The sequence below is a fragment of the Streptomyces narbonensis genome (assembly GCF_014649015.1).
Lineage (GTDB): Bacteria > Actinomycetota > Actinomycetes > Streptomycetales > Streptomycetaceae > Streptomyces > Streptomyces narbonensis.
Genome location: NZ_BMSF01000011.1, coordinates 1 through 225922, shown reverse-complemented (window position 1 = coordinate 225922; position 225922 = coordinate 1). Strand labels below are relative to the sequence as shown.

197 protein-coding genes, 1 tRNA gene, 1 rRNA gene and 4 pseudogenes (1 of these 203 cut by a window edge) are annotated in these 225922 nt (G+C 72.3%); 79 read left to right on the top strand and 124 right to left on the bottom strand.

What is annotated here, in order from left to right:
• Together IE124_RS22495 and IE124_RS22490 are read left to right on the top strand one after the other, a co-directional pair.
• On the top strand, positions 1–204 hold the 3' end of the coding sequence (locus tag IE124_RS22495; RefSeq protein ID WP_189509738.1) for a 5'-3' exonuclease. Its footprint begins 702 nt before the window's first position; the window shows 204 of its 906 coding nt (coding positions 703–906); its start codon lies beyond the left edge, outside the window; its stop codon occupies positions 202–204.
• An 84-nt stretch (positions 205–288) separates the two neighbouring features.
• Positions 289–1125 carry a siderophore-interacting protein gene (locus IE124_RS22490; protein WP_189509689.1) on the top strand — a complete coding sequence of 279 codons (837 nt, stop codon included), beginning with the start codon at positions 289–291 and terminating at the stop codon, positions 1123–1125.
• Between the two features lie 74 nt (positions 1126–1199).
• On the opposite strand, the gene IE124_RS22485 is transcribed toward IE124_RS22490, so the two are convergent.
• Complete coding sequence (locus IE124_RS22485) at positions 1200–1859, bottom strand: MerR family transcriptional regulator (protein ID WP_189509688.1); 660 nt, start codon at positions 1857–1859, stop codon at positions 1200–1202.
• Between the two features lie 200 nt (positions 1860–2059).
• On the opposite strand from IE124_RS22485, the gene IE124_RS22480 reads away from it, so the two are divergent.
• Positions 2060–2974: a hypothetical protein gene (locus tag IE124_RS22480; protein ID WP_189509737.1), complete on the top strand. Its 915-nt coding sequence runs from the start codon at positions 2060–2062 to the stop codon at positions 2972–2974.
• Entirely contained in the window at positions 2971–3420 is a 450-nt protein-coding gene (locus tag IE124_RS22475) for an ABA4-like family protein (protein ID WP_189509687.1), read from the top strand. Before IE124_RS22480 ends, IE124_RS22475 begins: the two co-directional genes overlap by 4 nt.
• A 108-nt stretch (positions 3421–3528) precedes the next feature.
• Here the strand turns inward: IE124_RS22475 and IE124_RS22470 are convergent, their stop codons facing one another.
• The 12 genes from IE124_RS22470 to IE124_RS22415 form a co-directional block, all read right to left on the bottom strand.
• Positions 3529–4923, bottom strand: a complete 1395-nt coding sequence (locus IE124_RS22470) for a cytochrome P450 (protein WP_229832691.1) — start codon at positions 4921–4923, stop codon at positions 3529–3531.
• A gap of 186 nt (positions 4924–5109) precedes the next feature.
• Positions 5110–7935, bottom strand: a complete 2826-nt coding sequence (locus IE124_RS22465) for a DEAD/DEAH box helicase (protein ID WP_189509686.1) — start codon at positions 7933–7935, stop codon at positions 5110–5112.
• Positions 7936–8055: 120 nt separating this feature from the next.
• Positions 8056–9021: a twin-arginine translocase subunit TatC gene (gene tatC, locus IE124_RS22460; RefSeq protein WP_229832689.1), complete on the bottom strand. Its 966-nt coding sequence runs from the start codon at positions 9019–9021 to the stop codon at positions 8056–8058.
• 68 nt (positions 9022–9089) lie between these two features.
• Positions 9090–9371 carry a Sec-independent protein translocase subunit TatA gene (gene tatA / locus IE124_RS22455; RefSeq protein ID WP_189509685.1) on the bottom strand — a complete coding sequence of 94 codons (282 nt, stop codon included), beginning with the start codon at positions 9369–9371 and terminating at the stop codon, positions 9090–9092.
• Positions 9372–9557: 186 nt separating this feature from the next.
• On the bottom strand, positions 9558–9755 hold the full coding sequence (locus tag IE124_RS22450; RefSeq protein ID WP_056650224.1) for a hypothetical protein: 198 nt from the start codon (positions 9753–9755) through the stop codon (positions 9558–9560).
• Between the two features lie 35 nt (positions 9756–9790).
• Positions 9791–10036, bottom strand: coding sequence for a CpXC domain-containing protein (locus tag IE124_RS22445; protein WP_370468798.1), 246 nt, complete (start codon positions 10034–10036; stop codon positions 9791–9793).
• Positions 10037–10115: 79 nt separating this feature from the next.
• Positions 10116–11069 (bottom strand): helix-turn-helix transcriptional regulator, encoded by a 954-nt coding sequence (locus IE124_RS22440; RefSeq protein WP_189509683.1) that lies wholly within the window; start codon positions 11067–11069, stop codon positions 10116–10118.
• Between the two features lie 15 nt (positions 11070–11084).
• Entirely contained in the window at positions 11085–12041 is a 957-nt protein-coding gene (locus IE124_RS22435; protein ID WP_055644456.1) for a helix-turn-helix transcriptional regulator, read from the bottom strand.
• A gap of 140 nt (positions 12042–12181) precedes the next feature.
• Positions 12182–12553 carry an FKBP-type peptidyl-prolyl cis-trans isomerase gene (locus IE124_RS22430; protein WP_189509682.1) on the bottom strand — a complete coding sequence of 124 codons (372 nt, stop codon included), beginning with the start codon at positions 12551–12553 and terminating at the stop codon, positions 12182–12184.
• 43 nt (positions 12554–12596) lie between these two features.
• Positions 12597–13538, bottom strand: a complete 942-nt coding sequence (locus IE124_RS22425; protein ID WP_189509681.1) for an FKBP-type peptidyl-prolyl cis-trans isomerase — start codon at positions 13536–13538, stop codon at positions 12597–12599.
• A 176-nt stretch (positions 13539–13714) separates the two neighbouring features.
• A complete protein-coding gene (gene pafA / locus IE124_RS22420) occupies positions 13715–15076 on the bottom strand; it encodes a Pup--protein ligase (RefSeq protein ID WP_150271912.1) in 1362 nt (453 codons plus the stop codon).
• A 69-nt stretch (positions 15077–15145) separates the two neighbouring features.
• Positions 15146–16429 (bottom strand): MFS transporter, encoded by a 1284-nt coding sequence (locus IE124_RS22415; protein WP_189509680.1) that lies wholly within the window; start codon positions 16427–16429, stop codon positions 15146–15148.
• A 147-nt stretch (positions 16430–16576) separates the two neighbouring features.
• Here IE124_RS22415 and IE124_RS22410 point away from each other — a divergent pair, with 147 nt between their 5' ends.
• Positions 16577–17596, top strand: a complete 1020-nt coding sequence (locus IE124_RS22410; RefSeq protein ID WP_189509679.1) for a LacI family DNA-binding transcriptional regulator — start codon at positions 16577–16579, stop codon at positions 17594–17596.
• A 64-nt stretch (positions 17597–17660) separates the two neighbouring features.
• Here the strand turns inward: IE124_RS22410 and prcA are convergent, their stop codons facing one another.
• The 5 genes from prcA to arc form a co-directional block, all read right to left on the bottom strand.
• Positions 17661–18413, bottom strand: a complete 753-nt coding sequence (gene prcA / locus IE124_RS22405; protein WP_189509678.1) for a proteasome subunit alpha — start codon at positions 18411–18413, stop codon at positions 17661–17663.
• Positions 18414–18459: 46 nt separating this feature from the next.
• Positions 18460–19299, bottom strand: coding sequence for a proteasome subunit beta (prcB, locus tag IE124_RS22400; RefSeq protein WP_189509677.1), 840 nt, complete (start codon positions 19297–19299; stop codon positions 18460–18462).
• 161 nt (positions 19300–19460) lie between these two features.
• Positions 19461–19673, bottom strand: coding sequence for a ubiquitin-like protein Pup (locus IE124_RS22395; protein ID WP_055644448.1), 213 nt, complete (start codon positions 19671–19673; stop codon positions 19461–19463).
• Positions 19674–19833: 160 nt separating this feature from the next.
• On the bottom strand, positions 19834–21345 hold the full coding sequence (gene dop, locus IE124_RS22390) for a depupylase/deamidase Dop (protein WP_189509676.1): 1512 nt from the start codon (positions 21343–21345) through the stop codon (positions 19834–19836).
• A gap of 200 nt (positions 21346–21545) precedes the next feature.
• On the bottom strand, positions 21546–23312 hold the full coding sequence (gene arc / locus IE124_RS22385; protein ID WP_055646423.1) for a proteasome ATPase: 1767 nt from the start codon (positions 23310–23312) through the stop codon (positions 21546–21548).
• Between the two features lie 242 nt (positions 23313–23554).
• Here arc and IE124_RS22380 point away from each other — a divergent pair, with 242 nt between their 5' ends.
• On the top strand, positions 23555–23866 hold the full coding sequence (locus tag IE124_RS22380; protein ID WP_189509675.1) for a ferredoxin: 312 nt from the start codon (positions 23555–23557) through the stop codon (positions 23864–23866).
• A 4-nt stretch (positions 23867–23870) separates the two neighbouring features.
• On the opposite strand, the gene IE124_RS22375 is transcribed toward IE124_RS22380, so the two are convergent.
• The 3 genes from IE124_RS22375 to IE124_RS22365 all read right to left on the bottom strand — a co-directional run bounded on the left by IE124_RS22375 (position 23871) and on the right by IE124_RS22365 (position 26694).
• Positions 23871–24455, bottom strand: a complete 585-nt coding sequence (locus IE124_RS22375; RefSeq protein WP_189509674.1) for a hypothetical protein — start codon at positions 24453–24455, stop codon at positions 23871–23873.
• Positions 24456–24646: 191 nt separating this feature from the next.
• On the bottom strand, positions 24647–25534 hold the full coding sequence (locus IE124_RS22370; protein ID WP_015032448.1) for a tRNA (adenine-N1)-methyltransferase: 888 nt from the start codon (positions 25532–25534) through the stop codon (positions 24647–24649).
• 26 nt (positions 25535–25560) lie between these two features.
• Positions 25561–26694 carry a site-2 protease family protein gene (locus IE124_RS22365; RefSeq protein WP_229832717.1) on the bottom strand — a complete coding sequence of 378 codons (1134 nt, stop codon included), beginning with the start codon at positions 26692–26694 and terminating at the stop codon, positions 25561–25563.
• 181 nt (positions 26695–26875) lie between these two features.
• Between IE124_RS22365 and IE124_RS22360 the strand changes: the two genes are divergently transcribed.
• Both IE124_RS22360 and IE124_RS22355 read left to right on the top strand, forming a co-directional pair.
• Positions 26876–27778 (top strand): RecB family exonuclease, encoded by a 903-nt coding sequence (locus IE124_RS22360; protein ID WP_229832687.1) that lies wholly within the window; start codon positions 26876–26878, stop codon positions 27776–27778.
• Between the two features lie 46 nt (positions 27779–27824).
• Positions 27825–28499: a response regulator gene (locus IE124_RS22355; protein WP_055644443.1), complete on the top strand. Its 675-nt coding sequence runs from the start codon at positions 27825–27827 to the stop codon at positions 28497–28499.
• 70 nt (positions 28500–28569) lie between these two features.
• Here the strand turns inward: IE124_RS22355 and IE124_RS22350 are convergent, their stop codons facing one another.
• The 4 genes from IE124_RS22350 to metH form a co-directional block, all read right to left on the bottom strand.
• Positions 28570–30150 carry an ABC transporter substrate-binding protein gene (locus IE124_RS22350; protein WP_189509671.1) on the bottom strand — a complete coding sequence of 527 codons (1581 nt, stop codon included), beginning with the start codon at positions 30148–30150 and terminating at the stop codon, positions 28570–28572.
• Positions 30151–30225: 75 nt separating this feature from the next.
• A complete protein-coding gene (locus IE124_RS22345) occupies positions 30226–31815 on the bottom strand; it encodes an ABC transporter substrate-binding protein (protein ID WP_189509670.1) in 1590 nt (529 codons plus the stop codon).
• A gap of 463 nt (positions 31816–32278) precedes the next feature.
• Entirely contained in the window at positions 32279–32977 is a 699-nt protein-coding gene (locus IE124_RS22340; RefSeq protein ID WP_189509669.1) for an HAD family hydrolase, read from the bottom strand.
• A 129-nt stretch (positions 32978–33106) separates the two neighbouring features.
• Positions 33107–36619, bottom strand: coding sequence for a methionine synthase (gene metH / locus IE124_RS22335; protein WP_189509668.1), 3513 nt, complete (start codon positions 36617–36619; stop codon positions 33107–33109).
• Positions 36620–36862: 243 nt separating this feature from the next.
• On the opposite strand from metH, the gene IE124_RS22330 reads away from it, so the two are divergent.
• From IE124_RS22330 to IE124_RS22305, 6 genes are all read left to right on the top strand, one after another.
• Positions 36863–37627: an IclR family transcriptional regulator gene (locus IE124_RS22330; RefSeq protein WP_189509667.1), complete on the top strand. Its 765-nt coding sequence runs from the start codon at positions 36863–36865 to the stop codon at positions 37625–37627.
• 334 nt (positions 37628–37961) lie between these two features.
• Positions 37962–38720, top strand: coding sequence for an MIP/aquaporin family protein (locus tag IE124_RS22325; protein WP_189509666.1), 759 nt, complete (start codon positions 37962–37964; stop codon positions 38718–38720).
• A gap of 35 nt (positions 38721–38755) precedes the next feature.
• On the top strand, positions 38756–40282 hold the full coding sequence (gene glpK, locus IE124_RS22320; RefSeq protein WP_189509665.1) for a glycerol kinase GlpK: 1527 nt from the start codon (positions 38756–38758) through the stop codon (positions 40280–40282).
• Between the two features lie 5 nt (positions 40283–40287).
• The gene (locus IE124_RS22315) at positions 40288–41892 is read left to right on the top strand and encodes a glycerol-3-phosphate dehydrogenase/oxidase (protein WP_189509664.1); all 1605 of its coding nucleotides are present in this window, start codon (positions 40288–40290) and stop codon (positions 41890–41892) included.
• A gap of 100 nt (positions 41893–41992) precedes the next feature.
• Positions 41993–43054, top strand: coding sequence for an LLM class flavin-dependent oxidoreductase (locus IE124_RS22310; protein WP_189509663.1), 1062 nt, complete (start codon positions 41993–41995; stop codon positions 43052–43054).
• A gap of 142 nt (positions 43055–43196) precedes the next feature.
• Positions 43197–44288 carry a PAC2 family protein gene (locus tag IE124_RS22305; RefSeq protein ID WP_189509662.1) on the top strand — a complete coding sequence of 364 codons (1092 nt, stop codon included), beginning with the start codon at positions 43197–43199 and terminating at the stop codon, positions 44286–44288.
• 126 nt (positions 44289–44414) lie between these two features.
• Here the strand turns inward: IE124_RS22305 and IE124_RS22300 are convergent, their stop codons facing one another.
• The 5 genes from IE124_RS22300 to IE124_RS22280 form a co-directional block, all read right to left on the bottom strand.
• Complete coding sequence (locus IE124_RS22300) at positions 44415–47471, bottom strand: NPCBM/NEW2 domain-containing protein (protein ID WP_189509661.1); 3057 nt, start codon at positions 47469–47471, stop codon at positions 44415–44417.
• Between the two features lie 115 nt (positions 47472–47586).
• Positions 47587–48816, bottom strand: coding sequence for a cysteine--1-D-myo-inosityl 2-amino-2-deoxy-alpha-D-glucopyranoside ligase (mshC, locus tag IE124_RS22295; protein WP_189509660.1), 1230 nt, complete (start codon positions 48814–48816; stop codon positions 47587–47589).
• 151 nt (positions 48817–48967) lie between these two features.
• Positions 48968–49807 carry an SCO1664 family protein gene (locus tag IE124_RS22290; RefSeq protein ID WP_370468800.1) on the bottom strand — a complete coding sequence of 280 codons (840 nt, stop codon included), beginning with the start codon at positions 49805–49807 and terminating at the stop codon, positions 48968–48970.
• The gene (locus IE124_RS22285; protein ID WP_189509658.1) at positions 49771–50361 is read right to left on the bottom strand and encodes a DUF3090 domain-containing protein; all 591 of its coding nucleotides are present in this window, start codon (positions 50359–50361) and stop codon (positions 49771–49773) included. Before IE124_RS22285 ends, IE124_RS22290 begins: the two co-directional genes overlap by 37 nt.
• Positions 50362–50428: 67 nt before the next feature.
• A complete protein-coding gene (locus IE124_RS22280) occupies positions 50429–51118 on the bottom strand; it encodes a histidine phosphatase family protein (RefSeq protein WP_189509657.1) in 690 nt (229 codons plus the stop codon).
• Positions 51119–51216: 98 nt separating this feature from the next.
• Here IE124_RS22280 and corA point away from each other — a divergent pair, with 98 nt between their 5' ends.
• Positions 51217–52209: a magnesium/cobalt transporter CorA gene (gene corA, locus IE124_RS22275; protein WP_189509731.1), complete on the top strand. Its 993-nt coding sequence runs from the start codon at positions 51217–51219 to the stop codon at positions 52207–52209.
• 10 nt (positions 52210–52219) lie between these two features.
• Here corA and IE124_RS22270 read toward each other — a convergent pair whose 3' ends face one another.
• Complete coding sequence (locus IE124_RS22270; RefSeq protein WP_189509656.1) at positions 52220–53029, bottom strand: ferritin-like domain-containing protein; 810 nt, start codon at positions 53027–53029, stop codon at positions 52220–52222.
• A gap of 291 nt (positions 53030–53320) precedes the next feature.
• Positions 53321–54370 carry an LLM class F420-dependent oxidoreductase gene (locus tag IE124_RS22265; RefSeq protein ID WP_189509655.1) on the bottom strand — a complete coding sequence of 350 codons (1050 nt, stop codon included), beginning with the start codon at positions 54368–54370 and terminating at the stop codon, positions 53321–53323.
• A 129-nt stretch (positions 54371–54499) separates the two neighbouring features.
• Between IE124_RS22265 and IE124_RS22260 the strand changes: the two genes are divergently transcribed.
• Together IE124_RS22260 and IE124_RS22255 are read left to right on the top strand one after the other, a co-directional pair.
• A complete protein-coding gene (locus IE124_RS22260; RefSeq protein ID WP_189509654.1) occupies positions 54500–55477 on the top strand; it encodes an aldo/keto reductase in 978 nt (325 codons plus the stop codon).
• Positions 55474–57759: a helix-hairpin-helix domain-containing protein gene (locus tag IE124_RS22255; RefSeq protein ID WP_189509653.1), complete on the top strand. Its 2286-nt coding sequence runs from the start codon at positions 55474–55476 to the stop codon at positions 57757–57759. The genes IE124_RS22260 and IE124_RS22255 overlap by 4 nt, the downstream gene beginning before the upstream one ends.
• 78 nt (positions 57760–57837) lie before the next feature.
• On the opposite strand, the gene IE124_RS22250 is transcribed toward IE124_RS22255, so the two are convergent.
• Positions 57838–58533, bottom strand: coding sequence for a hypothetical protein (locus IE124_RS22250; protein WP_189509652.1), 696 nt, complete (start codon positions 58531–58533; stop codon positions 57838–57840).
• Between the two features lie 47 nt (positions 58534–58580).
• On the opposite strand from IE124_RS22250, the gene IE124_RS22245 reads away from it, so the two are divergent.
• Positions 58581–58769, top strand: coding sequence for a DUF5703 family protein (locus tag IE124_RS22245; protein WP_017241661.1), 189 nt, complete (start codon positions 58581–58583; stop codon positions 58767–58769).
• Between the two features lie 54 nt (positions 58770–58823).
• On the opposite strand, the gene IE124_RS35555 is transcribed toward IE124_RS22245, so the two are convergent.
• The 3 genes from IE124_RS35555 to IE124_RS22230 all read right to left on the bottom strand — a co-directional run bounded on the left by IE124_RS35555 (position 58824) and on the right by IE124_RS22230 (position 61527).
• Positions 58824–59684, bottom strand: a complete 861-nt coding sequence (locus IE124_RS35555) for a chaplin (RefSeq protein ID WP_189509651.1) — start codon at positions 59682–59684, stop codon at positions 58824–58826.
• A 155-nt stretch (positions 59685–59839) separates the two neighbouring features.
• Positions 59840–60073, bottom strand: coding sequence for a chaplin ChpH (gene chpH, locus IE124_RS22235; protein WP_015032475.1), 234 nt, complete (start codon positions 60071–60073; stop codon positions 59840–59842).
• Between the two features lie 128 nt (positions 60074–60201).
• Positions 60202–61527, bottom strand: coding sequence for a M20/M25/M40 family metallo-hydrolase (locus tag IE124_RS22230; RefSeq protein ID WP_055644423.1), 1326 nt, complete (start codon positions 61525–61527; stop codon positions 60202–60204).
• Positions 61528–61737: 210 nt separating this feature from the next.
• On the opposite strand from IE124_RS22230, the gene IE124_RS22225 reads away from it, so the two are divergent.
• Both IE124_RS22225 and IE124_RS22220 read left to right on the top strand, forming a co-directional pair.
• A tRNA-Leu gene (locus tag IE124_RS22225) sits at positions 61738–61825 on the top strand.
• Positions 61826–61896: 71 nt separating this feature from the next.
• Positions 61897–62823, top strand: coding sequence for a pseudouridine synthase (locus IE124_RS22220; protein WP_189509650.1), 927 nt, complete (start codon positions 61897–61899; stop codon positions 62821–62823).
• Here the strand turns inward: IE124_RS22220 and IE124_RS22215 are convergent.
• From IE124_RS22215 to IE124_RS22200, 4 genes are all read right to left on the bottom strand, one after another.
• Complete coding sequence (locus IE124_RS22215) at positions 62807–63436, bottom strand: MBL fold metallo-hydrolase (protein WP_189509649.1); 630 nt, start codon at positions 63434–63436, stop codon at positions 62807–62809. The genes IE124_RS22220 and IE124_RS22215 overlap by 17 nt on opposite strands.
• A complete protein-coding gene (locus IE124_RS22210; RefSeq protein ID WP_189509648.1) occupies positions 63436–64521 on the bottom strand; it encodes an S-(hydroxymethyl)mycothiol dehydrogenase in 1086 nt (361 codons plus the stop codon). Before IE124_RS22210 ends, IE124_RS22215 begins: the two co-directional genes overlap by 1 nt.
• 143 nt (positions 64522–64664) lie before the next feature.
• Positions 64665–66125 (bottom strand): amino acid permease, encoded by a 1461-nt coding sequence (locus IE124_RS22205; protein WP_189509647.1) that lies wholly within the window; start codon positions 66123–66125, stop codon positions 64665–64667.
• A 153-nt stretch (positions 66126–66278) separates the two neighbouring features.
• Complete coding sequence (locus tag IE124_RS22200) at positions 66279–66980, bottom strand: FadR/GntR family transcriptional regulator (RefSeq protein ID WP_150271852.1); 702 nt, start codon at positions 66978–66980, stop codon at positions 66279–66281.
• Between the two features lie 147 nt (positions 66981–67127).
• Between IE124_RS22200 and IE124_RS22195 the strand changes: the two genes are divergently transcribed.
• Genes IE124_RS22195 through IE124_RS22185 form a run of 3 tightly spaced genes read left to right on the top strand, consistent with a single transcriptional unit; the run spans position 67128 to position 69579 of the window.
• Positions 67128–67655, top strand: coding sequence for a gluconokinase (locus IE124_RS22195; protein ID WP_189509646.1), 528 nt, complete (start codon positions 67128–67130; stop codon positions 67653–67655).
• 41 nt (positions 67656–67696) lie between these two features.
• Positions 67697–69094, top strand: coding sequence for a GntP family permease (locus IE124_RS22190; RefSeq protein WP_189509645.1), 1398 nt, complete (start codon positions 67697–67699; stop codon positions 69092–69094).
• Positions 69095–69144: 50 nt separating this feature from the next.
• Positions 69145–69579: an ASCH domain-containing protein gene (locus tag IE124_RS22185; RefSeq protein ID WP_189509644.1), complete on the top strand. Its 435-nt coding sequence runs from the start codon at positions 69145–69147 to the stop codon at positions 69577–69579.
• Here IE124_RS22185 and IE124_RS22180 read toward each other — a convergent pair.
• From IE124_RS22180 to IE124_RS22170, 4 genes are all read right to left on the bottom strand, one after another.
• Positions 69564–70757, bottom strand: a complete 1194-nt coding sequence (locus tag IE124_RS22180) for a HEAT repeat domain-containing protein (RefSeq protein ID WP_229832714.1) — start codon at positions 70755–70757, stop codon at positions 69564–69566. The two genes, IE124_RS22185 and IE124_RS22180, sit on opposite strands and share 16 nt — an antisense overlap.
• A 467-nt stretch (positions 70758–71224) precedes the next feature.
• Positions 71225–72967 carry an NACHT domain-containing protein gene (locus IE124_RS35005; protein ID WP_229832685.1) on the bottom strand — a complete coding sequence of 581 codons (1743 nt, stop codon included), beginning with the start codon at positions 72965–72967 and terminating at the stop codon, positions 71225–71227.
• Positions 72964–73386 carry a hypothetical protein gene (locus tag IE124_RS22175; RefSeq protein WP_229832684.1) on the bottom strand — a complete coding sequence of 141 codons (423 nt, stop codon included), beginning with the start codon at positions 73384–73386 and terminating at the stop codon, positions 72964–72966. The genes IE124_RS35005 and IE124_RS22175 overlap by 4 nt, the downstream gene beginning before the upstream one ends.
• A 158-nt stretch (positions 73387–73544) precedes the next feature.
• Positions 73545–75200 (bottom strand): FAD-binding dehydrogenase, encoded by a 1656-nt coding sequence (locus tag IE124_RS22170; RefSeq protein ID WP_189509642.1) that lies wholly within the window; start codon positions 75198–75200, stop codon positions 73545–73547.
• Between the two features lie 116 nt (positions 75201–75316).
• Here IE124_RS22170 and IE124_RS22165 point away from each other — a divergent pair, with 116 nt between their 5' ends.
• The 7 genes and pseudogenes from IE124_RS22165 to IE124_RS22135 all read left to right on the top strand — a co-directional run bounded on the left by IE124_RS22165 (position 75317) and on the right by IE124_RS22135 (position 79680).
• Entirely contained in the window at positions 75317–75946 is a 630-nt protein-coding gene (locus IE124_RS22165; RefSeq protein ID WP_189509641.1) for a TetR/AcrR family transcriptional regulator, read from the top strand.
• Positions 75947–75967: 21 nt separating this feature from the next.
• Positions 75968–76732 (top strand): glucose 1-dehydrogenase, encoded by a 765-nt coding sequence (locus IE124_RS22160; RefSeq protein WP_189509640.1) that lies wholly within the window; start codon positions 75968–75970, stop codon positions 76730–76732.
• 30 nt (positions 76733–76762) lie between these two features.
• The gene (locus tag IE124_RS22155; protein WP_189509639.1) at positions 76763–77278 is read left to right on the top strand and encodes an NUDIX domain-containing protein; all 516 of its coding nucleotides are present in this window, start codon (positions 76763–76765) and stop codon (positions 77276–77278) included.
• A gap of 133 nt (positions 77279–77411) precedes the next feature.
• Positions 77412–77804, top strand: coding sequence for a YidH family protein (locus IE124_RS22150; RefSeq protein WP_055644410.1), 393 nt, complete (start codon positions 77412–77414; stop codon positions 77802–77804).
• Positions 77805–77988: 184 nt separating this feature from the next.
• Positions 77989–78288, top strand: a pseudogene (locus tag IE124_RS35000) (DUF202 domain-containing protein); the annotation flags it as partial.
• Positions 78289–78374: 86 nt separating this feature from the next.
• Positions 78375–78671: a hypothetical protein gene (locus IE124_RS22140; RefSeq protein ID WP_189509637.1), complete on the top strand. Its 297-nt coding sequence runs from the start codon at positions 78375–78377 to the stop codon at positions 78669–78671.
• A 97-nt stretch (positions 78672–78768) separates the two neighbouring features.
• Complete coding sequence (locus IE124_RS22135; RefSeq protein WP_189509636.1) at positions 78769–79680, top strand: MBL fold metallo-hydrolase; 912 nt, start codon at positions 78769–78771, stop codon at positions 79678–79680.
• Positions 79681–79851: 171 nt separating this feature from the next.
• On the opposite strand, the gene IE124_RS22130 is transcribed toward IE124_RS22135, so the two are convergent.
• Positions 79852–81135 carry an enolase C-terminal domain-like protein gene (locus IE124_RS22130; RefSeq protein ID WP_189509635.1) on the bottom strand — a complete coding sequence of 428 codons (1284 nt, stop codon included), beginning with the start codon at positions 81133–81135 and terminating at the stop codon, positions 79852–79854.
• A 131-nt stretch (positions 81136–81266) separates the two neighbouring features.
• On the opposite strand from IE124_RS22130, the gene IE124_RS22125 reads away from it, so the two are divergent.
• Together IE124_RS22125 and IE124_RS22120 are read left to right on the top strand one after the other, a co-directional pair.
• On the top strand, positions 81267–82289 hold the full coding sequence (locus IE124_RS22125; RefSeq protein WP_189509634.1) for a phosphotransferase: 1023 nt from the start codon (positions 81267–81269) through the stop codon (positions 82287–82289).
• 6 nt (positions 82290–82295) lie between these two features.
• A complete protein-coding gene (locus tag IE124_RS22120) occupies positions 82296–83510 on the top strand; it encodes an acyl-CoA dehydrogenase family protein (RefSeq protein WP_189509633.1) in 1215 nt (404 codons plus the stop codon).
• Positions 83511–83514: 4 nt separating this feature from the next.
• Here IE124_RS22120 and IE124_RS22115 read toward each other — a convergent pair whose 3' ends face one another.
• Positions 83515–84108, bottom strand: a complete 594-nt coding sequence (locus IE124_RS22115) for a TetR/AcrR family transcriptional regulator (protein WP_189509632.1) — start codon at positions 84106–84108, stop codon at positions 83515–83517.
• A gap of 84 nt (positions 84109–84192) precedes the next feature.
• The gene (locus IE124_RS22110; RefSeq protein ID WP_189509631.1) at positions 84193–84975 is read right to left on the bottom strand and encodes an SDR family oxidoreductase; all 783 of its coding nucleotides are present in this window, start codon (positions 84973–84975) and stop codon (positions 84193–84195) included.
• 194 nt (positions 84976–85169) lie between these two features.
• On the opposite strand from IE124_RS22110, the gene IE124_RS22105 reads away from it, so the two are divergent.
• The 5 genes from IE124_RS22105 to IE124_RS22085 all read left to right on the top strand — a co-directional run bounded on the left by IE124_RS22105 (position 85170) and on the right by IE124_RS22085 (position 90819).
• The gene (locus IE124_RS22105; RefSeq protein WP_189509630.1) at positions 85170–86426 is read left to right on the top strand and encodes an exo-beta-N-acetylmuramidase NamZ family protein; all 1257 of its coding nucleotides are present in this window, start codon (positions 85170–85172) and stop codon (positions 86424–86426) included.
• A gap of 120 nt (positions 86427–86546) precedes the next feature.
• Entirely contained in the window at positions 86547–87890 is a 1344-nt protein-coding gene (locus IE124_RS22100; protein WP_189509629.1) for an erythromycin esterase family protein, read from the top strand.
• A 194-nt stretch (positions 87891–88084) separates the two neighbouring features.
• On the top strand, positions 88085–89320 hold the full coding sequence (locus IE124_RS22095) for an alpha/beta hydrolase family protein (protein WP_189509729.1): 1236 nt from the start codon (positions 88085–88087) through the stop codon (positions 89318–89320).
• A 145-nt stretch (positions 89321–89465) separates the two neighbouring features.
• Positions 89466–90083: a hypothetical protein gene (locus tag IE124_RS22090; RefSeq protein WP_189509628.1), complete on the top strand. Its 618-nt coding sequence runs from the start codon at positions 89466–89468 to the stop codon at positions 90081–90083.
• Positions 90084–90093: 10 nt separating this feature from the next.
• Positions 90094–90819, top strand: a complete 726-nt coding sequence (locus IE124_RS22085) for a 3-keto-5-aminohexanoate cleavage protein (protein ID WP_189509627.1) — start codon at positions 90094–90096, stop codon at positions 90817–90819.
• A 125-nt stretch (positions 90820–90944) separates the two neighbouring features.
• Here IE124_RS22085 and soxR read toward each other — a convergent pair whose 3' ends face one another.
• Entirely contained in the window at positions 90945–91418 is a 474-nt protein-coding gene (gene soxR / locus IE124_RS22080) for a redox-sensitive transcriptional activator SoxR (protein WP_189509626.1), read from the bottom strand.
• A gap of 159 nt (positions 91419–91577) precedes the next feature.
• Here soxR and IE124_RS22075 point away from each other — a divergent pair, with 159 nt between their 5' ends.
• Complete coding sequence (locus IE124_RS22075; protein WP_189509625.1) at positions 91578–92039, top strand: MaoC family dehydratase; 462 nt, start codon at positions 91578–91580, stop codon at positions 92037–92039.
• 1 nt (position 92040) lies between these two features.
• On the opposite strand, the gene IE124_RS22070 is transcribed toward IE124_RS22075, so the two are convergent.
• From IE124_RS22070 to IE124_RS22060, 3 genes are all read right to left on the bottom strand, one after another.
• A complete protein-coding gene (locus tag IE124_RS22070) occupies positions 92041–92667 on the bottom strand; it encodes a TetR/AcrR family transcriptional regulator (RefSeq protein ID WP_189509624.1) in 627 nt (208 codons plus the stop codon).
• 112 nt (positions 92668–92779) lie between these two features.
• A complete protein-coding gene (locus IE124_RS22065; RefSeq protein ID WP_150271809.1) occupies positions 92780–93067 on the bottom strand; it encodes a YiaA/YiaB family inner membrane protein in 288 nt (95 codons plus the stop codon).
• Between the two features lie 160 nt (positions 93068–93227).
• Positions 93228–94379, bottom strand: a complete 1152-nt coding sequence (locus IE124_RS22060) for an acyl-CoA dehydrogenase family protein (protein ID WP_189509623.1) — start codon at positions 94377–94379, stop codon at positions 93228–93230.
• Between the two features lie 115 nt (positions 94380–94494).
• On the opposite strand from IE124_RS22060, the pseudogene IE124_RS22055 reads away from it, so the two are divergent.
• The 3 genes and pseudogenes from IE124_RS22055 to IE124_RS22045 form a co-directional block, all read left to right on the top strand.
• Positions 94495–95121 (top strand): annotated as a pseudogene (locus IE124_RS22055) (TetR/AcrR family transcriptional regulator); the annotation flags it as partial.
• Positions 95122–95328: 207 nt separating this feature from the next.
• Positions 95329–96024, top strand: coding sequence for an ArsR/SmtB family transcription factor (locus tag IE124_RS22050; RefSeq protein ID WP_189509622.1), 696 nt, complete (start codon positions 95329–95331; stop codon positions 96022–96024).
• 106 nt (positions 96025–96130) lie between these two features.
• The gene (locus tag IE124_RS22045; RefSeq protein WP_189509621.1) at positions 96131–97063 is read left to right on the top strand and encodes a DMT family transporter; all 933 of its coding nucleotides are present in this window, start codon (positions 96131–96133) and stop codon (positions 97061–97063) included.
• 41 nt (positions 97064–97104) lie between these two features.
• Here the strand turns inward: IE124_RS22045 and IE124_RS22040 are convergent, their stop codons facing one another.
• The gene (locus tag IE124_RS22040; RefSeq protein ID WP_229832712.1) at positions 97105–97725 is read right to left on the bottom strand and encodes a TetR/AcrR family transcriptional regulator; all 621 of its coding nucleotides are present in this window, start codon (positions 97723–97725) and stop codon (positions 97105–97107) included.
• A 277-nt stretch (positions 97726–98002) separates the two neighbouring features.
• On the opposite strand from IE124_RS22040, the gene IE124_RS22035 reads away from it, so the two are divergent.
• The 3 genes from IE124_RS22035 (at position 98003) to IE124_RS22025 (ending at position 100606) form a co-directional block, all read left to right on the top strand.
• On the top strand, positions 98003–98941 hold the full coding sequence (locus IE124_RS22035) for a DMT family transporter (protein ID WP_189509620.1): 939 nt from the start codon (positions 98003–98005) through the stop codon (positions 98939–98941).
• Between the two features lie 63 nt (positions 98942–99004).
• Positions 99005–99805, top strand: a complete 801-nt coding sequence (locus IE124_RS22030) for an oxygen-binding di-iron domain-containing protein (protein ID WP_189509619.1) — start codon at positions 99005–99007, stop codon at positions 99803–99805.
• Between the two features lie 39 nt (positions 99806–99844).
• Positions 99845–100606, top strand: coding sequence for a DsbA family oxidoreductase (locus tag IE124_RS22025; RefSeq protein WP_189509618.1), 762 nt, complete (start codon positions 99845–99847; stop codon positions 100604–100606).
• Between the two features lie 129 nt (positions 100607–100735).
• Here the strand turns inward: IE124_RS22025 and IE124_RS22020 are convergent, their stop codons facing one another.
• The 12 genes from IE124_RS22020 to IE124_RS21965 form a co-directional block, all read right to left on the bottom strand.
• The gene (locus IE124_RS22020) at positions 100736–101818 is read right to left on the bottom strand and encodes a Zn-dependent alcohol dehydrogenase (RefSeq protein WP_189509727.1); all 1083 of its coding nucleotides are present in this window, start codon (positions 101816–101818) and stop codon (positions 100736–100738) included.
• Positions 101819–102021: 203 nt separating this feature from the next.
• Positions 102022–103413, bottom strand: coding sequence for an aldehyde dehydrogenase family protein (locus IE124_RS22015; RefSeq protein ID WP_189509617.1), 1392 nt, complete (start codon positions 103411–103413; stop codon positions 102022–102024).
• Positions 103414–104169: 756 nt separating this feature from the next.
• On the bottom strand, positions 104170–104952 hold the full coding sequence (locus tag IE124_RS22010; RefSeq protein ID WP_189509616.1) for a class F sortase: 783 nt from the start codon (positions 104950–104952) through the stop codon (positions 104170–104172).
• A complete protein-coding gene (locus IE124_RS22005; protein WP_189509615.1) occupies positions 104939–105610 on the bottom strand; it encodes a hypothetical protein in 672 nt (223 codons plus the stop codon). The genes IE124_RS22010 and IE124_RS22005 overlap by 14 nt, the downstream gene beginning before the upstream one ends.
• 176 nt (positions 105611–105786) lie before the next feature.
• Positions 105787–107286 (bottom strand): CitMHS family transporter, encoded by a 1500-nt coding sequence (locus IE124_RS22000; protein ID WP_189509614.1) that lies wholly within the window; start codon positions 107284–107286, stop codon positions 105787–105789.
• A gap of 119 nt (positions 107287–107405) precedes the next feature.
• Positions 107406–109610, bottom strand: a complete 2205-nt coding sequence (locus IE124_RS21995) for a molybdopterin-dependent oxidoreductase (RefSeq protein WP_189509613.1) — start codon at positions 109608–109610, stop codon at positions 107406–107408.
• A 111-nt stretch (positions 109611–109721) separates the two neighbouring features.
• A complete protein-coding gene (locus tag IE124_RS21990; protein WP_189509612.1) occupies positions 109722–110351 on the bottom strand; it encodes a TetR/AcrR family transcriptional regulator in 630 nt (209 codons plus the stop codon).
• A gap of 198 nt (positions 110352–110549) precedes the next feature.
• Complete coding sequence (locus IE124_RS21985; RefSeq protein ID WP_189509611.1) at positions 110550–111206, bottom strand: hypothetical protein; 657 nt, start codon at positions 111204–111206, stop codon at positions 110550–110552.
• 53 nt (positions 111207–111259) lie between these two features.
• Positions 111260–116176, bottom strand: coding sequence for an RICIN domain-containing protein (locus IE124_RS21980; protein ID WP_189509726.1), 4917 nt, complete (start codon positions 116174–116176; stop codon positions 111260–111262).
• Between the two features lie 313 nt (positions 116177–116489).
• Positions 116490–117758: a hypothetical protein gene (locus IE124_RS21975; protein ID WP_189509610.1), complete on the bottom strand. Its 1269-nt coding sequence runs from the start codon at positions 117756–117758 to the stop codon at positions 116490–116492.
• Positions 117755–118615 (bottom strand): cupredoxin domain-containing protein, encoded by an 861-nt coding sequence (locus IE124_RS21970; protein ID WP_229832680.1) that lies wholly within the window; start codon positions 118613–118615, stop codon positions 117755–117757. Before IE124_RS21970 ends, IE124_RS21975 begins: the two co-directional genes overlap by 4 nt.
• Positions 118612–120852 carry a right-handed parallel beta-helix repeat-containing protein gene (locus IE124_RS21965; RefSeq protein WP_189509609.1) on the bottom strand — a complete coding sequence of 747 codons (2241 nt, stop codon included), beginning with the start codon at positions 120850–120852 and terminating at the stop codon, positions 118612–118614. The genes IE124_RS21970 and IE124_RS21965 overlap by 4 nt, the downstream gene beginning before the upstream one ends.
• A gap of 152 nt (positions 120853–121004) precedes the next feature.
• Between IE124_RS21965 and hmgA the strand changes: the two genes are divergently transcribed.
• The 3 genes from hmgA (at position 121005) to IE124_RS21950 (ending at position 124628) form a co-directional block, all read left to right on the top strand.
• Positions 121005–122342 carry a homogentisate 1,2-dioxygenase gene (gene hmgA, locus IE124_RS21960; protein ID WP_189509608.1) on the top strand — a complete coding sequence of 446 codons (1338 nt, stop codon included), beginning with the start codon at positions 121005–121007 and terminating at the stop codon, positions 122340–122342.
• 40 nt (positions 122343–122382) lie between these two features.
• Complete coding sequence (locus tag IE124_RS21955) at positions 122383–123132, top strand: GntR family transcriptional regulator (RefSeq protein WP_189509607.1); 750 nt, start codon at positions 122383–122385, stop codon at positions 123130–123132.
• Between the two features lie 182 nt (positions 123133–123314).
• Positions 123315–124628: a type ISP restriction/modification enzyme gene (locus IE124_RS21950; protein WP_189509606.1), complete on the top strand. Its 1314-nt coding sequence runs from the start codon at positions 123315–123317 to the stop codon at positions 124626–124628.
• 17 nt (positions 124629–124645) lie between these two features.
• On the opposite strand, the gene IE124_RS21945 is transcribed toward IE124_RS21950, so the two are convergent.
• On the bottom strand, positions 124646–125368 hold the full coding sequence (locus tag IE124_RS21945; RefSeq protein ID WP_189509605.1) for a TetR/AcrR family transcriptional regulator: 723 nt from the start codon (positions 125366–125368) through the stop codon (positions 124646–124648).
• 63 nt (positions 125369–125431) lie between these two features.
• Here IE124_RS21945 and IE124_RS21940 point away from each other — a divergent pair, with 63 nt between their 5' ends.
• From IE124_RS21940 to IE124_RS21930, 3 genes are all read left to right on the top strand, one after another.
• Complete coding sequence (locus IE124_RS21940; RefSeq protein WP_189509604.1) at positions 125432–126370, top strand: ATP-binding cassette domain-containing protein; 939 nt, start codon at positions 125432–125434, stop codon at positions 126368–126370.
• Complete coding sequence (locus tag IE124_RS21935; RefSeq protein WP_189509603.1) at positions 126367–127143, top strand: ABC transporter permease; 777 nt, start codon at positions 126367–126369, stop codon at positions 127141–127143. The genes IE124_RS21940 and IE124_RS21935 overlap by 4 nt, the downstream gene beginning before the upstream one ends.
• A 138-nt stretch (positions 127144–127281) precedes the next feature.
• Positions 127282–128478: a CaiB/BaiF CoA transferase family protein gene (locus IE124_RS21930; protein WP_189509602.1), complete on the top strand. Its 1197-nt coding sequence runs from the start codon at positions 127282–127284 to the stop codon at positions 128476–128478.
• Positions 128479–128730: 252 nt separating this feature from the next.
• On the opposite strand, the gene IE124_RS21925 is transcribed toward IE124_RS21930, so the two are convergent.
• Positions 128731–129003 (bottom strand): hypothetical protein, encoded by a 273-nt coding sequence (locus tag IE124_RS21925; RefSeq protein ID WP_189509601.1) that lies wholly within the window; start codon positions 129001–129003, stop codon positions 128731–128733.
• Positions 129004–129326: 323 nt separating this feature from the next.
• On the opposite strand from IE124_RS21925, the gene IE124_RS21920 reads away from it, so the two are divergent.
• Positions 129327–130328: a protein kinase domain-containing protein gene (locus IE124_RS21920; RefSeq protein WP_189509600.1), complete on the top strand. Its 1002-nt coding sequence runs from the start codon at positions 129327–129329 to the stop codon at positions 130326–130328.
• Here the strand turns inward: IE124_RS21920 and IE124_RS21915 are convergent.
• Positions 130312–131118: an SGNH/GDSL hydrolase family protein gene (locus IE124_RS21915; RefSeq protein ID WP_189509599.1), complete on the bottom strand. Its 807-nt coding sequence runs from the start codon at positions 131116–131118 to the stop codon at positions 130312–130314. The two genes, IE124_RS21920 and IE124_RS21915, sit on opposite strands and share 17 nt — an antisense overlap.
• Before the next feature lie 669 nt (positions 131119–131787).
• Between IE124_RS21915 and IE124_RS21910 the strand changes: the two genes are divergently transcribed.
• The 4 genes and pseudogenes from IE124_RS21910 (at position 131788) to IE124_RS21895 (ending at position 135809) form a co-directional block, all read left to right on the top strand.
• Entirely contained in the window at positions 131788–132618 is an 831-nt protein-coding gene (locus IE124_RS21910; protein ID WP_189509598.1) for a glycosyltransferase family 2 protein, read from the top strand.
• Positions 132615–133622 (top strand): annotated as a pseudogene (locus tag IE124_RS21905) (glycosyltransferase family 2 protein); the annotation flags it as partial. The gene IE124_RS21910 and the pseudogene IE124_RS21905, both read left to right, overlap by 4 nt.
• A 218-nt stretch (positions 133623–133840) precedes the next feature.
• Positions 133841–134605: a polysaccharide deacetylase family protein gene (locus tag IE124_RS21900; RefSeq protein ID WP_189509724.1), complete on the top strand. Its 765-nt coding sequence runs from the start codon at positions 133841–133843 to the stop codon at positions 134603–134605.
• A gap of 94 nt (positions 134606–134699) precedes the next feature.
• On the top strand, positions 134700–135809 hold the full coding sequence (locus tag IE124_RS21895; protein ID WP_189509597.1) for a DUF5925 domain-containing protein: 1110 nt from the start codon (positions 134700–134702) through the stop codon (positions 135807–135809).
• Positions 135810–135833: 24 nt separating this feature from the next.
• Here IE124_RS21895 and IE124_RS21890 read toward each other — a convergent pair whose 3' ends face one another.
• Positions 135834–136208 (bottom strand): GntR family transcriptional regulator, encoded by a 375-nt coding sequence (locus IE124_RS21890; protein ID WP_189509596.1) that lies wholly within the window; start codon positions 136206–136208, stop codon positions 135834–135836.
• 73 nt (positions 136209–136281) lie between these two features.
• Here IE124_RS21890 and IE124_RS21885 point away from each other — a divergent pair, with 73 nt between their 5' ends.
• Together IE124_RS21885 and IE124_RS21880 are read left to right on the top strand one after the other, a co-directional pair.
• The gene (locus IE124_RS21885) at positions 136282–137205 is read left to right on the top strand and encodes a GNAT family N-acetyltransferase (RefSeq protein ID WP_189509595.1); all 924 of its coding nucleotides are present in this window, start codon (positions 136282–136284) and stop codon (positions 137203–137205) included.
• Complete coding sequence (locus IE124_RS21880; RefSeq protein WP_189509594.1) at positions 137186–137668, top strand: ribonuclease FAU-1 family protein; 483 nt, start codon at positions 137186–137188, stop codon at positions 137666–137668. Before IE124_RS21885 ends, IE124_RS21880 begins: the two co-directional genes overlap by 20 nt.
• Before the next feature lie 42 nt (positions 137669–137710).
• Here IE124_RS21880 and IE124_RS21875 read toward each other — a convergent pair whose 3' ends face one another.
• The 4 genes from IE124_RS21875 to IE124_RS21860 form a co-directional block, all read right to left on the bottom strand.
• Positions 137711–138130 (bottom strand): DUF6299 family protein, encoded by a 420-nt coding sequence (locus tag IE124_RS21875; RefSeq protein WP_189509593.1) that lies wholly within the window; start codon positions 138128–138130, stop codon positions 137711–137713.
• 191 nt (positions 138131–138321) lie between these two features.
• Complete coding sequence (locus IE124_RS21870; protein ID WP_189509592.1) at positions 138322–139818, bottom strand: tripartite tricarboxylate transporter permease; 1497 nt, start codon at positions 139816–139818, stop codon at positions 138322–138324.
• Between the two features lie 3 nt (positions 139819–139821).
• The gene (locus tag IE124_RS21865) at positions 139822–140337 is read right to left on the bottom strand and encodes a tripartite tricarboxylate transporter TctB family protein (RefSeq protein WP_189509591.1); all 516 of its coding nucleotides are present in this window, start codon (positions 140335–140337) and stop codon (positions 139822–139824) included.
• Positions 140334–141317, bottom strand: coding sequence for a Bug family tripartite tricarboxylate transporter substrate binding protein (locus IE124_RS21860; RefSeq protein ID WP_189509590.1), 984 nt, complete (start codon positions 141315–141317; stop codon positions 140334–140336). Before IE124_RS21860 ends, IE124_RS21865 begins: the two co-directional genes overlap by 4 nt.
• Before the next feature lie 133 nt (positions 141318–141450).
• On the opposite strand from IE124_RS21860, the gene IE124_RS21855 reads away from it, so the two are divergent.
• Both IE124_RS21855 and IE124_RS21850 read left to right on the top strand, forming a co-directional pair.
• The gene (locus tag IE124_RS21855; RefSeq protein WP_189509589.1) at positions 141451–142119 is read left to right on the top strand and encodes a response regulator; all 669 of its coding nucleotides are present in this window, start codon (positions 141451–141453) and stop codon (positions 142117–142119) included.
• Positions 142120–142262: 143 nt separating this feature from the next.
• On the top strand, positions 142263–143318 hold the full coding sequence (locus IE124_RS21850) for a lytic polysaccharide monooxygenase auxiliary activity family 9 protein (protein WP_189509588.1): 1056 nt from the start codon (positions 142263–142265) through the stop codon (positions 143316–143318).
• 196 nt (positions 143319–143514) lie between these two features.
• Here the strand turns inward: IE124_RS21850 and IE124_RS21845 are convergent, their stop codons facing one another.
• The 4 genes from IE124_RS21845 to IE124_RS21830 all read right to left on the bottom strand — a co-directional run bounded on the left by IE124_RS21845 (position 143515) and on the right by IE124_RS21830 (position 150133).
• Positions 143515–144267, bottom strand: coding sequence for a D-Ala-D-Ala carboxypeptidase family metallohydrolase (locus IE124_RS21845; protein WP_229832676.1), 753 nt, complete (start codon positions 144265–144267; stop codon positions 143515–143517).
• A 224-nt stretch (positions 144268–144491) separates the two neighbouring features.
• Positions 144492–145361, bottom strand: coding sequence for an esterase/lipase family protein (locus tag IE124_RS21840; RefSeq protein ID WP_189509586.1), 870 nt, complete (start codon positions 145359–145361; stop codon positions 144492–144494).
• Positions 145362–145541: 180 nt separating this feature from the next.
• Positions 145542–146501, bottom strand: a complete 960-nt coding sequence (locus IE124_RS21835) for a DNA polymerase Y family protein (RefSeq protein ID WP_189509585.1) — start codon at positions 146499–146501, stop codon at positions 145542–145544.
• A complete protein-coding gene (locus IE124_RS21830) occupies positions 146498–150133 on the bottom strand; it encodes a DNA polymerase III subunit alpha (RefSeq protein WP_189509584.1) in 3636 nt (1211 codons plus the stop codon). The genes IE124_RS21835 and IE124_RS21830 overlap by 4 nt, the downstream gene beginning before the upstream one ends.
• A 148-nt stretch (positions 150134–150281) precedes the next feature.
• On the opposite strand from IE124_RS21830, the gene IE124_RS21825 reads away from it, so the two are divergent.
• Positions 150282–151331, top strand: a complete 1050-nt coding sequence (locus IE124_RS21825) for an ABC-2 transporter permease (protein ID WP_189509583.1) — start codon at positions 150282–150284, stop codon at positions 151329–151331.
• 151 nt (positions 151332–151482) lie between these two features.
• Complete coding sequence (locus IE124_RS21820; protein WP_189509582.1) at positions 151483–152424, top strand: GNAT family N-acetyltransferase; 942 nt, start codon at positions 151483–151485, stop codon at positions 152422–152424.
• Positions 152425–152505: 81 nt separating this feature from the next.
• Here IE124_RS21820 and IE124_RS21815 read toward each other — a convergent pair whose 3' ends face one another.
• From IE124_RS21815 to IE124_RS21780, 8 genes are all read right to left on the bottom strand, one after another.
• Positions 152506–153399 carry a S1 family peptidase gene (locus IE124_RS21815; protein WP_440862311.1) on the bottom strand — a complete coding sequence of 298 codons (894 nt, stop codon included), beginning with the start codon at positions 153397–153399 and terminating at the stop codon, positions 152506–152508.
• Between the two features lie 148 nt (positions 153400–153547).
• Positions 153548–154414 carry a S1 family peptidase gene (locus IE124_RS21810; RefSeq protein WP_229832675.1) on the bottom strand — a complete coding sequence of 289 codons (867 nt, stop codon included), beginning with the start codon at positions 154412–154414 and terminating at the stop codon, positions 153548–153550.
• Between the two features lie 209 nt (positions 154415–154623).
• Positions 154624–155412 carry a DUF1684 domain-containing protein gene (locus IE124_RS21805; protein WP_189509581.1) on the bottom strand — a complete coding sequence of 263 codons (789 nt, stop codon included), beginning with the start codon at positions 155410–155412 and terminating at the stop codon, positions 154624–154626.
• 50 nt (positions 155413–155462) lie between these two features.
• Positions 155463–156437 (bottom strand): ABC transporter substrate-binding protein, encoded by a 975-nt coding sequence (locus IE124_RS21800; RefSeq protein ID WP_189509580.1) that lies wholly within the window; start codon positions 156435–156437, stop codon positions 155463–155465.
• An 83-nt stretch (positions 156438–156520) separates the two neighbouring features.
• Complete coding sequence (locus IE124_RS21795) at positions 156521–157330, bottom strand: amino acid ABC transporter ATP-binding protein (protein WP_189509579.1); 810 nt, start codon at positions 157328–157330, stop codon at positions 156521–156523.
• Positions 157327–158256 (bottom strand): amino acid ABC transporter permease, encoded by a 930-nt coding sequence (locus IE124_RS21790; protein ID WP_189509578.1) that lies wholly within the window; start codon positions 158254–158256, stop codon positions 157327–157329. The genes IE124_RS21795 and IE124_RS21790 overlap by 4 nt, the downstream gene beginning before the upstream one ends.
• Positions 158257–158408: 152 nt before the next feature.
• Positions 158409–160277, bottom strand: coding sequence for an FAD/NAD(P)-binding protein (locus IE124_RS21785; RefSeq protein WP_189509577.1), 1869 nt, complete (start codon positions 160275–160277; stop codon positions 158409–158411).
• Complete coding sequence (locus tag IE124_RS21780; RefSeq protein WP_189509576.1) at positions 160274–161122, bottom strand: amino acid ABC transporter permease; 849 nt, start codon at positions 161120–161122, stop codon at positions 160274–160276. The genes IE124_RS21785 and IE124_RS21780 overlap by 4 nt, the downstream gene beginning before the upstream one ends.
• A 405-nt stretch (positions 161123–161527) precedes the next feature.
• Between IE124_RS21780 and IE124_RS21775 the strand changes: the two genes are divergently transcribed.
• Positions 161528–162007 (top strand): GNAT family N-acetyltransferase, encoded by a 480-nt coding sequence (locus IE124_RS21775; protein WP_189509575.1) that lies wholly within the window; start codon positions 161528–161530, stop codon positions 162005–162007.
• Positions 162004–162981 (top strand): ABC transporter substrate-binding protein, encoded by a 978-nt coding sequence (locus IE124_RS21770; RefSeq protein WP_189509574.1) that lies wholly within the window; start codon positions 162004–162006, stop codon positions 162979–162981. Before IE124_RS21775 ends, IE124_RS21770 begins: the two co-directional genes overlap by 4 nt.
• A 28-nt stretch (positions 162982–163009) precedes the next feature.
• On the opposite strand, the gene IE124_RS21765 is transcribed toward IE124_RS21770, so the two are convergent.
• A complete protein-coding gene (locus IE124_RS21765) occupies positions 163010–164284 on the bottom strand; it encodes a DUF5685 family protein (RefSeq protein WP_189509573.1) in 1275 nt (424 codons plus the stop codon).
• Positions 164285–164595: 311 nt separating this feature from the next.
• On the opposite strand from IE124_RS21765, the gene IE124_RS21760 reads away from it, so the two are divergent.
• Positions 164596–165030 (top strand): cell division protein SepF, encoded by a 435-nt coding sequence (locus tag IE124_RS21760; protein WP_189509572.1) that lies wholly within the window; start codon positions 164596–164598, stop codon positions 165028–165030.
• A gap of 42 nt (positions 165031–165072) precedes the next feature.
• On the opposite strand, the gene IE124_RS21755 is transcribed toward IE124_RS21760, so the two are convergent.
• Positions 165073–166923 carry an MFS transporter gene (locus IE124_RS21755; RefSeq protein ID WP_189509571.1) on the bottom strand — a complete coding sequence of 617 codons (1851 nt, stop codon included), beginning with the start codon at positions 166921–166923 and terminating at the stop codon, positions 165073–165075.
• A gap of 406 nt (positions 166924–167329) precedes the next feature.
• Between IE124_RS21755 and IE124_RS21750 the strand changes: the two are divergent.
• Positions 167330–168208 (top strand): annotated as a pseudogene (locus tag IE124_RS21750) (phosphatase PAP2 family protein); the annotation flags it as partial.
• 82 nt (positions 168209–168290) lie between these two features.
• Here the strand turns inward: IE124_RS21750 and IE124_RS21745 are convergent.
• The gene (locus tag IE124_RS21745; protein ID WP_189509569.1) at positions 168291–168506 is read right to left on the bottom strand and encodes an I78 family peptidase inhibitor; all 216 of its coding nucleotides are present in this window, start codon (positions 168504–168506) and stop codon (positions 168291–168293) included.
• 383 nt (positions 168507–168889) lie between these two features.
• Between IE124_RS21745 and ctaD the strand changes: the two genes are divergently transcribed.
• Entirely contained in the window at positions 168890–170602 is a 1713-nt protein-coding gene (gene ctaD / locus IE124_RS21740) for an aa3-type cytochrome oxidase subunit I (protein WP_189509721.1), read from the top strand.
• On the opposite strand, the gene IE124_RS21735 is transcribed toward ctaD, so the two are convergent.
• The 4 genes from IE124_RS21735 to IE124_RS21720 form a co-directional block, all read right to left on the bottom strand.
• A complete protein-coding gene (locus IE124_RS21735; RefSeq protein WP_189509568.1) occupies positions 170541–171527 on the bottom strand; it encodes a helix-turn-helix transcriptional regulator in 987 nt (328 codons plus the stop codon). The two genes, ctaD and IE124_RS21735, sit on opposite strands and share 62 nt — an antisense overlap.
• Before the next feature lie 74 nt (positions 171528–171601).
• Positions 171602–172888 (bottom strand): glycosyltransferase, encoded by a 1287-nt coding sequence (locus tag IE124_RS21730; RefSeq protein ID WP_189509567.1) that lies wholly within the window; start codon positions 172886–172888, stop codon positions 171602–171604.
• Positions 172889–172982: 94 nt separating this feature from the next.
• A complete protein-coding gene (locus tag IE124_RS21725) occupies positions 172983–174275 on the bottom strand; it encodes an ABC transporter substrate-binding protein (protein WP_189509566.1) in 1293 nt (430 codons plus the stop codon).
• Positions 174253–174780 carry an MTB12 C-terminal domain-containing protein gene (locus IE124_RS21720; RefSeq protein ID WP_229832673.1) on the bottom strand — a complete coding sequence of 176 codons (528 nt, stop codon included), beginning with the start codon at positions 174778–174780 and terminating at the stop codon, positions 174253–174255. Before IE124_RS21720 ends, IE124_RS21725 begins: the two co-directional genes overlap by 23 nt.
• A gap of 103 nt (positions 174781–174883) precedes the next feature.
• Here IE124_RS21720 and IE124_RS21715 point away from each other — a divergent pair, with 103 nt between their 5' ends.
• Genes IE124_RS21715 through IE124_RS21705 form a run of 3 tightly spaced genes read left to right on the top strand, consistent with a single transcriptional unit; the run spans position 174884 to position 178547 of the window.
• The gene (locus IE124_RS21715) at positions 174884–175303 is read left to right on the top strand and encodes a hypothetical protein (protein ID WP_189509564.1); all 420 of its coding nucleotides are present in this window, start codon (positions 174884–174886) and stop codon (positions 175301–175303) included.
• Complete coding sequence (locus tag IE124_RS21710) at positions 175291–177885, top strand: ABC transporter permease subunit (RefSeq protein WP_189509563.1); 2595 nt, start codon at positions 175291–175293, stop codon at positions 177883–177885. Before IE124_RS21715 ends, IE124_RS21710 begins: the two co-directional genes overlap by 13 nt.
• Complete coding sequence (locus tag IE124_RS21705) at positions 177882–178547, top strand: ATP-binding cassette domain-containing protein (RefSeq protein ID WP_189509562.1); 666 nt, start codon at positions 177882–177884, stop codon at positions 178545–178547. The genes IE124_RS21710 and IE124_RS21705 overlap by 4 nt, the downstream gene beginning before the upstream one ends.
• A gap of 2 nt (positions 178548–178549) precedes the next feature.
• Here IE124_RS21705 and IE124_RS21700 read toward each other — a convergent pair whose 3' ends face one another.
• The gene (locus tag IE124_RS21700) at positions 178550–179164 is read right to left on the bottom strand and encodes a LysM peptidoglycan-binding domain-containing protein (protein ID WP_189509561.1); all 615 of its coding nucleotides are present in this window, start codon (positions 179162–179164) and stop codon (positions 178550–178552) included.
• A gap of 217 nt (positions 179165–179381) precedes the next feature.
• Here IE124_RS21700 and IE124_RS21695 point away from each other — a divergent pair, with 217 nt between their 5' ends.
• A complete protein-coding gene (locus IE124_RS21695) occupies positions 179382–180164 on the top strand; it encodes a DUF8842 C-terminal domain-containing protein (protein ID WP_055644328.1) in 783 nt (260 codons plus the stop codon).
• Between the two features lie 356 nt (positions 180165–180520).
• Positions 180521–180820, top strand: coding sequence for a hypothetical protein (locus tag IE124_RS21690; protein WP_306432420.1), 300 nt, complete (start codon positions 180521–180523; stop codon positions 180818–180820).
• A gap of 69 nt (positions 180821–180889) precedes the next feature.
• Here IE124_RS21690 and der read toward each other — a convergent pair whose 3' ends face one another.
• From der to IE124_RS21660, 6 genes are all read right to left on the bottom strand, one after another.
• Positions 180890–182338, bottom strand: coding sequence for a ribosome biogenesis GTPase Der (gene der, locus IE124_RS21685; protein WP_189509559.1), 1449 nt, complete (start codon positions 182336–182338; stop codon positions 180890–180892).
• A 70-nt stretch (positions 182339–182408) separates the two neighbouring features.
• Positions 182409–183095: a lysophospholipid acyltransferase family protein gene (locus IE124_RS21680; protein WP_370468797.1), complete on the bottom strand. Its 687-nt coding sequence runs from the start codon at positions 183093–183095 to the stop codon at positions 182409–182411.
• Positions 183050–183724, bottom strand: coding sequence for a (d)CMP kinase (gene cmk, locus IE124_RS21675; RefSeq protein ID WP_189509557.1), 675 nt, complete (start codon positions 183722–183724; stop codon positions 183050–183052). Before cmk ends, IE124_RS21680 begins: the two co-directional genes overlap by 46 nt.
• A 397-nt stretch (positions 183725–184121) precedes the next feature.
• A complete protein-coding gene (locus IE124_RS21670; protein ID WP_189509556.1) occupies positions 184122–185210 on the bottom strand; it encodes a prephenate dehydrogenase in 1089 nt (362 codons plus the stop codon).
• Positions 185207–185569 (bottom strand): chorismate mutase, encoded by a 363-nt coding sequence (gene aroH, locus IE124_RS21665; RefSeq protein WP_150271687.1) that lies wholly within the window; start codon positions 185567–185569, stop codon positions 185207–185209. The genes IE124_RS21670 and aroH overlap by 4 nt, the downstream gene beginning before the upstream one ends.
• Before the next feature lie 121 nt (positions 185570–185690).
• A complete protein-coding gene (locus IE124_RS21660) occupies positions 185691–186161 on the bottom strand; it encodes a YidB family protein (RefSeq protein WP_465270624.1) in 471 nt (156 codons plus the stop codon).
• A gap of 72 nt (positions 186162–186233) precedes the next feature.
• On the opposite strand from IE124_RS21660, the gene IE124_RS21655 reads away from it, so the two are divergent.
• From IE124_RS21655 to IE124_RS21645, 3 genes are read left to right on the top strand one after another with little or no spacing between them, the layout of a single operon-like run.
• Positions 186234–186578 (top strand): DUF952 domain-containing protein, encoded by a 345-nt coding sequence (locus IE124_RS21655; RefSeq protein ID WP_189509554.1) that lies wholly within the window; start codon positions 186234–186236, stop codon positions 186576–186578.
• Between the two features lie 45 nt (positions 186579–186623).
• Positions 186624–187109, top strand: coding sequence for a Rieske (2Fe-2S) protein (locus IE124_RS21650; protein WP_189509553.1), 486 nt, complete (start codon positions 186624–186626; stop codon positions 187107–187109).
• 10 nt (positions 187110–187119) lie between these two features.
• Positions 187120–187797 carry a nucleotidyltransferase domain-containing protein gene (locus IE124_RS21645; protein ID WP_189509552.1) on the top strand — a complete coding sequence of 226 codons (678 nt, stop codon included), beginning with the start codon at positions 187120–187122 and terminating at the stop codon, positions 187795–187797.
• Between the two features lie 150 nt (positions 187798–187947).
• Here the strand turns inward: IE124_RS21645 and IE124_RS21640 are convergent, their stop codons facing one another.
• From IE124_RS21640 to pyrG, 12 genes are all read right to left on the bottom strand, one after another.
• Complete coding sequence (locus IE124_RS21640) at positions 187948–188970, bottom strand: ADP-ribosylglycohydrolase family protein (protein WP_189509551.1); 1023 nt, start codon at positions 188968–188970, stop codon at positions 187948–187950.
• Entirely contained in the window at positions 188967–189704 is a 738-nt protein-coding gene (locus tag IE124_RS21635) for an NUDIX hydrolase (RefSeq protein WP_189509550.1), read from the bottom strand. Before IE124_RS21635 ends, IE124_RS21640 begins: the two co-directional genes overlap by 4 nt.
• Positions 189701–190768 (bottom strand): AAA family ATPase, encoded by a 1068-nt coding sequence (locus tag IE124_RS21630; RefSeq protein WP_189509720.1) that lies wholly within the window; start codon positions 190766–190768, stop codon positions 189701–189703. The genes IE124_RS21635 and IE124_RS21630 overlap by 4 nt, the downstream gene beginning before the upstream one ends.
• A gap of 335 nt (positions 190769–191103) precedes the next feature.
• Complete coding sequence (locus tag IE124_RS21625) at positions 191104–192345, bottom strand: pseudouridine synthase (RefSeq protein WP_189509549.1); 1242 nt, start codon at positions 192343–192345, stop codon at positions 191104–191106.
• Positions 192345–192902 (bottom strand): SMC-Scp complex subunit ScpB, encoded by a 558-nt coding sequence (gene scpB, locus IE124_RS21620; RefSeq protein WP_055646406.1) that lies wholly within the window; start codon positions 192900–192902, stop codon positions 192345–192347. Before scpB ends, IE124_RS21625 begins: the two co-directional genes overlap by 1 nt.
• A gap of 32 nt (positions 192903–192934) precedes the next feature.
• Positions 192935–194248 (bottom strand): segregation and condensation protein A, encoded by a 1314-nt coding sequence (locus tag IE124_RS21615; protein WP_229832670.1) that lies wholly within the window; start codon positions 194246–194248, stop codon positions 192935–192937.
• A 48-nt stretch (positions 194249–194296) separates the two neighbouring features.
• Entirely contained in the window at positions 194297–194803 is a 507-nt protein-coding gene (locus IE124_RS21610; protein WP_229832669.1) for a hypothetical protein, read from the bottom strand.
• On the bottom strand, positions 194788–195813 hold the full coding sequence (locus IE124_RS21605) for a ParA family protein (RefSeq protein WP_037631020.1): 1026 nt from the start codon (positions 195811–195813) through the stop codon (positions 194788–194790). The genes IE124_RS21610 and IE124_RS21605 overlap by 16 nt, the downstream gene beginning before the upstream one ends.
• 448 nt (positions 195814–196261) lie before the next feature.
• The gene (gene ald / locus IE124_RS21600; protein ID WP_189509548.1) at positions 196262–197377 is read right to left on the bottom strand and encodes an alanine dehydrogenase; all 1116 of its coding nucleotides are present in this window, start codon (positions 197375–197377) and stop codon (positions 196262–196264) included.
• Between the two features lie 147 nt (positions 197378–197524).
• Entirely contained in the window at positions 197525–199510 is a 1986-nt protein-coding gene (locus tag IE124_RS21595; RefSeq protein ID WP_189509547.1) for an AAA family ATPase, read from the bottom strand.
• Positions 199511–199684: 174 nt separating this feature from the next.
• Complete coding sequence (locus IE124_RS21590; RefSeq protein ID WP_189509546.1) at positions 199685–200311, bottom strand: NUDIX domain-containing protein; 627 nt, start codon at positions 200309–200311, stop codon at positions 199685–199687.
• Positions 200312–200410: 99 nt separating this feature from the next.
• On the bottom strand, positions 200411–202069 hold the full coding sequence (pyrG, locus tag IE124_RS21585; protein WP_125749694.1) for a CTP synthase: 1659 nt from the start codon (positions 202067–202069) through the stop codon (positions 200411–200413).
• A 500-nt stretch (positions 202070–202569) separates the two neighbouring features.
• Between pyrG and IE124_RS21580 the strand changes: the two genes are divergently transcribed.
• Both IE124_RS21580 and IE124_RS21575 read left to right on the top strand, forming a co-directional pair.
• On the top strand, positions 202570–204372 hold the full coding sequence (locus IE124_RS21580) for a glycoside hydrolase family 15 protein (RefSeq protein ID WP_189509545.1): 1803 nt from the start codon (positions 202570–202572) through the stop codon (positions 204370–204372).
• Between the two features lie 96 nt (positions 204373–204468).
• A complete protein-coding gene (locus IE124_RS21575; RefSeq protein ID WP_189509544.1) occupies positions 204469–205851 on the top strand; it encodes an FAD-binding oxidoreductase in 1383 nt (460 codons plus the stop codon).
• 3 nt (positions 205852–205854) lie between these two features.
• Here IE124_RS21575 and IE124_RS21570 read toward each other — a convergent pair whose 3' ends face one another.
• Positions 205855–207507: a flavin monoamine oxidase family protein gene (locus tag IE124_RS21570; protein ID WP_189509543.1), complete on the bottom strand. Its 1653-nt coding sequence runs from the start codon at positions 207505–207507 to the stop codon at positions 205855–205857.
• A 144-nt stretch (positions 207508–207651) separates the two neighbouring features.
• Positions 207652–209166 carry an APC family permease gene (locus IE124_RS21565; protein WP_189509542.1) on the bottom strand — a complete coding sequence of 505 codons (1515 nt, stop codon included), beginning with the start codon at positions 209164–209166 and terminating at the stop codon, positions 207652–207654.
• 162 nt (positions 209167–209328) lie between these two features.
• On the opposite strand from IE124_RS21565, the gene IE124_RS21560 reads away from it, so the two are divergent.
• Positions 209329–210951 carry a PucR family transcriptional regulator gene (locus IE124_RS21560; protein WP_189509541.1) on the top strand — a complete coding sequence of 541 codons (1623 nt, stop codon included), beginning with the start codon at positions 209329–209331 and terminating at the stop codon, positions 210949–210951.
• Between the two features lie 58 nt (positions 210952–211009).
• Here the strand turns inward: IE124_RS21560 and IE124_RS21555 are convergent, their stop codons facing one another.
• The 6 genes from IE124_RS21555 to IE124_RS21530 form a co-directional block, all read right to left on the bottom strand.
• Positions 211010–212158, bottom strand: a complete 1149-nt coding sequence (locus IE124_RS21555) for a glycosyltransferase family 4 protein (protein WP_189509540.1) — start codon at positions 212156–212158, stop codon at positions 211010–211012.
• A 108-nt stretch (positions 212159–212266) separates the two neighbouring features.
• Entirely contained in the window at positions 212267–212938 is a 672-nt protein-coding gene (locus IE124_RS21550; protein ID WP_229832705.1) for a hypothetical protein, read from the bottom strand.
• Between the two features lie 230 nt (positions 212939–213168).
• The gene (gene recN / locus IE124_RS21545; RefSeq protein WP_189509538.1) at positions 213169–214911 is read right to left on the bottom strand and encodes a DNA repair protein RecN; all 1743 of its coding nucleotides are present in this window, start codon (positions 214909–214911) and stop codon (positions 213169–213171) included.
• A gap of 96 nt (positions 214912–215007) precedes the next feature.
• On the bottom strand, positions 215008–215928 hold the full coding sequence (locus tag IE124_RS21540; protein WP_141297291.1) for an NAD kinase: 921 nt from the start codon (positions 215926–215928) through the stop codon (positions 215008–215010).
• Positions 215925–216740 carry a TlyA family RNA methyltransferase gene (locus tag IE124_RS21535; protein WP_189509537.1) on the bottom strand — a complete coding sequence of 272 codons (816 nt, stop codon included), beginning with the start codon at positions 216738–216740 and terminating at the stop codon, positions 215925–215927. The genes IE124_RS21540 and IE124_RS21535 overlap by 4 nt, the downstream gene beginning before the upstream one ends.
• A gap of 7 nt (positions 216741–216747) precedes the next feature.
• Positions 216748–217050: a hypothetical protein gene (locus IE124_RS21530; protein ID WP_189509536.1), complete on the bottom strand. Its 303-nt coding sequence runs from the start codon at positions 217048–217050 to the stop codon at positions 216748–216750.
• Positions 217051–217092: 42 nt separating this feature from the next.
• On the opposite strand from IE124_RS21530, the gene IE124_RS21525 reads away from it, so the two are divergent.
• A complete protein-coding gene (locus IE124_RS21525; protein ID WP_189509535.1) occupies positions 217093–217440 on the top strand; it encodes an SCP2 sterol-binding domain-containing protein in 348 nt (115 codons plus the stop codon).
• Positions 217441–217660: 220 nt separating this feature from the next.
• Here the strand turns inward: IE124_RS21525 and IE124_RS21520 are convergent, their stop codons facing one another.
• From IE124_RS21520 to IE124_RS21505, 4 genes are all read right to left on the bottom strand, one after another.
• Positions 217661–218569: an ABC transporter ATP-binding protein gene (locus IE124_RS21520; RefSeq protein ID WP_229832668.1), complete on the bottom strand. Its 909-nt coding sequence runs from the start codon at positions 218567–218569 to the stop codon at positions 217661–217663.
• On the bottom strand, positions 218566–219600 hold the full coding sequence (locus tag IE124_RS21515; protein WP_189509534.1) for a FecCD family ABC transporter permease: 1035 nt from the start codon (positions 219598–219600) through the stop codon (positions 218566–218568). The genes IE124_RS21520 and IE124_RS21515 overlap by 4 nt, the downstream gene beginning before the upstream one ends.
• Complete coding sequence (locus IE124_RS21510; protein WP_229832703.1) at positions 219597–220556, bottom strand: iron chelate uptake ABC transporter family permease subunit; 960 nt, start codon at positions 220554–220556, stop codon at positions 219597–219599. The genes IE124_RS21515 and IE124_RS21510 overlap by 4 nt, the downstream gene beginning before the upstream one ends.
• A 196-nt stretch (positions 220557–220752) precedes the next feature.
• Positions 220753–221823, bottom strand: coding sequence for an HAD hydrolase-like protein (locus IE124_RS21505; protein ID WP_370468799.1), 1071 nt, complete (start codon positions 221821–221823; stop codon positions 220753–220755).
• Between the two features lie 87 nt (positions 221824–221910).
• Between IE124_RS21505 and IE124_RS21500 the strand changes: the two genes are divergently transcribed.
• A complete protein-coding gene (locus IE124_RS21500) occupies positions 221911–223206 on the top strand; it encodes a DUF1015 domain-containing protein (RefSeq protein ID WP_189509531.1) in 1296 nt (431 codons plus the stop codon).
• Positions 223207–223267: 61 nt separating this feature from the next.
• On the opposite strand, the gene IE124_RS21495 is transcribed toward IE124_RS21500, so the two are convergent.
• Both IE124_RS21495 and rrf read right to left on the bottom strand, forming a co-directional pair.
• A complete protein-coding gene (locus IE124_RS21495) occupies positions 223268–224080 on the bottom strand; it encodes a hypothetical protein (protein ID WP_194541811.1) in 813 nt (270 codons plus the stop codon).
• A 1588-nt stretch (positions 224081–225668) separates the two neighbouring features.
• A 5S ribosomal RNA gene (rrf, locus tag IE124_RS21485) occupies positions 225669–225785 on the bottom strand.
• Positions 225786–225922 lie beyond the last annotated feature (137 nt).

Sequence of the window (225922 nt, the reverse complement as noted above, 5' to 3'; positions counted from 1 at the left end):
GCGAAGCGGCGCGGGATCGTGGAGGCGGCCGCCTACCTGGACGTGGCTCCGACGGTGGTGCGGGTCGCCGGCGACGTACCGCTGCCGGAGTTCGACCCGGCCCTGCCCGCTGAGCCCCGCGACCCGGCGGCGCTGGACGCACTGGTGAAGCGGTGGGGCCTGGGCGGGGCGGTGGGCCGGCTGCTGCCGGTGCTGACGCGCTGACCTTTTCTTGATCCACTCTGGGCGACAGCGTCACAGGATGCTAGCTTAGGCATACCTAAGTTCATCGAGTCAGGAGAGACCCTCGTGGCAGAGCAGCCGGCCCGCAAGGCACCGAAAGCCACCGAAGCACGCGTGGTGCGCACCGAGCGGATCACGCCGCACATGGTGCGGGTCGTCCTGGGCGGCCCCGGGCTCGACGCCTTCGAGGTCGGCGAGTACACCGACCACTACGTGAAGCTGCTGTTCGCCCCGGAGGGGGTGACCTACCCGGAGCCCTTCGACATGGAGCGGATCCGGGAGGAGTTCCCGCGGGAGCAGTGGCCGACGACGCGGACGTACACGGTACGCGCCTGGGACCCGGTCCACCGCGAGCTGACCATCGACTTCGTGGTCCACGGCGACGAGGGGCTCGCGGGCCCCTGGGCGGCGCGGGCCCAGGCGGGCGAGACCATGCGCTTCCTCGGCCCCGGCGGCGGCTACACGCCGGACCCGGCGGCGGACTGGCACCTGCTCGCGGGCGACGAGAGCGCGCTGCCGGCCATCGCGGTGGCGCTGGAGCGGCTGCCCTCGGGGGCGCGCGTGCACGCCTTCGTGGAGGTCTCGGACGCCGCGGAGGAGCAGAAGTTCGCGACGGCGGCCGGCGTGGACGTCACGTGGCTGCACCGGGGCGACCGTCCGGCGGGCGAGGCCGTCGTCGAGGCCGTGCGGGCGCTGGACTTCCCTGCGGGCGACGTGCACGCCTTCGTCCACGGCGAGGCGGGCTTCGTGAAGGACCTCCGCCGTCACCTGCGGATGGAGCGCGGGGTGGCGCGCGAGCGGCTGTCGATCTCGGGGTACTGGCGCCTGGGCAAGACCGACGAGGCCTGGCGCGCGATCAAGCGCGAGTGGAACGACCAGGTGGAGCGCGAGCAGGAGAACTGACGCTCCGATCACGTGGAGAGGGGGGTGGGGCCGAGGGCCTCACCCCCCTCTCGGCATGACGTGACCTCACGCCATCACGTCGGCTCCGTCGCCCCCTCGTCGTCGCCGGGCCGGCCGAAGACGCGATTCGAGGCGTCCACGTGGGCCAGTCGCCGCAGGGCCGCGAAGATGGCGTCACCGAGGACCGTACCGACGACCGCGCTCTCGACGAGCGCCTCGCGCGCCACATGGTGTGCCACGTAGTCCATGTCCGCCCGCGCCACCCGCTCCGCCGCGTCCGCGTAGGCGTCGAGGATCTCGGCGAACCGGCCGTGGCCGACGTCGTCGAGCGCAGCGAGGGCCGCCGCGAGCGCCTCCCCCGCCGGGTTGTCCGGAAAGACCTGCCAGCCGCGCGCGGCGACCAGCTCCGCGACCCTCTTCCGCGCCTCCTCGATCGCGGCGTCCGACTCACGGTCGTAGCGGGGCACCAACCGGTTCGCCGTGATGCCCAGCACCTTGTGCATCGAACGCTCGCGGTCGTCGACCGCCACGATGACCTCACGGATCGCCGCGACCGACAGGCCACCCACGTCGAGAAGCGCCCGGATCAACCGGAGCCGCTGGACGTGGGCCTCTCCGTACGAGGCCTGGTTCGGGCTCGTCAACTCGCCGGCCGGCAGCAGCCCTTCCCGTACGTAGAACTTGATCGTCGCCACGGACACCCCGGCCCTGCGACTCAACTCTCCGATGCGCACCGCGCGTTCACCTCTCCGGTCCTTCGACGGCCTTGCCGACCGACACCTCCATCATAGATAGTGGCGCTATCAGATAGCGGCGAGTGTCACTATCCATAACCCACGGGGGAATCCGCATGTCTCCACTCCGCACGTCCTCGTCACCCTTACTCGGCCCGCTCGCCCGGCTGCACCGACCGCTGGTCTGGTTCGCCGGCTCGATGGTCGCCCTCGCGCTCGTCTCCGCCGTCGGCCTGCTCGTCGACGACCGGATCCTGGTGGGCGTACCGATCTGGACCAAGCCGTTCAAGTTCTCGGTCTCGTTGGCGGCCTACACGCTCTCGCTCGCCTGGATGCTCTCCCTGCTCGCCCCGCCCCTCCGCGTGCACCGCGTCGGCTGGTGGGCAGGAACCGTCATCGCCGTCGCCCTGCTGATCGAGATGGCGCTCATCACCCTCCAGGTGATCCGCGGCACCCAGAGCCACTTCAACCACGCGACTCCCTTCGACAACGCCGTCTTCCAGATCATGGGAGCCAGCATCGCCGTCCTGTGGCTGAGCGCCCTGGTCATCGCGGTACTCCTGCTGCGCGCCAGGATCCTCGACCGCGCCACCGCCTGGGCCGTCCGCCTCTCCTCATTCATCGCCCTCGCGGGCGCTGCCGTGGGCTTCCTGATGACTGCTCCGACCCCGGAGCAGCTGGCGGTCGACGAGCCCCCGATCAGCGGCGCCCACAGCGTCGGGGTGCCGGACGGCGGCCCCTCCATGCCGCTGACCGGCTGGTCGACCACCGGCGGCGACCTGCGCATCCCTCACTTCTTCGGGATGCACGCGCTCCAGCTGATCCCGCTGCTCCTGCTCGTCCTGGCCGCTCTCGCACCGCGCTTCGCCCGCCTCGCCGACGAGCGGGTGAGGCTGCGGCTCACGCTCACGGCCGCCGGCACGTACGCAGCGGTCTTCGCCCTGCTGACCTGGCAGGCGCTGCGCGGTCAGGCCCTGTTCTCACCGGACGCCCCGACGCTCGCCGCGGCAGGAACGATCGTCCTGGCCGGCGCCGCCGCGACCGCCCTCTCCCTCCGGGCCCCCACCCCCGCCCCCACCCCGTCCCCCGCATCCACCAAGGAAGTCTCGGCATGACCGGATTCCTCTTCGAGCTGGCGTTCCTCCTCGCGGCGCCCGTCTGGCTCCTGATGATCTTCGCGCCGGGCCGGCGGGCCACCGAACGCGTCGCCGCGTCGCCGCTGACCGTCCTCCCGCTCCTCGCGCTCTGGGCCGTCCTGGCCGCCCCCGTGATGCCGGAGATGTGGACGGCGGTCAGCAGCCCCGACATCGACACCTTCCGCGAGCTGACGGCACTCCCGAACGGAGCGGGCGCGGTCTGGGCTCAGATCCTCGCCTGGGACCTGCTCCTCGGCCAGTGGATGTACCGCGAGGCCCGCCGACTCACCCTCTCCCCCCTCCTGATGGGCCCGCTCCTCCTCCTGACGATCCTTCTCTCCCCCATCGGCCTGCCACTGTTCCTCGCGGCCCGATCCTGGAAGACCCGGGTCACGGACCAGGTCCCGTCTTCGACTGCACGGTGATCGGGCCGCGTGCGGCCGCTGCCCGCCAGTGCCGGTAGGCAGGATCCGGACAGTGTGCACGGCGGTCGCGGCAGGGCTGTGCCCCCACCCCCGGCACCCGTCGGGGCGTCAGCCCCGGGCGTGGACCGTGGCGATGACCTCACGGTCCGGCTGGAGGGTGAGGCTGGGGACCGGACGTATGTCGTCGGTGAAGAGGTCCAGGTGGTAGCGGCGGGCGAGGACGGCCAGCACCAGGACGGCCTCGACGAGGGCGAAGCGGGTGCCGAGGCAGACGCGGGGGCCGCCGCCGAAGGGGAACCAGGCGTACTCGGGTATCTCCTCGGCGGGGCCGCCGTCCTCGGTGGTGAGCCACCGCTCGGGCCGGAAGGCCTCGGCGTCCCCGTACCAGCGGGGGTCGCGCTGCGTGGCCCACTGGCTGGACCAGACGCGGGTGCCGACGGGGACGGGCCTGCCACCGAGGGTTGCCCCCTCCTTGGCGATCCCGGTGATGAGCCAGATCGTCGGGTAGAGACGGAGGGTCTCCTTGACCACGGCCTGGGTGTACGGGAGGGAGGCGTAGTCGTCGTAGCCGGGTTCGTGGTCGGCGAGGACCCGGTCGAGCTCCTCGGCGAGGGCGTCGCGCACCCGCGGGTTACGGGAGAGCAGGTGCCAGGCCCAGACGAGGGTCGAACTGGTCGTCTCGTGGCCCCCGATGTAGAGGGTGACGGTCTCGTCCCGGATCTCCTGGTCGGAGAGCCGGGCGCCGGACTCGTCCCGGGCGGCGAGCAGGCGGCTGAGGAGGTCCGGGCGCTCGGTGTCGCCGTCGCGGTGACGGGAGACGACGCGGGAGACCTCCGCGTCGATGACGGCGGTGGCGCGCTTGATGCGGGCGCGGCCGGGCGTGGGGACCCAGTCGGGCAGGAGCGCTCCGATGCCGCTGAACTCGGCGCCGATCTCCTGCTGGGCGATGTCCATGGCCCGGCCGATGGCCTCGGCGTCGGCTGCGGTGTCGACGCCGAAGATGGTTCGGACGGCGATGAGTTGGGTGAGGGCCGCCATCTCCTTCTTGACGTCGATGGGCTGTCCGTCGGACCACCGGTCGGCGAGCGCGACGGCGCATTCGGTCATGGTCGCCGCATAGGACCGGACCTGCTTGGGGCGGACGGAGGGCTGGACGAGGGATCGCTTGCGCCGCCAGTCGGCGCCCTTGGCGACGACGACCCCGTTTCCGAGGAGGGTGCGGAAGGCGATACCGAGGTCGGGCTGGTCGAAGGTGCGCTCGACCTCGGTGAGGAGTTCGCCCACGGTGTCGGGGTGGGCGATGAAGAGGGCGGGGCCGCGGCCGAAGCGCCAGCGGACGAAGTCACCGCGCTCCCGCAGCTGTTCGAAGAAGCCGAGGGGGTCCTTGCCGAAGGCGGGCAGGTTGCCGAGGAGGGGCAGCCCCCGTGGACCGTCGACGATCCGTGCTGTCGGCTGTGCCGTGTCGCCGCGTGCCTCGGCGTCCTGACCGGCTTGCGTGGTCATGTGCGTCCCCTCCCCAACTGGCCTTCCCCGTGTGCGAGTCCATGCAAGCGGAAGGGCCGACCCGGGCGCCACCCCTGTGGACGACGCCCTGTGGACAACCCGGCGCACAGGGGACGGAACGACCGGTGCCCGTGGCGTGATCGCCACGGGCACCGGTCGGAAAGGCGGCCGGAAGGGCCGGAACCGTCAGCCCACCGAGCTGTAGGCGACGACGCCCCGCAGCAGCGCTTCGACGGCCTTGCGGGCGTTCTTGGAGACCGTGCTGTTCTCCTTGGGCGCCGCGGCGGCGATCTGTCCGAGGACGTCGATGACCTGCTTGCACCAGCGGACGAAGTCGCCGGCGGGCATGTCCGCCTCGCGGAGCACCTCGTCGAGACTCTTGTCGGAGGCCCACTGGTAGGCGGCCCAGGCGAAGCCGAGGTCGGGCTCGCGCTGGCCGACCCCCTCCGCCTGGTTGATCTTGAACTCCTCTTCGAGGGCGTCGAGACGTCCCCAGATCCGCACCATCTCGCCCAGCGCCGCCTTGGCGTCGCCCGTGGGCAGCTTCGGCGCAACGGCGTCGTCGGCCTGGCGCGACTCGAACACCAGGGCCGAGACGCAGGCGGCGAGTTCGGCAGGGGTGAGCCCCTCCCAGACGCGGTCCCGGAGGCACTCGCTCGCGAGCAGGTCGAGCTCGCCGTAGAGCCGGGCCAGCCGCTTGCCGTTGTCGGTGACCTCGTCGCCGCGGAGGTAGTCGAGCTCGGTGAGGAGCGCGACGATCCGGTCGAAGGTCCGGGCGATGGTGTTGGTACGGCCCTCGATGCGCCGCTCCAGCTGCTGGGTGTCGCGCTGGAGGCGGTGGTAGCGCTCGGCCCAGCGGGCGTGGTCCTCGCGCTCGTCGCAGCCGTGGCAGGGGTGCGCGCGCAGCGCGGTGCGCAGCCTGGCGATCTCGCGGTCGTCGGCGGCGGCAGCGCGCTGCCTGTGGTGCCGCTCGGGGTGGACGTGTCCGGCCTTGGTCCGCAGTGCGGAGGCCAGGTCCCTGCGGGACTGCGGCGAGCGCGGGTTGAAGGACTTGGGGATCCGCATGCGGTCGAGCGCCTCGACGGGGACCGGGAAGTCGATGGAGGCGAGCCTCTTGACCTGCCGCTCGGCGGTGAGGACGAGGGGCCGGGGTCCGTCGTGGTGCTCGAAGCCGCGGTGTCCGTTGGTCCGCCCCGCGGGGATGCCGGGGTCGAGGACGAGGGCGAGGCCCGCGAACTTGCCGGTGGGGACGTGGATGATGTCGCCCGGCTTGAGCTTCTCCAGCGAGCCGGCGGCCTGGGCGCGCCGCTGGGCGGCGCCCTGCCTGGCCAGTTCCGTCTCGCGGTCCTTGAGGTCGCGGCGGAGCCGCGCGTACTCCTCGAAGTTCCCGAGGTGGCAGGTCATGCCCTCGCGGTAGCCCTCCAGGCCCTCCTCGTTCTTCTGCACCTGGCGCGAGATGCCCACGACGGAGCGGTCGGCCTGGAACTGCGCGAAGGAGGTCTCCAGGAGCTCGCGGGAGCGGTGCCGGCCGAACTGGTCGACGAGGTTGACCGCCATGTTGTACGAGGGCCGGAAGCTGGAGCGCAGGGGGTACGTGCGCGTGCCCGCGAGTCCGGCGAGGTGACCGGGGTCGAAGCCGCGCTGCCAGAGGACCACGGCGTGGCCTTCGACGTCGATGCCTCGGCGGCCGGCTCGGCCGGTGAGCTGGGTGTACTCGCCGGGGGTGATGTCGGCGTGCTGCTCGCCGTTCCACTTGACGAGCTTCTCGAGGACGACCGAGCGCGCGGGCATGTTGATGCCGAGGGCGAGGGTCTCGGTGGCGAAGACGGCCTTCACGAGGCCGCGGACGAAGAGCTCTTCGACGACCTCCTTGAAGGTGGGGAGCATGCCGGCGTGGTGGGCGGCGATGCCCCGCTCCAGCGCTTCGAGCCATTCGTAGTAGCCGAGGACGTGGAGGTCTTCGGTGGGGATGGAGGCGGTCCGCTCCTCGACGATCTCGCGGACGCGCTGCCGTCCCTCCTCGTTGTTCAGGCGGAGTCCGGCGTGGAGGCACTGCTGGACCGCGGCCTCGCAGCCGGCGCGGCTGAAGATGAAGGTGATGGCGGGCAGCAGCCCCTCGGCGTCGAGGCGCTCGATGACCTCGGGGCGGCCGGGCGTCCAGATGCGAGAGCGCTGGCGGCGCTCGCGCTCGCGGTCGGCCTCGCGGACCATCTTGCCGCGGCGCCGGTCACGGGGGTTGTACGTCGAGTTCTCGGTGCGGGCGAGGCGGACGAGGTCGGGGTTGACCTCGCGGCGGGCGGAGCCTCGGCCGCCGTGGTCGGTCTCCTCCTCGAAGAGGTCGTACATCCGGCGTCCGGCGAGGACGTGCTGCCAGAGGGGGACGGGACGGCTCTCCGAGACGATGACCTCGGTGTCGCCGCGGACGGTGTCGAGCCAGTCGCCGAACTCCTCGGCGTTGGACACGGTCGCGGAGAGTGAGACCAGCGTGACGGATTCGGGGAGGTGGATGATCACTTCCTCCCAGACGGCGCCGCGGAAGCGGTCGGAGAGGTAGTGCACCTCGTCCATGACCACGTAGCCGAGGCCGGAGAGGGCCTGGGACCCCGCGTACAGCATGTTGCGGAGGACTTCGGTGGTCATGACGACGATCGGCGCGTCGCCGTTGACGCTGTTGTCGCCGGTGAGGAGGCCGACCTTGTCCGCGCCGTACCGCTTGACCAGGTCGGCGAACTTCTGGTTCGACAGCGCCTTGATGGGTGTCGTGTAGAAGCACTTGCGGCCCTGGCTGAGGGCGAGATGGACGGCGAACTCGCCGACGATGGTCTTGCCGGAGCCCGTGGGCGCGGCGACGAGCACGCCCTTGCCCGCTTCGAGGGCCTTGCAGGCCTCGATCTGGAAGGGGTCCAGGTCGAAGTCGTAGAGCTCGCGGAAGGGGAACAGCGCGGTGGCCTGCTCGGCGTTTCGGGCGAGGGCGGCCGCATACGCCTCGGCTGGTGTGAGGTCCTCTGTCATCTTGTTGTCGAGCCTACCCGCCACCTCTGACAGTGACGCGATCTTTATCGGGGCAATGCTCCGGGGACCGATCGGGGCACGCAGAGGCCCCCCGGACCGGGTCCGGGGGGCCTCACAAGATCAGGTGATGTCGTCGTACCCGTTGAGCCGGTGCACCGCGGATCCCCCGGTCTCCCCCGGTCCGGTGGCCTGCTCGGGCAGGGCCCGAGCGGCGGGGACGGGCTCGATGGCGCCCAGGGCCTCGGGCGTGAGGTCGAGGACGGAGGCCTCGTCGTCGTCGAGTGCGGCGTCGGGGTTCTTGCGGTTCCGGCGCCGGTCGTTGAGGAGGGCGACGCCGACCGCGAGGAAGTACAGGGCGATGATGGGGCCGGAGAGGGCGATCATGCCGAGCGGGTCGGTGGACGGTGTGGCCACGGCGCCGAAGACGAAAGTGCCCATGATCATGGCCCGCCACCAGCCGGCCATGCGCTTGCCCGTGACCACTCCGGTGAAGTTGAGCATCATCAGCAGCAGGGGGAGCTCGAAGGCGAGACCGAAGACGAGCACCATGCGGGTGGTGAAATCCAGGAGGTCGTCGAGCGAGAGGAAGTTCGACGCCACATCGGGCGTGATGCTGATGAGGACCTTCACGCTGACCGGCATGATCAGGTACGCGGTGTAGGTGCCGGCGGCGAAGAGGGGTACGGCGGCGGCGGCGAAGTAGTACGTGTACTTCTTCTCGCTCTTGTGGAGGCCGGGCGCGATGAACGCCCACAGCTGGTACAGCCAGACCGGCGTGGAGGCGATCACGCCCGCCAGCATGACCACCTTCACCGTCGAGGTGAAGGGAGACAGCATGGTCTGGTACGCGATGATCACGCAGCGCCCGCCGGTGTTCTCCGACACCGACGTGTCAGGCGGGCACTTCGGCACAGGCGAGGACAGAAGGTCCATCAGCTGCTGGCTGAAGAACGCGGCCACGACAGAGGCCACGACGATCGCGAGCATCGCCTTGGCCACACGGTTGCGCAGTTCACGCAGATGGTCCGCGAGCGGCATCCGCCCCTCGGGATCCTTCTCCTTCGGTGTGCGGGCAGACTTGGGCAACCCACGTCCTCATCTCATGCGGGCAGGCCGCCCTGCGGCGACCTTGGGGCGATCGGGTCGGGCCCGGATCAGCGCTGGCTGGTGTCCGTGGTCTCGGTGACGGGACGAGCGGAGGTCACGTCGCCGGGCGAGGCCTTGATGGTGCGCTGGGCGGGGGTCGCCTGGTCGGCAGGCGGGCCGGCAGGAGCGGTCTCGCCACCCTCCGACTTCATCGCCTTCGCCTCGCTCTTGAGGATGCGGGCGGACTTGCCGAGGGAGCGGGCCATCTCCGGGAGCTTCTTGGCACCGAAGAGCAGCACGATGACGAGGAGGATGAGACTGATCTCGAGGGGGCCGATCTGACGGAACATGGCTGTGGTCTACCTTCTCACCGAGGCGGCATGGTTGCGTGCCCGGCGGGTCGGACATGCGTCCGGCCACCGCGCTGCCTGCGATCGTAACCCGCAGGAGTAAACGCGAGGCAATGCCCGTGCATACTCCCGATTGCGTACCACGAGCCCGGACCGAGGCCGCTTATTGCAGCGTACGGCACCGACTCAGCGCAGTGTCTCGCCGGTTCGGGCCAGTCCGACGGCGGCCGTTTCGAGCTCTTCGGCGGCCTGGGTGATCCGTTCTGTGGTGCGGGCCACTTGACGGCCGAGGCGCTGGACCTCCAGGAAGACCTTGATGCCGAGGACACCGAGGACGGCGATGCCGAGGAAGCCGAGGGCGATGGCGAGCATGGGCCAGAACATGGTCAGAGCCTAGACCTTGAGCGGGTACGGATCGTTCAGACGGTGGTGTGGAGGCGCAGGGTGCGAACGCCGCCGCCGGTGAGGAGCTCGACGATGCGTTCGCCGGCGGGCTTGCGGACGGAGCTGCCGCACTCCGGGCAGGTGAAGGAGTAGAAGGTGGTGCGCCGGCTGGCGCCGATGGCGAGGCGCAGGGCGCTCGCGGAGAGTTCGAAGCGGGCCCGGCAGTCGGGGCAGCCGGCTTTGAAGAGGACCGGGGCCATCGTCGCGGCAAGACCAGGCATGGCGGACATCTCCCTCAATTCCCACGGCAACAACCGAATCGGCACTACATCTGCAACAGCGTCCTCGCGGCGGAGAACGTCACACGCCCTCGTACGCGGCGAGCGCGGCGGTCGCCGCCTCCCGGGCGCTGTCGGCCAGCTCACGCGGTGCGACGATCCGCCCGTCGCTGCCCAGGCGCAGCGCGAGCCGCCGCAGCGAGGCGGGGTCCGGGGTCCGCAGGGTGATCCGCAGGCCGCCGTCGGGCAGTTCCTCGGCCTGGTCGTGCGGGTAGTACTCGGCGACCCACCGGCCGCCGGGGCCGACCTCAACGACGACCTCGGGGTCGTCGGCGGAGGGCTGGACCAGCCCCTCGGAGAGGTCGCGCAGTTCCAGCTCGGGCGGGGCCGCGTGCTCGTCGAGGAGCCGGATCTCGACGACCCGGTCGAGCCGGAAGGTGCGGCGCGCCTCGGAGAGCCGGCACCACGCCTCCATGTAGGTGTGGCCGACGGCGAAGAGCCGGATCGGGTCGACCTCGCGCTCGGTGAGCTCGTCGCGGGCGGGCGAGTAATAGCGCACCCACAGCCGTCTGCGCTCGGAGATGGCCCGGTCGACCTCGGCGAAGACGCCGCCCTCGGACTCGAAGGTGACCGAGAGCCGGGAGCTGGCCCCGGCGGCCTCGCCGGCCGCGGCCTCCAGCTTGGCGGTGGCGCGGACCAGCGCGTCCCGGTCGCTCTCGCGGAGTCCGGGCAGGGTGGCGACGGCGCGGGCGGCGACGAGGAGGGCGGTCGCCTCGTCGGCGGCGAGCCGCAGGGGCGCGGCGACGTCGTCGGGGTTGTGCCACCAGATCCGGTCGCCGTCGGTGTCGATGTCGAGCAGGTCTCCGCCGCGGAAGCTGGTGCCGCACATGGGCAGCACGTCCAGGTCGGAGATCAGCTCGTCCTCGGTGATCCCGAAGGCGCGCGCGACGTCGGCGACGTGCGCGCCGGGACGCTCGCGGAGATAGGTGACGAGGGACAGCATCCGCCTCGTCTGGTCGATCGCGTTGGCAGCCATGTGTACGTCTCCCCCTCAGCCCTTGGCCACGGCGCGCAGCCGGTCCAGTACATCCGCCCGCAGGTCGGCGGGTTCCCGTACGACGACGTCGGGGCCGAACTCGACGAGCCAGGCGTCGAGGCCGTGCCCGTACGGGATCTCCAGCTCGTCCCAGCCGTCGTCACCCACCTGTACGGACTGTGCGCGGGCCCGCAGCGGGTAGCCGCAGCCGGCGCGCAGCCGGATCCGGGCGGAGCGGGTGGCCGTCTCGCCGGCCCAGCTCTCGACGGTCTCGCGGACGGTGACGACGTCGGGCACGGGCGCGGTGAAGGCGCCGGCCCGGGAGCGGACCTTGCCGGTGATCCGGGAGAGGCGGAAGACGCGCTCGGCGCCGCGGTCGCGGTCCCAGCCGGCGAGGTACCAGTGGCCGCGCCAGCATTCGAGGGTCCAGGGCTCGACCTGGCGGGTCTCGGGGCGGGCGGCGTTGGCCTTGCGGTAGTCGAAGACGACGGGCCGGCGGTCGCGGCAGGCCAGCATGAGGGGCTCGAAGGCGGCCTCGTGGACCGGGATGCGGGGTTCGAGGGCGCTCGGCTGGACGTCGTACGAGTCCTCCGCCTCGGGCATGCCGGCGGCGCGGAGCTTCTGGAGGGCGCCGCTGGCGGCTCCCGCGAGCCGGGCCTGCTGCCAGACCTTGGCGGCGAGGCCGAGGGCGGCGGCCTCCTCGGCGTCGAGGGTGATGGGCGGGAGGCGGTTGGAGTCGCGGCGGGCGAGGTAGCCGGTCTCGCCCTCCAGGTTCTCGACGGTCTCGATGACCAGGCCGAGCTCGCGCAGGTCGTCCTTGTCGCGCTCGAACATCCGGTTGAAGGCGTCGTCCCCGCTCGCTTCGAGGTAGGCCTCGATGGAGCCGCGGAGCTCCCGCTTGCTCAGCGGGCGGCGCGTCCCGAGCAGGCACAGCGCGAGATTCATCAGCCGCTCGGACTTGGCAATCGCCATCGACGCCCCGCACCTCTTTTGCCGGTTCCACTTGTCGGACGTCCGACCGTACCGCCCCGGGGTGTCGGGACCAAAGCCGAGGGCCCCCGCCACGGGTGGCGGGGGCCCTCGGAGCGACCGGTACCGGTCGGCGGGACGGATCAGACGGCGACCAGGTCGCAGACGAAGATCAGCGTCTCGCCCGGGGCGATCGCGGAGCCGGCGCCGCGGTCGCCGTAGGCGAGGTGCGCGGGGATGATCAGCTCGCGACGGCCGCCGACCTTCATGCCCTGGACACCCTGGTCCCAGCCGGAGATGACCTGGCCGATGCCGAGCTTGAACTGCAGCGGGGTGCCGCGGTTCCAGGAGGAGTCGAACTCCTCGCCGGTGGAGAAGGCGACGCCCACGTAGTGGACGGAGACGGTGGCGCCGGCCTTGGCCTCCGCGCCGTCACCCTCCCAGATGTCCCTGATCTTCAGGTCCTTCGGCGGCTCGCCACCCGGGAAGTCGACCTCGGGCTTCTCGATGCTCACTGAACTGCTCCTCATACTGATGAACTACGCGATCGGGACAGTCTTACACCTTCGCCAGGATGTCCACGGCGAACACCAGCGTGGAGTTCTTCGGGATGCCCTGCTGCTCCTTGTCGCCGAAGGCCTCGGCCGGCGGGGCGACGATGAGGACGCGGCTGCCGACCTTCTTGCCGACGAGCCCCTTCTTCAGGCCCGTCAGCGTGAGCTGCGAGAGCGGGAAGTTCGCGGGCTTGCCCGTGGTGTACGTGGAGTCGAAGACCTTGCCGTCCTTCCAGAGGGCGGCGACGTAGTTCACGACGACCGTGTCGGTCTCCTTGACGACCTCGCCCTTGGACTCGAGCACGTAGTTCGAGACGAGCTTGGTCGGCGGGTCGACCTTGGGGACGGTGAGCGTGGGCGCCTTGCCGTCGGTGTTCGTGCCGACCTTCGGCAGGTCCTTGTTGTCCTGGGCGACCGGGGTGCCGGTGGCGGACTTGGGGATCGTGACGGCCTTCAGGATGTCCACCACGAAGACGAGGGTGGCGTTGGGCTCGATCTTCGGCGGCGAGCCCTTCTCGCCGTAGCCGAGCGCCGGCGGAATGCCGACCTCGATGCGGCTGCCGACCTTCTGGCCTTCGAGGGCCTGCTCCCAGCCCTGGATGACCTGGCCCTCACCCAGCGTCACGCTGAAGGGCTCGCCGCGGTCGAAGCTGTTGTCGAAGGGGGTGGTGGAGTCCCAGGCCTGACCCAGGTAGTTCACCGAGAGCGCGTCGCCCTTCTTCGTCACCGGGCCGTCGCCCTCGCTGATGACGTTGACCTTCAGTTCCTTGGGCGGGTCGCCCTCGCCCTTGGAGAGGGTCGGCTTCTCGCCGAACTTGGCCCCCGCGGTGATGGCGGGCAGCCCGTTCTTCATCGAAGCGGAATCGGAGCCCTTGTCGTCGCTGCCGCACGCCGCTGTCGAGAGCAGCAGCAGCGGGACGACGAGAAGGCCGGCAAGTCGGCGCACGTGTTCCTCAGATCTCAGACGGCACAGTAGTTGTGCCGACACTCTAGGGGGTGTCTTGCCGATCAGGCCGGGCTCGCGGGGTCTGATCGGCAAGACACCCCCTTGGTGCTCCTCCTGTCACGTCGAGGGCCCCGCACGTCGATCGTGCGGGGCCCCGGGGCTCGTACGCGCCGGTCCTACATTCCGGCGATCAGCTTTTCCACCCGGTCGTCGACGGAGCGGAACGGGTCCTTGCACAACACGGTGCGCTGCGCCTGGTCGTTGAGCTTCAGGTGGACCCAGTCGACGGTGAAGTCCCGGCGCTGCTCCTGTGCGCGGCGGATAAAGTCGCCGCGGAGCCGCGCCCTGGTGGTCTGCGGGGGCACCGACTTGCCCTCGAAGATCTTCATGTCGTTGCAGATCCGGGCCGCCTGGCCGTTCTTCTGCAGCAGGTAGTAGAGCCCGCGTCGGCGGTGGATGTCGTGGTAGGCGAGGTCTATCTGCGCGACTCGCGGGTTCGACATGGTCATGTTGTGCTTGGCCCGGTAGCGCTCGATGAGCCGGTGCTTCATGACCCAGTCGATCTCGGTCTCGATGCGGTCGAGCCGCTCGCTCTCGATCGAGTCGAGCGTGCGGCCCCACAGCTCCAGGACCTGCGCGACGGTGCCGGAGCGGATGCCGCGCCGGTCGACGAAGTCGACTGCCTTCTCGTAGTACTCGCGCTGGACCTCCAGGGCGGAGGCCTCACGGCCGCTGGCGAGCCGGACCTTGCGCTGGCCCGTGATGTCGTGGCTGACCTCGCGGATCGCCCGGATGGGGTTCTCCAGGGTCAGGTCGCGCATGACGGTGCCGGCCTCGATCATGCGGAGCACCAGGTCGGTGGCGCCGACCTTGAGCAGCATGGTCGTCTCGGACATGTTCGAGTCGCCGACGATGACGTGGAGCCGGCGGTAGCGCTCGGCGTCGGCGTGCGGCTCGTCCCGGGTGTTGATGATGGGTCGCGAGCGGGTCGTGGCGGAGCTGACGCCCTCCCAGATGTGCTCGGCACGCTGGGAGACGCAGAAGACCGCGCCACGCGGGGTCTGGAGGACCTTTCCCGCACCGCAGATGAGCTGCCGGGTGACGAGGAAGGGAATGAGGATGTCCGCGAGCCGGGAGAACTCCCCGTGGCGGGCGACGAGATAGTTCTCGTGGCAGCCGTAGGAGTTTCCGGCCGAGTCGGTGTTGTTCTTGAAGAGATAGACGTCGCCCGCGATTCCCTCCTCGTGCAGGCGGCGTTCGGCGTCGACGAGCAGGCCCTCGAGAATGCGCTCGCCCGCCTTGTCGTGGGTGACCAGTTCGGTCACGTCGTCACATTCCGGTGTTGCGTATTCCGGATGCGAACCCACGTCCAGGTACAGGCGGGCACCGTTCCGCAGGAAGACATTGCTGCTGCGGCCCCATGACACGACACGGCGGAAGAGGTAGCGCGCCACTTCGTCAGGAGACAGTCGGCGCTGTCCCCTGAACGTGCACGTGACGCCGTACTCGTTCTCCAGCCCGAAAATGCGGCGGTCCATGTCTGAACATTACGCCTGACGGCGTGTGATGAAACCGGGTTGGGCGTTCCCGTTTCGATCATTTTCCGATCAGTGCGCGTTCTTTTCGGTGTGTACGGAGGTGGGGCCGCCCGCGCCGACGGCGTGTCGCGCGTCCTGTTCGGCTACGACCGCGGGGCTCGTGGGGACGTGGAGGACGCGGCCGGTGGCGAGGAGGACGAGGAGGGCGACGAGGCCGCCGGCTCCGGCCACGGCGAATCCGGCGACGGTCCCGGCGAGTTCGACGGCGGGTCCGGCGACCGCGGAGCCGAGGGCCGAGCCGACGCCGAAGGTCGTGACGAGCCAGGAGAAGGCCTCGGTGACGGTGCCGGCCGGGGCGTGCCGGTCGACGACGATGAAGGCGCAGGCGAGGACGGGGGCCAGGAACACGCCGGAGAGGGCTGCGAGGCCGGTCATGGCGACGGGTCCGGGGGTGAGGACGAGCGGCAGGTAGCAGACGGCGAGGAGCAGCACGAGGACGCGCAGGCGCCGCTCGGGGGCTCCGGACCACTGCCTGGCGCCGTAGGTGACGCCGCCGACGAGGGCACCGAGGCCGAGCGCGGCCATCAGCCAGCCGTAGACGGACGGGGTGCCCCGGTCGTCGGCGTAGGAGACGGCGGCGACGGTGATGGAGCCGAGCGCGAGGCCGACGAAGAAGAACGAGCCGAGGAGGGCGAGGAGACCGGGCGAGCGCAGGGCTCCCAGCCAGTGGGCCTCGCGGGGCGCGGAGCGCCAGGTGCGGGAGGGCTCGGAGAGGACCACGGCGAGGGCGCCGAGGACGCCGAGGGCGTTGATGACGAGCAGGGCCGCGGCGGGCGACCACAGGGAGACGAGGAGGGTCAGCAGCAGCGGGCCGACGGTGAACATGACCTCCTGGGCGACCGCGTCCATGGCGTAGGCCCGGTGGACCCGGTCCTCGCGGCCGAGGACGCTCGGCCACAGGGCCCGGAGGCCGCCCTCCAGGGGCGGGGTGAAGAGGCCGGCGACGACCACGGCCGCGTAGGCGAGGGGGAGGTGGCCGATGCCGGTGAGCGCGAGCAGGACCATGCCGAGGGCGGAGAGGACCGCCGCGGGGAGCTGGACCCGGGGCTGGCCCTTGAGGTCGACGGCGCGGCCGAGGAGGGGCTGGCCGACCGCGGTGGCGACGCCGTAGGCGGCGATGAGGCCGCCGGCGAGGGTGTAGCTGCCGCCCTGGTCCCGCACGAAGAGGGTGAGGGCGATGGGGCCGACGCCGTTGGGCAGCCGCCCGACGAGCGTGCCGGCCAGCAGCCGGGCGGCGTGCGGCGCCCGGAGTATGTCGAGATAGCCGCCGTGTGCCGTGGCCTCGGTGGCCATGTCGGTCTCCCCTCACCCTCGGACCCGGCCGAGGTTTTACGTATAACGTGCGAGGTCATACGTACCATGTCCGCAGCGCGCGGGTCCACCCCGCGCCAGGCCACCCCCAGGTGACCGGCTCGTGAACCGTCCGACGCGGAGGCTTGTGTGCAGACCCCGGAGCCGCTCGGCGGCGCCCGCCCCACCAGCAGGGACGTCGCCAGGGCCGCGGGCGTCTCGCAGGCCACCGTGTCGCTCGTGCTCGGTGACAAGTGGCGCGGCCGTGTGTCGGAACGCACGGCCGAGGTCGTGCGGGAGGCCGCCCGGAGCCTCGGCTACCGGCCCAACCTCGCCGCCCGTAACCTGCGCCTCGGCCACACCCGTACGGCCCTGCTCGTCGTCCCGGCGCTCACCAACGAGTTCTTCGCCCGGGTCTACACCGGCGCGGCGACCGTCGCCGCACGGCACGGCTTCGGAGTCGTCCTGTACCCCTCCCCCGACGGCGTCGGGCCCGCCAAGGACCCCTTCGCCTCGGCCCGTGCGGCCCTGGACGGGGTCATCGCCTCCTCGATGGCCTCGGACGCCCTGAAGGCCTTCCGGGGCACCGACCTGCCGCTCGTCATGCTCGACAGCGACCCCGCCGACAGCGGCGCCGCCGCGCACGTCAACCTCGACATCGCGGACGGCATGCGTCAGGTCACGGACCACCTGCTGGCCCTCGGCCACCGCCACTTCGTCCATCTGGCCTCGGCCGTGACGTCCTGGACCTTCGACGTGCGGGCCGCCGCGCTCACCGAGGCCCTCGCCGGCGTCTCGGTGCGGACGGTCCGCGCGCCCCTGGACGTGCACGGCGCCATGGCCGCCACCGAGCGCGCCCTCGCCGCGCCCGGCCCCCGCCCCACGGCCCTCGTGTGCGACGACGACATCCTCGCGGCGGGCGCCTGCAAGGCCCTGCGGCGGCTCGGACTGCGGGTCCCCGAGGACGTCTCGGTCACCGGTTTCGACGACCTCGCGCTCGCGACCGCCGTCGAACCGGAGCTGACCACCGTCTCGCTGCCCGCAGAGCGCATCGGCGAGCGGGGCATGGCGGCCCTCCTGGCCGTCCTCTCGGGCGAACCGCCGCAGCCGGACGACCTCCCGGTCACCCTGGTCCCCCGCGGCTCCTCGGGGCCTGCACCCGCCTCCTGAGGCGGACATGCGGAAGGGGCCCCGGTCCGCTCGCGCGCACCGGGGCCCCTCCGACAGGGAGCGCCTACTCCTCCGGAACCTCGTCCGAGGGCTCGTCCGTCTTCGTCACGGCCGCGTTGTCCGCCTGCAGGAGGCGGGACAGCTGCCGGCCGATGATCCGCTTGAACTTGCGCTGCTGCGGGCGCGTGCGGTCCAGGACCGCCACCTCCAGGCGCTCCGCGGGGATCTCCCGCTCACTGCCGTTGGTGTCCCGCGAGAGCGCCTGCACGGCCAGCTTCAGGGCCTCGGCCAGGGACATGCCGTCCCGGTGCCGCTGGTCCAGGAAGGAGCTGATCTGCTCCGCGTTCCCGCCGACCGCGACCGAGCCGTGCTCGTCCACGATCGAGCCGTCGTGGGGCAGCCGGTAGATCTGGTCGCCTTCCGGCTCGGCGCCGACCTCGGCGACCACCAGCTCCACCTCGTACGGCTTCTCCCCCGCGCTGGAGAAGATCGTGCCGAGCGTCTGGGCGTAGACGTTGGCCAGGCCGCGCGCGGTGACGTCGTCCCGGTCGTAGGTGTAGCCCCGCAGGTCGGCGTAGCGCACGCCGCCGATGCGGAGGTTCTCGTACTCGTTGTACTTGCCGGCGGCGGCGAAGCCGATCCGGTCGTAGATCTCGCTGAACTTGTGCAGGGCACGCGAGGGGTTCTCGCCGACGAAGACGATGCCGTCCGTGTACTGGAGGACGACGAGGCTGCGGCCTCGGGCGATGCCCTTGCGGGCGTACTCCGCCCGGTCGGCCATGGCCTGCTGGGGTGAGACGTAGAACGGAGTGGACACCGGCGGTCCGTCCCTTTCTTCTGGGCTCCTACAGAGCGACGAGTGGTCAGAGCAGGGCGGCGCGCGGCCCGTCGGGCTGCGCGAGACGCCGCTCGGTGACCGACCGGGCCAGCTCGGAGGACTCGGCCTCGGTGAGCCTGCGGAAACCCTCCTCGGTGATGACGGTGATGAGCGGGAAGATCCGGCGGGCCATGTCGGGGCCACCGGTCGCCGAGTCGTCGTCCGCCGCGTCGTAGAGCGCCTGCACGACCAGGGTCGTGGCCTGCTGCTCGGTGAGGTCGGCGCTGTAGAGCTTCTTCATCGACCCGCGCGCGAAGATCGAGCCGGAGCCGGTGGCGGCATAGCCCTGCTCCTCGGAGCGGCCGCCGGTGACGTCGTAGGAGAAGATCCGGCCCTTGCCCTTGCCTTCGTCCCAGCCCGCGAAGAGCGGCACGACGGCGAGGCCCTGCATGGCCATGCCCAGGTTGCCTCGGATCATGGTGGACAGGCGGTTCGCCTTGCCCTCCAGGGAGAGCGTGGCGCCCTCCACCTTCTCGAAGTGCTCCAGCTCCAGCTGGAAGAGCTTGACCATCTCCACGGCGAGACCGGCGGTGCCGGCGATGGCGACGGCGGAGTACTCGTCGGCCGGGAAGACCTTCTCCATGTCGCGCTGCGCGATCATGTTGCCCATGGTGGCCCGCCGGTCGCCGGCGAGGACGACCCCGCCGTCGAAGGTGACCGCCACGATGGTCGTGCCGTGCGGGGCGTCGAGGACGCCCTCCGGCAGCTTCCGGTGGCTCGGCAGCAGCTCCGGCGAGTGGACCGCCAGGAAGTCCAGGAACGAGGACGATCCCGGCGTCAGGAAGGCCGCCGGCAGACGCCCGGTGCTACGAGGGTTGGCTTCCACGCGATTCCTTCCGGGTGGGAGAGTCGGCCCGCCGTGGGACGCGCGGGCCGATCTTGCTTGCTGTGCACGGACCATACCCGTGCCACCGCCTGTCATCCGTCCCCGGACCCACGGCTTTCGCCGGGGCTCCGGGGACGGAGGAGTACAGGCGCGGGAGGCGGCTACTCGCCGCCCTTCTGGACGAAGCTACGAACGAACTCCTCCGCGTTGGACTCGAGGACGTCGTCGATCTCGTCCAGCACGGAGTCCACGTCGTCGCTCAGCTTCTCCTGGCGCTCCTGGAGGTCGGAGCTCGCCTCCGTGGTGGTCTCCTCGACCTCCTCCGTGGAACGCGTCGCCTTCTGCTGTCCGCCGCCGGTGTCCTTGGTCGCCATATCCCTCACCCCGCTCGAAATCGGCCCGCTCGGTTGAGTCCGTACAAGATCAGACCCTATAGGTCGGGTCTGACTTCGGCCCCGCAGTTTCCACATCGCCCGGGCACTGATTCCATGATTCCCAGTGCCGGGGCATTTCAGGCCCGTGCCGGGCCCCCGATCATCCGCCGGACAGGACGCGGACCAGTTCCTCCGCGGTCCGGCAGCGGTCCAGGAGCGACTTCACGTGGGCCTTGGTGCCGCGCAGCGGCTCCAGGGTCGGTACGCGCTGGAGCGAGTCCCGGCCCGGCAGGTCGAAGATCACCGAGTCCCAGGAGGCCGCGGCGACGTCGTCGGCGTACTGCTCCAGGCAGCGGCCCCGGAAATAGGCCCTGGTGTCCTCCGGAGGCACCGTCTCGGCCTGCCGCACCTCGGGGTCCTCCAGGAGCCGCTTCATGCGCCCTCGGGCCACCAGGCGGTTGTACAGGCCCTTCTCGGGGCGCACGTCCGCGTACTGGAGGTCCACCAGGTGCAGGCGGGCCGCGTCCCAGTCCAGGCCGTCCCGGCGCCGGTAGCCCTCCATGAGCTCCCGCTTGGCGATCCAGTCGAGCTCGCCGGCCAGGCTCATCGGGTCGTTCTCGAGCCGGTTGAGCGTGTCCTCCCAGCGGGTGAGGACGTCCTTCGTCTGCTCGTCCGCGTCCGAGCCGTACCGCTCGTCCACGTACTTCCTGGCCAGCTCGAAGTACTCCATCTGCAGCTGGACCGCGGTGAGCGTCCGGCCGCTGCGGAGCGTGACCAGGTACTGGAGGGACGGGTCGTGCGAGACCTGGTGGAGCGTCCTGACGGGCTGGTCGACGGCGAGGTCCACGGTGATGAACCCGTCCTCGATCATCGACAGGACCAGCGCGGTCGTGCCGAGCTTGAGGTACGTCGAGATCTCCGAGAGGTTCGCGTCCCCGATGATCACGTGGAGGCGGCGGTACCGCTCGGCGTCCGCGTGCGGCTCGTCGCGCGTGTTGATGATGGGCCGCTTGAGGGTGGTCTCCAGACCCACCTCGACCTCGAAGTAGTCGGCGCGCTGGCTGATCTGGAAGCCGTTCTCCCGGCCGTCCTGACCGATGCCGACCCGGCCCGCCCCGGTCACGACCTGGCGGGAGACGAAGAAGGGGGTCAGGTGGCGCACGATGTCCGAGAAGGGGGTCTCCCGCTTCATCAGGTAGTTCTCGTGCGTGCCGTAAGAGGCGCCCTTGTTGTCGGTGTTGTTCTTGTAGAGGTGGATCGGCTGGGCTCCGGGGAGCTGGGCGGCGCGGACGGCCGCCTCCGCCATGATCCGCTCGCCGGCCTTGTCCCAGAGGACGGCGTCGCGCGGGTTGGTGACCTCCGGCGAGCTGTACTCGGGGTGGGCGTGGTCCACGTAGAGCCGGGCCCCGTTGGTGAGGATCACATTGGCCAGGCCGATGTCCTCGTCCGTGAGCTGGCTGGAGTCTGCGGCCTCGCGGGCGAGGTCGAAGCCGCGGGCGTCCCGCAGCGGGTTCTCCTCCTCGAAGTCCCAGCGGGCGCGGCGCGCCCGGTGCATCGCCGCCGCGTAGGCGTTGACGATCTGGGACGAGGTGAGCATGGCATTGGCGTTCGGGTGCCCGGGGACGGAGATCCCGTACTCCGTCTCGATGCCCATTACTCGCCGTACGGTCATGCGGCCCTCCTTGCCCGGCGTCGCTCACAGTGCGCGACTCGGCGTTACCGAAGAGCCTAGAACGGCTCCGCGCTGGTGGGGAGATCACTTGCGGTATTTCCCGTGCTGTCGGAAGAAACCCGTGCCGCCGGGAAGAATTCTGGACGGAATGCGCCGGCTGCGGATGCCCGGTTTCCGGACATCCGCAGCCGGTGTGCGTTTTACAGGTACTGACCGGTGTTGGCCACCGTGTCGATGGAGCGTCCCGTGTCCGCGCCCTGCTTTCCGGTGACGAGCGTGCGGATGAAGACGATCCGCTCGCCCTTCTTTCCGGAGATCCTGGCCCAGTCGTCGGGGTTGGTGGTGTTGGGCAGGTCCTCGTTCTCCTTGAACTCGTCCACGCAGGCCTGGAGGAGGTGGGAGACGCGGATGCCCTTCTGGTTGTGGTCGAGGAAGGCCTTGATGGCCATCTTCTTCGCCCGGTCGACGATGTTCTGGATCATCGCGCCGGAGTTGAAGTCCTTGAAGTACAGGACTTCCTTGTCGCCGTTGGCGTACGTGACTTCGAGGAAGCGGTTCTCCTCGGATTCCGCGTACATCTGCTCGACGACCGACTGGATCATTCCGTGGGCGGCGGCGGCCTTCGAGCCGCTGTGCTCGGAGATGTCGTCCGTGTGGAGCGGCAGGGTGGCCGTGAGGTACTTCGCGAAGATGTCCTTCGCGGCCTCCGCGTCCGGACGCTCGATCTTGATCTTGACGTCGAGCCGGCCGGGCCGCAGGATCGCGGGGTCGATCATGTCCTCGCGGTTGGAGGCGCCGATGACGATGACGTTCTCCAGGCCCTCCACACCGTCGATCTCGGCGAGCAGCTGGGGGACGATGGTGTTCTCCACGTCCGAGCTGACACCGGATCCGCGGGTGCGGAAGAGGGATTCCATCTCGTCGAAGAAGACGATGACGGGGGTGCCCTCGCTCGCCTTCTCCCTCGCACGCTGGAAGACGAGGCGGATGTGCCGCTCGGTCTCGCCGACGTACTTGTTGAGGAGCTCGGGCCCCTTGATGTTGAGGAAGTAGGACTTCCCCGCGGGCTGGCCGGTCACCTCGGCGACCTTCTTGGCCAGCGAGTTGGCCACGGCCTTCGCGATCAGCGTCTTGCCGCAGCCCGGCGGCCCGTAGAGCAGGATGCCCTTGGGCGGTCGGAGTTCGTGCTCCTTGAAGAGGTCGGGGTAGAGGTACGGGAGCTCGACCGCGTCGCGGATCAGCTCGATCTGGTTGCCCAGACCGCCGATCTTGTCGTAGTCGACGTCCGGGACCTCTTCCAGAACGAGCTCTTCGACCTCGCTCTTGGGGATGACCTCGTAGACGTAGCCGGATCTGGCGTCGAGCAGCAGGGCGTCGCCGGGACGGATGGTGACGTCCAGCAGAGGCTCGGCGAGCCTCACCACCCGCTCCTCGTCGGTGTGCCCGACCACCAGGGCGCGCTCGCCGTCCTCGAGGATCTCCTTGAGGGTGACGATGTCCCCGGCACGCTCGAACTCCATGGCCTCGACCACGTTGAGCGCTTCGTTGAGCATGACTTCCTGGCCGCGCCGGAGCTCTTCGAGCTCGACGCTGGGACTCACGTTCACCCGGAGCTTGCGGCCCCCGGTGAAGATGTCGCACGTGCCGTCCTCGTTGGCCTGCAGGAAGACACCGAAGCCGGCCGGCGGCTGCGCGAGCCGGTCGACCTCCTCCTTGAGGGCCACGATCTGGTCGCGGGCCTCACGGAGTGTATTGGCGAGCCGCTCGTTCTGCGCGGACACGCCGGCCAGGTTCGTCTGCAGCTCGACGATCCGCTCTTCGAGAATCCTCGTGTGTCGCGGAGAGTCGGCGAGCTTGCGGCGCAGGACGGCGATTTCCTGCTCGAGATAGGCAACCTGACCGGCGGGGTCCTCAGACCCTCGCCCCGGCCGGATGCCGCGGTTGATGTCGTCGTCGTGGGCTGCCACGGTCCTCACCTCCTCCAAGGGGAGCTGGACGCTTCCTGACCCTACCTGCGTGGGTGGTGATTGAAACCCCTAGATCAAAAAGACTCCGGGCCGTGTCCGATCTTCACCCTTGCGCTTCCCCTCTCGCCAGGGGAATACCCACCCTTTCGCGGTCTGAAAGCGGGCGGTTGTATCGTCGTCATGGGTCAACACCCTTCAGAGGTGGCCCGACTTACCCGCGCGAAGCAGAAACGGCAGGAGAAATGACCGTGCAGAACGAGGCCCCGGCGACGGGCGTCGAAGAGGCGCTGGAGGTCTGGATCGATCAGGACCTGTGCACCGGGGACGGGATCTGCGCGCAGTACGCTCCCGAGGTCTTCGAGCTGGACATCGACGGGCTCGCGTATGTGAAGAGCGCCGACGACGAGCTGCTCCAGGACACCGGGGCGACGACGCCGGTGCCGCTGCCGCTGCTCCAGGACGTGGTGGACTCGGCGAAGGAGTGCCCGGGCGACTGCATCCACGTGCGCCGGGTCGCCGACAAGGTCGAGGTGTACGGCCCCGACGCGGAGTGACGGGTCAGGCGCTCCGCGCCTCGGCACCGACCGTGCGGACGAAGGCGCCGCCCTGCCACGCCCAGCTGACCTGCTCCTTCTCGTCGGGACAGCACATGGGGACGTCGGGGGACGAGTAGCCGAGGAGCGTGGCGTGCACCGCTCCGTCGCGCACGGCGAGCTCGGTGACGTTCTTGCCCTCCTTCGGCGCGACGAGCGTGGCCACCACGCGCGCGGGGGCTCCCGTGCCCTTGCCGCGGGTCAGGACGTAGACGCCGCTCGGCGGCGTGCCTGAGCCCGCTTCGCAGTGCACGACCGCAACGGTCTCCGGGTTCCCGTCGCCGTCGAGGTCGCCGGAGACGCGCTTCGCGACCTTGTGGGCGGCTCCCCCGCACTCCAGGGGGTAGTCGGCCGTAGCGGCCTCGGGAGCGGACGCCGGGCGCGGGGCGGCGGGGGCCGCCGTGGCTCCGGCGGGGCCGGGCTGGAGCAGTCCGGCCAGGGCGACGACCGCGGCGGTCGCGGTGGCGGTCGCCAGCCAGTGCGCCGGCCTGGCGTGGGTGTGCGCAAGGTCGGGCAGATCCGCGGGGTCCTGGGCGGCGGAGGGCTGCACGCGAGACGTCTCCTGTGGGGGCTGTGCGGAGGGTTTCGGGCATCGTGCCATACGTCACAGGGGGACGGAACAGTCGGGGTCTCACCGAGCGTCAGCCGGGGGTCCCGCAGCGCTCGAACATGAGGACGCCGCCGTCGAGTTCCCGCCGGTGGGCGGGAACTCGACGGCGGCGCCGTGTGGGTGTCGGGACGTCAGCCCTTGTTGGGGCCTTCGTAGTCCTCGCCGTACGCGCCCTTCGCGGGGCGGCGGCGGCGCATCGGGGGCTCGACGCCGTCCGCGAGGCGGCGGGCGGTGACGAGGAAGCCGGTGTGACCGATCATGCGGTGGTCGGGCCGGACGGCGAGACCCTCGACGTGCCAGTTGCGGATCATGGACTCCCACGGCTGCGGCTCGGCGTAGCAGCCGAACTCGCGGATGGACTCCACGGTGCGCGCGAGCTGGGTGGTGGTCGCCACGTAGCAGCAGAGGATGCCGCCGGGGACCAGCGCCTTGGAGACGGCCTCCAGGCACTCCCAGGGAGCGAGCATGTCGAGGATGACGCGGTCGACGTCCGTGTCGGACAGGTTGTCCTGGAGGTCGCCGACGGTCAGCTGCCAGGCCGGGTGGGGACCGCCGAAGTAGCGCTCGACGTTGCCCTTCGCGATCTCGGCGAAGTCCTCGCGGCGCTCGTAGGAGTGCAGCATGCCGCTGTCGCCGATGGCGCGCAGGAGGAAGCTGCTCAGCGAGCCCGAGCCCACTCCCGCTTCCACGACGCGGGCGCCGGGGAAGATGTCGGCGAAGGCCAGGATCTGCCCCGCGTCCTTGGGGTAGACCACGGCGGCGCCGCGGGGCATGGACAGGACGTAGTCGGGGAGCAGGGGGCGCAGCGCGAGGTAGGCGACGTTTCCCGTGGTACGGACAACGCTGCCCTCGGGGGCGCCGATCAGTTCGTCGTGCGGGAAAGAACCCTTGTGGGTGTGGAAGTTCTTTCCCTCTTCGAGCGTGAACGTGTAGTGACGGCCCTTGGGGTCGGTCAGCTGAACCTGGTCCCCGACCTTGAAGGGCCCGCGTCGGCGGGCGGCACCGGTCGGTTCGGACATGTGAGCACCTTATCAAGGGCCCGGGGTCACGAAGACGGTCGTGCCATGGCCCGGACGAAGGCCCGCTCCACGTCGGTGGTGGCCAGGACCCCGTAGATCTCCCCGGTCTCCTCGACGACGAGGTACTCGGTGGCGGGGCTGGCGCGGAGGTGGTCGAGGAGGGGCTGGCCGGTGAGTTCCGCGGGGACGCGCATGCCGTCGGTGAGGTCCTGGGTGAGGGCGCTGACGGCGACCCAGGGGCGACGGTGCTGGGGGACGGCGGCGATGGCGGCCTCGCGGACGATGCCGGTGGGGTCGCCGCCGCCGTCGACGACGACGAGGGCACGGGCGCCGGCCTCGTTGGCGCGGCGGAGGGCCTCGGAGAGGGGGGTGGCGGGTTCGACGGGGATGGCGCGCCGGGTGAGGGTGCGGGCGCGGAGCTCGGGCAGGTGCTCGCGGAGCCGGGCCACGCGGAGGCTGTTGCCGGCGCCGGTCCAGATGATCGCGGCCAGGATGGCGGCGAGGAGGGCGTCGGTGACGGTGTCGAGGCCGCTGATGTCGTCGGTCGAGTTGCCGAGGAAGCCGGTGCGGGTGAGCAGGGGCAGGCCGACGAGGACGAGGACGGCGAGGGCGCGGCCGACCCAGGCGGCGGCGACGGTGCCGCTCATGGGCTTGCCGGTGATCTTCCAGACGACGGCGCGGAGCATGCGGCCGCCGTCGAGGGGAAGGCCGGGGAGCAGGTTGAAGGCGGCGACGATCAGGTTGGAGATCATCAGGCCGGCCAGGAGCACTCCGGGGACGGTGCCGGGCTCGACCGCGTACAGGGAGAGGTAGAACACGCCGGAGAGGACGAGGGAGAGGAGCGGGCCGACGAAGGCGAGGACGAACTCGCGGCCGGGGGTCTCGGTCTCCTTCTCGATCTCGGAGACGCCGCCGAAGAACTGGAGCTGGATGCGGCGCACGGGCAGCTTGAAGCGGAGCGCGGCGATCGTGTGGGCCAGTTCGTGGACGAGCACGGAGGCGTAGAAGGCGACCGCGAAGAAGAGGGAGACGAGGTAGCGGGCTGCGCCCAGTTCGGGCAGGACCCGCTCGATCTGCTCGCCGAAGACCCAGGTGATGAGGGCGGCGACCAGGAACCAGCTGGGTGCGACGTAGACGGGCACGCCGAAGGGGCGGCCCATGAGGATCCCGCCGCCGGGCTCCTCGGTCCGCTGCGGCTTGGGCTCGTCCTGGTTCACGGGTTCCTTTCGTCGCGGCGTGTGGCCCCACGTCGGTGCGTCACGGTTCGATCATGCAGTGCGACGGGGTCCCAGGTCGATGGTATTCCGCTCGCTGTCGGTGGCGGGTCGTAGGGTCTGTGTCATGAGTACGAGCGAGCAGGTGCCGGCGGAGCCCCGGGCGCCCATGTCGTTGTCGCCGTCGCGGGCGAGCGATTTCATGCAGTGTCCGCTGCTGTACCGGTTCCGGGTGATCGACCGGCTGCCGGAGAAGCCGAGTCCGGCGGCGACCCGGGGCACGCTGGTGCACGCGGTGCTCGAGCGGCTCTTCGACGACGTGGCGGCGGAGCGGACGGCGCCGCGGGCGAAGGCGATGGTTCCGGGGCAGTGGGAGCGGCTGCTGGAGTCGAAGCCGGAGCTGGGCGAGCTGTTCGCGGAGGATCCGGACGGGGAGCGGCTGGCGGGCTGGCTGGGCGAGGCGGAGCGGCTGGTCGAGCGCTGGTTCACGCTGGAGGACCCGACGCGGCTGGAGCCGGCCGAGCGCGAGCTGTTCGTGGAGACGGAGCTGGATTCGGGGCTGCGGCTGCGCGGGGTGATCGACCGGATCGACGTGGCGCCCTCGGGTGACGTGCGGATCGTGGACTACAAGACGGGGAAGGCGCCCCGGCCCGAGTACCGTGACGGCGCGCTGTTCCAGATGACGTTCTACGCGCTGGTGGTGTGGCGGCTGAAGCGGGTCCTTCCGCGTCGGTTGCAGCTGGTCTACCTGGGCAGTGGGGACGTCCTGACGTACGACCCGGTGGAGGCGGATCTGCTGCGGGTGGAGCGCAGGCTGCTGGCGCTGTGGGACGCGATCCGGCTGGCTACGGAGACGGGCGACTGGCGGCCGCGGCCGACGAAGCTCTGTGGCTGGTGCGACCACCAGGAGGTCTGTCCGGAGTTCGGGGGGACTCCCCCGGTGTATCCGCTGAAGATCGTTTCCGCGCGCCCGCCGGAGTCGGGTGAATCCGGGCAGGGCAGAATGGACCCGGCGCCGCCGGCACCGTGACGGCGGCCCGTGCCGTGAGCTCAGCCCGCCCCGTGAAGGAGCCCTTGTGACGATCCGCGTCCTCCTGGTCGACGATCAGCCGCTGCTGCGCACCGGCTTCCGGATGATTCTGGAGGCGGAGCAGGACATCGCGGTGGTGGGCGAGGCCGGTGACGGTCTCCAGGCGCAGGAGCAGGTGCGCGCGCTCCAGCCGGACGTGGTGCTGATGGACATCCGCATGCCGCGGATGGACGGCGTGGAGGCGACCCGGCAGATCACCGGTCCGGGCCGGGACGGTCCGGCGAAGGTGCTGGTGCTGACCACGTTCGATCTCGACGAGTACGTGGTGGAGGCGCTGCGGGCGGGGGCGAGCGGCTTCCTCCTCAAGGACGCCCCGGCGAACGAGCTGGTGCAGGCGATCCGGGTGGTGGCGGCGGGCGAGGCGATGCTGGCGCCGTCGATCACGCGTCGGCTGCTCGACAAGTACTCGGCGCATCTGCCGACGGGCGAGGAGCAGGTGCCGGACACCCTGAGCACCCTGACCGATCGCGAGGTCGAGGTGCTGAAGCTGGTGGCCCGGGGCCTGTCGAACGCGGAGATCGCGGCGGACCTGTTCGTCAGCGAGACGACGGTGAAGACGCACGTGGGCCATGTGCTGACGAAGCTGGGCCTGCGGGACCGGGTGCAGGCCGCGGTGTACGCGTACGAGAGCGGTCTGGTGCGGCCCGGAGGCAATCAGTAGCCCGGAGGCGAAAACGGCGGAGGGGCCCGGTGCGCGTGTCGCGCGCCGGGCCCCTCCGTGTCGTTCGGGCTCAGCCCTTCTTCAGCTCCCAGAAGCGGAAGACGGTGGAGGCGTCGAGGGTCCACTCGAGGCCGGTGACGTCGTCGCGGGCGACGGCGTACTGCTTGCCCTGCCAGAGCGGGAGGAGCGGGAGCTCCTCGGCGACGAGGTCCTGGAGCTTCCCGTACTCGTCGGCGGTGCCGGCGCGGTCGGCGATGCCGGCGGTCTTCGGGATGATGTCACCGGTGATGGTGGCGTTCTCGTAGTTGTTGCCGAGGACGTTGCCCTCGCCGAAGAAGGGGGCGGTGAAGTTGTCGGCGTCGGGGTAGTCGGGGACCCAGCCCTTGACGTAGACGCCGTACTTGCCGGCGGCGATGTCCTTCTCGTACTCGTCGAAGGCGACGGACTTGACGTCGGCGTCGAAGAGGCCGCTGGCGTTGAGCTGGCCGGCGATGGCCTTGAGCTCCTGGTCGGTGGCCGGGCCGTAGCGGCTGGGCGTGGACCAGAGGGTGAGCTTCACCTTGCCGGTGATGTCGGCGTCGCGCAGGGCCTTCTTCGCCTTGGCCTTGTCGGGGCTGCCGTAGGTGTCGAAGAAGGCGGTGTTGTGGCCGGCGACGCCCGCCGGGACGATCGAGTAGAGCGGCGTGGCCGTCGACTTGTAGACGTCCTCGACGAGGGCCTCGCGGTTGACGAGGTGGGCGATGGCCTTGCGGACGCCCAGCTTGCCGACGACGGGGTCCTTCACGTTGAAGACGAGGTGCTGGACCTCGGCGCTGTTGCCCTGCGTGACCTCGATGCCCCGGTCGTCGGTGGTCTCGGAGGTCTCCAGTGCGGAGATGTCGTTGGCGGAGAGACCTCGGTAGGCGACGTCGATCTGGCCGTCGGCGAGGCCCTTGGAGAGGGCGGCGCGGTCGCCGCCGTAGAGCTTGAGGGTGATCGCGCCGTTCTTCGGCTTGGCGGTGCCCTTGTAGCCCGAGTTGGCGGAGAAGGTGGCCTCGGTCTCGCTGAAGGAGTCCAGCTTGTAGGGCCCGGAGCCGGTGGCCTTGCCGTCGGTGCGCAGGGCGTCGGCGGGGTAGTCGCGGTGGTCGACGATGGAGCCGGCGCCGGAGGCGATCTTGCTGGGGAAGGTGGCGTCCGGGACCTTGAGGCGGAAGACGACGGTCCGCTCGTCGGGGGTGTCGATGGACGCGATGGTGGAGAGCAGCGGCGCGGGACCGGAGGGGTCGGCGATCTTGAGGGCCCGCTCGAAGGAGAACTTGACGTCCTTCGAGGTGAGCGGGTTGCCGTTGGAGAAGGTGAGGCCGTCCCGGAGGGTGCAGGTGTAGACCTTGCTGCCCGACGTGAAGCCGCACTTCTCGGCGGCCTCGGGCTCGGGCTCGGAGCCGCCCTTGGGGAAGGCCATCAGGGACTGGAAGACGTTGTTGAACAGCAGCCAGGAGCCGGGGTCGTAGCCGGCGGCGGGGTCGGTGGCGGGGATCTCGTCGGACATGCCGACGCGTATGCCGTCACCGGAGGCCGAGCCTCCGCCCTGCTCGGTGCCGCAGCCGCTGAGGAGGGCGGCGGACAGCCCCGCGGCGAGCGGGGCCGTCAGCCACTTGTTGTGTGCCTTCACAGAACTTGCCTCTTGATCTCTTGCCAGGACGACCGCGCGCCGGTGCGCGGCCGGTAACCGATCCCGTCGAGGGGGTTATGCGGTGCCGCGGCCCAGTTCCCAGAGCAGCAGGTCGGAGGACGTGTTGAGCGCGTACTCGACCCCCGTGAGGTCGTCGCGCGCGGCAACGTACTGCTTGCCCTGCCACAGCGGCAGGACGGGCACGTCCTCGGCGACGATCTTCTGGATCTGCGCGTAGACGGGGCTCGCGGCGGTGCGGTCGGCCTGGCGGCGCGACCGCGGGATGAGCTGGTCGCGTACGACGTCGTTGACGTACGGGGTGTTGAGGAAGTTGTCGCTGTCCAGGAAGGGAGCGATGTAGTTGTCCGGGTCCGGGTAGTCCGGGAACCAGCCGAGGCCGTAGACGGCGTAGTCGCCGCGCTTCTGGGCCGGGCGGAAGGTGGACCACTCCGCGCCGCGGGTGGTGGCGTCGAAGAGGCCGCTGGCGACGAGCTGCTTCTTGAGCGTCTCGAACTCCTCGGCGGTCTCGGAGCCGTAGTGGTCGGTGGTGTAGTTCAGGGTCACCTTGACCGGGGTGCCGACGCCGGCGTCCTTCAGGATCTTGGCGGCACGAGCGGTGTCGGAGTCGCCGTACGCGTCGTAGAAGGGGGTCGCGTGGCCGGTGATGCTGGAGGGGATCAGCGAGTAGAGCGGCTCGGCGGTGGGGCCGTAGACGCCGTTGACGAGGGCGCCGCGGTCGACGACGGCGGCCATGGCCTGGCGTACCGCCTTCTCCTTGACGGAGGGGGCCTTGGTGTTGAAGCCGAGGTAGCGGATCTCCAGGCCGGGGACCTCGGTGACCCGGATGCGCTCCTTGGGGGTCTCGGTGAGCTCCCGGATCTGCTTCTGGGACAGCGAGCGGGCCATCATGTCGATGTCGGCGCTCTCCAGGGCCGCGCCCATGGCGCCGGCGTCGGCGAAGGCGCGCAGCTCGACCTTCTCGTTGCGCGGGACGATGTCGCCCTTGTACTTCGGGTTCCTGGTGAAGACGAAGCGGGCGGCCTTGTCGCCCTCGCGCTCGACCTTCATCGTGTACGGGCCCGAGCCGTCGACGTCGAAGCCGTCACGGAGCTCCCCGGCGGGGTACTTGTCCTTGCTCAGGATGCCGGCGACCGGGGTCGAGAGCTTGTACGGGAAGGTGGCGTCGGGGGACTTGAGGTGGAAGACGACCTCGTCGGTGCCCTTGGTCTCGACGGTGTCGATGCCGGCGAGGAGCGCGGCCGTTCCGTTGTCGGACTTGATCTTCAGGACGCGCTCGACGGAGTACTTGACGTCCTGAGCGGTGACCGGCGTGCCGTCGGCGAAGGTGAGCCCGGAGCGGAGCTTGCAGCGGTAGCTCTCGCTGGCCTTGTCGGAGAAGCCGCAGCTCTGGGCGGCCTCGGGGACGGGCTCGCCGCCGCCGCGGGGGACGTGCAGCAGCGTCTGGACGGTCTGCCGAAGGATGTTCCAGGTGCCCGTGTCGTAGGCGAAGGCCGGGTCCAGGGGGGCGGGGGCGTCCTCGGTCGCGATGAACTGGTCCGTGGTGCCGACGACGATGGCTCTGCCGTCCTCCGCTCCGCCACAGGCGGCGAGCAGGGGGGCCAGCAGTACGGCCGCGGCGGGCAGCACCAGGGTCTTGCGGTTCATCAGGGACGTTCTCCTCATCCGGCACTGGGATACAGCGGTCTGGGACACTCCGCCGCCGGCCGCCCGGTCGGGGCGGGAGCGATCGGGCCGGGTGTTGCGATCGATCCTGTGTTCACGGCGACTTGGGTGTGCGCCGGTGCACGCGGTTATACGGCGAAGTACTCGCGAAAGATTAGTGGGCGCCGCCGCTATTGCCCGACCGCGGGCAGGCCCGGGGTAATCGCACAGTGATCATGAATACGGGAGGCTCGATAGTCATGCGGGGCCGCGATGCGGACGGGGGCCACCTAACCGGGACAGATGGGATCGCCGAAACCGCATGATTCCGGTCACCTGACGCATCCAGGCCACCCACCGGCGGGCACTCTGGGTGACGAAGGTCACGTGGAGGCTTTATCGGTGAATGGCCTGGCCGATTTCCGCGCGGGAAAGCGCGGTCTGTCGGGGAAAGCTCAGAAAAAGCTCAGATTCCGGTGATCAAAGTGCGCAGGAAGGGCACGTCGACTTCCTCCAGGGAACGCACCACGACCCGGCCCGGGGACGGGGCGATGGGGGCGACCGAGGGCACCGCGACGACCCGGCAGCCCGCGGCCTCGGCGGCCGCCACACCGGTCGCCGTGTCCTCGATGACGGCGCAGAGCGCCGGGTCGGCGCCCACGCCGCGCGCGGCCGTCAGATAGGGCTCGGGGTGCGGCTTGGTGCGGCCGACCTCGTCCCCGGCGACGGTGAGCGCGAAGCGGTCCCGGCCGAGCGAGCCGAGGATCCGCTCGATGATCCGCCGGTGCGAGGCGGAGACGAGGGCCGTGGGGATGTCGTGCCGGGCCAGCTCGGCGAGGAGCCGCTCGGCGCCGGGCATGAGCGGGACGCCCCGCTCGATGCGCTGCTCGAACTTCTCGTTGAGCAGGACCGTCAGCTCCGCGACGGTGATGTCGGCGCCGGTGGACTCGATGAGGTAGCCCGCACTGCGGGTCATCGGGCCCCCGACGACGATGTCGCGCCAGGCCTCGTCCAGCCGGTGTCCGAGGTCCGCGAAGACCTCGACCTCGGCGTCCCACCAGAACCCCTCCGTGTCGACGAGGGTCCCGTCCATGTCGAGGAAGACGGCCTGCAGGGCGGAGCTTCCGTTCGCACGGAACAGGGACGCGGGGACCGTACTGGTCATCCGGCACACCTTCCTTGAGGGACGAGAAGGCCGGCCCCCCTCCCCGGTACGGGGAGGAAGACCGGCCTGCACTGGACCGACCAGTGTACGTCGCACGCGGCGGCGGCGCTCGGATTTACCTCGTGGCGGTCACCGAGCGTTGAAGTACGTCGCCTCCGGGTGGTGGATCACGATGGCGTCGGTGGACTGCTCGGGGTGGAGCTGGAACTCCTCCGACAGGTGCACGCCGATCCGCTCCGGCTGCAGCAGGTCCGCGATCTTCGCGCGGTCCTCCAGGTCGGGGCAGGCGCCGTAGCCGAGGGAGAAGCGCGCACCGCGGTACTTCAGCGCGAACATGTCCTCGACGGCCTCCGGGTCCTCACCGGCGAAGCCCAGCTCGGCGCGCACGCGCGCGTGCCAGTACTCGGCGAGGGCCTCGGCGAGCTGGACGGAGAGGCCGTGCAGCTCCAGGTAGTCGCGGTAGGAGTCGGACTCGAAGAGCTTCGCGGTGGCCTCGCCGATCTTGGAGCCGACGGTGACGACCTGGAGGCCGACGACATCCGTCTCGCCGGACTCCTCCGGGCGGAAGTAGTCCGCGAGGCAGAGGCGGCGGCCCCGGCGCTGGCGCGGGAAGGAGAAGCGGGTCCGCTCGTTTCCGGCGTCGTCCAGGATGATCAGGTCGTCGCCCTTGGAGACACAGGGGAAGTAGCCGTGGACGACGGCCGCCTCCAGGAGGTTCTCCGTGTGGAGGCGCTCCAGCCAGCCGCGCAGCCGCGGCCGGCCCTCGGTCTCGACGAGCTCCTCGTACGAGGGTCCGTCCCCGGCCCGGTTCTGCTTCAGGCCCCACTGGCCCTTGAAGAGGGCGCCCTCGTCGAGCCAGGACGCGTAGTCCTTGAGCGGGATGCCCTTGACGACCCGCGTGCCCCAGAAGGGCGGGGTCGGCACCGGGTTGTCGGTGGACACGTCGGAGCGGCCGCCGGGCTCCTGCTCCTCGACCTGGAGGGCCGCGGCGTCCCGCTTCGCGACGCGGCGCTGCTTGAGCTCGGGGAGCGCGGCTCCGGGGACGCCCCTCTTGACGGAGATGAGGGCGTCCATGAGGCGCAGGCCCTCGAAGGCGTCGCGGGCGTACCGCACCTCGCCCTGGTAGATCTCGTGGAGGTCCTGCTCGACGTAGGCCCGGGTGAGGGCCGCGCCGCCGAGGATCACCGGGTACTTGGCGGCGAGCTCGCGCTGGTTCAGCTCCTGCAGGTTCTCCTTCATGATCACGGTGGACTTCACGAGGAGACCGGACATGCCGATGACGTCGGCCTTGTGCTCCTCGGCGGCTTCCAGGATCGCGGAGACGGGCTGCTTGATGCCGATGTTGACGACGTTGTAGCCGTTGTTGGAGAGGATGATGTCGACGAGGTTCTTGCCGATGTCGTGGACGTCGCCGCGGACGGTGGCGAGCACGATCGTGCCCTTGCCCTCCGCGTCCGACTTCTCCATGTGCGGCTCCAGGTGGGCCACGGCCGTCTTCATGACCTCGGCGGACTGGAGCACGAACGGCAGCTGCATCTGGCCCGAGCCGAAGAGCTCGCCGACCGTCTTCATGCCGTCGAGGAGGGTGTCGTTGACGATGTCGAGGGCGGGGCGCTCGATGAGGGCCTCGTCGAGGTCCGCCTCCAGACCGTTCTTCTCGCCGTCGATGATCCGCCGCTTGAGGCGCTCGTCGAGCGGCAGGGCGAGGAGCTCCTCGGTCTTGCCTGCCTTCATCGACTTGGTGTTGACGCCCTCGAAGAGCGCCATCAGCTTCTGCAGCGGGTCGTAGCCCTCGGCGCGGCGGTCGTAGATCAGGTCGAGGGCGGTCGTGACCTGCTCGTCGTCGAAGCGGGCGATCGGCAGGATCTTCGAGGCGTGCACGATCGCCGAGTCGAGACCGGCCTTCACGCACTCGTCGAGGAAGACCGAGTTGAGGAGGATGCGCGCGGCGGGGTTGAGGCCGAAGGAGATGTTCGACAGACCCAGCGTGGTCTGGACGTCCGGGTGGCGGCGCTTCAGCTCGCGGATCGCCTCGATCGTGGCGATGCCGTCCTTGCGCGACTCCTCCTGACCGGTGCAGATCGTGAAGGTCAGGGTGTCGATGAGGATGTCCGACTCGTGGATGCCCCAGTTGCCGGTGAGGTCGTCGATGATCCGCTCGGCGATGGCGACCTTGTGCTCGACGGTGCGGGCCTGGCCCTCCTCGTCGATGGTGAGGGCGATGAGCGCGGCGCCGTGCTCCTGCGCCAGCCGGGTGACCTTCGCGAAGCGGGACTCGGGGCCGTCGCCGTCCTCGTAGTTGACGGAGTTGATGACCGCGCGGCCGCCGAGCTTCTCCAGACCGGCCTGGATGACGTCGACCTCGGTGGAGTCGAGGACGATGGGCAGGGTGGACGCGGTGGCGAAGCGGCCGGCCAGCTCCTCCATGTCGGCGACGCCGTCGCGGCCGACGTAGTCCACGCAGAGGTCGAGCATGTGCGCGCCCTCGCGGATCTGGTCGCGGGCCATCTCGACGCAGTCGTCCCAGCGGCCCTCCAGCATGGCCTCGCGGAACTTCTTGGAGCCGTTGGCGTTCGTCCGCTCGCCGATCGCCATGTACGAGGTGTCCTGGCGGAAGGGGACCGTCTGGTAGAGCGAGGCGGCGCCGGGCTCGGGGTGGGGGACGCGCTCGGGGGGCGTGACGCCGTGCACCCGGTCGACGACCTGGCGCAGGTGCTCGGGCGTCGAGCCGCAGCAGCCGCCGATCAGCGAGAGCCCGTAGTCGCGGACGAAGTTCTCCTGGGCGTCGGCCATCTCGGCCGGGGACAGCGGGAAGTACGCGCCGTCCTTGGTCAGCACCGGCAGGCCCGCGTTCGGCATGCACATCAGCGGCGTGCGCGAGTGGCGGGCGAGGTAGCGCAGGTGCTCGCTCATCTCGGCCGGGCCGGTGGAGCAGTTCAGGCCGATCATGTCGATGCCGAGCGGTTCGAGCGCGGTCAGCGCCGCGCCGATCTCGGAGCCCAGCAGCATGACGCCCGTGGTCTCGAAGGCGAGCGAACAGATGAGCGGCACGTCGACGCCCAGGGCGTCCATGGCGCGGCGCGCGCCGATGAGGCTCGACTTGGTCTGCAGCAGGTCCTGGGTCGTCTCGACGATCAGGGCGTCGGAGCCGCCGGCCAGCAGGCCCTCGGCGTTCTGCTGGTAGCCGTCGCGCAGGACGCCGTACGTGGTGTGGCCGAGGGACGGCAGCTTGGTGCCCGGGCCGATGGAGCCCAGCACCCAGCGCTGACGGCCGTCCTTGGCGCCGTACTCGTCGGCGACCTCGCGGGCGATCCGGGCGCCCGCCTCGGAGAGCTCGAAGATGCGGTCGGCGATCTCGTACTCGCCGGCGGCCGAGTGGTTGGAGCCGAAGGTGTTCGTCTCGACGCAGTCGACGCCGACCTCGAAGTACGCCTCGTGGACCGAACGGACGATGTCGGGGCGGGTCACGTTCAGGATCTCGTTGCAGCCTTCGAGGTTCTGGAAGTCCTCGAGGGTGGGGTCCTGGGCCTGGAGCATGGTGCCCATGGCTCCGTCGGCGACGACGACTCGGCTGGCGAGTGCCTCACGGAGGGCTGCGGCGCGGTTCCGGCTGTCAGCGGAAGGGGTCGGCAACGAGGCCATGGATGAGCTCCCTGGGATGCGACGGCTGTCGGCTTTGCACTCTCGGTGGAGGGTGCACGGGGCCAGCGTAACCGCGCTTGCCCCGGGGTGGACATGGCGTCCCACGACGCGGACGGCATCCTGTGTGCGGGGACTCCCGGTACGGCCCGTTCTTGCCCGACACTGTCATGTGTGAGCCAAGGTCGGCATCGACCGATAGTGTTCAGCATTGTCGAACAGCGTGTGAGGGAGAAGGGCCGGGCGATGGCGAAGAACATCCAGTCGCTTGAACGGGCGGCGGCGATGCTGCGACTGCTCGCCGGCGGCGAGCGCCGGCTCGGCCTGTCCGACATCGCGTCCTCGCTGGGGCTCGCGAAGGGCACGGCACACGGCATCCTGCGCACCCTCCAGGCGGAGGGCTTCGTGGAGCAGGAGGCGGCGTCTGGCCGGTACCAGCTGGGGGCGGAGCTGCTGCGCCTCGGGAACAGCTATCTGGACGTGCACGAGCTGCGGGCCCGGGCCCTCGTCTGGACGGACGACCTGGCCCGGTCGAGCGGCGAGAGCGTGCACCTGGGGGTGCTGCACCAGCGGGGCGTCCTGATCGTGCACCACGTCTTCAGGCCGGACGACAGCCGCCAGGTCCTGGAGGTGGGGGCCATGCAGCCGCTGCACTCCACCGCGCTCGGGAAGGTCCTCTCGGCCTATGACCCGGTGGCCCACAGCGAGGTGCTGGAGGTCGAGCGGGAGGCGTTCACGCCCCGGACGACCACGGAGCTGCCCGCCTTCGAGGAGCTGCTCGACCTGACGCGGGCCAAGGGCTGGGCCGAGGACGTCGAGGAGACCTGGGAGGGCGTGGCCTCGGTGGCGGCACCGATCCACGACCGGCGGCGGATGCCGGTGGGCGCGGTGGCGGTCACGGGCGCGGTGGAGCGGCTCTGCCCGGGCGGGGAGCTGCGCCCGGAGCTGGTGGCGGCGGTACGCGACTGCGCGCGCGCCGTCTCCCGGGACCTGGGCGCCGGCCGCTTCTGACGGCGCGGGGCGACGCGCCGGGCGACACTCCGGGCGACACGCTGGACACCCAGGGACGCCCGCCGGACGCCGTTCAGCCATCCGACGCCCCGTCACTAAAAACCCGCCGGTAACGATCCCGTTATCGGCGGGTTTTTCGCTTCCCCGACCCTTGACGCGCTGTTAACCCGGGGGCAAAACTTCCGTTCATCGGTCGGCAATGCCGAACACCTAACGGCAATAGACGCTAGAGTGTGGCAGTGCCAAGGGCCGACAACGCCCTCACACGAGGGCGCGGACCACCGGTGGGACCCGGGGTTCGCCTTCCCCTGGACGAAGGACAAAGGAGTCGCGGGTGTCCAGCTCCGACATCTTCCTCGGCGAGACCATCGGTACCGCCGTACTCATCCTGCTCGGCGGCGGTGTCTGTGCCGCCGTCACGCTCAAGAGCTCCAAGGCCCGCAACGCGGGCTGGCTCGCGATCACCTTCGGGTGGGGCTTCGCCGTCATGACGGCCGTCTACATGACGGCTTCCCTCTCCGGCGCCCATCTGAACCCCGCCGTCACGGTCGGAATCGCGATCAAGGACAGCGACTGGGGCAACGTCCCGGTCTACATCGCCGGCCAGATGCTCGGCGCGATGATCGGCGCCGCGCTGGTCTGGGTGACCTACTACGGACAGTTCCAGGCCCATCTCAGGGACCCGGAGACCGTCGGTGAGAAGCCGATCGAGGGCCCCGGCCCGGTGCTCGGCATCTTCTCCACCGGCCCCGAGATCCGGAACACCTGGCAGAACCTCGCCACCGAGATCATCGGCACCGTCGTGCTGGTCCTGGCCGTGCTCACCCAGGGCCTCAACGACAGCGGCAAGGGCCTCGGCGTCATAGGGGCCCTCATCACCGCCTTCGTCGTCGTCTCGATCGGTCTCTCGCTCGGCGGCCCGACCGGTTACGCCATCAACCCGGCCCGTGACCTCGGCCCGCGCATCGTGCACGCCCTGCTCCCGCTGCCGAACAAGGGCGGCTCCGACTGGAGCTACGCCTGGATCCCGGTCGCCGGTCCGCTGATCGGTGGCGCCATCGCCGCGGGTATCTACAACATCGCGTTCGCCTGAGCCGTCCTTCTCCCAGACCTCCCTTGGAGCACACCGTGACCGACGCACACACGTCCGGCCCCTTCATCGCGGCCATCGACCAGGGCACCACCTCCTCGCGCTGCATCGTCTTCGACAAGGACGGCCGGATCGTCTCCGTCGACCAGAAGGAGCACGAGCAGATCTTCCCGAAGCCCGGCTGGGTCGAGCACGACGCCGCCGAGATCTGGACCAACGTCCAGGAGGTCGTCGCGGGCGCCCTGGCGAAGGGCGGCATCGCCGCCTCCGACGTCAAGGCCGTGGGCATCACCAACCAGCGCGAGACCACGCTGCTCTGGGACAAGAACACCGGTGAGCCCGTCCACAACGCCCTCGTCTGGCAGGACACCCGCACCGACGCCCTCTGCAAGGAGCTCGGCCGCAACGTCGGCCAGGACCGCTTCCGTCGCGAGACCGGCCTGCCCCTGGCGAGCTACTTCGCCGGCCCGAAGATCCGCTGGATGCTCGACAACGTCGAGGGCCTGCGTGAGCGCGCCGAGGCCGGCGACATCCTCTTCGGCACCATGGACTCGTGGGTCATCTGGAACCTCACGGGCGGCGCCGAAGGCGGCGTACACGTCACCGACGTCACCAACGCCTCGCGCACCATGCTGATGAACCTGCACACGCTGGCCTGGGACGAGAAGATCGCGGAGTCGATGGGGGTCCCCCTCAACGTCCTCCCCGAGATCCGTTCCTCCGCCGAGGTGTACGGCACGGTCAAGGGCGGCGTCCTCGACGGCGTCCCGGTCGCCTCCGCGCTCGGCGACCAGCAGGCCGCCCTGTTCGGCCAGACCTGTTTCGCCGAGGGCGAGGCCAAGTCCACGTACGGCACCGGCACCTTCATGCTGATGAACACCGGTGACAAGATCATCAACTCCTACAGCGGCCTGCTGACCACGGTCGGCTACCAGATCGGCGACGCCAAGCCGGTCTACGCCCTGGAGGGCTCGATCGCCGTCACCGGTTCGCTGGTGCAGTGGATGCGCGACCAGATGGGCCTGATCAAGTCCGCCGCCGAGATCGAGACCCTCGCGTCCTCGGTCGAGGACAACGGCGGCGCCTACTTCGTGCCGGCCTTCTCGGGCCTGTTCGCCCCCTACTGGCGCTCCGACGCCCGTGGCGTGATCGCCGGCCTCACCCGGTACGTCACCAAGGCGCACATCGCCCGTGCCGTCCTGGAGGCCACCGCCTGGCAGACCCGCGAGATCACCGACGCCATGACGAAGGACTCCGGCGTCGAGCTGACCGCGCTCAAGGTCGACGGCGGCATGACCTCCAACAACCTGCTGATGCAGACGCTCTCGGACTTCCTGGACGCGCCGGTCGTGCGTCCGATGGTCGCCGAGACGACCTGCCTCGGCGCCGCCTACGCCGCCGGTCTGGCCGTCGGCTTCTGGCCGGACACCGACGCGCTGCGCGCCAACTGGCGCCGCGCCGCGGAATGGACCCCTCGCATGGACGCCGACAAGCGTGACAGCGAGTACAAGAGCTGGCTCAAGGCCGTCGAGCGGACCATGGGCTGGATCGAGGACGAGGAGTAAGACACATGACCACCCTGCAGAGCGTCCCTGCCCTTGGGACGCACCCGGCGTCCGGCTCCCTCCCGAGCCGCGCCGAGACCCGGGACCGGCTTTCCAAGGCGACGTACGACCTCCTGGTGATCGGCGGCGGCATCCTGGGCATCTCCACCGCCTGGCACGCCGCGCAGTCGGGCCTGCGGGTGGCCCTGGTGGACGCCGGCGACTTCGCCGGCGCCACCTCCTCCGCCTCCTCGAAGCTGCTCCACGGCGGTCTGCGCTACCTGCAGACCGGCGCGGTGAAGCTGGTCGCGGAGAACCACTTCGAGCGGCGTGCGGTCTCCCGCCAGGTGGCACCGCACCTCGCCAACCCCCTCACCTTCTACCTGCCCGTCTACAAGGGCGGCCCGCACGGCGCGGCCAAGCTCGGCGCCGGCGTCTTCGCCTACAGCGCCCTCTCGGCCTTCGGTGACGGCGTCGGGCACCTGCTCTCCCCCGCAAAGGCCGCGCAGGACGTGCCGGAGCTGCGGACGGACAACCTGAAGGCCGTGGCCGTCTACGGCGACGACCAGATGAACGACGCCCGCATGGCGCTGATGACGGTCCGCGCGGCCGTCGACGCCGGAGCCACCGTCCTCAACCACGCCGAGGTCACCGGGCTGCGCTTCACCCGGGGCCGCGTCACCGGCGCGGAGCTCAAGGACCGCACCAGCGGCGACGAGTTCGGCGTCACCGCCCGCCTCGTGCTCAACGCGACCGGCCCGTGGGTCGACCACCTGCGCAAGATGGAGGACCCGAACGCGGCCCCCTCCATCCGCCTCTCCAAGGGCGCGCACCTGGTCCTCAAGCGGACCTCCCCGTGGAAGGCCGCACTGGCGACCCCGATCGACAAGTACCGCATCACCTTCGCCCTCCCCTGGGAGGACATGCTGCTCCTCGGCACCACCGACGAGGAGTACGAGGGTGACCCCGGCCAGGTCGAGGTCACCGAGAAGGACACCGCCCAGATCCTGGACGAGGCCGCCTTCTCCATCCGCGACCAGCAGCTCTCCCGCGATCTGATCACCTACGCCTTCGCCGGCCTTCGAGTGCTCCCGGGCGGTCCCGGCGACACCTCGAAGGCCAAGCGCGAGACGGTCGTCACCGAGGGCCGCGGCGGCATGCTGTCGGTGGCCGGCGGCAAGTGGACGACCTTCCGCCACATCGGCCGTACGGTGATGAAGAAGCTGGAGCAGCTCCCGGGCCACCCCCTGGGCGAGGACTACGAGTCCGTCTCGACGCTGCCGAAGCGGCTCCCGCTGCCCGGCATCGCCAACCCGAACGCGGTCGCGCACCGGCTGCTGGTCGACGGTCCGGCGCCCGGCCCGCGGATGGCCGCCGACACGGCCAAGCACCTGGCCACGCACTACGGCTCGCTCTCCTTCGACATCGCCCGCATGGCGAACGAGAACCCGCAGCTGGCCGAGCGCATCCACCCCGACGCGCCCGAGATCTGGGCACAGGTCGCCTACGCCCGCGACCACGAGTGGGCCGAGACGGCGGACGACGTGCTGCGCCGCCGTACGACGCTGACGATACGAGGCCTCGCGACGGACGAGATCCGCGCCGGCGTCGAGTCGATGCTGCAGAAGTAACACCCGTACACCCAGGGGCGGTTCCTCTTCGAGGAGCCGCCCCTGCGGCGTGCCACGCGCCGTCCACACCGCCGCAACACTCCGCGCGCACAGTGGACCCATGAAATTCCAGGTCCTCTCGATCGTCCCCCACTCCCCGCACCCGCTCACCGGCGAACTTCCCACCGCCGCCGACCGGTTGGAGCAGGTCGTCACCCTCGGCGAGACCGCCGAGCACCTCGGCTTCGACGCGTACGCGGTCGGCGAGCGGCACGCGGGCCCGTTCCTCTCCTCCGCGCCGACCGTGCTGCTCGCCGCCCTGGCGGCCCGCACCGACCGGATCCGGCTCCTCACCGGCGTCACCGTCGTCGCGGTCCTCGACCCCGTCCGGGTCGCCGAGGACTACGCCACCCTCGACCAGCTCTCCAGGGGCCGGCTCGAACTCGTCGTCGGCAAGGGCGCGGAGGCCGGCCACTTCGACCTCTTCGGCCTGGACGAGGGGCGGCAGTGGGACCTCCAGAAGGAGAAGTACGAGCTGCTCCGCCGCCTCTGGTCGGAGGAGGGCGTCGACTGGGAGGGCGAGTTCCGGCCGCCGCTGAAGAACGTCACCACGATTCCCCGCCCGTACGCCGGTCCGCCGCGGATCTGGCACGGCTCGGCGACCAGCCTCAACTCCCCCGAGCTCGCGGCGAAGCACGGCGATCCCCTCTTCACCGCCAACGCGATCCAGCCGAGGGAGGCGTACGCGCGGCTCATCGCCCACTACCGCGAGAAGTTCGAGGAGTACGGGCACGATCCGGCCCACGCGCGCGTGGCGGCCGGTTCGGGCGGGCTGCTCATCGCGGACACCGCCGAGCAGGCGGTCGCCCGCTACCGGGATCTGTACGAGGCGAAGGTGCGGCAGAGCTTCCGGCCGCATCTGGAGGGGAAGGCCGGCTACAACACCCCGTTCCGCACGATCGAGGACGCGATCGCGGGCGGGCCCCAGCTGATCGGTTCGCCGCAGCAGATCATCGACAAGATCCTCGGCTACCACGAGCACTACGGGCACGACCTCCAGTCCGTCACCCTCGACGCTTTCGGCCAGTCCACGGCCGAGCAGGCCGAGACGCTCCAGCGCTTCGCCGAGGAGATCGCGCCGGTCGTGCGGAGGGAGGCGCCGAGCACGCTCTGGGAGGAGTGAGCGCGCCGTGTGCGGAGGCGAGTTCCTGGGTAGTCGATCAAGGCCGCAAGGGTTTTCGGGGCTGTCCGGGGGCTGCGGACGGACCGCCGGAAAGCCGTAAGGTTGGTCCGTACGACAGGAACTTCGAAGAAGGAGGCGCTGGGTGATCGAGCTCGAGGGGGTACCCGAGCTGATCGACCCGGTCATGGTGGCCGCGTTCGAGGGCTGGAACGACGCCGGCGACGCAGCCTCCACCGCGGTCGCCCATCTGGACCGGGAATGGAAGGGCGAGGTGTTCGCGGCCCTCGACGCCGAGGACTACTACGACTTCCAGGTCAACCGTCCCACGGTCTTCCTGGACAACGGGGTCCGGAAGATCACCTGGCCGACGACCCGGCTCTCCGTGGTCCGGATCGGCGGCGACAAACCCCGTGACCTCGTGCTCGTACGCGGGATCGAGCCCTCCATGCGCTGGCGCTCCTTCTGCAACGAGCTGCTCGCCTTCGCCCACGAGCTGGGGGTGGAGATGGTCGTGATCCTGGGCGCGCTGCTCGGGGACACGCCGCACACCCGGCCCGTCCCCGTCAGCGGGGTGACGTCCGATCCGGATCTGGCGCGGACGATGGACCTGGAGGAGACCCGCTACGAGGGCCCGACGGGCATCGTCGGCATCCTCCAGGAGGCGTGCACGCACGCGGGCGTGCCCGCGGTGAGCCTCTGGGCGGCGGTGCCGCACTACGTGTCGCAGCCGCCGAACCCGAAGGCGACGCTCGCGCTGCTCAACCGCCTGGAGGACCTCATCGGTCTGCGCATCCCGCTCGGCGAGCTGCCCGAGGACGCGCGGGCGTGGCAGCTGGGCGTGGACCAGCTGGCCGCCGAGGACAGCGAGGTCGCGGAGTACGTGCAGACGCTGGAGGAGGCGCGGGACACGGCGGAGCTGCCGGAGGCCTCGGGCGAGGCCATCGCGCGCGAGTTCGAGCGCTATCTGCGGCGGCGCGAGCCGGGCACCGGGCCCGGCGGCGGTCCCGGGGTGGCGACGGAGGGCGGCGACTCGCCGTTCCTGCGGGACAGCGGGAGCGGCCGGACGAGGCCGCCGAAGCCGGAGCGGCCGGAGAAGCCCGAGAAGCCCGAGAGGCCGACCCCGGGACCGGGACCGGAGTCGGCACCGGAGGCTGGCGCGGGTCCGGAGCCGGCCGACGAAGGCCCGGCGGACGAGCCGCCCGGCGAGAGCGGGGACGGCGACTCCCCGGAGTAGCGGTCGGTACGGGAGGGGTGCCCGAGGGCGCCCCTCCCGTACGCGTTTCAGACCGTCACGCCGTCAGACCCTCAGGCCCTCAGGCCCTCAGGCCCTCGGACGGTCGGTCCGTCGGCCCTCGTCCGGTCACGTGCAGGTGAACCGGGCCGCCGCCCAGTCCCCGTGGTCGCCGCTCTTCGACCCGTTGGTGTCCGTGATCCGCAGCCGGACGTGCCGGGCCCCGGTCACGTCGACGTCCACCGGCAGGGTCGCGGAGGCGCCCGTCAGTCGCGGCGAGGTCCACAGGACCTTGCCGTCCGCCTCGACGGAGAAGGCCACGTCCCCATAGCCGTTGATCTCGTCGTCGATGCCGACGTCCGCGGTGAAGGCGGTGCAGCGTCCGCCCAGGTAGACCTCGATGTCGGAGTCGGCGTGGCCGCCGATCCCCTTCTCGTAGGTCTTCCCGGCCAGGGTGAGCGTCCGGCCGTCGGCGGCGCCCGACTCGCCGTTGGAGCGGTCGCGTTCGGGCGGCCCCCAGCCGTTCGTGGAGCGCAGCCAGACCAGGTCGCTCGCCCAGGCGTCGGCCGTCGGCGGCGGGGGCATCACGCCGACCGCGAACCGCTGTGTGGCGGTGCGGTCGGTGCCCGCGGCGCGGTGGCGCGCGCTCGCGGTGAGGGTGGCCTCGCCGGGCTTCGCGTCCGCCGCGGGGGTGACGGCCACGTCCACGCGCCGGGTGGTGCCGGCCGGGATCCGGCCGATCGGTGCGGCCGGGGTGACCTGCCAGCCCGCCGGGGCGGCGAGCGCGACACGGACGTCGGTGGCGTCCCGGGTCCCCGCGGTGACGTCGACCGCGACCGTGCTCGGGGTGCCCGCGCCGAGTTCCTGGCCGGCGGGGACGGCGAGGGTGGCGGACGCGCCCGGTACGGCGCCGCCGACCGCGCTGGTCTCGGTCAGTCGCAGCTCGAAGGCGCGGTCGGTGGGAAGGGCGGCGGTCTTGACCCGGACCACTCCCCCGCGCTCGTCGCGGTCGTACCACCAGCCCTGGGCGGCCGCGTCGAAGGCGGCGCGGGAGGTGAGGGCGGGCAGCCTGCTCCCGTCGAGCCGGACGGCGCCGGGGGCGTCGCCGGTGTGGACGGTGAAGGCGTACGGCCGGGCGGTGGGCTTCCCGGTGTACGTGCCCTTGCTCGCGCCGATGCGGACGGAGACGTCGCCGGGGCCGCGGTTCGGGGCGCGGACCTCGGCGCGCTGGGTGGCGTACCGGCCGCCGCGGTGCTCGCGGGTGACGCCGTCGTCCTCGTACAGCTCGAAGGAGGAAGTGCCCTTCGGGTAGACGTCCCAGGCGATCGGGTCGGCGGGGGCGCGGTCGGTGTACGAGCGGATGTCTCCGGGCCACATGGGGACGGTCGCCCCGGCCCGGACGAAGAGGGGCAGGGTGTCGAGCGGGGCGCTGTAGTCGTCGACGGTGACGGGGCCCTCGTAGGTCCGCCCGCTCCAGTAGTCGATCCAGGTGCCCTTGGGGAGGTAGATGCCGTCGCGCTCCACGGCGTCCTGGTAGACGGGGGCGACGAGGAAGTCCTCGCCGCTGAGGAACTCGTACTTGGCGGCGTCGGTGGAGGCCTTCGGGTCGTCCGGGTACTCCAGGGCGAGCGGCCGGGCGAGGCCGACGCCGGTCTTCGTGGCCTGGTGGGCGTGGCTGTAGATGTACGGGAGCAGGGCCTCGTGGAGCTTGAGGGAGGCGCGGTTGATCGAGGTGTACGGCTCGCCGTACCGGAAGGGCTGCTTGTCGTTGGCGGCCCAGCCGTCCATGGTCATCGTGACCGGCAGGAAGGTCTTCCACTGGAGGTCGCGGGTGTACGTCTTGGCGCTGCCGCCGAAGATGCCGTCGACGTCGCCGGTGGTGTAGGCGAGGCCGGACATGGAGGCGCCGGCGTAGGTGGGGATCTGCCAGCGGATGTACTCCCAGGTGCCGGACTGGTCGCCGGACCACTGGACTCCGCAGCGCTGGGCGCCGGACCAGCTCTCGGGGGCCCAGGTGAAGCCGCGGGCGTCGCTGTTGGCCTCGATGCCGGCGTGGGCGTCCTTGCAGCCGTCGAGGGCGAACTTGTAGCCCGCGCCGACCCAGGCGACGTCGAGCTTGGCGACCCGCTGACCGGCCTTGACCTGGTCGGCGAGCTTGTCGAGGCCGTCCTCGGTCCACAGGCCGAGCTTCATGCCCCGCTCGCCCAGGCCGGTGGAGGCCTCGGCGAGGTCCTCGTAGCCGCAGCCGTAGCCGTCGTTGACGAGCATCCAGCCGTTGGGCATGTCGTTCTCGACGTAGCCGTCGGCGACCTTCAGGGCGTCGAGGGTGCGGCGTTCGCCTCGGTTGGCGTTGTGGAGGTAGCAGTCGGCGTCGCCGATCTCCAGACCGTAGACGGGCGGCAGGAAGGGCTTGCCGGTGAGGCGGGTGTACTGGCCGATGACGTCCTTGAGCGCGTCCCGTCCGGTCCCGGCGAAGTAGTAGGCGTCGAAGCGCCGTTCCTTCGCGGTGGTGGTGACGGGCTCGGTGAAGGCGTAGGTGTTGGGCGCGTAGGTGTTGCGGTAGACGCCGTAGCCGGCCGAGGAGAGGTAGAACGGCACGGAGTTGGGGTGGCCGCCGTCGTTCCAGTTGTAGTCGACGCCCACCTCGACGGTCTTGTCGCGGTGGGTGGTGTTGCCGCGGCCGTTCTGCATGCCGGCGCCGTAGAACTGCTCGTCGGCGCCGCGGGCGAGGGTCTGGGTGGTGCGGTCCTGGTTCCAGGTGAGGCCCTGGGACTCGGTCCAGAGCGGGGTGCCGTCGGCGCGTACGGCGGAGAAGCGCAGCGGCGACTTGGTGACGCGCAGGGTGACCGCGGAGGTGCCGAGCTCGTACCGGTCGCCGAGGTCGCGCCAGCGGGTGGCCGGGGGCGGGCCCTGGGGCAGGACGATGTCGGAGCCTGTGGGGTCGGTGAACCTACCGTCGGGGGCGAGTTCGATGCGGAAGGTGTCGGCGGTGACGAAGGAGACGCGGGCCTCCGCCTGGCCCGCGGTCAGCCGGTAGGAGGCTCCGTCGGCGGTGAAGCCGGTGACGTCGCCGACGGTGGTGTCGGACGGGTCGGCCGAGGCGCTGCCACCGGGTCCCGCGAAGGCGGTGAGCAACCCGAGCAGTGCACCGGCGACTGCAGCTCTCATGCGCATTGATGATTGCATGAGGCCTATTTAGCGCAGATTCGAGCATCGCGACAGGACAAAAAGGAACCGCCCTTGGACTTCGTCGGGAAGTCCAAGGGCGGTTGCCCGAAAGGAGGTTGCTCCGAGGCGCCCCTTACAGGGCGACGCCCAGGAGCGCGTCGACGGTGCGGGAGACGAGACCGGGGGCGGACTCGTCCGTGCCGCCCTCGGCGGTCTGGAGCGCGGCCCAGCGGTCGACGGCGGCCAGGGCGGCCGGGGCGTCGAGGTCGTCGGAGAGGGCCTCGCGGACCTCCTCGACGAGCGCGTCCGCGGACGGGCCGTCGGGGCGGGAGACCGCGGCGCGCCAGCGGTCGAGCCGCTCCACGGCGTCCTGGAGGACCTGGTCGGTCCACTCCCAGTCGGCGCGGTAGTGGTGGGAGAGGAGCGCGAGGCGGATGGCGGCCGGGTCGACGCCGTCGCGCCGCAGGCGCGAGACGAAGACGAGGTTGCCCCGGGACTTGGACATCTTCTCGCCGTCCAGGCCGACCATGCCGGCGTGGACGTACGCCTTGGCCATCGGGAACTCGCCGGTGAGGGACTGGGCGTGGGAGGCGCCCATCTCGTGGTGCGGGAAGATCAGGTCGGAGCCGCCGCCCTGCACGTCGAAGCCCATGCCGAGGTGGTCCAGGGCGATGGCGACGCACTCGATGTGCCAGCCGGGGCGCCCGGCGCCGAGGCTGCCGCCGTCCCAGCTCGGCTCGCCCTGGCGGGCGGCCATCCACAGCATCGGGTCGAGCGGGTTCTTCTTGCCGGGGCGCTCGGGGTCACCGCCGCGCTCGGCGGAGAGGTGGCGCATCAGCTCGGCGGAGTAGTTCGAGACCTGGCCGAAGTGCGGGTCGGCGTCGACGGAGAAGTAGATGTCGCCGTCGAGCTCGTAGGCGGCCCCGGCGTCCCTGAGCTGCTCGACGAGCGGGACGATGCCCGGTATGGCCTCGACGGCGCCGATGTAGTGCTGCGGGGGCAGCATCCGCAGGGCGGTCATGTCCTCGCGGAAGAGGGCGGTCTCCCGCTCTGCGAGGCCGACCCAGTCGATGCCGTCACGGATGGCGCGCTCCAGCAGCGGGTCGTCCACGTCCGTCACGTTCTGGACGTACAGCACCTGCCGCTTGGTGTCGAGCCACACGCGCTGAACGAGGTCGAACGCGTTGTAGGTCGCCGCGTGACCCATGTGGGTCGCGTCGTACGGCGTGATGCCGCAGACGTAGATACGGGCGACGGGGCCGGGGGCGAGGGTGACTCGTCCGCCGGTCGCGGTGTCGTGGATCCGGAGGTCGCGGCCCTTGCCGGGAAGGGCGGGGACCTCAGAAGCGGGCCAGGCATGCATGACCCGAGCGTAACCGGACAGGTGTTCCGGATACGAACCGGATCCGGGATCTTGACCAATTAGGCACTCTTGCGGGTCGGAGGCTTGCCTGCATACCCCCCAGGGGTCCGCGCGCCCCGATACGTGATGGCCGAAACCTTTCGGCCCGGTCTCAGACCGGCGGCCAGGGGATCGGCGGCCAGAGCCCCGAGGGCTCCGGGTGCCGCCCGCTCGCCCGCAGCGCCGCCACCCGCGCGCGTACGGCCGCCACCTCGGCGCCTGTGAGCAGTTCCGCCAGACGGGTCACGAGGGGTGCTCCGGGCGTCAGGGCCCGGTCGAGGTCGTCCAGGACCGAGATCGCCTCGGCGGGCAGCTCCTCGCCCGCCCAGCCCCACAGGAGCGTGCGCAGCTTGTCCTCGACGTGGAAGGTGACCCCGTGGTCGATGCCGTACAGACGCCCGTCGGGGGCCGGCAGCAGGTGTCCGCCCTTGCGGTCGCCGTTGTTGATGACGGCGTCCAGGACGGCCAGCCGCCGCAGCTCCGGGGTGTCGGCGTGGACGAGGAGCGCGGTGCGGTCCTCGGCGATCTGGGCGGGCCCGACGGCCTTCCACCCCTCCCCCGCCTCCTCGTCCTCGGTGAGGGCGAGGAGCTGCGCCTCCTGGTCGGCCTCGATCCACAGTTGGACCATGCCCTCGCCGTACGGACCCTCGCGGAGCACCGTCGGCGGGATCAGCCCCCAGCCGGTGGCCTCGGAGATCTCGTACGCGGCGACCTCGCGCTGGGCGAGGGTGCCGTCCGGGAAGTCCCACAGGGGCTGCTCCCCGGCGACCGGCTTGTACACACAGGCCGCCTCGCGGCCCTCGTGGACGACGGAGCAGTACAGCACGGCGTTGGACGCCTCGCCGACCCGGCCGCGCACGGTGAGCTCACCGTGGGCGAGCAGCTCGGCGGCCGACAGGGTCTCGGGGCTGCTGCTCATGCTCCCCGGCGGTATCCGTTCTGGCGCGGGCAGACGTGCCCCTCGGGGTCGAGCGGCAGGCTGCACAGCGGGCACGGCGGCCGGCCGGCGTTGACGACGTCCAGGGCCCGCTTGGCGAACGACCGGGCCTGGGCGCCGCTGAGCCGGACGCGGAGCATCGGCGGGCCGTTCTCCTCGTCCTGGAGCATCCGCTCCTCGGCCTCGGCGAGGTCCTCCTCGGACTCCACGTCGAGCTCGACGAGCGCCTGCGCCTCGACGATCAGGCGCTGCTCCTCGCCGTCCCAGGCGAGCGCCATGGTGCCGACCCGGAACTCCTCCTCGACGGGGGCGTCCAGCGGGGCGGTGTCCGCGCTGTCGGCGGGGGCGATCGAGGGGACGGGGGCGTTGCCGCCGGTGCGGCGCACGACCTCGTCCAGGAGCTCGTCGATGCGCTCGGCGAGCGCGGCGACCTGTGCCTTCTCCAGCGCGACACTCGTGACCCGGCCGCTCGCGGACGCCTGGAGGAAGAACGTACGGCGGCCAGGCAGCCCGACCGTGCCGGCCACGAAACGCTCCGGTGGGTCGTAGAGGAACACCTGACGGGACACGTTCCCGGCTCCCTAAAGTCTCGACAGTCGTACTACAGCGGCGCGTCCACCCTACTGCGCGAAGGGATCACGGTGCGCCCGCACCACCGCCGACCTCCGCCGCACCGCTGCTGTCGGAGGTCTCCCGGGGGACGAGTCCGGCGAAGTCGCCGGTGTCGCCGAGGCGCACGAGGAAGGGGCGCAGCCGCGTGTAGCGGATGACGGTGACCGAGCAGGGGTCGACGTGGATGCGCTGGAAAAGGTCGAGGTGGAGGCCGAGGGCGTCCGCCACGATCGACTTGACGATGTCGCCGTGGGAGCACATGACGTACGTGGCGTCCTCGCCGTGCTCGGCCTCGATCCGGGCGTTCCAGTCCCGTACGGCCTCGACGGCACGGTGCTGCATGGCACGCATGGACTCGCCCCCGGGGAAGGCGGCCGCGGAGGCGTGGGCCTGGACGACCTCCATGAGCGGATCGTCGCTCAGCTCGGCCAGCTTGCGGCCGGACCAGTCGCCGTAGTCGCACTCGCTGATCCGCTCCTCGACGTGCAGCGGGAGGTCGGGGCGGGCGTCGAGCAGCGGCCGCAGGGTCTCCCGGCAGCGCTGGAGGGGGCTGGAGACGGCGGCGGCGAGCGGAACGCCCGCGAGCCGCCCGGGCAGCGCGGCGGCCTGCGCCGCCCCCCGCTCGTCGAGCGCGACCCCGGGCATGCGCCCGGCGAGGACTCCGGAGGTGTTGGCGGTGGAGCGTCCGTGCCGGACGAGGATCAACGTGGCCATGCCAGCCAGCCTAGGCGCACGCGCGCGCGTGTGGGCGGCGTAGGGATCCGGGGAGATCGGTGTGCACGCGCGTGCGAGGTGGAGGGCGGCGGGGGAGAATACGGCGCGTGATCGTGGACTCAGCCATCTACCGGGACGGGCGCCGGACTCCGGGGCCCGCCGACCTGTCCGACGCGCTGGACGAGGCGAGGGTGACGGGGGACGCCTTTCTCTGGGTGGGGCTGTACGAGCCGTCGGAGGCGGAGTTCGCCCATGTCGCCTCGGAGTTCGCGCTGCATCCGCTGGCCGTCGAGGACGCCTTGAAGGCCCATCAGCGGCCCAAGCTGGAGGTGTACGACGACTCGCTGTTCGTGGTGCTCAAGCCGGTCGTCTACGAGCCGGAGAGCGACCGGGTCACCTCGGGCGAGCTGATGGTGTTCATCGGCGACTGCTTCGTGGTGACCGTCCGGCACGGCGAGGGCGCCGCGCTCGCGGCGGTGCGCAAGCGCCTGGAGGCGGAGCCGGCGGTGCTGCGGCACGGGCCGACGGCGGTGCTGTACGCGGTGAGCGACGCCGTCGTGGACCACTACCTCGACGTGGCCGGCGAGCTCCAGGTCGACCTGGAGGAGCTGGAGGCCGACGTGTTCGCGCCGACCGGCGGCAATCCGTCGAACACCGCGGAGCGGATCTACACCGCCAAGCGGCAGGTTCTGGAGTTCCGGCGGGCGAGCGGCCCACTGGCGGGACCGCTCGCCCGGCTCGCGACCGGCTCGGTGCCCTTCGTGAACGAGCACGCCCAGCCCTTCTTCCGTGACGTCAACGACCATCTGCTGCGTTCGAACGAGCAGGTGGAAGGGCTCGACCGGCTGCTGTCGGACGTGCTCTCGGCCCATCTCGCGCAGATGGGCGTACGGCAGAACGACGACATGCGGAAGATCTCGGCGTGGGCGGCCATGGCCGCGGTCCCCACGATGATCGCGGGGATCTACGGCATGAACTTCGACCACATGCCCGAGCTGCACTGGACCTGGTCGTACCCGGCGCTGATCGTCCTGATGGCGGGGATCGTCACCGGGCTGTACCGGCTGTTCAAGCGGCGCGGCTGGCTGTGAGCCGGCGCCCTCAGTAGGCGGGGGCGGGGGTCGCCGGTCCTCCCCCTGCCTCCGGCGGGGGGACCCCCAGGGCGTCGCGCCGCTCGGGCATCCTCAGGCCGACCATCTTGTGCCAGCCCGCGAGGCGCTCGTACGCGTACATCCCCCGGATCCCGGCGGCGAGCGCGGCGGCCTTGGGGCGGGGCCAGTTCAGGATGCGGCCCATGTGGCCCATGACGGCGAGACTGACGTCGCGGTAGACCTGGATCTCGGCGAGCGCGGACTCGCGCAGGGTGCGCTGGATGAGGCGGCCGTGTCCCTCCCGGGCCAGCCGGAGCAGTTCCTCGTGGCAGTAGGCGAGGTGGTTCGCCTCGTCGTTGTCGATCATGTGGATGGCCCGGCCCAGTTCGGGGTGGTCCCCGAAGTACGTGACGAGCATGTCCATCTGGTCGGCGGCCCGCTGCTCGGTGACCCGGCTGTGGGCGAGGTAGACGACGATGTCCGCCTCGGTCAGCGGCTCCTCGCGGCGCAGCTTGTCGTGGGCGAGGCCGATCCCGCGCTGTTCGAGCAGCATCGTGTAGTCGGTCTCCGGCGGTACGGGGACGGGTTCGAGGCCGCGCTTCTTCAGCAGGGCGTTGAAGATCCGGCCGTGCTTGTCCTCGTCGGCGCCGTGCCTGGTGATCTTGGGCGCGAGTTCGCGCATGCCCGGGGCGACGAGAGCCGCGATCCGTGCGTTCTCCCAGCCGCCCTGTGACTCGCCGCTGGCGGCTATGGAGCAGAAGAGCCGGAAGGACTCGTCGTCGTCGATGATTTCCTGGAACAGGCTCTTGGCCGTGAGCATCGCCGCCACCTCCGTGCGCGTTTCCGCACTCCGTACGCCCCCGGAACAACGAGTCAAGTGCGGTCCGCGGGGAGCGGCAACAGGAGGGCCGGACGGCTCGGCCGAAAGAGTGAGACCCGGACGCGTAACCAGGGGCCCCGTGGAGCCGTTGTGCTGGGTGACGGCCGTGGCGGGGAAGACCCCCGAGCCCCCACCACGGCCGCAGGCTCAGGCCCGCGGGTGTGTCACCCCGCGGGCCTTCTTTCTTCTACGGACTTTCCTGTACGGGGTCGGGGCGGCGCCCACGTGGCCTTACGCGAGGCCCGCGTGCTCCATCGCCTCGACGCCCGCCCGCAGGGCCGCCAGCCGCTCGTCGAGCGTGAAACCGGCCGGGGCGAGGGTCAGGGTGGTGACCCCGGCCTCCGCGTAGGCGGTCATCCGCTCGGCGATCCGCTCGACGGAGCCGAGCAGCGCCGTCTGGTCGATCAGGCTGTGGGGCACGGCGGCCGCGGCCCCCGCCTTGTCGCCGGCCAGGTACTTGTCCTGGATCTCGGCGGCCTCCTTCTCGTAGCCCATGCGCTGCGCGAGCTGGTTGTAGAAGTTCTGCTTGCGGCTGCCCATGCCGCCGACGTACAGCGCGGTGTACGGGCGGAAGACGTCGGCGAGCGCGTTCACGTCGTCACCGAGGGCGAGCGGCAGCGTCGGGCAGACGTCGAAGCCCTGCATCGTCAGCCCGGCCTTCTCGCGGCCCGCGCGCAGGTGGCGCAGCGCGGTCTCCTCCAGGTGCTCGGCGGAGGGGAAGATCAGCAGGGCGCCGTCGGCGATCTCGCCGGTCTGCTCCAGGTTCTTGGGGCCGATTGCGGCGATGTAGAGCGGGATGTGCTCGCGCTCCGGGTGGACCGTGAGCTTGATGGGCTTGCCGGGGCCGTCGGGCAGCGGCAGGGTCCAGTGCTCGCCCTCGTAGCTGAGGCGCTCGCGGGTCATGGCCTTGCGGACGATCTCGACGTACTCGCGGGTCCTGGCGAGGGGCTTGTCGAACTTGACGCCGTACCAGCCCTCGGAGACCTGCGGGCCGGAGACGCCGAGGCCGAGGCGGAACCGGCCGCCGCTGAGCGAGTCGAGCGTGGCGGCGGTCATCGCCGTCATCGCGGGCTGACGCGCCGGGATCTGCATGATCGCGGAGCCGACGTCGATCCGCTCCGTCTTCGCCGCGACCCAGGCGAGGACCGTGGGGGCGTCCGAGCCGTAGGCCTCGGCGGCCCAGCACACGTCGTAGCCGAGGCGGTCCGCCTCCTGGGCGACGGCGAGGTTGTCCCCGTCCATGCCGGCGCCCCAGTAGCCGAGGTTGATGCCGAGCCGCATTCCACACACCCCTTACCCATCGGTAACGTCCCTGTGGGCCGGACTCTAGCGCGCGGCTCCGCCATCCGTCAGGGGCCGGTTGTCCACAGGCTCTCTCCGCGTGGTGCCCTGGCCAGTAATCTCGCGCCCATGGAGCAGAGGCATCTCGGACGTACCGGCCTGCGCGTGTCGCGCATCGGACTCGGCACGCTCACCTGGGGGAGGGACACCGACGAGCACGACGCCGCCGAGCAGCTGAAGGCGTTCTGGGACGCGGGCGGCACGCTCGTGGACACCGCCGACGTGTACGGCGGGGGCGAGGCGGAGTATCTGCTCGGGCGGCTGATGGAGCGTCTCGTGCCCCGGCACGACCTCGTCCTGTCGACGAAGGCCGGCAGCGTCGCGGACCCCGACCGGCGCACCGACGGCTCGCGCGGGCATCTCCTCGCCGCGCTCGACGCCTCTCTCGCCCGGCTCGGCACCGACCACGTCGACCTGTGGCAGCTGCACGCCTTCGACCCTTACACGCCCCTCGAGGAGTCCCTCCAGGCCCTCGACATCGCCGTCCGCAGCGGGCGCGCGCGGTACGCGGGCGTGGCGAACTTCTGCGGCTGGCAGCTGGCCAAGGCGGGCACCTGGCAGCTCGCCGGGGACCGGACCCGGCTCGCCGGCGCGCAGCTGGAGTACTCGCTGCTCCAGCGGGGCGTGGAGCGCGAGGTGCTGCCGGCCGCCCTGGACCTCGGTATAGGTCTGCTGCCCTCCTCCCCCCTCGGCCGCGGCGTCCTGACGGGCAAGTACCGCAGCGGGACCCCGACGGACTCGCGGGGCGCGTCGGGGACCATGGCTCCCTTCGTGGAGCCGTACCTGGACGAGCCGGCGAGCCGGATCGTGGAGGCGGTCGCGACCGCTGCCGACGGACTCGCCACGACCCCGCTCAAGGTGGCGCTCGCCTGGGTCCGCGACCGGCCGGGAGTGACCGCGCCGATCGTCGGCGCGCGCACGGCGCGGCAGCTCACGGCCGCGTTGTCGGTGGAGAGCCTTAGTCTTCCTGACGAGATCTGCCGGGCGCTGGACGATGTGTCGGCGCCCGTGCACCGCTATCCGGATCACGACTGGAGCACCCTGTGACCGAGCCTGCCGGGGAGACCGCGCCCGAGGCACCCGAGGCCGTTGCCCCCCTCGACGAGCCCACCGAGGAGGAAGTCGCGGAGCCTGTCGCGGAGCCCGCCGAGGACGTACGAGAGGGAGGCGGGTCCACCGGACCCGCCGCGGAGCCCGGTGGGACCGACGAGTCGGACACGCCCGACGCCGAGGCCGGGACGGACGCCGAGACCGGGACCGGGGCCGGGGCCGGGACCGGGGCCGGGGCCGGGACCGGGGCCGAGACCGAGACCGGGACCGAGACCGAGACCGCCCAGGCCTCCGACACGCCCGAGGTGAGCGACGCGCAGGCCGAGCTCGCCGCGCAGCGCGAGCTGCGGGCCCGGATCGAGGCGCGGAAGGCCGAGAAGGAAGGCCCTGTGGCGAGCGGCGCAAAGCTGAGCGGCACGGCCGCCGACCTCCTCGCGGCGGTCCGGGCCGTCGAGGGCGGCTCGGCCTCGGGCAGCGCCTTCTACGAGGCACCGGAGCCCGCGCCCAGGCGCCCCGCCCCCGAGGCCGCCCCGGCCATGACCGTCCGGCCCCCCGCGCCGAGCGCGGCGCCGCTTCCGGCGCCGGGCACCACGGCGGCCGTGCGGGAGGTGCTGGCCCGCGGCGGCGCGCCCGAGAACCTCGCCGGACAGGTCGCCGCCGTGCTCGGCGAGGGCGCCGCCGGGGCGCTGGGCGAGGACCCGTGGCAGCTCCTCGCCGTGCCCGGGGTGCGACCGGAGCAGGCCGACGGTTTCGCCCGAGCGCTGCTCGGCGCCGCCTGCGGTCCCGAGGACCCGCGCAGGACCGTCGCCCTGACCGTCTGGCTCCTTGAGCAGGCCGCGCTCCAGGGGCACACCGCCCTGGAGCTCCAGGCCCTGCGCGCCGCGCTCGCCCGGCACTCGGTGGCCGACCCGGACAAGGCCGTCGAGGTGGCCGTCTCCGAGGGTGCCGTGCTCGTCTTCCAGGAGGAGCAGGTGGGGGCGGCGGAGGAGCCCGACACGGACGAGGAGGAATCCGCCGAGCCCACCGAGGCGGCTGAGGAGCCGCCCGCGCCCGTGCTGCTGGGGCTCGACCGGTACGCCCTCGCGGAGGAGAGCCTCGCCGACGGCCTCGCCCGGATCGTCAGGACGGCCACCGCCGACACCTGGGAGGGCGCCGAGCTCGACCGCGCCGCCGGTGAGCACGGGCTCGTCCTGCACACGGGCGGCGAGGCGGCCCGCGCCGAACCGGTCGCGCTCGTCGCGGCGGCCCGCGAGCGGGGCCTGCGCGCCCTGGTCGCGGTCCACTCGGAGGACGGGCGGCGGGCGCTCGGCGCCGCCGGGGCGGACGCGGTGACGGTGGCCGCGCTGCTGTCCGGCGCCGCCGGTCCCGGCCGCGACGAGGAGGGCGCCTTCGCCCTGGACGTGCTGGCCGTCCTCGACACGCCGCAGCTCGACGTGGAGACGGCCGCGATGCTCGTGGAGTCCCTGCCGGACGGCTGCCGACTGGTGCTGAGCGGCGACCCCGGGGTCCTCGGGGCGCCGGGCGCGGGACGCGTCTTCACCGACGTGCTCGCCGCCCGGGTGTGCCCGCGGATCGCCTCACGCGTCCCCGACCCGGGGCCGCTCGGCGAGCTCGTCTCGGGCATCGGCGTCGGCGAGCTGAACCAGGTCGAGGCGCCCGGCAAGGAGGTCGTGATCGTCCCCGTGCGGGACGCGGGCGAGGCCGTGCACCGTACGGTCCAGCTGGTGGCGGACTCGGTGCCCCGGGCGATCGGGGTGCCGTCCGAGCAGACCCAGGTGGTCACGGTCGGCCACGGCGGCTCCGCGGGCACGCGCGCGCTGAACGCGGCCCTCAAGCAGCGGCTCAACCCCGGCCCCGGCCGCTTCGGCGGATACGACCCCGGCGACCGGGTGGCGTACGCGCCGGTGCCGGGCCGGACGGTGACGGGGACGGTCGTGTCGGCCGACGCCGAGGGCCTGCGGCTGCGCTGCGGGGGCGAGGACGTCCTCGTACCGAAGGACCGGGTGGAGTCGGCGCTGCGGCACGGCTGGGCGCTCACCGCGCACCAGGCCGCCGGGACGCGCTGGCCCGCGGTGGTCGCGGTGCTGCCCGGGGACGCGGCGGCGGGCCTGAGCCGCGCGTGGGTGTACACGGCCTTCGGCAGGGCGGAGCGCCATCTGTCGGTCGTGCACGGTGTGGACCAGGCGCTGCCCCGCGCGGTGGCGGAGGGGATCGCCCCGGAGCGCACGACGCGGCTGCGTCCGCTCCTGGAGGGGCTCCTCGCCACGCCCGAGGAGTAGAGCGCGGGCGCCGGAGGCATCCGGAAGCGGCGGAGGGCCGGAGCACCGCGTGCGGTGTCCCGGCCCTCCGCCGTCTTCTCAGGAGCCGTCGACCACCGCGGCGGGCGCGGCGACCCCGAACCGGGTCCCGCCGTCGTGCCCGTCCCCGTGCCCGTCCTCCTGCTCGTCGAAGACGGAGCTGACGTCGAAGCGGCAGATGATCTGCTCCGGATCGGCGTGCTCGAAGGGGGCGTTGAGCCACTCCCCCGGCTCCGGGAGCTCCTCGGCCGCGGTGACCCAGAGCGTGGAGTCGCCCTCCTCCAGGCCGAACTCCTTGTGCCGGGAGGCGATCTCGTCGGGTTCGTACTCGCCGAAGAGGACCCCGAGCGCGGCGAGAGGAGAGACGCCGGCCCTGGCCGCCGTGCCGGTCGGATCGGCCTCGCCGTCGAGCTCGGCGACGCGCCGCGCCTGGGCGAACAGACGCTGCGGCTCCGCCACGGCGTAATCGCGGCGGATCAGGAGGCTGAGGGCGTGAGGTTCGTCAGGTCCGGCGTAGGGCGGCAGCGCGCCGTCCGCTCCGGGGATCTCGAAGGGGGTGACCTCGTCGTAGCGGTCGTAGAGCAGTTCGTCGTACTCCTCGGCCGCCGCCGCGAGGGCGTTGAAGGCCTCGTAGACGGCCTTGTCGTCGTCCCCCGTGCGGCGTTCGACCGCCGCGAGGTGACGGTCCAGTGCGGCTTTCACCGCCTCGGCGGCGGCGCGTACCTCGGCAGCGGTGGGCTGCGCAGCATCAGACATGGGACGCACGCTATCCGTAGCGGGCCGGTGCCCGCACAATAGATGCGATGCCGGAATACGAATTTGTCGACGTGTACGTGCCCCGCGGCGTCTCCCGCAAGGAGGCGACGCGGCTGCTGACCGACCATGCCGAGTACGGACACTGGGAGTTGGACCGTCTGAGCCTGCACCGGGACGGGAGCCGCAGAGTGCGGTTGAAGCGGAGGATCATCCGCCAGATCCGGGCGACCTGGTAGGAGAACGAGAAGGGGCCCCGCCGAGTGCGGGGCCCCCGTGCGTGGTGCGGTTGATCAGGCCGCGCTGCGGGAGCGGCGGTAGATCAGCGCACCGGCGAGCAGCAGGCCCGCGCCGGCGGGAATGATCGTCCCGAGCGGGCCGGACCCGGTCTCGGCGAGCTCCTCGACGGCGTGCGGCTGCGTGAGGCCGTGGGTGTCGGGCGTGTTCGCACCGGGCGTGTGCGGGCCGCCCTCCGTGCCCGGGCCACCAGGGTTACCGGGCGTTCCCGGGTTGCCGGGGGTCCCGGGGTTGCCCGGAGTTCCGGGGTTCCCGGGGTTGCCCGGAGTACCGGGGTTGCCGGGGTTACCGGGGTTGCCAGGGTTGCCCGGATTCCCAGGGTTGCCGGGGTTACCCGGATTCCCAGGGTTACCGGGGTTGCCGGGGTTGCCAGGGTTACCCGGATTCCCAGGGTTACCCGGGTTCCCCGGGTGCGTCGGCTCGATGCCGTTGCCGCAGTCGTTGCCCGCGGCGGCGTTGCCCAGGCCGATACCCGTGACGCTGTTGCCGCACACGTTCACCGGGACGTCGACCGGTACCTGCACCGTGTTGCCCGAGCCCACGCCGGGAGAGTTGCTCGTGTGCCCGTCGGCGGAGGAGCCGCCGCCCGGCTTGCCGGGCTTGCCCGGCTTCGAGGTGTTGGCACACTTGTTGCCCATCGCCGGATTCAGCAGTCCGACGACGTTGACGGTGTTTCCGCAGGCGTTCACCGGCGCGTGCACCGGTACCTGGATGGTGTTTCCGGACGCGACGCCCGGGGAATTGGTCGCCGTACCGCTCGCGCCGGAATCGGCGTGTGCGTAACCGCCGCCGACGGCGGCGAAAACGCCACCCGCGGCCGCTACGGTGATGAGACCTTTGCGTGTGACCTGTCGCATAGCTTGCTCCCTGCCTTTTCGGCTCTCGCCTTGTCGGCTTCGAAAAAGCGCCACCGGGCGGAGAACCCGGGGCGGAAATGGCCACCGGCCCCGGAGTGCATGGCACGCACTCCGGGGCCGGACCGGCTCACACCCTCACGGGGCGAGGCACAACGTCAGGCGTTGACGCAGGTGTTGCCGAAGGCGGGGTTCAGCAGGCCGATCACGGAGACCGTGTTGCCGCACACGTTCACCGGGACGTGAACGGGAACCTGGACGACGTTGCCCGAGAGCACGCCGGGGGAACCGATGGCGGCACCCTGAGCGCCGGCGTCGGCAACGGCCATGCCCGCACCCGCGAGAACGAGACCGCCAGTGGCAGCCGCAGCAGCGACGACCTTCTTGATCATTATTCCTCCTAGTTGCCAATGCGATCCCAGCCGCGGACCGCACCACCTGTAACGAGGGGGAATGGAGGGGGCTACGAGCCCCCGAGTTCATTCACTCTTTCCGGTCACATGCGAATGGGCGGTCGAATTCAGCAGGCGTCGAGGAAACGGTCCAGGACGCGGACGCCGAACTTCAGGCCGTCGACGGGCACGCGCTCGTCGACGCCGTGGAACATGCCGGCGAAGTCGAGCTCCGGCGGCAGCTGGAGCGGCGCGAAGCCGAAGCAGCGGATGCCGAGGTCGTCGAAGGACTTGGCGTCCGTACCGCCGGACAGCATGTACGGCACGGCGCGGGCGATCGGGTCCTCGGCGCGCAGGGCCAGCTGCATGGCGTCGACCAGGGCGCCGTCGAAGCTCGTCTCCAGGGCCTTGTCGCCGTGCACGTCCTCGCGCTTCACCCGGGGTCCGAGGATCCGGTCGAGGTCGGCCAGGAACTCCTGCTCGTACCCGGGCAGGAAGCGGCCGTCGACGTGCGCCGTGGCCTGGCCGGGGATCACGTTCACCTTGTAGCCGGCGCCGAGCATGGTCGGGGCGGCCGAGTTGCGGAGGGTGGCCCCGACCATCTTGGCGATGCCGCCGAGCTTGGCGAGGGTGCCGTCCATGTCCTCGGGGTCGAGCGGGGTGCCCAGCGCGTCCGAGAGCTCGTCGAGGAAGGACCGCACGGTCTTGGTCACCCTGACCGGCCACTGGTGGCGGCCGAGGCGTCCCACGGCCTCACAGAGCTCCGTGATCGCGTTGTCGTCGTTGGTCATCGAGCCGTGGCCGGCCGTGCCCTCGACGGTCAGGCGCATCCAGTGCATGCCCTTCTGGGCCGTCTCCACGAGGTAGAGCCGCAGGTTCTCGTTGACGGTGAAGGAGAAGCCGCCGACCTCACCGATCGCCTCCGTGACCCCGTCGAAGAGGTCCCGGTGCTTGTCGACCAGGTGCCGGGCGCCGTAGGTGCCGCCCGCCTCCTCGTCGGCGAGGAACGCGAGGACGATGTCGCGCGGGGGCTTGCGGCCGCTGCGCATCCGGTCGCGGACGACCGCGAGGGTCATCGCGTCCATGTCCTTCATGTCGACGGCGCCGCGGCCCCAGACACAGCCGTCGGCGATCTCGCCCGAGAAGGGGTGGTGGGTCCAGTCCTCGGCGTTGGCCGGAACGACGTCGGTGTGGCCGTGGATGAGCAGGGCCGGGCGGGACGGGTCCTCGCCCTCGATCCGGGCGACGGTCGAGGCCCGGCCCTTGTGCGACTCGATGATCTTCGGCTCGAGTCCGACCTCCGCGAGCTTCTCGGCGACGTACTCGGCCGCCGCCCGCTCGCCCGGGCCGGAGTGGTCGCCGTAGTTGCTGGTGTCGATGCGGATGAGGTCACGACAGAGGTCGACGACCTCGTTCTCCCCGGTGATGCCCCGCGCCGTGTTCGACTCGCTCACTCTGCTTCCTCCCACTACGTGCCCCACGTGGTTGCTGGTGGTCGCTCCCATCCTCCCGCGCGGCCCCCTCGCCGCCCAAGGGCGCCCGTCGGCCGACATGCGCCCGTCACACGACGGGGGGCCTCGGGAGGGTGGTGATCGACCCCCTCGAATGTTTGCTATTGTTTTCCACGTCGGAAGGGCCGAGCGGCCCGGAAGACAAGACACCTTGTCCGGGTGGCGGAATGGCAGACGCGCTAGCTTGAGGTGCTAGTGCCCTTTATCGGGCGTGGGGGTTCAAGTCCCCCCTCGGACACCACACGGAGTCCCGGTCGAGATCATCTCGACCGGGACTTCTTGCGTTGAGTACGCGCGGCACGAGGCGGAGCGGTGAGACGGAGAGCGAAGGCGCCGGCCGCGCCTCTCCCCCAGCGGGACGGCATCGACCCGGTGCGGGTGCGGCTGCCGGACGATCCGGGCGGGGAATGGGCGACCGTACGGGAGCATCTGCTCGACCGGTACGCGGCGGCGGTGGGGGCCGGGCGGGTCGAGGAAATGCTGCGGCAGGGGCGGTTCGTCGGGGTCGACGGGCCGGTGACCGGGGACGAGCCGTACGCCGTGGGGCGGTATCTCTGGTTCCATCGGGATTTTCCGGCCGAGGTGCCGGTGCCCTTCGACATCGGGGTCGTGTACCGGGACGAGCGGATCCTGGTCGTGGACAAGCCGCACTTCCTGGCGACGATGCCCCGGGGGCGGCACGTGACGGAGACCGCGATGGCGCGGTTGCGGCGGGAGCTGGGGTTGCCCCGGTTGCAGCCCGCCCACCGGCTGGACCGGCTGACGGCGGGGCTCGTGCTCTTCGTGGTGCGGGAGGAGGACCGGGGGGCGTACCAGACGCTGTTCCGGGACCGGCTCGTGCGCAAGGAGTACGAGGCGGTGGCCCCGTACGACCCTGCCGTGGAGCTGCCGGTGACCGTGCGGAGCCGTATCGAGAAGGAGCGCGGGGTAATGGCCGCCCGGGAGGTGCCGGGCGAGCCGAACAGCGAGAGCCGCGTCGAGCTGCTCCGGCACGCGGGAGGGCTCGGGTGGTACCGGCTGACGCCGGTCACCGGGCGGACGCATCAGCTGCGGGTGCACATGAACGCGCTGGGGCTGCCGATCCTGCACGATCCGGTCTATCCCGTGGTCCGCGCGGACGGGCCGGAGGACTTCGCGCGTCCGCTGCAACTGCTGGCGCGGACGCTGGAGTTCACCGACCCGTTCACGGGTGACGAGGTGCGGTTCGAGAGCCGGCTGGCTCTCAGTGGCCGCGGTTGATCCATTCCTGGAGGTGCGGGGCCTCGGCGCCGATGGTCGTCGGGTCGCCGTGGCCGGTGCGGACGACCGTCTCCGGGGGCAGCGTGAGGAGCTTCTCCCGGATCGAGTCGACGATCGTCGGGAAGTCCGAGAAGGACCGGCCCGTCGCGCCCGGGCCGCCCTGGAAGAGGGTGTCGCCGGTGAAGACCGTGCCCAGGTCGGGGGCGTGGAGAGAGACCGCGCCGGGGGCGTGGCCCGGGGTGTGGAGGACCACGAGGTCGGTGCCGGCGATCGTGAGGACCTGGCCGTCGGCCAGTTCGCCGTCCGGGCTGTGGTCGGGGTGGGTCTGCTTCCACAGCGGCTGGTCGGCGGGGTGGAGCAGGACGCGGGCGCCGGTGGCGGCCGCGAGCGCCGGGGCCGCGTCGACGTGGTCGTTGTGGGCGTGGGTGCAGACGATGGCGCGCAGGGCGCGGCCGTCGAGGGCGGCGAGGATCGCCTCGGCGTCGTGGGCGGCGTCGATGACGATGGCCTCGGTGTCGTCGCCGACGATCCAGACGTTGTTGTCGACGTCCCAGGTGCCGCCGTCGAGGCTGAAGGTGCCGGAGGTGACGAGGTGGTCCACGCGGGCGGTCATCACAGCACCACCACCGAGCGGAGGACGTCGCCCTCGTGCATGCGGGCGAAGGCCTTCTCGATGTCGCCGAGGCCGATGGTCTCGGTGACGAAGGCGGCGAGGTCGATGCGGCCCTGCTGGTGCAGGTCGATCAGCATCGGGAAGTCGCGGGAGGGCAGACAGTCGCCGTACCAGGAGGACTTGAGGGCGCCGCCGCGGCCGAAGACGTCGAGGAGCGGCAGTTCGAGCTTCATCTCCGGGCTGGGGACGCCGACGAGGACGACGGTGCCGGCGAGGTCGCGGGCGTAGAAGGCCTGCTCGTAGGTCTCGGGGCGGCCGACGGCCTCGATGACGACGTCGGCGCCGAAGCCGCCGGTGAGCTCGCGGATCGCCTCGACGGCGTCGGTGGAGCGGGAGTTGACCGTGTGGGTGGCGCCCATCTCGCGGGCCTTGTCCAGCTTGCGGTCGTCGATGTCGACGGCGATGATCTTCGCGGCTCCGGCGAGGCGGGAACCGACGATCGCGGCGTCGCCGACGCCGCCGCAGCCGATGACGGCGACGCTGTCGCCGCGGCCGACGTTCCCGGTGTTGATGGCGGCGCCGATGCCGGCCATGACGCCGCAGCCGAGGAGGCCCGCGACCTCGGGGGCGACGGCGGGGTCGACCTTGGTGCACTGGCCGGCGGCGACGAGGGTCTTCTCGGCGAAGGCGCCGATCCCGAGGGCCGGGGAGAGCTCCGTGCCGTCGAGGAGGGTCATCTTCTGCTTGGCGTTGTGCGTGGCGAAGCAGTACCAGGGGCGGCCGCGCTCGCAGGCCCGGCAGGTGCCGCAGACGGCGCGCCAGTTGAGGACGACGAAGTCGCCGGGGGTCACGTCGGTGACGCCCTCGCCGACCGACTCGACGATCCCGGCGGCCTCGTGGCCGAGCAGGAAGGGGAACTCGTCGTTGATGGCGCCCTGCTTGTAGTGGAGATCGGTGTGGCAGACGCCGCAGGCCTGGATCTTCACGACGGCCTCGCCGGGGCCGGGGTCCGGGATGACGATGGTCTCGACCCGTACCGGTTCGTTCCTGCCGGGGGCGATGACCCCCTGGACGTGCTGCGGCATCGCGAACTTCCTTTTCTCCGAACGGATCTTGTAAGGCTCCTGCGTACCACTATCTCCTGACAAAAGGCGAGACCCCCGCAGGCCGTGCCTGCGGGGGTCCCGTCGTCGCCTCGGGGTTCCCGTGGGGTTTCCGTGGCGGATGGTCAGCTCTGGCGCGACTCCGCGGTCTCGCGGACCCGGCCGCGGACCAGGAACCAGCCGCCGACGAGGGCCGCCGCGATGAGCGGCAGGCAGTTCACGGTGGTGCGGCTGATGCCGCCGTCCATCCACATGAGGACGAGGACGGAGCCGAGGAAGGCGATGGTCACGATCTGGGTGTACGGGGCCCAGGGCAGGTTGTAGCCGGGGCGGGTGAGCTTGCCCTCCTTGGCGCTGCGCCAGAACAGCAGCGAGCAGACCATGATCATGGCCCAGGTGCCGATGATGCCGATGGAGGCGAAGTTGAGGACCAGCTCGAAGGCCTCGCCGGGCATGACGTAGTTGAGCCCGACGCCCATGACGCCGAAGGCGGCCGTGAGGAGGATGCCGCCGTAGGGGACACCGCCCTTGTTCATGACGCCGGTGAACTTGGGCGCGGAACCGGACAGCGACATGGAGCGCAGGATGCGGCCGGTGGAGTAGAGGCCCGAGTTGAGGCTGGAGAGCGCGGCCGTGAGGACGACGAGGTTCATCACGCCGGCGGCGCCGGGGATGCCGAGCTTGTCGAAGACGGTGACGAAGGGGCTCTGGTCTCCGGAGTACGCGGTGTACGGGAGGATCAGCGCGAGCAGGACGACGGAGCCGACGTAGAAGAGGCCCACGCGCCACATGATCGAGTTGATCGCCTTCGGCATGATCTTCTCGGGGTTCTCGGTCTCGCCGGCGGCGACGCCGCACAGCTCGACGGAGGCGTAGGCGAAGACGACGCCCTGGATCAGGAGCAGCATCGGCATCATGCCGTTGGGGAAGATGCCGCCGTTGTCGGTGATGTTGGCGAGGCCCGGGGTGCTGCCACCGACGTCGTGCGAGGTCACGATGAGGAAGATGCCGATCAGCATGAAGGCGACGAGGGCGCCGACCTTGATGATCGCGAACCAGAACTCCATCTCACCGAAGTACTTCACGGAGATGAGGTTGGCGGCGAGGACGACCGCGAGGGCGATCAGGGCGAGGATCCACTGCGGGACGTCGCTGAACATCGACCAGAAGTGGGCGTAGGTCGCGGCCGCGGTGATGTCGGCGACGGCGGTGGTCGACCAGTTGAGGAAGTACAGCCAGCCGGCCGTGTAGGCGCCCTTCTCGCCCATGAACTCACGGGCGTAGGAGACGAAGGCGCCGGACGAGGGGCGGTAGAGCACCAGCTCGCCGAGGGCCCGCACCACGAAGAAGGCGAAGACGCCGCAGACGGCGTAGGCGATGAAGAGGGAGGGTCCCGCCTGGGACATCCGGCCACCGGCGCCGAGGAAGAGGCCGGTGCCGATGGCACCGCCGATGGCGATCATGTTGATGTGCCGGGACTTGAGGTCCTTGCGGTAACCGGCGTCGCCTGCGTCGACGTGGGGGGTTGCGGCCGGGCTCGCCGGAGCGGCGGACAGCGGCTCGGCCGCGATGACGCGGTCAGTCATGGAGTTGTTCGCCTTCGTGAGGGGGTCGTGCGGTACCCGGCCGTGCCTCGTGGGGGGTCTTCCCGGCACGGCCAGCGGACATCCTCACGTCAGGAGTGACAGATGACTGTGGCGCATGTCACTGAACGCCCATATTTGAGCTAGTTCAGAGCTTTACGGAGCCAATACGTCCAGTTCCTGGAGGGCGCCGACCGCGATCTGGCGGGTGAGCTCCTCGGCGCGGGCCGCGTCCCGCTCCCGTACCGCCTCGGCGACCTGGACGTGCAGGGTGACGGCGGCGGGGTCGGGGTCCTCGAACATCACGTGGTGATGGGTGCGGCCGGTGAGGACCTCGGCGACGACGTCGCCGAGGCGGGCGAACATCTCGTTCCCCGAGGCGTTGAGGACGACCCGGTGGAAGGCGATGTCGTGGACGAGGTACTCCTCCAGGCGCCGGCCCCGCGAAGTGGCGACCATGCCGAGGGCCTGCTCGGTGAGCTCACGGCACTGCTCGGGGGTGGCGTGGGTGGCGGCGAGCCCCGCCGCGACGGGTTCGACGGCCGAGCGGAGCACGGTGAGGGAGCGGAGCTGGCGGGGGCGGTCGGCGCCGGCCAGCCGCCAGCGGATGACCTGGGGGTCGTACACGTTCCAGCTCGCGGTGGGGAGCACGGTCACGCCGACGCGGCGGCGGGACTCGACGAGGTGCATGGACTCCAGGACGCGCACGACCTCGCGGACCACGGTCCGGGAGACGTCGAAGCGTTGGGCGAGCTCGTCGGTGCGCAGCACGGTGCCCGGCGGGTACTCCCCCGCGGTGATCGCGAGACCCAGGGTGGCGAGGACGTGCGAATGGAGCCCCTGGGCCGGTGTCGTCATGGTCGCAAGCCTATGCGCGCGCGCTCGGATGATCACCTCGGGAATTAAAAGTACTACTTTTATGTCACAGCCTCTTGAATACGTCGTACCCAATGGGTTTCATGAGCGCGACGGATCGATGTCGAAGAAGACAGCGAGGCACCACCCATGAGCACCACCCCCCAGCCCGAGGCACGGACGGTCGTCGTCGTGATGGGCGTCGCCGGTACCGGCAAGACCACCATCGGTCCGCTGGTCGCCGAGGCGATGGCCCTCCCCTACGCGGAGGGCGACGACTTCCACCCGGCGGCGAACGTGGCCAAGATGTCGGCCGGCGTCCCCCTGGACGACACCGACCGGGCGCCCTGGCTCGACGCCATCGGGGCGTGGGCGCACGACCGGGCCGGGCTCGGTGGTGTGGTGAGCAGCTCCGCGCTGAAGCGGGCCTACCGGGACCGGCTGCGCGCCGCGGCCCCCGGAGTGGTCTTCCTCCATCTGACCGGTGACCGGGAGCTGATCGAGGGACGGATGGCCGCCCGCAAGGGCCACTTCATGCCCACCGCGCTCCTCGACTCCCAGTTCGCCGCCCTCCAGCCGCTGGAGGAGGACGAGGCCGGTGTCGCCGTCGACGTCTCCGGCACCCCCGAAGAGATCGCCGCCCGGGCGGTCGCCGCCCTGCGCGCCCTCGCCGGCTGACCTGCCGTCCCCCGTTTCCCGCTCGTACGAAGGACACCCCCGTGACCAGTCTCAGTGTCGAGGTCCTGGCAGCGGATGCCGCCGAACCCATCACCTCGGCAGGCAACGCCCAGCTCGGTATCGCCGTGCTCGCCGGCATCGCCCTCATCGTCCTGCTCATCACCCGGTTCAAGCTGCACGCGTTCCTGGCGCTGACCATCGGCTCGCTCGCGCTCGGCGCGTTCGCCGGTGCGCCGCTCGCCGACACGATCAAGTCCTTCACCACCGGCCTCGGCAACACCGTCGCGGGCGTCGGTGTGCTGATCGCGCTCGGAGCGATCCTCGGCAAGCTCCTCGCCGACTCGGGCGGCGCCGACCAGATCGTCGACACGATCCTGGCCAGGGCGAGCGGCCGTGCCATGCCCTGGGCGATGGTCCTCATCGCCTCCGTGATCGGCCTGCCGCTCTTCTTCGAGGTCGGCATCGTGCTGCTGATCCCGGTCGTGCTGATGGTCGCCAAGCGCGGCAACTACTCCCTGATGCGGATCGGCATCCCGGCCCTCGCCGGCCTCTCCGTGATGCACGGGCTCATCCCGCCGCACCCCGGGCCGCTCGTCGCCATCGACGCGCTCGGCGCGAACCTGGGCGTCACCCTCGCGCTCGGTCTGGTCGTCGCCGTCCCGACCGTGATCATCGCCGGTCCGGTGTTCTCCCGGTACGCCGCCCGCTGGGTGGACATCCCGGCACCCGAGAACATGATCCCCCAGCGTCCCTCCGAGGACCTGGACAAGCGCCCCGGCTTCGGCGCCACGGTCGCGACCATCCTGCTGCCGGTCGTCCTGATGCTGGTCAAGGCGCTCGTCGACATCGTCGTCGACAACCCTGCCAACGGCCTGCAGAAGGTCACCGACGTCATCGGCTCGCCGCTGATCGCACTGCTCGCCGCCGTCATAGTCGGCATGTTCACGCTGGGCCGCGCGGCCGGCTTCACCAAGGAACGGCTGTCCACGACCGTCGAGAAGTCCCTCGCCCCGATCGCGGGCATCCTGCTGATCGTCGGCGCGGGCGGCGGCTTCAAGCAGACCCTGATCGACATCGGCGTCGGCCAGATGATCCTGGACTACTCCAAGGACTGGTCCATCCCGGCCCTGCTGCTCGCCTGGCTCATCGCCGTCGCGATCCGGCTCGCGACAGGCTCCGCGACGGTGGCGACGATCTCGGCGGCGGGGCTCGTGGCTCCGCTCGCGGAGGGCATGTCGACGACCGAGACGGCGCTGCTCGTGCTCGCGATCGGTGCGGGGTCGCTCTTCTTCAGCCACGTCAACGACGCCGGGTTCTGGCTGGTGAAGGAGTACTTCGGGATGACCGTCGGCCAGACGGTCAAGACCTGGTCGGTGATGGAGACGATCATCTCGGTCGTGGGGATCGTGTTCGTGCTGCTGCTGTCGCTGGTGTTGTAGCCGCTCGAAAATCGGCGCCCGGGCCGGTCCTGGCTGACAGACTGTCGGCCATGACCGGCCCTCACGCACTCAAGCCCTTCCTGCTCGCCTTCCCCGGCCCCCTGCGGGACCAGCTCGTCGCGGCGGTGCTCGCGGGCGAGAAGACCGCTACGACGGGACTCCTCGCGGAGTACGAGATCGAGAACGAGGACCTGCCCGAGCCGGGCGAGCGCTCGGCGCTCATCGACTCGGACGGCCGCGAGGTGGCGGTCGTGGAGATCACGGAGGTCCACGTCCTGCCCCTGCGCGACGCCGACCTCCGCCTCGCGCTCGGCGAGGGCGAGGGCTACCGGTCGGTGGCGGAGTGGCGCGAGGGTCACGAGAGCTTCTGGCACAGCGCGGAGATGCGGGAGGCGCTGGGGGACCCGGAGTTCGTGGTGGACGACGGGACGATGCTGGTCGTGGAGTGGTTCAAGGTGGTCGAGGTGGTTCAGGCGGGGGGTTGAGGGGACTGCCTCGGGGACTGAGGCGGCCGGGTCGGCCGAGTCGGCTGAGGGGCCAGGACGGCCAGGAGGCGGTTCGCCAGGTCGCGGGGCTGCTCTTCGCCGTCGGTCTCGGCCGCACGGCGGAGAAGCGGGATCAGGTCGGGGTCGTCGCGGCGGAGGTCGGCAAGGATGCCGAGGGCGGCATGGCGGACGGTGGGATCGGGGTCGTGATCGAACCGGTCCCCGGCCAGGGCCGCCAGCTCGGGGCCGCTGCGACGGGTGCGGAGCTCGTGCAGGGCAGCAGCCCGTACCGCGCCGTCCTCGTCGTTCACGGCAAGGTCGTGGACGAGGCGCACCGCCTCGTCCACGTCGCCGCACTCGGTCAGCAAGTAGCCGACCACGGAAGCCCGCGCATGGTTGTCGGGGTGGTTCCGCGCCAGGTCGAAGGCCAGGACACGCGCCGCCTCGGGATCCCCCATCCCGAGCCACATCAGGGCGTGGCTCTGGACCTCCGGACTCGGGTCGTTCCGGCATCGGTCCAGGAGGAAGTCCCGGACCAGCGTCTCGTCCTCGCCGTTCACGACGAAGAGGTCCAGGCCGTACTGGCGGATCCAGCCGAAGTCGTCGTGCTTCAGGCGACGGGTGAAGAGATCCGCGAGCGGGCCGGCCGGGATGCCTCCCTCGGCCAGACAGCGGAGGGCGGCCCACCGCACGGCGATGTCCTCGCGACCGGCCAGCTCACAGAGGTGCGCGTGCATGCCCGGGTCGTCCGACCCGATCTCCCGTACGGCGTTGATCGCGGCGACCGTCACCTCGGGGCTGCCGTCGTTCCTCAGCAGCTCCTGGACGAGGTCACGCACCACCCTCTCGTCGCCGGTCCTCTTCACCACGGCGGACAGTGCCGCCGCGCGGACCTCGGGATCGGCGTCCTCCAGCGCGGGCCTCAGGAGCTCCATCGCGCGTGCTCCGTCCTCGGCGTGCAGGGCGAGCGGGCGCAGGACCGACTCACGCACCCGGGGATCGGGATCGCCGAACAGCCTGTCGAGCGCGGCCCGGGCCTCCGGCGTGGCGATCCGGTGCAGCTGCAGACAGCCGAGCGCCGCCTGTCGCACCTCCGTGTCCGCGTCACCCAGCAGCTCGACGGCGAGGCGGGCCACCCAACCGTGGTCGACGTCCTCGTCGTACCTCAGGCGCGCCATGAGGGCCGTCCTGACCTCCTCCTCCTGTTCGTGCCGCAGGCACTGTGCCACCGGCTCCCAGGACGACGTGTCACGGCCCGCCCTGTCGACGAGCAGACCCGCGGCGGTGATCCGCTCCACCCGGTCGGCCCCGTTCAGGGCCGTCTCGGCGAGAAGCCCGGTGCTGGGCGACTCCCCTCCGCCGCGCAGGAACAGGCCGATCCTCATGGCCAGTTGACTCGGGGAGCTGTCCAGCGTCCACCAGATGTCCGGCTCCTCGCGGGGCCACCGCTCACACCACTGCAGATAGTCGTCCCGGCCCGCCCAGTCGGCGCCGATCGCCATCAGCGTCCGGCCCAGGGCCTTCACGTGCTCGGAGGGGTGGAACGTGGTGACGCCCAGTGTCCTGGCGAGCTCGAACAGCCGGATCGTCCGGGCCACCATGGCCCTGCTCTGCGGGGCCAGTGCCCCGACGCGGCGGACCTCCGTCAAGCAGCGTGCGACGAAGGCCACCTCCGCGAAGGCCTCGTCCGAATGGTCTCCGAGCGGTACGCCGAGGGCTTTCGGCGCCAGCAACCGGTCGATGATCCCCGCCACGAACCGTTCGTCCAGCAACCCCACCAGCAACAGCAGGATCTCGTGCCACGTCGGACCTTGCTCGCGAAGAGGTCCTGGAGGTCCTCCTCGGACAGGCTCCGTTCGCGGTGGAAGCGGTGGTCCAGGTCCGTCGCCGCCAGGTACTCCAGGAAGGTGCGGTGGACGAAGCCGTAGATCTCGCCGCCGAAGCGGCTGAGGATGAAGTTGCGGTGGCGGAACTGGTCCAGCATCAGCCGGGCCGCCGTCGCCGCGCGGTCCGGCGGCAGGGCGTAGCGGTCCTTCAGGTACTCCTCGAAGCTCTTGAGGAGGTCTGGGCCCGCGATGTGGTTGCCGGAGACGCCGCCGTGGCCTTCCTGCATCCGACGGGCGACCAGGCGCAGGAGTTCGCGCTTCTCCTCGCGTCCGAGGTACGGGAGGTGTTCCTCGACCTGACCGTCCTTGAGGAACTTGCTCGGGTCCCAGTGCTCGACCAGGACGTCGACCGCGTGCTCGTACACCGTGCGCCGGTCGCGCGGGAGTTCGCGACGGCGGCCGATGATGGCGAGGATCGTGAGGATCAGGGGGTTACCCGCGAGTTCCCGTACGGAGGCGGAGCCGTCCACGGCCGTCGTGACGCGTTCGATCAGCTTCCGGGCCTGCTCGGGCTCCCCCGGGTACGCGAGCGAGAACCACTGCTCGGCAAACACGCCGATCTGGTCCCGGTCGAGGTCCTGGAGCATGAAGTTGGTGAAGCCGGCGCCGTCGAGGACAGCCCGCCGGTAGCCGTAGCCGCGCGAGGTGACGAGGAGCCGGGCCCGGCGGTGGCGGGCGGCGAAGCCCGCGATGCGGCGGGTGACCGCGTCCCGGACGTCCTTCTCGAAGAGCTCGTCCAGGCCGTCGAAGATCACGAGGGCGGTGTACGTGCCCTCGCCCGTGAGGAGCGCGTCCAGCGTCCCGGGCGGAAGCCCCAGGCCCTCCGTGGCGTACTGATGGGCGAGGAAGTCCTCGAAGGTCCGCTCGCGCCAGGCGGGTTGCGCGTACTCCCGGAGTTCGACGATCAAAGGGAGGCTGCCGTGCAGGGCGGCCAGGCCCGGAGGGCGTTCGGGAGAGGTGAGGGCGAGCGCCAGGTAGCGGGCCAGGGTGGACTTGCCGGAGCCCGGGTGGCCGAGGAGGACGACGCGGTCGTGCTCGGGCGCGGTCAGGACGTCGAGCACGGGGAGCGGCGGCCGCTCCTGGTAGGCACGCCGGACGCGGTCGACCGTCTCCCGGTCGATGCCGGGCGGCAGGTCGTGCAGTTCGGCCTCGGCCGGGTCCATCAGGCGGCGCAGAAGCTCCTGGGGCAGTTCGACGGGCGGCGGGTCGGCCCGTACGGACTGGGGCACGAAGACGTCGCGCAGCCGGAGGACCAGGGGCCGGTCGCCCTGTTCCTGGAGGGGGGTGAGGACCTCCAGGTCGAGGCCGCCGTAGCGCTGGCGGACGCGGGTGGCGTAGGCCTCGCGGGCCGACTCGATCTCCGGTGCCTCGGGCGGGGGCGGAACGGCTCCCAGGGTGACGTGGACGTCCCCGCCGACCCCGTTGATCTGGGCGAGGGGGCCGTGGACGGTGGCTCCCTCCGCTGTCTGGCGCGCCTTCCGGCGCGCGAAGAAGCCCCTCATGAGGCGGAGTCGGGCGTCGGGGGCTCGATACGGACCGCGCCGCCCACCCCGTCGATCTGGTGCAGGTCGCCCGCCGTGCGGGTGCCGTGCGCCGACTGCGTTCCACCACCCTGCCCTTCGGCGGGAGCGGCCGTGGGCGGGGTGCCCGTACAACCGCTTCCGGCCGTGATGACGACGTCGCCCGCGACGTTCCGGACCTGGTGCAGGGAGCCGCCGGTGACCGCGTGGTCCGCCGACTGGGCGGGGCCCCGGGTGACGAAGCCCGCGAGAGCCAGGGCGAAGCCCGCGACCGTGAAGAACAGGCTGAGGACGCTGCTCCACTTGTCGGCCTCGTCCAGACCCTGGAGGACGAGGAAGGCCGCCAGGCCTGCCAGGGCGAGGAACCCGCCAACGACGGTGAGCAGTAAGCGTTTTGTCACCCCGCCATCCTGCCCCGGCGGCGCCTCCGTCGTCAGCCGGGCGCCGTCAGCCGACCCCCGTCGGGCCACCGCCGTCAGCCGACCCGCGCCACCCGACCCGCGCCACCCGACCCGCGTCACCCGACCCGCGTCACCCGACCCGCGTCAGCCCACCGCCGTCAGCCCACCGCCTGGGCCGCCGCCCTGCCCGCCGCCCTGCCCGAGAAGATGCAGCCGCCGAGGAACGTGCCTTCGAGGGAGCGGTAGCCGTGGACTCCGCCGCCGCCGAAGCCGGCGGCCTCGCCCGCCGCGTACACGCCCGGCAAGGGCTCGCCGGTCTCCGTCAGGACGCGGGAGGAGAGGTCCGTCTCCAGGCCGCCGAGGGACTTGCGGGTGAGGATGTTGAGGCGTACGGCGATCAGCGGGCCCGCCTTCGGGTCGAGGATGCGGTGCGGGGTGGCGGTGCGGATGAGCTTGTCGCCGAGGTACTTGCGGGCGCCGCGGATCGCCGTGACCTGGAGGTCCTTGGTGAAGGGGTTGGCGATCTCGCGGTCGCGGGCGGTGATCTCGCGGCGGAGGGCCGCCTCGTCGATCAGGTCCTCGCCGGTGATCCGGTTCATGCCGCGGACGAGGGCGGCGAGGTCGTTCTCGACGACGAAGTCCGCGCCCTTGTCCATGAACGCCTGGACCGGGCCGGGGACGTCGGCGCGGGCCCTGCCGATCACGTCGCGGATCGACTTGCCGGTCAGGTCGGGGTTCTGCTCGGAGCCGGAGAGCGCGAACTCCTTGCCGATGATCTTCTTGTCGAGGACGAACCAGGTGTGGTCGTGGCCGGTCCGCATGATGTGTTCGAGGGTGCCGAGGGTGTCGAAGCCGGGGAAGAGCGGGACGGGCAGCCGCTTGCCAGTCGCGTCGAGCCAGAGGCTGGAGGGGCCGGGGAGGATACGGATGCCGTGCTTGGCCCAGATGGGGTTCCAGTTCTCGATGCCCTCGGTGTAGTGCCACATCCGGTCGCGGTTGATGTGGTGGGCGCCGGCCTTCTCGGCGATGCCCAGCATGAGGCCGTCGACGTGGGCGGGGACTCCGGAGAGCAGCTTCGCCGGCGGGGTGCCGAGCCGGGCGGGCCACTGCTCACGGACGAGGTCGTGGTTGCCGCCGATGCCGCCGGAGGTGACGATCACGGCCTGGGCGCGGAGCTCGAAAGCGCCGGTGGGCGTGCGGGTGCTGGCCTCGCCACGGGCGACGGAGGACGGTTCGAGGATCTCGCCGGTGACGGTGTCGACGCTCCCGGCCGTGCGGCCGAGGCCGGTGACGCGGTGGCGGAAGCGGAGGTCGACGAGGCCACGGGCGGCGCCCTCGCGGACCTTGCGCTCGAAGGGGGCGACGAGGCCGGGGCCCGTGCCCCAGGTGATGTGGAAGCGGGGGACCGAGTTGCCGTGGCCGTTGGCGTCGTAGCCGCCGCGCTCGGCCCAGCCGACGACCGGGAAGAACCGCACCCCGCGCGCGTGGAGCCAGGAGCGCTTCTCGCCGGCGGCGAAGTCGACGTACGCCTCGGCCCACTTCCTCGGCCAGCGGTCCTCGGTCCGGTCGAAGCCGGCCGTGCCGTACCAGTCCTGGAGGGCGAGGGCGTGGCTGTCCTTGACGCGCATCCGGCGCTGCTCGGGCGAGTCGACGAGGAAGAGTCCACCGAAGGACCAATGGGCCTGGCCGCCGAGGGACTGCTCGGGTTCCTGGTCGAGGAGGATCACGGTGCGGCCGGCTTCGACCAGCTCGGCGGTGGCGACGAGCCCGGCGAGGCCGGCTCCGATCACGATCACATCAGCGTCGTAGGACATGGGTCGCATCTTGGATACACGAATGTATCGAGTCAACTGTTTCGGCTGTCTCCGCTGCCGCTTCTCTCCTCCCAGGACCCTTCCCGTTTTCTAATGTCGAGCATTAATATGTTCGTATGGCGAGAACGTCGGGGCCTGAGACCCGAGAGAAACTGATCCGCGCGGCGGAGGAGCTCTTCGCCGCCCAGGGCGTCGACGGAGCGCAGCTGCGGGACGTCGTGGCCCTGGCCGGACAGGCGAACCCCTCCGCGGTGCAGTACCACTTCGGCTCGCGCGCCGGGCTCCTCGACGCGGTCATGGCCGGGCGCCAGGCCCGTACGCGCCAGGTGCTCGCGCCGCTGCTCGATTCGGCCGGCGAGGACCTGAGGGAGCTCGTCGCCGCCCTCGTCACGGCCGAGGCGAGCGAGCTGCGCACCGACCGGGGTCGCCGCTGTCTGCGGATCTCCGCCCAGCTCAGCCACGAGAGCGGGATCCGCACCCGCACCCCGCACCCCACGCTCGACGGCACCGTCTACTGGCACCTCATCGAGCGGATGGCCGACCGGCTGGCCGCCTCCGGGCTGCCCGAGCCCCTGCTCCTGGAGCGCCTCGACCTGGCGCTGACCGTGGTGGGCGCGGCACTGGCCGACCGGGCCCGGCAGTACCTCGACGGCAGTGAGCCCCTCACCGGCGAGGCCCTCTTCCTCGCCGACCTGGTCGAGACGACCACCGCGCTTCTCCGGGCCGCACAGCCCCGGAGCGTCTGAATCACCGCGAAGGGACCCTTCATGAACGACCTCACCGGCAAGACCGTGCTCATCACCGGCGGCGCCCGCGGCCTGGGCGCCGAGGCCGCCCGGCAGTCCGTGGCCGCCGGCGCCAACGTCGTCGTCACCGACGTCCTGGACGAGGACGGCAAGGCGACCGCCGAAGCGCTCGGCGAGCGGGCGCGCTTCCTCCACCACGACGTGACCTCCGAGGAGGGCTGGGCGGCGGCCGTCGCCTACGCGGTGGCGGAGTTCGGCGGGCTGCACGGCCTGGTGAACAACGCGGGCATCTCCACCGGCGCCTTCCTGGAGACGGAGTCCGTCGAGCACTTCCGCAAGGTCCTCGACATCAATCTGACCGGTGTCTTCATCGGCATGAAGGCCGCGATACCGGCGATGAAGGAGGCGGGCGGCGGCTCGATCGTCAACATCTCCTCGGCCGCGGGCCTGATGGGCCTGGCCCTCACCGCGGGCTACGGCGCCTCCAAGTGGGGCGTGCGCGGGCTGACGAAGATCGGCGCGGTGGAGCTCGGCACGGCGGGTATCCGCGTCAACTCCGTCCACCCGGGCATGACGTACACCCCCATGACGGCCTCGGTCGGCATCGAGCGCGGCGAGGGAAAGTACCCGAACACCCCGATGGGCCGGGTCGGCGAGGCCGACGAGATCGCGGGCGCGGTCGTCTTCCTGCTCTCGGACGCCGCCTCGTACGTGACGGGCGCGGAGCTCGCGGTGGACGGCGGCTGGACCACCGGTCCGACGGTCAAGTACGTCATGGGGCAGTGACGGCCGGTCCGTGCTGCTTGGATGGCGGTCATGAGCGCCGCTGAAGAGATCCACGACGTCGTCGACGAGCACGACCGGGTGATCGGCCGTGCTCCGCGCGGTGAGGTGTACGCGCGGGGCCTGATCCATCGCTGTGTCTTCGTCCGCGTCCGGGACGCCGAGGGCCGGACCTTCGTCCACCGCAGGACGCCGGACAAGCTGCTCTTCCCCTCCCTGTACGACATGTTCGTCGGCGGGGTCGTCGGAGCGGGCGAGTCCTACGACGAGGCCGCCCTCCGCGAGGCCGAGGAGGAGCTGGGGGTCACCGGACTGCCCCGGCCCGAGCCGGTGCTGAAGTTCCTGTACGACTCCGGGGGCGTGGCCGGCAAGTGGTGGTCGGCGGTGTACGAGGTCCGGTGCGAGCTCCCCGTGGACCCGCAGGTGGAGGAGGTCGCCTGGCACGCCTTCCTGACGGACGAGGAGCTGACCGCGCGGCTCGGTGACTGGGAGTGGGTGCCCGACGGCCTGGCCGCGTACGAGCGGCTGCGGGCGGACGGGGACCGGTGAGGGCGGGCGGGAGCCGGTGAGGGTGGACGGGGGCCGGTGAGGGTGGACGGGGACCGGTGAGGGCAAACTCACGTCTCGCGGAGACGCTGACGAGCGTCGGGCAGGCCACACATCCGGCCGTTAGGGTGCACGTGTGAGCGATTTCGTGCAGAGCCTGCGGCTGTGGTTCGCGCCGCAGCGGATCCGGGACGAGGGGGAGACGCCGGACTACCGCTTCTCCCTCGCCAACGAGCGGACCTTCCTGGCCTGGATCCGGACCTCTCTCGCCCTGGTCGGCGGTGGTTTCGCCGTCGACCAGTTCCTGCCGGACCTGCGCTGGGGCGTCCGGGTCGGGCTCGCGCTCGCGCTGCTCGCGGCCGGAGTGCTGTGCGCGCTGCGGGCGGTCAACCACTGGGTGCGGTGCGAGCGGGCGATGCGGCGCGGCGAGGACCTGCCGGCGTCCCGCTTCCCCGCGGTGCTGAGCCTCGTGGTGGCCGTGGTGGCGCTCGCGATGGTGGTGGTCGTGGTCTTCGGCTGGACGGGGTGACCGGGCGGTGACGGAGGCCCACGGCACGGGGGGTCGCCCCGATCCGGAGGGGCGTGATCCTGAGGACCGTGATTCAGAGGGTCGTGATTCAGAGGGTCGTGATTCAGAGGGTCGTGATTCAGAGGGTCGTGATCCGGAAGGTCGTGATCCAGCAGGCCGTGATCCGGGGGCCCCTGATCCGGAACTCCGTGACCCCGGGCTCCAGCCGGAGCGGACGCGGCTCGCGTGGCGGCGTACGACCCTGTCGTGGACGGTGGTGGCCGTCCTCGCGGTCAAGCTGGCCCTCCACGACGACGCCACGGCGACAGGGCTGACGGCGCTCGCGCTCTCGGCACTGGTCTGGGCCGGCTTCCTGGCCGTCGCCCATCGCAGGATCCGCTCCCTGAGCACGGCCCGGCCCGCCCCCCTCTCCCACCGGGGCGCGCTGCTCGCGGCGGGCTGCACGATCGCGCTGGCCGCCTTCGGGGCGGCGCTCATCTGGTGACGGGGGGGATGGACCGGGAGGAAAGGGGCGTACAGGACTAGCCTGGAAGGGTCAGCCGTCAGCCGTCCCTCCTGGGAGGCCACGTCATGACCGTCCTCCACCACGAGCACGCCACCCACGCGCACTCCCACAGTCCGGCGTGCGGGCACACCGCCGTCCCGCACGGGGACCACGTCGACTACGCGCACAACGGGCATCTGCACCGTGAGCACGCCGGGCACTGGGACGAGTGCGAGACCACCCTGCACGTCGCGCACACCCACCCGGACCACACGCACGGGCCGGAGTGCGGGCACACCGCCGTCGCGCACGGCGACCACCTCGACTACGCGCACGACGGGCACCGGCACGCGGCGCACGGCAACCACTGGGACGACCACTGACGCGCACGGCCCGGGCCGGTCCGAGCCGGTTTCCCCCCGCTCCGGTCAACTGGCACTCTTCCCCTGTCCAGTTGAGCTCTCAGCCGGGGGAACCCTCATGTCTGCCACCGATCCCTACGTGGTCGCGCTCGCGCCGAACGTCCACGCCTTCGTCCAGCCCGACGGCGGCTGGTGCCTGAACAACGCCGGTTTCCTCGGCGACGCGGGCGAGTCCCTCCTCGTCGACACCGCGGCAACCGAGCGGCGGGCCCTGCTTCTGCGCGAGGCGGTCCTCGCGGAGGGGCTGCCGTTGCCCCGCACCATCGTGACCACCCACCACCACGGCGACCACACCTACGGCAACGGGGTCTTCCGGCCGGAGGCGCGGATCGTCGGCCACGAGAACTGCCGGACCGAGCAGCTCGCCGCCGGTCACCAGCTCCATCTGCTGTGGCCGCAGACCGACTTCGGGCGCGTCGACATCCTGCCGCCGTCCATGACGTACCGCGAGCGACTGACGCTGTACGTCGGAGACATCGAGGTACGGGTGATCCACCCGGGTCCCGCGCACACCACGGGCGACTCGATCGTGCACCTCCCCCAGCAGGGCGTGGTCTTCACCGGCGACCTCGTCTTCCACGGCGGGACACCCTTCCTGCCGATGGGCTCGCTCGCCGGGTCGCTGCGCGCGCTCGACCTGCTGCGCTCGCTCGACGCGCCGACGGTGGTGCCGGGGCACGGGCGGGTCACCGACCCCTCGGTGTACGACACGACGGAGCGGTACCTGCTCTGGGTACGGGAGCTGGCCGCCGAGGGGTACGCGAAGGGGGCGACGCCGCTGGAGACGGCGCGGGGCGCGGAGCTCGGGGAGTTCGCCGCATGGCAGGAGAGCGAGCGGCTTGTCGCGAACCTGCACCGTGCGTACGCGGAGCTGACCGGCCTGCCGGAGGGGTCGCCGCTGGATCCGGCGGCGGTCTTCGGCGACATGGCGGCCATGAACGGCGGGGTGCCGGTGGCCTGTCACGCCTAGGTCCTGTCGTCAAACTCCCGCCTGCCCTGCGGGCGGACGACGGGAGTTTGACGACAGGACCTGGGCGGCGTCTTGCTGATCGGCAAGACACCGCCTGGAGCCTGATCAAAGGACAGACCCTCACCACTCCGTCCGCCGCCGTGCGGCCACAGGGTGCCCGCACGCTCGGCGCTACCAGGTGCGCGGGTGCCACCCCGGGTCCGCCGCCCGCATGGCCGCCGCGTCGTCGCGGTCGCGGAGGGTGCCGTCGTCGTCCAGCCAGCGGCGGTGGAGGGCGGCGAGGGCCGGGCGGTCGAGCTCGACGCCGAGGCCGGGGGCGTCGGAGACGGTGAGGCGGCCCGCACGGAAGACGGGGCGGGTGGTGACGACGTCCTCGGTCTGCCAGGGGTAGTGCGTGTCGCAGGCGTGGTGGAGCCCCGGGAGCGTGGCGGCGACCTGGGTCATGGCGGCGAGACTGATGCCCAGGTGGGTGTTGGAGTGCATGGAGAGCCCCACGCCGTACGTACGGCAGAGCGCGGCCAGTTCGCGGGTGCGGTGGAGTCCGCCCCAGTAGTGGTGGTCGCAGAGGACGATCCGTACCGCGCCCTTCGCGAAGGCCTCCGGGACCTCCTCGAAGGTGGTCACGCACATGTTGGTCGCGAGCGGCACGTCCGTACCGGAGGCGATCTCGGCCATCGCGTCCGTGCCGCTCGCCGGGTCCTCCAAGTACTCCAGCACGTCCCTCAGTTCGCGCGCGACGGCCAGCGAGGTCTCCACCGACCAGGCGCCGTTCGGGTCGAGGCGGAGGGGGCGGCCCGGGAACGCCTCGGCGAGCGCGCGGATCGCGGCGATCTCGCGCTCGGGCTCGAACACCCCGCCCTTCAGCTTGAAGGAACGGAAGCCGTGGAGCCGGTCGAAGCGGCGGGCCTGGGCGACGATCCCGGCGGGGTCGAGGGCCGCACCCCAGTCGTCCGTGGGGCCCGTGCCGGGACGGGCGGCCCAGCGGTGGAAGAGATAGGCGCTGTACTCGACGGAGTCGCGGACCTTGCCGCCGAGCAAGGCGTGGACGGGCAGGCCGAGGGTCTTTCCCAGGGCGTCGAGGCAGGCGGTCTCGAAGGCGGAGACGACGGAGAGGCGGAGTTTCTCCGCCGTCCTGACCCCGCGCAGGCCGGCCGCGTCGACCCCCTCGGACGCCGGCAGGGGGGCAGGGTCGACGGAAGCCGCCAGAGCGAAGACCTCGTTCACGTCCGTGACCGCATGGCCGGGCAGGGCCTCGGCCAGCGGCCGGGCGAGGTCGAGGTAGACGCCGTCGCCGTACGTCTCTCCGAGGCCGCTCACCCCGCCCCTGGTGACCACTTCCACCACGAGCCGTGGCGTGTAGGGCTGGTGGACGCCCTGGACATTGAGGAGGGGCGGGTCGGAGATGAGGATCGGGGTCAGCCGGACTTCGTCGACGAGCAGCTTCAGCGCATCCATATGTGAACCCTATTCAGAGACGAGACCGAGGGCCAGGGTGCGGCAGCTGCGTTCCCGGCCCACCCCTGGACGACATACCGACTGGTCGGTCATCATGAACGACGACTGCAGCCGATCCGGAGGTACGCACCATGAGTTCCGCCCCGCCACCAGGCCTCGATCCCGAAGCGCTGCGCCGGTTCCTCGACCGCGAGCGGCCCGGCCTGGTGACCGGCCCCCTCGAAGCCCGGCTGATCGAGGGCGGCCGTTCGAACCTGACGTACGTCGTGACCGACGGCGCCGGCCGCTGGGTCGTCCGCCGGCCGCCCCTCGGCCACGTCCTCGCCACCGCGCACGACATGCGGCGCGAGCACCGGGTCATCAGCGCCCTGGCCGGGACCGGCGTGCCCGTCCCCCGGACCGTGCTGTTCTGCGAGGACGAGTCGGTGCTCGGGGCGCCCTTCTACGTCATGGAGTTCGTCGAGGGGACGCCGTACCGCTCGGCCCAGGAGCTCGCGCCGCTCGGCCCCGAGCGCACCCGCGCCGCCGTCCTCGGCCTGGTCGACACGCTCGTCGACCTGCACGCCGTCGACCCGGCGGCCGTCGGGCTCGGCGACTTCGGCCGCCCCGAGGGCTTCCTCGACCGGCAGCTGCGCCGCTGGGGCAAGCAGCTCGACGCCTCGCGCGGCCGGGACCTCACGGGGATCGACGAGCTGCACGCCGCGCTCGGCCGCGCGCTGCCCGCCTCTCCGCCGCCCACCGTGATCCACGGCGACTACCGGCTCGACAACGTCCTCATCGACGGGGACGACCGCATCCGGGCCGTCCTCGACTGGGAGATGTCCACCCTCGGCGACCCGCTCACCGACCTCGGCCTGCTCGTCATGTACAGCACGCCGCTCGACCTGCCGGACTCCCCCATCTCCACGACGGCCACGGCCCCCGGGCACCCGAGCGCCGCCGAGCTGGTCGAGCGCTACGCGGCCCGCTCGGGCCGCGACACCTCCGCCCTCGCCTGGTACACGGCCTTCGCCTGGTTCAAGCTCGCCGTGATCCTGGAGGGCATCCACTACCGCTGGACCCTCGGGCAGACGGTCGGCGCGGGCTTCGACCGCATCGGCGAGCTCGTCCCCGTCTTCATCGAGCACGGCCTGACCACCCTTCAGGAGGGCTGAACCACCATGGACTTCTCCTACGACGCCCGCACCGAGGAACTGCGGGCGAAACTCCTCGCCTTCATGGACGAGCACGTGTACCCGGCCGAGGCCGTCGCCGAGGAGCAGCGCGCCCTGCTCGCCTCCCCCTGGGACACCCCGGCGATCGTCGAGGAGCTCAAGGCCGAGGCCAAGCGGCAGGGCCTCTGGAACCTCTTCCTGCCCGACGCCGAGTACGGTGCCGGGCTGACCAACCTCCAGTACGCGCCGCTCGCCGAGATCACCGGCCGCAGCCCGCACCTGGCTCCCACCGCCCTCAACTGCGCCGCCCCCGACACCGGGAACATGGAGCTGCTGGCGCAGTTCGGGGACGAGGCGCAGAAGAAGCAGTGGCTGGAGCCGCTGCTCGCGGGCGAGATCCGCTCGGCCTTCGCGATGACCGAGCCCGAGGTCGCCTCCTCCGACGCGACGAACATCGAGACCCGGATCCGGCGCGACGGCGACTCTTACGTCGTCGACGGCCGCAAGTGGTACATCTCCGGGGCGATGAACCCCGACTGCAAGGTCTTCATCGTCATGGGCAAGACCGACCCCGACGGGGCCGACCTCCGTCGCCAGCAGTCGATGATCCTCGTGCCGCGCGACACCCCAGGCGTCGAGGTGCGACGCGCGATGCAGGTGTACGGCTACGAGGACCACTCCCACGGCGGCCACGCCGAGGTGATCTTCGACGGCGTCCGTGTCCCGGCCGCGAACCTGGTCGGTGAGGAGGGCGGCGGCTTCGCCATCGCGCAGGCCCGGCTCGGTCCCGGCCGGATCCACCACTGCATGCGGCTCATCGGCATGGCCGAGCGGGCCGTGGAGCTGATGTGCCGGCGCACGGTCTCCCGCACCGCCTTCGGCAAGCCGCTCGCCCAGCAGGGCGTGGTCCAGAACTGGATCGCGGACGCCCGCGTGACGATCGAGCAGCTGCGGCTGCTCGTCCTCAAGACGGCCTGGCTCATGGACACCGTCGGCAACCGCGGCGCGCACACCGAGATCCAGGCCATCAAGATCGCGACCCCGCGCGCGGTCGTCGACATCATCGACAAGGCCGTGCAGGCGCACGGGGCGGGCGGGGTCTCACAGGACTTCCCGCTGGCCGAACTGTGGGCGGCGGCGCGGACGCTGAAGCTCGCGGACGGCCCGGACGAGGTGCACCAGCGGTCGCTGGCGCGGCGGGAGCTGAAGCAGTACCTGTGACGCTCTACGGGCGGAGGGCCCGCAGCAGGAGGTCGGCCAGGTGGTCGGCCACCTGCTGCGGGGTGAGCGGGCCGTCCGGGCGGTACCACGTCGACAGGTGGTGCACCGAGCCGAAGTGGTAGTCGACGACCAGGTCGGAGGGGGTCGCCGCGGAGAAGACGCCGGACTGCTGGCCCTCCTCGATCAGCGCCCTGAACCGCTCGTGGTAGCGCCGCCGCTCGCCCCTGACCTGCTTGTTCTTCTCGGGGCTGAGGTGGTGCATGGAGCGGAAGAAGATGGCGGCGTCGTCGAGGTTCTCGATGGTGGTGACGACGACGTCGGCGGCGGCCCCGCGCAGCCGGTCCTCGACGGGCGCGTCGGCGTCCGCGTAGGCGTCGAGGCGCTCCTGCTGGAGGCGCAGGACCCGGGCGTAGACCTCCTGGAGGAGGTCCTCCTTGGAGCCGAAGTAGTGGTAGAGGGCGCCCTTGGTGACCCCGGCGGCCTCGACGATCTCCTGGACGGAGGTGCGGTCGTAACCCTGCTCCGCGAAGAGCCGGGTGGCGGCGGCGAGGAGCCTCTGGGGGACCGGTGCCCCGCTCTCGTCCGTCGTCCTGGCCATGCTCCGCCGCCTTCCCTCGTGGTCGTTCCTGGTCGGGGGAACACCGTTCCCGTCCGTAGATCTTCCCATCCGCCGGGGTGCCCGCTAGCGGGCGCCCGTCTCCCAGGCCTGCTGGACGTGGTTCATGGTGCCGAGCCAGCGCTCGGGGTCGGTGGCACGGTTGCGGTAGTAGCCGGCGACCTCGGGGTGGGGCAGGACGAGGAACCGGTCGGCGCCGATGGCGTCGAGGAGGGCGTCGGCGACGTCCTCGGGCTCGATGGCGGTGGGGGCGAGGACCAGCTCACCGGCGGATCCGGCGGCGGTGAGCATGTCCGTACGGACGCCCTGGGGGCAGATCGCGTGGACCTTGAGGCCACGGTGGCGGTAGGTGAGCGAGAGCCACTCGGCGAATGCGTACGCGCCGTGCTTGGAGACGCTGTACGGCGCCGCGCCGATCATGGTGAGCAGCCCGGCGGCGGAGACGGTGGACACGAAGCGGCCGCTGCCGCGCTCCAGCCACTCCGGGAGCAGGGCGCGGGCCGCCCGGACGTGGGCCATGACGTTGACGTCCCAGGCGGCCGCCCAGACGTCCTCGTCGGCGAAGGCATCGCCGGGCGAGGAGAGCCCTGCGTTGGCGCACCAGACGTCGATGGAACCGGGACCCCCGAGAGCCTCGCGGGCCTCGTCGACGACGGCGGAGGCGTCGCCCGGGACGGCGACGGCGCCGATCTCCTCGGCGATGGCCTTGGTGCGGACGGGGTCGAGGTCGTTGACCACGACGCGGGCCCCTTCGGAGGCGAAGCGGCGGGCGAGCGCCGCACCGATCCCGCCGCCCGCGCCCGTGACGACCACACCGGCGCCCCGAAGGGCACTCGTGTCCGCGCTCATGGTTGAACCCACCTCTCCGCAGCCGGCCGGCACCGGGATGCAGCGGTGCCGCGATACCGGCAGACTAACCGGTCGGTATGTGATGGGGGAAGGGTCCGCCCGCACGCCTCGTTCCCCGGGGCGGTCAGGAGCGCTAGCGTGCGTGCCCATGTCACGCGCCCCGGCCCGGGGACGGCGATCGAGGAGGTTTCCGCATGAGCCTGTCGCGACGGAGTCTGCTGGCCGCCGGAGGTGCCCTGGGCGCGGTGGGCGCGGGTGCGGCCGTCGCTCCCGCCGCCTCGGCCGTCCCGGACTCCGGGCACCCCCGCGTCCGTACCGGCTTCGAGCGGCTCGCGGCGGACGGGTACGCCCTCCTGGCCGGCGAGCGGGTCGGCGTCGTCACCAACCCGACCGGGGTCACCGCGGACGCCCGGCACATCGTGGACGTGATGCACGCCGACGAGCGGGTCGACCTGATCGCCGTCTTCGGCCCCGAGCACGGCTTCCGGGGCACCGCGCAGGCCGGCGGCTCCGAGGGGCGCTACGACGACCCGGCGACCGGCCTGCCCGTCTACGACACGTACCTGAAGAGCGGCCAGCCGCTGGCGGACGTCTTCACGGCCTCCGGGGTGGACACGATCGTCTTCGACATCCAGGACGTCGGCGCGCGCTTCTACACGTACATCTGGACGCTGTACGACTGCATGGCGGCCGCCGCGCTCGCAGGGAAGCGGTTCGTCGTCCTCGACCGGCCGAACCCGGTGACCGGGCGGGCGGCGTTCGGGCCCGTCCTCGACCGGGCCTTCGCGACCTTCGTCGGGCGGGAGCCGATCGCGCAGGCGCACGGCATGACGGTGGCCGAGCTCGCCCTGCTCTTCAACGCGGAGTTCCTGACCACGCCCGTGGCCCTGGAGACCGTCCGCACGACGGGGTGGCGGCGCACCGAGTTCTTCGACGCGACCGGGCTGCCCTGGGTGCCGCCCAGCCCCAACATGCCGACGCCCGACACCGCGCTCGTCTACTCCGGCACCTGCCTCTTCGAGGGGACGAACCTCTCCGAGGGCCGGGGCACGACCCGTCCCTTCGAGCTGCTCGGCGCGGAGGGCGTCGACCGGCGGTGGGCGGAGGCGGCGAACACCCTCGGTCTGCCCGGAGTCCGCTTCCGCGAGGCGTACTTCGCCCCGACCTTCTCCAAGTTCCAGGGGAAGACCGTGGGCGGCGTGCAGCTGCACGTCCACGACCGCGAGGCCTTCGACCCGGTACGGACCGGGATCGGGCTCCTGGTCACCGCCCGGCGGTCGTGGTCCGGCTTCGCCTGGCGGGCGGACCACTGGATCGACAAACTGACCGGATCGACCCGGGTGCGGACCCTGATCGACGCGGGTGCGGACACCGACGAGGTGGTCGGGGCGTGGGAGGCGGACCTGGCGGCCTTCCGGGCGGTGCGGCAGGAGTATCTGCTGTACCGCTGAGACCGGTCGAACCGGGGTGGCGGGACGGCGGCCGGGCGGGCCGGGGTGGGGCTATCCCCATGATCGACAGGGGAGCTGAGGGGATGTCCGGGAAATGTCCCGCCCACCAGGCTTGGTCCCATGAACCTTTCCGGCACTTCCCTGCGACGCCGCCTGCCCCTCGTCGGACTCCTCGTCGCCGCCTGCCTCGGCTCCCTGGCGCCCGCCGCCGGGGCCGCCGGTCCCGCCGCCGCCCCTGACCCCGCGCGAGAACTCGCCCGCACAGCACAGCCGTTGACCGACCTCCGGCCGCTCGACCGGATGATCGGCTCGGCCAAGGTCGTCGGCATCGGCGAGGCCACCCACAGCTCCGCGGAGTTCTTCACCGCCAAGCACCGGATCTTCGAACACCTCGTGGAGCGCAAGGGGTTCACCACCTTCTCCCTGGAGGCCACCTGGTCCACCGGGCTGCTCGTCGACGCATGGGTGCGCACGGGCCGCGGCGACATCCGGGCGATCATGCGGGACGAGTTCCAGGAGTCGTACCGCCTCTGGAACACCGAGGAGTACCTCGACCTCTTCCGCTGGATGCGACGGCACAACCAGCTCCACCCCGACCACCAGGTCCGCTTCATGGGCAACGACCTCGGCTACGCGGGCGCGAACCTCTTCGACGAGGTGACCTCGTACGTGGCCCGCACCCGCCCCTCGCTCCTCCCCCGCTTCCGGGAGCTCTACCGGAGCTCGCGCCCCACCGGAGGGGTCGAGGCGTGGATGAAGGGGTACATGGCCAAGCCGCGCGCCGAACGGCAGCGGATGGCCGACGAGGTGAACACGGCGCTCGCCCTCCTGGAGCGGCAGCGGCCCGCGAAGGACCCCCGCGCGCGTGAGGCGGCTCAATGGGCCCTGCAGCACGCCCGGGCCATCGCCCAGGTCGGCACCGAGTACGCGCACGACCTCGAGACGGAGGCGGGCGTCGCCGCGGCGATGCTCTACCGGGACCGGGTCATGGCCGAGAACACCGTGTGGTGGCAGCGGCAGACCGGCGACCGGATCGTGCTCTCCGCGCACAACGGCCACGTCGGCTACGAGAGCCCGAAGCCCGACCACTACCCGCGGATCCAGGGCGCCTTCCTGCGGGACGCCCTCGGCCGGGACTACGTGAGCGTCGGCGCGTCCTTCGGGCAGGGCTCCTTCAACGCACACGACACCGAAGCCCCCGGCGAGCCGCTGCGCCCCTTCACCGTCGGCACGCTCGGCCCGGACAGCAACGCCCACACCCTGGACCGGGTCTCGCCGGCCGCCTTCTACCTGGACATGCGGCGCACGACACCGGCCGCACGGGACTGGCTCGCCACCCCCCGCCCGACCCGGGGCATCGGCACGGCGTACCCCTGGCCGGGCGCCGTGACCCAGGCGCGCCTCTCCACCGGGTACGACCTGCTGATCCACTTCCCCCGGATCACGGCGGCGCGCATCCGCTGAGGCGGGAGGGGCGGAGGGGGCTTGCCGCGGCGGTACGCCGCCGCTCGCCGTCCAACCGCACGAGTGCGCTTCCCGGTCGAGGTCTGGCCGGGTCCCCGCGCGGGCATGCTGGCCTGGAGCCGCTGCCCGCGCACCCGTGCGCCGTCGGCGCGGCGGCCACCTCGACGTGGAGGGACGGTCGGGCCGTGACCGGGATGAGTGTGGAACCGTACCGGGAGATCACCTTCGACAAGGACGGCGACGGGCCGGCGGGACAGTCCGCGGCCCTCGCGGCACTGTCCCGGCAGGGGGTGACGGACCTGGTGCTGCTCGCCCACGGGTGGAACAGCTCGCCGTCCGGCGCCACCCGCCTCTGTTCGGACTTCTTCGCGCCCTTCCCCGGCCTGTTCGGGCCGGGGGTCGAGGCCGGGTACGCGGGGCTGATCTGGCCCTCGATGATGTTCACGGGCGAGCCCGTGCCGGACTACCGGGCGCTCGTGACGGTGCTGCCGGAGAAGGAGCCGGTGCTCGGGCGGCTCGCGGAGCTGCTGGCGCTCGCGCCGCCGCACGAGGCCGCGTTCGCCGAGTTCGGCGCGCTCCTGAGGGAGCTCGCCGACGTGCCTGGCGGCCCGGCGGGTGCCGCCGGCTTCGCGGAGCCCGTGCCGGAGTTCCTGGTCGCCGATCCGGTGGCGGTGTGCGCCCTCTTCACGGAGGCCCTGGCCGCGGAGAGCGGTGCGGGAGACGGGGACCGTGCGGGAGACGCGGGCGGTGCGGACGCGGAGTTCGGGGAGGGTCTCAAGCGGTACTGGAAGGGGGCCGGGGAAGCGCTCCGGCAGGCCACGTACTACGTGATGAAGCGGCGGGCCGGGCAGGTCGGCGAGTCCGGGCTGGGGCCCCTGCTCGGCGAGGTCGCCCGTACGGCCCCGGGGCTCCGCGTCCACCTCGTGGGCCACAGCATGGGCGCCCGGCTCGTCGCGTACGCACTGCGCGGACTGCCGGAGGGAGCCCGGCCGGTGGCGTCCGTGACGCTCCTTCAGGGGGCCTTCTCGCACTACGCCTTCGCCGCCCGGCTGCCCCACGACCCGCGGCGGTCCGGCGCGCTGCGGGACATGCAGCGCCGGGTGCGCGGTCCGGTCGTGGCCTGCTACTCGCGGCACGACACGGCGCTCGGGGTGATGTACCCGCTGGCGTCCCGGCTCGCGCGCGACTCCTCGTCGCTGACCGCCCTGCCCGGTGCCGGCGACCCGCGCTGGGGCGCGATCGGGTACGACGGCGTCCAGGCGGTGCCGGGCACGGCGGCGCGGACCGTGGCGGACGTGCCGCGCGAGGGGGTGCCGGGCTCGGGCTGCGTGAACGTGGACACGGCGGAGGTGGTCCGCTCGCACAGCGACATCCGCCGTCCCGAGCTGGCCCGGGTGGTGGTCTCGGCGGCCCGCGCGGGCCGCCCCTGACCCCATCGGACGCTTGGGTTCCGCTGTACTCCGGTGATCTCTCCCGCCCCGTTGATGGCTGCCATCCGGATTTCGATGGAACACCGCGGGCCACTCGTTCGTCCCACTGATACCGCGGTAGGACCAGCGACGGAGGTGGCGAGAGATGGCCGGATTCCGGAGTCTCGCGAGACAGGTGCGCGATCCCGGGTGCGACACGGCGCTGCGCAGGTACTCGCTGCGCAAGTGCCTGGAGCGGTTCGCGCCGTACGGGCACAGGGCGACCTGGGACCATCTGTGCCGCCGGCACAGGTTCGGTCCCGAGGACCGGGAGCTCGATCCGGGGAGGCTGATGGCCGCTCTCGACGAGCTGGAGGAGGCGCGGGCGGTGTGGCTCGCGTACGAGGAGCAGTTCGCCGCGCGGCGCAGGCGCGAGAAGCACGACGGGCTGCGCGGGCTCGGCGCCGTCGACGACTGGCACCGGCAGGTCTGGGGCGGCAACGGGGTGGTGCGGTGCGGTGACCCGGCCGTGCACCCGTCGGATCCGCTGCCGGAGGTGCTGCGCCGGCTGATCGCCGCCCTGGAGGACGGCCCGGGCGAGCGGTGTCCGGTGTGCGCGGGGCCTCGGATCGAGTGGCGGGCGGGGTCTGTGGACGCGTACGAGCCGTGGCTCGGCCCGGTGTGCGGGGACTGTGGTGTGGGCGTCCCGCGGGCGGTGCTCACGTCGGGTGCGCTGGCCCGCGCCCGGGGGGGCGTGCGCCGGCCGCTGGCTCCGGCGGCGTGAGGTGCTCCCGGTGCTTCAGGTGTGTCTCAACGGGTCACGGGGGCCCGGGGACTCCGCCGGGGTGCCGATGTCTCCGGAGTCGATCGCCGAGGCCGCGGCCCTCGCGGTGGCGGCGGGCGCGTGGGAGGTGCGGGTGCACCCGCGCACGCCCTGCGGCGCCGAGTCCCTCTCGCCGCGGGTGCTCGCCCCGGTGCTGACGGCGGTCAGGGCGGCCGTCACCGTGCCGGTGGGGGTGCCGACGTGGGTGCCCGCCGAGACCGGCCCCGGGCGCCGGGTGCAGCGGGTGCGGTCCTGGGCCGGCCTCCTGGGAGGTCCGGACCTTCCGGACCACGCCTCGGTGGACTGGCACGTGCCGGGCGCGGAGGAGGTGGCGGCGGCGCTCCTGGAGCTCGGGGTGGGCGTCGAGGCCGGGGTGCGGTCGGGCACGGACGGCCCCGCGCGGCTCGCGCGCTCCCCTCTGGCGTCCCGTGTGGTGCGGGTCCGTGCGGAGGTCACCGACCCGGACCCGGCGACGGCCGGGGCCTCGGCCCGGGCCCTGCTCGGGGGCCTCGACGTCCCGTCCGGGGTGCCTGTCCTCCTCCACGGCGTGGACGGCGGCGCGTGGCCGGTGCTGCGCCTCGCCCGCCGGCTCGGGCTCGGCACCCGCATCGGTCTCGCCGACACGCTGCTCCTGCCGGACGGCACCCGGGCCCGCTCCAGCGCCGAACTGGTCGCGGCGGCCCTGGCGTGCCCGTAGTGAGCTCCGCATCTCGGTCTCCCCTGTCTCCCCCGCCTCTCCCTTAGCCCTCGTCTCCCTCTTGTCCCTCTTCTTCCCCTTGGCCCCCGTATGGCCCCTCGCCCCCCGTATGACCCGCGCACCTCTCAGTCCGCGGCCGCCGGCCGGGTGACCGGCATCAGGCGGGACCCCGCCATCTGCTCGCCGAAGACGTCGTCGGGGTTGGAGAGGACGCAGGTCTCCAGGGACAGGCAGCCGCAGCCGATGCAGTCCGTCAGGTGGTCGCGCAGCCGGCCCAGCTGCTTGATGCGCTCGTCGAGCTCCGTGCGCCAGGCCGCCGAGAGCCGCGCCCAGTCCTCGTTCGTGGGGGTGCGCTCCTCGGGGAGCCGGGCGAGCGCGTCGCGGATCGTCGCGAGGGGGATGCCGACGCGCTGCGCGGCCCGGACGAAGGCGACCCGACGCAGGGCGTCTCTGCCGTAGCGACGCTGGTTTCCCGTGGTGCGCCGGCTGCTGATGAGCCCCTTCGCCTCGTAGAAGTGCAGGGCGGAGACGGCGGCCCCGCTACGGGCGGAGAGCTGGCCGACGGTGAGTTCGTGGATCTTCTCTGGAATCTGCGGCACTCCACGAACCCTACTGGTGTGTCAGGGGCGGCCGTTGACAGCAGCCCCCGCACCCCACATGCTGAGCAAGCGCTTAGATACCGAGCGGTATGTCGTCGGCACACCGCCGGCACGTCATGCGAGAACCGCCGGTGCGTCATACGAGAAGGGACGAGGAACATGGCCGAGCCGAGGATCTTCACCTCCGCCGAGGAACTGCGCGCGGGGATCGGCGAGCAGTTGGGGTACAGCGACTGGCTGCAGATCGACCAGAAGCGCATCGACCTCTTCGCCGAGGCCACGGGCGACCACCAGTGGATCCACGTCGACCCGGAGCGCGCCGCCGGCGGCCCGTTCGGCGCGACGATCGCGCACGGCTATCTGACGCTCTCGCTGCTGCCGCTGTTCGTGCCACAGGTCCTGCGGGTCGAGGGCATGAAGATGGGCCTCAACTACGGCACCGAGAAGGTGCGCTTCCCCTCCCCCGTACCGGTCGGCTCGCGGCTGCGCGCGACGGCGGTCCTGACGAAGGTCGAGGAGGCCGGGGGCGGCGTGCAGGTGACGGCTGCGGTGACCGTGGAGCGCGAGGACTCCGACAAGCCGGTCTGCTTCGCCGAGTCGGTCTCCCGCTACTACTTCTGAGCTACTTCTGGACCCCGACCATCCTCAGCACGAGGTCGGCGTAGAGCGCGCCGACCTCGTCGGGCGAGCGGCGGCCCTGCGTGTTGAACCAGCGCGAGACGTCGATGCAGAGGGAGAGCACCGCGACCGTGGTGCCGGGCACGTCCGGCACCACGAACTCGCCCGCCTCGACGCCCTCGTCGATGATCCGGCGCACGGCCCCGTCGGACTGCTTGCGCAGCTCCACGATCTCGGCGCGGTGCTCGGGGCCGAGGGCGTCGAGCTCGTACTGGACGACGCGCGCGGTCGTGTGGCGCTCGGCGTGCCAGCGGACGAAGGAGCGCACGGCGTCGGCGAGCCGCTCGGCGGCCGTGCCGTCGCGGTCGGCCGCGGCCCGGAGGATCTCCAGGGCCCTGTCGTGGCCGATGCGGCTGATCCGGTGGAGCAGCTCTTCCTTGGTCTTGTAGTGGATGTAGAGCGCGGCCGGGCTCATGCCGGCGCGGCCCGCGATGTCCCGGGTGGTCGTGGCGTGGTAACCGCGCTCGGCGAACGCCTCGACAGCGGCCACCAGCAGCCGCCGGGCCGCCTCGGGCGTGACCTCGCCCCAGGGCATGTCCTCGCCCCCGGGCGTCTCCTCCGCCGCGCTCATCCCACACTCCCTCTCGGACCCCGTCAGGACGAACACCATACAACGAGGGTGAGCAAGCGCTTAGAGATCGATGGCGGGAGGCCGGTGCCCGGGGGGCGGGACGTCAGGCCTTTCAGAGCTTCTGGAAGGGGTCGTGCTCGGCGAGGATCTTCTCCAGTCGGGCCTGGTCGACCCGGCTGTGGATCTGACCGGCCTCCTGGCGGTCGCGGATGACCTTGGCGAGGGTGAAGGCCGAGGTCGTGAGGTAGAGGACCGAGACGGCGAGGAAGGCCCGCACCCAGGCGCTGGCCTCCAGCTGATAGACGCCGATGGCCACGGCCGCGCCGGCGACGCCGAAGGAGATGACGGCCTGCATGTAGTAGGCGGCGGTGTTCTGCTGCTTGACCGGTGTGTCGCTCATGCAGGACAGCATCGGACGGATGTGGCGGGCACCACATCCGTCCGCGTACTCATCCGGGTACTCAGACCGGGGACGTCGGTCGGGACGCCGGACCGGGCGTCAGTCGGGACGGCAGTCGGGACGCCGGCCCCGGGCGTCAGTCGGGGCGGCAGTCGGGACTTCAGAAGGCCGAGATTCCCGTCAGCGCCCGTCCGATGATGAGCTTCTGGATCTGGCTGGTGCCCTCGTACAGGGTCATGACGCGCGCGTCGCGGACCAGCTTGCCGACGGGGTACTCGTCGATGTAGCCGTAGCCGCCGAAGACCTGCAGGGCGTTGTTCGCCGCGCGGACGGCGGCCTCGGAGGCGTACAGCTTCGCCTTGGAGGCGGCGGTGGCGAAGTCCTCGCCGCGGTCGATGAGGTCGGCGACCCGCCAGGTGAGGAGCCGGGCGGCGTCCACGTCGACGGCGATGTCGCTGATCAGCTCCTGCACGAGCTGGTACGAGGCGATGGGCTTTCCGAACTGCTCGCGCTCCCCCGCGTAGCGCACGGCGACGTCGAGCGCGGCCTGGGCGATGCCGACGCAGCCCGCGGCGACGGACATGCGGCCCTTGGCGAGGGCGGACATGGCGACGGTGAAGCCCTTGCCCTCGGGGCCGAGCATGGCGGTGGCCGGGACGCGGACGTCCTCCAGGACCAGTTCGGCGGTGGCCTGGCCGCGCAGGCCGAGCTTGCCGTGGACCGCGCGGCGGGTGAGGCCGGGGGTGTCCGTGGGGACGAGGAAGGCGGAGACGCCGCGATGGCCCGGGGCGTCGTTCGTGCGGGCGAAGAGCAGGACGACATCGGCCCAGGTGCCGTTGGTGATGAACATCTTGGTGCCGTTCACGACGTAGTCGTCGCCGTCGCGGACCGCGCGGGTGGTCAGGTTTCCGGCGTCGGATCCGGTGCCGGGCTCGGTGAGGCCGAAGCAGCCGAGCGCCTCGCCGGAGGCGAGCCGGGGCAGCCACGCCCGCTTCTGCTCCTCGGTGCCCCAGCCCGCGAGGGTCTTGGCGACCAGGCCGAGGGAGACGGAGACGATGCCGCGCACCGAGGAGTCGCCGCGTCCGAGCTCCTCGGTGACGAGGCAGTACGCGAGGTGGTCGCCACCCGAACCGCCGTACTCCTCCGGAATGGTGAGACCGAGGAAGCCGACGGCGCCGAGCTTCTTCACGATCGCCCGGTCCACCTCCTCCGCGCGGTCCCAGGCGACGGCGTGCGGGGTGACCTCGCGTGCGACGAAGTCCTCGGCGAGCCGCCGTACGGCTTCCTGCTCCTCACTCAGCGCCAGATCCACCGTGCCACCCCATCCGTCTCGTCCGGCCGTCGCGTCCGGCCGTCTCGTCCAGCCGTCTCGCCCAGCCATTTAATTACCACTGCTAGTTTTATTGTGCAGGCCTACTATGTGCGCCATGGCCCGACCGCGCAAGCCCCTGCTCAGCCGAGACCGCATCGTGGAGACGGCGGGTGCGCTCGTGGACGCGGAGGGGCTGGCCGGGCTCTCGACCCGGCGGCTAGCGGCCGAACTCGGGGTGAGCGGGCCCTCGCTCTACAACCACTTCCGCACGAAGGACGAGATCCTCGACGCCGTCGCGGACGCGGTGAGCGCGAAGATCGACCTGTCGATGTTCGCGGAGACCGACGCCCGCGACTGGCGCACCGCCCTGCACGACTGGGCGGTCTCCTACCGCGCGGCCCTCGCCGACCACCCGCACATCGTCCCCGTGCTCGCCCAGGGTCCCGGGCGCCGTCCGGCGGGTCTGCGGGTCGCGGACGCGGTCTTCGGCGCGATGGTCCGGGCGGGCTGGCCCCCGGCCCAGGCCACCTCGATCGGCGCGCTGATGCGGTACTTCGTCACCGGCTCCGCCCTCGGATCCTTCGCCCGCGGCTTCGTCGACGACGAGGCGGCCTACGACCCTGCCGACTACCCCCACCTCGGCCAGGCCCATCTGCTGGCCGAACACCGCCAGAAGGTCGACGAGCGCGCCTTCGAGACGGGCCTGCGGGCGCTGCTCGACGGACTGCTGATCCAGTTCGAGGGCGCGGCGACCGACGCTTCGACTGTCGGGGGCTCGGCCGACGCTTCGACTGCCGGGGGCTCGGCTGCCGCGGGCTCGACTGCCAGGGGTCCGGCGGCCGGCGGTTCGGGCTCCAGCGGTTCGGGCCCCGACGGTTCGAGCCCCGGCGGCTCGGGCAGCTCCGACGGTTCGGCGACCGCCGAACGGTGAGTGCGGGACCCTGGCGTCATGGCAGCCAGTGATCTCGCCGCGCTCGCGGCGCTCTTCGCGGACGAGAGCCGCGCCACCTTCCTGCTCGCCCTGCTCGACGGGCGGGCCTGGACCGCCGGGGAGCTCGCCCGCCACGCGGGCCTGGCGCCCTCCACCGCCAGCGAGCACCTCGGAAAGCTCGTCGCGGGCGGGGTGCTCACGGAGGAAAGGCAGGGCAGACACCGGTACGTCCGGCTGGCCGACCCCGGGATCGCCCATCTCGTCGAGGACCTGGCCGCCCGCTCGGAGCCCGCACACGCCGCGCCGCCCCGCACCCTGCGTGCCGCGAGCGCCGGACGGGCGATGGCCCGGGGGCGGACCTGCTACGACCACCTCGCCGGGCGGCTCGGGATCACGATCACCGAGGCGATGACCGCGCGTGGACTGCTGCGCCAGGACACCGGGTTCGCGCTCACGGACCGGGGCGTGGCGTGGTTCGAGGAGCTGGGCGCCCCCCTCGTCCGGGCGGGGCGGCGGCCCGTCGCACGCGGCTGCCTCGACTGGACCGAGCGCAGGCCGCACCTCGCGGGGATCGCGGGCGCCGCGCTCTGCCGGCACGCGCTGGACAGCGGGTGGTGCGTGCGGATCGGGACCGAGCGGGCCGTGAAGGTCACGGCGGAGGGCGAGGCCGCGCTGCACGGGACGCTGGGCATCGACCCGTCATCGCTGCGCTGAGCAGACGCGCGCCGGAATCGCGGCGAGCGGGCCCGCCCGTGCCGCGATGCGTCGGGCCCGCGATATTGCGGTGAACGCCGAACCGTCCGCGCCCTACGGTCAGGCCATGCAGAACCGAACCTCGCGCCTCGCGCTCGCCGCCGCCGGTGTCACCGTCGTCCTGTGGGCCTCCGCCTTCGTCTCCATCCGCAGCGCCGGGGCGGCCTACTCCCCCGGCGCCCTCGCCCTCGGGCGGCTCCTCGCCGGGGCGCTGGTCCTCGGCTGCGTCCTGCTGATCCGGCGCGAGGGGCTGCCTCCCAGAGCGGCCTGGCGCGGGATCCTGGTCTCGGGGCTGCTCTGGTTCGGTGTCTACATGGTCGTCCTCAACTGGGGCGAGCAGGAGGTCGACGCGGGGACGGCGGCGATGGTCGTGAACATCGGGCCGATCCTGATCGCGCTGCTCGGCGCGCGGTTCCTGAAGGAGTCGCTGCCGCCCCGGCTGGTCGCGGGCATGGCCGTGTCCTTCGCGGGCGCGGTGGCCGTGGGCCTCTCCATGTCCGGCGGTTCCGAGGGTTCCGGCGGATCGTCCGACGCGGGGACCTCCGTGCTCGGAGTGGTGCTCTGCCTGGTCGCGGCGGCGGCGTACGCGGGTGGGGTCGTGGCCCAGAAGCCGGCGCTCGCGCACGGCAGCGCGCTCCAGGTGACGACCTTCGGCTGCCTGGTGGGCGCGGTGGCCTGCCTGCCGTTCGCAGGGCAGCTGGTCGAGGAGGCGGGCAGGGCCCCGCTGTCCGCGACCCTGAACATGCTCTACCTGGGGGTGTTCCCGACCGCGCTCGCCTTCACGACCTGGGCGTACGCCCTGGCCCGTACGACCGCGGGCCGGATGGGCGCGACGACGTACGCCGTACCCGCCCTCGTCGTCCTCCTCGCCTGGCTCTTCCTCGGCGAGCTGCCGGGGGTGCTCACGCTCGCCGGGGGCGCGCTCTGCCTCGCGGGCGTGGCCGTGTCCCGTTCGCGACCGCGGGCGGCCGCCGCTTCCGGAAGGACCGAATCCATCTGACGGGCGGTGCCCATGGTCGCCGGCGGTGCGCCGTCACACCGTCAGTTCCCGCGCCCGGAGCTCAGCAGCCGGCGGGCGAATGCCGACAGCGAGCGGCCGATGCGCTCGGTCGACAGGCCGAGTTCGTGCCGCTGGAACTGGAAGAGCTCCGGCGCCAGCGGGCTGAGTGCGACGTCGATCATCGGGTCCGGATCCTCCACCCCGTGGTCGACGAGGAGCGTGCGGACGTGCACGCGCCAGAAGGCGTACGCACCCGTCCTGAAGCGCGCGGCCCCGGTCTCCGCCCCCAGCGCCAGCGGCAGATGACGCTCCAGCAGGTCGAGCATGGCGAGGTAGAAGGCGGCGAGCCGCTCCCCCGCGGGTGCGCCGGGGCCGAGCGGCGGCGGGCCGTGGATCAGCTGGCCCTGGAGCCGGCGCTCGTGCTCGTCAAGGAGGGCGACGGCGACGGAGGGCGGGTCGGGGAAGCTCCGGTAGAGCGTGGCGCGGCCCACGCCCGCCGCCTTGGCGATCCGGTCCATGGTCACCGACCGGGGGTCCTGCTCGGCGAAGAGCTGCTCGGCGGCGGCCAGGATCTGGGCGCGATTCCGCTCCGCGTCCGCGCGTCGGCGCGGCGCGACCGGCTGCTCGTCCGCCACCTGCAGATCGCCGAGGAGCCCGTCGATCCGGTGCACGGAGGCGTGCGCGGAGGGGCTCACGGAAGGACTCGCGGAAGAGCTCGCGGAGGAGTCCGCCGAGGAGTCCGCCGAGGAGTGTGCGGAGGAGTGCGCGGAGGAGTGCGCGGAGGGGGCTCCACGTCCTCGCTGCTCGTCGTCGCTCATGGATCAGACCTTACTTCCCCGGACCTCAAGTGGACACCTTGTCCGCTTGAGCTTGCACATGGCATGCTAAGTGGACGCAATGTCCACTTACCCGTTTGCCATCCCGCCCAGGGAGATCCAGATGCACACCGCGCTCCTCGCCGCGGCCCTGCTGGTCGGCTGCCTCCTGGCCGTCCAGGCCTCGGTGAACCTCCAGCTCAACTCGGCCGTCGGCACTCCGTACGGCGCCTCGACCATCCAGCTCGGCGTCGCGACCGGGCTGCTCACCGTCCTCGCGGTGGCGGCCGGCGCGCTCGGTGCGCTCGGCAGGCTCCCCGACGTGGAGGCCTGGCAGCTGCTCGGCGGGCTGGCCAGTCCGCTCTACATCACCAGCGGCATCCTGCTGTTCCCCCGGCTCGGTGCCCTCGCCGCCGTCGGGCTCTTCGTGACGGGCCAGATGTTCGCCTCGCTCACCCTCGACCTCTTCGGCCTCCTGGGCCTGGAGCGGCAGGACCTCAGCGCCGGGATCGTCATCGGCGCCCTCGCCGTGCTCGCGGGCATCGTCGTGATCATCCGGGGGATGAAGGCGACGGCCCCGCCCGGCGCGCCGAGGACGTCGAGCGCCGGGCGCGTCGGCCGGCTGGCCCTCGGCGTGCTCGCTGGAGCCGCCCTGCCGGTGCAGGGGGCGGTCAACGCCCAGCTCCGCGCCCAGCTCAAGGAGCCCATCACGGTCGCCGTGATCAGCTTCGCCGTCGCGACCTTCACGATCGCCGTCGTCCTGCTGGTGCTCTACGCGACCCGCCGCACGCCGAAGCCGAGGATCGCCCCGCTGAAGAAGATGCCCTGGTGGGGCTGGCTCGGTGGCGCGTGCGCCGCCGCCTACGTCACCGGCACGTTCCTGCTCATGCCCACCATCGGCGCGGCGGTGACGATCGCGCTCACCGTGACGGGGCAGCAGCTCACGTCGGCGCTGATCGACCACAAGGGCCTGTTCAAGCTGCCGCAGCGCTCACTGACGAGGCCGCGCGCCCTGGGCCTCGTCCTCCTGATCGCCGGCTCCCTGACCATCCAGCTCGTCTGAGGCCCTCCTTCCGACCCTCCCGTCCCTCCCGACCCTTCCGACTCTCCGATCGAGGGATGTGCCGTGAAAGCCACCTACACCGCAGGGCCGGACATCCACGTCCTCCCCTCGGCGCTGCCCATACCCGGCCTGGGAGACCAGCCGGTCCACGCTTTCCTCGTACGGTCGGACCTGCCGATGCTCGTCGACACCGGCATGCCCGTCGACCAGGAGGGCTTCCTCAAGTCCCTCTGGTCACTGATCGATCCGGCCGATCTGCGCTGGGTCGTCGTCACGCACGACGACCGTGACCACACCGGCGCCCTGGCCCGCGTCCTGGAGGCCGCGCCGCGCGCGAAGGTCCTCACCCACGCGATATCGCTGACACGACTGTCGGAAGAGTTCGACATTCCGCGGGAACGGGTGGTGACGGCGAACCCGGGAAGCCGCGTGAAGATCGGTGACCGGGAGCTGAGTTTCCATCGGCCGCCCACCTTCGATTCGCCCGGCACCCTTGCGGTGTTCGACCATTCCGACGGCACGCTCTACAGCTCCGACAGCTTCGGGACCGTGGTCGAGGGAACAGCCCGGGACCTCGCCGATCTCGACGAGGCGGAATTCCTCCACGGATTCGACGTCCTGAACCGCGCCATAGCCCCGTGGACCGCGCTGGCCGACGAAGGAAAGTTCCTGCGGCCCGTACGCGAGCTGGCCGCGCTGCGTCCCGCGCGGCTGCTCAGCGCCCACGGCCCGACCGTCCGCGAGGACGGCGTGCCACGCCTCTTCGAGGCGATGGCCCGTATCCCCTCCCTGCCCGCCTGGCTCCCCGGCGCCGACCTCGACCTGGAGGCCGCGCTCGACGCCCACGAGTCGCCCACCGGCTGACGCCCCGCCGCCCGGCCGCTTCCCGAACCGAGGAGAACCATGTCCGACCCGATCAGCCCCGAACCGGCCGCCGTCGCACCGGCGTCCGGAGCCCCCGCCCCCTTCGACCCGGCCACCGTCGCCCTGACCCCGCCGCGCGGTGTCGTCACCGTCTACTCCGACATCTGGTGCTCCTTCGCGCACATCGCCGTCCACCGCCTGCACACCACCCGGGCCCGGCTGGGCCTGGCCGAGCAGGTCTCCTTCGACCTGCGCGCCTTCCCGCTGGAGCTGCTCAACGACGCCCCGAGCCCGCGCCCGGGCACGGACAGCGAGGTCGCCCGGATGGCCGCCCTCGAGCCGTCCGCCGGCTGGCAGTTGTGGCAGGCCAAGGACTGGCTCTACCCGTCCACGACCCTGCCCGCCCTGGAGGCGGTGCTCGCCGCGAAGGAGCAGGGTCTTCACGCCTCGGAACAGCTCGACCTCGGGCTGCGGCGGGCCTTCTGGGCCGAGTCGCGCTGCATCAGCAACCGCAAGGTGATCCTCGACGTGGCCGGGGACAGCGGCGCGGTCGACGTCGACGCCCTCGCCGCCGCGCTCGACGACGGCCGGTCCCGTCGGACCCTCTCGGAGCACGCAGCCGTGTCCCGTACCGACCGGGTGAACTGCAGCCCGCACCTGTTCCTGCCCGACGGCTCCGACCATGCCAACCCTGGCATCGACGTGGGCTGGGAGGGCGCCTACGGCATCGGCTGGCCGGTCATCGCCTCGGACGACCCGAAGGTGTACGAGGACATCCTGCTGCGGGCCGCCACCGAGTAGCCGAACGCGGAGTCAAGCGCGGCGCTCTCCCCTGGGACGTCGGCGTCTGCTGCGGTCCGGATCGGTGACGGGCGCGGCCCCGCGCCGCACGTGAGGTGCGGTGCGGGGCCGGTCGGTACGGCCCGTACGTCAGGGGAAGACCACCAGGGCCCGGCCGCCCTTGCCGGCGAGCATGTTGTCGAAGGCCGCCGGGATGCCTTCCAGGGTGATCCGCTCGGTGACGAGCGCGCCGAGGTCGAAGCGGCCCGCCCTGATGTGCTCGGCGAGGACCGGCAGGTCGGCGGCGGGGTTCGAGTTGCCGTAGACGCAGCCGGCCAGGGTGCGGCCCCAGTGGAAGAGCTCCAGGGCGTGGAAGGTGACCTGCTGGTCCTTGCCGCCGATGCCGACGACCGTGGTGCGGCCGCCGCGCCGGGTGGAGTCCCAGGCGGTGCGGATGGTGACGGCGCGGCCGACGCACTCGACGGCCACGTCGACGCCCTGGCCGCCCGTCAGCTTCCGGATGTCCTTCGCCGTCGTCTCGGAGGCGACGACGTACTCGGTGGCGCCCGCCGCCCTCGCCAGGGCTTCCTTCTCCGGGGAGACGTCGACCGCGACGATCGTGGACGCGCCCGCAATCCGGGCGGCCTGGAGGGTGGCGAGGCCGACCCCGCCGACGCCGAAGACCGCGACCGTCTCGCCCTCCCGGACCCGGGCGGAGTGGTGGACGGCGCCCCAGCCGGTGAGGACGGCGCAGCCGAGCAGGGCGGCGTCGGTGAGCGGTACGCCTTCGGGGGCGGGCAGGAGGCAGTTCGCGGCGACGACCGTCTCCTCGGCGAAGGCTGCGACGTTGAGTCCGGGGTGGAGCTCGGTGCCGTCCTCGGTGCGGGCGTGGAGGTTCGCGGAGCCGGTGAGGGCGTTGGCGCAGAGCCAGACCTCACCGAGTGAGCACGGGTGGCAGTGTCCGCAGGACGGCGCCCAGTTGAGGACGACGCCGTCGCCGGGGGCGACGTGCGTGACGCCTTCGCCGACGGAGACGACGGTGCCGGCGCCCTCGTGGCCGAGGACGGCCGGGACCGGCACGCGCATGGTGCCGTTGGAGAGAGACAGGTCGGAGTGGCAGACCCCGGCGGCGGCGAGCCGGACCCGGACCTGGCCGGGGCCGGGCTCGGGGAGTTCGATGCCGGTGATCTCCAGGGGGGAGCCGACGGCGGGCAGGACGGCGGCGCGGATCAGGCTCACGTGCGGTGCTCCTCGTGGCTGGGGCCTGTCCGACGACGGGCGTCGGACAGGCCGGGTCGTTCGGTCGGTGCGATCGGCGTGCCGCCGTGCGGCCGGCGTGCGTGCCGCGCGGGACGGACCCGACGGGAACGGTCGGACAGGGCCCTAGAGCGTGCGCGCCAGGCGTCGCGGGCCAGGCTGGACTTCCCGGACAGGCCCTAGAACTGGAGGGACTTGGTCTGGAGGTACTCGGCGAGGCCGTGGGCGCCGAGCTCCCGGCCGACGCCGGACTGCTTCCAGCCGCCGAAGGGGGCCAGCGGGTTGAACCGGCCGCCGTTGATGTCGACCTGGCCGGTCTCCATGCGGCGGGCGAAGGCGACGGCCTCCTCGGGCTCGCCCCAGACGGCTCCGGCGAGGCCGTACTCGGTGCCGTTGGCGATGGCGAGGGCGTCGGCCTCGTCCTCGTACCGGATGATCGAGACGACCGGGCCGAAGATCTCCTCGCGGGCGATGGTCATGTCGGGGGTGACGTCGGCGAAGATGGTCGGGGAGACGTAGTAGCCCGTCTCACGCGGGGCCTCGGGGCCGCCGGCGACGAGCCGGGCGCCCTCCTCGACGCCCTTCTCGATGTAGCCGCGGACGCGGTCCCGCTGCCTGGCGTTGACGAGGGGGCCGACGCGCTCGCCGGGGACGTACTTGGCGACGGCCTCGGCGGCGAGCGCCACTGCCTCCTCGTACCGCTCGGCGGGGACGAGCATCCGGGTCCAGGCGCTGCACGTCTGGCCGGAGTTGGACATGACGTTGGCGATGCCGACGGCAACGGCCTTGGGGAGGTCGGCGCTCGGCAGGATCACGTTGGCGGACTTGCCGCCCAGTTCGAGGGCGACCCGCTTGACGGCGCCGCCCGCGAGGGCGCCGATGCGGCGGCCGACGGCGGTGGACCCGGTGAAGGAGACGAGGTCGACGTCCGGGTGCTCGGCGAGGGCCTGGCCCGCCACCGGGCCGAGGCCGGTGACCAGGTTGAACACACCGGCCGGCAGGCCCGCCTCGTGGACGGCCTCGGCGAAGAGCTGGGCGGTGAGCGGGGTGTCCTCGGCGGGCTTGAGGACGGTCGTGCAGCCGGCGGCGAGCGCGGGGGCGACCTTCGCGACGATCTGGTGGAGCGGGTAGTTCCAGGGGGTGATCGCGGCGACGACGCCGACCGGCTCGGCGTAGACGGTGGAGTTGCCGACCTTCTCCTCGAAGGAGTGGGTGGCGGCGAGCTCGGCGTAGGAGCCGGCGACCACGACCGGCAGGCCGGCGTGGACGGTGGCGGCGAGCTGCGGCGGGGCGCCGAGCTCGGCGGTGACGGTGGCGGCGATCTCCTCCGCGCGGCCGGCGAGCGCGTCGCGCAGGGCGGCGATGCGGGCGGCGCGCTCGGCGGGCGGGGTGGAGGCCCAGCCGGGGAGCGCGGCGCGGGCGGCGCGCACGGCGGCGTCGACGTCCTCGGCGGTGCCGGCCGGGACATGGGCGATGACCTGCTCGTCCGCGGGGTTGATCACCGGGACGGTCTCCGTCGAGGAGGCGGGGCGCCACTCCCCGCCGATGTACATCGCGTCGTGGGCCTTCATCCGCTGTCTCCTCACGTTGCCGTCCGGACGTTACCGACCGGTTCGCCGTCGCGACCCAAACTAGCGCTGTTAGTTTTCTGGCGCCAGGGCCGACGGGAGTGCCCCGGGTCTCAGTTCCCCGCCGATCGTGCCGCCCCGACGCGCACCCTGTCCACGGCCACCGCGCACAGCCGTACGCCACCGGAACTGGCGGAAGCCTCCTTGCCGAGCCGCGCCTTGCCTTCCCAGCCCCGACACCGCCGACCGCCAGTACGCCGAGCTCATCGGTACCGGTACCCATCACCTGGCACGCGCGGTGCCCTGCTTAGCCGTCGGCGGTACGAGGAGGGGGCGGTGGCCGCGCGGGAAGTGGCCGACGCGGCCCAGGCGGGACCGGTGCGGGCTGCTCGCCAGGGCGCGGGCCGCCCGGGCGACCTCGCTAGGGGTCGCGGGCCGCCCGGGCGACTTCGCTGGGGGTCGCGGGCCGGTTCGGGCAGGCGGACCGGGCGGTGCGGCACGCGGAGGCGTACGGCGATCGGCCGGGGAGCGGGAGGCGGCGGAGGGTTTCGGCCGGGCGGCCGCCCTGGCGGAGGAACTGCCGTACCCGGCGGGCGCCCGCCGGGTAGCGGGGGCCCGCCGGGTGGCGGGGGCCCGCCGGGTGGCGGGGGCCCGCGTGAGCGGGGAGGGCGGCCTACGGAGGTAGGTGGCGGACGGAGCAGGACCGGACGGCTGACGTGGGAGCGCGACGGACGCGGCTGGGGCCCGTCGGCCGGATCGTCAGATCGTCCGGTCGATGTCGGTGAGGTGGGCGAAGACGACGATGTTCGACTCGTAACCCTTGCTCTTGTCGAAGGCTCCGCCGCAGGTGAGCAGCCGGAGTTCGGGCCGTCCTGTGGCCCCGTACACCTCCTTGTCGGGGAAGTCGTCCTTGGCGTACGTCCGGACGCGGTCGACCGTGAAGACGGCGACCCTGCCGTCGGCCCGGGCGACCCGGACGGTGTTGCCCGGACTGAGCGAGTCGAGGTTGAGGAAGACGGCGGGCCCGCTGCGGGTGTCGCGGTGTCCGACGACGACGGCGGTCCCGCGTTCCCCCGGGGTGGCGCCCTTCGCGTACCAGCCGGCGACCCGGGGGTTGTCGACGGGTGGGGTGTCGAGCCGCCCGGCACGGTCGAGGCCGAGGTCGATGACCGGGGCCTCGATGGTGATGGCCGGGACGGCGAGCGTGGTCGGGCGCGAACGGGCCAGCGGCGCGGGGGGCGGCGCCGGCCGGGGTGGTCGGGGCGTGGCCTTCGGGGCTGCCCTCGGCTTCGCCTTGTGGTCGAGGGAGGCCGGGGCACCGGCCGCCGCACCCGCCGCGGCCGAGCCGGGTGTGGCGGCCGGGCCGGGTGCGGCCGGGCCGGCAGCGAGCGGCGGGTCGGCCGGTTCACCGTCCCCGGCCCACCAGGCGCCCCCGGTCACCAGGACGCACGTCACCGTGACGGTCCTGGCGAGCCGGAGGAGTCGCCGTTGCCGGCGCGTGAAGCGGGGCCGGGACGTGGGACGGGACCTACGCGGCGCCATTGTCGCGGCGGCGCGAGCGACGGATCATGACCAGTCCGGCCGTGCCGGCGAGGCCCGCCGCGACGGCCGCACCGATACCGAAGGTCGAGGAGTCCTCGGCGGCGATCGGCGCGCTGCCGCCGCCTCCCGCGCCTACCGGGCCGTGCGGCGGCTTGCCGTGGCCGTTGCCGCCGTTCCCGCCGGGGCCGCCGCCGGGGCCGCCGTTACCGTTGGTGGGCGTCGGCGTCGGCGTCGGGCAGTTGACCCGGAAGACCTTGGACTTCGCCGAGCCGCTCTGGCCCTCCCACGTCCATTCGACCTTGTACATGCCGGACGACAGGCCGGTGATGTCGTCCGTGTGTCCGTCACCATTGCTGTCGACGGCGATGCTGCCGTTCTTCAGCGACGGGTCCTGGTTGCCTGGCTGGCCGGGCTGCTCATAGATGTTCCACTGGATGCTCTGCAGTCCGTCGAAGTTGAAAGCCGCGAAGCGGAAGATGCACCCGACCTGAGGCTCGTTGGCCTGGCTGGTGTCGGAGGTGCCCTGTCGATGGACCTTTACGTCACCGTTGTCACCGGGGGCGGCGAAAGCCGCCGGGGCGCCGGCGAGGGTCACACCGCCGAGCGCCAGGGTGGCGAGCGCCGCGCGGAGAAGAGTGCGGGTGGGGGGAGTCGCCATGAGGGAGGTCCTCCAGTCGTGAGGGAGCACAGTGGACGCGCATTTGCGATAATCCGACTATCTGTCACGACATGGGCACAGAAGGTGACGACTCGACCGTGCCGACCTCCGGCTCCACCCGTCCGGCCCACTCCCCGTCGCCGCACAGGACCGGGGCCGGGTCGGGGCAGCCCGGCTCAGATGATCCCGAAGAGGATTCCCGCCGCCAGCACGACCAGCGAGGTCAGCGCCGCCCACTTCACCGTGAACCGGGTGTGGTCGCCGAACTCCACCTTCGCCATGCCGACGAGGACGTACACGGCCGGCACCAGCGGGCTGGACATGTGCAGGGCCTGACCGACCAGCGACGCCCGCGCGATCTCCAGGGGCGACACGCCGTGGGCGGCGCCGGCCTCCGCGAGGACCGGCAGGACGCCGAAGTAGAAGCCGTCGTTCGACATGAAGTAGGTGAGCGGAAGGCTCAGGACGCCGGTGACCACGGCCATGTGCGGCCCCATGCCCTCGGGGATGGCGCCGACGAGCCAGTCGGCCATGTGCTCGACCATGCCCGTGCCGGTGAGGACGCCCGTGAAGACGGCCGCGGCGAAGACCATGCCCGAGACGTTGAGGACGTTGTCCGCGTGGGCGGCGATCCGGGCCTTCTGCTCGGCCATGTTCGGGTAGTTGACGGTGAGCGCGAGAGCGGCGCCGAGGAGGAACAGGACCGGGATCGGCAGGAGTTCCAGGATCATCGCGGTGAGCAGCACGACGGTGAGGCCGGCGTTGAACCAGTACAGCTTGGGACGGAGGGTCGGGCGGTTCGGGTCGAGCCCCTGGAAGCCCTCGTCGTCAGCCGCTCCCACGCTCTCGCCCACGCTTCCGCCCGCGCCCCCGGCGGCGCACTCGTCGGCGCTACCGGCGGCGCACTCGTCGGCGCTACCGGCGGCGCTCCCGGTGGAGCCGCCGACCGACTTCTGCATCGTGCCCGTGCCCGTGCCCTTGCCCACGCCCACGCCCGTGCCGCCGCCCGCCGCGACCAGCACGGTCTCGGTCTCCGGCCCCAGGGCCTCGTCGAGCGTGAGGTAGCCGATGCGCCTGCGCTCGCGGCGCCCGAGGACGTAGGCGAGGGCGAAGACGAAGAGCAGGCCCATCCCGAGCGCGGGGATCATCGGTACGAAGATGTCGGCGGCGTCCAGCTTCAGCGCGGTCGCGGCGCGGGCCGTGGGGCCGCCCCAGGGCAGGGTGTTCATGACGCCGTTGGCGGTGGCGGCGACACCCGTCATGACGACCAGGCTCATGCCGAGCCGCTTGTAGAGCGGATACATCGCCGAGACGGTGATCATGAAGGTGGTGGAGCCGTCGCCGTCCAGGGAGACGATGGCGGCGAGCACCGCCGTGCCCACGACGACGCGGACCGGGTCGGCCTTGCAGAAGCGCAGGATGGCCCGGACGATCGGGTCGAAGAGACCGACGTCGATCATGACGCCGAAGTAGACGATCGCGAACATCAGCATCGCGGCGGTCGGCGCCAGCTTGCCGACCCCCTCGATGACGTAGTCGCCGAGCTGGGCCCCCTGCCCCACCGCGACGCAGAACAGCGCGGGGATCAGCACGAGCGCCGCGATCGGCGACATCTTCTTCATCATGATCAGGACCAGGAAGGTCGCGATCATGGCGAAGCCGAGGACGGTCAGCATGGAGGACACCTCACGTTCACCCTTGAACTGCCGCCGAGCGGCGGTCCGGATGACGGTAGGTGTCCTCTTCTGCCGTTAACAAGACGTTGCTGCGTGAGCAATACGAGCAAAACCCCAGGTCACAACGGGGTGGGTGCCACATCGACGGGGAAGCCGTTGAGGACGGCCGTGCCGGAGAGGGGGTCGATCCGGGAGCCGTCGAGGAGCTGGTTGACGTTGACGCCGGGGCGCGCGGACGCGACGGCGAGCCGGGTGCCGGGCCGGTCGTGGCCCCAGCCGTGCGGGAGGCTCACCACTCCGGGGCGCACCCCGTCGGTGACCTCCACGGGCACGTCGAGCGCGCCGCCCTCGCCGGTGACCCTGGCGACGTCGCCGTCGACGAGCCGCAGCCGGTCCGCGTCCTCGGGGTGGACCTGGAGGGTGCAGCGGTTGGAGCCGCCGCCCAGGGCGGGGGTGTTGTGCAGCCAGCTGTTGTTGGAGCGCAGGTGCCTGCGGCCGACGAGCTGGAGAGTGCCCGGGGCCGGTACGGCGTGCAGCGCGGCGCGCAGCCGGGGCAGGTCGGCGGCGAGGGGCGCGGGAAGGAGTTCGATCCGGCCGCTGCGGGTCCTGAGGACCTGCGGGAGGCGCGGCTTGAGCGGGCCGAGGTCGATGCCGTGCGGGTGTGCCCGCAGTTCGTCGAGGGTGAGTCCGTACGGGCCGAGGCGCAGCATCAGGTCGAGCCGGCGCTCGGGTCCGGTGGTTCCGGTGAGCCGGCCGGCGAACTCCTTGGGGTCCGCGCCGTAGGCCGGTGAGTGTTCCTGGGTGACGGCCTTGGCGAGGGTGGTCTCGACGGCGAGCTCGTCGACGGCGGAGGGCGGGGCGCCGTGCATGCCCGAGACGGCGAGGATCAGCCGGGCGTGGATCTCGCACTCGTCCATGCCGTCCGCTGCGAGTGGGAGGGCCGCCGGGGTGTAGCGGACCTGGTCCCGGACGGCGAAGCCGTTGAAGGCGAAGTCGAAGTGGGCGCTCCGGGAGGGGGGCGGCGGGGGCAGGAGGACGTCGGCGTGGCGGGTGGTCTCGTTGAGGTACGGGTCGACGGCGACCATGAGGTCGAGGGAGCCGAGGGCCGCGTCGAGCCGCCGGCCGTCGGGGGCGGAGAGGACGGGGTTGGACGCGACGGTGATGAGGGCCCGGATGCGGCCCTCCCCCGGAGTCTCGATCTCCTCGGCGAGGGCGACGAGTGGCAGCTCCCCCTTGATCTCGGGGTGGTGCGAGACCCGGCTGTGGCGGCGGCCGAGGGCGAAGCCCCTGCCGGGGCCCGCCGGGCGGGGGGCGGGTGCGGTGGCGGAGAGCGGGAAGAGCGCGCCCCCGGGCCGGTCGAGGTTGCCGGTGAGGACGTTGAGGACGTCGACGAGCCAGTTGCCGAGGGTGCCGTACTCCACGGTGGAGCTGCCCATGCGTCCGTAGACGGCCGCGGAGGGGGCCGCGGCCAGTTCGCGGGCGAGGGTGCGGACGGTGTCGGCGTCCACGTCGCAGGCGGCGGCGACGGCCTCGGGGCTGAACTCCGCGACCGCGGCCCGTACCTCCTCGACGCCTTCGACCTGGGCGGCGAGCGGTCCGAGGTCGGTGAGGCCCTCCTCGAAGAGGGTGTGGACGAGGGCGGCGAGGAGGAGCGCGTCGGCTCCGGGGCGGATGGCGACGTGGCGGTCGGCGAGGCGTGCGGTACGGGTGCGCCGGGGGTCGACGACGGTGAGGGTGCCGCCGCGCCGCCGGAGCGCCTTGAGCCGGCCGGGGAAGTCGGGGGCGGTGCACAGGCTGCCGTTGGAGTCCAGCGGGTTGGCGCCGAGGATCAGGAGGTGGTGGGTGCGGTCGAGGTCCGGGACGGGCACGGCGAAGGGGTCTCCGAACAGCAGGCCGCTGGAGACGTGCTTGGGCATCTGGTCGAGCGTGGACGCGGTGAAGAGGTTCCGCGTGCGCAGGGCGCCGATGAGGAGGGGCGGATAGAGGGCGCCGGCCATCGTGTGCACGTTGGGGTTGCCGAGGACGATACCCACGGAGTCGGGCCCGTACTCCTCGATCAGCGGCCGGATCCGGGCGGCGATGGTGTCGAACGCCTCCTCCCAGGTGGCCTCCTGGAGGAGGCCGCCCTTCCGCACCAAGGGTCCGCGCAGCCGGTCCGGATCGGCGTCGACCTCCGGAAAGGCGGCGCCCTTGGGGCAGATGAACCCCTGGCTGAAGACGTCGTCCCGGTCGCCGCGGGCCCCGGTGACCCGGGGCCCGTCGAGCGTCAGGGTCAGTCCGCAGGTCGCTTCGCAGAGGGGGCAGATGCGCGGGGCGGTGGACATGGCGTCTCCCGGGAGGCCGACGGTCGGGGCCGGGGCATCGGCCCGCCGTGAGCATACCGACCGGTAGGCATGGCCGGGAGGGTCACGACGGGACGGGTTCGGCGGGGCCGGTCACGACAGGGAGGGCGCGAGATAGGCGTGAAGGAGCTCCCGCGTCTCGTCGATGACGGCGGGATCGCCTTCGGGGTCGGTGCGGAAGGCGAGCCTGACCAGGGTGTCGGCGGTCTCGACACCGACGCGGACCTTGCGGCGCAGCGTCTCGTCGGCGGGGCGGCCGAGGTGGGCCGCGAGCAGGTCGCAGATCCGCTCGGCGACCAGGGCGTTGGGGTCCTCGCCGGTCTCCTCGGTGGAGGGCACACCGAAGTCGACGAGGGCGAAGCCGGGGACGGTCCGCTTCATGGTGATGAACTCGTCGAGGACACCGTCGATGGCGGCGTGGGGGTCGGGCTCCGCGGTGGCGTCGAGGTGGGCGGAGATCCGCTCGGCGTACCGGTCGAGGTTGCGGTGGGCGAGCGCCGCGACCATGGCCCGCTTGTTGTCGAAGAAGCGGTAGACGGAGCCGATGGGGACGCCGGCGCGGGCGGCGACGGCGCGGGTGCTCAGCTGCTCGTAGCCGGTCTCGTCGAGGAGTTCGGCGCAGGTGTCGAGGATCCGGGCGAGCCGCTCGGCGCTCCGCTGCTGCACGGGGGTGCGGCGGAGCCGCTGTGTGGTGTTCGGGCTGGTCTGGGGCACGAGGACCATGATGCCGCGCCCCCGGCTCGTCCGTGCGGGAGCGGGTCCCACCGACACCACGGGCGCTTCCGCGCCCCACCACCGCCAAGGGCGCCCCTCATGACGAGGAGCGCCCCACCCGTGGGTGCCCTTCTGTGGCACGTCAGGGATCTTCGTGGCGTCCGTGGCACCTGTGAGCCCTGTGCTGCCTGTGAGCCCTGTGACGCCTCAGTCCGCGAGATCCGGCCAGACGTTGAAGTCCCCGTCGTCGACGACGTCCTCGCCGAGGCCGAGCTCGTCCCCCAGCGCGAGGTACCGCTCGTACCTGGCCTCGCCGATCGGTACGAAGTACCCCTTCAGAGCCCTGAGCAGCAGCCGGAACGCGAGGTCCGGATCGACGTCCACGGCCAGCAGCAGGGCGGGTACGACACCGTCGAGCGGGCTGTAGGCATGACGGGCCGTGGCCTCCTCCAGGGCGGGTCCGACCGATCCGACCTCGGCGGCGACCGCCTCCTTCGCCTTGTCGTCCGCCGCCGACGAGGCGGCAGGGACGAAGAAGGGGTCGTCGGACCGGATCCTGTCGGTGCAGACGTCCGCGATCCGGCGCAACCACACCCGGCCGTCGATACCGAGGCGTTCCAGGTCGAACTCCCGGAACGTCCCCGCCAGCCACAGGATCTCGACGTCCCGGCCGGACAGAGGTGAGTCCAGGAGGGCAAGACAGTCCCGCAGGAGCTGGTGGGCGAACGCCCCGTCGTACCGGTCAGCGACGCTTCCGACGACGTCCAGGCCGGCGGTCTCGCTGTCGACCGCTGGGTAGCGGATCCACTTGATCAGCCCGCTGAGCCCGATGTCGACTCCGAGGTGCCGGTGTGGCTGTGCCATGTTTCCTTCTCCTGTCCCTTCCTGTCCTTCTCCTGCCTTCCTGCCTGTCCTTCCTACTTCGGGTAGGCGGTGTAGACCACGAAGTTGTTCGGGACATTGAGGTCCGGATCCCCGTCGTGGGCCTTGCCCCGGACCGCCTTGATCTTGACCACTACCGTGTTCCCCGCATCCACCGGCGCCGAGGCTCCGTCACGGTAGATCTTGCCCAGCGAGCCCTCGCCGCGCAGCTGCCATTCGAAGGGGAAGACGTCGTAGCGGGGATCGAAGATCTGCGACTTCGGCAGATTGCGCTGTTCGTTGATCCACTTCGTGAGCTTCGCCAGGTTCTTCGGGCTGCGCTGCACCCACTGCTGGAAGGCCTCGTTGACGGCGCGCATCGCCGTGTCCTGATCGTTCCAGACCGACGCGATGCCGTCCCTTCGGGCCTTCGCCCACGCCGCCTGCTCGTCGAGGACGTGATCGCGCAGGGTGTGAGCGCCGTTCACGCCCTCGTCCGCGATGATGTTCAGGCAGTTGTGGACGAGCACGTCCTGCGGACGCGTGCCCGTGGTGCGCACGAAGAAGGTGTGCGGACCGTCGACCGTGAGGTCGTAGACCGTCGCCGGCGTCAGGCCCGTGCGGTCGTCGAGGGCGGTCACCGCCCGGACAAGGCCGTCCGGAGTCCGCAGACGGTCACCGACGCGCAGTTCGGAGACGGTTCGCCAGCCGCGGTCGGCCACGAAGAACTTGTGGCCGGCGGTGCTGGTCAGCTTCCCGCCGTCGGCGAGGGTGAGGTCCACCAGCCGCTCGGTGTCGTGCCGGAAGGTGGCGGTGACCTTCTGGGTCCGCAGCTCCCCGGAATCGGGGTCGGCGGCCTTCACCAGGTCCCCGATCGCCACCTGGCTGATGGGCCGGTGCGTGCCGTCCGCCATCAGCACCGGTGTGTGTCCCGGGAAGCTGTTGCGCACGCAGGAGGTGAAGAGATCCTCGTAGACGTTCACCTGCTGCGTGATCTTGGCGAGGGTCGCGGGGTCCAGGCCGTCGAGGACCCTGAGGGCCCGGTACGCGTCGGCGACGCCGATGCCCGTCTTCATCGCGGCGTGGAGGGCGGTGATCGCCTCGCCGACCTTGACGAACGCCTTGCCCGGGATGAAGTTGCTCGCTGCCCACGCGCAGCCGCCGGCGCTGCCCTTCCAGCAGTCGATGAAGTCATCGAGCAGGGCGGCCTTGAGGACCTTGTAGACGAGGGTCTCCTGGATGAGGTCCCACTTGCTGAAGTACCGCGTGACCTCCTTCTTCAGACCCGTGAACGTCTGGCGGTCGATCAGCATGGTGTCGATGGCCGGGCAGCCGGAGGCCGTGGCCGGCATCGCGGGGTCGGTGCACAGGAAGAACTCGACGTCGGCGTCGAACGTCACGTCGAACGTCACGGTGCAGCCGGTCCAGCCGGGTTCGAGGACGCAGGGGTTCTTGTCGACGGCGTTGGTGACCTTGACGCTGTCCTCGTCGACGACGAAGAACGTGCCGCCGATCCCGCCCGTGCCCGCGCCGTCCGTGATCTGCTGGTTGGCCTGCTTCCGGGCCGCGGAGTCGGCCGCCTGCTGCGCCTCCTTGGCGTACCGCAGCGCGTCCTTGGCCGCTTCCTCGGCCTGGGTCGCGGCGGCGTCGGCGCGGTTGGCCGCCGCTCGGGCCTCCGTCGCCGCCCGCTCGGCCGCGGCCGCGGCGTCGCGGGCGCCCTGGGCGTCCAGGGCGGCCTGGTCGGCGGACTCGCGAGCGGACTTGGCGTGCCCCTCGGCGCGCCCTGCCGCCTTGTCGGCGGCCTCGGCGTCCACGCCGGCCTGGCGGTCCCACTCGACCGTACGGGCCAGGGACTCGGCCGCCTTGGCCGCGGCCCGGGCGGCGTCGGCCGCGTAGCCGAGGGCCTCCTTGGCGTAGCCGCGCGCGTCGGCCGCGTGGGCGGCGGCATTGGCGGCGTGCACGTAGGCCTGCTTGGCCTCGCCGCTGGCCGCGTCCGCGATGGCCTGGGCGGCGGCCGCCTCGTCCTTCGCGTTCGCGGCGTGGGTGTCGGCGACGGCCTTCTGCTGCTCGGCGATGGTCTTCGACGCCTGGCCGGTCAGGACGACGAGGCCGGCGGCCGAGTCGGTCGTGACGTAGGGGGAGCCGAGCTGGATGGCGTCGTTGGCGGGCTGGGCGACCTGCGCGGCCGAGTTCCCCGCGTCGACCGCGGCCTGGGCCGTGACGTGGGCGAATCCGGCGGCCTTGGCGGCGGCGGCCAGGGCCTTGCCGGCCTCCTTGTTCGCCTCGTCCGCGTGGGTCTTGGCCTCCTTGGCCTTGGCCTCCGCCTCGTCGGCGAGCTGCAGCGCGGTCTTCGCCGCGTCGGCGGCACGCTTCGAGGCCTCCAGGGCGTCGGCCACGGCGCTGGTCGCGGTGGCCACGGCGGCCTCGGACCGGAGCTTGGCGGCGTGGGCCGCGTCCGAGTCGGCGCGGGCGCGGCTCGCGGCGGCCTCGGCACGGGTGGCGGCGGCGTCCGCGTCCGCGGCGGCCTCCGTCGCCGCGTCGGCCTCGCCGCGGGCCCGGCCTGCCGCCGCCTCCGCGTTGTCCGCGTGCGTGTCAGCGGCGTTCGCGGCCTCCCGGGACGCCTGCGCGGCCTCGTCCGACTCATGGGCCTGGGCGAAGGCCTCCTTGGCATCGGCCTTGGCACGGGCGGCGTCGGCCTTCTGCTCTGCGGCCCAGGCGTCGTCCCGCAGGTCGCGGGCCTTGTCCTTGGCCTTCACCGCGTCGTTCTTCTTCTGGACCGCGGTGGATTCGGCGGACTCGGCGAGCTTCTTGGCGTCCTGCGCCTTCACCGCCTCCGCCTCGGCGTTCTTGCGGTGCTGGGCCGCCTCGCCCTGCTTGGCGACGGCGGTCAGCTTCTCCTTCTCGGCGGTCTTCTCCTCCGCCTCCGCCGACAGCCTGCGCGCGTGGGCGTCGGCCGCGGCGGCCTTCGCGTCGGCCTCCGCCTTCAGCGCGACGGCGAGCTTGGCCTCGGCGGTCTCCTTCTCCTTCTTGGCCGTGTCCCGCTGGAACTTGGCCCCGTCCGCGGCGGCCTTGGCCTGGAGCTCGGCGGCGCGGGCCGCCTCCTTGCGGAACTCGGCCTTCGACAGGGAGGCCTGGGCGAGCGCGCGCTGGGCGATGGTCTCGCTGTCCGCGGCGGCGGCCCTGGTGGCGGCCTCGGCGGTCTCGCCGGCCTTCACCATCGCGTTGAGCGCGGCGGAGATGCCCTTGGTGACCTGGGCCTTCTGCAGACCCACGAGCATGCCGCGGCCGCGCGGAACGCCCTGCGAGTCGGCGATGCCGTACGCGGCCTGCTCGGCGGCGTCGGAGGCGGCCACGGCCGCCGCGACGTTGGCGGCCTGCTGCTTGATGACGAGCAGCTGCGCCTTGGCGCCCGCGCGGGCGTCCGTGACGCCCTTCGTGGCCTGGTCGAAGTGGGCCTTGGGCTGCACCTCGCCCTTGTTGCCGGAGGGCTTGACGGTGAGCTGCTGCGGGCCGGTGCTGTTGCAGGTGGCGAGCAGCGCGTCCTTGCCGAGGTCGTACGTCGGGAAGTTCAGGCACTTGCCCGAGCCGACGCCCTTCAGCGCGGTGGTGGCGCGGGGGGTGTAGGCCCACGTCTGCGCCGGGGAGCTGTTGCACGTGTAGAGCTGGATCTTCGTGCCGACGGCGGTGCCGCCACCCGCGACGTCGAGGCAGGTCATGGACTTGACGTTGCGCAGGTGCAGGCCGTGGTCGTCGCCCTCCATCCGCCACTTCTGTCCGGCCCCGCCGTTGCAGGTGTAGACCTGGACGGGGGTGCCGTTGGCGGTTCCGCCGCCCTGGGACTCCAGACACTTGCCCGGTGCGGCCTTCAGCTCGATCGTCGACTCGGCGTCACCGATCCAGCCGACGCCGCCCGCGGACCAGTAGTCCTGCCAGCGGGTGAGGTGGTCGGCGACCCACGAGTGGCCGAGCATCTGGCCGAGCGCCCGCGAGCCGGTGGCGAGTGCCCTGGTGGCGTTCGCGTTCGCGTTGAGGACCTTGTTCCGCTGGGCGGCCTGGGCGGCGATCTCCTGCTGCCACTCGGCGGCGGCCGTGTCGGCGATGGGGCCCAGGACCTTGCTCGGGTCGATCGCGTCGCGCCAGGCACAGGTCGAGTACCGGGTCTTCATGTCCTCGACGGCGATGCGGAACTCCGGAGTCCCCGGGGCGGGAGCCGTCCGGGGGAAGCCGCCGGCGGCGAGGAAGAGCCGGGCGTTGTCGGCGCCCGTGGGCTCGAAGGTGGCTTCCTTCAGCCACTTGAAGCCCTCGTGCTCGGCTCCGTCGCGGTACCAGTCGGTGCTGGTCTGCGAGTTGGGAGGGGTGCCGTAGAGAGGGGTGCCGAGGTCGGTGACGGCCTTGCGGGTCTTCTCGTCGGCCTTCGGCGTGGGGTCGACGTAGAAGTCGCCCTCGTCCTTCCAGTAACGGTCGGCGATCCACTTGGTCAGGCCGGTCTGGGTGTGGAAGTCCTCGCCCTCGCTGACGCCGGGCGGCCAGTGGAAGGTGGTGTCGTTGATGCCTGCCGGAGTGGTCAGCCCGTACACGGGCTTCTTCCACGTCTCGCGGAGGCCGTAGATGTCCGCCAGCTCCTTGTCGGCGGCGGCCTTGTCCTTCTCGAATGCCGTGGCGAGCGGCGTGTCCTCCCAGTACTTGCGGTCGGCCGCGGTGTGGAGGCCCTCGGGCGGCAGGTCGAGCCCGCCCTTGGCGACGGCTCCCATGGCGGGTCCGCCCATGCGCAGGACCTCGGCCATCAGGCACTGGTCCTGCCGCAGTTCCTCGGCGGCCGTCTCGTCGTACCAGTCGTAGTCGTTGCCGACCGTGGCCATGCGCGGGGCGGCGGTGCCGGGCTGGACGGCCAGGCCGCCGAGCACGGCGAGGCCGACCACGGAGGTGGTGAGAGGGGTGAGGATCGCGGACAACCGTGATCCGGGTATGAGCATTCCTGGTCTGAAACGCAAGAGTGGATCCTTCGTGTGGAGCGAGGACGGTGGGGACGTCCTGCAAGGGAGGCCGGAACTCCGCACGCGGATCACGCGGGCGCGACAGCTCGGCGTCCCGGTCTTCCGGGTACGCCGAGCCGGCGTCGCGGCATGGCGGTTCCATCCTCCCCGTGGCGGCACTGTCCCCCCGGCCGCCGGTGATGTGCGCGCCGTCGTGGAGTGGTCAGGCTCCGCCGGGCGCGCGGTGATCACCATAGCCTCACGCCAACCCCCTTGTTCAAGAGGGTTACTGATGGTTCTTCGAGGTCGGAGGTCAGGCGATGAGCAGGCCGATGCCGCCGAGGGTGTACGCGATCATCAGCAGGAACAGCGGCAGTTGGCCCGCGATGGCCCGGGCCGGCGGGAAGAGTCGCACGGAGCGGTCGTGGGCGGCGACGACACCGAGGACGTGACCGGTGACGATCGCGGCGACCTGGAGGGTCGCGAGGCCTCCGGGACCCAGTGGCGGGGCGGGCGAGAGGGCGTTGTCAGTGCCCGCTGCCATGATGACCGTACGTGTCCCTTCGGTGACGAAGAGCGAGAAGTAGTGGGCGACGAGGTAGCCGAGGGCGATGGGCAGGAGGGAGTGGGCGAAGGAGGTGAGGGGTGTGGTGAGGGACCGGTCCATGAGGCGGAGGGCGCCCGCGCAGAGGCCGTAGAAGGCGGCGGCGAGGGCGACGACGGCGAGGAGACCGAGCGTGGCGGTGACGGTGGGGTCGAGGGAGGACGTCTGGAGGGTGGTGATCCAGCGGGGGTTGTCGGAGAGGCCGTCGTAGGCGGTGGAGCCGAGGAGGACGCAGACGGTGGCGACGAGACCGGGGGTCTGCGGGGTGGAGTCGAGGCCGTGGAAGGGGGAGCGCAGGACCAGGCGGCCGTCGGCGCGGCGGCCGAGGGGTGAGAGGCGGGCGAGGAGGGAGGAGTAGACCTCGAAGGGGTCGGCATGGGCGAACCAGCGGTCGCCGTAGCGGGCGGCGCCGAGGAGCTGGACGCCGGCGTGGACGGCGAGGGCGATGAGGAGGGTGCCGGTGGAGGTGTTGTCGGGGGCGACGAGTTCGAGCCAGGTGAAGAGGAGGAGCCCGGCTGCGGCGGGGCGGATGCCGACGGCGGCGGGCACCGGGCGCGGGTTCCGTGGCGGGCGAAGGGCGTGCAGGGGGCGGAGCGGGTTGAGGAGGCGCCAGACGGGGCCGAGGAGGAGGGAGGCAGGGACGAGTCCGACCCAGAGGAGGACGTAGAGGGCGCCGGGCGCGGGGTTGCGGTCCGGATCGTCGGGGCCGAGGAGGAGGTGGGCGAGGAACAGCAGGGCGACGGCGGCGCCCAGGAGTCGGAGGGTGGTGCGGGTGGCCGGCGCGTCGGCCACCCGCTGGACGGTGGCGGGGAGGGGGCGCCCGGCCAGATCGCCGCGGAAGCAGGAGGTGGACCAGAGCAACCCGAGGGCGAGGAAGGAGACGAGGAGTGCGGTGAAGGCGCCGGCGTAGGCGTAGAAGGGCGAGAGGGGGAGGTCGTGCCGGGAGCCGACGCCGTGGGCGAGCGGGACGCCGGTCACCGGACGACGAGTTGGGTCAGGAGGAGTCCGGACTCGTGGGTCTCGACCTCGAAGAGACCCGTCCGGTCGGCGGTGAGGGTGAGGGCGGCGGGGACGCCGGGAGAGAGGGGGACTTCACGGTCGTAGCCGTGTACGTGGACGGTGTCGGCACGGTCGCCGGTGACGCGGAGGGTGAGGCGCTCACCCTTCTTCAACTCGATGCGGGAAGGGGGTGGTTCGACGGTCTTGCCGGCGATGGTGAGGGTGACGGTCCGGCCCGTCTCGGTCGGGCGGGGGCTCGGCGGCGCGGTGGTGGCGGGGGCCGGGGCGGTCGCCGTGTCGGACGGTCGGGGGCTAGGCGGGGCCGCGGGGGCGCCGTCCAGGCGCACGGTGGCCTGGACGGGTGCGCCGGCGACGGCCCAGACCGTGTGGTCGTCTGCGTGGAGGCGGACGGTCAGGGTGCGCGCCCCGGGCGGTACGTGTCCCCAGTCGCCGTACAGGCGGGCGGTCTCCCGGCCGTCGGTCAGCAGTCGGGCGTGGCCGCGGCCGGGGAGGGCAGCGCCGCCGGTGCTGTCCGGGGTGAAGCGGAACCTCTCCACTGTGAGGTGGATGTTCCAGCCGCCCTCCGTATCGGGCCTGGCCTCGACCCGGACGGTGGGCGCCGTCGCCGCGGGGACCTCCCGCAGCCGGTGGCCGGACTCGTCGCGGGCCGGGAGGAGGGTGCCGCTGCTCCCGGACGCCTCCTCGTGGGTGGTGCCGGGTTTGTGGTGGGTGGTGGCCGGGCCGCCGCAGCCCGCGAGGGGCAGTGCGGCGGCCAGGACGAGCACCAGGGAGAGGAGGGGCGTCGCCGCCCCGCGCGGGTGCGTCGCGCGTGTCACGCCGCCCCCTCCTCGTGCGGCCGGGCCTCGGCGGACGCCGAGGTGGGCGCGGAGGCGGACGCCGAGGTGGGCGCCGAGGTGGGCGCCGAGGTGGGCTCGGAGGCGGACGCCGAGGTGGACGCCGGCGTGGGAGCGGCCTCACCGGCGGGGGTGAGCTCCGGCTCGCCTGGTTCGGGGGCTGTGGCGGGGGCGGAGTCGGTGCCGGGGGTGGGAACGGGGGTGGGGGTGGTCGGCGGGGTGCGGGTGCCTGCCGCGATCACCGCCCAGAGGACCCAGACGACGCCGAGGAGCAGCCGGAACCAGGCGGGGCTGAGGGGGATGCCCGGGACCATCAGGACCGCCTTGTCGAAGGCGTCGAGCAGGGTGAGGGCGCCGAGCGCGACCGTGGTCCAGGCGAAGACGGGGCGGGTGGGCCGCAGGGCGAGGCCGACGAGGGTCCACCACGCGCCCATGAGGAGCAGCGCGAGGGCCGGTACGGCGGTCGGGGTGAGGGCGAGGGTCGAGCCGACCACGTCGAGGGTCAGGCCCACGAGGCCGGCGAGGGTGGCCAGGCCCGCGAGCCGGTGGCCGCGCAGGCGGCGCCACCACAGGGCGGTGCCGGTCAGGGCGAGGACGAGGGCGCTGCCGAGGGCGAGCTGGGTCTCGACGCGCTGGAGGCCGCGGGCGCCGTACCAGTCGCAGCCGGCCGGGAGGCGGCGGGCCTGGACGTTGTAGTCGGCGCAGACGAGGAGCTGGGCGAGCTTGACGGGTTCGCCGACGAGGCGGTCGGTGTCGCCGGAGACGTCGCCGCGGCGTTCCCCGCAGCCGGGCAGGGCGCCGGGGCTGGCGGCGCCGGCGTCGCTCTGCCAGCAGTTGCCGCTGCCCTGGCCGTCCCACCAGACGTCGGTGCGGTTGGGGCGGGAGTTGCCGGCCCTGTCGACGCCGAGGTGGTTGCCGGCGTAGCGGTTGTGGTGGGAGGTGTCGAACTGCTTGGCCCAAGCGGACTCGCCGCGGATGAAGGCGGGCACGGCGTTCAGGTAGAAGGCGGCGCGCTGGTGGCCGTACACCCAGTTGTCCTCGTAGAGGTTCCAGTTGCCTCCTGCGGTGATGATGCCGGTGCCGGGCGGCATGGAGATCTGGGGGCAGACGACGCCCCGTTCGTAGCCGCGCTCGACGGGCGGCTTGGCGCAGGTGCCGTCGGCGACGTACGGGTAGTAGTTCTGGTTGTTGTCGTGGATCAGGTTGCGTTCGAAGCGGGCGTGGTTCTGGGGAAGTCCGGGGTGGCCGGGGAAGGCGGAGTCCATGGAGGCGCCGCCCATGTTGTGGTCGAACTCGTTGTCGTGGACCCAGACCGAGTCTCCGGCGGTGCCGGAGTAGCCGACCATGTTGTGGTGGCTGCGGCAGCCGGTGATCTCGATGGAGTAGCGGGGCACGTCGTAGCCGCGGCCGTCGTTGATGTTCGAGGCCGAGCCGGGGTAGATGCCGGAGTCGCCGTTTCCGTAGGACTCGCAGTTCTTGTAGAGGCCGTGGTCGGAGGCGAAGGTCAGGAAGCCGTACTCGTCGTTCCAGCGGGTGAGGACGTCGTCGATGACGAAGCCGTCGGCGGCGAGCACGTACAGCGAGTTGAAGGTGGTGCGCTGGGCGGTGAAGTTGCGGAAGTAGACGCCGTCGGACTGGTCCGCCCGGATGCCGTTGAGCTTCTGGTACTTGGCGTCGAAGACGACGTCGAGGCGGGAGGCGCCGGTGCCCTCGATCTGGAGGTTCTTCTTGCCGAGGATCGCGACCAGGTTCTGGTTGTGCGGGCACTGCCGCTGCTGCTCGTAGCTGAGGATCTGGTAGCCGAAGGAGGAGTTCGGCGCCTTGAGCGCGGCGCATGCGCCGGTGGGCTTGGGCAGTGAGGGCTCTTCCTCGTAGAGGCCGGGGAGGACCGCGATCGTCATCCCGGGCCGGTCGACGGCGTCGACGGCCTCCTGGAGGTGGCGGTAGCCCTCGCGCGCGCAGCGGTCGAGGAGGGCGAGGTTGCGGGCCTTGACCGGGGCCGGGAAGGCGGATATCCGGCGCGCGAAGTCGGCGCGGTCGGTCTTGCAGACGAGGAGGTCGGGTTCGCCCGAGCGGGGCTGCGGGACGGTGCCGGAGCCGTCGGGGAAGGTGACGGGCCGCTCCTCGTGGGCCTGGGCCCCGGGGGCGGTGAGCAGGGCTCCGGCGAGGGCCGCGAGCACGACCGAGAAGGCGAGGACGATTCTTCGGGTCCAGGACATGCGCGTGAGAGTAGAGCATTGTTCATCTTTCCTGACCCCCTCGTGCGGCACCAATCCGGAACGGCTCCCGCCACGCCCCCGTTGACGGGAGCGCCGCGGAATCCTACGGTCATCCATAGGATTCCCTTGCGGGCTCAGGACAGGAGCGGGCGATGACCACGGAGCAGGCCAGGAAGACGGCCGAGGCGCTCACCTACAGCACCGGTTTCGGCAACGAGCACAGCTCGGAGGCGGTACCCGGCGCACTGCCGCACGGCCGTAACTCGCCGCAGCGCGCACCCCTCGGCCTCTATGCCGAGCAGCTCAGCGGCAGCGCGTTCACCGAGCCGCGGGCGCACAACCGCCGCTCCTGGCTCTACCGGATCCGCCCCTCGGCCGCGCACCCGCCGTTCACCCGGATCGACGACGGCACGCTGCGCGGGGCCCCCTTCACCGAGACGGTGCCGGACCCGAACCGGCTCCGCTGGAACCCGCTGCCCGAGCCCGCCCCCGGCACGGACTGGCTCGCCGGTCTGTGGACCCTCGGCGGCAACGGCGACGTGACCCAGCGCACCGGCATGGCCGTGCACCTCTACCACGCCAACGCCTCCATGGAGCGGGTCTTCGGCGACTCCGACGGCGAGCTGCTGATCGTCCCCGAGCGCGGCGGCCTGCTGCTCCACACGGAGCTGGGCCTGCTCGCCGCCCACCCCGGCGAGGTCGTGCTGATCCCCCGCGGCGTCCGCTTCCGCGTGGAGCTGCTGGACGCTGCGTCCGACGGCGGGCAGAGCCCGACCGCCCGGGGCTACGTCTGCGAGAACTACGGGGCGCCCTTCCAGCTCCCCGACCTCGGCCCGATCGGCGCCAACGGCCTGGCGAACGCCCGCGACTTCCGGGCCCCCGTCGCCGCCTACGAGGACGTCGAGGGTCCGGTCGAGGTGGTCAACAAGTACTGCGGCCACCTCTGGTCGGCGACCTACGGCCACTCCCCCCTGGACGTCGTCGCCTGGCACGGCAACCACACCCCGTACGTCTACGACCTGCGCCGTTTCAACGTCATCGGGACGATCTCCTACGACCACCCCGACCCGTCGATCTTCACGGTCCTCACCGCGCCCTCCGACACCCCGGGGCTCGCGGGCGTCGACTTCGTCGTCTTCGCCCCGCGCTGGCTCGTCGGCGAGGACACCTTCCGGCCGCCGTACTTCCACCGCAACGTGATGAGCGAGTACATGGGCCTGATCGAGGGCGCCTACGACGCGAAGGCGGAGGGCTTCGTGCCGGGCGGCGGCTCGCTGCACAACATGATGTCCGCGCACGGCCCCGACCGGGAGACCTTCGACAAGGCCAGCGCGGCGGAGCTGAAGCCGCAGCGGATCGACGACGGCCTCGCCTTCATGTTCGAGACCCGCTGGCCGGTGACCGCGACCCCGCAGGCCGCGAACGCCGACCATCTGCAGAAGGGGTACGACGACGTATGGCAGGGTCTTGAGCGCCACTTCCGGCCGTAGTGTCCCGGCCGTAAGCCCGTAGCCGTCGTACGGAGAACACGTGACCGCCTTCGCCCCCGACTCGCTGGTCCTGAACCGCAAGCTGCCGCTCTGGTATCAGGTCTCGCAGTCGCTGCGCGCCTCGATACTGGGCCGCACGCCCGACGCCTCGCTGCGGCTGCCCACCGAGGAGCAGCTCGCGGCCCACTACGGCGTGAGCGTGCTGACCATGCGCCAGGCCCTCAAGGAGCTGGAGGAGGAGGGCCTGATCAGCCGGCACCGGCGGCGCGGCACCTTCATCGAGCCGGGTGCCCGCCGCTCCACCCCGCGCCGGCTGCTCGGCTCGATCGACGCGATCGTGGCCCAGCAGTCGGGCGAGCGGACGACGGTCCTCGGGCACGGCGCGGAGCCGGTGCCGGGCGAGCTCGCCGAGTACTTCCCCGACGTGCCGGAGGTCGTGGCGTACCGGCGACTGCGCCGCGACGGGGAGAGCGGCGAGCCGACCAACTGGGCGGAGAACGCGGTGCTCCCCGAGCTCGCCGCCGCGATCGACCCGGCCGATCTGGTCCGCTGGCCGATGACGAAGGTGCTGCGGGACGTGGTCGGGGTGCGGATCAGCCGCATCACGGACACGGTCGAGGCCCGCCTCGCCGACCCGGAGACGGCGGGCCTGCTCCAGGTCCCGCTGCTCTCTCCGATCCTCCACTACACGGGTGTGACGTACGACGAGGACGGCAGGGTCGTCGACGTGGCCCGCATCCGGTACCGCGGCGACCGCTTCTCCTTCACCGTCACGGTGGAGGCGCACTGACGGCGACGACAGGCCCTAGGGGGTGTCTTGCCGATCAGGTCGGATCAGGGAGCGGGGTCTGGTGCCGTGCATCGCAAGGCGGAGGAGGGAGTCATGGCGGAGTCATGGCGAGTGACGACAACGCGGCGAGGCGCGGTGCCAGACCCCGCGAGCCCGGCCTGATCGGCAAGACACCCCCTAGCATGCGGGGCGTGACGGAAGCCCCCGGTGCGGAAGCCGCCGGTACGGAACACGACGTACCCGCGCTCGACGACCTGCTGCCCCTCCTCGACGACCTCGTGCCCTGGTCCGTCGCGCCGCTCCGCTTCGGCCGGTCCTGGATCGTGGCGCCGGACGTGCGGACCCTGCGGGCCCGCTGGGACCGGCTGACCGCCACCGAGGGGGCCGAGCGCGAGGCGCTCTTCCGCCCGAGCCGGGCGCGGACGCCTTCGAGCGCGGTGGCGGCCCTGCCCGGTCAGCGCACCGGGACCGCGCGCTTCGCCCGCGAGTCGGGCCCGTGCCCGGAGGCGGTGCGCTTCGCGTACGGGCCGTTCGACGAGCAGTGGCTGCTCCCCGACCACCGGCTCATCGACAACGCGCGCCCCGAGCTGTGGCGGGTCGCCGACGAGCCGCAGATCTTCGCCGTCGAGCAGGCGTACGTCCCCGGGCCCAGCGGCACCGGGGCAGCCGGTCACGGAGCGGCCGGTCACGGGGCAGCCGGTCACAGAGCGGCCGGCCCCGCGCTCCTGGTGACGGCCGTGCTTCCCGAGGGCCGCTCCCCGGCGGGCCGCCCCGGCCGGATCCGCCCGCTCTTCCGGCGCCCGGGCGGCCGCGAGCCGAATCTCGCGCCGGGCCTGCTGCCCTTCCTCACCCGCCGGTACGGGCACGAGGTCGACGCCCGGGAGTGGCTCGCCTGGACGCTCGCGGCGGCCCTCCCCTCCCCCGCCGGCTGCCGTGTCCCGCTCCCCGCGGACCCGGAGGTCTGGGCGGCGGGCGTGGCGCTCGGCCGGGAGCTCGCCGACGTGCAGCTGCGGGGCGCCCTGAGCGGGTCGAAGCCCAGGCTGCCGGGCGGGCGCCGCCCCTACGTGCGGGCGGCGGTCCCCGCGCGGCCCGAGGCGGTGACGTACGAGGCCGGCGAGGAGACGCTGTGCCTCGGCGAGGGCCGGATCTCCCCCGTACCGCCGGAGGCCTGGGAGTTCCGGGTCGGCGGGGTGCGCGTCCTGGAGCAGTGGTTCGCGCAGCGGACCGCGCCGGCGGAGCCGGGCTCCCTGGAGGCGATCGGCCCGGTCGGCTGGCCCCAGGAGTGGACCTCGGAGCTGCTCGACCTGGTCACGGTCCTGGCGCTGCTCGGCGCGCGGGAGCCGGAGCGCGCCGCCTTCACGGCGGCGAGCGGGTCGGCGACCCGGGAGGAGTTGCAGGCGGCCGGGGTGCTGCCGGTGCCGGACCGGGCCCGTCGCCCCGCGTCCGTACTGGATCATCAGGAGGAGGGCCCGGAGGGCCAGTTCGCCCTGCTGTAGCGGGCGGGCACGGCCCCTCAGGGGACGAACGAGTCGAGCACCCGTCCCAGCGTCCGCTCGAAGACCTCCTCGGGGTCGAGGGGTTCGGCCCCCGCGGTGGCCAGGACCGCGGCCAGCCGGGGGTATCCGCCGCCGGCGAGCTGACCCATCAGGTAGGCGCCGCGCACGGCCTGCTCCTGTTCGCCCGACCAGGGCAGGGAGCGGGCGCGCTCGGCGAGGGCGATCTCGTTGGCGACGATGGTCATCACCGTGCCGTTGACGCTCGCGATCAGCTCCATCTTGGCGCCGCCCGGCAGGTCGAGGCCGTCCAGGCAGCCGAGGCAGTGCTCCAGGAACCGCAGGGCGTTGGGCCCGTATGCGTAGCCGGTGGTCATCAGGCGGATCACCCAGGGGTGGCGGTGCAGGATCCCGCGCGCCTGCCGGCCCATGTCGATCATGTCCGCGCGCCAGTCGCCGCCGGACGTGCCGAGCGGCTCGGAGAGTTCGTACTCGGCGCTGACGGCGTCGACCATCAGCTCGTACAGGTCCTCCTTGCGCGGGACGTAGTTGTAGAGCGACATCGTGCCGCAGCCGATGTCGGCCGCGATGCGGCGCATCGAGACGGCGTCGATGCCGTCGGCGTCGGCGGCGCGGACCGCGGCGGCCACGATGTCGCTCCTGCTGTAGGCCGGCTTGGGGCCGCGGCCCGCGCGCTCGGGCCGTGCCCAGATCACTTCCGGTTCGGCCGCTCGGCCCGCCATGGATCATCACCTCGACCCCCATCGTAGTTACGTACACCGTACGTAGTGCGGTATGGTCGCGCCATGACGACTACGTACGCTGTACTTAGTGAGGGTCTGCGGAAGCGATACGGCGAGGTCCACGCCCTGCGCGGGCTCGACCTGGCCGTCCCCGAGGGAACGGTCTGCGGCGTCCTCGGCCCCAACGGCGCCGGCAAGACGACCGCCGTCCGGGTCCTGACGACCCTGGTCGCGCCGGACGCAGGCAGCGCACGGATCGCCGGGCACGACGTGGTGCGCGACCCGGCGGGCGTCCGCGGCAAGATCGCGGTCACCGGCCAGTACGCCTCCGTCGACGGCGACCTGACCGGTGCCGAGAACCTCCGGCTCTTCGCCAGGCTGCTGCGCGCCCCGCGCTCCCGCGCCGGCGAACTCCTGGAGCGGTTCGGCCTGACCGCCGCGGCCGACCGGCCCGCCCGCACCTACTCGGGCGGGATGCGGCGCCGCCTCGACCTGGCCGCGAGCCTCCTCGTCCGCCCCGAGGTCCTCTTCCTCGACGAGCCGACGACCGGCCTCGACCCGCACAGCCGCAACGGCATCTGGGAGGCGGTGGGGGAGCTGGCGGCCGAGGGCACCACCGTCCTGCTGACCACCCAGTACCTGGAGGAGGCCGACCAGCTCGCCGACGACATCGTCCTGATCGACGAGGGGCGGGTCGCCCAGCGCGGCACACCCGCCGAACTCAAGGCGCTCATCGGCCACCACGCCGAGGTCGTCGTCGCCGACCCCGCGCTCCTGGAGGCGGCCGCCGCCGTCCTCGACCGGCTCACCGGCGCGGCACCGGTCCTGGACGCCGAGCGGCGCACGGTCGGTGCGGTGACCGCGGACACCACCCTCACGCTCCCCCGGCTCGTCCGCGAGATCGACGCCGCCGGAGTCCTCATCGTCGACGCGTCCCTGCGTCCGCCCACCCTCGACGAGGTGTTCCTGCGCCTCACCGCACGGAAGGAGCCCGCCGCGTGAGCGCGCTCGTGCACGACGGGACCGCCGTCCTCGGCCGCCATCTCCAGCGGATCCGGCACGCCCCCGCCATCACCGTGATGACCCAGACGATGCCGATCGTCTTCCTCCTCTTCTTCGGGTACGTCTTCGGCAGCGCGCTCGCCATGCCGGGCGACGGGTACCGGGCCTACCTGGTCCCCGGCATGCTCGTGGCGACAGCGGCCGGCGGTCTGATGACCGGCATGTTCCAGGCCGCGCAGGACTCGCACCGGGGCGTCATGGACCGCTTCCGGACCCTGCCCGTGAGCCGGGCCGCCGTCCCCCTCGGACAGGCCCTCGCCGACCTGGTGGCGAGCGCCGTCGGCACGGTCCCGCTGATCCTCGTCGGACTCGCGATGGGCTGGCGGATCGAGGGCACCGCCCTGGAGGCCGTGGGCGCCTTCGGCCTGCTGCTCCTCTTCCGCTTCGCGACGACCTGGATCGGCATCCTGCTCGGCCTGGCCTCCCAGAGCGAGGAGGCGGCCGGCCAGCTCGGCAGCGCCACCTTCATGCTGCCGCTGCTCTCCAACGCGTACATCCCGACGGACGGCATGCCGGGCTGGCTGCGGACGGTCGCCGAGTGGAACCCGATCTCGGCGGTCACGACCGCGGTACGGAAGCTCTTCGGCAACGCTCCCGTACCGGCCGACGCCGCCTGGCCGGTGGCGCACCCGGTGGCGGGGTCGCTGATCTGGTCGCTCGCCCTGATCGCGCTCTTCGCCCCGCTCGCGGTCCGCCGCTACGCCCGCCGCTGACGGCACGCCACCAAGGGGGACGGCGGTGGGCCTGGGGCGCGGGGGCCCTTGGCCCGGGGCGCCGTGGGCGTCCGGGGCGCCCGGGGGTGACGCATCCCCTGATGACAGGGACGCCCCGGCAGGGTAGGCAGGGCTGTCATGAGCACTCAGCCACTTCCGCTCGAAGGGATCACGGTCGTCGCCGTCGAGCAGGCCGTCGCCGCCCCCTTCGCCACCCGCCAGCTCGCGGACCTCGGCGCCCGTGTCGTCAAGATCGAGCGCCCCGACGGCGGGGACTTCGCCCGGGCGTACGACACGGCCGCCCGCGGCCTCGCCTCGCACTTCGCGTGGTGCAACCGCGGCAAGGAGTCGGTGGCGGTCGACCTCAAGGACCCCCGGGGCCTGGCGCTCGCCCGGCGCCTGGTGGCCGGCGCCGACGTCTTCGTACAGAACCTGGCGCAGGGCGCAGCCGCCCGGCTCGGCCTCGACGCCGCCACGCTGTGCGCCGCGCACCCGCGACTGATCGCCGTGGACGTCTCGGGGTACGGGGCGGCGGGGCCGTACGCGCACAAGCGGGCGTACGACATGCTCGTGCAGTGCGAGGCGGGGCTCGTCTCCGTGACCGGCACCCCGGAGCAGCCGGTCAAGTCGGGGATCCCGGCGGCGGACATCGCCGCCGGGATGTACGCCTTCTCGGGCGTCCTCGCCGCACTCGTCCGGCGCGGAACGACCGGGCGGGGCGGCCCGGTGGAGGTCTCCCTCCTCGACTCGCTGGCCGAGTGGATGGGGCATCCGCTGCACCACGGGTCGCACGGAGGCACACCCCCGGCGCGAACGGGGCTCGCGCATGCGGTGATCGCCCCGTACGACGCCTATCCGACGGCCGACGGGGGCCTGGTGCTGCTCTCCGTGCAGAACGACCGCGAGTGGCGGCGGCTCGCCGAGCGGGTCATCGGCCGCCCCGAGCTCGCCGAGGACCCGGCCTTCGCGACGAACACGGCGCGGGTCGCCGGGCGCGCGGCGACGGACGCGGTGGTGGCGGAGGCGCTGGCCCCGCTCACGGCCCCGGAGGCGCTGGCGCTGCTCGACTCGGCGGGCGTCGCCTGCGCCCGGCTCAACTCGGTCGCGGAGCTCGCGGACCATCCCCAGCTGACGGCGCGGGACCGCTGGCGGCCGGTGGACTCCCCGGTCGGACCGCTGCGTTCCCTGTTGCCGCCGATCGTCTTCCCGGACGGGCCGGAGCCGCGCATGGACCGGATCCCCGCGCTCGGGCAGGACACGGACGGGGTCCTCGGGGAGTTCGGGGTGTCCGAGACGGAGCGGAAGGAGCTCAGGAGCGCGGGCGTGATCGCCTGACGTCGTACCCGCCGCACCGTGCCGAACCGGGGCGGCGGACCGGCCCGGGCGCACCAAGGCGGCTGACCGGCCGGCCCGGACGCACCAAGGCGGCCGTCCGACCCGGACGCACCGGGGCCGGTGGACCGGCCCGGACACGACGGAACGCCGGACGGGCGGGGACACGTCCGGCGTTGTCGCGAGCGGGTCTTACGGGAGACCGGGTGGAAGCGGGCGGGCGACCTCGGGGTACGCGGCCCGGCCCCCGGTCTTCTAGTGGCGCGCGCCGAAGAGCGAGCGGCGCAGCCGGCGGAGCGGGGCGAAGAGCGAGACGCGCGCGCTGCGGCCACGATGACTGTGCACCGACGCCTCCGGCATACGCGACGTCAGCTCCCGCATCAGCAGCGTCGCCTCCGCCACCTCGCGCTGGGGCACGGCGGGGCCGCCGAGCACCGCGAGATGGCGGTCGAGGCGCGAACTCGTCGCGCTGCTCCCGCAGGTGATGGCAGGCACTCGCGGCCTGCTGCGCATTGCTATCTGTTCCATGTCACTCCCCACCCGTACAAGGGCACCCGGCCCGGGCAGGTTAACCCTATCGCTCCACCGTCACACCCGTGTATCCCGCCGACGGGATTCACCGACCCCGTACGAGGGTTGACGGTCACTGTGCGAATCCATCTGATTCCAGGGTGAGTTGGACAGGCCTCGAACACCTGTCGAACCGTCACGAACCATCCTGCACCGAGGACGTCGACCTCCGGCCACGCGGACGGGTGTGATCTCCGCCACCAAGATCGTTCCACCGTTCGGACCCGCCCCGGCCCGTACAGAACGGAGTCGGAAGGACACCGCTCGGTTACCGTGGAGCCATGACGGTGATCGCGGGTCGTTACCGGCTGCTGGACGTCCTCGCGGAAGGGGCGACGGGCACGGTCTGGCGCGCCCTCGACGAGACGCTCGTCCATGAGGTGGCCCTCAAGGAGCTCCGCACCCCGGCCGGACTCCCCGCCGACGAAGCCCCCCTGCTGTACGCGCGCCTGGAGCGCGGGGCCCGGGCCGCCGCCCGGATCTCCCATCCCTCGGTGGTACGGGTGCACGGAGTGGCCACCGAGGACGGCCGGCCGTGGGTCGTGATGGAGCTGGTCCGCGGCCTCAGCCTCGCCGAGACGCTGGAGGCCGGTCCACTGCCCCCGTCGGAGGCCGCCCGCGTCGGCGCGGAGGTCCTCGCCGCACTCCGGGCGGCGCACGCGGCGGACGTCCCCCACCGGGGAGTGGAGCCGGGACACGTGCTGCTCGCCAACGACGGACGGGTCGTCGTCACCGGTTTCGGTACGGGTGTCACGGCCCCGCCCGAGGGCGCGCCGGACGAGCGGGCGGAGCTGCGGTCCCTCGGGGTGCTCCTCGACACCGCCACGGGCGGCCGGCCGGGTCCGCTGGCCTCCGTGATCGGCCGGCTCCTCGACGAAGGTCCGGGGTCGGCCCTGACGGCGGATCAGGCCGAGCGGGAGTTGCGGCGCGCGGCGCCGGGCGGTGCGCCACGGGCGACGGGTGAGGGTTCCCCGCGCGTGGAGTCCGACACCGCGCGGAAGCCCCGGACCGGGAGCGGCGACGACGGCGGGTCGAGCGACGGGGGTGCGCCCCCGGCGCGAGCGGGGGCGCGGCCGCCCCGGCGATCGGCGCGGCCCCGCCGGGGCCCGGTCCTTGCGGCCGGTCTCGTCGGGGCCCTGCTGATCGCCGGGGCGTTGACGTACCACCTCGCACGGGAAGGGGACCCGGGCACCGGTCCCGGTCCGGGCGGGGTCACGAGCACCGCTCCGGCCGGTCCCGGCCCGACGGGTACGGGGGACGGATCCGCTACACCGCCCCGTTGAAGGACGGCAGGTAGCCGCCCGACTGGCCGGCCGCGGTCGGGTGGTAGGACTCCCCGATGTTGAGCCAGTTGACGCTGTGCAGCCACGCGGAGCCGGAGCAGATCTCGTGGCCGGTGAAGGTCGGGACGACGCTGGCGAAGGTGTAGCCGTGGTCGGCCGCGCGCTTGGCGACGGCGGCATTGAGGTAGTCCGAGGCGCCGTTGATGGCGGTGCGCTCGCCCTCGCTCAGACCGGCGACACAGCTGCCGCCCAGCTTGTAGAAGCGGGGGTAGCCGAGGACGACGACCTCGGCGGCGGGCGCCTTGTTCCTGATGGCCGTGTAGACGGAGTCGAGCTTGCCGGGCAGCGTGGAGTCCACGTAGGCCTTGGCCTGATTCACGCGGTTGATACAGGTGGCCTCGGACTGCAGCACACAGGTCGTCATGACGTCGGCGAATCCGGCGTCATTTCCCCCGATCGTGACGGAGACCAGGTCCGTGGCGGCCGAGAGGGGGCCGAGCTGATTGGCGGTCACATCACCCGTTCGGGCGCCCGAGCAGGCGGTGAACGCGAAGGACGAGGGGGCGTTGGCGTTCTTCCAGAGCACCGGAAACGCCTTCGTGGAGCGCTTGCAGTCGCCACTGGCGCTGTCGTAGCTGCCGGCGCCGACGCCGGAGGAGTACGAGTCTCCCAGTGCTACGTAGTCGAGGGCGGCGGTTTCGGCCGCCTGAGCCGCGCTCGTCCCGGTGAGGGCGAGGACGGCGCCGAGCAGGAGCGAGGACGAAAGGGCCGCGAAGCGGGACAGTCTCATGGAACCTCCCTGTAGCAGGATCTCTGCGTTACCAGGTAGTAGCATCGGATCCGCCGGACCGGAAGTGTCCATGTCAAAACTGGGACCGAACTCCAGTGAGGCTCAGGCGATCCTCCAGCGGCGACGGTCGAGATCCGGCCATGACAGGAAGCGGAACCTCCGCTCCCGATAAACGATCGCTCGTGATCGCGCCACATTCGCGACACATTCGCACAACAAAGCACAGAGACGTGATCCCGCATCACTGTTCCCTGCATGCAAACGGATTGACCGAATCCGACCGGGACAGTTGCGCATCTGACCGACGAAGCTTCGCCAAACTGCGGAAAAGTGGGCCACCGATCCGGGACTTGCCATACAGTCCCATTCATCAATACCGTCGTACATCTCACCCGCACAGGTCCATCAAGCAAAGCGGCTCAGGGGAGGGCTCTAGCGTCGCGATGGCTCCGGTGCGGGGCGCGGTAGGGGGGTGCCGTGCTCGGTGTTCGTTGTGCGCCGGGTCGCGGGTACCGCGCGGCCAGTCATGCCAACTCGCCGATCCCGCAAGGCGATCGACCCTGTAGTCGATTCCGCGCGGGCGAGGTGAGCACCCCCCTTTCGAACCGGACACACCATAGGACCGCCCAAGGGGTGGGCGGCCCACCGGACGAGAGGGAATCAGGACCCATGAGCTCGTTCCTGCGCCCGGCCACTACGGGCCAAGAAATGACCGAGCCGAGTCGAATAGCGGCCCAGTACCGCGCTATCACCTCGCATTTGGCGATCACTCCCCCGGTGAGTGTCGTCATTCCCGCGATGAACGAAGCCGAAAATCTTCCGTACGTCTTCAAGACGCTGCCGGAATGGATCCACGAAGTCGTCCTCGTCGACGGAAATTCCACCGACGACACCGTGAACGTCGCCCGCGAACTCCGGCCGGACGTCAAGGTGGTCAAGCAGGTCGGCAAGGGCAAGGGTGACGCCCTGATCAGCGGCTTCGCCGCCTGCACCGGCGACATCATCGTCATGGTCGACGCCGACGGCTCGGCCGACGGCCAGGAGATCGTCTCCTATGTCTCCGCCCTCGTCGGCGGCGCCGACTTCGCCAAGGGCTCGCGATTCGCCAACGGCGGCGGCACGGACGACATGACGACCATTCGCCGACTCGGCAACTGGGCACTCTGCACACTCGTCAACCGCAAGTTCGGCGCCCGCTACACCGACCTCTGCTACGGCTACAACGCCTTCTGGCGCCACTGCCTCGACAAGGTCACGCTCGACTGCACCGGATTCGAGATAGAGACCCTCATCAACATCCGGGTCGTCAAGGCCGGCCTCAAGGTCCAGGAAGTTCCCAGCCACGAATACCTGCGCATCCACGGCGTCAGCAACCTCAACGCCGTGCGCGACGGGATCCGGGTCCTCAAGGTGATCCTGAAGGAGAAGGGCGTCCGGAAGGCGGCCCGCCGCCGACCCGCCGCGTTCTCCGTCAACGTCCCCCGGGGAGAGGCGTCTTGAGCGACCGCACGACCCCGCACGGCTTCTCGGTGGTGATCTGCGTCTACACGGAGGAGCGGTGGGAGGACATCCGCGCCGCCGTCGACTCCGTACGGAAGCAGTCGCTGCCGCCGCTGGAGACCCTGCTCGTGGTCGACCACAACGAGCGGCTCCTGGAACGGCTCACCGAGGAGTACGCGGACGAGCGGCTCCACGAGGAGGTGCGGGTGCTCGCCAACGCGGGCCCCCGCGGCCTCTCCTCCGGCCGCAACACCGGAATCGCCGCCGCCCGCGGCGAGTTCGTGGCCTTCCTCGACGACGACGCCGTCGCCGAGCCGGACTGGCTCCACCACTTCGCCGCCGCCTACGACGGCCCCGAGGTCATGGCCGTCGGCGGCCGGACCCTGCCCGCCTGGGCCTCCGGCCGCCGCCCCGCGTGGTTCCCCGAGGAGTTCGACTGGGTCGTCGGCTGTACGTACCGGGGCCTGCCCCCGGGCCGGGCCCGCGTGCGCAACGTCCTCGGCGGCAACGCCTCCTTCCGCCGCACCGCCTTCGACGCGGCCGGCGGTTTCGCCACCGGCATCGGCCGGGACGGCGACCGGCGGCCCCTCGGCTGCGAGGAGACCGAGCTGTGCATCCGGCTCGCCAAGGCGATGCCCGGGGCCGTCCTGCTCATCGACGACCGGGCGGTCATCCACCACAAGGTGCCCGCCGTCCGCGAGCGCTTCGGCTACTTCCGCACCCGGGTGTACGCCGAGGGGCTCTCGAAGGCGCTCGTCGCGCGGAGCGTCGGCGCACAGAAGGGTCTGGAGTCCGAACGGCGCTACACGACACGGGTGTTGCCCGCCGGCGTCCTGCGCGGCGTGCGGGACGCGCTGCGCGGACGGTCCGGCGGCGCGGGGCGGGCCGGGGCGATCGTGACCGGAGTGACGGTCGCGGCCGGCGGCTACGCGCTCGGCACGCTCCGGACCCGGCGCGGCGGACCGACGTTCTCCTGGGGCCCGATCGAACGGACCGAGGACGGCGCGGCCAGGAGCGGCGCGGTCGAGGCCGGCGCGGTCACGGAGCGTACCGCCGAGGACCGCGCGGTCGAGGCCGGCTCGGCCACGGAGCGTACCGCCGAGGATCCCGCGGGCGAGGACCGTGCGACCGAGGACGGTGCGACCGAGCACAGCGCCGTCGAGAAGGCCGCCTCGTGAGCGCCGAGTGCGGGGCCGTGTACACCCGGGGCGTGCCCGTCCTCATGTACCACGCCGTCGACAAGGATCCCGCCCCCGCCACCCTCGGGCTCTCCGTCACCCCCGAGGCCTTCGCCGCGCAGATGGCGGTGGTCGCCGAACGCGGGTTCACGCCGCTGACGACCGCCGCGCTCGCCGCCGCCTGGCGCACGGGCAGCGCGCTGCCCGCCAGGCCGCTCCTCGTCACCTTCGACGACGGCTACGAGGGCGTGCACCGCCACGCCCTTCCGGTGCTCGCCCGGCACTCCTTCGCGAGCACCGTCTTCGTCTCCACCGGCTGGCTGCGCGGCAAGCACGACGAGGGCGGCGCGCTCGACACCATGCTCGACTGGGAGCAGGTCCGCGAACTGGCCGACGCGGGAACGGAGATCGGGGGCCACAGCCACACCCATCCGCAGCTCGACCAGCTCGACGCGCGGAGGCTGCGCTTCGAGACGCTCCGCTGCCGGGAGATCGTGGGCGAGGAGCTCGGCAGCGCCCCGGCCTCCTTCGCGTACCCGTACGGATACTCCAGCCGACGGGTGCGGCGCACGGTCCGGGAGGCCGGCTTCACCCAGGCGCTCGCCGTCGGCAACGCCCTGGCCTGCCGCAGCCAGGGGCCGTATGCCCTGGAGCGGGTCACCGTGCGGCGGTCGACGGACATCGAGGAGTTCACCCGGCTCGTGGAAGGCCGCGCGATCGGCCGGAACTTCGCGGCCGACCGGGCCATGACGAAGGGATACGCGCTCGTACGACGCGCCCGGGGTGCCACGCGAGGTCACTGGATCTGACGTACCGCCGGACCGGCGGACGGACCGGCGACCGGGGGGAACGTCCCGTTCAAAACACGGTGCACGGAATGCCCGGTTGCCGGATCATGGGCGCATGGCTGACACCCCACCGGTACCGTCCGAGCCGCAACGGTCGCTGCCCATCAGACTCAACCTCGACGACAGCGACTCGCCGTCGGACGTCGTCGACGCGCTCTTCCTCGGCCGCTTCGCGATCGGCGAGCAGCCGCACTCGCACAGCACCACCCTGGACCGGGTCAAGCCGGATGCGACGCTCCTCCCGGCGGGCGCCCTGGTGCTGCGGGCCGCGAAGGACGACGACCGCAGCGCCGTGCTCGCCGAGGGCGAGGGCTGGACGCTGCTGATCTCCCGCTGGAACCGGGGCGCGGACGTCACCGTCACCGCGGTGGACGCGGAGCTCGCCGAGCGCGTCCTGAAGGAGGCGACCGACGGGGCGAAGGACGAACCGGAGCCGCAGCCGGAGAACGTGACGATGGGGTTCTGGTACGTGTCGCCCCGGCGCGGCCCGCACCGCACCACCCGGCAGATCAGCGCCGGGACCTGGGACGAGGTGCGCCCCAACTACTCGGCGCCGGTGGCCGAGTCCATGGACCGGCTGATGAAGGTGACCCCCGAGTCGATCGCTGGCCGGCTCCTGCTGCTGCACGGGCCCCCGGGGACGGGCAAGACGTCCGCACTGCGGACCCTGGCCCGGTCCTGGCGGGACTGGTGCCAGGTCGACTGCGTCCTGGACCCGGAGCGGCTGTTCAACGACGTCGGCTATCTGATGGACATCGCCATCGGGGAGGACGAGGGGACGGCGAAGGGCCGCTGGCGGCTGCTGCTCCTGGAGGACTGCGACGAGCTGATCCGGGGCGAGGCGAAGCACACGGCGGGGCAGGCCCTGTCGAGGCTGCTCAACCTGACGGACGGCCTGCTCGGGCAGGGGCGCAACGTCCTGGTCGGGGTCACCACCAACGAGGACCTGGAGCGGCTCCACCCGGCCGTGGTCCGCCCCGGTCGCTGTCTGGCCCGGATCGAGGTCGGGCCGATGACCAGGGCGGAGTCGGTCTCCTGGCTCGGGCACGAGGAGGGCGTGCCGCGCGAGGGCGCGACGCTGGCGGAACTGTTCGCGCTGCGCCGCGGCACACCCCCGGCGGACCTCCCGGAGCCCCGTACGGCGGGGGCGGGGCTCTACCTGTAGCGCCCGGCCCCGGTCGGGGAGCGGTCAGCTGTCGTACGCCGCGCGCAGGGCCTCGCGCGCGGCCGCCTCCGCCGCCTCGCGGCTGAGGCCGAGGCGACGGGCCTCCTCGGCGTACTGGGCGGCGGCGGTGGCGGCGCGGCGGGTCGCCGCGTCGCCGGCCGCCGCGACGAAGGTCCCGTGGCGGCCGCGGGTCTCGATCACCCCGTCCGACTCCAGTGCCTTGTACGCCTTGGCGACCGTGTTCGCGGCGAGGCCGAGCTGCTCCGCGAGCCCGCGTACCGTCGGCAGCTTGTATCCGACCGGCAGTCTGCCCGACCGGGCCCGCTCCGAGATCTGGGCACGCAGCTGTTCGTACGGAGCGGTGGTGGATTCGTGGTCCACGGCGATGGTGAGTGTCACCCCTCCGATTCTGCCCCCACCCCGCGGGAAAATGGGAGGCGGTGGCCACCATCCACACGTAGCGTGCGGCCACATGACTGTGATCGTCCGTGATGTACGAACCGGCGACGCCGAGGGTTTCGCCCGGGTGCGCCGCTCGGCGGTTCCCCTCATGCTGGCCACCGCCGAGCAGCTCGTGTTCGACTGGGCGCACGCCCACCCGGACAGCCACTACCGCCCGCTGGTCGCCGTATCCGAGGACGGGACGGTCGTCGGGACGGCCCAGGTGGGGATCGCGCACGAAGCGCCGGAGCCCGGCATCGGCTACGCCAACGTGTACGTGGACCCGGCGCACGCGGGGCACGGCGCCGGCACGCTGCTGCTGCGCGCCGCCGAGGAGCACCTGGCTGAGCGGGGTGCGCACACGCTGTACAGCTGGGTGATGGACGAGCCGCGGAACCGCGCGTGGGCCGAGAAGCGGGGCTACGCGCCGAGCCGTTCCGCGTACTTCCTCCGTCTCGACCTGGCGGCGGTCGAACTGCCGCCGCTCCAGGAGCCGCCGGCCGGTGTCGAGCTGCTGACGGCGGAGGACTTCGCGGCCGATCCGCGGGTGCTCTTCGAGCTGGACGCGGTGACGACCGCCGACGAGCCGAGTGACGTGGGCGCCGAGATGGACGACTACGCGCACTGGCTGGAGACGACCTGGAACCACCCCCTCCTCGACCGGGGGCTGACGACGGTCGCGGTGGTGGACGGGGTGGCCGCCGCGTTCAGCGCCGCGCAGACCGACGGACTGGGGCGGTACGCGACGGGGATGACGGGCACGGCGCCCGCCTTCCGCGGCCGCGGTCTCGCGAAGCTCGTCAAGAACGCCTCGCTGCACCGGGCCCGGGCCGCGGGCTGCGTGGAGGCGTTCACCGGGAACGACGCCGGCAACGAACCGATGCTGGCGATCAACAAATGGTTCGGTTACGAGATCGGCGCGGTGGAGGTACGGCATGTCCGGACGGTCGCTTGAGATCACTCTGATGAAGGCGGGGCGGACGAAGATCCGCTACCCGGCGGAGGTCCTCACGGAGGAGGGCGCCCGTCTCTCGGTCCGCGCCCCGTGGGCCGCCGAGGGGGTACGGGACTTCGGTTTCGTACGGTTCGAGCCGGGCGACGTCTTCGTGGAGCACTACTGGCGGGACCGCTGGTACACGGTCAAGGAGGTGTGGTCCGCCGACGGCTCCCTCAAGGGCTGGTACTGCGACATCACCCGGCCGGCCGAGATCGACGGCTCGGGGGTGGTGATCGAGGACCTGGACCTGGACCTGTGGGTGTCGGCGGACGGCAGCGAGGTGCTGCGGCTGGACGAGGACGAGTTCGAGGCGAGCGGCCTCGCCGCCTCCGACCCGGAGGCGGCGGCCCGCGCCGTCGTGGCCCTGGACGAGCTCGAAGTTCTCGGCCGTGAGGGCCTGATCGAGCTGCTGGGTCGCTAGAGGGCGTCCGGCAGGTGTCGGCCGGCCCGAGCCGGCCGGCGGTCAGTGCAGCTCGACGTCCGATTCCTCCCGCGCGAGGAAGCCCGGCGTCGGGAGGCCCAGCTCGCCGCCTGCCGTGAGCTGCACGAGGGTGGCCTCGACCCGGGCGGCGCCTGGCTGGTAGGCGGGCTCCTTCACGACGGAGGTGTTGACCCACTCGTGGAGGTGCCCGTCGCAGGCGGCCCGGGTGCCGCCGATCCCGGCGGAACGGTTCCCCTGGCGGAGGGTGGAGCTGACGAAGACGGGGCCCGCGCTGTCGTCGGTGCAGCGGTACGTGCCGGAGAGGGTGACGGTGCTGTCCTCGGCGACGGTGCCGTATCCGTGGACGGACAGGCCGTCGGCCCCTCGCGCGTGGGCGAGAGGGGCGACGGCGGCTGCGGCGGCGAGCAGGGCGCCTGCGGCGAGGGCGGTACGGACGCGCATGAGCGGGGTCCCTTCGGGGGCGTGGGGGGTTGGTGCTTCTGCCCGCCAGGGATACCGGATCACGCCGTCCCATGTCCGAACTCACCCCATCGGGGGCGAGTTGAGCACTTTTCGGTAGTGGATACGATCGTACGTTCCGCCTGCGGCCGACCCGCCCGCGCGTCCACTCGCCCGCGCGCCACTCCCGTCTGTCACACCGTCACGTCGCGGCGGCGCGTGATCACCTTCCTCAGCAGCGGCCAGGCGAGCAGGATCAGGACGACCGTGTACACGGCGACCGAGAACGGCGTGTTCACCAGACCCGTCAGGGAGCCGTCGCTGATCTGCAGGGCGCGGCGGAGCTGCTGCTCGGCGGCCGGGCCGAGGATGACGCCGATGACGGCCGGGAGCACCGGGAGGCCGTAGCGCCGCATGCCGAGGCCGATGAGGCCGATGACGAGCAGGATGACGAGGTCGAGCGCCTCGCCGCCCACCGCGTACGCGCCGACGGCGGCGAAGAAGAGAATGCCGGCGTAGAGGTACGGGCGCGGGATGCGCAGCAGCTTGGCCCAGACGGGCGCGAGCGGCAGGTTGAGGGCGAGCAGCAGCACCATGCCGACGAAGAGCGAGGCGATCAGGCCCCAGACCAGGTCGGGTTCCCGCTCGAAGAGCAGCGGGCCGGGCTGGATGCCGTACTGCTGGAAGGCGGCGAGCATCACCGCGGCGACGGCGGTCGTGGGGAGCCCGAGGGTGAGCATCGAGACGAGGGTGCCCGCCGCGGAGGCGGAGGCCGCCGACTCGGGTCCGGCGACGCCCTCGATGGCGCCCTTCCCGAACTGCTCCTTGTGCTTCGAGAGCCGCTTCTCCGTGACGTACGAGAGGAAGGTGGGGATCTCCGCGCCGCCGGCCGGGATCGCGCCGAACGGGAATCCGATGAGGGGACCGCGCAGCCAGGACTTCCAGGTCCGCCGCACGTCGTCCCGGCCGAGCCAGGGCCGGCCCACGGGGATGGCCTCGCCGGTCGTGCGGCGCAGGTGCGCGGCGACCCACAGGGCCTCGCCGATCGCGAAGAGGCCGACCGCGACGATGACGACGTCGACGCCGTCGGCGAGCTGGAGCGAGCCGAAGGTGAGGCGCTGCTGGCCGGTCATCTGGTCGAGCCCGACGAGGCCGATCGTGAGGCCGATGAGGAGCGAGGCGAGTCCGCGGATGCGGGAGGAGCCGAGGACGGAGGTCACCGCGATGAAGGCGAGGACCATGAGCGCGAAGTAGTCCGGGGCGCCGATGTCGACGGCGAGCGCGGCGACGGTCGGGGCGAGGACGACGAGCAGGATCGTGCCGATCATGCCGCCGGCGAAGTGGCCGATGGCGGCGGCGGCGAGCGCCTGCGCGCCCCGGCCGGTCTTGGCCATCGGGTTGCCCTCGATGGCGGCGACGACGGCGGCGCTCTCGCCGGGGGTGTTGAGCAGGATCGAGGTCGTGGAGCCGCCGAACATGGCGCCGTAGTAGATGCCGGCGAACATGATGAAGGCGCCGGTCGGTTCGAGTCCGTAGGTCACCGGGAGCAGCAGGGCGACGGCCATCGCGGGGCCGATGCCGGGCAGGACGCCGATGGCGGTGCCGAGGAGCACGCCGACGGCGGCCCACAGCAGGTTCATCGGGGTGAGGGCGGTCCCGAAGCCGTCGATGAGGGAGTACAGGGAATCCATGGCTCAGATCACTCCCATCAGCGGGCCGCCGGGCAGCGGGACGCCGAGCAGCTTGTCGAAGACGCCGTAGGTGAAGAGGGAGAGGGCGGCCGCGATGAGCGGGTCGCGGTGGAGGTGGCGGCTGCCCAGGGCGTAGGCCGCTCCCCAGAAGAGGAGGGCGCCGGCGACGGGGAAGCCGAGGGGGCCGATGAGGACGGCGAAGGCGAGGAAGACCCCGGCGAGGAGGAGGACGGTGCGCCAGTCGGCGGGCTCGGTCAGGTCGACGTCCTCGCCGGCCTCGGCCTCGCCGCGGCCGCCGCGCAGGACGTCGACGGTGAGGAGGACGGCGACGACGAGGAGGCCGCAGCCGACGACGAGGGGGACGGTGGCGGGGCCCACGGGGCCGCGGCCGGTGACGTCGGTGTCGAGGGTGAGGGCGTCGGTGAGGACGAGGACGCCGAGGAGGAAGAGGAGGACGCCGACGCCGAGCTCGGAGTGTTCCCGCAGCCAGTTCTTCGGGTTCTTCGCGGGGGTGTTCACAGGCCGAGCTCCTTGAGGACGGTGCCGACGCGCTCGTCCTGCTCGGTGAGGAAGTCGCCGAATTCCTCGCCGGGCAGGAAGGCGTCGTTCCAGCCGTGGGTCTTCAGGGACTCGCGCCACTGCGGGGAGCCGTGCAGCTCGGTGACGAGGTCGACGAGCTTCTCGCGTTCGGCGTCGGAGAGGCCGGGCGGGGCGACGATGCCGCGCCAGTTGGTGAACTCGGTGTCGAGACCGGCCTCGCGGAGCGTGGGGGCGTCGAGGCCGGGGACCCGCTTCGGACCGGTGACGGCGAGGAGGCGGAGCTCCCCCGCCTTGATCTGGTCGAGGTACTCGCCGACGCCGGAGACCCCGAAGCCGACCTTGTTCCCGAGGATGGAGGCGAGGAGTTCGCCGCCGCCGTCGAAGGGGACGTAGTTGACGTCCTTCGGGGCGATGCCGGCGGCCTGGGCCATCAGCATCGGAGCGAGGTGGTCGGGTCCGCCGGGCGAGGAGCCGCCGCCGACGGGCAGCTTGCCGGGGTCCTTCTTCCAGGCGGCGAGCAGCTCCTGGATGGTCTTGTACGGGGAGTCCTTGCCGACCACGACGATGTCCTGCTCCTCGGTGAGCCGGGCGATCGGGGTGGTGTCGGCGAGGGTCCTGGGGGTCTTGTTGGTGTGGACGGCTCCGACGACGCCGAGGCCCATGGACATGGCGAGGCGACCGTTGCCGCGTTCGCCGACGAGCCGGGTGAGGCCGACGGTGCCGCCCGCGCCGGGCAGGTTGAAGACCTCGATGTCGCCGGTGAGGCCCGCCTCCTCGGCGTTCTTGGCGGCGGTACGGGCGGTGATGTCGTATCCGCCGCCGGGGGTGTTGGGAACCATGAAGCGCAGTCCGGGTATCTGCGTGCCGGTGTCGGATCCGCTGCCGGTGGTGAGCAGCGGCGGACCCACGAGGACCAGCAGCGCCGACCCGAGGAGAGCAAGGGGGGTGCGCAGACGCACGTGTGCCGCCTCTCAGGTAGGAGGGAAACGGGGGTGTGAGGTGGCCCACATGTTGCACGTACGTGAAGAAGCTGTCTCTCTTCCGCAATCAATGGACGTTGTGGTCCTTGTGGTCGCGACCTAGCGTGTCGGCGTGACGAATGTGCTGGTGGTGGACGACGACTTCATGGTCGCCAAGCTGCACTGCCGCTATGTGTCGGCCGTGGAGGGCTTCACCGTGTCCGGGGTAGCGCACAGCGGCGCCGAGGCGCTGCGCGCGGCCGAGCGGCTCCGCCCCGACCTCGTGCTCCTCGACGTCTTCCTGCCGGACATGGACGGGATCCGGGTGCTGCGGGAGCTGCGGGCGGCGGGTCTCGGCATGGACGCGCTCTTCATCACCGCCGCCCGGGACGTCGGCACGATCCGATCGGCCCTCCGCGCCGGCGCGCTGCACTACCTCATCAAGCCCTTCAGCCAGGCCGCCCTGCACGAGCAGCTCCGCCACGTGGCCTCGCTGCGCACGCGCCTCGACGACCTCGACGAGGCCCGCCAGGAGGACGTGGACCAGATCTTCGGCACCCGCCCGCGGGGCTCCCGCGAGCTCCCGAAGGGCCTCGCGGCCCACACGGCCGACCTGGTCGACTCGATCCTCCGCGCCCATCCGGAGGGCCTCTCGGCGACGGAGTGCGCGGAGGCCGGCGCCCTGTCCCGGGTGAGCGCCCGCCGCTATCTGGAGTACTTCGCCCAGACGGGCCGCGCGGAGATCACCCTCCGGTACGGCGGGACGGGGCGGCCCGAGCGGCGCTACCGGCGGCTCGGCTGACTTCCTGAGGCGCCACTTACCTCCACCTTAAAGCGATCCTAAGGATCGTCATCTCCCGCTCTCCACGGGCTCTTTCACGGTTCCGGGCGGCTAGTTTCCTAGCCAACCCCCCCACACCACCCTCGTGAAGGAGCTGTCCCCCCATGACCTCTCGCCGTACGACCGCGGCCGTGACCGCCTCCGCTGTGCTGGCACTCTCCGGGCTGGCCTCCGGGTCCGCCTTCGCCCACGGGTCGATGACGGATCCGGTGAGCCGGGTGTCGGCCTGTTACGCGGAGGGGCCCGAGGCGCCGCGGTCGGAGGCGTGCAAGGCGGCGGTGGCGGCGAGCGGGACGCAGGCCTTCTACGACTGGAACGCGGTGAACATCGCGAACGCCGCCGGGAAGCACCGGGAGCTGATCCCGGACGGCAAGCTGTGCAGTGCGGGCAACGACAAGTACCGGGGGCTCGACCTGGCGCGGAGCGACTGGCCCGCGAGCCGGCTGGAGTCCGGGGCGCACACCTTCCGCTACAAGGGGACGGCGCCGCACCGGGGCTCGTTCGAGCTGTACGTGACGAAGGACGGGTACGACCCGTCGAAGCCGCTGACCTGGGCGGACCTGGGGGCGAAGCCGTTCGCGACGGTGACCGACCCGCGGATGGAGAACGGCGACTACGTCTTCGAAGGGACGGTTCCGAAGAAGACCGGCCGTCACCTGATCTACTCGATCTGGCAGCGCTCCGACTCCCCCGAGGCGTTCTACACCTGTTCGGACGTGGTGTTCGGGGCGGGCAGCGGTGGCGGTACGACCCCCGCCCCGTCCGCCTCCGCGCCGAGCGAGGAGCAGATCGAGGACGGCAAGGACGAGTCCTCCGTCGAGCACGGTGGGCACGGGGACCACGACGCGTCGACCGGGGCGGAGGAGACGGCGGCCGCGCCCGCGACGGCCGCCCCGACGACGGCGCCGGCCGCGGAGAGCACGGAGCCCGCCGAGCCGACGGCCGAGACGACCGACGCCGCCGCACCCACGGCGCCGGCCACCGAGAGCGCCGAGCCCAACGCGCCAGCGCCCGCGGCCGGTTCGGGCTCCGGGGTGGAGCTGGCCGAGACCGGTGGCGACGCCACCACCCCGTATCTCGCGGTCGGTGGCGCCGCCGTGCTCGCGCTCGGCGCGGCCGTGCTCTTCGGGGCCGCCCGGCGACGCCGGACCCAGGGATAACGGCCGGTCGCCGGCGCCGGTCGCGGTCGCGGTCGCCGGCGCCGGTCGCGGTCGCGGTCGCCGGCGCCGGTCGCGGTCGCGGTCGCCGGCGCCGGTCGCGGTCGCGGTCGCCGGCGCCGGTCGCGGTCGCGGTCGCCGGCGCCGGTCGCGGTCGCGGTCGCCGGCGCCGGTCACGGTGGATCGCTGGCCGGTCGTGTCAGATGCCGCAGCTGGAGGCGGACCAGAAGCGGCTGCCGCGGTGGTCGAGGTGGGTGTGGTCGCCGTGGCCGGGATAGCCGGGGCCGAGGATGCCGTTGAAGCCGTGGTTGCGGGCCTGCTGGGCGAGGCGGCACAGCGAGTGGGGCCCCGAGCCGAGGTCGGCCGCGTCGCCGTACAGATGACGGCTCGACGAGGCCCCGCCGACCGCGTCGTTGCAGGCCTGGCTGCGGAAACCGCTGGTGACGCGGATGGACTGGTCACCGAGGGCGTGCCGGAGGGCCTCCAGCTTCCACATCGTGCGCAGCGCGTTGGACTTGGCGGTGGCCGCGCTCACCGCGCCCCCCGCCCAGGTCGTGTTGCAGTCGTTCAGCTCGGCGTAGGAGAAGTGGACCGGCGTGCAGTCGTCGTCCTGAAGGCTGTAGATCTTGCTGAAGGTCGCGGGGCCCGCGACGCCGTCGGCGGCCAGTCCGTAGGCGGCCTGGAAGCGCTTGACGGCCGCGGCGGTGCCGGGGCCGTAGGCTCCGTCGATCGCGAGGACCGCGCCGTAGCCGGGATAGCCGGCCACGCGGATCTGCAGTTGCGTCACGTCGGCGCCGGAGGATCCCTCGGAGAGGGTGCGCGACCAGGTGTAGCAGCCGTCCGCGTGAGCCGTGCCCGCGGTCGCCACCACCCCGCCCGCCAATGACGCCATGAGCATGACAATCGAGAGAAGAAGGCGGACGAACGGGGAACGTTCGGTGCGTCGGGGCATCGAGCCTCCATTGCCTCACAGAACCGGGGGTGACCCGTGGAGTCGGGCCACCCCCCGAGACTGGCCGCCGCGTCGACGCGCGTCAACCACGCCCGACGAGCGTCATTTGTCGAGCCAATGGCGGTAGCGGACCGGGTAGGTCCCGGGCCGCCTCTGGGCCCCCTAGGTCCTGTCGTCAACCTCCCGCCTGCCTGCGGCGGACGACGGGAGTTTGACGACAGGACCTAGCCGATCACCGAGAGGCAGGTGGTCGGAGTCGCGCGGGCCGGGTCGAGGGCGTTGGCGACCTCGTGGAAGGTGACCCGGTCCACCGTGCCGATCGCCACGTGCTCGGACAGGTCGAGCGCGCACTTGTCCTGGATGAGGACGTTGGTGACGTTCGGGCCGCTCAGGAACTGCGAGCGGTACGGGGTGACGACCTCGTCGTACTGGGTCGCGATCACGTGGTAGCGGACGCCGGGCACGGTGTCGCCGCCCTCGTTGAGCCGGGTGATGAACGGCGAGCCGGCGATCTGGTCGGCGAGGCCCGGGGTGTTGGCCTTGAGCAGGTCCTCGGCGCCGGGGAAGAACGGCAGGAGCTTGGTGAGGCCGAGCAGGGTGGTGCCGTGGTTGTCGGGGGCGATCCCGACGAGCGCGTTCACCTTCTCGGCCCCGCCGAGGAACTTGAGGTACCAGCGGGGCATCATGCCGCCCTGCGAGTGCCCGACGAGGTCCACCTCGGGGGCGCCGGTCGCGGCCAGGACCCGGTCGACGTACGCGTCGAGCTGCTCGGCGGACTTCGCGATGGGCCCGAGCCCATGGAAGAACGGCACGTTCGGCAGCTGGCCGTAGTCGAGCGAGAAGACGCAGTAGCCTCGGTTCACCAGGTAGGGCGCGAGGACGAGCCAGTTGTCGACGGAGTTCCCGAAGGTGCCGTGGACGAGGACGACCGGGCGCGGATGAGCGGCGGAGGGCTTGCAGGAGTAGTCGTTCCAGCCACGGCTGGTGGTGGCGGTCTCGACCTGGGCCGAGGCGGCGGCGGTCGGCGCGAGGGTGGCGGCGGCGGTCAGAAGCAGGACGGACAGCGCTCTGACGGCGTGTTTCCAGGGCAGCATCGGGCGATCTCCTTGCGGCTCAAGGGGATGGTGGGGGTGCTGTGCCCTGCGGCCCGGACCACAAGTGGGGATGCGCGGTGGGGATGCGCTTCAGCCAAGCTACGCATCGGTAGCCTCGGCTGGGAAGTTACGCGTCGGTAAAAAGTGCGGTGTCGCCGAGGAGTCCGCCCGCACGGGTGATCAGGCCGCCAGTGAGCCCGGCAGCACCGCCCTCGGTCCGAACTTCGCCCGCGCCCGGTCCGCCACCGCCTCGATCCGTCGGGTCTTCTCGTCCACCGGGTCCAGGGAGAGCTGGTGTGCGGCCTTCTCGGCGTCCGTCAGGCCCTCGGCGCGCAGGGCGATCCCCCGCACCCGGGCCCGCTGGAGGCCGAAGGAGTCGTGGACGGCGTACGCGAGGGCGGTGAGCGCCGCCGAGTGGGCGGTCGGTTCGGCGAGGGTACGACTCCGGGTCGTGGTGCTGCGGTCGGCGTACCGCACGGTGACCGCGAGCGAGCGGCACACCTGCCGTTCCGTGCGGAGCCGCGCGCCGAGCTCGGTGGCGAGCGAGAGGAGGGCCTTGCGGTGTTCCGTACGGTCGATCTCGTCGTGCGGGAAGGAGCGTTCGGCGGCTGTCGACCGAGAGACAGCGTTCGGGACGACGGGGGTCCGGTCGATGCCCCGGGCCCGTTCCCACAGTTCGCGGCCGGTCTTCGCGCCGACGAGCCGCTGGAGCACGCCGAGCGGCGCGTCGGCGACCCGGCCGACGGAGTCGAGTCCGTAGCCGCAGAGGGTACGGGCGGTGGCGCGGCCGACACCGTCGAGCGTGACGACCGGGCGGTCGCGCAGGAAGGCGGCCGGGTCCTCGACGACGAGGGTGACGCCGGGCCGGGCCTCGCTCGCGGCCGTCCGGGCCAGCATCGGGTTGGGCCCGGCGCCGATGACGCAGTCGACGCCGTACAGGGCGAGCGCCCTGACCCGGATCACCGAGGCGAGCTCGGCGGGGCTCCAGCCGAAGTAGCGCAGCGCGCCGCGCACGTCGGCGAGCACCTCGGCGGGCGGGGCGGCCTGGACGGTCGGGGTGAACTCACCGAGGAGCTCCACCAGTTGCGGGAGCAGGGACTCCCACATCGGTTCGAGGCGGAAGCGTACGCAGAGGATCATCCGGCGCTCCCCGGGCTGCTGTGCCAGAGCTTCCGCGCCGGTGCGGTGGCGCCCTCCCCGGCCGGGCGGAGGTCGGCCCAGGGGTTCATCTCGTAGCCGGTGGGCATCGTGATGCGGCGGCCGGAGCCGGCGCGAGCGCCGCGGTCGCCGGCGGGCGCGGAGTCGCCGTTCCCGCCGGTCCCGCCGTTCCCGCCTCCGGTCCCGCCGTTCCCGCCGGTCGGTCCCGGTTCGGCGAGCCTCGCCCCCACCGCCTCCAGGCCGCCGGAGGACCGGAGTTCGACCAGTTCGGCGAGGTTCCAGGCGGCCGAGCCGACGACGCTGAGGCTGCGCGGGCCGCGCCGCTGCACGACGCCCCGGACGAGGAGCAGCCAGGAGTGGAAGACGGTGTGGGCACAGCGCTCGTGGGCGTCGTCGAAGAAGGCGAGGTCGACCAGGCCCGTACCGTCGTCGAGCGTGCTGAAGATGACCCGTTTCCCGGAGCGGATGGGCGGGGTCTGGGTGGCGGCCTTGGCGCCCGCGACCAGGACGGTCCGGCCGTGGGGGGTGTCGCGCAGCCGCTGGGCGGAGACGACGCCGAGTTCGCGGAGGAAGGCGTGGTGGTCGTCCATGAGGTGGCGGGAGGTGTCCATGCCGAGGATGCCGAGCTCGGCGCTGAGGCGTTCCGTGTCGTCGAGGTCGGGGAGGCCGACGGGGGCGGTCTTCCCGCCCTGGGCGAGCGGGAGTTGACCGCCGTGGGAGGCGGCTCCCCGGTGGATGCGCCGGAGTTCGTTCAGATGGAGCAGCAGGTCGCGGCGGTTGGCGCCGAAGGCGTCCAACGCGCCGACCTGGGCCAGGCGTTCGGCGACGGGGGTGCGCGGGCGGGCCCGCTCCCAGAAGTCGAGCAGGGAGGCGTAGGGCTGTCCGGCCTCGATGCGGGCACTCTCGGCCTCTCCGATGCCGTGGACGTCGGCGAGGCCGAGCCGGAGACCCCACACCGCCGACTCATCGGACACCAGTTCGATACGGTGGGCGACCGCCGACCGGTTCACGTCCAGCGGCAGCACCGGCACCCCGCGCCGCCGCGCGTCCGCGAGCAGCAGCCGCTTGGGGTACATGCCGGGGTCGTGGGTGAGCAGCCCGGCGTAGAAGGCCGCCGGGTGGTGCGCCTTGAGCCAGGCCGACTGGTACGTCGGCACGGCGAAGGCCACCGCGTGCGCCTTGCAGAAGCCGTACGAGCCGAAGGCCTCCACGATCTCCCAGGTGCGGGCGACGACCTCGGCCGCGTACCCCTTCCGCTCCGCCTCCCGGGCGAACCAGGCCTTGATCCGGCCCTGCGAGCCGGAGTCCGAGAGTCCGCGCCGCACCTGGTCGGCCTCGTCGCGGCGGCAGCCGGTCATGATCCGGACGATCTCGATGATCTGCTCGTGGAAGACGACCACGCCGTACGTCTCCTTCAGCGGCCCCTCCAGGTCGGGGTGCGGGTAGCGGACGGGGGCGCGGCCGTGCCGGGCCTCGATGAAGGGGCGGACCATGTCGGCGGCGACCGGCCCGGGGCGGAAGAGCGAGATGTCGACGACGAGGTCGTGGAAGGTCGCGGGCTGGAGCCGGCCGACGAGGTCGCGCTGGCCCGGGGACTCGATCTGGAAGCAGCCGAGGGTCTCGGTGGAGCGGATGAGCCGGTACGTCTCGGGGTCGCCCTCCGGGATCGCGTCGATGTCCGGGCGGGCGCCGGTGGCGCGCTCGACCTCGGCGACGGCGTGGGCCATCGCGGACTGCATGCGCACCCCGAGGACGTCGAGCTTGAGCAGCCCGAGGTCCTCCACGTCCTCCTTGTCGAACTGCGACATGGGGAAGCCCTCGCCGCTGGTCGGCACCACGGGGGTGCGGGTGAGCAGCGAGGCGTCCGAGAGCAGCACCCCGCAGGGGTGCATGGCGATGCCGCGCGGCAGGGCGTCGAGCGCCTCGACCAGCTCCCAGAGCCGGCCGAACCGGTCCCGCTCCCCCGCGAGTTCGCGCAGCTCGGGCAGTTCGTCGAGGGCGGCGAGCGCGTCCCGGGCGCGGATGTGCGGGAAGGCCTTGGCGATCCGGTCGGTCTCGGCCGGGTCGAGGGAGAGGGCCGCGCCGACGTCCCGCACCGCGTGGCGGACCCGGTAGGTCTCGGGCATGGAGACGGTGGCGACCCGCTCGGTGCCGAAGCGGCCGATGATCGCCCGGTAGACCTCCAGACGGCGGGCGGACTCGACGTCGACGTCGATGTCGGGCAGGGCGGTGCGGCGCTTGGAGAGGAAGCGCTCCATGAGCAGGCCGTGCTCGACCGGGTCGGCGTGGGCGATGCCGAGGAGGTGGTTGACGAGGGAGCCGGCGCCGGAGCCTCGGGCGGCGACCCGTATCCCCATGCCCCGGATGTCCTCGACGACCTGGGCGACCGTCAGGAAGTAGGTGGCGAAGCCGTGGTGGGCGATGACGTCCAGCTCGCGGTGCATCCGGTCCCAGTAGGCGCGGCGCTTCTCGTACCCCTTGAGGACCATGCCGGCGGCGGCCCGGGAGGCGAGGACGCGCTGTGCGGTGCGGTGTTCGGCGCCGACGAGGTACGGCTCCGGGAAGTGCGCGGAGCCGATGCCGAGGTCGTCCTCGGGGTCGACCAGGCAGTCGGCGGCGACCGCCGCCGTCCGGTCGAGCAGCCGGTGCGCGGCGTCCCGGCGGAAGCCGGCCGCCTCGACGATCAGCTCGGCGGCGGCCAGCATGCCGTCGGGTCCTTCGGCGCCCTTGAGCCAGGCCTCTCCGCTGTCGAGCTCCTTGCGGGGGTCGACGGGGACGAGCCGGCGGGCGGAGTCGAGGACGTCGGCGACGGGCCCCAGGCCGGGGTCGGCGTAGCGGACGGCGTTGGTGAGGACGGGCGGGACGCCCTGCTCGGCGGCGAAGCCGACGGTACGGGCGGCGAGCCGCAGGGAGCCGGGGCCGGTGCCGGTACGGCCGTGGTGGACGGCCTCCAGGCGCAGCGCGTCGCCGTACCGCTCGCGCCAGGGGGCGAGCAGCCGGGCGGCCCGGTCGGGGCGGCCCGCGGCGAGGGCGCGGCCGACGTCGGAGGCCGGGCCGAGGAGCACGGTCAGCCCCTCGTCGTGCCCGGCGGCCCAGGGCAGCAGGGGCTGCCCGCCGGTACCGCCCACGCCCGCACCGCTCACGCCCGCACCGCTCACACCCGCACCGCCCGCACCGCTCACACCCGCACCGCCCGCACCGCTCACACCCGCACCACCCGCACCCGCACCGCTCCCGGCGTGGGCGGCGGTGATCATGGCGCAGAGGGAGGCCCAGCCGGCGCGGGAGCGGGCGAGGAAGAGGGCGCGGGGCGCGGACTCGTCGACGAAGGCGCCGCCGCGCACGGGCACCCGGCGGGCGGAGGAGCCCTGCCCGGTGTCGTGCGTCACCGGCTCCGGCGCCTCATGGGCGAGGTCCACGCCGAAGAGGGGCCGGACGCCCTCCTTCGCGCAGGCCTTCGCGAAGCGGACCGCGCCGGAGAGGGTGTCGCGGTCGGTCAGGGCGAGCGCGTCCATGCCCCGCTCGGCCGCGCGCGCGGCCAGCCGTTCGGGGTGCGAGGCCCCGTAGCGCAGGGAGTAGCCCGAGGCGGTGTGCAGGTGCGTGAATCCCGGCATGGCGCACCTCCCGCACTTCCCGCATCGAATTCGTACGTACGTTCCCACCCCCTGAACCCAGCGTAGCCTACTTTCGAACATCCGTACGATAACCCGTTCGGGTCTGCCCCACCTGCGGAAACACCGCTCCCCCCGGAGCCTGGGGGGCATGAGCCTCGTCGATGAACTGAAAAGCGCCGTCACCCCCCGAGCCGCCCTGCTCGTCGTCGGTGTCTTCGCCCTCCAGCTGCTGTTCATCACCTCGTACGTCGGGGCCCTGCACAATCCGAAACCCACGGACGTCCCCTTCGGCGTGGTCGCCCCCGGGCAGGCCGCGACCGTCCTGACGGACCGACTGGAGAAGCTGCCGGGCGATCCCCTCGCCCCCCGCACGCTCACGGACGAGGCCGAGGCGCGGGACCAGATCATGAACCGGGACATCGACGGGGCCCTCATCGTCGACCCGCGGGGCCGCACCGACACCCTGCTCGTCGCCTCCGGCGGCGGCAAGGTGCTCTCCGCGACCCTGGTGGCGATGATGACGGAGCTGGAGGCGGCCAACCAGCGCGCCGTGCGAACCGTCGACGTGGCCCCCTCCTCCTCCCAGGACTTCAACGGACTCTCCGCCTTCTACCTGGTCATCGGCTGGTGCGTCGGCGGCTACATCTGCGCCGCGATCCTGGCGATCAGCGCCGGCTCCCGCCCGGCCAACCGGGAGCGGGCGATCATCCGGCTCGGGGTGCTCGCGCTCTACGCGGCCCTCGGCGGACTCGGCGGCGCGATCATCGTCGGCCCGATCCTGGGAGCGCTGCCCGGCAGCGTCGCGGCCCTGTGGGGCCTGGGCACCCTGGTCGTCTTCGCCGTCGGCGCCGCCACGCTCGCCCTGCAGTCGGTCTTCGGGATCGTCGGCATCGGCCTGGCGATCCTGCTCATCGTGGTCGCCGGCAATCCGAGCGCGGGCGGCGCCTTCCCGCTGCCGATGCTGCCCCCGTTCTGGGAGGCGATCGGCCCGTGGCTGCCGCCGGGCGCGGGCACCTGGGCGGCGCGCTCGATCGCGTACTTCAAGGGCAACGACATGACCACCTCGATGCTGGTCCTCTCGGCCTGGGCGGTCGTCGGCTCCGTCGTCACCCTGGTGATGTCCTCCCTGAAGCAGAAGCCGCAGGAGGAGCCGATCGCCACGGAACTCGACACCGCGGGCGGGGCCGGGGCGAGTTGAGCGGCGGGCGCCCCGGAACGCCTGGCCCACCGGCCCGTCGCCCCGGGGAGTCGAGCGGCGCGCGCTGCCCCAAAAGGCCTGGCCCACCGGCCCGTCGACGCATTACCTTCACGGGGCATCACCGACCGGTCCCCGAGCGACAAGGCCCTCCGTGACATTCGTCCGCCCCGCCCGTCCCGACGAACTCCCCGCCCTGGTCGAACACCCCGACGACCCCGAGCGCAACGCCGCCACCCGCGCCTACCTCGCCCAGCTCCTCGACAGCGCGTGCACCCGTCCCGACTGGTGCCTGGTCGCCGAGGACGGCGACGGGCGGCTCACCGGCAGCGTGGTGCTGTGGACCATCCCGGGACACGAGGTCCCGCTCGCCTTCGTGCTGTTCGAGGCGCCGGAGGACTCGCCGGAGACCGGGGCCGCCCTGCTCGACGCCGCGGCGGCCAGGGCCCGGGAGCTGGGCGCGACGGAGCTCGAGCACGTCGTCGACTCCCCCGCCCAGGCCCCGCAGTACCAGCGGAATCCGGAGCACCGGGGCGAGCTGCTGCGGGCGTCCGGTTTCGGCGTGGTCCGCGACGGCCGCCGTTTCAGCCTCCGCTCTTCCGGTACGCCGGTGGGGCCGCCGGCCGACGACCCCCGGCTGACCTTCCGCTCGCTCGCCGAGCTCGGCCCCGAGCCCTTCGTCGCGGTCCTCGCCGAGCTGCTCGCCGACACCGCCGACGCCCGGCTCGCGGCAGACGTACGGCAGCACGGCGCCCGCCGCGCGGCCGAGCTGCTCTTCGAGGAGACGGCCGAGCTGAAGCACCAGCCCGAGTGGTGGGAGCTCGGTTACGACGCGGACGGCACGGTCGCCGTGATCAGCCTCCCCGCCGAGAACCCCAGTGTCCCGGTGATCGGTTTCGTCGGCGTCGCCCCCGCCCACCGCGGCAAGGGGTACGCCACCTCCGTCGTCGTCCGGGGCACCCGTGTCCTGGCCGCCGCCGGGGCCACGGAGATCCGCGGGGACTGCGACGCCGCGAACGTGGCGATGGCGAAGGCCTTCGAGCGGGCCGGATACGTGAACTTCGCCGACCGGCTGGAGTTCGCCCGCACCCTCTGAGCCCCCGGGAACACGGCGGGCGGGCCGAAGTCCCTTGGTGGACGCGTACACCAAGGGACTCCGGGGGTGTCCGCGTGCCGCCTAGTAGACGCTGACCCCGTAGGCGCTCAGCGCCTCCGTCACCGGCTGGAAGAAGGTCGTCCCGCCCGAGGAGCAGTTGCCGCTGCCGCCCGAGGTGAGGCCGATCGCCCGGCTGCCGGAGTAGAGCGGGCCGCCGGAGTCGCCCGGCTCGGCGCAGACGTTCGTGCGGATCATGCCGTAGACGATGTCCCCGCCGCCGTAGTTCACGGTGGCGTTGAGACCGGTGACCGAGCCGCTGTGGGTGCCGGTCGTGGAGCCCCGGCGGGTGACCGACATGCCGACCGTCGCGTTGGCGGCGCTGGTGATGTCCACGCTGCCGACGGTGCCGGACTTGGTGACCGAGCTGTTGGTGTAGCGGACGATGCCGTAGTCGTTGACCGGGAAGCTCGACCCGGCGGTGGAGCCGAGGACGGTCGACCGCGAGGAGTTGGAGTACCAGGTGCCCGCGCCGTCGGTGCAGTGACCGGCGGTGAGGAAGTAGTAGGCACCCGCGCTGTCCCGGACGTTGAAGCCCAGGGAGCAGCGCCAGCCGGCGTCGGCGTAGGTCGCGTCGCCGCCGGAGATGAGCTTGGTGAACCTGCCGGGGGTCCGCTCGACCCGGATCGCGCCGGCGTTGACCCCGGCCTGGCGCCTGATCTTCGCGATCTCGGCGGCGGAGACCGTGGAGTCGGCGGTGACGACGACCGCGCCGGAGGCGCTGTCGACGTGCCAGGCGGTGCCTGCCACGTCTGCGGCGAGCACGGCGTCGCTCGCCGCCGAGAGCCGTTCGGCGCCGAAGGTCTGTGCGGTGTCCGCGCTCGCGGTGGGGACGGCGAGCGCCGCGACGGCGGCGAGACCGGCCGCGACGGCGAGCATCCGGACGGTTCTCGTGGGGGTGGTGCGCGTGGTCCTCACTTCTCGTTCCTCCAGAGGGGAATCGGGGGCCCGCCGTGGGGTGCCGGGCCCGTGAGGCGCGGCCCAGGGGCCTGCGCTGTGGGGGAGTTTCGGACCGTACGACTTCACGCCGCAAGGGCGCCTTTCGGCCGTACGGTCCTCAACCGGCTCAGTAGAGGCTGACCTTGTACTTGGCGAGGGCCTCAGGAACGGGCTGGTAGAAGGTCGTCCCGCCGGTGGAGCAGTTGCCGCTGCCGCCCGAGGTGATGCCGAGCGCCTTGGTCCCGTCGTAGAGCGCGCCACCGGAGTCGCCGGGCTCGGCGCAGACGTTGGTCTGGATCATGCCGCGAACGGTGCCGCCGCCGGAGTAGCGGACGGTGGCGTCGAGGCCCGTGACCGTACCGCTGCGGGTGCCGGTGGTGGAGCCGGAGCGCTTGACCGACTCGCCCACATAGGCGTTGGCGGCGGTGAAGCCGCCGGTGTGGCCGAGCGAGGCGTTGTCGTAGCGGACCAGGGCGTAGTCGTTGCCGGGGAAGCTGGAGCCGACGGTGGCGCCGATCAGGGTGGACTGCGCCGAGTTGGCGTACCAGGTGTTCACGACGTTGCCGCAGTGGCCGGCGGTGAGGAAGTAGTAGGTGCTGCCGCTGCGTACGTTGAAGCCGAGCGAGCAGCGGTAGCCGCTGCCGTAGATGGCGTCGCCCGCGCCGAGCAGGGGCGTGAAGACGCCGGAGGTGCGCTGGACCCGCAGCGCTCCGGCGTCGGCGCCGGCCGCCGCACGGATCTTGGCGATCCCCGCGTCGGTGACGGTGGAGTCGGCGGTGACGACGACCCGGCCCGAGGCTCTGTCCACGTACCAGGCGGTGCCGCCGACCCCGGCGGCGTCGACGGCGGCGTCGGCGCGGGCGAGCTGGGCGGCTCCGGCCGGGCCGGGGACGGGGGCGGCCTGGGCGCCGGGGAGCCCGATGGCCGTCACGGCGGCGATTCCGGCGACGAGGGCGAGCAGACGGGTGCGGGTGTTCCTCACTGTGCTCCTCACAGTTCTCCTTCTGGGAAAAGCGGAGGGGCCCGTGGATGGCGGGCCCGCGAGGCGCCGTCAGGTGACGTGTTCCTGACATGCACCGTGAGCGATGGTGACGCGCGTGGAGCGGACGCACAAGACCGCGGAGCGGACGGGCGCCCCCGGCCGTCGTGGCCCGGGGGCGCCCGTCGTCCGCGCACCGCGCGGAAAGCCCTGGTCGGAAGGGGTCAGGACGGGTTCAGCCGCCGCTCCCCCGCCGGTACCGCCGTGTCGAGCGTGTTGCCCGGCGGAGGGAAGGGGCAGATGAAGTGGTCGGCGAAGGCGCACGGCGGCAGCAGCGCCCGGTTGAAGTCCACCGTCACCGAGCCGTCCGCCGCCGGGGCCTCGGGCCGCAGGAACCGGAAGCGGTAGCTGTCCCGGCCGCTGGTGGCGTCCGCGAAGACCGCCCACAGCGAGCCGTCCTCCTCGACGGCCACCTGGAGGGTGTGCTCGCCGCCGTGCAGATCGAAGGTCAGCTCCCCGGCGAGCCCGAGACCGCGCTCCCGCCCGTCGGCGTTCTCCACCCGTACGCTGCGCGTCTCCTCGTACGGGCGGAAGACGCCGGGCACCACCCAGCGATCGTCGTACGGGGTGGCCTCGATGCCCGCGAAGGCGCGGCGCGCCTCCGAGCCGGGGTCGAAGTCCCTTACGGCCCAGAGCCCTTCGCGCCGCAGGACCACCAGCCGCCGGCCGGCCGACTCGACCCGGGACTCGTGGATCGGGGGATGGTCGGCGGTGAGCCGCACGGTGCCGGCGAAGGGCTTCCCGTCGACGGTGATCACGTCCTCCGCGTCCGCCGTCAGGACCACCTCGTCGCCGTCCTCCCGCCACTCGCCGGGAACGGCCGGAATTCGACCCTCCGGGTGATCGGCGAGCCAGTGCGTGCCCGTCAGGGAGAGCGGGCCGTGCGAGGAGGAGACCGCCGCCTCGCGCTGCTCGTGCCAGTGCTGCCAGTCCTGCTGGGGATCCGTACTCATGGTGTTCCACCTTTCCATACGGGCTCGCGAAGCCCGTGACGCGCCGTGGGTCAGTTCTTGGTGCGGGGCAGGCCGGGCGGGTTGATCTCCGACTTCTCCACCGCCTCGCTGCCCAGCCCCCAGCGCTCGAGCACCTGGGCGTAGGTGCCGTTCCCGACGATGTGGTCGACGGCCGCCGCGTAGGCGGCGACGAGGCCGCTGTCCTTCTTCGTGGTGGCCGCGATCTTGCCCTGGAGCCCGTCGCCCGCGCCGGAGAACTTCCCGGCGACCTCGGTCTCCCCGGCCGAGGCCACGTGGTGGGCGACGACGGGATTGGGGCCGAGGTAGCCGTCGATCCGGCCGGACTGGAGGGCCAGGTAGTAGTCGCTGGTGTTCTGGAAGTACGTGATGTCGACGCCCTTGCGGCCCGCCTTCTCGTTCAGCGCGGACCACTCGACGAGGATCTTCTCCTGGTTGGTGCCCGAGCCGACCGCGATCTTCCTGCCCGCCACGTCCTCGGGGCCCTTCACCTTCCAGCCGGAGCCCTTCTTCGCCTCGAAGGCCAGGTCGTCCAGGCGGTAGGTGGCGAAGTCGTACTTGTCCTTGCGCTCCTCGGTCACGGTGACGTTGGAGAAGACGGCGTCGTACTTGCCGCTGTCGAGGCCGACGAAGAGGTTCTCCCAGGACACCGGGTCGAACTCGGGCTTCAGACCGAGGGTGTCGGCCACCAGGGTCGCGAGGTCGAGCTCGGCCCCGATCAGCGTCCTGTCGTCGGTGGCGCGGAAGGCGAGCGGCGGACTGCTGTTCGCCGAGACGCCGACGACGAGCGTGCCTCTCTTGCGGATGGCCTCGGGCACCTGCGCGGCGATGGCATCGACCTTGGCCGTGTGGACGCGCTTCTGGTCGGGGCCCACGTTGATGCCGTTCCCCTTCTGCCCCTCGGGCTTGATCTCGCCGGTGGCGGCCTCCCCCGAGCCGCAGGCGGTGAGGAGTCCGAGGGCGGTGAGCGAGGCGAGGGCGGTGAGGACGGCGCGGCGGGACTTCATGACGTGCTCCTGTGCGTGTGGGTGTACCGGTGTACGGGCATGGGGGTGTACGGGAGAGGGCCAGGTCGCTGCGGGCAGCGGGGTCAGAGGACCTTGGAGAGGAAGGCGCGGGTGCGCTCGTGGCGCGGGCTGTCCAGCACCTCGCCCGGCGGGCCCTGCTCGACGATCCGGCCCTCGTCCATGAAGACCACGGTGTCGGCGACCTCGCGGGCGAAGCCGATCTCGTGCGTGACGACGATCATGGTGGTCCCGGAGGCGGCCAGGTCCTTGATGACGTCGAGGACCTCGCCGACCAGCTCGGGGTCGAGCGCGGAGGTCGGCTCGTCGAAGAGCAGCAGCCCCGGTTCCAGGGCGAGCGCGCGGGCGATGGCGACCCGCTGCTGCTGTCCGCCGGAGAGCTGCTTGGGGTACGCCTCCGCCTTGTCGGCGAGTCCGACGCGGTCGAGGAGCTTGCGGGCCGCGGCCTCGGCGTCCTTGCGGGGGCGCTTCAGGGCCGAGACGGGCGCCTCGACGATGTTCTCCAGGACGGTCAGGTGCGGGAAGAGGTGGAAGTTCTGGAAGACGAAGCCGATCCGGGTGCGCTGCTTGAGGATGTCGCGCTCCCGCAGCTCGTACAGCTTGTTCCCGGAAAGCCGGTAGCCGACGAGGGTGCCGTCGACGCTGACCGTGCCGCTGTCCACCTTCTCCAGGTGGTTGATGGTCCGCAGGAGGGTCGACTTTCCGGAGCCCGAGGGACCGAGGACGACGGTGACCTCGCCGGCCCGGACGTCGAGGTCGATGCCGCGCAGGACGTGCAGGGTGCCGAAGCTCTTGTGGACGGAACGGATCTCGACCTTGGCGGTGTCGGCCTCGGTGACGGTGGTGGCGGCGGAGACGGTCACGGCGGAGCTCATCGGGCGCTCCCCTTCGCGTAGTGGCGCTCGACGTAGTGCTGGACGACGGAGAGCGCGGTGGTGAGCAGGACGTACCAGGCGGTGGCGACCATCAGGAGCGGGACGACCCGGCCGTTGCGGCCATAGACGACCTGCACCTGGTAGAAGAGCTCGCCGATCGCCATGACGGAGACGATCGAGGTGCCCTTGAAGAGCGAGATGATCTCGTTGGCGGCGTTGGGCAGGATCGAGCGCATCGCCTGCGGCAGCACGATCCGCCGCAGCTGCCGGAGCCGCGGGATGCCGAGGGAGGCGGCCGCCTCCGACTGGCCCTCGTCCACGGCGAGTACGCCGCCCCGGACGATCTCCGCCGCGTAGGCGGCCTGGTGCAGGGCGAGCCCGAGGACGGCGGCGCTCATCTCCCCGACGAGGCCCATCGTGTCGAAGGAGAGGAAGCTCGGCCCGAAGGGGATGCCGATGCTCAACTCCTTGTAGAGATAGGCCAGGTTGAACCAGAAGAGCAGCTGGACGATGAGCGGGATGGAGCGGAAGGCCCAGATGTAGGCGAAGGCGACCGACCGCAGGAACGGGTTGGCCGAGAGGCGCATGAAGGCGAGCACGATGCCGATCGCGAAGCCGAGGGCCGTGCCGTGGAAGGTGAGCTGGAGGGTGACCCAGACGGCCTGGAGGATCGTCTCGGTGGTGAAGAACGCGGCGAAGACGTCCCACTCCCAGCCGGGGTTGGTGACGAGCCCGTGGGCGAACTGCACGAGCAGGACGGCGGTGGCGGCGACGGCCACCCAGCGCCAGGGGTGACGGACGGGGACGACCGTGAGACCGGCGGGTGCCGAGGAGGCCCTGGGGACGGCGGCGACGGTGGTGGCCGTGGCGGCTTCCGGGGCTTTCGTGAGGGGGACGGCGGAGGGCGGATCGCTGGTGAGAGCCATGGCGGTACCTCGGGAACGGGGTCGGGAAGCGAGGAAGCGGGACCGGGACCGCGAGCGGGCCGGGAGTTGGGACCGGGACCGGAGCCGGCACCGGCACCGGCTCCGGGCTCCGGGCTCCGGAACGGAGCAGGAACCGAGCGGGAGCGTGCGGATCAGGCGCTGAGCGAGGCCGGACGGCGACAGCTCCGGCCGGCCCGGTCGCTCTCGCCCCGCAGGAAGGTCAGCGCGGCCCGTGCCGCGACGTCGTTCTGCCCGAAGGCGATGCCCCCGGTACGGGGCCGGGTGAAGGCCCCGCCGGCCCGGGCGGTGGTGTGCGGGCCGAGCGCGAAGCGGCGCGGGTGCGGGCGTCCGTCGTGCTCCAGGATCCGGGCGTCGGCGGGGTCGACGACGAGGAGGCCGCTCGCGGTGGCCCGGGCGCCGTCCTCGTACAGGGCGCGCAGCAGCGGGCTGTCGGTGAGTTCCAGGGTGGGGTCGGGCAGCCGGGCCTCGACGAGGGCGCGCGCCTCGGTCCACTCCCCCGGCACGGCGGCGGACGCGGCCCGGAAGACCCCGCGCTCCTCGTCGGTCTCGACGGTCACCTGCGGTCCGAGGAAGCGGACCACGCCGGCGCGGGAGAGCGCGAGGAGCTGCCGCAGCCGGGGCCCGGGCGGGCCGGAGGCGAGGTAGCTGAAGAAGCCGTGCCACCAGCCGCCGGTGTCGACGCGCTCGCCGAGCCGAAGGAGCTGTGCGTAGACGGAGAGCAGACCGGCGAAGACGGCGGCGTCGGGGCTGTGGGCCGGGTCGTGGCGGCGGGTCAGATCGTCTGTGACGTAGGCGCGCAGGCCGTCCTGGAGCGCTTCGGCCGAGTCGAAGCGGATCCCGTCGAGGGGGTGGTCGAGGCCGTCCAGGTCGAGCCGGTCGGCGGGGTCGGGGACGGCCGCGGTGACGAGCGCGGCGATCTCGGCCCCGCGCGGCGGCGCCACCGCGTAGGCCTGCTCGAAGTCGCCCCAGGCGAGGGCGGTCCGCTCCGGATGGGTGGAGAAGAGCCGGTGGTAGTGGGCCCAGCCGAGCTCCTTGTCGATGAGCGGCCACACGTCGCGCCGGAAGTCGAGCGGCCCGGCCCGGTCGAGGAGGGCGTCGGTCTGCTCGGTGCCGAAGAACCGGGGCAGCGGGGGCCGTTCGCCGTCGAGGACGTATCCGATCTTCGAGTGGTACGGGACGCCACGCCGCGAGCCGACGTGCAGCACCGGCTCCCGGCCCGAGGGTACGTAGACGAGGTCGTCGCCCTCGCTCTCGTACCGTCCGCCGCGGCCCTCGGTGAGGAGCACCATCAGGTCGACGAAGGCGAGGCCGAAGCCGCGGACCAGGACGGGTTCGCCCGCGGGCAGCGCGGACAGGTCGGTGTCCGCGGTGAAGTCGGGCGGGAGGTGGACGAGCCGGTGGCGCGCGGAGAAGTCGGCGAACGCCCGCTGTTCCGGGTCGGGTTCGGCGCCGAGGTGGCCGACGGTGAGGACGACGAGGTCGGCGAGGAGGGGCTCGGTGCCGGCCTCCAGCCAGACCCGCTGGCGTCCGTCGCGGGGGCCACCGACCCGCAGTGCGGTGGTGCGGTGCTCGTGGACGGTGACGGAGGCGGGCAGGGCGGCGAGCGCCCGCGCGTACACCCAGCGCAGGTAGGCGCCCTGCTGGGGGCGGGTGGGGAAGGTGCGGCCCTCGATGCCGGCCCAGTCGGCGAGGGTGGGTCCCGGCCGGACGGGACCGTCGAGCCGCACGGTCTCGTCGGTGAACATGGTGACGTCCTCGGCCTGGGAGTTCATCCAGAGCAGCGAGGACTGTCCGGTGCGCCAGATCCGGCCGGGGCCTGGCGGGTGCGGGTCGACGAGGTGGATGTCGAGGGGGTCGTCGCCGTACAGCTCGGGCAGGCTGGCGGCGAGCCGTTCGAGGAAGCCGGTCCCGCGCGGCCCGGCGCCCACGACGACGATCGAGGGGCGGGGGCCCGTCGGCCGGGTGCTCGTCGGGCGGGCGCCCGTCGGACGGTTGCTCATCGGGCACCGCCCGTGCCCCGGGCGTAGTACCGCTCGACGTAGTGCTGTCCGAGGCTGAGGACCGAGGTGACGGCCACGTACCAGAGGGTGGCGACGAGGAGCAGCGGGATGACCTCGTACGTGCGGTGGTAGACCAGCTGGGTCGAGTAGAGCAGGTCCTGGACGGCGATGACGGAGACGATCGAGGTGCCCTTGAGGGTGCCGATCAGCATGTTCCCGGCGGGCGGGACGATCGAGCGCATCGCCTGGGGCAGCACGATCCGGGTGAGCCGGCGCCACCGGCCGAGGCCGAGGGACTGGGCGGCCTCGATCTGGCCCCGGTCGACGGAGAGGATGCCGCCGCGCACGACCTCGGCGGCGTAGGCGGCCTCGTGCAGGGTGAGGCCGATGACGGCGACGGCGACCGGGCCGAGGAGGTTGACCGTGTGCACGCCGAGGACGGTCGGGTAGAGGGCGCCGATGTTGAACCAGAACAGCAGCTGGACCAGGATCGGCGTGGACCGGAAGAACCAGACGTAGCCCCAACTGACCGCGCGCAGAACGGGGTTGGCGGACAGTCGGAAGACGGCGAGCAGGGTGCCGAGGACGAAGCCCAGGGCCATGACGAGGGCGGTCAGCCACAGGGTGAGGACGAGCCCGCGCAGGACGGACGCGGAGGTGAAGTACTGGGCGACGACGTCCCATTGGAAGGCCTTGTTGCGGACGACCGAGAGGAGTCCGAGGCCGAGGAGGACGAGGACGACGGTCGCGGTGGCCCACTGTCCGGCGCGGCGGGCGGGGACGACGCGCGGGGGCGGATCGGCGGGCGGGGCCGTGGAGGGGATCTTGACGAGGGTCGCGGACATGCGAAGGCTCCGTGGATGCCAGAGGCGGATCGAACACGGGGTGCGCCTTCACACGCACAGAGCACGGATCCGGGCCCCTCAGCCCGATCCGCCCTTCGAGGCTATGCGGTCAACACGCCCTACTGTCAAGGGTGTCCACAAGGTGAGCCGTGCGTCTCATCGCGGTTGACGCGGAAACGGATGCCTGTTCCACTGGGGCCATGCATCCGCAGCAGCAGCTGGTCACGCGCTCCCACATCGACTTCGGTCGTGTGTGGTCCTCTTCCTGTTGAGCTGACCCCCCGCTCTGCCCCTGCCCGCGTGCTGTTTTCCGCGGCGCCTTCACACACAGGCCCCTCGTGCGTGCCTGAGCTTCCCCCTCCCCTCGCCCTGCCCTTGTGTCCTCCTTCGCCCTGAAGGACCTTCATGACCTTCGCGTTGTCCGTGCGCCGGACCACGACCACCGACCCCCTCGCCCGCCCGCTCCTCGACGAGCTGGCACACGAGTACACGACCCGTTACGGCACCGCCGACGACCTGAGCCGCTACCCGGCGGAGGAGTTCAGCCCTCCCCACGGCACCTTCCTGCTCCTCCTGGAACAGGGCCGGCCCGTGGCCGGAGGCGCGTACCGCCGCTACGACGAGCACACCGCCGAACTGAAGAGGATCTGGACCCACTCGGCGCACCGCAGGCGCGGGCTCGCCCGCCGCGTCCTCACCGTGCTCGAACGCGAGGCCGCCGCCCGCGGCTACACCCGCGTCTATCTGACGACCGGCGCGCGCCAGCCGGAGGCCAGGAGCCTCTACCTGGCGACCGGCTACCGGCCGCTCTTCGACGTGTCCGCCGATCTCGAATCCCTCGGCCCCCTGCCGTTCGAGAAGTTCCTGGAGAACCCGAAACCATGAGTACGCGTACGAGTTCCGGAACCGCCCGCACGACCCTCGGCTTCGTGCTGATCACCGCCGCAGCGCTCACGCTCACCGCCTGCTCCGGGGGCGAGCCCGCGACCGCGCCGGCCGGGGCCTCCGGTGCGCCGGGCGCCGCGAAGGGCGCGCTCCCGACCGAGGACGTGGTGTCGGCGGTGCGGAAGAACGAGGCCGCGGCGAAGCTGCTCCCCGCCGACGTACGGCAGCGGGGTTCCTTCACGCTCGCCGCCTCGGTCGGCACCCCGCCCAGCTCGACCTACCTGTCCGACGGCAGGACCGTGGCCGGGGTGGACGCCGACTTCGCGGCCGCCGTGGCCAAGGCCCTCGGTCTGGAGCTGAAGCGCGAGGTCGTCGGCTTCGAGGCGATCCTGCCGGCGCTGGGCAGCGGCAAGTACGACGTCGGCACCGGGAACTTCGGCGTGACCGAGGAGCGGCGCAAGGCGATCGACTTCGTGACGTACATCAACGACGGCCAGGGCTTCGCCACCCGGGCGGACAGTCCGCTGACGGCGGTCACCGACCTCACGCAGCTGTGCGGGCTGAAGGTCGCGACGGGCGCCGGCACGACCTTCGAGCAGACCTTGGAGAAGAACAAGGACCGGTGCGCGAAGGCCGGGAAGCCGGCGTACGAGGTGAACGTCTTCAACGAGACGGGAGCGGTCTGGATGTCGCTCCAGCAGGGGCGCAGCGACGTCGTGATGAGCACGATCAACGGCGTGCGGTACGCGGTGACGCAGCAGAGGAACGTGAGGTTCCTCAATGAGTACCGGCGGCTCGACGTCGGCTTCGCCTTCAGGAAGGGCACCCCGCTCGCCCCCGCCTTCCAGGCGGCGGTGAACGGCCTGAAGGCCGACGGGACGTACGACCGGATCGTGCGGAAGTGGGGGGTGACGGACTCGGGCATCGAGCGGTCGCAGATCACCCCGCCGGAGATCCCGGCGCCGACGAAGTAGCGGCGCGTCCCTCCGGGCCGACGGGGCGTCAGCAGTCGCAGCCGCAGTCACAGCCCCCGCAGCACCCGTCCCCCTCGCAGCAGGAGGAGCAGTTGCTGCAGCAGTCGCAGCAGTCGCAGCAGCTGCCGGGGTCGCACTGCTGGCAGAGCCCCTCGCGCCGCTGGCGGCTCCACGGGTCCTCGAAGGTGCCGCAGCACATCTGGCAGGTACAGGCCAAGCCTACCCAGAGGGCGCATCCGGCTATGAGCCCGCGCCGGTTGGGCGGTTCGGGCGGGAACGGTCCGCCGGGGCCGCCGGGACCGCCGGGACCGGGGGCATACGGACCTCCGGGGCCGGCGGGTCCGCCGGGGGCGTACGGGTTGCCGGGCGTGGCGTACGGGTTCCCCGGGACCGGTCCGTGCGCGTGCACGTGCGGGGCACCCTGACCCCCCGCCCCGTGCGAGCAGCTCGTCGTGCCGAAGGCCCGGTCCACCGAGCTCCGGAGCTCGTGGGCGAGGAGGACGTGGACGAGCTTGCCGTCGGCGAAGTCGGCGTCCCGCAGGGCGAGCCGGATCCCGTGCAGGGCGTCGTCGGCGAGCCGGCGGGCCTCCTCCCGGGAGGTGCCGGTCGCGGTGAGCGGGTTCCAGGCGCCCGCCTCCGCGTCGGCCGACTGGTCCTCGACGGCGTCGAGGAGGTGGGCGAGGCGCCCGAAGAGCCGGCCGGCCTCGGCGAGCGGGGCGGCGTTCTCCGGGCGTCCCGCGAGGACCGCGGTGTGCGCGAAGGCGGCCGCGGTCGCGGTCTCGGTCGGCTCGGTGACGGTGAGCAGCGGGGTGCCGATTCCCGCGAGGGTCTCGATCCCGGTCTGCCGGTCGACGGCGTCGACGAGGACGGCGGTGTCGAAGCCGAGGGCGCGGCCCGTCCTGGCGCCGGCCTTGTCCCAGGAGCGGGCGACCCGGCGGGCCGCCGCCGCGACCGGCTTGCGCGCCAACAGGCCGTCCCGGTCGGCGACGTGGTCCCGCACCTTGGCCGAGGCGAGGACGAGCGAGACGGCGGCGGCCAGGCGCGCGCCCTCGCCCTGGGCCACGGGAGCGGTCCGCATGGCGCGCAGCGCGCAGGGCCCGGCCGTGCGGCGGCCCGCCGCCGTCACCCCGGCCTGAGCCTCCGTCAGAACCGAGACGATGAGCCCGTCGTAGTTGGTGACCACCCGCGCGAACTGCCCGTGGTCGGCGCGTAGTGCCAGGCAGAGGCCGCAGAGGTGGGCCATCCACTCGGTCTTGAGTCCGTCGGTGAGGCGGTGCGTGCAGGGCCTGACGATTCCGAACATGAGCTTCCCCCGTGAGCCGTACGAAGTGCCGTCGAGCGGCTTCGCGGCATCGTAGCGAGGCGGGCCGTTCACCCGTACGCGCCCACCGTCACCCTTCTGGCCCGACTTTCATATTTTAAGTTGCGCGCCCCTCCGTCAGGCCCCGCATACCGCAAGATTCCTGACGTATCGCCAGAAACCGACGCTCACGTTCTGCACCAGTACCGTCACGAATCTCCTGCACGGCGTGTATCCGCTTGGCGCGCGATCCGCATCATGGACGACGATAGGGACTGCGGAACCACAAGTGACCGCGCTGAAAGGAGGCGTCCATGGGATCGGTGCGCAAGGCAAGTGCCTGGCTGGGACTCGTCGAGGACAACGACGAGCGTTACTACGACGACGAGTACGCCGACGGTGCCGAGAACGGCGACGCCTGGGTGACGGACCCCCGTGTCCGGGTGGCCTCGGACACCGCCCAGGAGCAGGGCCGCCGGATCGCCACCGTCTCCCCGGACGGCTTCCGGGACGCCCGGGGCATCGGAGAGCTCTTCCGGGACGGTGTTCCGGTGATCGTGAACCTGACCGCGATGGAGCCGAACGACGCCAAGCGCGTGGTCGACTTCGCCGCCGGTCTCGCCTTCGGGCTGCGCGGCTCGATCGAGCGCGTGGCGACGCGGGTCTTCCTGCTCACTCCCGCCGACACCCAGATCGTCGGCGGAGAGACCCGTCGGCGTCCGCAGGACGGTTTCTTCAACCAGAGCTGAGCGGGTCCGCCGGCCCGACCGGACACCACCCGAGGGATCGGGTCAGTGCGCCGGGCGTCCGGAGCCGGCGGGCTCGATCGCTTCCCGGGTCGCGGGCACCCGCGGCTCGGCAGGCTGCCGGACCACCTCGGCGGGCTCGCAGGAATCGATCGCCCCACGGGTCCCGATCGACTCACACACCTCGATCGGCTCGCTCGTCTCGATCGGCTCGCTCGTCTCGATCGACTCGCAGTTCTCGATCGCCTCGCTCGTCTTGGCCGGCTCGTATGCCTTGGCCGGCTCGTACGCCTTGGCCGGCTGACACGACTCGTGCGGTTCGTACCCCTCGTACGAGTCACCCGGCTCGTCCGGTTCCGCCAGGCACTCCATGACCCGGGGCAGCCGTCGGGCCATCACCGCACCGACGAGCAGCAGCACGGCGCTCACGCAGAGCGTGATGTGCAGACCGTCCACGAAGGCGTGCCGGGCGGCCTGGTGCAGGGCCGCGCCCGCCGTGCCGCCGAGCTGGTCGGCGACCTTGTAGGCCTCGCCGAGGGAGTTCGACGCGGCGCTGCTGGCCTCCGCCGGGACCCCGGGGACCGAGGCGAGCCCGGGGGCGTACGCCGCGTTCATCACGCTGCCGAGCAGCGCGATGCCCATGCCGGCACCGAGCTGGTACGAGGTCTCGCCGATCGCCGCCGCGCCGCCCGCACTCCGCTGCGGCGCCTCGCTGAGCATCGACTCGTACGCCGAGAAGAGCGTGGTCTGCAGGCCGAAGCCGAGCAGCACGAAGCCCACCGTGAGCAGCAGCGGCCGGTCGTCCTGACCCATGAACGTGAGCAGCAGCACCGCGCCGGCGGTGAGCACGAAGCCCCAGCCGACCATCCGGCGCGGACCGATCCTGCGCAGGGTGTACGAGCCGGTGGCGCCGGCCGCCATGGCGGCGAAGGTGAGCGGCAGGAGGCGGAGCCCGGTCTCCAGGGGGCTCAGTCCGAGGACGAGCTGGAGGTACTGGACGGCGATGAGCTCCAGGCCGACCAGGGCCAGCATGCCGATGACGATGCAGCCGACCGAGGTGGTGAAGGCGGCCCGGGAGAAGAGCCGCATGTCGATCAGCGGGTGCGGGCGCCGCCTCTGCCTGCGGACGAAGAGGACGAGGAGTCCGGCACCGAGCAGCAGCGGCCCCGCGGTCGGCAGGGCGAGCAGCGGTTCGCCCGCTCCGGCGCGCTTGACCCCGAGGACGCAGCCGAGGACTCCGGCGGCGGCCATGAGGGCGCCGAGGACGTCCCAGGGTCCGTCGGCGGCGCCGCGGGACTCGGGGAGGAGGCGGCGGCCGAGGGGCAGGATCAGCGCCATCAGCGGGATGTTGATGAGGAAGACGGAGCCCCACCAGTAGTTCTCGACGAGGAAGCCGCCGAGCACCGGTCCGGTGGCGGCGCCGATCGCGGCGGTGGCCGTCCAGATGCCGATCGCGGTGGCGCGCTCCCGCCGGTCGGGGAAGACCGTCCGGAGGATGGAGAGCGTCGCCGGCATGATCATCGCGCCGCCGACCCCGAGCAGCGCGCGGGCCGCGATGAGGACCCACGGCTCGGTGGCGAGGGCGGCGACCGCCGAGGCGACGCCGAACAGCGCGTAGCCGAGGAGGAGGACCCGCCGTCTGCCGACCCGGTCGCCCAGGGTGCCGAAGAGGATCAGCAGCGAGGCACAGATCAGCGGGTAGGCGTCGACGATCCAGAGCAGCGCGGTGGAGCTGGGGCGCAGGTCCTCGGTGAGCGAGGGGACGGCGACGTGGAGGATGGTCGCGTCGAGGGCGACCAGGAGGAGGCTGACGCAGAGGACGAGAAGGACGACCCAGCGGTTGGTCCCGCCGTCGGCGGCACGCTCTCGTGCTCGGGCCGTGAACGTCCGCTGCATGTACGTACCTCCCAGTGAAGCTCTCGCGCTCGGCAGGCGCCGACCAGGGCGTATGCCCCTGGGGCGGCCCGACATCGACGGGCGAGTGAGCCGTCAGCGTACGCGAGTTCAAGCCCCGAGCGCGTGGCGCAGCTCTCACCCCGGCGGGCCTCGCGGTGTGGCGTACGCCACTTGGAGAGGGCCGCGCGTCGCATGGAATTCCGTACGTATATCTGTTTGAGGCAATTCCCCTGCCCTCAAACACCCTTCCGGAAAGAGCCGTGCCGCCAATAGGGCTGAAGGTCATCGGATTTACGGACGGACGCCGGGAATGGAGCGGCGACTGAGACCTACTCCACATCACATGGTCATCACGAAGGCACCGGAACGACCGGGTCAGCTTCTCACTCCCTGTAACGTCGATTGGGTGCGTACCGACATCTTTGCCCGGCTGGACCGGGAGCCGGAACCGCCGAAGATAGAGGTCCCTCGGATGACCCGCACGCGTCTCGCGCTCTTCGGCGGGGCGTCGGCGTTCTATCTGGCCATTGTCGTGGCGGTCGTGCTGTCGACCTGGCTGGTGACCCTCGACTGGAAGATCATGCTGTTCCGGCCCTATCAGCAGTGGCCCGAACTGCACGCCTTCCTCGACTACTACGTCGTCCTCGGTCAGCGCGGCCCCACGGCCGTCATGGTGGCCGCATGGCTGGGCTGGCGCTCCTGGCGCCAGCACACCCTGCGGCCACTGCTGTGTCTCGGCGCCGCCCTGCTGCTGCTCAACGTCTCGGTCGGCGCGGTCAAGCTCGGGCTCGGCCGTCTCGGCCCCCACTACGCGACACAGGTCGGCTCGGCCGAGCTCTTCGCGGGCGGCGACATATTTCCTTCCGGGCACACCGCCAACGCGGTCGTGACCTGGGGCATCCTCGCCTACCTGGCGACCACCCCGCGGGCCAGGCGCTATCTGTCCGCCATCTCCGCGGTGGTCGCCCTCGGCGTCGGCCTCACCACGGTCTATCTGGGCACGCACTGGCTGAGCGACGTGGTGCTCGGCTGGGCCGCCGGGCTCCTGGTCCTGCTCGCCCTGCCCTGGTGCGAGCCGCTGCTCGCGGTGGCGGAGTCCTGGATCCTCGCCATGCGCGACCGTCTGCGGGAGCGGCTGCGCGACCGCCGCCGGCTCGTGCCCTCGCTGCCCGTGGCCTCCGGCGGTCCGCGCCCGGCCTTCTTCCCGCAGCGTCCGGCCGCGGGCGAGGAGCCCGTCCGCGAGACCGTGGGAGTGGCCCGCGGCGGCGCTCCGGCGACCCGCGGCTGACCGATACCGAAGGAAGGGCCCCGGCCGCATGCGGCCGGGGCCCTTCCTTCGTCCGGTGTCCGACCGGTCCCGCCGTCGGTCAGCCGAGCCAGCAGCGGGTGACGGCGCCGTCCTCGACCTCGAAGTTGATGCGTCCGGACAGGTATTCCATGGTGATGATCGAGCCGGGCGGCAGGGACCTGACGACCTTCCAGCCCCGTGCCCTGGCGAGCTGCTCGGCACCGTCCGCGTCCAGTCCCACATAGGACTCGGGAGCGTCGCGGGGAGGTTCGGGAGTGCGCGATGTGGGTGACATGGGCCTCACGTTAGCCTCTTCGCGGTCACGCTTGTGTCACAAGTTCTCGACATATGTTTGACACGCCGCCCGTCACTCGATGGGACAGTTCCGGGCCGAATCTCCAGCAATTCCGAAGAACCTCCGGCACTTCACACAAGGCGATCCCAGGGCTGCCGAATACCGGGGAATTCCCGGTTCCCCGGGCATCGCACCGTGAATTGCCCGGACCCCGCACGCGGCGCCCTCACGTTTCCCTTACAGAACGCTTACGCCGGCTCCGCCGGGCGGTGTCGGCCGACCGGAGCAGCCGCCCCCGCCGCCTCCCTGCCCCGCGGGCCCGCCGCCCGCATCATGTCCCGATGCCCGGCGAGCGGGGTCCCGAGGGCGAGCGGAGGGCAGCGGTGGGCACCGAGACAGCGACGGCGACCGTCGAACCGGGCCGACAGCGGCACGGCCGGATCCTGATCGACTGGGTCACGACGACCGACCACAAGAAGATCGGCCACCTGTACCTGGTCACCTCGTTCGTCTTCTTCCTGATGGCCGGGCTGATGGCGATGCTGATGCGGGCCGAGCTCGCCCGCCCCGGGCTCCAGCTCGTGTCGAACCAGGAGTTCAACCAGGCCTTCACCCTGCACGGCACGATCATGCTGCTGCTCTTCGCCACTCCCACCTTCGCCGGCTTCGCCAACGAACTGGTGCCGCTGCACATCGGCGCCCCCGACGTCGCCTTCCCGCGGCTGAACATGTTCTCGTACTGGCTGTTCCTCTTCGGCGGGCTGATGGTGATCGGCTCGCTGCTCACCCCGAGCGGCCCGGCCGCCTTCGGCTGGACCGCCTACGCCCCGCTCAACAGCCTGGAGCGGTCGCCGGGCCCCGGCGTCGACCTGTGGATCATGGGGCTCGCGCTCTCGGGCTTCGGCACGATCCTCACCTCGGTGAACTTCCTGGCCACGATCATCGGGATGCGGGCCCCCGGCATGACCATGTTCCGGATGCCGATCTTCACCTGGAACGTCCTCTTCACGGCGGTCCTGGTGATCGTCGCCTTCCCCGTCCTCGCGGCGGCGCTGCTCGTCCTGGAGGCGGACCGGCGGCTCGGCTCCGTGGTCTTCCTTCCCGAGAACGGCGGGGCACTGCTGTGGCAGCACCTCTTCTGGTTCTTCGGCCACCCCGAGGTCTACATCATCGCGCTGCCGTTCTTCGGGATCGTCAGCGAGATCATCCCGGTCTTCGCCCGCAAGCCGATCTTCGGATACTCGACCCTCGTCGCGGCCACCATGGCGATCACCGGCCTCTCGGTGGTGGTCTGGGCGCACCACATGTTCGCGACGGGCGCGGTGCTGCTGCCGTTCTTCTCGCTGCTGTCGTTCCTGATCGCGGTGCCGACCGGAGTGAAGTTCTTCAACTGGACCGGGACGATGCTGCGCGGCTCGCTGTCCTTCGAGACGCCGATGCTGTGGTCGGTCGGCTTTCTGGTGTCGTTCCTCTTCGGCGGGCTCACGGGGGTGATCCTCGCCTCGCCGCCGATGGACTTCCCCGTCACCGACTCGTACTTCGTCGTGGCCCACTTCCACTACACGGTCTTCGGCACGGTCGTCTTCGCCACCTTCGCCGGCTTCTACTTCTGGTGGCCCAAGTTCACCGGCCGGATGCTCGACGAGCGGCTCGGCAAGATGCACTTCTGGACGCTGTTCGTCGGCTTCCACCTGACGTTCCTGGTGCAGCACTGGCTCGGCGCGGAGGGCATGCCCCGGCGGTACGCCGACTACCTGGACGCGGACGGCTTCACGGCGCTCAACACGGTGTCGACGATCGGCGCGTTCCTGCTCGGCGCGTCCACGCTGCCGTTCCTCTACAACGTGTGGTGGACCCACCGGTACGGCGCGAAGGTCGACGTGGACGACCCGTGGGGCTTCGGGCGCTCGCTGGAGTGGGCGACCTCGTGCCCGCCGCCCCGGCACAACTTCGACGCCGTGCCCCGGATCCGCTCCGAGTCGCCGGCCTTCGACCTGCACCACCCGGAATTCGCGGCCTACGAGCGGATGCGGGTCACAAGCCCTCCGGCGTCCCCTCCCCCGTCCGATCGAGCGCGCGGGACAGCCGGTCCCTGAGGGCGCGGACCCGCTCCGTCAGCTCCGGCGGCTCGACCACCTCGAAGTCGATCCCGATGAGCGCCACGTGCACCACCGCGACCTGGAGGTTGTGCGCCCCCGCCCGCAGGAGGCAGGTCTCTTCGCTCTCGGGCTCCAGGACCCCGTCCATCGGGCCGACGACCCCGGCCGCCTCGGCGAGCGGGACGAAGAGCCGGACGGTGACCTCGGTCGCGTAGGCCGAGCCGGACACCCCCTTCGACACGTACGCGGCGAGGTCCTCGGCGGGCGGTTCCCGGGGCGGGAAGCGCGGGCCGTGCGGCGGCCTGGGCTCGATCCGGTCCGCCCTGAAGGTCCGCCAGTCGCCGCGGTCCAGGTCCCAGGCGACGAGGTACCAGCGCCGCTCGGTGCAGACCAGCCGGTGCGGTTCGACGGTCCTGCGGGTGCTGTCGCCGCCGTGGTTCCGGTACGCGAAGCGGAGCCGCTCGCTGTCCCGGCAGGCGTTGGCCAGCTCGGTGAGCACCTCCGGGTCCACCCGCTCCCGGGGGGTACGGAGCATGGGCACGGTGAAGTCGGTGAGCGCGCCGACCCGCCGCCGCAGCCGGGACGGCAGGACCTGCTCCAGCTTGGCGAGGGCGCGTACGGAGGTCTCGCCGATGCCCTCGACGCCCTGGCCGGCCGCGGTGCGCAGGCCGACCGCGACCGCCACGGCCTCCTCGTCGTCGAGGAGCAGCGGCGGCAGCTCGGCCCCGGCCCCGAGCTGGTAGCCGCCGCCGGTGCCGGGGCTGGCGTGCACGGGGTAGCCGAGCTCGCGCAGCCGGTCGACGTCGCGCCGTACCGTGCGCGAGGTCACCCCGAGCCGGTCGGCGAGATCGGCACCGGACCACTCCCGGTGGGCCTGGAGCAGCGAGAGCAGACGCAGCAGCCGTGCGGAGGTCTCCAACATGCCCCGAGTCTGTCAGCCCCCGCGGACAGCTACGGTCCTCGATGCGACGGCCGGGGTCCGCAGCCGTGGGGCCGTCAGCGGAGGCGGCGGAGCAGACCGCGCGCCGTGCGGGCGGCCTTCGACCTGAGCAGGTAGGCCGCGTCGACGGCCCGGCCGATCGCGTGGTGCCGCTTCGCGTGCCCCGCCGAGTGGGTGCGGCGGCTCGCGCCCCGGTCGACGAGCTCCGTCCAGAGCGCCTCGTGCCGGGCCACGATCCGAACGGGGTCGAAGCGTTCGGAGGAGGCGAGCGCCGCCCGCGCCGTCTTCGCGCGCAGCTCGTCGTCCTCGACGAGACCGCGCAGCGCCCGCGCGACCGCGGCCGCGTCGTCGACCGGCACGAGCCGGCCGTCGACCCCGTCCTCGATGATCTCGCGCGGACCGTTCGGACAGTCGGTCGCCACCACCGGCAGGCCGCAGCGCATCGCCTCCACGATCGCCATCCCGAAGGACTCCCGCTGCGAGGTCACCGCGGCGATCGAGCCCTTGGCCCACTCCGGTTCCATCGGATGGACGGCGCCCATGAGGAGGACCCGGCCGCCGAGGCCCCGCTCCTCGATCTGCCGGGCCAGCGCGTCCCGGAGGTCCTCGACGGCGTCACCGGTGCCGTAGATCCGCAGCTTCCACTCCGGGTGGTCCGCGGCGACCTCGGCAAAGGCGTCGATGAGCACGTCGTACCGCTTGACGCGGGTCAGCCGACCCGCCGCCACGACGGTCTTCGCCGCGGGGTCGGCGGGCGGCAGGGCGGGCGCGGGAACGCTGTTGGGCACGGCCTCGATCCGTACGCCGGGCAGCCCCAGTCTCCGGTAGGCGCGGGCGTCGGCCTCGGTGACCGTCGTGACGGCGTCGAGGAGCCGGTACTCGTGCCGGATGTCCCGCCGGAGCCGGCGGCTGTGGCCGGCCAGGACCAGGTGCTCCTGGCCGACGAGGACCGGCCCCCGCCGGGCCTGCCGGGCCAGGTGGACGTTGAGCCCGGGGCGGGTGGCGACGAGGACGTCGGCCTCGACGCCGCGCAGGTACTCCCCGATCCGGGCGTCGGTGAGCGCGCTGTACTGCTTCCAGCGGCCGTCGCCGCGCGGGAAGACCCGGGTGGGCCGGTGGAGGTCGGGATGGTCCCCGTCGAAATCGGGGCTGTCCTCGCGCAGGTCGACGAGGTGACGGAGCGTCACGTCCGCCGGGAGGCCGAGGATCGGCCGGTCGCGGTGGCGGAACACGGAGACGATCTCGACCTCGTGACGGGTGGCCAGTTCCTCGGCGAGCGTGAACGTGGTCCGGATCGTGCCGCCGTAGTGGTAACCGTTGTGGAGCAGAATGGAGATACGCATCGGGCTGCCGGTTCCCCCCGGTCAGTGATGTCGGTCGGTCGCGCCGACTGTACTGCCGGGACGTCCCCTCGTAGCGCCGGGACGTACCTCCGCTTCACGGGCGATAGCCCACCATGGGCACGGTCATGCAGTTGTCCGTCATGTCGCCCTGCCCCACCCAGCCCCGGCCGTCCTCCCAACGGGCCACGGACAGACAGGTGTGACGGGTCTTGGGCGGCTCCGCGAGGTGCTCGAAGCGGACCGGCAGCAGCAGCCCGCGCGCGGTGTACGGCTCCGGCCTGTTCAGGTACTCCTCGACGCAGCCCCGGGTGAGTCCGCCACCGGCCAGGCAGGAGCGGGCCGCGTCGGTGAACCACATCGCCGCCGCCCACCCCTCCAGCTGCCACTGGGACAGGGGCCGCTGGCCCATCGCCGCCCGGAACTCGCGGACCGCGGGGTGGTCGGTGTCCTGGTGGTTGCGGCTCGCTCCGGTCGCCCACAGGGCGTTCCGGCAGCCGGGGGCGCGGGCGTAGTCGCGGGCTACGGACGAGGACCAGTTCTGGACGTTGGTGACCTTGGCGTCGACACGGACCCCGAGCGCCTCCATCGCCTCGCACAGCCGGACGTTGCCGTGGGTGTCCATCGCGTCGAAGAGGAGGTCGACGCCCTGGTCCCGCAGATCGGCCGCGACAGCGCGGAAGTTGGGCAGGGCGAAGTCGACCTGCTCGTCGACGACCCGGTAGCCCTCGGCGCGCAGCCCGTCGGAGACCAGCCGGGCGTACGCGGCGGACGCGGCCTGGTTGTACGAGACGACGGCGGCGGTCTTCGCCCCCTTCTCCCGCTCGAACCACCGGTAGACCTCGGTCCCGCCGTACAGGGTCCCGTCCCAGCCGGGCTTCCCGCCGGTGCGCGGGGCGGAGCTGCCGTAGATCCCGTAGAGGTGCGGATACGTGTCGTAGGCGGGCGTGAGGGGCTGGCCGCCGATGTCGGGGACGCCGGCCCTGGCGACGAGCGGCGCGCCCGCGTAGTTCAGGGCGGTGGTGGCGACGAGCGCGAAGACCCGGCGCTCGTCGACCAGCCGGTGCACGCACGCGTTGTTGCCGACGCCGCTGCCGCCGTCGTCGCAGGTCTCGACCTCGATGCGGCGTCCGTCGAGGCCGCCGCGGGCGTTGAGGGCGTCGAAGTAGGCGCGGGCTCCGTCGCGGGGGCCGGTGAGGGCCTGCCCGCCGACCGGGCTCGTGGCGCTGGTGATGATCCCGACGCGGAGCGGCTCACCGCCGGAGGGGTTGGCGGTGGGCCGCGTCTCGAAGGCGCGCTCCGGGAGCCGGCTGCCGCAGCCCACGAGGAGCGTGAGCAGCACGGCCAGGAGCAGCGCCGCGACCGCCTCAGCAGCCCGGAACGGTGACACCGCTCAGCTCGACCAGGCCGCAGAGGGTCTTGACGGAGACCTTCCAGGTGCCGTCCTGGAGGATCGTGGTGCCCTGGGAGTCGGGCAGGGCGGGGGCCCCGCCGACGAGCAGGTCGTAGGTGACGTCCGCGCCGGCGGCCGAGGTGAACTCGACGTCCGTGACCTTCGCCGAGGTCATGGCGGCGTTCCTGTCGCCGGCGAAGGCGGCGAGGACCGGCCGCATCGTCTCGCCGTTCTCCAGGAGCTCCATCTTCTCGCCCGCGGGGACCTTCGGGTCGAAGAAGGCCGTCCAGTTCTTGGTGATCTCCGCCTCGGCCGCGGCCGGGTCGGCGGGTTCGTCCTCCTCCGACGGCTCGGCGGTCATCTCGTACGGCGAGGTCTCCGACACCTCGTCGCCGGACGTCGTGTCGTCGGAGCAGCCCGCGACGGCGGGGGCGAGGGCCAGCAGGGCGGCGGCCGCGAGGGCAGCGAGCCGGGGGCGTCCGCCGAGTCGTCCAAGAACCATCTGGCTCACCACCCGGGTGTCTCGCCAGGCCGCGTCGCCTGCTGCTTCCAGGGTGGGGCGAACCGGGGCATAGTGCAAGGAAAGGGAGAGACGAGGGAGGCCTGTGCAGAGGTCCCGGATCCTGCTGTGGGGCGGTGTCACGGCTGTCGCCGTGGGCGCGGTGCTGTGCGCGCTCGGCTGGTACGGGATCTCCGGGGAGCGCTTCGCCGAGCGACAGCTGCCCTATCTGGCCTCCTCCACCCTGCCTGGGGCCGCGCTGATCGTGTCGGGCGCGGTCCTGGTCGCGGCGGCACTCCTGCTCCCCACGGGCCCTTCGGACCGGGCACACGCACCCGACCGGGCACCCCCGCCCGACACCGCGGAGACTCCCCCGCCCTCCTCGGACGGCCCCCTCCTCCGGGTCCCCGGCGGCACCCTGGCCCACCGCCCCGACTGCCCGCTGGTCGCGGGCAAGGCGGAGGCGACGGAGGCGGGCGACGCGGCCCTGGACCCCTGCCCGGTATGTGACCCATGGCGTCCCTGACGTACGAACTGACGCTCGCCGGCCTCGCCGTCGGCAGCGCCGCCGCGCTCACCGGGATCGGCCTGATCGTCACCTACCGGGCGACCGGGGTGCTGAACCTGGCGCACGGCGCCGTCGCGATGATCTGCGCGTACGTCCTGCGGCAGCTGGTGGTCGTGTGGGGCTGGCCGCTGCCGCTGGGCGCCCTGGTCACCCTCCTGGTGGTGGCCCCAGGCATCGGCCTGGTCCTGGACCGCGGCGTGTTCCGCCCGCTCGCGCTCCTCGGTTCGAACCCGGCGCAGACCCTGGTGGCCTCGATCGGCGTCTTCGTGCTGCTCGTGGGCGGGGCGGCGCTGCTCTGGGGCGGCGGGGCGCGGGACGACGCGCCGGTGCTGCTCGGAGACGACCCGTGGGCCCAGCTGGCGGCGGTGGTGGCGCTGGCCTGTCTGGTGGCGGCGGTGACGCGGTGGACCCCGTTCGGCCGGGAGCTGAGGGCGGTGGTCGACAACCGCCCGCTCGCCGTCCTTTCGGGGGTGGACGCGGACCGGGTGGCGGCTGCGGGCTGGGCGTTCGGCTCGTTCACGGCAGGGCTGACGGGCGTGCTCCTCGCCCCGTACGTACGGCTCGACCCGTACGGGCTGCCGCTGCTCGTCATCGAGGTGATCGCGGTCGCGGTGATCGCCAGGATGCGCTCGCTGCCGGTCGCGATCGCGGCGGCGGTCGCGATCGGGGTCGCGCAGGCGCAGATGACCCGGCTGCACCCGGAGGGCTGGGCGGGCCCGCTGGTGCAGGCGCTGGGGGCGAACCTCTTCGTGGTGGCGCTCCTGGTGGCGGCGCTGGTCCTGCCGGGCGTCGGCGGCAAGGGCCGGGACGCCCTGCCCCCACCGGCCCGCACCCGTCCCCTCCCCACCGCCGTCCGGCCGGCCGTCGCCGTCCTGTTCCTCCTCCCCCTCGGCTTCGCGGGCTCCGACCTGCAGACGGCGGTACAGGTCCCGGCGCTGGCGCTCATCCTGTTGTCCCTCGTCGTGGTGGCGGGCCGGGGCGGCCAGATCGCACTGGGCCAGGCGGCGTACGCGGGCCTGGGCGCGCTGTTCACGGCCATGCTGGCGACGGCGGGCGTCCCGGCCCTCGTGGCGCTGGGACTGGCGGTGCCGATGGTGGCCGTGGTGGGCCTGGTGACGGCCTGGCCGGCGATCCGCCGCCACGGCCTGGCCCTCGCCCTGGCCACCCTGGCGACCGGCGTGGCGGTGAGCCGCTTCGTCCTCACCCAGCCGTACGCGACGGCGGGCCTGTCCCTGGGCCGACCGGCGGGCTTCTCCGACGACCGCGCCTTCTACGCCCTGGAGCTGGTCCTGCTGGCCGGCTGCCTGGCCCTGGTGGCGGCGCTGCGCCGGGGCCGCACGGGCCGCGCGCTGGCCGCCCTGAGGGACCACGAACCGGGCGCGGAGGCGGCGGGCGTCCCGGTCCCGGGCCTCAAGCTCCTCGCCTTCGTCCTGGGCGCGGCCCTGGCGGCCCTGGGCGGCGGCCTCCTGGGTATGGGCCTGCGCGCCTTCGACCCGGAGGCGTACGACCCCGTACGCGGCCTGCTCTGGTTCGCGGCCGTCCTGGTCCTGGGCGCCGACAGCCTCCTCACGCCCCTGGCGGGCGCGGCCCTCCTGGTCACCCTGGACGCGGGCCCCCAGGCAGGCACGGCAGCAGCCCTCGTAGGCCTCCTGGCCACCCAGTCGGGCCGCTTCCCCCCACTGACGACACTGCGCCTCCGAACCCCCCACCCACCGCCGGCCGCCGACAGCTCCCCACCCCTCACGGGAAGACCCGCACCTGTGTCGACGTCCGTCACGGGCGGTGCGGCTGGGAACCCCCGCCCGGCCGGAGGCCGGACGCACCCCCACCGACCCGTGCCGGACCACTCACGCGCACCCGTACCGACACCCGCACCCGCCCCCACCCCGGAACTCCGCGCCACCGACCTCACCCTCACCTACCCCGGCGGCATCACCGCCCTCTCCCACGTCACCCTCGCCCTCGCCCCTGCCCGCATCACCGCCCTCGTCGGCCCCAACGGCGCCGGCAAGAGCACCCTCTTCGACTGCCTCGCCGGAACCCTCCGCCCCCGGCACAGCCAAGGCCGGATCACGCTCGGCGGCACCGACATCACCGCCCTCCCGGCGCACGCCCGGACGCGGCTGGGGATCGCCCGGACCTTCCAGCGGCTCGCCGTGTTCCCTTCGCTGTCCGTCGAGGAGAACGTCCGCCTCGGGGCGGAGCGGGGCCGGGTCCGCGGCGACCCCGCCGCGGTCGAGCGGAGCCTGCGTCTGGTCGGCCTCGCCGGCCCCGTACGGCACCGCGCGGCCGCCGACCTGCCGACCGGCACGCTGCGCCGGGTCGAGCTGGCCCGCGCGCTCGCGGGGCAACCGCACACGCTGCTCCTCGACGAACCCGCCGCCGGCCTCGACGCCGCCGAGACCGCCGCGCTCGCCCGGATCCTCGCCGCGCTCGCCGCCGACGGCCTGACGGTCCTCGTCGTCGAGCACGACCCGGACCTCGTCGCGGGCATCGCCCACACCGTGCACACCCTGGAAGGCGGCCGGCTCCTGTCATGAGCGCCGAGATCGAACTGCACGCGGCCCGGGTCCGCTACGGCCCCCTGGAGGCCCTGCACGGCCTCGACCTGCCCGTGCCGGCCGGCACCGTCACCGTGCTCCTGGGGCGCAACGGCGCGGGCCGCACCACGGCCCTGCGGGCCCTCGCCGGCACGGTCGGGCTCTCCGCCGGCCGGGTCCTGTGGCGCGGCGCCGACGTGACCCGGCTCCCGCCCCACGAGCGGGCACGCCGGGGGCTCTGCTTCGTACCGGATCTGCGGGCGGTGTACGAGGGGCTGACCGTCGCCGAGAACCTCGCGCTCACCGTGCCGGGCGGCGACGACTCCCCGGCCCCGTACCCCGAGCTCGTACCCCTGCTGTCCAGGGCTGCCGGGACCCTCTCCGGCGGGGAGCGCCGGATGCTGGCCCTGTCCCGGGCCCTGCTGGGGCACGCGCGCGTAGTGCTGGTCGACGAGCCGTCGCTCGGCATGGCCCCGCCGGTCGCGGCCCGGACGTACGGGCTGCTCGCGGCGCTCGCCGTGGAGCGCGGGGCTGCCGTGGTCCTCGCCGAGCAGCGCGTACCGGAGGGGCTGCCGCGCGGCTCGCTCGTCCACGAGCTGCGCCGCGGCTCCCGCGCGTCCAGCGGGGAGCCGCACGAGTACGCCCGAGGCGCCACGCCCTGACGTCAGAGGGGCGCGATCCGCAGCATGGTGCCGACGACGATCCGGTTCGGATCGGGCCCGATGAGGCTCCGGTTCGCCGCGTAGAGCGCCTGCCAGCCGCCCTTGACTGCGAACCGCCGGGCGATGGAGCCGAGCGAGTCCCCCCGCTGGACGGTGTGGACGCGGCCACTGAGCCCGTACCGCTTGGAGCAGACGGGCCAGGCGCCCCAGCCCTGCGTGCGCAGGACCTCCTCCGCGATCGTGATCTGCTGCGGGCGGGTCGCCAGGTCGGCGCGCGGGGCGTACTTCGTGCCACCGTGCTCGACCCAGGTCGGCTGCCAGAACTGGAGCCCTCCGTAGAAGCCGTTGCCGGTGTTGATGTGCCAGCGGCCGCTGCTCTCGCACTCGGCGACACACCCCCACGGCCACTGGTCGACGGCGCAGGCGTAGCCCGGCACGCCCGTCGCGGCGCGCACGGCGTCGGCGGAGGACGAGACGGCCCCGGCGACGGCACCGGCCACGACGGCGTCCCACGGCCCGTCGGACGCGTCCCGGGCGTGGGCGGAGACCGGCGTCAGGGCGATCAGCGCCGCCGCGGCCATCACCGGACCGGCCGTCCAAAATCGGATCTTCGACATCGCCGCAGGCTAGGCAGGCGCCCGGCGCCCCCGGCCCGTGCCGCGCGGAACACTGTTCACACCCCACCCGGTCGGAGTCACCGGCCCCGCCGCACGAGCCACCGGCAAGTTGCCTCGCTTCCACGCGTGACCCCGGCCGATCCTGACCCGTTGAACTCGTCATGAGACGCCCGGGAACGGCCCGGCGTCCCCCCGTACCGAGTCCAGGGAGCCCCCCGTGCCGCGCATGCTCGACGTCAGCGAGGACGTACGCGCCGAGATCGGCGACGAAGAAGCCGACCGGCTGCTTGCCGGCGACAACGCCCCGGGCAGCTACGACTGCACCTCCTGCCGCACGCCGGGGGACTCCGAGCAGGAGCGCACCAGCACGGTGCTGTTCGTCGGTGAGGAGACCGCGGTCCTCGCGTTCGCCCACGCCAGCTGCATCCCTTCCCAGGTCGTCAAGGTCGCCGAGGCGCAGCTCCAGGGAGCCGTCGCCTCGATCACCGCGTCGGACGCCGCCGACGCGCTGTCCGCCGCCCACCCCGAGCAGGCCGTGCTCGGGGTCACCAGCGGGCTCGTCCTGATCGAGGGCGAGCTGCACCCGGCGCTGGTCGTGGAGCCGACCGCCCCCGTGGCCCGCCCGGGCACCGACGGCCTCGTCGACGAGTTCCTGCCGCTCCTCGCGGAGCAGGGCTTCCGGCCGGTCACCGACCTCAACGAGAAGCCCGCGCCGCTGCCGGGCTGGTCGGTCCTGGTCGCCATGGGCCAGCTGCACTCCGTCCTCCAGCCGGGGCCGAACGGCGCGGGTCAGGCCGCCTGGTGGCAGGCGCACCAGCCGCTCCAGGTCACCGAGGGCTGGCGCGCGGCGGCCAACAAGTCGCACACGGTCCTGGTCTTCGCCGCCCCGGTGGGCTCCATCGGCCAGCAGCCCCGCGAGGACCTGCTGCGCGACGCCCTGGAGAAGGCCGCGGCGAACGGGCGCCTGGTGGCGGCGGCGATGCCGCTGGCCGGTACCTGATGGACGACGGCCGGCCCGGCATAGGGCTCCCGCGGACCCCAGGCGGACGGGTGGGACCACCGGCGCAGGGCGGGCTGGGAGAGCTGGGCCGGCTGAGCGGACTGACGGGCAGCGGCGGACTGACGGGCGCGGGCGGACCGGCGGCACCCGCCGGTCCGCCCGCGGGCGTCCCTCTGGGGGCGGCGGGCGCACGGAGCACGGGAGGCGCGGTGGTGCCGGAGGTTCCGACCGTGCCGCGTCCCCGGCGGGCTGCTCTTTCGGAGAGCCGCCCGCATCCGACCGGCGGCGGGGTCGTTGGCACGTACGTGCACCCATACGACCCTTTCCTCCAGCCGTATCCGAGCCAGATCCCCTCCATGCGCCCGGCGCAGGACGTCGCGGCGGGCCAGTCGGCCACGCCGATCTACGACGCCCTGCTCTCGGAGTACCGCCGGTCGTTCCGTACGCTGCCGGGTGACCGCAGCGGCGAGGAGGACGTGGTCTTCCGGGCCTTCGGCACGACCGCGAGCACGGGTCTGTACGGAAACGCCCAGGGATACGGAGCCGTACAGGGGTACGGCACCGGCTCCCGCTACGGCTCCGCGTATCCGCCGGTGTGGCCGGCGCAGCACCACACCCCGGCGGCGCTCCCGCCGGGTCCGCGCCGGGGCTTCTGAGTCATCCGTGAACGGCTGAGGGCCGGGGCACATCGCCCCGGCCCTCAGCCATGCCGCTACCGCTGCCGGCTACTTCTTACGGCCGCGCTTCTCGCGGACGCGCACCGAGATGTGGATCGGGGTGCCCTCGAAGCCGAACTCCTCGCGCAGACGGCGCTCGATGAAGCGCCGGTAGCCCGCCTCCAGGAAGCCCGAGGCGAAGAGCACGAACCGCGGCGGCTTGGTGCCTGCCTGCGTGCCGAAGAGGATGCGGGGCTGCTTGCCACCGCGGATCGGGTGCGGGTGGGCCGCGACGATCTCACCGAGGAAGGCGTTCAGCCGGCCGGTGGGGACGCGGGTCTCCCAGCCGGCGAGGGCGGTCTCGATGGCCGGGACCAGCTTGTCCATGTGGCGGCCGGTCTTGGCGGAGACGTTGACCCGGGGCGCCCAGACGACCTGCTGCATCTCGGTCTCGATCTCGCGCTCGAGGTAGTAGCGGCGCTCCTCGTCGAGCTCGTCCCACTTGTTGTAGGCGATGACGATGGCGCGGCCCGACTCGACCGCCATCGTGATGATGCGCTGGTCCTGGACCGAGATCTTGTCGGTGGTGTCGATGAGGATGACCGCCACCTCCGCCTTCTCGATGGCGGCCGCGGTCCGCAGGGAGGCGTAGTAGTCCGCGCCCGACTGGAGGTGGACCTTCTTGCGGATGCCGGCGGTGTCGACGAACTTCCACGTCACGCCGCCGAGCTCGATGAGCTCGTCGACCGGGTCGCGGGTGGTGCCGGCCAGCTCGTTGACGACGACGCGGTCCTCGTTCGCCACCTTGTTGAGCAGGGAGGACTTGCCGACGTTCGGGCGGCCGATGAGGGCGATGCGGCGCGGGCCGCCGACGGCGTTGCCGAAGCGCTGCTCGGGGGCCTCCGGCAGCTTCCTCAGGACCTCGTCGAGGAGGTCGCCGGTGCCGCGGCCGTGCAGCGAGGAGACGGGGAACGGCTCGCCGAGGCCCAGGGACCAGAGCGTGGCGGCGTCGGCCTCGCCGGACTGTCCGTCGACCTTGTTGGCGGCGAGGACGACCGGCTTCCCGGCGCGGCGGAGCAGCTTGACGACGGCCTCGTCGGTGTCGGTGGCACCGACGGTGGCGTCCACGACGAAGAGGCAGGCGTCGGCGGCCTCGATGGCGAACTCGGCCTGGGCGGCGACGGAGGCGTCGATGCCGAGGACGTCCTGCTCCCAGCCGCCGGTGTCGACGACCTTGAAGCGGCGCCCGGCCCATTCGGCCTCGTAGGTGACGCGGTCGCGGGTGACGCCCGGCTTGTCCTCGACGACGGCCTCGCGGCGGCCGATGATGCGGTTCACCAGGGTCGACTTGCCGACGTTCGGTCGGCCGACGACGGCGAGGACGGGGAGCGGGCCGTGCCCGGCCTCCTCGATCGCGCCCTCGACCTCTTCGGCGTCGAAGCCTTCTTCCGCGGCGAGCTCCATGAACTCCGTGTACTCGGCGTCGCCAAGCGCCCCGTGGTCGTGCTGGTCGTTCATGAAGTCCGTTCCTTGATCATTCGTGGTCGGTGGGTCCCCGGGCCGCGGGGCCCACTACTCAAAGTCTCGCTCAGCGCCCGGTGAGGCGCCTGGCGTTTTCCAGGTGCTCGGTGAGCCGCCCCTGGATCCGTACGGTGGCCTCGTCGAGGGCCTTGCGGGTGCGGCGGCCGGAGCCGTCGCCCGCGTCGAAGGCGTCACCGAAGACGACGTCGACGCGGCCGCGCAGCGGAGGCAGTGCCTTGACCAACCGTCCGCGGCGCTCGGTGCTTCCCAGGACGGCGACCGGGACGATCGGTGCGCCGCTGCGGACGGCGAAGTACGCGAGGCCGGCGCGCAGCGAGGCGAAGTCGCCCTCGCCGCGGGTGCCCTCGGGGAAGATCCCGAGGACGCCGCCCTGCTCCAGGACGCCCAGGGCGTTGCCTATCGCGTGCCGGTCGGTGCTCTCGCGGTCGACCTTGACCTGCCCGATGCCCTCCAGGAAGGGCCCGAGGGCCCCGACGAAGGCTTCCTTCTTGATGAGGAAGTGCACCGGGCGCGGTGCGGTGCCCATGAGCATGGGGCCGTCGATGTTGTGCGCGTGGTTGACGGCGAAGATGACGGGGCCGGAGGCCGGCACCCGCCAGGCGCCGAGGACACGCGGCTTCCAGAAGCCGTACATCAGGCCGATGCCGATGCGTCGGCCGACGGCGGCGCCCCTCTCGGAGGGCACGGTCACTTGGCGGCCGTCCTCTTCTCGTCCACGAGGGTGACGACGCACTCGATGACCTGGTCCAGGGTGAGGTCGGTGGTGTCGACCTCGACGGCGTCGCCGGCCTTCGCGAGCGGGGAGGTCTTGCGGCTGGAGTCGGCCGCGTCCCGCTTGACCAGCGCTTCCTTCGTCGCCTGGACGTCGGCGCCCTTGAGCTCGCCGGAGCGGCGGGCGGCACGGGCCTCGGGCGAGGCGGTGAGGAAGATCTTCAGGTCGGCGTCCGGCAGGACGGTGGTGCCGATGTCCCGGCCCTCGACGACGATGCCCTGCTCGGCGCTGCGGGCGATGGACCGCTGGAGCTCCGTGATCAGGCTCCGGACCTCGGGGACGGCGCTGACGGCGCTGACCTTGGAGGTGACCTCCTCGGTCCGGATGGGACCGGCCGCGTCGGCACCGTCCACGGTGATCGTGGGGCGGCCCGGGTCGGTGCCGGAGACGATGACCGGCTTGGAGGCGGCGTTGGCGACGGCCTCGGCGTCGGTCACGTCGACGCCGTTGCTGATCATCCACCAGGTGATCGCCCGGTACTGGGCGCCGGTGTCGAGGTAGCTCAGCCCCAGCTTGGCGGCGACCGCCTTCGAGGTGCTCGACTTGCCCGTGCCGGACGGCCCGTCGATGGCGACGATCACGGATTCCACGGTGGGAACACCTTCCTGGGGGAGCGATAGGGGCCTCGCCGAGATGCGGGCACCCCCACAAGGTTACCGAGTCCCCGGCACCCGTTCGGCCCCACCCACCTGGCACCCCGAGCCATACGCCCCAGGCCGGGCAACGCCCACCGCCGTGCGGGGGCGCGGCTCGCACGAGACCGGACGGTACCCACCCCCCCGTGTGGGGCCGCGCCTCGCACGAGACCGGACGGCGCCCACCCCCGTGCGGGCAGTCGTCCCGCGGGGGCGGGACGGGTGGGCACACGGGACGGCGCCCTCCGCGGGCGCCTCCGCCCCCTGTACCGACCCGCACCATCGGCGGCGCGTGCGCACCCGGGTGCGGTCCGGGCCGGACACCCCCTAGGGGCGCCTGCCCACCCTCCGCTCAGGTCGTGCGGAGTGCCCAGCCCCGTTCCTGGAGGGAGGCGCTCAGGGCCGGCGCCGCCGCCGGGTCGACCATCAGCTGGACCAGGCCCGCCTGCTGCCCGGTCGCGTGCTCGATGCGGACGTCCTCGATGTTGACCCCCGCACGCCCCGCGTCCGCGAAGATCCGGGCCAGCTCGCCCGGCTGGTCGCTGATCAGGACCGCGACGGTCTCGTAGGCCGTGGGCGCGGCGCCGTGCTTGCCGGGGACGCGCGCCCGCCCGGCGTTCCCGCGGCGCAGGACGTCCTCGACCCCGGACGCGCCGTCCCTGCGCTTGTCCTCGTCCGCGGACTGCAGGGACCGCAGCGCGCGGACCGTCTCGTCGAGGTCGGCGGCGACGCCCGAGAGGACGTCGGCGACGGGGCCCGGGTTCGCGGAGAGGATCTCGACCCACATGCGCGGATCGGAGGCGGCGATCCGGGTGACGTCCCGGATGCCCTGCCCACAGAGCCGTACCGCCGACTCGTCGGCCTCCTCAAGGCGTGCCGCGACCATCGACGACACCAGCTGCGGGGTGTGGGAGACGAGGGCGACGGCCCGGTCGTGGGCGTCGGCGTCCATGACGACGGGCACGGCCCGGCAGAGGGCGACGAGCTCCAGGGCGAGGTTGAGGACCTCGGTGTCGGTGTCCCGGGTCGGCGTGAGGACCCACGGCCGCCCCTCGAAGAGGTCCGCGGTCGCCGCGAGCGGTCCCGAGCGCTCCTTGCCGGACATCGGGTGCGAACCGATGTACGCGGTGAGGTCGAGGCCCAGCGCCTCCAGCTCCCGCTTCGGCCCGCCCTTGACGCTCGCCACGTCCAGGTAGCCGCGCGCGAGGCCGGCCGACATCGCCTCGGCGAGGGTCGCGGCGACGTGCGCGGGGGGTACGGCGACGATCGCGAGGTCCACGCGCCCCTCGGGCGCCTCGTCGGTGCCCGCGCCGAGCGCGGCGGCGGTCCGGGCGCGCGCCGGGTCGTGGTCGCGGAGGTGGACCGTGACGCCCCGGCCCGCCAGGGCGATCGCGGCGGAGGTGCCGATCAGTCCGGTGCCGATGACGAGCGCTGTTCTCACTGGGCGATGTCCTTGCGCAGGGCGGCCGCGGCACCGAGGTAGACGTGCGCGATCCGGGACTTGGGCAGTTCGGTCTCGACGTGGGCGAGGAGCCGGACGACCCTCGGCATCGCACCCTCTATGTCGAGCTCCTGGGCGCAGATCAGGGGCACGTCGACGATCCCGAGGTCCCGGGCCGCGGCGGCGGGGAAGTCGCTGTGCAGATCGGGGGTGGCCGTGAACCAGATGCTGATCAGGTCGTCTGCGGTGAGTTCGTTGCGCGCGAGGACGGCGGTGAGCAGCTCCTCGACCTGCTCGCGCATGTGTCCGGCCTCGTCCCGCTCCAGCTGGACGGCTCCTCGGACCGCTCGTACCGCCACGTCGTGCTCCTTCGCCTGCGTCAAGTGCTCCGTTCAGCCTAGTCAGCGGCGGGGAGGACGCGCCGCGGCGCCCGCCCTCCGAGACGGAGGGCGGGCGCCGGGGCCACCTCCAAGACACCCCCTAGAGCTGCTGCCTGCGGATGATGTCCTCCAGGGAGCCCGAGGGAACCGAGCCGTCCGGGGTCAGCTTGTCGACGGCCTGGGGCAGGGACCGGGCGATCTGGTCGGCGGCCTCCTGCGGGCTGACGCCCGCGTCCGCCGCGACCTTCTGGAGGGTGTCGTCGGGGAGCGCCTCGGCGATCTGGGCGCCGCTGACGGGCTGGTTCCGGCCGGTGCCGACCCAGGACTCGGCCTGGTCGACGAGGCCGGACTTCGTCAGCATGTCGATCAGCCCGCCGAGCGGGTTCGCCCCCTCGGCTCCGCCGCCGCTCTTGCCGCCCGCGAGGGCGCCGAGCAGGGAGCCGAGGACACCGGCCCCGCCGCCACCTCCCTGGTTGCCGCCTCCGAGGAGGCCGCCGAGGAGACTGCCGAGGTCGCTTCCCGCCATCGTTCTGCCTTTCGTCCGGTACGGAACACGCACAATCTCACCCATATCGGTACGTTCCGCCACTCGGTGTACACACGGCACCCGGGGAAGCGCTCGGCGCGCGGTAGAACAGTCGGCATGCTGCTGCACGTCGTACCCCTCGCCGAATGGTCCGCCGACCCCGCCGATCCCACCGCTCCCTACGCCCCGGCGTCGCTCGCGTCCGAGGGCTTCGTCCACTGCTCGGCCGACGAGCCCGCGGCCCTGGCGATCGCCGACGGCCCCTACCGGTCCGCGTCCGGCCCGCTCCTCGTCCTGGTGATCGACGAGTCCCGGCTGAGCGGTGAGGTCCGCTGGGAGGGCGCCGAGGGCAGGTTGTACCCGCACGTCTACGGGCGGATCGAGCGGGCCGCGGTGACGGAGGTCCTGGAGGTCCGCAGGGACGCGGACGGCCGTGCGAGGGAGCTGACGCCCCGCGCGTAGGCGTGTTGCGGGACCTGGGCCCCGGGCGCCGCCAAGCTGAGCGCCATGACTTCACGCGCCACGAACCGCCGTACCGTCCTGTCCGCCGCCGCGGCCCTGACGACGGGTTGCGGCTCGGACGGCGGGGGTGACGGCGGTACGGAGTCCACCGCCCCGGCCACACCCGACACCTCGGCCGCGCCGAGCGCCCCCGCGACCTCCGCGACACCCGAGGCGTCCGCCACCTCGGCCACGGCGACCGGCGCCGCCCCACTGGCCAGGACCTCCGAGATCCCGCTGGGCGGCGGCACGGTCTTCACCGGGGAGAAGGTGGTCGTCACACAGCCCGCCGCCGGGGAGTTCAAGGCCTTCTCCGCGGTCTGCACCCACCAGGGCTGCCTGGTGAACAAGGTCGCGAACGGCACCATCGACTGTCCCTGCCACGGCTCCAAGTTCCGCATCGCCGACGGCTCGGTGGCGGCGGGCCCGGCTCCCCGCCCACTGCCGGCCGAGCAGATCAATGTCTCGGGGGACTCGATCACCCTCGCGTAGCCTGACCGCCATGACCCCGGACGAGCTGGTGCGCGACCACACGATCTACTCCTGCGTGATGGGCTCGCGCGCCTTCGGTCTGGCGACCGAGGGCAGCGACACCGACATCCGGGGCGTCTATGTCGCCCCGACGCCGCTCTTCTGGCGGTTCGACAAGCCGCCGGCCCATGTGGAGGGCCCGGGCGAGGACCAGTTCAGCTGGGAGCTGGAGCGCTTCTGTGAACTGGCCCTGCGCAACAACCCGAACGTCCTGGAGTGCCTGCACTCCCCCGTCGTCGAGCACGTGAACGACGTCGGGCGCGAACTGCTCTCCCTGCGCGGGGCGTTCCTGTCCCGGCAGGCCCACCAGACCTTCGTCCGGTACGCCGGCGGCCAGCGGCGCAAGCTGGACGCGGACGTCCGCCAGCACGGGGCGCCGCGCTGGAAGCACGCGATGCACCTGCTGCGGCTGCTGACGAGCTGCCGTGACCTGCTGCGCACGGGCGAGCTCCGCGTCGACGTCGGCGAGGAGCGCGACCGGTTCCTCGCGGTCAAGCACGGCGAGGTGTCGTGGCAGGAGGTCGAGTCCTGGATGGACCGCCTCCAGGACGAGGCGGACCGGGCCCACGACGCCAGCCCGCTCCCGGCCGCCCCGGACCACGCCCGCGTCCAGGACTTCCTGGTCCGCGCCCGCCGCGCCTCGCTCTGACGCCCTCCCGACGCACCGCGCGGCCAAGACGCACCCTCACCCGAGGCGCCCTCTCGACAGGCCGCACCACGCGACCAAGGCGCACCCTCGCCCGAGGCGCCCCGCTCGACCAGAGCGTCCCCTCGACCGAGGAGACGCCGAGGGCCCCGTTCAGACGTCCCAGAGCGCACCGAAGGCCAGCAGCTCGCTCCGGTACTCGATGTGCCGCGCCCACTCCTCCGGCCAGGCGTCGGCGCCCAGGTGTGCGCCGGCGAAGGCGCCCGCGAGGGCCGCGATCGAGTCGGAGTCGCCGCGCGTGCAGGCCGCCCTGCGCAGGGCGGTGAGCGGCTCGTCGGGGAAGAGCAGGAAGCAGAGCAGGCCGGTCGCGAAGGCCTCCTCGGCGATCCAGCCGTCGCCGGTGTACTCGCAGGGATCGAGCTCCGGGTCGGCCGTGCGCTGGACGGCGTCCAGGCGCTCCAGGACGGCCAGGCACTCGTCCCAGCCGCGCCGGATGAAGTGCCCCGCGCTGGGGTCCTGGGAGCGGGTCCACAGGTCGCCGAGCCAGTGCTCGTGGTAGCGGTCCCGGTTCTCGTACGCGTACGAGCGCAGCTGTCCGACGAGCCCGGTCGGGTCCACGCCCTGGGCGAGGAGCCACACGGCGCGGGCGGTGAGGTCGGAGGCGGCGAGGGCGGTGGGGTGGCCGTGGGTGAGGGCCGCCTGGAGCTGGGCGGCGCCGGCGGTCCGCTCGTCGTACAGGTGCCGGAGTCCGAGCGGGGCGACCCGCATGTTGGCGCCGCAGCCCTTGGAGTGGATCTGGCTGGCGTCCTGCCAGAGGCCCTCGCCGTCGAGGAGCTCGCAGGCACGGAGGCAGGTGTTGCCGGGGGCGCGGTTGTTGTCCGGCGAGTGGTACCAGAGGACGTACTCCCGGCGGATGGTGGCGGCGAGCCGCTCGGGGCCCGCCACTCCCCGCTCGTCGCACGCCCTGACGGCCCGGGCGAGGGCGAGCGTCATCTGGGTGTCGTCGGTGACGTAGGCCGTGCCGCGGGTCACGGGCAGCTTCGTCCTGCGCCACGGGCCGTGCTTCGCGAGGATCGACGGCACGTCGTGGAACTCGGTCGGGAAGCCCAGCGCGTCGCCGAGCGCCAGCCCGATCAGCGCCCCTGTGGCGGCCTTCTTGGCGGTCTGCCGCGTCATGTGGATCGTCCTTCCGGTCGGAGCAGCGGCGGGTGGAGGGCCGTGGCCTCTCCCGCCCTGTAGAGCGCGGCCGGTTTCCCCCGTCCGCCGGTGCGGCGCGGCGGTCCTTCCACGGCCCGGACGAAGCCGGGGGTGGTGAGGACCTTGCGCCGGAAGTTGGGGCGGTCGAGTTCGACGCCCCAGACCGTCTCGTACACCTGCCGCAGCTCGCCGAGGGTGAACTCCGGCGGGCAGAAGGCGGTCGCGAGGCACGAGTACTCGAGCTTGGCGCCGACGCGTTCGCGGGCGTCGGCGAGGATCCGGTCGTGGTCGAAGGCCAGCGGCCCGTGCTCGCCGTAGGGCAGCCAGCGCGCCTCGGCCGCGTCGCCGCCGCCGCGCGGCTCGGGCAGGCCGGGGACGAGTGCGGTGAAGGCGACGGAGACGATCCGCATCCGGGGGTCCCGGTCGGGGTCGCTGTAGGTGCGGAGCTGTTCGAGGTGGAGTCCCTCGACGGTGGCCCCGGGCAGCCCGGTCTCCTCCGCGAGCTCGCGGAGGGCGGCCGTCTCGGCGGACTCGCGCGGCAGGACGAAGCCGCCGGGCAGCGCCCACTCCCCCGCGTACGGCTCCTGGCCGCGCTGGACGAGGAGGACGTGCAGGCGCTCCTCGCGGACGGTGAGGACGGCGAGGTCGACCGTGACGGCGAAGGGTTCGAAGGCGTACCTGTCGTAGCCCTCGGGCACCTTGGGGGTGCTCATCGGCGCTCCTGGGTGCGATCGGCGAGGCCGGCGCCCTCGGCGAGCAGGGCGTCGACGGCGGCGACGGCCGACGCGAGCCGCTCCTCGTGGGGGCCGCTGAGGACGGCCGTGCGGCGGCCGGTGCGGGCGAGCTGGGTGAGGAGACGCGCGGTCATCCAGGGCCGCAGGCCGTCGTCCCCGCCGCCGACGCCCCGGTGGTCGGTGAGCAGCCAGAGGTGCTGCCGGCCGCGGGCGGCGATCTCCCCGGTCTCGGCGCTCGCGGTGCCCAGGTGCCGCTCGTGCCAGATGGCGGTGGCGAAGGCGTCGGTGTCGCAGAAGAGGACGGGCGAGCCGTCGCGGGCGGCCTCCTCCTCCAGCTCGGCCTGGCGCTGCGCGATGACGGGGAAGTCGGAGGAGCGGAAGGCGCTGCCGGTCCGGGTGGCGCCGGAGTGCTCGGCCCGGAGTCCGGCGAGCTCGAGTTCACGGCGCTCGCGCCCGTACGCCGGTACGCAGCGGGTGCGGGCCCAGACGCCGCCGCGCCGCCGGTAGTGGTCGGCGAGGGCGAGGGCCATGGTGGTGACGCCGGTGGACTCGGCGCCGAGGACGACGACGCGCCGGGTGAGTCCGGCGCGGACCGGCGGCTCGAGGAAGTCCCAGGAGCCGGGGAGGTCGGCGCGGACGGCGGCGTCGGAGACGGGGAAGCGGGTGGGGTCGGGGCCGGGGACGACGGTCACGGACTCCGCGCCGAAGCGGCGGCCGGGCTCCTTCCCGTACGGCTCCGAGGTGAAGACCGCGTCGACACGCTCGGGCACGGCCGCCTCCAGGTCCTCGTCGACGGCTCCGACGACGAGGACGTCCGGGTGGATCTCGCGCATCCAGGCGACCCGGTCCGCCAGGGACGGGCTCTCGTCCAGGGCGGCGCGGACGAGGACGGTGAGGCGCTCGCACCGCTCGCCCGCGGCGCGGACGAGGTGGTGGTGACCGGCGTGCGGCGGACGGAACCGGCCGAGGACGAGACCGTGGCCGTAGCGCTTGGGACCGCCCTCGGGCTTCCCGCCTTCGGGCCCCGAGCCCGGGGATCTCATGCCGTCGGAGCTCATACCGCCGAATCCCATGCCGTCGGAACGCATGCCGTCGAATCCCATGCCGTCCCCACCCCTCCCACCGCGAGCGGCCGGACCCTCCCGGTGCGGCCGGTGCGGCGCACCGGGAGGGAGCCGGAGCCTGGTCCACCCCCGTGGGTCCAGGTCCGGCTGCCGCTCGCGGCGAGGGCGATGCGGACGATGAAGACGAACGTGCGGCTCACACCCGCCTCCTTAAGAGTCACCTTGACTATAAATGCTGACGGGTCCCGGCCACAAGCGCGAAAGAGGCCCGTGACCGACGTGCGGTCACGGGCCTCTCGCGGAGGGGGCGGGAACTACATCCCGACTTCCTTCATCAGCATGCCGACCTCGGTGTTGGTCAGACGACGCAGCCAGCCCGACTTCTGGTCGCCCAGGGAGATCGGACCGAAGGCCGTACGGACCAGCTTGTCGACCGGGAAGCCGGCCTCGGCCAGCATCCGGCGCACGATGTGCTTGCGGCCCTCGTGCAGCGTGACCTCGACCAGGTAGTTCTTGCCGGTCTGCTCGACGACACGGAAGTGGTCGGCGCGGGCGTACCCGTCCTCCAGCTCGATGCCGTCCTTGAGCATGCGGCCGACCTCGCGGGGCAGCGGGCCGGTGATCGCGGCGAGGTAGGTCTTCTTCACGCCGTACTTGGGGTGCGTGAGGCGGTGGGCCAGCTCACCGTGGTTGGTGAGCAGGATGATGCCCTCGGTCTCCGTGTCGAGCCGGCCGACGTGGAAGAGCCGGGTCTCACGGTTGTTGACGTAGTCGCCCAGGCACTGGCGGCCTTCCGGGTCCTCCATGGTGGAGACGACGCCGGAGGGCTTGTTCAGCGCGAAGAACAGGTGGGACTGGGTGGCGACGGTCAGGCCGTCCACCTTGATCTCGTCCTTCTCCGGGTCGACGCGCATGCCCTGCTCGAGCACGATCTGGCCGTTGACCTCGACACGGGCCTGCTCGATGAGCTCCTCGCAGGCACGCCGGGAGCCCATACCGGCACGGGCGAGGACCTTCTGCAGACGCTCGCCCTCCTGCTCGGCGCCGGGGAAGGTCTTCGGGGTCTTGATCTCCGGCTTGCCGGCGTACCGCTCCCGGTTGCGCTCCTCCGTGCGGGCGTCGTACTCGCGCGAGCGGGCCGGGGTCGTACGGCCGCCACCGCGCTGCGGGGACTGCCGGGGACCACCCTTGGCGCCACCGCGCGCGGAGGAGCCGCGGCCGCTCTTGGGGCCGCCGGCGGAGCCGCCGAGGCCGGGGACGTCGTACTGGCGCTCCTCGGGACGCGGGTTGCGCGGCCTGCCGCTGCCGCCGCCCTGCCTGTCGTCGCGGCCGCCGCCGGCGCCGCGGTAGCCACCGCCACCGCCGCTGCCGCTGCCACCACGACCGGCACCGCCTCCGCTGCCACCACGACCGCCGCCGCCGCTGCCGCCCCGGTAGCCACCGCCACCGCTGCTGCTGCCGCCGCGGCCACCGCCGCTGCCGCCGCGGCCGCCGCTGTTGCCACCACGGCTCCCGCCGTTGTTTCCGCTGCTGTTCCTGCCGCTGCTGCTTCGCATCAAATTTCCGTCTTGTCGTCTACGTCTGCGTCCGGATCGAACGACGGGACGCCTTCCAGCGAGTCCGGCTCGACCGCCTCCGCCTCGGGGAGGAAAGGCGCGAGCTCGGGGAGTTCGTCCAGGCCGCGCAGGCCCATCCGCTCCAGGAAGTAGTTCGTCGTCCTGTACAGGATCGCACCTGTTTCGGGTTCCGCGCCCGCCTCCTCCACCAGACCCCGCTGGAGAAGGGTCCGCATGACCCCGTCGCAGTTGACCCCGCGGACCGCGGAGACCCGGGAACGGCTGACCGGCTGGCGGTACGCGACGACCGCGAGGGTCTCCAGGGCCGCCTGGGTGAGGCGGGCCTGCTGGCCGTCGAGCACGAAGGCCTCGACGGCTGCGGCGTGGGCCGCCCGCGTGTAGTAGCGCCAGCCGCCGGCCACCCGCCGCAGCTCGAAGCCGCGGCCCTGGGCGGTGTACTCGTCGGCCAGCTCGTGCAGGGCGTCGGCCACCTCGCGCGGGGTCCGGTCCAGGACCTTGGCGAGGTGCTGCTCGGTGGCGGGCTCGTCGACGACCATCAGGACGGCTTCGAGGGAGGGCTTGAGGTCGCTCACTCCTGGGCCTCCGTTTCTGGGGCGGATGCGGGGTCCGGGTCGACTGCGGGATCCGGGTCGGATTCCCGGTCCAGGTCGGATTCCCGGTCCGGGTCGGGTTCCCGGTCCGGGTCGGGTTCCCGGTCGAACTCGTCGGTGACGCGGGCCTCCCCGTCGCCGCCGGCCCAGGTGACAGTGAGCTCCCCGAGGGCCGTCTCCTGGTCGAGGCCGACGGCCTTCTCCCGGTAGAGCTCCAGGAGCGCGAGAAAGCGGGCGACGACCGTGAGGGGGTCGCCTGCGTCCTCGATCAGCTCGCGGAAGGCCGCGGTCCCGCGCTCGCGCAGCAGCGCGACGACCACGGCGGCCTGCTCGCGGACGCTGACGAGCGGGGCGTGGATGTGGTCGACGTACACCTGGGGTTCGGCCTTGGGCTGCATGGCCTTGACGGCCAGCTTGGCGAAGCCCTCGGCCCCGATGGAGATGACGACCTCGGGGAGCAGCTCGGCGTGGTGCGGTTCGAGTCCGACGGTACGGGGGTGGCGACGGCCCTCGGCCTCCCAGCGGTCCTGGAAGATCTCCGCGATCCGCTTGTACGCGCGGTACTGGAGGAGGCGGGCGAAGAGCAGGTCGCGGGCCTCCAGGAGGGCGAGGTCGGCCTCGTCCTCCACCTCTGCGACGGGCAGCAGCCGGGCGGCCTTGAGGTCGAGCAGGGTGGCGGCGACGACGAGGAACTCGGTGGTCTGGTCGAGGTCGCCGTCGGGGCCCAGGGCGCGGAGGTGCGCCATGAACTCGTCGGTGACCTGGGAGAGGGCGACCTCGGTGACGTCGAGCTTGTGCTTGGTGATGAGCTGGAGGAGCAGGTCGAAGGGCCCCTCGAAGTTCGCGAGCCGCACGGTGAACCGTCCGTCCCCGGCCTCGCCCCCGGCAGGAGCGACGGCCCCGGACTCGCCGACGGGCTCGGGCACGGCCCGGGGCGCAGGTCCGGCCGGGGAGGCCGCAGCCTCCGCGACGGGTGCGACCTCAGGTTCGGCCTCAAACTCGGCCATGAACACGTCGACGGGCTCGGCTTCGAGCCCGGCCGGGGACTCGGCCACAGGCCCGCCTTCGAGCCCGGCCAAGGACTCGACCACCGACTCGGCCACCGACTCGGCCACGGGTTCCGCGACGGGTACGGGTTCGACCAGCGTCTCCGCCGCAGGCTCCTCCGCAGCGTCCGCCCCGGCCGGCTCCACCCCCGCCCCGTCGGGCGCGGGCCCCCGCGTCCCGCCCGGGCCGCGGCCCAGGGGGCGGCGGCCCGGCGGGCGGGACGTTTCGTCAGAGGTGTGGCGCATGGGGGTCCAGGGGGAACGGAGAGCTCGGCAGCAGCCCGCAGGCTACCGTCAGCGGCCGCGCAGGCGGCGTACGAGGATGCTCGCGTCGCCGCGGGACTCCAGGTCCGCCAGGACGACGGCGACCGCCTCCCGGACGATCCGGCCCCGGTCGACGGCGAGGCCGTGCTCGCCGCGGAGCACCAGCCGGGCGTGCTCCAGGTCCATGAGCTCCTCGGCGGAGACGTAGACCGTGATCTTCTCGTCGTGGCGCTCACGGCCGCTGGGCCGCCTGTTCGGGGTGCGGCCACCGCGCCGCCGGGCGGCCTGCGGGGCCGGGACCGCGGCGGGGCCCACGGGCTTCGGGGCGGCGGGGCCTTCCGGCTCCGCCGTCCGGGCCCGCGGTTCTGCCGCCTCGGAGTCCGCGGCCGTGTGCTCCGCGGAGCCCTCGGCCGCCGCCGTGTCGCTCTCGCCCGCCGGGGCCGGGACGGCCCGTCGGGGTGAGGACGACTGGAGCGCCGTCCCCCCGGTCGTACGGAAGAGTTCGTCGGCGCCGGGCAGACTCACTCGGCGTGACACCGGGCGAGCACCTCCCTGGCGAGCTGACGGTAGGCGGCGGCGCCCACGGAGTTCGAGGCGTACGTGGTGATGGGCTCGCCGGCGACCGTGGTCTCCGGGAAGCGCACGGTCCGCCCGATGACCGTGTGGTACACGTGGTCGTCGAAGGCCTCGACGACGCGCGCGAGGACCTCACGGCTGTGCACGGTCCGCGAGTCGTACATCGTGGCGAGGATGCCGTCGAGCTCCAGGTCGGGGTTGAGCCGCTCCTGGACCTTCTCGATCGTCTCGGTCAGCAGTGCCACTCCGCGGAGGGCGAAGAACTCGCATTCCAGCGGCACGATGACCTTGTGAGCCGCCGTCAGGGCGTTCACGGTCAGCAGGCCGAGCGAGGGCTGACAGTCGATCACGATGTAGTCGTAGTCGTTCATCAGCGGCTTCAGGGCGCGCTGGAGCGTGGACTCGCGCGCGACCTCGCTGACGAGCTGGACTTCGGCGGCCGAGAGGTCGATGTTGCTCGGCAGCAGGTCCATGTTGGGCACCGCGGTCTTGAGGAGCACCTCGTCCGCCGACATGCCCCGCTCCATGAGCAGGTTGTAGACGGTGAGGTCGAGCTCCATCGGGTTCACGCCGAGGCCGACCGACAGGGCTCCCTGCGGGTCGAAGTCGACGAGCAGCACCCGTCGTCCGTACTCGGCGAGCGCGGCACCCAGGTTGATGGTCGACGTGGTCTTGCCGACGCCGCCCTTCTGGTTGCACATCGCGATGATCTTGGCGGGTCCGTGGTCGGTCAGGGGACCCGGGATCGGGAAGTACGGCAGGGGCCGTCCGGTGGGGCCGATCCGCTCGCGGCGCTGGCGGGCAGCGTCGGGTGCGAGGGTGGCCGCGTACTCCGGGTCGGGCTCGTACTCGGCGTCGGGGTCGTAGAAGTGCCCCTCGGGCACCTCGTCAAAGGCGGCGAAGTGGGTGGACTCTCGGCCCATCTCGTTGCCGGCCGTGGCGTTCACGTGTAGGCCGTCCATCGTCTTCATCGTGTGGGCTGTCGTCATGGGCTGGTGCGTCGCGAAGGTCCGCACCGCGACGGAGCCGATCGGAGCACCTGGCGCACCGCTCCCGGGAGTAATTGTCGACTCATTCACAAGTCGTCTTACCTCCTTGGATGTCACCAGGAACATTTATCGATAGGTCAGCGTGGCACCATGCCGACGGTTGGCGACTCTATGGCGTGTCACCGCTCCGCAGCAACACAATCCGCCGGACCCGGCCGGATGTGTCGGCAACCGAACACGTCTCTGTCAAGGGTGCACAGGCATGCATCCGCACGTTTCAGGGGTGTGCGAAACGGTTAAAGGGTTACGTTCGAGGCGAGTTGCTCGGGCCCCGGACGCGGCCGGACGCACGGCCGGCCGGACCTTGTCGAACAAGGTCCGGCCGGGTGTGTGGCATTGACGGCACCGGTTGACGGCGACGCCTCGCGGGTCAGCCCAGGAGGGTGCTCAGCTCGACGTGGTCGAGGCCGTGCGCCTCGGCGACCTCCTTGTAAACCACCTTGCCGTCATGGGTGTTGAGGCCCAGACCGAGGGCGGCGTCGCGGCGCAGCGCCTCGACCCAGCCGTTGTTCGCCAGCGACACGATGTAGGGCAGCGTGGCGTTGGTGAGCGCGTAGGTGGAGGTGTTCGGGACGGCGCCGGGCATGTTGGCGACGCAGTAGAAGACCGAGTTGTGGACCTGGAAGGTCGGCTCGGCGTGGGTGGTCGCGTGGGAGTCCTCGAAGCAACCGCCCTGGTCGATCGCAATGTCGACAAGGACACTTCCGGGCTTCATCTTGGCGACGAGCTCGTTGGTGACCAGCTTCGGGGCCTTGGCGCCCGGGATGAGGACGGCGCCGATGACGAGGTCGGCCTCGACGACGGCCTTCTCCAGCTCGTAGGCGTTGGAGACGATCGTCTTCACCTTGGTGCCGAAGATCCTGTCGGCCTCTCGGAGCTTGTTGATGTCGCGGTCGAGCAGGGTCACGTGGAAGCCCATGCCGACGGCGATCTGCGTGGCGTTCCAGCCGGAGACGCCGCCGCCGATGACGACGCACTCGCCGGCGTGGGTGCCGGGGACGCCGCCGGGGAGGACGCCACGGCCGCCGACCGAGCGCATCAGGTGGTACGCGCCGACCTGCGGGGCCAGGCGGCCCGCGACCTCGGACATCGGGGCGAGCAGCGGCAGGGCGCGGTTCGCGGTCTCGACGGTCTCGTAGGCGATGGCGGTGGTGCCGGACTCGAGCAGCGCGTCCGTGCACTCGCGGGAGGCGGCGAGGTGCAGGTACGTGAAGAGGGTCTGGTCCTTGCGGAGGCGGTGGTACTCCTCCGCGATGGGCTCCTTGACCTTGAGCAGCAGGTCGGCGATGGCCCAGACCTCGTCGGCCGTGGGGAGGATCTCGGCGCCGGCGCCGACGTACTCCGCGTCCGTGATCGAGGAGCCGACACCGGCGTTCTGCTCGATGAAGACCTGGTGGCCGTTGCGGACGAGCTCGTGGACACCGGCGGGGGTGATGGCCACGCGGAACTCGTTGTTCTTGACCTCGCGGGGGATGCCGACCTTCATCGTCGATCACGGTCCTTGAATCTGAGGGGACAACTGGGGCACTGCGATACATACCCGTATGCACTGCGGCGCACCGGGGCAGACCACGTTCGAACGCGGCGGACCCAGTCTAATGAAGGAGTTCCCGGTGTCTAGCCTTTCAAAGTACTAATCTTTCTCGAACCCACTACGGATTTCGCAGGCTGCGGCGCGCGATTCCAGCAGTCGCTCCGCTGCGGCCCTGTGCAGCCCGGCCGCGGCGGGGTCGCCGAGCCGGTCGAGCGTGTCGGCGAGCCGCAGCTGGAGGGCCGCCTGGAGCCGGGTGTCGCGCGCCCGCCGGGCCCACTCCACCGCCTCCTCGCAGGTCCGCAGCGACTCCTCGGGGCGCCCCGCGTACTCCTGGACCCGGGCCGCCTCGCTCAACGCCCGTGCGTGGCCCGGGAGATCGTCGAGCCTGCGGTAGCCGGCCGCGGCGGCCCGCCAGTTCCGCAGGGCCTCGCCGTACCGCCCGGCGTAGGTCTGTACGGCGCCGAGACGGCCGTACAGCCGGGCCTGGTCGGCGCGCTCGTCCCGGGCGAGGCGCTGGGCGAGCGCCCGCCCGTACCAGTCACCGGCCCGCTGCCAGTCCCCCAGCTCCTGATACGAGCCACCTACGGATTCCATCGCCCGACCGGTGGCATACGGATCATTTGCTGCCCTCCCGGCATCCAAAGCCAACCGATATCGCAGCAGAGCGTCCTTCGTCCGTCCGGTCCTGGCGTCCAGGTCGGCCAGGTTCAGCAGGGCCGCCGCCCGCTCGCGGTGCAGCCCGCGCCGCTCGGCCACGTCCAGGACCAGCCGGTGCAGGCCGTACAGCTCGGGCGCGGCGGCCTCGGCGCCCCGGTGCGCGGCCAGCGCCCTGACGAAGGAGGCGATCAGCCGCCGGGCCAGGGTGTCGAGCTCCCCGTCGGCGACGGCGAGGCGGGCGGAGGCGAGCAGGACGGGCTGCCGGGAGCACAGCCAGTCGGACCCGGCGGCGCGGTTCGGGAAGCGCAGGGCGCGCGGCAGACCGGCGAGCTTCCGCCGGGCGGCGGAGCCCTCGGGTTCGGTGACCGCACGGCACGACTGGAGGAGCCGTACGGTCCGCTCCAGCATCCGGGCCCGGGCGAGCTGCACCTCGGCGGGCCGGTCGCGCTCCTCCAGCTGAGCGCGAAGGAGGGGGACGAGATGGCCGGGGACCTCGTACTGCCCGTCGTCGGCGGCGGAGACGAGCCCGAGGGCGGCGAAGTCGGTGAGGGTGGTGGCCGCCGCGGAGACCGAACAGCCGGCCAGGGCGGAGGCGGTGTGGGCGTCCGCCCGGCCGAGCGGGGCCAGGGAGAGGAATCGCAGTATCCGGGCGGCGGTCGCGGGCAGCGCCTCGTGGGCGAGCAGGAAGGTCCGGGTGAGCGGGTCGCCGGTCAGCGCGCGCAGCTGCTTCGCGAGGTCGGCGACGGAGGCCTTGGGACGGGCCGCGAGCCAGCCTCCGGCGAGGACGACGGCGGCGGGCATCCCCCCGCACTCCTCGACGAGGGTCTCGGCGGCCTGCGGGTCCACGGTGATGCGGACGGAGCCGGTGAAGGCGGTGAGCAGCTCGATGGCCGACTTGGCGTCGAGACCGCCGAGGGTGCAGGGCCGTACGTCGGGGATGCCGGTGAGCGGTCCGCGCGACACGCCGACGACCAGGGTGTCGGGGTCGTCGGGGATCAGCGGGTCGGCCTGCTCGGCGTCGACGGCGTCGTCGAGGATCAGGACGGCCCGGCGTCCGGTGAAGGCACGGCGGACCAGCTCGGTCAGCTCGTCCTCGGCGGCGCCGGGCGGCTCGGCCACGCCGAGCGCGGCCAGGAGTTCCTGGGCGACGCGGGCGGTGGGGACGGGGTCGCCGCCGGGTTCGGTGAGCCTGGCGCGGAACACCCCGTCGGGGTAGCGGTCGGTGAGGCCGGCGGCCAGCTCCTCGGCGAGGGCGGTGCGTCCGGAGCCGGGTTTGCCGGCGACGAGCAGGACCCGGGCGCGGGGGGCCTTGCGGCCCGTGAGGGTGTCGAGGCCGGTCCGCTCGATGTCGGCGCGCAGGGCTTTCAACTCCCGCTGCCGGCCGAAGAACCGCCGGGCCACGGCCGCCGCCACCGCCTGATCCGTCACGGGCCACGCTCCCGTCCACCTGCGCACGAGCCATCCCGCGGGGGGCTCCGCACGGGCGATTCCGAGCGTAGTTCAGGCCGCGCCACGGACCCGGCGGAGCGCGGCGGACACATCGCCCGATCGGATCAGCCGATGGTCACACCGCCGGGTTGCCTCAAGGACGACGTCGTGCCGTCACGACACGAACGGGCGGGCCGGCCAGGGCGCCTCGGCCGGCCGCAGCGCCCCGACCCCGTCGCCAGCGCGCGCGGCGGCCAGCGACATCACGCCCACCACCAGACAGTTGTTGTGCAGCTCGCCCGCGAGCGCCCCGCGCACGAGCTCCGCGAGCGGCACCCGCGCCGTCTCCATGTCGGCCTCCTCGTCGGAGACCTCGTAGCGCTCGCCCTCCGCCTCCGCGAGGTCCCGGGCGAGGAAGACGCGCACGGCCTCGTCGCAGCCGCCCGGGGTCGTGTAGACGTCGGTCAGGACCCGCCAGTCCCCCGCCTTGACGTGGGCCTCCTCGTACAGCTCGCGCTGGGCGGCGTGCAGCGGGTTCTCACCGGGCACGTCGAGGAGCCCCGCGGGGATCTCCCACAGCTTCTGCCGCACCGGGTGCCGGTACTGCTTGACGAGCAGGACCCGGTCCTGCTCGTCCAGGGCCAGGACAGCCACCGAGCCGGGGTGGACCTGGTAGTCGCGGCGGGCGACCGTGCCGTCCGGCATGACCACGTCGTCCGTGCGGACACTGGTCTTCTTGCCCTGGAAGGGGGTCGTCGTCGCGACGACCCGCCACTCCTGCGGGGTGTCCTGCAGCTCCATCTGGGTCCTCCCACGTACGCACACACACGAAAACCGGGGTACGCGTCCCTTGAGGACCCGTACCCCGGCAACGTTAACGCCGACCGACGACAGCGCCGGTTACTTCGCGGGCTTGCCCGTCTTGCGCTCGACGGCCGCCTTGACCAGGCCCGCGAAGAGCGGGTGCGGGCGGGTCGGGCGGGAGCGGAGCTCCGGGTGCGCCTGGGTGGCCACCAGGTAGGGGTGGATCTCACGCGGGTACTCGACGTACTCGACGAGCTTGTTGTCCGGGGAGGTGCCGGAGAAGACCAGGCCGGCCTTCTTCTCCAGCTCCGCGCGGTAGGAGTTGTTGACCTCGTAGCGGTGGCGGTGGCGCTCGTCCACGTACGGCTGGTCGTCGTAGACCTCGCGGACGATCGAGCCCTCGGCGAGCTTCGCCGGGTACAGGCCCAGGCGCATCGTTCCGCCCAGGTCGCCGGCGCCCTCGACGTAGGCGAGCTGCTCCTCCATCGTGGAGACGACGGGGTGCGCGGTCGCCGGGTCGAACTCGGTGGAGTTGGCGTCCGGGATGTCCGCCAGGTTCCGCGCGGCCTCGATGACGATGCACTGGAGGCCGAGGCAGATGCCGAGCAGCGGCACCTTGTTCTCGCGGGCGTACTGGATCGCGCCGATCTTGCCGTTCACACCACGGTCGCCGAAGCCGCCGGGGATGAGGATCGCGTCGACGTCACCGAGCTGCTTCTTGGCGCCGGCCGGAGTCTTGCACTCGTCGGAGGTGACCCACTTGACCTTGACCCGGGCCTTGTTGGCGAAGCCGCCGGCCCGCATGGCCTCGGTGATCGAGAGGTAGGCGTCGGGCAGGTCGATGTACTTGCCGACGAGCGCGACGGTGACCTCGTGGTCGGGGTTGTGGACGCGGTCCAGCAGGTCGTCCCAGGTGGACCAGTCCACGTCGCGGAAGGGCAGGTCGAGCTTGCGGACGACGTAGGCGTCCAGACCCTCGGTGTGCAGGACCTTGGGGATGTCGTAGATCGACTTGGCGTCGATCGCGGCGACGACCGCGGCCTCGTCGACGTCGCACATCAGCGAGATCTTGCGCTTGATGGCGGTCGGGACCTCGCGGTCGGCGCGCAGGACGATCGCGTCCGGCTGGATGCCGATGTTGCGGAGGGCGGCGACCGAGTGCTGGGTCGGCTTGGTCTTCAGCTCGCCGGAGGGGCCGATGTAGGGCAGCAGCGAGATGTGCACGACGAAGACGTTGTCGCGGCCGACCTCGTGGCGGACCTGGCGGACGGTCTCCAGGAACGGCAGGGACTCGATGTCGCCGACGGTGCCGCCGACCTCGGTGATGACGACGTCCACGTCGTCCGTCGCCATGCGGCGGATCCGGGACTTGATCTCGTTGGTGATGTGCGGGATGACCTGCACGGTGTCGCCCAGGTACTCGCCGCGCCGCTCCTTGGCGATGACCTGCGAGTAGACCTGGCCGGTGGTGACGTTCGCCGAGCCGTCGAGGTCGACGTCGAGGAAGCGCTCGTAGTGGCCGATGTCCAGGTCGGTCTCGGCGCCGTCGTTGGTGACGAACACCTCACCGTGCTGGAAGGGGTTCATCGTGCCGGGGTCGACGTTCAGGTACGGGTCGAGCTTCTGCATCGTGACCCGCAGTCCGCGGGCCTTGAGGAGCGCACCCAGGCTGGAGGCGGTCAGGCCCTTGCCGAGGGAGGAGGCGACACCCCCGGTGACGAAGATGTGCTTGGTCGTCGTGGTGTTGGGCGGCATCGCCAAGAGGGGGCTCCCGTGGTCGCGTTCTGGAGGTGCGTACCGGCGTCCCCTCCGGAAGAATCGGGGGGTGCCGTCGCTGCGGTTTCGGGGTCCTCGGCTGTCGCCGTTTCCCACCGGTCCACGGGGTACCAGGGTATCAGCGACATCAGGAGACCGCTTCCGGCCACACGCGGCAGTCGGGTGTTCACGGACGGCTACGAAAGGGGTGGGGCGGGATCCGTGCGAGGGTGATAGACGTGGTCACGGGCCTTTTCACCCGATCGGAGCAGCGACGTTAACGGCGTGATCACCGGGTCACTAGGGTGCGACGTATTCTGCTCGGAACACAGCCCGCCGAGCAGCCCGGCCATCGGCACCACCCCGCCGGCTCGACCGGACCGAGCGCTCGTCGACGACCCCCTGACCGCTGACACCAGCAGACCCGGCTGACACCCAGCCGGCGCATCCGAGCAAGCGCCCCACGGGGCGGACATGGCCGTTCGACTGGAGTGAAGCACGTGGCCGGGCGCATCGAGGATTACGCACTCATCGGGGACATGCAGACCGCCGCACTGGTCTGCCGGGACGGCAGCGTCGACTGGCTGTGCCTGCCACGCTTCGACTCCCACGCGATCTTCGCGGGACTGCTCGGCACCGAGGAACACGGGTTCTGGCGGGTGGGTCCCGCGGTGGCCGAGGACGCCGAGGCGCCCCCGGCCGACCGGCGCCGCTACAAGGGCGACTCGCTGATCCTGGAGTCCGAGTGGGACACCCCGCGCGGCACGGTCCGCGTGACGGACTTCATGCCCCCGCGCGACGGCGCGCCGCAGCTCATCCGGATCGTGGAGGGCGTCTCCGGCCGGGTCGCGATGCGCTCCGCGCTGCGGATGCGCTTCAGCTACGGCCGGATCGTGCCCTGGGTCCACAAGGTCGGCGAGCGCACGGTCGCCGTCGCCGGGCCGGACTCGGTGTGGCTCGACGCGGACGCGGAGACGCACGGCGAGTCGCTCACCACGTACTCCGAGTTCACCGTCGCCCCCGGCGACCGGATCACCTTCACGCTCTCCTGGCAGCCCTCCCACAAGGAGCCGCCGGCGCTGCCGGACCCTGAGGGCTCGCTGGAGGCGACCGCCGACTTCTGGCGCGAATGGGTCGACCACTGCACGTACCACGGCCCCTATCGGGAGGCGGTGGTCCGCTCCCTGATCACGCTGAAAGCGCTGACCTACGCGCCGACCGGCGGGATCGTGGCCGCGCCGACCACCTCGCTGCCCGAGGAGATCGGCGGCGTCCGCAACTGGGACTACCGCTACACCTGGCTGCGGGACGCGGCGATCACCCTCTCCTCGATGCTGCGCACCGGCTACCGCGAGGAGGCCCGCGCCTGGCGGGACTGGCTGCTCCGCGCGGTCGCGGGCGACCCGGAGAACCTCCAGATCATGTACGGCATCGCGGGCGAGCGGGAGCTCGGCGAGGCGGAGCTGGACTGGCTCCCGGGGTACGAGAACTCCGGCCCGGTCCGCGTCGGCAACGGCGCCGCCAACCAGCTCCAGCTGGACGTCTACGGCGAGGTCACCGAGGCCCTGCACCTCGCGCACATGACGGGGCTCTCCCGCAACGACTACGCCTCCCTCCTCCAGATCAAGCTGATCAACTACCTGGAGAAGCACTGGGACCAGCCCGACGAGGGCATCTGGGAGGTCCGCGGCCCGCGCCGCCACTTCACCCACTCCAAGGTGATGGCCTGGGTGGCCGTCGACCGCACGATCAAGCTCATCGAGTCCGGGGACGCCGACGGCCCGCTGGAGCGCTGGCGTGAGCTGCGCGACGAGATCCACCGGGACGTCTGCGAGAAGGGCTACGACAAGGAGCGGAACACCTTCACACAGTCGTACGGCTCGCAGGAGCTGGACGCCTCGCTGCTGCTGATCCCGCAGATGGGCTTCCTGCCGCCGGACGACAAGCGGGTCATCGGCACGATCGAGGCGATCCAGCGGGAGCTCTCCACGGAGGACGGCTTCGTGCTGCGCTACCCGACGGCGGGCGAGGAGGCCGGCGTCGACGGACTGGAGGGTGACGAGGGCGCGTTCCTCGCCTGCTCGTTCTGGCTCGCTGACGACCTGGCGATGATCGGCCGGGTGGACGAGGCCCGCACGCTCTTCGAGAAGCTGCTCGCCCTCCGCAACGACCTCGGGCTGCTCGCGGAGGAGTGGGACCCGCGGCTCCAGCGTCAGGTGGGCAACTTCCCGCAGGCGTTCAGCCACGTCCCCCTGATCGACACCGCGCTGCGCCTGACGGCCAGTGGGGCGTACGGCGGCTGAGCCCCCAGCCGCCGGAGCGGGGCGGCCGGAGCGCGGAGCAGGGCCCTCGGGAATACGCTGAGAGGGTCCTGTCCCCCGTACGAAAAGGGGGCTCTCATGGCTCCCCACGTCTCCGAAAGCGCCCTGGCCGGACTGGTCGAGGACCTGGCCGGCGAGGTGATCACCCCAGGTGGTCCGGGCTACCACGAGGCGCGTGCCCTGCACAACGGCATGATCGACCGGCACCCGTCGGTGATCGCCCAGTGCGCCACCCAGGCCGACGTGTCCAACGCGATCCTGTTCGGCCGGGAGGCCGAGCTGCCGATCGCGGTGCGCGGCGGCGGGCACAGCGTCGCCGGGACGTCGATGATCGACGGCGCCCTGATCATCGACCTCCGCCGGATGCACGCCGTGGTCGTCGACCCGGAGGACATGACGGTACGGGTCGAGGGCGGGGCGACGATGGCACACCTGGACCAGGCGTGCCAGCCGTTCCACGTGGCGACCACCGGCGGACGGGTCTCCACGACCGGCGTCGGCGGCTTCACGCTGGGCGGCGGCTCGGGCTGGCTGGAGCGGAAGTTCGGGCTCGCCAGCGACAACCTGCTCGCCGCCGACCTGATCACCGCCGAGGGCAAGCACGTCCACACGGACGCGGAGGAGAGCCCGGAGCTGTTCTGGGCGCTGCACGGCGGCGGCGGCAACTTCGGGGTGGCGACCTCGCTGACGCTGCGGCTGCACGAGCTGCCGGAGATGAGCATGGCGATGCTGTTCTTCCTGCCGGCGGTGGCCCCCGAGGTGGTGCGGACCTACCGCGGCCTCATCGAGTCCGCGCCCGACGGCGTGGGCGGCGGGGTCATCTACCTCCCCGCGCCGCCCGAGCCGTTCGTCCCCGAGCACCTCGTCGGCGAGCTGCTCTGCGGCACCCTGTTCACGTACGCGGGTCCCGTCGCCGACGTCCGCGAGCTCGCGGCGCCGCTGTTCGCGCTGAAGCCCGTGATCGAGATGGTCACGGACCTCCCTTACGCCGATCTCCAGTCCATGCTCGACGACCCGCCGGGCCTGCGGAACTACTGGTCGGCGGAGTACCTCGCCGAGCTGCCGGACGCCGCGGTGGACGCCTACTGCGCCCGCGCGGAGCTGATCCCGCCCCCCACCGCCTGCCAGCACGTGCTGTTCCCGCTGGGCGGCGCGGTGGCGGCAGGGCCGTCCGATCACCCGATTCCGTGGCGTACGGCGCCCTGGGGCGTGCACCCCTTCGCGACCTGGGTCGACCCGGCCGACGACGACCGGGCGATCCAGTGGGTGCGGGACGTGCGGGCCGACGCGCAGCCGTGGTCGACGGGAGCCGTGTATCTGAACTTCATCGGCTCCGAGGGAGAGCGCCGGGTGGTCGAGGGCTTCGGCGCCGACAACTACCGGCGCCTGGCCCGGGTCAAGGCCGCCTACGACCCCGAGAACGTCTTCCGCTACAACCACAACGTCACGCCGGCCGCCTGAGGCTCACCGCAGGGTGTCGATCACCTCCCTGGCGGCGCGCTCGCCCTCCGTGGCCCCGCCTTCCATGAAGCCCTGGAAGTCGTAGCTGCAGTGCTCGCCGCCGATGTGGACGTTGCCCTGGGCCTTCCCCTCGTATCCCGCGTACCGGTGGAGGTAGCCGACGGGCCAACAGGAGTACGCGCCGAGGGCGTACGGGTTCTTGTGCCAGGCGGAGAGCTGGGCGCGGCCCGTGTACGCGGCGGAGGTGCCGGGGAAGAAGGCGTCGATACCGGCCAGGTAGCGGGTGACCAGGTTCCGCACGTACGGGTCGGACTCGGTGGAGAACGGCCCCGCGGGGTTCAGGTTCCTGGCCAGGCTGCCGCCGCCGTACTGGATGAGGATGCCGCCGGTGCCGCCCTGGACCTTGGTGGTGTCCCAGGTCTGCTGGACCTCGCTGTCGGTGAAGCAGTCCCCGGCGGAGACCCCGGGCCAGGGGCCGGTGCCGCGCCAGGGGCGGGTTCCGAACTGCATGTTGAGCTTGGTGCAGTGGCCCATGCGGGCGTCCCGCAGCAGGTTCCGCATGAGCGGGTCGAAGCCCGCCAGGGACAGGTCGAGCTGTTTGAGGACCGGCAGCGGGAGACAGAGGACCGTGTGGTCGGCGGTCACGGTCCGGACGGCTCCGGCCTCGGTGAAGGTCAGCGTCTGGGTGCCGTCGGCGTTGGCCCGTACGGCGTTCAGGGACCAGCCGCGGCGCAGGGTGCCGGCGGTGAGGGCTGCGGCGATGGCGTTCGGGAGCTGGTCGTTGCCGCCGACGATGTGGTACCGCTCGTTGGACAGGCCCCAGATGTTGAAGTTGCCCGGATTGGTCTGGTAGCCCATGAGCAGGACGAGGGCGAGCGAGGACTGCTCGGTGGTGTCGGCGCCGTACTCGACGTTGTAGGCGACGTCGATGAACCTGCCGAGCGGCGAGGCGTGGCCGCCGGGGACCCGGGTCTCGATCCACTCGTACACGGACATGTTGTCGAGGGCGGTGCCGGTGGGCGTGGTCTGGTTCCAGAAGACCTCGCCCGCCTCGGAGAGGTCGCGGCGCAGCGACTGGTAGACCGCGTTGAAGTCCTCGTCGGCCTGGTGGCGCGGGTAGTAGGCGCCGTCGAACCAGAGGACCTCCTCGGCCCCGTTGGGTCCGCCGCCGAGGAAGTCCTCGACGTCGAGGTCGAACCGGCGGCAGAGCTCCAGGATCTTCTTGTGGCTGGTGTCGATCAGCTCGCCGCCGATCTCGGAGGTCTGGCCGTACGCCCAGTGGCCGCGCTGGGTCCACATCCGGCCGCCGACCCGCGAGGGGTTCGCCTCGTAGAGGACGGGGCTCAGGCCGGCGTCCTGAAGGGTGAGGGCGGCCGTCAGGCCGGATATCCCGGCGCCGACGACGGCGACCCTGGCGGTGCTCTTGACGGGCGGGGACGGGGTGGCGGCGCGGGCGGGGACGGCCCCGCCGAGACCGGCGGCCCCGGCGGCGCCGACGGCGACACCGGCGGCGGCCGCGTACTTGAGGAGGGAGCGGCGCCCGAGGGCGTCGGCTCTCATGCCTCTGAGCTCGTCGACGGGGATGTCGAGGCGTCGGGCCTCGGCGTGCTCGGCGGCGAGGCGCTTCAAGAGGTGCATCGGGTTGGTGCGTGCCATGGAGCGCTCCTTGAGAAAGGGGGAATCAGCTCTGCGGTACGACGGGTGGTGCGGGTCCCGGCTACGGCGGGAGATGCGGGTCCGGCTGGGGCGGGGGTGCGGTCCGGCTACGACGGGGGGTGCGGGTCCGGGTAGGGCGGGGAATCAGCTCTGCGGTACGGCGGCGGGGGCGGGGGCCGCCTCGGCGGGGCGCTCGGCCGCGTCCTCCAGGACGATCCGGCCGATGATCTCGTAGCGCTCGGGCCGCTTGGCCTTGAGGTAGAGACCGAGGCCGAGGCCGCCGAAGAAGACCACGCCGACGATCCAGGGGATCGCCTTGAAGAAGAGGGAGTCGGCGGCGAGTCCGGCCGCGGTCTCCATGTTGACGACCAGCAGGACGACGACGGCGACCATGCCGATGCCGCCGAGGAGCGGAGCCGTGAGGGTCCTGAACCAGTGCCGGTCCTCCGGGTGGTTCTTGCGGAAGTAGCCGATGACGGCGAAGGAGCAGAGGGTCTGGACGATGAGGATCGCCATCGTGCCGAGGATCGCGAGCAGGGTGTAGAGGTGGATGTAGGGGTCCTGGCCGGTGAGCCAGAAGGCGCCGACGAGACCGACGGCGATCCCGCTCTGCACGTAGGAGGCGATGTACGGCGAGCCGTGCCGCGCGTGGGTGCGGCCGAGCGCGGGGTGGAGGAAGCCCTCGCGGCCGATGGCGTACAGGTAGCGCGAGGCGCACTGGTGGAAGGCCATGCCACAGGCGAAGGAGCCGGTCAGCAGCAGCCACTGGAAGGCGTCGACGGCCCAGGCGCCGATGAAGGACTGGGTGGGCGCGAAGAACAGGTCGAGCGGGCTGGCGGAGGCGGACAGCTTCACGGAGCCGGCGAGACCGTTTCCGGCGATCGTCATCCAGGACACGTAGATGTAGAAGAGGCCGACGCCGATGACGGAGATCAGGGTGGCGCGCGGGATGACCCGCTTCGGGTCGCGCGACTCCTCCCCGTACATGGCCGTCGACTCGAAGCCGACCCAGGACCAGAAGGCGAAGAAGAGCCCGAGCCCGGCCGAGGTGCCGGTGAAGGCGTTCACGGGGTTGATCGGCTCGACGGGGATGCCATCGGGTCCGCCGCCGGCGATCAGGACGGCGGTGGCGACCGCGAAGAGGACGGCGATCTCCGCGATGAGCATCACGCCGAGCGCCTTGGCGGTCAGGTTGATGTCGAAGTACGAGAGGACGGCCGTCACGGCCAGCATGACGGCCGCGTAGAGGATCCACGGGATGTCGACGCCGAGCTGGTCGGCGACCGTGGTCTTGGCGAAGTACGCGAAGACGCCGACGATCGAGGCCTCGAAGACGATGTACGCGAGGACCGCGAGCATGCCGGAGGCCATGCCGGCGATCCGGCCGAGGCCGTGCGAGATGTAGCCGTAGAAGGCGCCTGCGGCCGTGATCCGCTTGGCCATGGCGACGTAGCCGACGGAGAAGACGGTCAGGACGAGGGTCGCGAAGAGGTATCCGGCGGGTGCGCCGGTGCCGTTGCCGAAGCCGACGGCGATGGGGAGGTTGCCGGTCATCGCGGTGATCGGGGCCGCGGTGGCCACGGCCATGAAGACGACGCCGACCAGACCGACGGAGTTGGCCTTCAGCCGGTGCACCTGTGGAGTGGAGTTCTCTGCCATGGCGCGAGAGCATCCTCGCGTGTGACACAGGCCACAATCGACATGCGGTCGCACAATTCCCGCCACGGGGCGACGAGTTGTCGCCCCGATGTACGAAGTGTCCGGTGCCGTGACCGTGCGGTGATGTCACGGAAACACGGACGCGGGGTAGCGTCCGGGCCCATGGACAATCAGGGCGGGATCACCGTGCAGCGGGCGCTCGAACTCCCGGGGCTGCGCAGCGGGCTCCCGGAGGTCGTCGCCGGCGCGGACCGGCTGCACCGTACGGTGCGCTGGGTGCACGCGGGCGAGGTGCCGAACATCGCGTCGCTGCTCAAGGGCGGCGAGCTGCTGCTGACCACGGGCCTCGGGCTCGGGACCCGGCCGGCCGAGCAGCGGGCCTTCGTCCGCCGGCTCGCGGACCGGGGAATCGCCGCGCTCGTGGTGGAGCTGGGCCCGCGCTTCGCCCGCCTCCCGGCGACGATAGTGGAGACCGCGCGGGCCGCCGGGCTGCCCCTGGTGCAGCTGCACCGCGAGGTCCCCTTCGTGGCCGTCACGGAGGAGATCCACACCGAGATCGTCAACGGCCACTACGCGCTCCTCCGGCAGGCCGAGGAGGTCCACCGGCAGTGCACGGAGGCCCTGCTCGGCGGCGGCGGAGTCCCACAGGTCCTGCGCATCCTCTCCGACTTCGCCGCGAACCCGGTCTTCCTGGAGACCGCCGACGGCCAGCTCCTGTACGCGGCGGGCACCGAGTCCGGCCCCGCCGACCCGCTCCAGGTGTGGGACGGGCTGCGCGGCCAGCGCGCGGCCCGCGAATCCGGCCCGCCCACCGGTACGGTCCTCGTCGACGTGCCGGGCGGCGGCCCCGGTACGGGCTCGGTCCGGGCCCGCCTGGTCCTCCTCGCGGTCTCCGGGGCCCTCTCCCCCGTCCACCGGATGGCGGCCGAGCGGGCGGCGGGCATCCTCGCGGTCGTCCTCATGCAGGCGCGCCAGGAGGAGGAGCTGGCCGCGCGCGGCCGGGGCGACTTCCTGACGGACCTGGCGGAGGGCCGGATCACGGCCGAGGCGGCGCCGGCCCAGGCCCGCGTCCTCGGCTTCAAGCCGGGCGAGGGCCCGCTGCTGCCGGTGGTCATGCGCCTGGCCTCGGAGCTCTCCCCTGCGGGCAACTGGGCGCTCCTCGCCCGGGCGGTCCTCGAAGAACTCTCCTCCGTCGGCGTCCCCGTCCTCCTGGGCGTCCGCCCGGTGGAGGGCAGGGTCCCCCTCCTCCTCGGCCTCCGCTCGGAATCGGAGCGCACGGCCGTCGCGGACCGGGTCGCGGCGGCGCTCCGCGCGGGCGTGGAGCGGGCGGGCCTGGAGCGCGCGGGCGTCCACCCGCCGGTCGTCGTCGTGGGCGTCGCCGGAAGCTGGGCGGCGGCCTCCGCGGGCCTGCGGCACGCGGCGGAGACGGCGACGGCGGCGCAGGGCCTCTCGGACCTCCCCTGGTACGACGCCCGCCGCCTCGACATCGACCTGCTGCTGTGGCGCCTGCGCGACCACCCGGACCTGGCGGCCTTCGTGGACCGCGCGATCGGCCCCCTCCGGGACCACGACCGCACCTCCCGCCCACCGCTGCTCCCGACCCTGGAGACGTACCTGGCCCACGCGGGCCGCAAGGCGGAGACGGCCCGCGAACTCCACCTCAACCGCCAGACCCTCTACAACCGCCTGGCCCGCATCTCCGAACTCCTGGGCACGGACCTGGACGACCCCCAAACGGTCCTGGCCCTCTCCCTCTCCCTGAGAGCCCGCCGCCACACGACGTAACCCGGACCGTCGCCGGTGGGGTGGGGGGTGGGTGGGGGGAACTCCCCCACCCACCCCCCTACCGCCGCCCCGCCAACTCGTCGTACACGCTCAACACATGCGCGACCGTCTCGTCCTCCGTAGGCCACGTCCCCGCCTGCACCCGTCCCGCCGCCGCGAGGTCCATCCGCCGGTCCGCGTCCTCCAACAGCCCCCGTACCGCCCCCGCGAGCGCCACCGCGTCCCCGTACGGCACGAGCTCCGCCGCGTCCCCGACGAGCTCCGGCACGCCGCCGACCGCCGTCGCGACGAGCGGCACACCGAGCCGCAGCGCCTCCTGCGCGAGCAGGGAGCGGGCCTCCCGGCGCGAAGGGAGGACCGCGACGTCCGCCGCGGCCAGCAGCTCCGCGACGTCGTCGCGCCGCCCGATCAGCCGCACCGCGAGCCGCTCCGCCGTGATCCTCCGCTGCAGCGCGGCCCGTTCACGCCCCTCGCCGGCGATGACGAGCAGCGGCTGCGGATCGAGGTCCCGCCACGAGCGCGCGGCGTCGAGCAGCGTCCCGTACCCCCGCCCCCGTTCGAGCGCCCCGACGGCCATCAGCAAGGGCCGGTCGACCGCGCCCAGTTCGGCGCGGGCCTTGCCGTCGTGCAGGCAGACGGGCCCACGCCCGGCCGGCACCGTGACGGGCGCGAGCCGGGCGTCCCGCGCCCCGCGCCGCCGCGCCCGGTCGACGAGTTCGGACGACGTGCCGAGGACGACGGAGGCGGCCCGCACGGTCCGCCGCTCCAGGAGCCGCTGCACCCCGCCCCGCGCCCCGTCCAGGTGGTTCCGGCTGTGCCAGGTCGTGACGAGCGGCGTACGCCCCCCACCGGAGGTCGACCCACCTCCGGCCCTCCCGGATCCCAGCCCCGCGGAGGCCGACCCGCAGGACGGCGCCGAGAGCGCGAGCGTGGCCCGCACGGAGGCCTGGAGCCCGTGCGCGTGGACCACGTCCGCGCCGATGCAGGCGTTACGGAGCGCGGTGACCGTCGCGGGGTCCCCGAGGCGCGGCAGGGGCACGAAGTGCGCCCCCGCACCGAGGTAGTCGTAGAGACGGTCGAGTTCTGCCGGGGCGCACACGGTCACCCGCACGCCCCTCGCCACCAGCCCCGAGGCGAGTGATCGGACGTGAGAGCTGCTGCCCGCGCTGCCACCGCCCAGCACTTGGACCGTACGGAGCTGTGTCACGCGCCCAAGGATGCCAGCCCGTGCCGCCGACCGTACGCACGTTCCGGCACCGAAACGGCGTCGTTCCCTTGTGCGGAGGGGGTCCACCGTCCGGACCCGACCCAGGGTTCACCCACTCGGGTGAGCGCGCGAGGTGGCGTCCCACTCCCCCCAGGCCGCGGCGGCGACGAGTCCCGCCGCGTGCGCGAGGAGCCCGAGGCGCCCGTTCCCGGCGGCGATCGCGCCGCCTACGGCCGCACCGAGCGCGTGCGCCCCGGTGTCGCCGAGCATGGTGCGCTCCCCGAGGTCCTCGCCGAGGACCGCCGAGGCCGCTCCCATGGGGGCGGCGGCGAGCGAGCCGCGGACCAGCCCGGGAGCGCCGAGCGCCAGCACGGCGAGGCACGCCCGCCCGGGCCGTACGTCCACGAGGTTCACCAGGTGTGCGCTGCCGGCGATGACGACCCCGGCGAGGACCTTGTCCACGGGCCGTTCCTTGAGCATCGCACCGGCCGCCAGCGAGGCCGCGCCGATGCCGAGGAGCTTGACGGCTCCGCTGGTCACCTCGCCGTCCCGCAGCGCGGCCAAGTGGGCCCGGAAACCGCGCCGGTGATCGCCCTTCACATCGTCGTACGCCCCGCACGCCGCAGCGGCCAGCACGGCGAGAGCCACGGGCCCGCTGCCGCTGCCGGCCGCCGCCCCGAGCGCGGTCGCGGGCCCGGAGTACAGATCGACGGCGCGCCCGGCATGGTTGGTCCGCATCCACAGCGAGTCACCCGCCGCCGAGGGACCGCCCACAGACAGCGAGTCACCCGCCGCCGAAGGCCCGCCCACCGACAGCGAGTCACCCGCCGCCGAAGGCCCGCCCACAGACAGCGAGTCACCCGCCGCCGAAGGCCCGCCCACAGACAGCAGGGCACCCGACAACCGTGCCACGTCAGCCACCGGCCGCGACGAACCGCCCACCGACCGACGCAGCCCCTCGTACACCGCCCGAGTCACCCCTGCGGCGACGCCGAACGCCGCGAGGCGCCTCACACGTCCGCCCGGGCCGTCGCCAGCAGCTCCTCGGCGTGCGCCCTGGCCGTCTCGGAGTCCTCCTGGCCCGCGAGCATCCGGGACAGCTCCCGGACCCGCTCCTCGCCCTCCAGGACGGTGACACCGGACCGGGTCACGGAGCCGTCGTTGGTCTTCTCGACGAGCAGCTGCCGGTCGGCGAAGGCCGCGACCTGCGGCAGGTGGGTGACGACGACGACCTGCGCCGTCCTGGCGAGCTTGGCGAGCCGCCGCCCGATCTCCACGGCCGCCTTGCCGCCGACGCCCGCGTCGACCTCGTCGAAGAGGTACGTGGGGACGGGGTCGACCCCGGCGAAGACGACCTCCACGGCGAGCATCACACGGGACAGCTCACCACCGGACGCGCCCTTGGCGATGGGCCGCGGCGGCGCACCGGGGTGCGGGGCGAGCAGCAGCTCGACCTCGTCGGCCCCGGACGGCCCGTAGGCGACCCGACGGCCGCCGACCTCCACGCCCTCCTCGTCCTCGGTCTGGGCGATGGCGAAGGACACGCGCGCGTGCGGCATGGCCAGCGAGGCGAGCTCGGCGGTGACCGCCCCGGCGAACCGGTCGGCCGTCTCCGTGCGGGCGTCGGTGAGCCCCTGGGCGAGGACGGACAGCTCGTCGCGCAGCCGGTCGCGCTCGGCGGTCAGCTCCTCGACGCGGTCGTCGTCGCCGTCCAGCTCGCCGAGCCGGGCCGCGCTCTCCTCGGCCCAGGCGAGGACGGCGGTGATGTCCTGGCCGTACTTCCGGGTGAGCTGGGTGAGGGCGGCGCGCCGCTCCTCGACGGCGGCGAGCCGCAGCGGGTCGGCGTCCAGGTCGTCGGCGTATCCGGCGAGCTCCCCGGCCACATCGCCGAGCAGGATGGAGATCTCCCCCATCCGGTCGGCGAGCGAGGCGAGGGCCGCGTCGTGGGACCGCACGGCCTCCAGGGCCCGGCCCGCGCCCGCGACGAGGGTCGTCGCGTCGACGGCCTCGGGATCCTCCGGGTTGCCCGCGAGCGCGCCGTGCGCGAGCGCGGCGGCGGAGGCGAGGGCCTCGGCGTGCCCGAGCCGCTCCGCCTCGGCGGCGAGTTCGGTGTCCTCCCCCGCGCGCGGGGCGACGGCCTCGATCTCTCCCAGCCCGAAGCGCAGCAGATCGGCCTCCTGGGCCCGCTCCCGGGCCCGGGTGGTGATCTCCTCCAGCTCGACCGTGACGGCCCTCAGCCGCTTGTACGCCTCGCCGTAGGCGGCGAGGGGCACGGCGACGGCCTCGCCCGCGTACCGGTCGAGCGCGCCGCGCTGCCGGGCGGGCTTGAGCAGGCCCTGCTGGTCGGTCTGGCCGTGGACGGCCACGAGCTCGTCGGCGAGCTCGGCGAGCAGCCCGACGGGCACGGAGCGCCCGCCGAGGTGTGCGCGTGAGCGTCCTTCGGCCGAGATGGTGCGGCTGACGAGGAGCACTCCCTCGTCGAGCTCCGCCCCGGCCTCCTCCGCGCGGACGGCCGCGGGCGCGCCCGCGGGCACGCTGATCCGTCCTTCGACGACGGCCGAGGCCGCGCCGATCCGCACCAGGGCCGGGTCGGCCCGTCCACCGAGCAGCAAGCCCAGACTGGTCACGACCATGGTCTTGCCCGCACCGGTCTCACCGGTCACCGCGGTGAAGCCGGGCGACAGCTCGACCACCGCGTCGTCGATGACCCCGAGCGACCGTATCCGCATCTCCTCCAGCACGCCCCAGACCATACGAGGTTTCCCTGGTCCGATGCGACATCACCCCGGGCGTAACTCTCCGGCGCGCCGATCGTTCGGGACCACCGGAGGCGCGGGCGGAACGGACGATCAGTGCGGAGCGCCCCGCCAGCCCGACACCGGGAGGGCGAACTTGGCGACCAGCCGGTCCGTGAAGGAGGCGTGGTGCAGCCGGGCCAGCCGGACGGGCACGGCTCCCCGCCGCACCTCGACCCGCGCGCCCGCCGGCAGCTCCACGGTCCGCCGCCCGTCGCACCACAGCACGCCGTGCGGGGTGTGCGGCTCGACCTCGACGGTGAGCACCGACTCGGGGGTGGTGACGAGCGGCTTGGCGAAGAGCGCGTGGGCCCCGATGGGGACCATGAGCAGGGCCTCGACCTCCGGCCAGACGACCGGTCCGCCCGCCGAGAAGGCGTACGCGGTGGAGCCTGTCGGTGTCGCGCAGATCACCCCGTCGCAGCCGAAGCCGGTGACCGGGCGGCCGTCGATCGCGAGCACGACCTCCAGCATCCGCTCCGGGGAGACCTTCTGGACGGCCGCCTCGTTGAGCGCCCAGTCGCGGTGCAGGACGTCGCCGTTCTCGTACACGACGACGTCGAGCGTCATGCGCTCCTCGACCTCGTACGCCTTCGTCACGACCCGGTCGACGACCTTGTCGAGGTCGTCCCGCTCGGCCTCCGCGAGGAAGCCGACCCGGCCCAGGTTGACGCCGAGCATCGGCACCCCGGAGGCACGGGAGAACTCGGCGCCGCGCAGCAGCGTGCCGTCGCCCCCGAGGACGACGAGGAGTTCACAGCCGTCGAGGGCGTCCGAGCAGGCCTCCGGCACCTTCTCGACGGACGGCGGCAGCGGCAGGTCCGAGGCCTCGGCCTCCAGGACGCGGACGCCGATGCCGCAGCGCAGCAGCCCCAGGACGACCAGTTCGGCGCTGCGCACGGCGGCGGGCCTGCCCGTGTGCGCGAGCAGGAAGACGGTGCGTGATGTTCCCGATGGTGCTGCTGTCGAGCTCAACTAGGTCCCTCCGCCACGGCGCGGTCTACATCCGCCGGATCCAGCGCGGGCGCGCCTGCCCGCAGCCACAGAAAGTACTCGACGTTCCCGGAGGGGCCGGGCAGCGGGCTGGCGGTGACGCCGAGGACACCGAGTCCGAGCTCGGCGGCGCGCCGGGCGACGTTCTTCACCGCGTCGGCGCGGAGTTCGGGGCTCCGGACCACTCCGCCCGTCCCGAGCCGCTCCTTACCCACCTCGAACTGCGGTTTCACCATCAGGACGAGGTCCGCGTCGGGCGCCGTGCACGCTGCGAGGGCGGGCAGGACGAGGCCGAGCGGGATGAACGAGAGGTCGCCCACGACGAGATCGACCGGGACGCCGTCGATGGCGTCGAGTGTCAACTCGCGCACGTTCGTCCGGTCCTTCACGGTGACGCGCTCGTCGCTCTGCAGCGACCAGGCGAGCTGCCCGTAGCCGACGTCGACGGCGACGACATGGGCGGCGCCCGCGCGCAGCAGCACGTCGGTGAAGCCGCCGGTGGAGGCCCCGGCGTCCAGGGCGCGCCGGCCCTCGACGCGCAGGCCCTGCGGGACGAAGGCCTCGAAGGCCCCGGCGAGCTTGTGGCCGCCGCGCGAGACGTAGTCGGGATCGGAGTCGTCCTGGACGACGACGATGGCCGCGGCGGTCTCGACCTGGGTGGCGGGCTTGGTGGCGACGGTCTTGCCGACGGTCACCCGGCCCGCGGCGATCAGCTGGCTGGCGTGCTCGCGCGAGCGCGCGAGTTTGCGCCGTACCAGCTCGGCGTCGAGACGGCGGCGTGCCACTCCTGCCACGTTCGGTTCAGCTCCTGTTGTCGTGCGGACGGGGGGCGGGGTGCGCGTCGAGCGAGGTCAGCTCGGCGCGCAGTCCACGGTGTACATCCTCGTACACCTCCAGGTGTCCGTCCGCCGGGAGGTGGTCCACCTCGGCGAGACGCGCGAGGTGGGCGTCGACCTCGGCATGGCCGGTGAGCTCCCGGGCGACGCCGAGTGGCGCGGGCGCGGCGGGCTCGCGGTCCTCGGCCGCCCGCGCGGCTTCCGGCTCGTCGGCGGCCTGCGCGGGCTCTCGCTCGTCGGGCCCCGGCTCGGTCGTCGCGTCGCTCATCCCCCGACGCTATCGCGAAGCCCTGGGGTACGGTCGACGGCGATGGCGACGATCACTGAGTGCCGTGACGCACTGGACAGACTTTCCGACAGCTTCGCGCGGGCCGACGGCGACGTGCGGAGTGCGGCCGCGCTCGACCGCACCCTGAGCTGCCACATCACGGACCTCGACACGACCTTCACCGGCCGTCTCGCCGACGGCCGGATCGAGGTCGTGGACACGGTCCCGGGCCCTCCGCCGGCGAAGGCGCAGATCCGGCTCGCGATGACCGGCGACGACCTGGTGGCGATGGTGGGCGGCGAGCTGAACTTCGCGAAGGCCTGGGCCTCCGGCCGGGTCAGGCTGGAGGCCGGCTTCCGCGACCTGCTGAAACTGCGCACGCTGCTCTAGGGCCTGTCCGGCGGATCAGGGTCGGATACGCCGTGGCCTAGCCGACCCTGATCCGCCGGACAGGCCCTAGGGGGTATCGGGAAGTCCCGCCGGGCGACCCCGCGGGCAGACGGCACCTGCCAGGCGTCCTGCGGACAAGCGGCACCCGCCTGGCCCGCCCTGCGGGCGGACGGCGCTACGTTCGACACCGCCCTGGCGCCGCCACCGCACCCGCTCGGCGCTACTTCCGCAGGACGGACACCTGCTCGGCAGCGCCCTCGGCCGAGCCCTCGGTGACGCCCGCGGCCCGCCTGGCCCGCGCCTTGCGCCCGGCCGGTACGACGAGCGGGGTGCCGGTCTCCGGGTCCTCGATGACCTGGCAGCGCAGCCCGAAGACGCGCTCGACGAGCTCCGCGGTGACGACGTCGGCCGGCGGGCCCTCGGCGACGATCTCGCCGCCGCGGACGGCGATGAGGTGGGTCGCGTACCGGGCCGCGTGGTTGAGGTCGTGCAGGACGGCGACGAGCGTCCGGCCCTGCGTCTCGTGCAGCTCGGCGCAGAGGTCGAGGACGTCGATCTGGTGCTGGATGTCGAGGAAGGTCGTCGGCTCGTCGAGGAGCAGCAGCGGCGTCTGCTGGGCGAGCGCCATGGCGATCCAGACGCGCTGGCGCTGTCCGCCGGAGAGCTCGTCGACGTACCGCTCGGCCAGTTCGGCGACGCCGGTCGAGGCCATCGACTCCTGCACGATCCGCTCGTCCTCCGGCGACCACTGGCGCAGCAGCCCCTGGTGGGGGTAGCGGCCGCGCGCGACGAGGTCGGCGACGGTGATGCCGTCGGGCGCGATCGAGGACTGGGGCAGCAGGCCGAGGGTCTTGGCCACCTTCTTGGCGGGCAGCGAGTGGATCGAGGCCCCGTCGAGCAGGACCCGCCCTTCGGCGGGCTTCAGCATCCGGGAGAGGGCGCGCAGCAGCGTCGACTTGCCGCAGGCGTTGGGCCCGACGATGACGGTGAAGGAGTTGTCGGGGATCTCGACGGACAGCTCGCGGGCAATGACCCGCTGCTCGTACGCGAGGGTGACCGATTCCGCGCTCAGACGCTGCTTCTGCCGACCGGTCATCGCCGTACTCCTGTTGTCCTTGTTCGTGGTCATATCCGGCCCGCCTTGCGTTCGGTGACGAGCAGCCAGAGCAGGTAGCAGCCGCCGAGGATGCCGGTGACGACGCCGACGGGGAGCTGGCGCTCGCCGAAGGCGTTCGTGGCGACCCAGTCGGCGCTGAGCAGCAGCGCCGAGCCCATGAGGGCGGAGGCGGCGAGGTTGGGGCCGGGCGCACGGGTCAGTCGGCGGGCCAGCTGGGGTGCGCTCAGCGAGACGAAGACGATCGGCCCGGCGGCGGAGGTGGCGACGGCGACGAGCAGCACGGCCGAGGCCATGAGGACGATCCGGGTCCGCTCGACCTTCACCCCGAGGGCGTACGCGGCGTCGTCGCCCATCTCCAGCATGCGCAGGGCCCGGCCGTGGCCGAGGACGAGCGGCAGCAGGATGCAGCAGACGGCGAACAGCGGCCAGAACTGGGACCAGTCGCGTCCGTCGAGGGAGCCGGTCATCCACACGGTGGCGCGGGTCGCGTCCACCAGGTTCGCCTTGGTGATCAGGTAGTGGATGACGGAGGTGAGCATGGCGGCGGCGCCGATGCCGACGAGCACGAGCCGGTAGCCGTGCACGCCCTTCTTCCACGCGAGGAGGTAGATCGTCACACCGGTGACGAGCCCACCGACGACGGCCCCGCCGGCCGCGGCGGCGGCGCTGCCCTGGAAGAGGACGATGACGGTGAGCGCGCCGACGGTGGCGCCCTGGCCGAAGCCGATGACGTCGGGGCTGCCGAGCGGGTTGCGGGAGATCGACTGGAAGACGGCCCCGCCGACGGCGAGCGCCGCTCCGACGAAGACGGCGACGAGGACCCGCGGCAGCCGCAGGTCCATGACGGCGAACTCCTGGACGACGGTGCCCTCGCCGAGGAGCGTGTCGACGACCTCGCCGGGCGTCATGGGGAAGTCCCCGGTGCCGATGAGGACGACGGCGACGGCGACGGTGAGCACGAGCAGTCCGAGGACGGAGAGCGCGGCCCGGGGCTCGTACCGTACGGAGAGCCCGCCGCCTGCCCGCAGGGTCTTGGTGGTCACAGCTGGGCCATCCTCTTGCGGCGTACGAGTCGGATGAAGACGGGCCCGCCGATCAGGGCCGTCACGATGCCGACCTGGAGCTCGGAGGGCCGGGCCACGAGCCGCCCGACGACGTCGGAGCCGAGCAGCAGGACCGGCGCCAGGACGGCCGCGTACGGCAGGATCCAGCGCATGTCGGGCCCGGTGATCGCCCGCACCATGTACGGGACCATCAGCCCGAGGAACACGATGGGCCCGCAGGCCGCGGTGGCGGCACCGCACATCAGGGTGACGGCCACCATGGCGACGACCCGGGTCCGGTTGATGTTCGCGCCGAGGGCCCGGGCGGTGTCGTCGCCCATCTCCATGGCGTTCAGGGGCCGCGCGATGAGGAGCGCGAGCACGGCCCCGGTCAGGATGAAGGGGGCGACCTGACGGATCGTCGCCATGTCGGCGGAGGCGAGCGACCCGACGGTCCAGAACCGCAGCCGGTCGAGGGCGGCGGAGTTCAGCAACTGGACGGCGTTGACGTACCCGTAGAGCGCGGCGGTCGCGGCGGTGCCGGCGAGCGCCAGCCGCACGGGGGTGGCGCTGCGGCTGCCCCCGAGCAGATACACCACGACGGCGACGACGGCGGCGCCCACGAAGGCGAACCAGACGTACTCCTTGACGTCGGACACCCCGAGGAAGGCGATGGCCGAGACGACGGCCGCGGCGGCGCCCGCGTTCACCCCGAGCAGTCCGGGCTCGGCGAGCGGATTGCGGGTCAGCCCCTGCATCACGGCCCCGGACAGCCCGAGGGCGAGCCCGACGAGCAGCCCGAGGAGGGTCCGGGGGACGCGTACGTCATGGATGACGACGTCGTTGCCCACGCCGCTGTTCTCGAACAGCCCGTGCCACACGTCTCCGAGCGGCACCGGCTTGGCACCGATCATGATGCTCAGGACACAGACCAGCAGCAGGACGGCGACGGCCACCACCAACCCGACGGCACGGACGGAATTCCGGCGCGTCGGAGCCGGGGCGGCGGACGTCGACTCCGCGCTCGCTCGGGAAGGACTCTCAACCAACACGGAGTTAGGTTAGCCTACCCAATTTTCTCCCCCTCGCCGGAGCGGCACCCGCCCCGGCCGGCCCCGCCCGCGTCACCCCTCCGCTGTCCCCCCTCCGCTGTCACCACCCCAGCAAGGCCAGCGCCTTCCCCGCATCCGCCCCGCAGACCCCGTCCCCCGCGGCCGACCACGCGGCCCCGCACAGGGCCCGCACCCCGTCCATCACGTCCGCACCGGCGCCGGACTGCGCCTCCAGCACCAACTCGCCCGCGCTCACGGACGCCCGCCACGCCCCACAGGTGACGACTCCACCCGCCCCCTCGACGACCTCCGGCTGACCCACCAGCAGCCCGCGCAGATCCGCCGCCACATACGTCGGCCGGTGCTCCGGCACCGCCGTCAGCAACTGCGTCACATCCGTCACCCCGGTGAGGACCAACAGCGAGTCCACCCCGCCGTTGAACGCGCCCTCGATGTCCGTGTCCAGCCGGTCCCCCACCACCAGCGGCCGCGCGGCCCCCGTCCGCAGCACCGTCTCCCGGTGCATGGGCGGCAGCGGCTTCCCCGCGACCTTCGGCTCCGCACGACCTCCCGAAGCGATCCGCACGACCTCCACCGCGGCACCGTTCCCCGGCCCGATCCCCCGAGCCCCCGGAATCGTCAGGTCGGTGTTCGAGGCGTACCACGGCACCCCCCGCTGCACCGCGTACGCGGCCTCAGCGAACCGCCCCCACGGCAGGTCCGGCCCCCCGTACCCCTGGACGACCGCAGCGGGCTCGAAGTCCGCCGACTCCACCGGCACGAGCCCCCGCTCACGCAGCGCCACCCGGAGCCCCTCGCCCCCGACGACCAACACCCGCGACCCCGGCGGCACTTCCTCGGCGATCAGCCGCGCCACCGCCTGCGCCGAGGTGACGACATCCCCCGCAACCGCCGGCACACCCAGCTCGGTGAGGTGCGTCGCCACCTCCTCCGGCGTCCGCAGGGCGTTGTTGGTGACGTACGCCAGATGCATACCGCCCCCGCGCGCCGTCCCGAGCGCCTCGACGGCGTACGGGATGGCCTCCCCGCCCGCGTACACGACACCGTCCAGGTCGAGGAGCGCCGTGTCGTACGCCGCGCTCAACACCACCGCGCTGCTCCCCGGAAGCCTCCTGGCGCCACCGTCGTGCTGCCCCTGGCCGTTCCGCACCGTCACCGCTCACTCCTCGCCTCGCCGGGTGATTTTCCCCCACTCCCCCGATCATCGCTCATGCCCGCGCACACATACGATGTCGAGATGAACACCTCAGGTCACGCGGCCGACGCTGTCCGCGACGACGACGCAGGGCTGCGCCTGGCCCCGTTCCGCGGACTCCGTTACGTCCCCGAGCGGGTCGGCAGCCTGGCCGCCGTGACGTCCCCTCCCTACGACGTCGTCGTACGACCTGACGGACTCCTCCATCTGGAATCGGCCGACCCCCACAACATCGTCCGGCTGATCCTCCCGCAGGCCATCACCGCCGGCACCCGCCACCGCAAGGCCGCCGTCACCCTCGACCGCTGGCTGGCCGACGGCGTCCTCGCCCCGGACCCGGAACCCGCGCTCTACGTGTACGAGCAGAACGGCGACGGCATCCTCCAGCGCGGCATCATCGGCGCCCTGGAGCTCTCCACCCCGGACGAGGGCGTGGTCCTCCCGCACGAGGACGTCATGCCGCACGTGGTCGAGGACCGCGCCGCCCTCATGCGCACCACGGCCGCCAATCTGGAGCCCCTGCTCCTCACCTACGTCGGAGAGGACGACGGCGGCGCCGACGCCGTCATCGAGCGGGCCGTCCACCGCGAGCCCCTGCTCTCCACCACCACGGAGGACGGCTTCCACCACCGCCTCTGGGCCGTCACGGACCCGGCCGAGCAGGCCGCGGTCGCCGAGGACCTCCGCCGCCACCAGGCCCTCATCGCCGACGGCCACCACCGCTGGGCGACGTATCTGCGCCTGCGCGAGGAGCACACGGCACCCGGCCCCTGGAACTACGGCCTGGTCCTCCTCATCGACACCGCCCGCTACCCCCTGCGGGTCCGCGCCATCCACCGCCTCCTCAACCGCCTGCCGGTCGCCGACGCACTGGCGGCCCTCGGCGACTCCTTCCGGGTACGCCGGATCGAGCGCCCCCTGCCGGTGGCCCTGGAGGCCCTGGCCACCGCGGCGGCCGAGGGCAACGCGTTCCTCCTCGCGGGTGACGGAGCCTTCCACCTCCTGGACCAGCCGGACCAGGCCCTCCTGGAACGGACGATCCGCGCGGACCGCCCCGAGGCCTGGCGCACCCTGGACGCGACCGTCCTGCACTCCACCCTCCTGGAGCAGCTCTGGCACATCCCGGACGCGCCCGAGGACATCGCCTACATCCACGACACCGAGGCCGCGGTCGCCCAGGCGGAACGCCGAGGCGGTACGGCCGTCCTCATGCACCCGGTACGGGAGGAGGTCGTACGGGACCTCGCACGGCAGGGCGTCACGATGCCCCGCAAGTCGACCTCGTTCGGCCCGAAGCCCGCCACCGGCCTGGTCCTGAGAAGCCTCGCGCTGGACTGAGCCCGGAAACGCAGAAGGGCGGCACCCCCAGGGGTGCCGCCCTTCTCACGTGATCAGAGGATCAACGGTCGTCGCCGTCGACGTCCTCGACGTCCTCAGCACCGTCGATGTCGTCCTCGACATCCACGACGTCCTCGACATCCGAGTCGCCCTCTACGGCGTCCTCGGCGTCCTCGACATCCTCGTCGTCCGAGTCGTCGAAGGCGTCCACGAACTCGATGCCGTCCAGCTCGGCGAGCCGGTCCGAGGCGTCCGTGACGCCGTCCTTGTCGGCCTCCAGGGCCTTGGCGAACCAGTCCCGCGCCTCGCCCTCACGCTCGGCGGCGAGCAGCGCGTCGGCGTAGGCGTACCGCAGACGCGCGGTCCACGGGTGAACGGCGCCGGAAGCCAGCTCGGGGCTCTGCAGCGTCACGATGGCGGCATCCAGCTGGCCCAGGTCACGACGGGCGCCGGCGGCCACGAGCCGCATCTCGACCTGGCCGGCCCTGTCCAGCTTCTGCACCTCGGGCTCACCGGCCATCGCCAGCGCACGCTCGGGACGGCCCAGGCCACGCTCGCAGTCAGCCATGACGGGCCACAGCTCGACACCACCGCTCATGCGCCGAGCGGCGCGGAACTCGGCCAGCGCCTCGGAGTACTTCTGCGTGGCGTACGCGGCGAAGCCGGCGGCCTCGCGCACGGCCGCGACACGCGACGCGAGACGCAGGGCGACACGGGAGTACTCGTACGCCTTCTCCGGCTCGTCGTCGATCAGCTGGGCGACCATGACCAGGTTGCGCGAGACGTCCTCGGCGAGCCCCTTGGGCAGGCTCATGAGCTCCTGACGCACGTCGGCGTCGATCTCGTCACCGGTGACCTCCGGCGGGATCGGCAGCCGCTTGATCGGCGCACGGTCCCCACGGTCCCGGTCACGGTCGTCACGCGCCCCGTAGCCACCCCGGTCGTCCCGCCCACGGAACCCACCACGGTCGCCGTCACGCCGGTCGTCGCGACGGAAGCCGCCACCACGGTTGTCGTCCCGACGGTCGTCACGGCGGAAGCCGCCGCCACCACGGTTGTCATCACGCCGGAAGGGAGGCCGCTCGTCACGACGCTCGTCACGACGGAAGCCACCACCGCGGTTGTCGTCACGGCGGTCGTCACGCTGGAAGGAGGACGGCCGCTCATCGCGACGGAAGCCGCCACCACGGTTGTCATCGCGACGGTCGTCACGACGGAAGCCGCCGCCACCACGGTTGTCATCCCGACGGTCATCACGGCGGAAGCCGCCGCCACCACGGTTGTCGTCACGGCGGTCGTCACGCTGGAAGGAGGACGGCCGCTCGTCCCGACGGAAGCCGCCACCACGGTTGTCATCGCGACGGTCGTCACGACGGAAGCCGCCGCCACCACGGTTGTCGTCCCGACGGTCATCACGCTGGAAGGACGAAGGCCGCTCATCGCGACGGAAGCCGCCACCACGGTTGTCATCGCGACGGTCGTCACGACGGAAGCCGCCGCCACCACGGTTGTCATCCCGACGGTCATCACGCTGGAAGGACGAAGGCCGCTCGTCCCGACGGAACGAAGGCCGCTCATCCCGACGCTCATCGCGACGGAAGCCACCGCCACGGTTGTCGTCACGGCGGAAGCCACCACCGGAACCGCCGCCACGGTTGTCATCGCGACGGTCGTCACGGCGGAACCCACCGCCGGAGCCACCGCCACGGTTGTCATCACGGCGGAAGCCACCACCGGAACCGCCACCGCGGTTGTCATCACGACGGAAGCCACCACCGGAACCGCCGCCACGGTTGTCATCACGACGGTCATCACGGCGGAACCCACCACCGGAGCCACCGCCACGGTTGTCATCACGGCGGAAGCCACCACCGGAACCGCCACCGCGGTTGTCATCACGACGGAAGCCACCACCGGAACCGCCGCCACGGTTGTCATCACGACGGTCATCACGGCGGAACCCACCACCGGAGCCACCGCCACGGTTGTCGTCCCGACGGTCGTCACGGCGGAAGCCACCACCGGAGCCACCGCCACGGTTGTCATCACGACGGAAGCCACCACCGGAACCGCCGCCACGGTTGTCATCGCGACGGTCATCACGGCGGAACCCACCGCCGGAGCCACCGCCACGGTTGTCATCACGGCGGTCGCCACGGCGGTCATCGCGCTGGTACGAAGGCCGGTCGTCGCGACGGAAGCCGCCACCGCCGCCGCCCCGGTTGTCGTCACGGCGCGGCCCGCGGAAGCCGCCCCGGTCGCCACCGCCACCGTCGTTGCGACGCGGCTCGCGCTCCGGACGGCCGTCGGGAGAGTTGGTGGACATGTGGGTGACTCCTGTCTTCGGGTACTGCAGTCATTCTCGCGCAGCCGGCACTCAGCCGCGCATCGGGAAAATCAAGCAAAAACAAAAGGACCCCTGGTCCCAGCGTGAACGCTGGGACCAGGGGTCCTGAAATATTGTTCGGCGGCGTCCTACTCTCCCACAGGGTCCCCCCTGCAGTACCATCGGCGCTGAAAGGCTTAGCTTCCGGGTTCGGAATGTAACCGGGCGTTTCCCTAACGCTATGACCACCGAAACCCTATCGGTTTCGAGCGAACAAGCACACTCTGTAGTTATGTTCTAGCTCTAGAAACCAGCAACTGTTCGTTGCTTCAGAACTAACACAGTGGACGCGAGCAACTGAGGACAAGCCCTCGGCCTATTAGTACCGGT

What these genes read in the sequence shown, in the direction of transcription:
- IE124_RS22200 (WP_150271852.1), bottom strand. Translation starts at nt 66,980, where the DNA reads ATGACGACACCGGCCCAGGGGCTCCATTCGCACGTCCTCGCCACCCTG.
- IE124_RS22105 (WP_189509630.1), top strand. Translation starts at nt 85,170, where the DNA reads ATGAGCCTGTCGCGACGGAGTCTGCTGGCCGCCGGAGGTGCCCTGGGC.
- IE124_RS35555 (WP_189509651.1), bottom strand. Translation starts at nt 59,684, where the DNA reads ATGCGACAGGTCACACGCAAAGGTCTCATCACCGTAGCGGCCGCGGGT.
- IE124_RS22245 (WP_017241661.1), top strand. Translation starts at nt 58,581, where the DNA reads ATGCCGGAATACGAATTTGTCGACGTGTACGTGCCCCGCGGCGTCTCC.
- IE124_RS21915 (WP_189509599.1), bottom strand. Translation starts at nt 131,118, where the DNA reads ATGAGACTGTCCCGCTTCGCGGCCCTTTCGTCCTCGCTCCTGCTCGGC.
- IE124_RS22050 (WP_189509622.1), top strand. Translation starts at nt 95,329, where the DNA reads ATGGCAGCCAGTGATCTCGCCGCGCTCGCGGCGCTCTTCGCGGACGAG.
- IE124_RS21920 (WP_189509600.1), top strand. Translation starts at nt 129,327, where the DNA reads ATGACGGTGATCGCGGGTCGTTACCGGCTGCTGGACGTCCTCGCGGAA.
- IE124_RS22025 (WP_189509618.1), top strand. Translation starts at nt 99,845, where the DNA reads ATGTCCGACCCGATCAGCCCCGAACCGGCCGCCGTCGCACCGGCGTCC.
- IE124_RS21590 (WP_189509546.1), bottom strand. Translation starts at nt 200,311, where the DNA reads ATGGAGCTGCAGGACACCCCGCAGGAGTGGCGGGTCGTCGCGACGACG.
- IE124_RS22210 (WP_189509648.1), bottom strand. Translation starts at nt 64,521, where the DNA reads ATGCCGCAGCACGTCCAGGGGGTCATCGCCCCCGGCAGGAACGAACCG.
- IE124_RS21660 (WP_465270624.1), bottom strand. Translation starts at nt 186,161, where the DNA reads ATGGGTGAGATTGTGCGTGTTCCGTACCGGACGAAAGGCAGAACGATG.
- IE124_RS21710 (WP_189509563.1), top strand. Translation starts at nt 175,291, where the DNA reads ATGGCGTCCCTGACGTACGAACTGACGCTCGCCGGCCTCGCCGTCGGC.
- IE124_RS21800 (WP_189509580.1), bottom strand. Translation starts at nt 156,437, where the DNA reads ATGAAGTCCCGCCGCGCCGTCCTCACCGCCCTCGCCTCGCTCACCGCC.
- IE124_RS22195 (WP_189509646.1), top strand. Translation starts at nt 67,128, where the DNA reads ATGAGCACCACCCCCCAGCCCGAGGCACGGACGGTCGTCGTCGTGATG.
- IE124_RS22090 (WP_189509628.1), top strand. Translation starts at nt 89,466, where the DNA reads ATGGCCGGATTCCGGAGTCTCGCGAGACAGGTGCGCGATCCCGGGTGC.
- chpH (WP_015032475.1), bottom strand. Translation starts at nt 60,073, where the DNA reads ATGATCAAGAAGGTCGTCGCTGCTGCGGCTGCCACTGGCGGTCTCGTT.
- IE124_RS22260 (WP_189509654.1), top strand. Translation starts at nt 54,500, where the DNA reads ATGGAGCAGAGGCATCTCGGACGTACCGGCCTGCGCGTGTCGCGCATC.
- IE124_RS22300 (WP_189509661.1), bottom strand. Translation starts at nt 47,471, where the DNA reads ATGCAATCATCAATGCGCATGAGAGCTGCAGTCGCCGGTGCACTGCTC.
- IE124_RS22480 (WP_189509737.1), top strand. Translation starts at nt 2,060, where the DNA reads ATGGTCGCCCTCGCGCTCGTCTCCGCCGTCGGCCTGCTCGTCGACGAC.
- IE124_RS21795 (WP_189509579.1), bottom strand. Translation starts at nt 157,330, where the DNA reads ATGAGCTCCGCCGTGACCGTCTCCGCCGCCACCACCGTCACCGAGGCC.
- mshC (WP_189509660.1), bottom strand. Translation starts at nt 48,816, where the DNA reads ATGCATGCCTGGCCCGCTTCTGAGGTCCCCGCCCTTCCCGGCAAGGGC.
- IE124_RS22065 (WP_150271809.1), bottom strand. Translation starts at nt 93,067, where the DNA reads ATGAGCGACACACCGGTCAAGCAGCAGAACACCGCCGCCTACTACATG.
- IE124_RS22360 (WP_229832687.1), top strand. Translation starts at nt 26,876, where the DNA reads ATGAGTACGAGCGAGCAGGTGCCGGCGGAGCCCCGGGCGCCCATGTCG.
- IE124_RS22395 (WP_055644448.1), bottom strand. Translation starts at nt 19,673, where the DNA reads ATGGCGACCAAGGACACCGGCGGCGGACAGCAGAAGGCGACGCGTTCC.
- IE124_RS21650 (WP_189509553.1), top strand. Translation starts at nt 186,624, where the DNA reads ATGACTTCACGCGCCACGAACCGCCGTACCGTCCTGTCCGCCGCCGCG.
- IE124_RS21845 (WP_229832676.1), bottom strand. Translation starts at nt 144,267, where the DNA reads ATGCCCCGACGCACCGAACGTTCCCCGTTCGTCCGCCTTCTTCTCTCG.
- pafA (WP_150271912.1), bottom strand. Translation starts at nt 15,076, where the DNA reads ATGGACCGCCGCATTTTCGGGCTGGAGAACGAGTACGGCGTCACGTGC.
- IE124_RS22370 (WP_015032448.1), bottom strand. Translation starts at nt 25,534, where the DNA reads ATGTCCGAACCGACCGGTGCCGCCCGCCGACGCGGGCCCTTCAAGGTC.
- IE124_RS22185 (WP_189509644.1), top strand. Translation starts at nt 69,145, where the DNA reads ATGACCGGCCCTCACGCACTCAAGCCCTTCCTGCTCGCCTTCCCCGGC.
- IE124_RS22450 (WP_056650224.1), bottom strand. Translation starts at nt 9,755, where the DNA reads ATGTTCTGGCCCATGCTCGCCATCGCCCTCGGCTTCCTCGGCATCGCC.
- IE124_RS21530 (WP_189509536.1), bottom strand. Translation starts at nt 217,050, where the DNA reads ATGAGCGACGCGACGACCGAGCCGGGGCCCGACGAGCGAGAGCCCGCG.
- IE124_RS21790 (WP_189509578.1), bottom strand. Translation starts at nt 158,256, where the DNA reads ATGGCTCTCACCAGCGATCCGCCCTCCGCCGTCCCCCTCACGAAAGCC.
- IE124_RS22380 (WP_189509675.1), top strand. Translation starts at nt 23,555, where the DNA reads ATGACCGTGCAGAACGAGGCCCCGGCGACGGGCGTCGAAGAGGCGCTG.
- IE124_RS22465 (WP_189509686.1), bottom strand. Translation starts at nt 7,935, where the DNA reads ATGACAGAGGACCTCACACCAGCCGAGGCGTATGCGGCCGCCCTCGCC.
- IE124_RS21775 (WP_189509575.1), top strand. Translation starts at nt 161,528, where the DNA reads ATGACCTTCGCGTTGTCCGTGCGCCGGACCACGACCACCGACCCCCTC.
- IE124_RS22070 (WP_189509624.1), bottom strand. Translation starts at nt 92,667, where the DNA reads ATGAGCGCGGCGGAGGAGACGCCCGGGGGCGAGGACATGCCCTGGGGC.
- IE124_RS22045 (WP_189509621.1), top strand. Translation starts at nt 96,131, where the DNA reads ATGCAGAACCGAACCTCGCGCCTCGCGCTCGCCGCCGCCGGTGTCACC.
- IE124_RS22365 (WP_229832717.1), bottom strand. Translation starts at nt 26,694, where the DNA reads ATGGGCCGCCCCTTCGGCGTGCCCGTCTACGTCGCACCCAGCTGGTTC.
- IE124_RS22125 (WP_189509634.1), top strand. Translation starts at nt 81,267, where the DNA reads ATGAGTTCCGCCCCGCCACCAGGCCTCGATCCCGAAGCGCTGCGCCGG.
- IE124_RS22115 (WP_189509632.1), bottom strand. Translation starts at nt 84,108, where the DNA reads ATGGCCAGGACGACGGACGAGAGCGGGGCACCGGTCCCCCAGAGGCTC.
- IE124_RS21635 (WP_189509550.1), bottom strand. Translation starts at nt 189,704, where the DNA reads ATGAGCACCCCCAAGGTGCCCGAGGGCTACGACAGGTACGCCTTCGAA.
- IE124_RS22130 (WP_189509635.1), bottom strand. Translation starts at nt 81,135, where the DNA reads ATGGATGCGCTGAAGCTGCTCGTCGACGAAGTCCGGCTGACCCCGATC.
- IE124_RS21785 (WP_189509577.1), bottom strand. Translation starts at nt 160,277, where the DNA reads ATGAGCAACCGTCCGACGGGCGCCCGCCCGACGAGCACCCGGCCGACG.
- IE124_RS21910 (WP_189509598.1), top strand. Translation starts at nt 131,788, where the DNA reads ATGAGCTCGTTCCTGCGCCCGGCCACTACGGGCCAAGAAATGACCGAG.
- der (WP_189509559.1), bottom strand. Translation starts at nt 182,338, where the DNA reads ATGAACGACCAGCACGACCACGGGGCGCTTGGCGACGCCGAGTACACG.
- IE124_RS21965 (WP_189509609.1), bottom strand. Translation starts at nt 120,852, where the DNA reads ATGTCCTGGACCCGAAGAATCGTCCTCGCCTTCTCGGTCGTGCTCGCG.
- IE124_RS22015 (WP_189509617.1), bottom strand. Translation starts at nt 103,413, where the DNA reads ATGAAGGCCCACGACGCGATGTACATCGGCGGGGAGTGGCGCCCCGCC.
- IE124_RS21575 (WP_189509544.1), top strand. Translation starts at nt 204,469, where the DNA reads ATGGCTCCCCACGTCTCCGAAAGCGCCCTGGCCGGACTGGTCGAGGAC.
- tatA (WP_189509685.1), bottom strand. Translation starts at nt 9,371, where the DNA reads ATGTTCCGTCAGATCGGCCCCCTCGAGATCAGTCTCATCCTCCTCGTC.
- IE124_RS21875 (WP_189509593.1), bottom strand. Translation starts at nt 138,130, where the DNA reads ATGCGCGTCCGTACCGCCCTCGCCGCAGGCGCCCTGCTCGCCGCCGCA.
- IE124_RS21765 (WP_189509573.1), bottom strand. Translation starts at nt 164,284, where the DNA reads ATGTTCGGAATCGTCAGGCCCTGCACGCACCGCCTCACCGACGGACTC.
- metH (WP_189509668.1), bottom strand. Translation starts at nt 36,619, where the DNA reads ATGGCCTCGTTGCCGACCCCTTCCGCTGACAGCCGGAACCGCGCCGCA.
- ald (WP_189509548.1), bottom strand. Translation starts at nt 197,377, where the DNA reads ATGAAGGTCGGCATCCCCCGCGAGGTCAAGAACAACGAGTTCCGCGTG.
- IE124_RS22160 (WP_189509640.1), top strand. Translation starts at nt 75,968, where the DNA reads ATGAACGACCTCACCGGCAAGACCGTGCTCATCACCGGCGGCGCCCGC.
- IE124_RS21645 (WP_189509552.1), top strand. Translation starts at nt 187,120, where the DNA reads ATGACCCCGGACGAGCTGGTGCGCGACCACACGATCTACTCCTGCGTG.
- hmgA (WP_189509608.1), top strand. Translation starts at nt 121,005, where the DNA reads ATGACCACGGAGCAGGCCAGGAAGACGGCCGAGGCGCTCACCTACAGC.
- IE124_RS21720 (WP_229832673.1), bottom strand. Translation starts at nt 174,780, where the DNA reads ATGGTTCTTGGACGACTCGGCGGACGCCCCCGGCTCGCTGCCCTCGCG.
- scpB (WP_055646406.1), bottom strand. Translation starts at nt 192,902, where the DNA reads ATGGTCGTCGACGAGCCCGCCACCGAGCAGCACCTCGCCAAGGTCCTG.
- IE124_RS21805 (WP_189509581.1), bottom strand. Translation starts at nt 155,412, where the DNA reads ATGAGTACGGATCCCCAGCAGGACTGGCAGCACTGGCACGAGCAGCGC.
- IE124_RS22000 (WP_189509614.1), bottom strand. Translation starts at nt 107,286, where the DNA reads ATGCTGACCGTCCTCGGCTTCGCCATGATCGCGACCTTCCTGGTCCTG.
- IE124_RS21755 (WP_189509571.1), bottom strand. Translation starts at nt 166,923, where the DNA reads ATGCAGCGGACGTTCACGGCCCGAGCACGAGAGCGTGCCGCCGACGGC.
- IE124_RS21930 (WP_189509602.1), top strand. Translation starts at nt 127,282, where the DNA reads ATGAGCACTCAGCCACTTCCGCTCGAAGGGATCACGGTCGTCGCCGTC.
- IE124_RS22075 (WP_189509625.1), top strand. Translation starts at nt 91,578, where the DNA reads ATGGCCGAGCCGAGGATCTTCACCTCCGCCGAGGAACTGCGCGCGGGG.
- IE124_RS21615 (WP_229832670.1), bottom strand. Translation starts at nt 194,248, where the DNA reads ATGCGCCACACCTCTGACGAAACGTCCCGCCCGCCGGGCCGCCGCCCC.
- IE124_RS22165 (WP_189509641.1), top strand. Translation starts at nt 75,317, where the DNA reads ATGGCGAGAACGTCGGGGCCTGAGACCCGAGAGAAACTGATCCGCGCG.
- IE124_RS21630 (WP_189509720.1), bottom strand. Translation starts at nt 190,768, where the DNA reads ATGAGATCCCCGGGCTCGGGGCCCGAAGGCGGGAAGCCCGAGGGCGGT.
- IE124_RS21520 (WP_229832668.1), bottom strand. Translation starts at nt 218,569, where the DNA reads ATGACCACGAACAAGGACAACAGGAGTACGGCGATGACCGGTCGGCAG.
- IE124_RS21735 (WP_189509568.1), bottom strand. Translation starts at nt 171,527, where the DNA reads ATGTTGGAGACCTCCGCACGGCTGCTGCGTCTGCTCTCGCTGCTCCAG.
- IE124_RS22100 (WP_189509629.1), top strand. Translation starts at nt 86,547, where the DNA reads ATGAACCTTTCCGGCACTTCCCTGCGACGCCGCCTGCCCCTCGTCGGA.
- IE124_RS21525 (WP_189509535.1), top strand. Translation starts at nt 217,093, where the DNA reads ATGGCGACGATCACTGAGTGCCGTGACGCACTGGACAGACTTTCCGAC.
- IE124_RS21700 (WP_189509561.1), bottom strand. Translation starts at nt 179,164, where the DNA reads ATGTCGAAGATCCGATTTTGGACGGCCGGTCCGGTGATGGCCGCGGCG.
- dop (WP_189509676.1), bottom strand. Translation starts at nt 21,345, where the DNA reads ATGACCGTACGGCGAGTAATGGGCATCGAGACGGAGTACGGGATCTCC.
- IE124_RS22340 (WP_189509669.1), bottom strand. Translation starts at nt 32,977, where the DNA reads ATGACCAGTACGGTCCCCGCGTCCCTGTTCCGTGCGAACGGAAGCTCC.
- IE124_RS22330 (WP_189509667.1), top strand. Translation starts at nt 36,863, where the DNA reads ATGGCGAAGAACATCCAGTCGCTTGAACGGGCGGCGGCGATGCTGCGA.
- IE124_RS21980 (WP_189509726.1), bottom strand. Translation starts at nt 116,176, where the DNA reads ATGCTCATACCCGGATCACGGTTGTCCGCGATCCTCACCCCTCTCACC.
- IE124_RS21770 (WP_189509574.1), top strand. Translation starts at nt 162,004, where the DNA reads ATGAGTACGCGTACGAGTTCCGGAACCGCCCGCACGACCCTCGGCTTC.
- IE124_RS21990 (WP_189509612.1), bottom strand. Translation starts at nt 110,351, where the DNA reads ATGGTCCTCGTGCCCCAGACCAGCCCGAACACCACACAGCGGCTCCGC.
- IE124_RS22170 (WP_189509642.1), bottom strand. Translation starts at nt 75,200, where the DNA reads ATGTCCTACGACGCTGATGTGATCGTGATCGGAGCCGGCCTCGCCGGG.
- IE124_RS22250 (WP_189509652.1), bottom strand. Translation starts at nt 58,533, where the DNA reads ATGTCTGATGCTGCGCAGCCCACCGCTGCCGAGGTACGCGCCGCCGCC.
- IE124_RS22415 (WP_189509680.1), bottom strand. Translation starts at nt 16,429, where the DNA reads ATGGCCACCGAGGCCACGGCACACGGCGGCTATCTCGACATACTCCGG.
- IE124_RS21985 (WP_189509611.1), bottom strand. Translation starts at nt 111,206, where the DNA reads ATGGCACAGCCACACCGGCACCTCGGAGTCGACATCGGGCTCAGCGGG.
- IE124_RS21840 (WP_189509586.1), bottom strand. Translation starts at nt 145,361, where the DNA reads ATGCTGCCCTGGAAACACGCCGTCAGAGCGCTGTCCGTCCTGCTTCTG.
- IE124_RS21565 (WP_189509542.1), bottom strand. Translation starts at nt 209,166, where the DNA reads ATGGCAGAGAACTCCACTCCACAGGTGCACCGGCTGAAGGCCAACTCC.
- IE124_RS22345 (WP_189509670.1), bottom strand. Translation starts at nt 31,815, where the DNA reads ATGAACCGCAAGACCCTGGTGCTGCCCGCCGCGGCCGTACTGCTGGCC.
- IE124_RS21745 (WP_189509569.1), bottom strand. Translation starts at nt 168,506, where the DNA reads ATGTCACCCACATCGCGCACTCCCGAACCTCCCCGCGACGCTCCCGAG.
- IE124_RS21885 (WP_189509595.1), top strand. Translation starts at nt 136,282, where the DNA reads ATGACTGTGATCGTCCGTGATGTACGAACCGGCGACGCCGAGGGTTTC.
- IE124_RS21940 (WP_189509604.1), top strand. Translation starts at nt 125,432, where the DNA reads ATGACGACTACGTACGCTGTACTTAGTGAGGGTCTGCGGAAGCGATAC.
- IE124_RS22440 (WP_189509683.1), bottom strand. Translation starts at nt 11,069, where the DNA reads ATGGCTGCCAACGCGATCGACCAGACGAGGCGGATGCTGTCCCTCGTC.
- IE124_RS22005 (WP_189509615.1), bottom strand. Translation starts at nt 105,610, where the DNA reads ATGGCGACTCCCCCCACCCGCACTCTTCTCCGCGCGGCGCTCGCCACC.
- IE124_RS22215 (WP_189509649.1), bottom strand. Translation starts at nt 63,436, where the DNA reads ATGACCGCCCGCGTGGACCACCTCGTCACCTCCGGCACCTTCAGCCTC.
- IE124_RS21870 (WP_189509592.1), bottom strand. Translation starts at nt 139,818, where the DNA reads ATGGATTCCCTGTACTCCCTCATCGACGGCTTCGGGACCGCCCTCACC.
- IE124_RS22155 (WP_189509639.1), top strand. Translation starts at nt 76,763, where the DNA reads ATGAGCGCCGCTGAAGAGATCCACGACGTCGTCGACGAGCACGACCGG.
- IE124_RS21895 (WP_189509597.1), top strand. Translation starts at nt 134,700, where the DNA reads ATGGCTGACACCCCACCGGTACCGTCCGAGCCGCAACGGTCGCTGCCC.
- IE124_RS21780 (WP_189509576.1), bottom strand. Translation starts at nt 161,122, where the DNA reads ATGTCCGCGACCCTCGTCAAGATCCCCTCCACGGCCCCGCCCGCCGAT.
- IE124_RS22010 (WP_189509616.1), bottom strand. Translation starts at nt 104,952, where the DNA reads ATGGCGCCGCGTAGGTCCCGTCCCACGTCCCGGCCCCGCTTCACGCGC.
- IE124_RS21830 (WP_189509584.1), bottom strand. Translation starts at nt 150,133, where the DNA reads ATGCCGGGATTCACGCACCTGCACACCGCCTCGGGCTACTCCCTGCGC.
- IE124_RS22470 (WP_229832691.1), bottom strand. Translation starts at nt 4,923, where the DNA reads ATGACCACGCAAGCCGGTCAGGACGCCGAGGCACGCGGCGACACGGCA.
- IE124_RS21705 (WP_189509562.1), top strand. Translation starts at nt 177,882, where the DNA reads ATGAGCGCCGAGATCGAACTGCACGCGGCCCGGGTCCGCTACGGCCCC.
- IE124_RS21690 (WP_306432420.1), top strand. Translation starts at nt 180,521, where the DNA reads ATGCGCCCGGCGCAGGACGTCGCGGCGGGCCAGTCGGCCACGCCGATC.
- IE124_RS21640 (WP_189509551.1), bottom strand. Translation starts at nt 188,970, where the DNA reads ATGACGCGGCAGACCGCCAAGAAGGCCGCCACAGGGGCGCTGATCGGG.
- IE124_RS21995 (WP_189509613.1), bottom strand. Translation starts at nt 109,610, where the DNA reads ATGTCCACCGCCCCGCGCATCTGCCCCCTCTGCGAAGCGACCTGCGGA.
- IE124_RS22310 (WP_189509663.1), top strand. Translation starts at nt 41,993, where the DNA reads ATGAAATTCCAGGTCCTCTCGATCGTCCCCCACTCCCCGCACCCGCTC.
- IE124_RS22135 (WP_189509636.1), top strand. Translation starts at nt 78,769, where the DNA reads ATGTCTGCCACCGATCCCTACGTGGTCGCGCTCGCGCCGAACGTCCAC.
- IE124_RS21880 (WP_189509594.1), top strand. Translation starts at nt 137,186, where the DNA reads ATGTCCGGACGGTCGCTTGAGATCACTCTGATGAAGGCGGGGCGGACG.
- IE124_RS22120 (WP_189509633.1), top strand. Translation starts at nt 82,296, where the DNA reads ATGGACTTCTCCTACGACGCCCGCACCGAGGAACTGCGGGCGAAACTC.
- IE124_RS22475 (WP_189509687.1), top strand. Translation starts at nt 2,971, where the DNA reads ATGACCGGATTCCTCTTCGAGCTGGCGTTCCTCCTCGCGGCGCCCGTC.
- pyrG (WP_125749694.1), bottom strand. Translation starts at nt 202,069, where the DNA reads ATGCCGCCCAACACCACGACGACCAAGCACATCTTCGTCACCGGGGGT.
- IE124_RS22180 (WP_229832714.1), bottom strand. Translation starts at nt 70,757, where the DNA reads ATGGCGCGCCTGAGGTACGACGAGGACGTCGACCACGGTTGGGTGGCC.
- IE124_RS21605 (WP_037631020.1), bottom strand. Translation starts at nt 195,813, where the DNA reads ATGAAGACGATGGACGGCCTACACGTGAACGCCACGGCCGGCAACGAG.
- IE124_RS22035 (WP_189509620.1), top strand. Translation starts at nt 98,003, where the DNA reads ATGCACACCGCGCTCCTCGCCGCGGCCCTGCTGGTCGGCTGCCTCCTG.
- IE124_RS21760 (WP_189509572.1), top strand. Translation starts at nt 164,596, where the DNA reads ATGGGATCGGTGCGCAAGGCAAGTGCCTGGCTGGGACTCGTCGAGGAC.
- IE124_RS21945 (WP_189509605.1), bottom strand. Translation starts at nt 125,368, where the DNA reads ATGGCGGGCCGAGCGGCCGAACCGGAAGTGATCTGGGCACGGCCCGAG.
- IE124_RS22095 (WP_189509729.1), top strand. Translation starts at nt 88,085, where the DNA reads ATGAGTGTGGAACCGTACCGGGAGATCACCTTCGACAAGGACGGCGAC.
- IE124_RS22140 (WP_189509637.1), top strand. Translation starts at nt 78,375, where the DNA reads ATGACCGTCCTCCACCACGAGCACGCCACCCACGCGCACTCCCACAGT.
- IE124_RS22445 (WP_370468798.1), bottom strand. Translation starts at nt 10,036, where the DNA reads ATGCCTGGTCTTGCCGCGACGATGGCCCCGGTCCTCTTCAAAGCCGGC.
- IE124_RS21925 (WP_189509601.1), bottom strand. Translation starts at nt 129,003, where the DNA reads ATGGAACAGATAGCAATGCGCAGCAGGCCGCGAGTGCCTGCCATCACC.
- IE124_RS22110 (WP_189509631.1), bottom strand. Translation starts at nt 84,975, where the DNA reads ATGAGCGCGGACACGAGTGCCCTTCGGGGCGCCGGTGTGGTCGTCACG.
- IE124_RS22315 (WP_189509664.1), top strand. Translation starts at nt 40,288, where the DNA reads ATGACCACCCTGCAGAGCGTCCCTGCCCTTGGGACGCACCCGGCGTCC.
- IE124_RS22205 (WP_189509647.1), bottom strand. Translation starts at nt 66,125, where the DNA reads ATGACTGACCGCGTCATCGCGGCCGAGCCGCTGTCCGCCGCTCCGGCG.
- IE124_RS21900 (WP_189509724.1), top strand. Translation starts at nt 133,841, where the DNA reads ATGTACCACGCCGTCGACAAGGATCCCGCCCCCGCCACCCTCGGGCTC.
- IE124_RS35005 (WP_229832685.1), bottom strand. Translation starts at nt 72,967, where the DNA reads ATGAGGGGCTTCTTCGCGCGCCGGAAGGCGCGCCAGACAGCGGAGGGA.
- IE124_RS21730 (WP_189509567.1), bottom strand. Translation starts at nt 172,888, where the DNA reads ATGCGTATCTCCATTCTGCTCCACAACGGTTACCACTACGGCGGCACG.
- IE124_RS21950 (WP_189509606.1), top strand. Translation starts at nt 123,315, where the DNA reads ATGCGGGGCGTGACGGAAGCCCCCGGTGCGGAAGCCGCCGGTACGGAA.
- IE124_RS21570 (WP_189509543.1), bottom strand. Translation starts at nt 207,507, where the DNA reads ATGGCACGCACCAACCCGATGCACCTCTTGAAGCGCCTCGCCGCCGAG.
- IE124_RS21835 (WP_189509585.1), bottom strand. Translation starts at nt 146,501, where the DNA reads ATGATCCTCTGCGTACGCTTCCGCCTCGAACCGATGTGGGAGTCCCTG.
- IE124_RS21655 (WP_189509554.1), top strand. Translation starts at nt 186,234, where the DNA reads ATGCTGCTGCACGTCGTACCCCTCGCCGAATGGTCCGCCGACCCCGCC.
- IE124_RS22270 (WP_189509656.1), bottom strand. Translation starts at nt 53,029, where the DNA reads ATGCTCACGGCCAAGAGCCTGTTCCAGGAAATCATCGACGACGACGAG.
- IE124_RS22435 (WP_055644456.1), bottom strand. Translation starts at nt 12,041, where the DNA reads ATGGCGATTGCCAAGTCCGAGCGGCTGATGAATCTCGCGCTGTGCCTG.
- recN (WP_189509538.1), bottom strand. Translation starts at nt 214,911, where the DNA reads ATGGTCTGGGGCGTGCTGGAGGAGATGCGGATACGGTCGCTCGGGGTC.
- IE124_RS21825 (WP_189509583.1), top strand. Translation starts at nt 150,282, where the DNA reads ATGAGCCTCGTCGATGAACTGAAAAGCGCCGTCACCCCCCGAGCCGCC.
- IE124_RS21560 (WP_189509541.1), top strand. Translation starts at nt 209,329, where the DNA reads ATGGACAATCAGGGCGGGATCACCGTGCAGCGGGCGCTCGAACTCCCG.
- IE124_RS22280 (WP_189509657.1), bottom strand. Translation starts at nt 51,118, where the DNA reads ATGGCCACGTTGATCCTCGTCCGGCACGGACGCTCCACCGCCAACACC.
- IE124_RS21850 (WP_189509588.1), top strand. Translation starts at nt 142,263, where the DNA reads ATGACCTCTCGCCGTACGACCGCGGCCGTGACCGCCTCCGCTGTGCTG.
- IE124_RS21500 (WP_189509531.1), top strand. Translation starts at nt 221,911, where the DNA reads ATGAACACCTCAGGTCACGCGGCCGACGCTGTCCGCGACGACGACGCA.
- IE124_RS21625 (WP_189509549.1), bottom strand. Translation starts at nt 192,345, where the DNA reads ATGCGAAGCAGCAGCGGCAGGAACAGCAGCGGAAACAACGGCGGGAGC.
- IE124_RS22265 (WP_189509655.1), bottom strand. Translation starts at nt 54,370, where the DNA reads ATGCGGCTCGGCATCAACCTCGGCTACTGGGGCGCCGGCATGGACGGG.